Origin of the sequence: Streptomyces sp. NPDC021115 (assembly GCF_044333065.1) — a bacterium.
Taxonomy (GTDB): Bacteria; Actinomycetota; Actinomycetes; order Streptomycetales; family Streptomycetaceae; genus Streptomyces.
Window position 1 is genome coordinate 57,672 of record NZ_JBIRQF010000014.1, and the last position, 162,779, is coordinate 220,450.

Consider the following 162,779-nt stretch of genomic DNA (forward strand, 5'->3'; position numbering starts at 1 on the left):
TGAACGACCCCGCCGTGGCCGCCTTCTGGGAACTCGACGGCCCGGACGACCTCACGGCCAGCCACCTCGGCGGCCAGCTCGACGGCGACGGCCGAAGCGTGCCCTGCCTGGGAGTGCTGGACGGCGTCCCCATGAGCTACTGGGAGGTCTATCGCGCGGACCTCGACCCGCTCGCCCGGCACTACCCGGCCCGGCCGCACGACACCGGCATCCACTTGCTCATCGGCCGCGTCAGCGACCGTGGCCAAGGACTCGGCACGACCCTGCTGCGCGCCGCGGCCGATCTCGTGCTCGAACACCGCCCGTCCTGTGCGCGCGTCGTGGCCGAACCCGATCTGCGCAACACCCCCTCCGTCGCGGCCTTCCTCGGCGCCGGATTCCGCTTCTCCGCCGAGGTGGATCTCGCCGGGAAACGCGCGGCGCTGATACTGCGCGAGCGCGCCCTGCGCCATGTGCTGTGATCCACCGTGACCCCCTGTGCTCCGCGGCGGCCTCCGATCGCCGCCTTTACCTGGGATACACCGCTCGGCCCGTCCAGGTTCCGCCGATGCCGGGCGTTCCCTCGACGGAGGGTGATACGACCGGCAGCGGGAGTGATGTCGGTGCCGCCGCGTAGGCTGGCAGCCCTATGACTGACACGTCCTCGCCTCAACTCGCAGATCTGCTGCACGCTGCCGTAACCGCCGTCGGCGGCACCGAACGCCCTGGTCAGACAGCCATGGCCGAAGCCGTGGCCGAGGTGATCGACGACAACTCCCATCTGCTGGTCCAGGCCGGTACCGGCACCGGAAAGTCGCTCGGCTATCTGGTGCCCGCCCTCGCCCACGGCGAGCCCGTCGTCATCGCCACGGCGACCCTCGCCCTCCAGCGCCAGCTCGTCGAGCGCGATCTGCCGCGTACGGTCGACGCGCTGCATCCGCTGCTGCGCCGCCGCCCCGAGTTCGCCATGCTCAAGGGCCGGTCCAACTACCTGTGCCTGCACCGCCTCCACGAAGGGGTGCCGCAGGACGACGCCGACGAGGCCGGGCTGTTCGACCCCTTCGAGGCGGCCACGCCCACCAGCAAGCTGGGCAAGGACCTGATGCGGCTGCGCGACTGGTCCGACGAGACCGAGACGGGCGACCGCGACGATCTGACCCCCGGGGTCTCCGACCGCGCCTGGTCCCAGGTGTCGGTCACCTCCCGCGAATGCCTCGGCGCGTCCAAGTGCGCGTATGGCGCCGAGTGCTTCGCCGAGGCCGCCCGTGAGCGCGCCAAGCTCGCCGAGGTCGTCGTCACCAACCACGCGCTGCTCGCCATCGACGCCATCGAGGGCGCCCCGGTTCTGCCCAGCCACGAGGTGCTGATCGTCGACGAGGCGCATGAGCTGGTCTCCCGCGTCACCGGCGTCGCCAGCGGTGAGCTCACTCCCGGCCAGGTCAACCGGGCCGTGCGGCGCGCCGCCAAGCTGGTGAACGAGAAGGCGGCCGACGATCTCCAGACCGCCTCGGAGAGCTTCGAGCGGATCATGGAGCTGGCCCTGCCCGGCCGCCTCGAGACCATCCCCGAGGATCTGAGCTATGCCCTGATGGCGTTGCGTGACGCGGCCCGCACGGTGATCTCCGCGCTGGGTGCCACCCGCGACGCCTCGGTTCAGGACGAGGACGCCGTCCGCAAGCAGGCCCTGGGCGCGGTGGAGAACATCCACCAGGTGGCGGAGCGGGTCGTGGAAGCCTCCGAGTTCGATGTGGTCTGGTACGAGCGGCACGACCGTTTCGGTGCCTCGCTGCGCGTCGCCCCGCTCTCCGTGTCCGGCCTGCTGCGCGAGAAGCTGTTCGAGGACCGCTCGGTGATCCTCACCTCCGCCACCCTCAAGATCGGTGGGGACTTCAACGGTGTGGCCGCGTCGCTCGGCCTCTCTCCCGAGAGCCCGCAGGACCCCGAGGGCGGCAGTGAGGAGTCCGCTCCGCGCTGGCAGGGGCTCGATGTCGGCTCGCCCTTCGACTACGCGAAGCAGGGAATTCTCTACGTCGCCAAGTATCTCGCCCAGCCCGGCCGCGAGGGCAGCCGCGGCGACATGCTGGATGAGCTGGCCGAGCTGGTGGAGGCAGCGGGCGGGCGCACGCTCGGGCTGTTCTCGTCCATGCGTGCCGCCCAGGCCGCCGCGGAGGAGCTGCGTGGGCGGCTCGACATGCCCATCCTGCTCCAGGGCGAGGAGACCCTCGGCGAGCTGATCCGGGCGTTCGCCGCCGATGCCAGGACCTGCCTGTTCGGCACCCTGTCGCTGTGGCAGGGCGTGGATGTGCCGGGCCCGAGCTGTCAGCTGGTGGTCATGGACCGGGTGCCCTTCCCACGCCCCGACGACCCGCTGATGAGCGCTCGCCAGAAGGCCGTGGAGGAGGCCGGTGGCAATGGATTCATGGCGGTCGCGGCCACGCACGCCGCCCTGTTGATGGCACAGGGCGCGGGCCGGCTCGTGCGCGCCTCCGGGGACCGCGGCATCGTCGCCGTGCTGGACCCGCGGGTCGAGCGGGCCCGCTACGGCTCGTTCCTGCGGAAGACCATGCCGGACTTCTGGTACACGACCGATCGCAACCAGGTGCGCCGCTCCCTGGCAGCGATCGACGCGGCGGCCAAGGCCGACGGAGCGTAGCGGGAGAGCGCACAGCAGGGCCCCGGAACCGGCGCAGTGGTCCCGGGGCCCGGTCGTTGGGCGCGCTGTCGGCGCGCCTCGGTCCGTCGGCTCAGACGCGCCGCAGCACTGCGACGACCTTGCCCAGAATGGTCGCCTCGTCACCGGGGATCGGCTGGTACGCGGCGTTGTGCGGGAGCAGCCAGACATGGCCGTCCTCGCGCTTGAAGCGCTTCACCGTCGCCTCGCCGTCGAGCATCGCGGCGACGATGTCACCGTTCTCGGCGACCGGCTGGCGGCGCACCGTGACCCAGTCCCCGTCGCAGATGGCGGCCTCGATCATGGAGTCGCCGACCACCTTCAGGACGAACAGCTCACCGTCGCCGACCAGCTGGCGGGGGAGGGGGAAGACATCCTCGACCGACTCCTCGGCGAGGATCGGCCCACCGGCCGCGATCCGGCCGACCAGCGGAACGTAGGAGGCGGCGGGCTTGCCGGTGGTGTCCGTCGGCTGCGTGCTCGGCTGGTCCGAGCCGCGGACCTCGTAGGCCCGGGGCCGGTGGGGGTCACGCCGCAGGAAGCCCTTGCGCTCCAGGGCCATCAGCTGATGGGCGACAGACGAGGTGCTGGAGAGGCCCACCGCCTGGCCGATCTCCCGCATGGACGGGGGGTAGCCGCGCCGCTGCACAGAGTCGCGGATGACCTCGATGACGCGGCGCTGCCGGTCGGTCAGCCCGGAGCTGTCCGCCCGGATGCCTGGAGGTCGCCCTGGTAGTGATCGGGTCGCCTTCTGCCCCTCCGGGTTCGTGCTCGCGTCGTTGATCGCGTGAGTCTGATTCATCGCGTGTGTCTGTTCGAGTCGGCTCTGGGAGCGCTCCTGGGCGGTAACGGTGGCGCTCTCTGCGGTGGTGGTCACGACGGCCCCTCTCGAGATGTTCTCCCTAGTTGGACAACGGTAGTTGCTTTCGAAAGGTTGCGCCAAACACACGTTCGAGTGAAATATCCCAGATGAGCTGACGTGATCACAGGCTTGGGTGTATAGGGCGGTTGTGGCGCGCGCTGAGGGGAGGGTCCGGCGGCGAGTTCGGGGCGTGTCCGGCGGCGGGCCTCAGTCTTGCACTCCGGTCCCTGTGGATCCGGGACCAGTGGGGTTCGCGTAGTCTCGTGCCTGCTCCCGAGCCGTGACACGCCATCCGGTGCGGTTGAGTGCCAGACCCCAGATCTAGTGGTTAGATGGGTTTCAGTCACCCACAGCTTGTGGTCCCTGGTGATTCATTGCCGAGATCTTCGCCTATGCTTGTGGTCGCTTCGACGGGCCCGCGCGGCCGGTCGGGGCTTGTCAGTCATGCGCCGTTTTTGAGGGTGAGGGAGGGTACGGAGTCATGCACTGCCCCTTCTGCAGGCACCCCGACAGCCGCGTCGTCGACAGCCGGACCACGGACGACGGCTGCTCGATCCGCAGGCGCCGCCAGTGCCCCGATTGTTCGCGCCGCTTCACGACCGTGGAGACCGCGTCACTGATGGTGATCAAGCGGAGCGGGGTCACCGAGCCCTTCAGCCGCGACAAGGTCATCTCCGGGGTCCGCAAGGCATGCCAGGGCCGTCCCGTCACCGAGGACGCCCTCGCCAAGCTCGGCCAGCGCGTGGAGGAGGCCGTACGGGCCACCGGCAGCGCCGAGCTGTCCACCCATGACGTGGGGCTCGCCATACTCGGTCCGCTCCAGGAGCTGGACCTCGTCGCCTACCTCCGCTTCGCCTCCGTCTACCGCGCCTTCGACTCGCTCGAGGACTTCGAGGCCGCGGTCGCGGAGCTGCGTGACCAGCAACGGCCTCCCGCGCACGACCGCGGGTCCGGCGCCGACGGGGCCGCGGAGGCCCCCGCGCCCGCCACTGCCACCGACTGACCGGTGGCCGAAGACTGCCCGGGGTGCATCGCGTCTCCGGGTGAAAGACAGACACACCGTGCCTGGGAAGAAATGGGCACATCAGGGCGTTTTCGCCCGTACAGGGAGGCGGAATGACAGAGACGACGAGCGGCCCCGCACGAGGCTCCCGCTCCAAGGGAAGCAAGAACAAGGGCCTGCGTATCGAGCGCGTCCACACCACCCCCGGCGTGCACCCGTACGACGAGGTGGTCTGGGAGCGTCGTGACGTCGTCATGACCAACTGGCGTGACGGGTCGGTCAACTTCGAACAGCGCGGCGTGGAGTTCCCCGACTTCTGGTCGGTGAACGCGGTCAACATCGTCACGAGCAAGTACTTCCGCGGCGCGGTCGGTTCCCCGAGCCGCGAAGCGAGCCTGAAGCAGCTCATCGACCGGGTGGTGAGCACCTACCGCACGTCCGGCGAGGCCAACGGCTACTTCGCCTCCCCCGAAGACGCCGAGATCTTCGACCACGAGCTCACGTACGCGCTGCTGCACCAGGTCTTCAGCTTCAACTCGCCCGTGTGGTTCAACGTCGGCACCAAGCAGCCGCAGCAGGTCAGCGCCTGCTTCATCCTCTCCGTCGACGACTCCATGGAGTCGATCCTGGACTGGTACAAGGAAGAGGGGATGATCTTCAAGGGCGGTTCCGGCGCCGGCCTGAACCTCTCCCGCATCCGCTCCTCCAAGGAACTGCTCTCCTCCGGTGGCAACGCCTCCGGGCCCGTCTCCTTCATGCGCGGTGCCGACGCCTCCGCCGGCACGATCAAGTCGGGCGGTGCGACCCGCCGGGCCGCCAAGATGGTCGTGCTCGACGTCGACCACCCGGACGTCGAGGCGTTCATCGAGACCAAGGTCAAGGAGGAGGAGAAGATCCGCGCCCTGCGCGACGCGGGCTTCGACATGGACCTGGGCGGCGACGACATCACGTCCGTCCAGTACCAGAACGCCAACAACTCGGTCCGGGTGAACGACACGTTCATGAAGGCCGTGGAGTCCGGCTCGCAGTTCGGCCTGCGCAGCCGCCTGAACGGTGAGCCCATCGAGGAGATCGACGCCAAGTCGCTCTTCCGCAAGATGGCCGAGGCGGCCTGGGCCTGCGCCGACCCGGGCATCCAGTACGACGACACGATCAACCACTGGCACACCTCGCCGGAGTCGGGCCGGATCACCGCCTCCAACCCGTGCAGCGAGTACATGCACCTGGACAACTCCTCGTGCAACCTGGCCTCGCTCAACCTCATGAAGTTCCTGGAGGACGACGACGCGGGCAACCAGCGCTTCGACGCGGAGCGCTTCGCCAAGGTCGTCGAGCTGGTCATCACCGCGATGGACATCTCCATCTGCTTTGCTGACTTCCCCACCGAGAAGATCGGCGAGACGACTCGCGCCTTCCGTCAGCTGGGCATCGGCTACGCCAACCTCGGCGCCCTGCTGATGGCCACCGGTCACGCCTACGACAGTGACGGCGGCCGGGCCCTGGCCGGAGCCATCACCTCCCTGATGACCGGCACCTCGTACAAGCGCTCCGCCGAGCTGGCGGCCGTCGTCGGTCCGTACGACGGCTACGCCCGCAACGCGGACGCCCACAAGCGCGTCATGAAGCAGCACTCGGACGCCAACGCCATCGCCAGGCGCATGGACGACCTGGACACCCCGGTCTGGGCGGCGGCCACCGAGGCATGGCAGGACGTGCTGCGCCTCGGCGAGAAGAGCGGCTTCCGCAACGCCCAGGCGTCGGTGCTCGCCCCCACCGGCACCATCGGCCTGATGATGGACTGCGACACCACGGGCGTCGAGCCGGACCTGGCGCTGGTGAAGTTCAAGAAGCTCGTCGGCGGCGGCTCGATGCAGATCGTGAACAACACGGTCCCGAAGGCCCTCAAGCGGCTCGGCTACCAGCCGGAGCAGGTCGAGGCGATCGTCGCCCACATCGCCGAGCACGGCAATGTGATCGACGCACCGGGGCTGAGGCTCGAGCACTACGAGGTCTTCGACTGCGCGATGGGCGATCGTTCCATCTCGCCGATGGGCCACGTGCGGATGATGGCCGCCGCCCAGCCGTTCCTGTCCGGCGCGATCTCCAAGACGGTCAACATGCCGGAGTCGGCCGCCGTCGAGGAGATCGAGGAGATCTACTTCGAGGGCTGGAAGCTGGGCCTCAAGGCTCTGGCGATCTACCGCGACAACTGCAAGGTCGGCCAGCCGCTCTCCGCCAAGAAGAAGGAGGAGAAGGCGGCGGAGCAGGCCGAGCCGGAGGTCGAGAAGGTCGTCGAGTACCGCCCGGTCCGCAAGCGCCTGCCCAAGGGCCGTCCCGGCATCACGACCTCCTTCACGGTCGGCGGCGCCGAGGGCTACATGACGGCGAACTCCTACCCGGACGACGGGCTCGGCGAGGTCTTCCTGAAGATGTCCAAGCAGGGCTCGACCCTCGCGGGCATGATGGACGCCTTCTCCATCGCCGTCTCGGTCGGCCTCCAGTACGGGGTGCCCCTGGAGACGTACGTCTCGAAGTTCACCAACATGCGCTTCGAGCCGGCCGGTATGACGGACGACCCGGACGTGCGGATGGCCCAGTCGATCGTCGACTACATCTTCCGCCGGCTGGCGCTGGACTTCCTGCCGTTCGAGACCCGGTCGGCGCTCGGTATCCACTCCGCCGAGGAGCGCCAGCGTCACCTGGAGACCGGTTCCTACGAGGCGTCCGAGGACGACGACGTCGACGTCGAGGGCCTGGCCCAGTCGGCGCCGCGCCGTCTGGAGGCCCCGAAGGCCACCACGACCGCGTCCCAGTCCGAGACGTCGGCCCCGAAGCAGGCTCACAGCTCGACCGAGCTGGTCGAGATCCAGCTGGGGCTGAACGCCGACGCGCCGCTGTGCTTCTCCTGCGGCACCAAGATGCGCCGCGCGGGCAGCTGCTACCTGTGCGAGGGCTGCGGCTCGACGAGCGGTTGCAGCTGATCGTCAGCCCTGACGGGTGACCTTCGACGCGGGGCGTGGCCTTCGGGCCGCGCCCCGCTGGCGTGCGTGCGGTGGGCGGAAGTCGAGCGGACTGTAGCGGTTCCTGTATCTCCTGTCACTCGACTTCTCATACGCACCATGAAATTCAGCAACGCCCCGACTGGCGGTGGCTCGTGCGCGACGCTCTGTGCAAGCGGAGCCGTACGTCGTGCCCAGCACGGCCCATGTGACCGAGGAGGTCTTGCTGTGACTGTCGCCGCCATCGGCAACACGGGTAATGCCGCACAGCTTTTCCGGGGCACCAACCACAGTCCGTCGTACTTCATGCTGAATCGCGCGGGAGTTTCGGGCGGCGGACAGGACATCGTGGATTTCTGCATCCCCTGCAATCCCTACTTCCCGACCCCCGGTATGTTCGACGAGTTGTCGGCCATGCTGCGGGACATCCTCACTTATTACCCCAGCTCCGCCGATGCGATCACCGCTGAACTGGCGCATCTGCTCGATCTCCAGCCGCAGACCATGGCGATGGGCAACGGCTCGACGGAACTCATCACCTGGATCGACCATTTGCTGGTCAAGGACAGCCTGGCCGTGCCGATCCCCACCTTCGGCCGGTGGACGGACCAGCCGGAGGAGACCGGCAAGCGCGTGGACATGTTCCGGCTGCCTGAGCGCCAGGGCTTCGCCCTCGACCCCGATGCCTTCGTGTCCTTCATACGGCAGCGGGGGTCGCGCACCGCCGTCATCTGCAATCCCAACAATCCCGACGGCGGTCTCCTCTCCCGCGACGCCGTCATATCGTTCATGGACTCCCTCGCGGACCTCGATCTGGTCGTCATCGACGAGTCCTTCCTGGAGTTCGCCGACCCCGAGGCGGGCCCCTGGCCGAGCGTTGTCGACGAGGCCGTGGTGCGCCCGAACACCGTCGTGCTGCGCAGCCTGGGAAAGAACTTCGGCCTGCACGGCGTGCGTTTCGGCTACCTGGTGGCGAATCCCTCACTCGCCGGGAAGATCCGCTCCAGGCTGCCGAAGTGGAACCTCAATTCCTTTGCCGAGATCATCGTCTTCATGCTCAAGGACCATCAGCAGGACTACGAGATGAGCCTGCGGATGCTCGCTCGCGACCGGCAGGAGATGATCGCGCAGCTGGGGTGTCTGCCGGGAATGACCGTCTTCCCCTCGCAGGGCAACTTCGTGTTCGTGAAACTGCCCGAGGGCGCGAACGGCGTGCAGGTGCGGGACCGGCTGCTGGCCGAACACGGCGTGCTGGTCCGCGAGTGCGGCAACAAGCTCGGCAGCAGCAGCCAGTTCATGCGGCTGGTGGTGCGGTCGGAGCCCGATGTGCAACGGCTGCTGTCCGGGCTCAGCAACGTTCTGTACGGAAGCGCCTGGTACGCGCCCCTGCCCGGCGGCCAGCAGCTGCAAGCGGCGTGTGCGCCGACCCCGGGTATGCGGCTCGCGGGTCCCGGTGCCGGAATGCCGGGCGCCGGGGTGGGGCACCCTGTTCCGGGGCCGGGGACGGGCCGCAGGCGGCGCTGACCACGGACGGTTCGCTGTGTGATGCGGGCCACCGTCGTGGCCGTAGGATGGCGCGGTGCTGGTCAAGTGGATTCGCTGCACCGTGGTGGACCGCCCGGGGTTCGAGCGGGGGCAGCGGAAGTGGGCGGGGATGCCCGGTGAGCCGGGATTCCGGGGGCAGGGCGGTGGCTGGAGCCGGGGGCGGCCGAACGTGGCGCACATCTTCGCGTTCTGGGAGAGCCGGGCGTTCTACGACTCCTTCATGGCGCGGTCGCACAATCGGCTGGCGGCCGCGCAGTCGGGCACGTACCGGAACATGCAGGTCCGGCTCTTTGAGTATCGCTTCGATGTGAAGGTCGGTTTCCAGCCCCGGTTCAACGACGCGGACGTGCTGCGGGTCGCGCACTGCCGTGTGCACGCGGACCGGGTGGATCACTTCACGCTGGTGCAGGAGAAAGTGTGGAATCCGGCGATGGCCGGGTCGCCCGGCATGCTGCGCGGGGTCTTCGGCGAGGCGCCGGGGAACGAGTTCCTCGTGCTGTCGATGTGGGACTCGGCCGCCGAGCACGGGAAGTACCGGGTGGAGCGGGTGGAGCGGCTGGGCCTGCGTGCTCAGACGGAGGCGGACGTGGCCGCGATAGCCGGCGATGTGGTGGGCGTCGAGTCCGCCTGGACGGTCTGAGGGCGCGACCGCGCCCGGCTGCGGCTCCGGCCCCGCGCATCGGAATCGTCACCGCACCGGGAGGTATGCCCCGGCCCGCACGGCGGCCGCGACGGCTGCCGCCGACTGGTCGGCGAGCGGTGTGCCGAGCGGCTCGCGGGTGATCAGGGCCCGGAGGAACAGCGGGGCGGACACGGCCCGGACGACCGCCCCGGCGTCGGTGCCGACGGGCGCCTCGCCGCGCTCGACGGCCCGCGCCACCACGGGTTCACACCGGGCGAACCGCTCGGCGTAGAAGTCATGGAGCGCCTCCGCGGCGCGCCGGGACTGGAGCGCGGCGGCGACGAAGGCGGTCGGCGCGGCCGCGGCCGGTGCGTCGCCGAATGACTCGGTCACCTCGCGGGCCAGGGCCCGCAGATCACCTTCGAGGCTGCCGGTGTCGGGAGGCGCCCAGGCAGCCTCCCCGGCGAGCTGTAGCGCGTCGGCCACCAGCCCCTCGACGCTGCCCCAGCGCCGGTAGACCGTCGTCTTGTGGACGCCGGAGTGTTCGGCGACGTACTCGACCGTCAGGCCCGGGTAGCCGTGCTCGGCGAGGCCGGAGAGCACGGCGTCGCGGACCGCGGCGCGGGTGCGCGCGGTGCGCCCGCCGGGGCGGACGGTGCCCGGGGTGGGGGCTGCGCGATCTTCGGACAAGTGCGCCTCTGGTTGCGTGAGTGCGGTTTCGTGTGCCAACTCCGAGGGTAATGCAACTTTAGTTGTGTTTGCAGCGGTGGCGGGGGAGTGGTCGCATGGCTGTCCGGTGGTGGAGGAGGGGAGCGAGGCGCTCGCCGAGCGCCCGATCTAGGGTGGGCGGCATGGCACGACCCCGGCGCATCATCCTCATACGGCACGGCGAATCGGAGGGGAACGCCGATGACTCGGTGTACGAGCGCGTGCCCGACCATGCCCTGAAGCTGACCGAGACGGGGCGGCGGCAGGCGCAGGAGGCGGGCGTCCGGCTCCGTGCCACCTTCGCCGACGAGCGCGTATCGGTCTATGTGTCGCCGTACCGGCGCACCCATCAGACCCTGGAGCTGCTCGGCCTTGATCCGTCCCGCACCCGGGTCAGGGAGGAGCCGCGGCTGCGCGAGCAGGACTGGGGGAACTGGCAGGACCGCGAGGACGTGCGGAAGCAGAAGGCGTACCGCGACGCCTACGGGCACTTCTTCTACCGCTTCGCGCAGGGCGAGTCCGGGGCCGATGTCTACGACCGGGTGGACGCGTTCCTGGAGAGCCTGTGGCGCAGTTTCGAGGACCCTGCGCATCCGCCGAACGTCCTGCTGGTCACCCACGGGCTGACCATGAGGCTGTTCTGCATGCGCTGGCTGCACTGGAGCGTGGCCGAATTCGAGTCCCTGTCCAATCCGGACAACGCCGAGACGCGGATGCTGCTGCTGGGCTCCGACGGCCGCTACCACCTCGACCGCCCCTTTGAGCGCTGGTGCACACCCGAGCCCTACGGGCTCACCGGTTAGAGTGCCCAGCGATGACCGCTGACCGTTACCACCGGGCTCTGGCGAGCCTGCGCGGGCTGTCCGTGGGCGATGCCCTCGGCTCCCAGTTCTTCGTACCCGCCAACTATCCCTTCCTCAAGCGCCGCGAACTGCCGCCCGCCCCCTGGCAGTGGACCGACGACACCGAGATGGGCTGCTCCGTGCTGGCCGTCCTCGCCGAGCACGGCCGGATCGACCAGGACGCCCTTGCCTGGTCCTTCGCCGAGCGCCATGACTTCGACCGGGGGTACGGCCCCGCCGTGAACCGGATGCTCCGGCTGGTCAGGAAGGGCGGCGACTGGCGCGATCTGGCCGCCGGGCTGTTCCAGGGACAGGGTTCCTGGGGTAACGGTGCCGCCATGCGGATCGCCCCGCTGGGTGCCTGGTACGCGGGCGACGTGGAGCAGGCGACGCATCAGGCGGAGATCTCCGCGTACACCACGCACCAGCACCGGGAGGCCGTGGCGGGCGCGATGGCGGTGGCCGCCGCGGCGGCCGTGGTGGCCGGCCCGGAGGGCCCCGGCGGCCCGGAAGCCCTGCTGGACCGGGTGATCGAGGCCGTCCCGCGCAGCGCGGTCCAGGCGGGGCTGCGGCGCGCCCGCGACATGCTGGACTACGCGGACGCCGGTACCGTCGCCGCGGTGCTGGGATGCGGCCGCCGCACCAGCGCCCACGACACCGTGCCCTTCGCGCTGTGGGCCGCGGCCCGGCACCTGGACTCCTTCGAGGACGCGTTCTGGACGACCGCACAGGCAGGCGGGGACGTGGACACCACCTGCGCGATCGTCGGCGGAGTGGTCGCGTCCGGCTCCCGTGGCGCACCGCCCCGCGGATGGCAGGAGCGCACCGAGCCGCTCCCCGCCTGGGTCCCGGAGGCGGGCTGACGGACGGCACCGTGGGTGCGTCGTCCCAGATCACGGCCGTGTCCACCGCTCCGCCGAACGGCCTTCGCCCCGCGTCGGGTTGGGTGCGGAGGGCCGTCGGAGCCGTCGGGGGTCGTGGCCGTTCCGGCGGCCCGGGGGCGCAGCGCTTGATCCGGGTACACGGCGGTCGGGTGAGCGGCGTAATGTTGTCCTCGCCATGGCCTACCAACCGCCCACCCACAGTGTCGAGCGTTCGCTCCGCGCCACGACAGGAGCCAAGATCGTCGTCGGTGTCGACGAGGTCGGGCGGGGAGCCTGGGCAGGCCCGGTGACGGTCTGCGCGGCGGTCACCGGTCTGCGGCGCCCGCCGACCGGGCTCACGGACTCCAAGCTGCTGAGCCCCAAGAGGCGCACGGAGCTGGCGGGCGAGTTGGAGTCGTGGGTCACCGCGCACGCCCTGGGTCACTCCTCGCCCGAGGAGATCGACGACCTGGGGATGACGGCGGCCCTCCGGCTCGCCGCCACCCGGGCCCTCGAGGGGCTGCCCGTCCGTCCGGACGCGGTGATCCTCGATGGCAAGCACGACTACCTCGGCGCTCCCTGGACGGTCCGCACGGTCATCAAGGGCGATCAGTCCTGTGTGGCCGTCGCGGCCGCTTCCGTGATCGCCAAGGTGCGGCGGGACGCGTTGATGGCCGAACTGGGAGACGCGCACGCGGACTTCCGGTTCGGCGACAACGCCGGATACCCGTCCCCCGTGCACCGCGCTGCCCTGCGGGAACAGGGGCCCACGCCCCACCACCGGCTGTCCTGGGCCTACCTGGACGGGCTGCCCCGCTGGCGGCACCTGAAGCGCGTGCGCACGACACCTGAACCGTCCGAGCTGGGGGTCGAAGGCCAACTCGGCTTCGACTTCTGAGCAGACCGACCGGTCCAAACCACCACCCGCCGGTGCGACTCGCACCGACGTTTGATAGACATCAGCCCATGCCTCTCATCCCCGAGGAGCCTCAGATTCACGAGAGTGTCCCGGGTCCTCGCGCGACACCGGCCGCAGGCCGCACCGCGCCGACCCCTCGTCCTGTCCCTGGTCCCGGCCCCCGGCCCGCTCCGCGGCGCCCCGGTACCCCCGGTCCGAACCGTGGTTCCACCGGGACCTCGTCGGCTCCGTCGCAGCGCACCACGAGCGATGCGGCGAAGCCTGCGCCGACCGCCCCGGCGGCCCCGGCCGCCAAGACCGACCCCGCGTCGCCGGCCGCGCCCCAGATCCAGCTGATCCCCGCCTCGGTGGACGGCGCTCTGGACGCGGCGGACGAGGCGGTCGATCTGCTGCTGGACTCCGGCCGGGCGCCAGGCGAGATCCTGGTGCTGGCCACCGGAGACCAGCATCCATGGGCGGCACATGAGTTGTCCTTCGGCGAGGCGTCCTACTGGGCGCAGCACGACGCCGGTGACGACGTCTTCTACGCCGCCGCGGACGCCGACCGCACCACGGGCCGTCCGGTCGTGGTCGTCGCCGTCAACGGCGGTGCGGACGATGCCGTGTCCCGCGCACTGCCCAAGGCGATGAGCCGTGCCTCGGCGCTGCTGATCGTCTGCGGTGACCCGCAGCGCATCAACACCCTCATGACCGCGGGCGTCTGATTCCGCACTTCCCGTACGCCCGGTGCCCGGCAGCCCCTGACGCCCGTCAAGGAGCTGTCCGGCGTCCGGCCGGTCGGCGGTCACACGGCCGCTGAGCGGTGCAGCATCTCGCGCGCCCCGTCCAGGGGCCGCGGCAGGGGTGCCGCGTCGCCGTCGGGTGCGGAGGTGATCCCCAGTGCGGTCCGGAGCGAAGCGGAGTGCGGCCGACGGCCGCCCCGCCCCTCGCCGAGGACCTGCCAGCCCGCCCGGGTCAGGGTGATGTACGCACCACAGCGCAGCCCGTGCAGGGTGCAGGCGTCGCGCAGACCCCACATCCAGGCGCCGTCCTCCTCCGTCCACCGGCTCTCCCCCTCGCGGCAGTAGAGCAGCACGGCGGTGCGGACCGGCGCACGGCGCCGCAGATCGTGTGGGATCACCCGGCGCAGCTGGGCCAGGAGCGCGTTGCGGAACGCCCATCCGTCGGGTGCGGCGGAACCGTGCTGCCTGAACGACGCGCTCGCCGTGAGGCGTTCCTCCGGATCGAGGACCGCGACGACGGCCGTCGAGGGGGTCGGCAGATGGCGGCTGTGCAGCCCGAGGACGACCTCGCGTGGATTGCGCAGCAGCGGTATGCCGGCGGCGGCCCATTCGGCGGGTTCGAGCATCCGGCCCAGCCGGACGGCGGAGTCGGCGGACGGTGGCGGAGCGAAGCCGAAGGTCACGGTCCTCCCTTCGTCTGCGCGCCCATGGTCCGTGCGAGGGTCGGGCGCGGGCGCACACCACGACACGGCCCCGTCAGGACCACGAGGGGGCCGGCGCGGGGAGCTTCTGACAATTCTTGCGGGAAGCGCTCGCGTGCGGCAATGAGCAGTTGGCACACCTGGCCGGTTTGGGGCTATGTGCCTTCTATATTCCTCGCCCCCTTCCCGGCCAACCGCCTGCTCAGCCCTGCACGGCGAGGACCAGCGGAAACACCGCGGCCGCACCGGCCCGGCGAAGCAGCCGGGCCGCGACGGCCACCGTCCAGCCGGTGTCCGTCAGATCGTCGACGAGCAGCACCGGGCCACCGGCCTCGGTCAGGGCCGCCGCCAGCGCGGGCGGCACGGTCAGCGCCCCGTGCAGCGCCCGCAGGCGCTGCGCGCTGTTGGTGCGCGGCACCCGGGTGTCCACCTCGGTGTCCTGGTACGAGACGGTGCCCAGCAGAGGCATCCGGCCGACGGCGGCGATCCGCTCCCCGAGGCTCTGGATGAGCTGGGGCCGGGTGTGCGAGGCGATCGTGACCACCCCCACCGGACGGGCCGGTGCGTCCGGGGCGCCGGACGCCCATCCGCCGGGGCCCTTGGCCCAGTCCGCGAGCACGGTCACCACCGCGCTCGCCACATCGTCGGGAACCGGGGTGTCCGGAGCCTGCGGGGCGAGCAGTGGACGCAGCCGGTTTCCCCAGCCGATGTCGGAGAGGCGGCCGAGCGCCCGGCCTGCCGCGGCCTGCTCACCCGCCGGGATACGCCCCTTGAGGTCGACGCCGACCGAGGGCAGCCCGGTCGGCCACATGCGGCGCGGCTCCACCTCCACACCGGGCCGCCCCAGTTCGCCACGCGCCGCGTCGAGCGATGCGTCGGACACCTCGGTGGTGAACCGGGCCCCCGCGCAGTTGTCACAGCGGCCGCAGGGCGCCGCCTTCTCGTCGTCCAGCTGCTGCCGCAAGAACTCCATCCGGCATCCGGCCGCCGAGGCGTAGTCCCGCATTGCCTGCTGCTCCGCCTCGCGCTGCCGCGCCACCCATGCGTACCGCTCGGCGTCGTAGGCCCAGGGACGCCCGGTGGCCGTCCAGCCGCCGCGCACCCGCCGCACGGCCCCGTCCACGTCGAGCACCTTGAGCATCGTCTCCAGACGCGACCGCCGCAGCTCGACCTGGGGCTCCAGCGCGGGCAGGGACACCGGCCGGTCCGCCGCCGCCAGCACGTCGAGCGTGCGGCGCACCTGCTCCTCCGCCGGGAAGGCGAGCGAGGCGAAATAGCGCCAGATCGCCTCGTCCTCGCGGCCGGGCAGCAGCAGCACCTCGGCGTGCTCCACACCGCGCCCGGCGCGGCCGACCTGCTGGTAGTAGGCGATGGGGGAGGAGGGCGAACCGAGGTGCACCACGAAGCCGAGGTCGGGCTTGTCGAAGCCCATGCCCAGCGCCGAGGTGGCGACCAGCGCCTTGACCCGGTTGGCCAGGAGGTCCTCCTCGGCCTGCTGGCGGTCCGCGTTCTCGGTCTTGCCGGTGTAGGAGGCGACGGTGTGGCCGCGCTGCCGCAGAAACGCGGTCACCTCCTCGGCCGCGGCGACGGTGAGGGTGTAGATGATTCCGGAGCCCGGCAGCTCATGGAGGTGATCGGCGAGCCACGCGAGCCGGTGCGCGGCATCCGGCAGCCGCAGCACGCCCAGGCTCAGGCTCTCCCGGTCCAGCGGGCCACGCAGCACCAGCGCCCGCGCGCTCCCCTCGTCGTCGCCCGGCTTCTCGCGCCCGCCCGTGCCCAGCTGCTCGGCCACATCCGCCGTCACCCGGGCGTTGGCCGTCGCCGTCGTGGCCAGTACGGGCACGCCCTGGGGCAGATCGGCCAGCATGGTGCGCAGCCTGCGGTAATCGGGGCGGAAGTCATGGCCCCAGTCGGAGATGCAATGCGCCTCGTCCACGACCAGCAGCCCGGTGGCGGCGGCGAGCCGGGGCAGCACCTGGTCGCGGAAATCGGGGTTGTTCAGCCGCTCGGGGCTCACCAGCAGCACATCCACCTCGCCCGCGGCCACCTCCGCCTGGATGGTGTCCCACTCCTCGGCGTTCGAGGAGTTGATGGTACGGGCGTGGATGCCCGCCCGCGCCGCGGCATCGACCTGGTTGCGCATCAGCGCCAGCAGCGGGGAGACGATCACGGTCGGGCCGCTGCCGCGCTCGCGCAGCAGCGCGGTGGCGACGAAATACACCGCGGACTTGCCCCAGCCGGTGCGCTGCACGACCAGCGCCCGGCGGCGATCGGCGACCAGCGCCTCGATGGCCCGCCATTGGTCTTCCCGCAGTCGTGCGGAGCCGGTGGTGTCCCCGACGAGGCGGGCAAGGACGCGGTCGGCCGAGATACGCAGATCTTCGTCGCTCATGCCCCCATGCAACCCGATCCCTCCGACAACGCGCGAGCGGGGCCCGCAGCCTGTGGATAACGTTATCCACAGGGCTGGCGGAGCCGACCGGGCTGAGGGACCGTCTGGTCATGACTCGAGACAACGACACGGCCGGTCTGTCCGGCGAGGAGCAGGTCACCCTCCGCAGCCCGGCCGAGCTCGCCGACGCCCTGCCCTATGTGCTGGGCTTCCACCCCGATGACAGCGTCGTGATGATCGCGCTGCACGGACCGCGCGGCCGGTTCGGCGGCAGGCTCAGGCTCGGCATCCCCCGTGTCCGCGAGGAGTGGCCCGAGGTGTGCGATCAGCTCGCCGAGTGCCTGATCGTGGGCAGTGAGCGGCGGGGTGACCGGCCCGACGGGATCGTGCTGTTCCTGTGCCAGGAACCGGCCGAGGGCGAGTCCGGGCGGGAGGTGATGGAGCGGCTGAGGCCCCTGGCGCAGCGCCTGCGCACCGCGTGCGGCGGCTTGGAGGTGCCGGTCTTCGAGGCGCTGTGCATCTCCGACGGCCGGTTCTGGTCCTATGTCTGTCCCGACCAGCGCTGCTGTCCGCAGGACGGGGTGCCGCTCGCCATGCCCGGCACCTCGGTGATGGCCGCGGCCGCGACCTTCGCGGGGGTGCATGTGCGCGGTTCGCTGCGCGAGATGGAGGCCAGGCTCACGCCGCTGACCGGGGCCCGCGCCGAGGGGCAGGAGCGGGCGCTGGACATCGCGGGGAGCAGGCTCGTGCCGAAGATCCTCGGAGGTGTGGACTGCGCCGCCGTGCGCGAGGAGACCCTGGGTCTCGCGCGCCGGATGAGGGACCGGTTGTGTGGCGCGCCGCCGATCTCCGACCCGAGCGCGTCCGATGCCCGCGACGACGGCCTGCTGGGCGACGAGGAAGCCGCCTCGGTGATCATCGGGCTCCAGGACCGGATGGCGCGCGACCGGGCCGCCCAGTGGATGGAGGAGCCGGACGCCGAGGCGGCCCTGCGGCTGTGGCGTGCCCTGGCCCGCCGCTGCGTCGGCTCGTACGGTGAGCATGCCGCCGCCCCGCTCACCCTGGCCGGCTGGGTCGCCTGGTCGTCCGGTGACGAGCCCTCGGCCCGGGTCGCGCTCGGCCGCGCGCTGCGGGTCGATCCGCACTACCTCTTCGCCAAGCTGCTCCATCAGGCGTGCAACGAGGGGCTCGATCCCGAGCTGTTGCGCCAGTGTCTGCGCCGGGACGAGGCGGACCAGGCGGTGCACGCCGCGGTCCACGAGGAGCTGCGGCGGCTGGACGGCGCGGTCACCGAGGCGGCTCCCGAGCCCATGGGGGCCGAACCCCCGGCGGCTGACGGCGGAGGGCATCCGGAGCGGACCGGACGGCGATGGCCCGCGCGCACCACCGGACCGGGCGGCCCCAGCGGACCGGGCGCTTCCGGGGGCAGGCGGCGGCCGGAGGGCAGGGCCAGGACCCGGCGCAGGACGGGCGGGCGCGGCACGCGTAGCCGCCGCTGACCACGAGCGGCACCGGACGGACCGTCAGGGGCGCCGCGGGGACGACCGCCTCGTGGATCGCCTCATGGGTCGCCCCATGCGGAAGGAGGTGCGAGCGGCGAACGGGAAAACGCCTGGGAGAGCGCTTTCAGGAACATCGCCGATCATGCTCAAGGGCCTGATTATCGTCAGGCAGACGACTATGATCGTCTCATGCCCTACGACCCATCGGCCTTCCCGGCTTTCGCCGTCACCGTGGATCTGGTCGTGCTCACCGTGCGGCGGCACGCGCTGTGTGCGTTGGCCGTCCGCCGCGGCGAGCCGCCCTTCAAGGGGCGATGGGCGCTGCCCGGCGGTTTCGTCCGTGCCGACGAGGACCTGTCCGCCGCCGCGGCCAGGGAGCTGGCCGAGGAGACCGGGCTGCACGCCCATGATCCGACGCTCCCCGTCCCGCCGAACGCTGCGCACCTCGAGCAGCTCGCCACCTACGGCGACCCCAAGCGGGATCCCAGGATGCGGGTGGTCAGCGTCGCGCATCTGGCGCTGGCGCCCGACCTGCCCGCGCCCCGGGCCGGGGGCGACGCCCACAGCGTCCGCTGGGCCCCGGTCGAGTCGCTGCTGGACCAGGACGGTGCCTTCAGCCGGGACGCGGACCTGGCCGCACCGCTCGCCTTCGACCACGCCCGCATCCTCGCCGACGGCGTCGAGCGCGCCCGCTCGAAGATCGAGTACTCCTCGCTGGCCACCGCCTTCTGCCCCCAGGAGTTCACGGTCGGAGAGCTGCGCCGGGTGTATGAGGCGGTGTGGGGCGTGGCCCTGGATCCGCGCAACTTCCACCGCAAGGTCACAGGAACCCCGGGGTTCCTGGTGCCCACCGGGGGCACGACGACCCGTCAGGGCGGGCGGCCCGCACAGCTGTTCCGGGCCGGGGGTGCCACGGTGCTCAATCCGCCCATGCTGCGTCCCGAGGTATGACGGCCCGTGACACGACGAACCATCAGGGGGTGTATGTGCTGACGAAATAGGACATAGCGGGTTACCGTGCTCCGGTACGTCACCAGTCCCCACGTGCCACCGAGCGGTTCCATGCCCCGCGGGAGAAGCCATGATCCAGGCCACCGGACTGACCAGTGCCCGCCGCCGCAACCACGCGCCCGCCATCGACGACCTCACCTTCGAGGCCCCGCCAGGCCGCGTCACTGTCCTGCTCGGCGGCCCCGGCGCAGGGAAGACCAGCGCATTGCGGCTGCTGTTGCAGCTCGACCGGGGCCATGGCTCCGCGTTCTTCCGGGGCCGCCCCCTGCATCGCATCCGGCGCCCGGCCCGTGAGATCGGCGTCCTCCTCGAAGAGGTCACGGGGCATCCGGGGCGCACGGTGCGCGGCCATCTGAGAATGCTCGGGGCCGCAGCCGGGGTGCCCGCCGCCCGCGCCGACGTCGTCCTCGACGTCGTCGGACTCACCGATCTGGCGGACGAGCGCCTCGGCGATCTGGCCCTCGGGATGGAGCGCCGCCTCAGCGTCGCCACCGCGCTGCTCGGAGATCCGCACACCCTTGTGCTGGACGAACCGGCCCGGGGCCTGTCGGCCCGCGACACCGACTGGCTCAACGGCTTGCTGCGCGGGTTCGCCGACCAGGGCGGCGCCGTGCTGATCACCACCGAGGACGCCGAGTCGGTCGCCCGCGTCGCGGACCGCGTCCTCACCCTGGAGGAGGGGCGGCTGGTGGCCGATCAGCCGGTCGACGAGTTCACCCGGACCCGGCTGCGTCCCCGTGTCGTCGTCCGCTCGCCGCTCGCCGGGCGGCTGGCCGCCGTCCTGGAGGAGGAGGCGCACACCGCCCGGGAGGCGGCGGAGGCCGAGCGCCGGGCGGAGCGTGCGGCGGCCGCCGAAGCGGCGGCTCACGCCCAGGAGGCGGAGGCCGCGGCCGAGGGCGAGGGCAAGGCCGGCGTCAAGATCAGGACCAAGGTCAGGCTCGGTGGCCTCGGCCGCACCAAGGACCAGGCGAAGGCCGAGGGGGACGCCTCGGCCGCGGGAGTGGCCGTTCCCGAAGGGGGCGCCGAGTCCGCCGCCGTCTCCGTGCCCGCACCCGTTCCGGCACCCGGCGCCGAGGCTCCCGCGAGTGCCGTGGCGGTCGAGGTGGAGCCCGAGGCCGAGGAGGAGGCGGTCGACGACCCGTTCTCGGTCGTGCGGGACGACGAGACCCGCATCTCCGTCTACGGCCTCCCCAGCGCCTCCGTCGGCGAGGCCGCCTACCGCCACGGCATCGTGGTGCACCGGCTGGTCGAGGAGACCGCCGATCTGGGGCCCGGGACCCCCGCCGGAGTCCGGGCCCGCGACCCCGAGGCATCGTCGCCCCGGGTGCTCCACCGGCTCCGGCTCCCCGGCCCCGCCTGGCCCATGCGGTACGAACTGCGCCGCGCCACCGGAGTCCGGAGCGGCTGGCTCATCGGCGCCGCGGCGCTCGCCATCTCGCTCCTCGCCTCCGTGCTGCTGGCCCGCGAGGGCGGCGCCGGGGAGCTGCACCGGCTCACCGGCTGGCCCGACGACCTCCCGCTGCCGCCCATCGCGATCGCCGCCGGACTGCTGGGCGCCCTCGCCTTCGGCGACGAGTTCCGTTATCCGGCGCTGGCCCCCGCCCGGGACGCCGTACCGCACCAGATCGGCCTGCTGGTCGCCAAGTTCGTCGTCTGCGCAGTCGGCGCCACGCTGCTGTCGATCGGCGCCATCATCCTCGACAGCGCGGCGCTCCTGATGCTCGTCGGCGGGAACGCGGTGCCGCTTCCGAGCGACTGGCCGGTGCTGATGGCGGGCGTTTTCGGCCTCACCATCGGCTGCTCATGGGCCGGGCTGCTCGCCGCCGGCGTCTTCCGGTCCACCGCGTTCGGGCTGGCCACGCTCCTTGCGGTGCCGATCCTGGCGGTTCCCGTGGTCCGGCGCGCGATGGAGGAGCCGTCGCTGCACGCCCTCGTCTCGCTGCCGCACCGGCTGCGCGCCGTGGCGCTGGAGCGTGAGCCGTCCGTACTCAACCGGGGAGTGGCGGCCGCCCTGCGGCTCGCGGGCCAGCCCGTGGGGCAGGCCCTGATGCTGGCGGTGGCGGTGCTGCTGTTCGCCTACGCCCTCACCGGTCTGCGCGGCAGAAGGGCCCGGCAGTGACCCGCCAGTAGGGGCCCGGCGGCGGCGCGGACGCGGTGGGGCAGGGGGTGCTCATGAAGTGGTCGCAAACTCCGGTGAAGGGTGCTGCATTCTGTCCGAATCAGCGTCAATTGTGAGGTAATGGGCGATCACCCTTTCGTGTGCTTTTCACCAAAGACCTCAAGGGCCTCCGGAGCGTCGCCGACAAAGGATGCGTGAGTACCCTTGCGCACACCACCATGACCGCGGCTCGCCCCGCCGACTCCGGCCTCGCCGGCTCGGGCGAGCTCGACCGCTACTCCTACGCCGACGCCCCCGGCGCCGACCGCGGCAGCGCCCCCTCCTGGGACGGCGCGGACGCGGAAATCGGCCGGGTGGGCCGCCGCGCGGCCGGCAACCGAGGCCGCGGGCTGCACGGCCAACTCGTTCAGCAGCTCGGCCAGATGATCGTTTCCGGTGACCTGGGCGCGGACCGCCCGCTCGTCCCGGAGGAGATCGGCCAGCGCTTCGAGGTCTCCCGCACGGTCGTCCGGGAATCGCTGCGCGTCCTCGAGGCCAAGGGCCTGGTCAGCGCCCGCCCCAACGTCGGTACCCGGGTCCGCCCGGTCAGCGACTGGAACCTGCTGGATCCGGACATCATCGAATGGCGCGCCTTCGGGCCGCAGCGTGACGACCAGCGCCGCGAGCTGTGCGAGCTGCGCTGGACGATCGAGCCGCTCGCGGCCCGCCTCGCCGCGGGGCACGGCCGGGAGGACGTGCAGCAGCGGCTGGCCGACATGGCCGAGATCATGGGGCACTCGTTGACCCAGGGCGACACCCTCACGTTCTCCCGCGCCGATGCCGAGTTCCATGCCCTGCTGCTCCAGGTCGGGGGCAACCGGATGCTGGAGCACCTGGCGGGCATCGTCGCGGCCGCCCTCCATGTCTCCGGGGCCCCGGCCAGCGGCTGCGAGCGGCTCACCGAGGCGAGCGTCAGCCACCACCGCCGGATCGTCGAGGCGGTCGGGTCGGGGGACGCCGCGGCGGCCGAAGGCGCCATGCGCCAACTCCTGACCGTCCACCCGGACCTCGATCACACCGAGGTCGGGGTGCCCGCGCCGCGCGAGCACTGACCCGCGGGGCGCGTACGGCGCCCGGGGGCGTACGACGTAGTAGGGCAAGCCGCGGGCGGCGGGCCGCCGGCGGTGAGCGGCGTACGGCGTACGGAGTGGCGTCGCCGGATCCCGCTCGCGGGTTCGGCGGCGCGGCGCGGAGCGTGGCAGCGGGATGCGGCGGCGAGACGTGGCGGCGAGGTGTGACGGTCGGCACGTGATCGACTCGGAGTTATCTGTCCCGTTGTGTGGGTATGAGGGCCGATATGTGGTGTGACTCGGGCCACGACGATTGGGCGTAACGCTCTTTGGGGCAGCGCGATGATTAAAGAGGTGGCAGCCGCGGAGGGAATACGGAGGTCGCTCGCGACGCTGTACTCCTCCGCACTCCGCCCGCGCGCCGTCGGTTCATCCCTGCCGGCGGTCGTCGGCTCCGGTCCACAGCGGACGGAGCCGGAAGCCGTTTCCAACGTTCCGAGAGGTTGTTCGTGTCGGCCAGCACATCCCGTACGCTCCCGCCGGAGATCGCCGAGTCCGAGTCTGTCATGGCGCTCATCGAGCGGGGAAAGGCTGAGGGGCAGATCGCCGGCGATGACGTGCGTCGGGCCTTCGAGGCTGACCAGATTCCGCCAACCCAGTGGAAGAACGTTCTGCGCAGCCTCAACCAGATCCTCGACGAGGAGGGTGTGACGCTGATGGTCAGTGCCGCAGAGGCGCCCAAGCGCACCCGCAAGAGCGTCGCAGCGAAGAGCCCGGCAAAGCGCACCGCCACCAAGACCGTCGCGGCCAAGACGGTCACCGCCAAGAAGGCCCCCGCCGCTCCGGCCGCCCCCGCGGCCGCCGCGGGTGGCCCGGCCGAGGAGGCGTCGGCGGCGCCCGCGAAGAAGGCCGCCGCCAAGAAGGCCACCGCCAAGAAGGCGGCGGTGAAGAAGACCACCGCCGCGGCGAAGAAGACGGTCGCGAAGAAGACCGCCGCCAAGAAGGACGTCACAGACGAGATCCTCGAGGCCGAGGACGTCATCGAGGAGGTGCCGGCGGGCAAGCCGGCTCCCGAGGGCGCCGAGCCCGAGCCGGAGAACGCGGGCTTCGTGCTCTCCGACGAGGACGAGGACGACGCCCCGGCGCAGCAGGTCGCCGCGGCCGGTGCCACCGCCGACCCGGTCAAGGACTACCTGAAGCAGATCGGTAAGGTCCCGCTGCTCAACGCCGAGCAGGAGGTCGAGCTGGCGAAGCGGATCGAGGCCGGTCTGTTCGCCGAGGACAAGCTCGCCAACTCCGACAAGCTCGCCCCCAAGCTCAAGCGCGAGCTGGAGATCATCGCCGAGGACGGCCGCCGCGCCAAGAACCACCTCCTGGAGGCCAACCTCCGTCTGGTGGTCTCCCTGGCCAAGCGCTACACGGGCCGCGGCATGCTCTTCCTGGACCTGATCCAGGAGGGCAACCTCGGTCTGATCCGCGCCGTCGAGAAGTTCGACTACACCAAGGGCTACAAGTTCTCGACGTACGCCACCTGGTGGATCCGCCAGGCGATCACGCGTGCCATGGCCGACCAGGCCCGCACCATCCGTATCCCGGTGCACATGGTCGAGGTCATCAACAAGCTCGCGCGGGTGCAGCGCCAGATGCTCCAGGACCTGGGCCGCGAGCCCACCCCGGAGGAGCTGGCCAAGGAGCTGGACATGACCCCCGAGAAGGTCATCGAGGTCCAGAAGTACGGCCGTGAGCCGATCTCCCTCCACACCCCGCTGGGTGAGGACGGCGACAGCGAGTTCGGTGACCTCATCGAGGACTCCGAGGCCGTCGTCCCGGCCGACGCCGTGAGCTTCACGCTGCTCCAGGAGCAGCTGCACTCGGTGCTCGACACGCTCAGCGAGCGCGAGGCGGGCGTGGTGTCCATGCGCTTCGGCCTCACCGACGGTCAGCCGAAGACGCTCGACGAGATCGGCAAGGTCTATGGCGTGACGCGTGAGCGCATCCGCCAGATCGAGTCCAAGACCATGTCGAAGCTGCGCCACCCGTCCCGCTCGCAGGTTCTGCGCGACTACCTGGACTGACGGGCGGTTTCCACAGCGGAATATCGCGAAGGCCGGGCCTCCTCGGAGGCCCGGCCTTCGCGCTGCCCGGGGGCATCACCACCCGGACGGCCGAGGGCGGCCCTCCCCGGTTGGCCCTCTACGGGATGCGGGTCGCGCCGAATGAGGTGACGCTGGGTAGGCGATTCGATCCGTACGGTCAGGAGGCTGCATGCGTAGGTCGCTGCCCTCATTCCCCGCCCGCCTCGCCGTGCTGTTCGCGGCCGCGCTGTCCGCCGCGCTCGCGCTGCTGTTGCTCGCGCCCGCCCAGGCGACGGCCGACCGTGCCGTGGTGGGCGGGCACCGGGTCCGTACGGCCGAGGCGCCCTGGGCGGTCGCGCTGGCCAGCCGTGAGCTGTTCGGCGCGAAGCGCTCGGGGCAGTTCTGCGGGGGCGTGGCGGTGGCCCCCACCAGGGTCGTCACGGCGGCGCACTGCCTGAGCCGGGCGGTGCTGGGCAAGAAGTGGCAGGACGTGCGGGACCTGCGGGTGATCATCGGCCGTAATGATCTGCGGGGGACCCGCGGGGTGGAGATGGCGCCGGCGAAGGTGTGGGTCAATCCGGCCTACCAGGCCGACGACCGGGCCGGTGACATCGCGGTCCTCACCCTGGGGCGGCCGCTGCCGCCCGCCTATGTCATCCGGATGGCGCGGGCCGGGGACGCGGCGTACCGGGCCGGGGGCCGGGCGCTGGTGTACGGCTGGGGCGACACCGGAGGTGACGGCAGCTACGCGCAGACGCTGCGGGCCACGGAGGTGCGCATCCTGGCCGACTCGACGTGCCGGAGTGCTTACCCCGGCAACGCGGAGGGCGATTACCAGTCGGCTTCGATGGTCTGCGCCGGGATGCCGGGCGGCGGCCGGGACGCCTGTCAGGGGGACAGCGGAGGGCCGCTGGTGGCCGAGGGACGGCTGGTGGGTCTGGTGTCCTGGGGGAGTGGCTGTGCGGTCGCCGGACGGCCGGGCGTCTACACCCGGATCTCGGCGGTGGTGTCGCTGGTGGCCGCGTATGGCTGAGGCGGGCGGGATGCCCGCTGGGGCGGCCGGGGTGCCGCGACACGAGCGCGGGCGGCCCTCCCCTGGTGGGGGCGGGCCGCCCGACACCCGGCCCTTGGCCGGTTTCGCTCGTCGTCGTGGCGCGAGGCGTCAGCGTTCGTCGTCCGACGCGGACGCCGGAGCGGCGGTCAGCCGCTCGGTCTCGTCCTGTATTTCCGCGGCGATCTTCTTGAGTTCCGGCTCGAACTTGCGACCGTGGTGGGCGCAGAAGAGCAGTTCACCGCCGCTCATCAGGACGACGCGCAGGTATGCCTGAGCGTTGCAGCGGTCGCAGCGGTCAGCGGCCGTCAGCGGGCTCGCGGGGGTCAGAACAGTAGTCACGTCGCCTCTTCTCTAGCTCGACGAGCTGTCGTACCAGGGTCAACATCCAACCAGCCCGATATCGTTCCCGCTCGTGGCTTTTTCTCAAAAATTGCTTCTGAGTGGGCCGGATGGTGACGGTTGGCGGCGAATGAGCCGTATCGCGTTGGTTTACGGATTCACGTCGCTTGTCGGGTTTTGTCCTCCCGGCCGGGTTGCCGGTTGTGAATGAGGACGTGCCCGGAGCCTAAATGGTTCATGCCTCCAAGGGAACGTGATGTGTGCTTCACGCCAAACGAGCTATCGAACGTACGAGCGAAACAGGGGTGGCCTGGACTAGGATGGAGGTTTCACGGGTGGCGGCACGAAGGCTCTATCAGGCCTCGGTACGCTCTGTCGGGCGACCCGTGCCACCATCGTGCCCGAAGACGGGCCAACAGAAATTCAGCGAGGAGCGAACCGCGTGACCGCCGACACGTCCGTGCCGTCCACTGCGCTGCTGACCGGAGCAGACCGGGGCGGCTCCAACTACACCGCGCGGCACCTTCTCGTCCTCGAGGGGCTCGAGGCAGTGCGCAAGCGCCCCGGTATGTACATCGGATCGACCGACAGCCGCGGTCTCATGCACTGCCTCTGGGAGATCATCGACAACTCCGTGGACGAGGCCCTGGGCGGTTATTGCGACCGCATCGAGGTGCACCTGCACGACGACGGTTCCGTGGAGGTCCGGGACAACGGCCGGGGGATCCCGGTCGACGTCGAGCCCAAGACCGGGCTGTCCGGCGTCGAGGTCGTGATGACCAAGCTGCACGCCGGAGGCAAGTTCGGCGGTGGCTCGTACGCCGCCTCCGGCGGCCTGCACGGCGTCGGCGCCTCCGTGGTGAACGCGCTGTCCAGCCGTCTCGACGTCGAGGTGGACCGGGACGGCAAGACCCATGCCGTCAGCTTCCGCCGCGGCGTTCCCGGGATCTTCACCGAGTCCGGACCGGACGCCCCCTTCGACCCCACCGGCGGTCTCCTCAAGGGGAAGCGGATTCCCAAGACCCGCACCGGCACCCGCGTCCGGTACTGGTCGGACCGGCAGATCTTCCTCAAGGACGCCAAGCTCTCCCTGGAGACGCTGCACGCCCGCGCCCGGCAGACCGCCTTCCTGGTGCCCGGCCTGACGCTGATCGTCCGGGATGAGCGGGCGCTGGAGGGCCGGGAGGGGCCCGTCGAGGAGACCTTCCGCTACGACGGCGGCATCAGCGAGTTCTGCGAGTACCTCGCGCAGGACAAGGCCGTCTGCGACGTGCTGCGCCTGTCCGGCCAGGGCACCTTCAAGGAGACGGTGCCGGTCCTCGACGACCGCGGCCACATGACGCCGACCGAGGTCACCCGGGAGCTGGGCGTCGACATCGCGCTGCGCTGGGGCACCGGCTACGACGCCACCACCAAGTCCTTCGTGAACATCATCGCCACCCCCAAGGGCGGCACCCACGTCTCCGGATTCGAACGGTCGGTCACCAAGACCGTCAACGAGGTGCTGCGCTCCGCCAAGCTGCTGCGCGTCGCCGAGGACGACGTCGTCAAGGACGACGTCATGGAGGGCCTGACCGCCGTCGTGACCGTGCGGCTCGCTGAGCCGCAGTTCGAGGGGCAGACCAAGGAGGTGCTGGGCACCTCGGCCGCCTCCCGGATCGTGGCCAACGTGGTCACCAAGGAGCTGAAGGCGTTCCTGACATCCGCCAAGCGGGACGCCAAGCAGCAGGCCCGCGCCGTCCTGGACAAGGTCGTCGCCGCGGCCCGTACCCGGATCGCGGCCCGCCAGCACAAGGAGGCACAGCGCCGCAAGACCGCGCTGGAGTCCTCCTCGCTGCCCGCGAAGCTGGCCGACTGCCGCAGCGACGACGTGGACCGCAGCGAATTGTTCATCGTCGAGGGCGACTCGGCGCTCGGTACGGCCAAGCTCGCCCGGAACTCCGAGTTCCAGGCGCTGCTGCCGATCCGCGGCAAGATCCTCAACGTGCAGAAGTCGTCCGTCTCGGACATGCTGAAGAACGCCGAGTGCGGGTCGATCATCCAGGTCATAGGGGCCGGTTCGGGCCGCACGTTCGACATCGACCAGGCCCGCTACGGCAAGGTGATCTTCCTTGCGGACGCCGATGTCGACGGCGCCCACATCCGCTGTCTGCTGCTCACCCTCTTCCAGCGCTACATGCGGCCGATGGTGGAGCAGGGGCGGGTCTTCTCGGCCGTACCGCCGCTGCACCGGGTGGAGCTGGTCAACCCGAAACGGGGCCAGGAGAAGTACATCTACACCTACTCCGACAACGAGCTGCGGGAGACGCTGCTGGACCTGGAGCGCCGCGGGGTCCGCTACAAGGACGGCATCCAGCGCTACAAGGGTCTCGGCGAAATGGACGCCGACCAGCTCGCGGAGACCACGATGGACCCGCGCCACCGCACCCTGCGGCGCATCAACATCAGCGACCTGGAAGCCGCCGAGCACGCCTTCCACCTGCTCATGGGCAACGAGGTCGCGCCGCGCAAGGAGTTCATCACCAACTCGGCGGCGACCCTGGACCGGTCCCGCATCGACGTCTGAGGCGTCCGGGGCGACATCTGAGGCGGCCGTCTCTCCACCCCCGGGTGGAGAGACGGTTTCCACCCGGGATCGACCCTGGCTCCGATCCCCGTGACCTGGCCCGTCCGTAGCGTCGGGAGCGTTCTCGTTCCCGTCCCACGGAAGGCTCCTGTCATGCCGGAACTCGCCCGGGCCGTGCTCATCGCCGCGGTCGTCGTCATCGTTCTCGTACGGCAGTTCCGGCCGCAGAAGGTGACCGAGGACGCCCGGCGCTGGTGGGTGGTGCCGGTGGTGCTCGGGTATCTGGCGCTGCGCGAACCCGGGCTGATCGACCACGACCACCCGGTGGCCGCCGTGGCGCTGCTGGCCGTGGAGGTCCTCGTCGGGGTGGCGACCGGAGCCGGGTGGGGGTGGACCAGCCGGGTGTGGACGGACGACTCCGGCGCGGTCTGGACCCAGGGCGCGAAGACCACGGCGATGGTGTGGGCGGGCGCGATGGCGTGCCGGGTGGTGCTGGCAGGGGTGGGCGCGCTGGCGGGCGTGGCGCAGGGCAGCGGCCCGCTCATGCTGTCGCTCGCGGCGTCCCTGCTGCTGCGCGGCGCGGTCGTCACGATGCGGGCGCGGGGGCTGGAGCCGCTGCCGCGCCGGGTGGGCGCACAGGGCACACTCGGCCGATGACCAGATGGACGCAGTGGCCCTCGCGGCAGGCGCTCACCCGTCAGGGCGTGCCACGGATCCGGTTGCTGATCAACAGCGGCATGTGGGCGACCGGGGCCGGCTGGCTGCTGGTGGACATCATCCGGGACGACGCCTTCGCCGGGATGTGGCGGGTGGCGCTGGTCGGCGCCCTCGCCGGGTGCGCGGGCCTGGTGTACGCGCTGCGCCGCGTCACCCTGGACCATCGGCTCGTCCCCGCTCTGGCGCTGCTCGCCGTGCTGGTCGGCGCGGGCCTGGGGCTGAACGCCGCCGGGGCGCGGACCCCGGCCGCCGCGGTGTGGATCGTGAGCGCCATCCTCGCCATGGAACGGCTGCCGCTGGCGATCGCGCTCGGCTGCGCGGCCGTGGCCTCGGGGGCGTACGTGCTCACGAGCGGCGATTCGCCGCTCACCGAGGTGGCCACGGCCGGGGGCCTGATGCTCGGCGGTTATGCCCTCCGCCTGGACGAGGAGGCCCGGGGAACCGGCTATCTGCTGCTCGAACAGGAGCGGTTGGCCCGGCGGGCGGAGGCCGAGTCGGCGGCGCTGGCCGAACGGTCGCGTATCGCCCGGGAGATCCACGACGTGCTGGCGCACAGCCTGTCCGCGCAGCTGGTCCACCTGGAGGCGGCGCGGCTGCTGATCGAGCGCGGCGAGGACTCCGCGAAGGTGCTGGACCGGGTGGTCGCCGCCCGGGGGATGGCCCGCGACGGGCTCGCCGAGACCCGGCAGGCGCTGTCCGCGCTGCGCGGCGAGATGGCCCCGGTCGAGGACTTCCTGCGGGACTCGGCGGCGGCCGAGGGCGCCAGCTTCGCGCGCGAGGGCGAGCCGCGGACGCTGACCGCGGAGGCGGGGCTCACGCTCCGCCGGGTCGCGCAGGAGGCGCTGACGAACGTCCGCAAGCACGCGCCGGGCGCCCGGGTGGAGCTGCGGCTGGGGTACGCCGAGGACGCCGTCTCGCTGGAGGTCCGCGACGGCGGCGCCCGCCGGGGACCGGCCGCCGCCGGTCTGACGGCGAGCGGCGCCGGGTACGGTCTGCTCGGAATGCGCGAGCCCGCCGAACTCCTCGGCGGATCGCTGGAGGCCGGACCGGAAGGTGAGGGGTTCGTGGTGCGACTGCGGGTGCCGCTGTGACGGCGCGGGTCGTGGTGGCCGACGATCAGACGGTGGTGCGCGAGGGCATCGTGATGCTGCTGGGGCTGCTGCCCGGTATCGAGGTCGTCGGGTCGGCGGGCGACGGCGAGGAAGCGCTGCGGCTGGTCGCCGAACTGGCCCCGGACGTCGTGCTGATGGATCTGCGGATGCCCCGCTGCGACGGCGTGGAGGCGACGCGCCGGATCTGCGCCGAGCATCCGGGCACCCGGGTCGTGGTGCTCACCACCTACGCCGACGACGACTCGCTCTTCCCCGCGCTGCGCGCCGGTGCCCGCGGCTATCTGACCAAGGACGCCGACGCCGACGAGATCGTCCGGGCCGTGGCGGGCGTGATGTCGGGGGACGCCGGTCTCTCGCCCAAGGTGCAGCGGCGGCTGCTGGACCGGTTCGCGGACCGGGACGAGCCCCGGCCGGAACCCACCGGGCCGTTGCCGGACGGGCTCACGCCCCGCGAGGCGGAGGTGTTGGCGCTGGTCGCCGAGGGGTTGTCCAACCCGGAGATCGCGCGCCGGCTGACCATCGCGCCCGCCACCGTGAAGACCCACATCAACAACCTCTTCGCCAAGACCGCGGTCCGCGACCGCGCCCAGGCCGTGCGCTACGCCTACCGCCACGGCATCGCCGCTCCACGGGGCGACGATTCCGGCTCGTTCATCACCTGAGTCACCTGATGGGGTGAACGTCCGGTATTGGAGTATCCGCGATCTTCTCCCTCTGTCCATCCTTGGGCACGCCAACGCGGCAGTGAACAAGGAGCTTTCGGGTGGACATGCACAACGCGCGCGATGCCGGGGCGGCCCGGCTGGACGATCCCTGGTACGACGTGCTCGCCTCCGGCTGGGGCGGTCCTGACGAGACGGCCGGACCGCCCCGGCGCGCCCGCCCGCCCGCCGCCGAAGAGGTGTACACGGAGGTGCACGGCAGCGCCGCCTTCCAGGAGGTGCGCAGGCGCTACCGCCGCTTCGTCTTCCCCGCCGCCGCCGCGTTCCTGCTGTGGTACCTCGCGTACGTGGTCGCGGCGACCACCGCGCCCGGCATGATGGCCCGCCCGGTGGCGGGCGCGCTCAACGTCGCGATGGTCGCCGGCCTCGCCCAGTTCGCCACCACCTTCCTGCTGACCTGGGCGTACGCCCGCCATGCCCGGCTGCGCCGGGACCGGGTCGCGCTGGAGCTGCGCTGGGTGACGCAGGAGATGATGCGGGGGCACGGGCGGTGACCGGCAATCAGCAGAGCCTCGCGCTGCTGCTCTTCGGCGTCTTCGTGGCCGCCACGCTCGCGATCACCACGTGGGCGAGCCGCCGCCGGCAGGGCTCCCCGGAGGAGTTCTACACGTGCGGGCGGCTGTTCTCCCCGATGGAGAACGGCTTCGCCATCGCGGGCGACTACATGTCGGCCGCCTCCTTCCTCGGTATCTCCGGCCTCATCGCGCTCTACGGCTACGACGGGGTGCTCTACTGCGTCGGATTCCTGGTGGCCTGGCTGGTGGTGCTGCTGCTGGTCGCCGAACTGGTCCGCAACTGCGGCCGGTTCACCCTCGCCGACGTGCTGGCCGCGCGGATGAGCGAGCGCCCCGTCCGGATCGCCGCCGGCGTCTCCTCGGTCACCGTCTGCGTGCTCTATCTCGTCGCCCAGATGGTCGGCGCGGGCAGCCTGGTGGCCCTGCTGCTGGACGAGACGGGGTCCCGGGCCCGGGCCTGGACGGTCATCGGCGTCGGCACCCTGATGGTGGTCTTCGTCGCGCTGGGGGGGATGCGGGCCACGACCTGGATCCAGATCGTGAAGGCCGTCCTGCTGATGGGCGGCGCGGTGGCGCTCACCGTGCTCGTCCTGGTGCGCTTCCACGGCGACATCGACAGCCTGCTGAGCACCGCGGCGCGCCACAGCGGGCAGGGCAGCGACTTCCTCGCCCCGGGGCTTGCGTACGGGGACGGCTGGACCGCCCGGCTGGACTTCGTGAGCCTGGGTGTCGCCCTCGTCCTGGGCACGGCCGGGCTGCCGCACATCCTCTCGCGCTTCTACACGGTGCCCACCGCCCCGGCCGCCCGCCGGTCCGTCATCTGGTCGATCGGGCTGATCGGCGGCTTCTACCTGATGACGATCGTGCTGGGCTTCGGCGCGGCGGCCGTACTGGGCACCGACGCCGTACGCAGCTCCAACGCGGCGGGCAACACGGCCGTGCCGCTGCTCGCGCTCGACCTCGGCGGGGGCGCCGGATCGACGGGCGGGACGGTGCTGTTCGCGATCGTCGCCGCCATCGCGTTCGCCACCATCCTCGCCGTCGTCGCCGGGATCACCCTCGCCTCCTCGGCCTCCGTCGCCCATGACCTCTACGCCTCGCTGAGCCGCCGCAAGGACCGCACGCCGCGCAGCGAGGTCGCGGTCGCGCGGGTCGCGGCGGTCGGGATCGGGGCGGCGGCGATCGGCCTGGGGCTGCTCGCCGACAACCTCAACGTGGCCTTCCTGGTGGGGCTCGCCTTCGCGGCCGCCGCGTCCGCGAACCTCCCGGTGCTGCTGTACTCGCTGTTCTGGCAGCGGTTCACCACGCGCGGCGCGGTGTGGTCGGTCTACGGCGGGCTGATTCCGGCGGTGGTGCTGGTGGTGTTCTCCCCGGTGGTCTCCGGCGGCCCCGAGGCGATCTTCTCCGGGGTGGACTTCCACTTCTTCCCGCTCCAGAACCCGGGGCTGGTCTCGGTCCCCCTCGGCTTCCTCGCCGGCTGGCTCGGCACGGTCCTCTCCGGTGAGGCCGCGCACACCCGCGGGCACGCGGCCCGGCACGCGGAGACGGAGGTACGGGCCCTCACCGGCGCGGGCGCGGCCTGAGCACGCCCGGGGGCCGGGGGCTCAGACCCAGTCGTAGCGGTGTTCCGGGCGGCCGGTCTCGCCGTACTTGAGACTGAGCCGCACCCGGCCCGTGCGCTCCAGGAGCTTCAGATAGCGCTGGGCGGTCTGTCTGCTGAGCGACGCGCGCTCGGCGACCTCCTGGGCCGACAGCGGGCCGTCGGCGCCGCGCAGCACCTCCCGTACGAGGTCGGCGGTGAGCGCCGAGTGGCCCTTGGGCAGCTCGGCGGGGCCCGCCGAGGCGCCGCCCAGGGCGCCGAAGATCCGGTCCACCTGGTCCTGCCCGGCCTCGCCGCCGCCCGACAGGGCGCGGCGCAGCGCCGCGTAGCCCTCCAGCTTGGCGCGCAGCCCGGCGAAGGTGAACGGCTTGACCAGGTACTGGAGCGCGCCGTGCCGCATCGCGGCCTGGACGGTGCCGATGTCGCGGGCGGCGGTCACCATGATGATGTCGGTGTGATGGCCCAGCTGCCGCAGCCGCCCCACCAGGGCGAGCCCGGTCTCGTCCGGCAGATAGTGGTCGAGGAGGACGAGGTCGGCGTGGCCGCGTTCCAGGAAGGCCAGCGCGTCGGCGGCGGTGTGCGCCTGCCCGGTGACGCGGAAGCCCGGCACCTTCCCGACGTACGCCGCGTTGACGCGGGCGACCCGCACATCGTCGTCCACGACCAGGACCTGTATGAGGCCGTCGAGCCCGCTCCGGCCGCTGAGGCCGCCCGGGCCGGGGTCTGCGGTCATCGCGGCTCTCCTGTCGCGGTCAGCGGCCCCTCGGCCGGTTCCTCGGCCAGCGCCTCGGGGAGGACGACGGTGAACTCGGCGCCGCCGCCGTCGCGGTCGGCCACCCGGGCGGTGCCGCCCTGACGTTCGGTGAGGCGGCGCACCAGCGCCAGCCCGATGCCGCGCTGTCCGTGCGCGGGCGGCTTCTTGGTGGACCAGCCCTCGGTGAAGACCAGATCGCGCCGGTCGGCGGGGACACCGGGTCCGGTGTCCGAGACCCGCAGCAGCACCGTACGGTCGTCCGCGCACAGCTCCACCTCGACCCGCGGCCCGGCCGAGCCGACCGCCGCGTCCAGCGCGTTGTCGATCAGGTTGCCGACGATCGTCACCAGCCCTGGCGGGTCCACCAGCCGGTCCGGCAGCAGGGTGCCCTCGGCGATGCGCAGGGACACCCCGCGCTCGGTGGCGACGGTGGCCTTGCCGACCAGCAGGGCGGCCAGCAGCGGATCGTGCACCCGCTCGGTGACCTGCTCGGCGGTGACGCGGTGGACGCCGACCGCCTCGGTGATGAACTCCACCGCCTCCTCGTGGAGTTCGAGTTCGAGCAGGCCGAGGAGAGTGTGCATCCGGTTGGCGTGCTCATGGTCCTGGGCGCGCAGCGCGTCGATCAGGCCGCGGGTGCCGTCCAGTTCGCGGCCGAGCCGCTCCAGCTCGGTGCGGTCGCGCAGGGTGGCCACCGCGCCGCCGTCGTCCGTGGGCATCCGGTTGGCGACCAGCACCCGGCCCCCGCTGACGGTCAGCAGATCGGCGCCGGTGACCCGCCCGGCGAGCACATCGGTCGTACGGCCGGGCGGCAGCACCGCCTCCAGCGGCTGTCCGGTGTCCTCGGCGCGCAGGTCCAGCAGCCGCTGCGCCTCGTCGTTCATCAGCCGGATGCGGCCGTGCTTGTCGAGCGCGACGACGCCCTCGCGGATGCCGTGCAGCATGGCCTCGCGCTCGGCGAGCAGCGCGGAGATGTCGGAGAAGGCGAGGTCATGGGTGCGCCGCTGGAGCCTGCGGGAGACCAGATAGGCCGCCAGGGCGCCGACGGCGAGCGCCCCGCCCGCGTACGCGAGCAGCCCCGGCAGCGCGCCGAGCAGCCTGCCGCGCACGGTCTCGTACGCGATGCCGACCGATACCGCGCCCACGATGCGGCCGTCCCCGTCGCGCAGCGGCACCTTGCCGCGGGCCGAGCGGCCGAGCGTGCCGTCGTCGATCTGCATGACCTCGTGGCCCGCGAGGGCCTCGTCGGGGCTGGTGGAGACGTGCTTGCCGATCTCGTCCGGGGAGGTGTGCGACCAGCGGACCCCGCGCCGGTCCATGATCACGACGTATTCGGCGCCGGTCGCCCGGCGGATGCGCTCCGCTGCCGCCTGGACCGGGCCGCCCGCCGAGGGGCGGGTGTGCTGGAGCGCCGTGACCAGCCGTGGTTCGGATGCCGTGGTCTGGGCGATGGCCAGCGCCCGGCGCATGGCCTGGTCGTCGAGCTGGGAGCCGAGCGGGCGCAGGAAGAGACCGGTCGCGAGCACGGTGACGCCCGCGGCGATGGTCAGCTGCATCAGCAGCACCTGGGAGAAGACGCGTCGGGGCCAGCCGATGCGCCACCTTGTGGGCGCGGAGGGCGGCCCCGGGGGTATCGCGGCGCTCATGGCAACGAAGGGTAACGAAGGGCGGGGCGCGCCCACGCCGCCAGGACCCCCGAGGGGCCTCGGGGGCGGTCGCTCAGCGCCCGCCGACGGTGACCGTCCGGCCGTCGCGCGCGGGCCGCACCGCCCGGACGCCGACCACGTCCATGCGGGCAGGGGAGCCCAGTGGCGAACCGCAGCTCTGCTGCCGCGGCGGGGCGGCGGCCACCTGAGCCACGCTGACCCGCCACACCCGGCCGTCGCGGTGCGCCACGGTCACCGACCAGGCGGGGGCGGCGCTCTCGGTCCGTATGACGGTCAGCGCGTCGGCCCCGTCCTCACCGGTCAGCTCGCGCACCGCCAGCTCGGCCGCCTGCCCGGGCCGCTCCCAGGCGGAGCGGCCGCGGCAGCCCTCGGTGGCCACCCGGTTCTCGCGGAGCGCCGCGAGGGTGTCCTTGACGTCCTGGGCGGTGACCCGGCCGTAGGCGTAGCCGTGCGGCAGGACGACGAGCGTCGGCGAGAAGCGGTGGCCGCCGATGTGGGTGATCTCCCAGGTGCCCTCCACCCCGGCGCTGGTCAGCTCGGCGGCCAGCGGGCGGCCGAGGAGCGCGCAGCAGCGGTCGCGCTTGCCGTTGGTGCACACCAGCACCAGCGGATCGCCGGTGTACTCCTCCCACTCCGCGGGGAAGCCGCCGGAAGCCTCGCCGGCCGCACCGGCGAGACCGCCCGGGTCACCCGCGCCGAGCGCGGCGAAGTCCAGGCCGAGCAGCCGCCCCGGGTCGGCGAGGGCGGTGGTGCGGATCCAGGAGCGGCCGGGCCGGGTGTGCGCCACGAACACCCGGTGGCGGCTGCCCGCGTGCAGATCGGCGTGGCGGCCGGGCCTGCGGATCAGGGCCACCCGTACGCCGGTGCCCTTGGCGGCGCGCTCCAGCGCGCGCCCCACGGCCGGGTCCAGACGGCTGGCCGTGAGGGCTTCGGTGCCCCAGGGGCCGGGCTGTTCGAGAAGCAGCCAGGTGGGGGCAGTGGCCGCCGTCCCGGCAAGCGGTTCGGACAGGTCCCGGGAAACGGTCGTACACGTGCTCACGAAGGTAAGCCTAACCTCTGTCGATCAACTTCGCGCACGGGCCGGGGAATCCGGGTGACGGACGGAGCGAGACGGTCCGGTTCGGCCCCGGGGCGCGCCCTGTTCCGCGGGGCGGGGACGGCGGGAGAATGGCGCTCCGGGGCGGAGGGGGGTCTGATGCGCGGGCTGTGGGCGCGGTGGCGCGGCCGCCGGGGGAGGCGCGGGGCGCGGCGGCTGGATCCGGGCTTGAGGGCGAGGGTGCGGGCGGCGTACGCCGAGGGGCGGCCGATCCCCGAGGCGCTGGCCCGGCAGGCGGCGCTCGCCGGTGACCAGGAGGGGATGACGGTCTACGGCATCGGGCTCGGCAACCGCGGCGCGTACCCGGAGGCCCTGCACTGGCTCGGCAAGGCGGTCGCCGCCGGGGACCTCACCGCGCTGGTGGTGCTCGGCACCCTGCACCTGGATCTCGGCGATCCGGCCGAGGCGGAGCGGCACTTCCGGACGGCGGCCGACCGCGGACACCCCGGCGCCCGGCTCGCCCTCCGGCAGCTGCGGGCCCGGCGCAACGGGGCCGGGCACTGAGCACCAGCGGCACCGGCCTCGTCAGGGGCGCCGGTCTCGTCAGGGGCGCGTGCGCGCTCCGGGCGCCCCGTACGCACCGGGGCGCGGCACCGCTACGGTGCCGCGCCCCGGGCCGTTCGTACCCGCCGCCGGGCCTACACCGGCCCGGCGACCACCGCCACCGGCTTGGTGAGCGGCACTCCGGAGCCGTCCCGGCGCGGATCGGGCTCCGGCAGCGGCACCGGGGCACCGGTGGCCGACGCCGCGCGGGCCGGGGTCGCGCCCGCCCAGGCAAGCACCAGACAGTCCTCGCCCTTGAGGAACCGCTGACAGCGCACCCCGCCCGTGGCCCGCCCCTTGCGCGGGTACTGGTCGAACGGGGTGAGCTTGGCCGTCTGCTGTACGGAGTCGTCGAGCGTGCCGTGCATACCGGAGACGGTGAACACCACCGCGTCGGCCGCCGGGTCGACCGCCGTGAACGAGATCACCTTCGCGTCGGGCGCGAGCTTGATGCCCGCCATGCCGCCCGCGGCGCGCCCCTGCGGTCGTACCTGACCGGCCTGATAGCGCAGCAGGTGCGCGTTGTCGGTGATGAAGACCAGATCCTCCTCGCCGGTGCGCAGCTCGACCGCGCCGACGATCCGGTCGCCCTCCTTGAGGCCGATGACCTCCAGCTCGTCCTTGTGGGCCGGATAGTCCGGGACCACGCGCTTGACGACGCCCTGCTCCGTGCCGATCGCGAGCCCCGGCGAGGACTCGTCGAGGGTGGTGAGGCAGATCAGCTCCTCGCCGTCCTCCAGGGACAGGAACTCGGCGATCGGGGCGCCGCCCGCCAGATTCGGTGTCGCGGCCCCCTCCGGGAGCTGCGGCAGGTCGATCACCTGGAGCCGCAGCAGCCGCCCGGTCGAGGTCACCGCCCCGACCTCCGCGCGGGCCGTCGCCGGGACCGCCGAGACGATCACGTCGTGCTTGGCGCGCTTGGCCTGCCCCTCGCCCGCGAACGGCTCCCCGTTCGCGGTGCGGGCCAGCAGCCCGGTGGACGACAGCAGCACCCGGCACGGGTCGTCCGCGACCTCCAGCGGCACCGCGCTCACCGGGGAGTCGGCGGACTCCAGCAGCATCGTGCGCCGCGGGGTGCCGAACTTCTTGCCCACCGTGGCGAGTTCGGAGGAGACCAGCTTGCGCAGCTCGGCGTCCGAGTCGAGGATCCGGGTCAGCTCCTCGATCTCCGCGTTGAGCTTGTCGCGCTCCGACTCCAGCTCGATCCGGTCGAACTTGGTCAGGCGGCGCAGCGGAGTGTCCAGGATGTACTGCGTCTGGACCTCGGACAGGTCGAAGCGGCTCATCAGCGTTTCCTTGGCCTGCGCCGAGTTCTCGCTGGACCGGATGAGGCGGATGACCTCGTCGATGTCGAGCAGGGCCACCAGCAGCCCCTCGACCAGGTGCAGCCGGTTCCGCCGCTTGGTGCGCCGGAACTCGCTGCGCCGCCGCACCACGTCGAAGCGGTGGTCGAGGTAGACCTCCAGCAGCTCCTTGAGCCCCAGCGTGAGCGGCTGGCCGTCCACCAGCGCCACGTTGTTGATGCCGAAGGACTCCTCCATCGGCGTGAGCTTGTACAGCTGCTCCAGCACGGCCTCCGGGTTGAAGCCGTTCTTGATCTCGATCACCAGGCGCAGACCGTGCGCACGGTCGGTGAGGTCCTTGACGTCCGCGATGCCCTGGAGCTTCTTCGCGCCGACCAGGTCCTTGATCTTGGAGATGACCTTCTCGGGGCCGACGGTGAAGGGCAGTTCGGTGACGACGAGGCCCTTGCGACGGGCCGTCACGTCCTCCACGGCCACCGTGGCACGGATCTTGAAGCTGCCGCGCCCCGTCTCGTACGCGTCCCGGACGCCGCTGAGGCCGACGATCTGTCCGCCGGTCGGCAGGTCGGGGCCCGGCACGTGCCGCATCAGCGTGTCGAGGTCCGCGCCCGGGTGCCTGATCAGATGGCGGGCGGCGGCGACCACCTCGCCCAGGTTGTGCGGCGGCATGTTGGTCGCCATGCCGACCGCGATCCCGGACGTGCCGTTGACCAGGAGGTTCGGATAGGCGGCGGGGAGGGTGACGGGCTCCTGCTCGCTGCCGTCGTAGTTCGGCGAGAAGTCGACCGTGTCCTCGTCGATGGACTCGGTCATCAGCGAGGTCGCCGAGGCCATCCGGCACTCGGTGTACCGCATGGCGGCGGGCGGGTCGTCGTTGCCCAGCGAACCGAAGTTCCCGTGGCCGTCGACCATCGGCAGGCGCATCGAGAACGGCTGCGCCATGCGCACCAGCGCGTCGTAGATCGACGCGTCACCGTGCGGGTGGAGCTTACCCATCACCTCGCCGACGACGCGGGCGCACTTCACGAAGCCGCGCTCGGGGCGCAGCCCCATCTCGTTCATCTGGTAGAGGATGCGGCGGTGCACGGGCTTGAGCCCGTCGCGGGCGTCGGGAAGCGCGCGCGAATAGATCACCGAGTAGGCGTACTCGAGGTAGGAGCCCTGCATCTCGTCGACGACGTCGATGTCGAGGATGCGCTCCTCGAAGTCGTCCGGCGGCGGACTCTTCGTGCTGCGGCGGGCCATCGCGCTTGCGGCTCCTTCAACGGGCAGAGCGGGATCTGACGCGGACCATTGTGGCCCCGTCCGCCGACAACTGTGGAACGGGGCGGTCCCCGAGAGACGCCGTGCGGCCCTTTGAGCGGCCCCGCGCGACCCCCGCACACCCCGCGCCTGACCGCCCGCGGGAAGCCCGGCGCGACCTGGGCGGGATCTTGGCGCGACCTCGACGGGATCTTGGCCCGACCTTTGCGTGACGGGAACTTCGCCAGATGTCCGTGCGGTTGCATACAGTGACAGAAGCGCTCATCACAGCGGTTCGCACGCGCTCCATCACGCGATCGAAGGGACGTACATGCCCATGGGTCACACGGCCACGCAACAGGCCGGCTCCGGCGGCCTGAAAGCGACCGAGCACCGTCTGGCCAATGGCCTGCGGGTGGTGCTCTCCGAGGATCACCTGACCCCGGTCGCCGCGATCTGCCTCTGGTACGACGTCGGCTCACGCCATGAAGTCAAGGGGCGTACCGGCCTCGCCCACCTCTTCGAGCACCTGATGTTCCAGGGCTCGGCCCAGGTGACGGGGAACGGCCACTTCGAGCTGGTCCAGGGGGCCGGCGGCTCGCTCAACGGCACGACCAGCTTCGAGCGGACCAACTACTTCGAGACGATGCCCGCCCACCAGCTCGAGCTGGCGCTGTGGCTGGAGGCGGACCGGATGGGGTCCCTCCTGACCGCGCTGGACGAGGAGAGCCTGGAGAACCAGCGGGACGTCGTCAAGAACGAGCGCCGCCAGCGCTACGACAACGTGCCGTACGGCACGGCCTTCGAGAAGCTCATCGCCATGGCCTACCCCGAGGGCCACCCGTACCACCACACCCCGATCGGCTCGATGGCCGACCTGGACGCCGCCTCCCTGGAGGACGCCCGGGAGTTCTTCCGTACGTACTACGCGCCGAACAACGCGGTGCTGTCGGTCGTCGGCGACATCGACTCCGAGCAGACCCTCGCCTGGATCGAGAAGTACTTCGGCACCATCCCCTCGCACGACGGCAAGCGGCCGCCGCGCGACGGCACCCTGCCCGAGGTCATCGGCGGGCAGCTGCGCGAGGTCGTGGAGGAGGAGGTCCCGGCCCGCGCCCTGATGGCCGCCTACCGGCTGCCGCACGACGGCACCCGTGAGGCCGACGCCGCCGACCTGGCGCTGACCGTCCTCGGCGGCGGCGAGTCCTCCCGGCTGCACAACCGCCTGGTGCGCCGTGACCGCACGGCCGTCGCCGCCGGGTTCGGCCTGCTGCGGCTGGCGGGCGCGCCGTCGCTCGGCTGGCTGGACGTGAAGACCTCCGGCGGGGTCGAGGTGCCCGGCATCGAGACCGCCGTCGACGAGGAGCTGGCCCGGTTCGCCGAGGAGGGCCCGACTCCGCAGGAAATGGAGCGCGCCCAGGCGCAGATCGAGCGCGAGTGGCTGGACCGGCTGGCCACCGTCGGCGGCCGCGCCGACGAGCTGTGCCGGTTCGCCGTGCTGTTCGGCGACCCGCAGCTGGCCCTGACCGCAGTGGGGCGGGTGCTGGACATCACCGCCGAGGAGGTGCGGGCCGTGGCCGCCGCGCGGCTGCGCCCCGACAACCGCGCCGTGCTGGTCTACGAGCCCGTCCAGGGCGCGGACGACTCCTCCGACGCCGCAGAAGCCGCCGACACCGACGCAGAAGGGGAGGCGGCCCAGTGAGCGACGCCGTCACCGCCACCATGACCTTCCACCCGCAGCCGCAGGGCGGTGCCCCCAAGCCGTGGGCCTTCCCCGCGCCGGAGCGCGGTGAGCTGTCCAACGGCCTCACCGTGCTGCGCTGCCACCGCCCCGGCCAGCAGGTCATCGCCGTGGAGATCAACCTGGACGCCCCGCTGGACACCGAGCCGGCCGGTCTGGAGGGCGTCGCCACGATCATGGCGCGCGCCCTGTCCGAGGGCACCGACAAGCACACCGCCGAGGAGTTCGCCGCCGAGCTGGAGCGCTGCGGCGCCACCCTGGACGCCCACGCGGACCACCCCGGCCTCCGGGTCTCCCTGGAGGTGCCGGTCTCCCGGCTGCCCAAGGCGCTCGGCCTGCTCGCCGACGCCCTGCGCGCCCCCGCCTTCCCCGACGGCGAGATCGAGCGGCTGGTGCGCAACCGGCTGGACGAGATCCCGCACGAGCTGGCCAACCCGGCCCGCCGCGCGTCCATGGCCCTGGCCAAGGAGCTGTTCCCGGCCGAGTCGCGGATGTCCCGGCCGCGCCAGGGCACCGAGGAGACCATCGAGGGCATCGACGCCGCGGCGGTGCGGGCCTTCTACGAGGCGCACGTCCGGCCGTCCACCGCGACCGCGGTCATCGTCGGCGACCTGACCGGCCTCGACCTCGACCAGGCGCTCGCCGACTCCCTGGGCGCCTGGACCGGCGGCCCCGCCCCGCAGCGGCCGGTCCCGCCGGTCATCGCCGACGACACCGGCCGTGTGGTCATCGTCGACCGGCCCGGCGCGGTCCAGACCCAGCTGCTCATCGGGCGCATCGGCGCCGACCGGCACGACCGCGTCTGGCCTGCGCAGGTGCTGGGCACCTACTGCCTGGGCGGCACCCTCACCTCCCGTCTGGACCGGGTGCTGCGCGAGGAGAAGGGCTACACCTACGGGGTGCGCGCCTTCGGCCAGGTGCTGCGCTCGACGCCGCCCTCCCCGGCCGGTGGCGGCTCGGCGGGCGCCTCACTGCTGGCGATCAGCGGTTCGGTGGCCACCGAGGTCACCGGCCCGGCGCTGGAGGACCTGTGGACGGTGCTGCGGACCGTGAAGGAGGAGGGGCTGACGGACGCCGAGCGCGATGTCGCCGTGCAGAACCTCGTCGGCGTCGCCCCGCTCAAGTACGAGACGGCCGCCGCCGTCGCGGGCACCCTCGCCGACCAGGTCGAGCAGCATCTGCCGGACGACTTCCAGGCGCTGCTGTACGCCCGGCTCGCCGAGGCGGGCACGGTGGAGGCCACCGCGGCGGTCGTGAGCGCCTTCCCGGCCGACCGGCTGGTGACCGTGCTGGTGGGTGACGCCTCGAAGATCGAGGAGCCGGTCAAGGCGCTCGGCATCGGAGAGGTGCGCGTCATCACCGGCTGAACCGCGGCCCGGCGGGCCCGATATGTCCCGGGGGTCGGCCCAACGCACTATCACCACAAGGACCCTGGCGTCGAGTGAGACGCCAGGGTCCTCCCGTATGCCCGATTTGAGGGGTGTTTGGTTTGTGGCGAGAACAACAAAAACCCGTAACCGTTTGGTGATCGAATCACGGCCCGTTTAGCGTCAGTGCGGCTGTTCGCCGGATACCCGCCGCATCCGCGGCACGGACAGTCATCGCCGAGTCCCATGGTGCGAGTGCCAGGGGAGCCGGGGACCCAAACGTCCCTGGGGTGAATCGGACGCCTTCCCCGGCCGGGGGAGGGGCCCGTAGGAGACCTTCCTGCTCCGAACCCGTCAGCTAACCCGGTAGGCGAGAAGGAAGGAAAGGAGTGCGCCACACCATGGCGTTCACCCGTGCCGCCGGGAAGCACCGACGTCCCAGCCAAGCCGCTGTCCGCACCGGAGCGAACATCGCGGGCATCACCACGGTCGCCTCGGGCGTCGTCGCCGGTATCGCCGGCCCCGCCCTCGCCGCGACCGGCGAGACGCCGTCTCCCCAGGACACCGGTCTCCGCCAGGCGATGGTGATGGGCGACGGTCTCTCCGACCGGATCGACGCGCAGGCCCAGTCCCAGGAGGCCGCGGCGGAGGCCGCCGCAGCCAAGGCGAAGGCCGAGGCCGTGGCCCGCCAGGAGGCCGCGCGGAAGGCCGAGGCGGCCGCGAAGAAGGCCAAGGCGGAGCGCGACGCCAAGGAGCGTGCCGCGCGTGAGGAGGAGCGCAAGCGCCTCAACACGTTCGTGTCGCCCGTCAGCGGCTCCAGCGTCTCCACCGGTTACGAGGCGTCCAGCGGACTGTGGTCCTCCGGCAGCCACACCGGGATCGACTTCCAGGCGTCCACGGGCACTTCGGTGCACTCGGTGGGCTCCGGTGAGGTCGTCGAGGCGGGCTGGGGCGGCGCCTACGGCAACAACGTCGTCATCAAGATGAACGACGGCACCTACACCCAGTACGGCCATCTCTCGTCGATCGGCGTCTCGGTCGGCCAGAAGGTCACCCCCGGCCAGCAGATCGGCCTGTCCGGCGCCACCGGCAACGTCACCGGCCCGCACCTGCACTTCGAGGCCCGCACCACCGCGGAGTACGGCTCGGACATGGACCCGCTGTCGTACCTGCGCTCGCACGGCGTCAACCTCTGACGGACGCCCGCCCGTCCCCGTCGAAAGGCCCCGTCCGCTCCGGACGGGGCCTTCGGCATGCCCGCGGCCATGGCCGTCGCGGTGACCGTGACTGTGACCAAAAAATATCCCCGAATTTCCTTCGCCCATCGGAAATCCCGGCGGCTTCGAATAGAGTCGCGGAACGCGCGTCGTTCGGATGCGTTTTGCGGGGTTGAGGCGGAGGTTCGACAGTGCGGGACCGGACGTGAATGCGGAAGCGGAAGTGAACGGGGATACGGCCGCGCTCCAGGGCGGTCGCCGGATTTCGGCACACGCGGTGTGCGCGGCGATCCGTGACGACATCATCTCCGGCGCCTGCCCGCCCGGCAGCCGGCTGACCGAGGAACTGCTCGCCCGGCGCTACGGGGTCTCCCGGGTGCCCGTCCGTGAGGCGCTGCGCACCCTGGAGTCCGAGGGCTTCGTCACGACCCGGCGGCATGCGGGCGCGTGCGTCGCGCAGCCGTCCGAGAAGGAGGCGGCCGACGTCCTGGACATCCGGGCCCTGCTGGAGCCGCTGGGGGCCGCCAGGGCCGCCCAGCGGCGCACCGAGGGCCATCTGAAGGTGCTGCGCGGTCTGGTCCGGCTCGGCCAGGAGCGGGCCAGGGGCGACCGCCTGGGCGAGCTGCGCTCGCTGGGGGACTGGTTCCACGAGACGCTCGCCCAGGCGTCCGGCAGCCCGAGCCTGGCGGGTCTGCTGGTGCAGCTGCGGCGCAAGACGGCGTGGGTGTACGCGGTGGACCGGGCCCGGCAGCCCGCGCCCGGCACGCCGGACCCGACCGGGTGGGCGGACCCGTCCGTGCGCGCCGTCGAGTCCTGGGCGGAGCACGGGGCGATCGTGGACGCGGTCGCGCGCGGCGACGCCGACCGCGCGCGGGCGCTCGTCGCCGCGCACACCGAGCGTTCGCTGGCCGAATACCGATGGCGAAATGCGTCCCAGGTGAGAACTTCGAAACATTCCGTAAACACGGCGAGCGGCCGGAATTAACAGCCGCCCGGTATATCCTCAAAGGAATTCCGCACCAATAAAACAACGGGGCCGCGGTGATCCGTAATGGTTCACCGCGGCCCCGCCGCGCCGAAATGCGATTCGGATGGAATCAGACGGTCTCCGGAAGCTCCTCGAGACCCTCGGCCACCAGCTTCGCCAGGCGGTCGAGCGCGACGTCCGCGTCCTCGGCGTCGGAGGCGAGCACGACCTCGTCGCCGCCCTGGGCGCCCAGGCCGAGCACGGCGAGCATGGAAGCGGCGTTGACCGGGGTGCCGCCCGCCTTGGCGATCGTGATGGGGACGCCCGCGGCGGTCGCCGCACGGACGAAGATCGACGCCGGGCGGGCGTGCAGGCCCTCGGCCCAGCCGATGTTGACGCGGCGCTCAGCCATGGTGATGCCCTTCAGATCTGCGGGTGGTGTTGTCTAGACCAGATCATACGGTGTCCGGTCTCGCCCGGGTCGGGCCCGAGTGGGTCCGGTCATGTCCGAACAGGTCCGATACGGACTTTCCCTCGCCACCCCCCGTTCACGCAAGGGTGTCCGCCATGCGGACCGCTGCGTCCCGGACCCGAGCCCGTACCCTGTCCCCATGCCGAGCCCGTCGGATCATCACGCGTACCCCACCCACTGGGAGGCGGACGTGGTGCTCAGGGACGGTGGTACCGCGCAGATCCGCCCCATCACGCCCGATGACGCGCAGCGCCTGGTCAGCTTCTACGAACACGTCTCGGACGAGTCGAAGTACTACCGCTTCTTCGCGCCCTACCCCCGGCTCTCCGACCGCGACGTCCACCGCTTCACCCACCACGACTACGTCGACCGCGTCGGCCTCGCGGCCACCGTCGGGGGCGAGTTCATCGCCACCGTCCGCTACGACCGCATCGACGAGGACGGCCTGCCCGCCCACCTCCCGTCCCGCTCACCGGGAGACGCCCCCGCCGACGAGGCCGAGGTCGCCTTCCTGGTCCAGGACGCCCATCAGGGCCGCGGCGTGGCCTCCGCCCTCCTCGAACACATCGCCGCCGTCGCCCGCGAGCGCGGCATCCGCCGCTTCGCCGCCGAGGTGCTGCCCGCCAACACCAAGATGATCAAGGTGTTCACGGACGCCGGCTACACCCAGAAGCGCAGCTTCGACGACGGCGTCGTCCGCCTCGAATTCGACCTCGAACCCACCGACGCCTCCCTGGCCGTCATGCGCGCCCGTGAACAGCGCGCCGAGGCCCGCTCCGTGCAGCGCCTGCTCACTCCCGGCTCCGTCGCCGTCATCGGCACCGGCCGCGCCCCCGGCGGGGTCGGCCGCACCGTACTGCGGAACCTCCTCGACGGCGGCTTCACCGGACGGGTCCACGCCGTCAACCACGCCTTCCCCGAGGACTGGACGCGCCTGGAGCCCGACGGCGTCCCGGCCCACCGCTCCCTGCGCGAGGTCGAGGGACCGGTCGACCTCGCCGTCGTCGCCGTGCCCGCCGCGCAGGTGCCCGCCGTCGTCGCCGACTGCGGCGCGCGCGGCGTCCAGGGGCTCGTCGTCCTCTCCGCCGGATACGCCGAGAGCGGGCCCGAGGGCCGCGACCGCCAGCGCGACCTGGTCCGCCAGGCCCGCACCTACGGCATGCGCGTCATCGGCCCCAACGCCTTCGGCATCATCAACACCGCCGAGGGCGTGCGGCTGAACGCCTCCCTCTCGCCCCGGCTGCCGGTCCCCGGCCGCATCGGGCTGTTCACCCAGTCCGGCGCGATCGGCATCGCGCTGCTGTCCGGGCTGCACCGGCGCGGCGCCGGACTCACCCGGCCCACCGGCACCGAGGGGATGGCGGGCCTGGCGGGCCTCGCGGGCATCGCCGGTCTCTCCACCTTCGTCTCGACGGGGAACCGCGCGGACGTCTCCGGCAACGACCTCCTCCAGTACTGGTACGAGGACCCGCAGACCGATGTCGCCCTCATGTACCTCGAATCCATCGGCAACCCCCGCAAGTTCACCCGGCTCGCCCGGCGCACCGCCGCCGTCAAGCCCGTCGTGGTCGTCAAGGGCGCCCGGCACAGCGGCAGCGCCCCCACCGGGCACGCCGTGCCGACCACCCGCATCCCCGACGCCACCGTCTCCGACCTGCTGCGGCAGGCGGGCGTGCTGCGCGTGGACACCGTCACCCAGCTCGCCGACGCCGGGGTCCTGCTCGCCTCCCAGCCGCTCCCTGACGGGCCGCGCGTCGCCATCCTCGGCAACTCCGAATCCCTCGGCCTGCTCACCTACGACGCCTGCCTCACCGAAGGGCTGCGCCCGCTGGCACCGCGCGACCTGACCACGGCGGCCGCCCCCGAGGACTTCCACCGCGCGCTGACCGGCGCGCTCGGCGACGACGCGTGCGACGCCGTCGTCGTCACCGCCATCCCCTGGGTCGGCGACGCCCCGGGCGGGCACAGCGCGGCCGACCTGGCCGCGGCCGTCCGCACGGCGGCCGCCGAGGCGACCGGGCGCGGCGCGGCCAAGCCGGTGGCGGTGGTCCACCTGGAGATCCCCGGCCTCGCCGAGGCCCTCGCGGGCATCGGCGACCCGGTCTCGGAGCCCGGCGCCGAACCACCGGCCGAGACGCGGCGGATCCCCGCCTATCCGGCCGCCGAGCGCGCGGTGCGGGCGCTCGCCGAGGCCGTGCGGTACGCGGGCTGGCGGCGGCAGTCCGAGGAGCCCGGCCGGGTGCCGGAGTACGACGACATCGACGAGGCCGGGGCCGCCGCCGACATCGAGGTGCTGCTGGCCCCGCCCCAGGCCCCCGCCGATGCCGGTACCGGCATCGAGCTGTCCGCCGCCGACACCCAGCGCCTGCTGGCCCGCTACGGCGTCAGCGTGCTGCCCGCGCTGCCCGCGCCCGATCCCGACACCGCCGTACGGGCCGCCGGGCGGCTCGGCTACCCGGTCGCGCTGAAGCCCACCGCCCCGCAGCTGCGCCACCGCACCGACCTGGGCGGGGTGCGGCTGGAGCTCGGCGGCGAGCCGGAACTGCGCCGCGCCTACGCCGAGCTGACCGCCCATCTCGGCCCCGCCGAGGAGCTGGGTCTGGTCGTGCAGCGGATGGCGCCGCGCGGCGTGGACACCGTCGTACGGGCCGCGATAGACCCCGCGGCCGGGGCCGTGCTCTCCTTCGGGCTCGCCGGCGCCCCCTCCGAGCTGCTGGGCGACACCGCCCACCGGCTCGTCCCCGCGACCGACCGGGACGCGGCCGAGCTGATCCGGTCCATCCGGACCGCGCCGCTCCTCTTCGGCTGGCGGGGCTCCAAGCCGGTGGACACCGCGGCCCTCGAAGAGCTGCTGCTGAGGGTGTCGCGGCTGGTGGACGACCACCCCGAGGTGGTCGCCGTCGACCTGGAGCCGGTGGTCGTCGCCCAGCGGGGCCTGTCCGTGCTCGGCGCGTCAGCGCGGCTGGCGCCGCCGCCCGTGCGCACCGACCTCGGCCCCCGCCATCTGCCCGCCTACTGACGGCCCCGGACCGGGGCGGGCATGGGAGCCGGTGTCGGCGCAGCCCCGTAGGATGGTGCCCATGGCGAAGACCGGTACGACGACCCAGGGGCTGCGCGCGGCGATCGAGCGCAGCGGCTATTACCCGGCACTCGTGGCCGAGGCGGTGGAGGCCGCCGTGGGCGGCGAGCCGATCGTGTCGTACCTGGTCCATCAGGAGACCACGTTCGACGCCAACGAGGTCCGCCGCCATGTCACGGTCCTCGTCCTCACCGGGAACCGCTTCATCGTCAGCCACACCGACGAGCAGGCCGCGGACGGCACCTCCCCGTCGCCGTACGCGACCACCTCGACCGAGTCCGTGAAGCTCCAGCGCATCTCGTCGGTCGTGCTCAGCCGGGTCGTCGCCAACCCCGAGTCGTACACCCCGGGCACGCTGCCCCGCGAGGTCGTGCTGACCATCGGCTGGGGCGCCGTCAACCGCCTCGACCTGGAGCCCGCCGCCTGCGGCGACCCCAACTGCGAGGCCGACCACGGCTACACCGGATCGTCCACCGCCGACGACCTGAGCCTGCGGGTCAGCGAGGCGGGCGACGGCCCCGACACCGTCCGCCAGACCCTCGCCTTCGCCCAGGCGCTCTCCGAGGCCACCGCGGCCACGCCGGACACCGGCCGCTGATGCCCGGCTCCGCGACCGGCCCGACCACCGCCGCCGACTCCGCCTGGCCCGAGCCGGACCCGCTCGACCCCCGCACCGCCCCGGTGCCGCGCTACGGCACGGGTTCGCTCGCCGATCTGCTGCCCGCGATCGCCGCCGGCCAGGGGGTCCCCGGGCTGACCTCGGGGCTCCCCATCGCCCCGGCTGACCGGGCGTGCGTCTTCCTGGTCGACGGCCTGGGCTGGGAGCTGCTGCGCGCCCACCCTGCCGAGGCGCCCTTTCTGACCTCGCTGCTGGCCGGTTCGCTCGGCGGCACCGGCGCCCCGCTCACCGCGGGCTTCCCGTCCACCACCGCGACGTCGCTCGCCTCCGTGGGCACGGGCCTGCCGCCCGGCGCCCACGGCCTGCCGGGCTACACGGTGGCGGACCCCGCCACCGGCCAGCTGATGAACCAGCTGCGCTGGCAGCCCTGGACGGATCCGCACGCCTGGCAGCCGTATCCCACGGTCTTCCAGCTGGCCGACGCCGCGGGCGTGCACACCTGCCAGGTCTCCGCGCCGACCTTCGCGGAGACCCCGCTCACCAAGATCGCGCTGAGCGGCGGCACCTTCCACGGGCGCCTCTCCGGTGAGGAGCGGATGGACCTCGCGGCCGAGCAGCTCGGCGCCGCGGACCGCGCGCTCGTCTACACGTACTACAGCGAAGTGGATGGCAAGGGTCATCGTTTCGGCGTCGATTCCGAGGAGTGGCGGGACCAACTCCGCTACGTCGACGGGCTGGCCCAGCGGCTCGCCGAACAACTCCCGCCCCGCGCCGCGCTCTACGTGACCGCCGACCACGGCATGATCGACATCCCCTTCGACCCGGAGTCGCGCCTCGACTTCGACACCGACTGGGAGCTGCGCGCGGGCGTCCAGCTGCTGGGCGGCGAGGGCCGGGCCCGCCATCTGTACGCGGTCCCCGGCGCGGCCGGTGACGTGCTCGCCGTATGGCGCGAGGTGGTGGGGGAGCGGATGTGGGTGGCCAGCCGTGACGAGGCCATCGAGGCGGGCTGGTTCGGGCCGCCCGGCGGCAACGGCGGCGTGGACGACCGGGTCTACCGGCGCATCGGCGACATCGTGGCCGCCGCCCGCGACGACATCGCGATCGTCGCCTCGGAGACCGAGCCGAAGGAGTCCGCGATGGTCGGGCTGCACGGTTCGATGACCCCGGTGGAGCAGCTCGTCCCGCTGCTCGAAGTACGCTCCTGAGCGGCCGCGTTCCCTCCGCGCCGCCGCCCCACCGCCACCCCCTCCCGTACGGAAAGGCTCCGTCACCCCCATGCCCGAGCTGGTGTTCTTCTCCGGAACCATGGACTGCGGAAAGAGCACCCTGGCTCTCCAGATCGAGCACAACCGCTCGGCCCGCGGGCTCCAGGGGATGATCTACGCCCGGGACGACCGGGCGGGCCACGGCAAGCTCTCCTCCCGGCTCGGGCTGGTCACCGAGGCCGTCGAGGCCGTGCCGGACCTGGACTTCTACGCCCATGTGGTCGGCGTGCTGACGGCCGGGAACCGCGCCGACTACGTCCTCGTGGACGAGGCGCAGTTCCTCACCCCGGCCCAGATAGACCAACTCGCCCGGATCGTGGACGACCTGGGCCTGGACGTCTTCGCGTTCGGAATCACCACCGACTTCCGCAGCAAGCTCTTTCCCGGCTCCCAGCGGCTGGTCGAGCTCGCGGACCGGGTGGAGGTGCTCCAGGTCGAGGCGCTGTGCTGGTGCGGCGCCCGGGCCACGCACAACGCCCGTACGGTCGGCGGCGAGATGGTCGTCGAGGGCGCCCAGGTGGTCGTGGGCGACGTCAACCAGTCGGAGAGCGAGGTGGGTTACGAGGTGCTGTGCCGCCGCCACCACCGGCGCCGGATGACGGCCGCCGGCGCGCGGGCCGCCAGCCTGTCACCCGATGTGCTGCCGGTCGACTCGCCCTCCGGCCCGCCGCCCGCCCTGTAGTCCTCAGACCTCCGCGGCCCGGACGACCGTGAAGGCCGCCCCCTCCGGGTCCGTGACCAGGGCCGCGCGCCCGGTCGCCCGGTCCGACGGCGGCTCGACCACCCGGCCGCCCAACTCGGCCACCCGGCGCACCGCTTCGTCCACGTCCGCCACCGCGAAGTGCGTCATCCAGTGCGCGCCCCGGTCGCGGAGCCGGGCGTGCCCCACGCTCCGGATCGCGCACACCGGCCGCCCGGCCAGGTGGAGGGTCCGGCGGCCGGGCTCACCCGGCTCGGGCGGCGCCGCGCTCTCCGTACCGTCCGGTTCGTAGCCGAAGACCATCTGGTAGAACTTCGCGACCGCCCCGGACTCGCGGGCCGCCAGCTCGTGCCAGACCGGGGTGCCGGGCGCCCCCGTCTCCCGGAGGGCGGCGTGCTCGTCCTCCTGCCACACCCCGAACACCGCGCCCTCCGGGTCGGCGGCGATCAGCATCCGGCCCGCATCGTCCGCGTCCAGCGGGCCCACGGCCACGGTGCCGCCGCAGGCGCGGATCAGCTCCGCCGTCTCGTCGGCGTCGTGGGAGGCCAGATAGGTCATCCAGGAGACCGGAAGGTGGCGATGCGGCGGCAGTTCGCCCAGTCCCGCGACCGGCCTGCCGTCCCGTACGGCGCGGACGTACGCGCCGAGCTGCTGTGGCCCCGGTGTGAACTCCCAGTCGAACAGGGCATGGTAGAAGTCCTGTGTCGCGGCAAGGCTGCGCGCCATCAGACTCGTCCAGCAGGGCGTGCCCGGTGTGCGCCGAGTCGCTGCCTCGGTCATACGTCACTCTCTCCTCGGACCATCGTCGTGGCCGTGCGGCCCCGGGCCGGTCGGCGGCGCGGGGCGGGATTACGGACGTGCTGATGTGGGGGGCCCGAACGATATTTGCACCACCTGCGGCGGCAAGCGCCCCGGCCGCGCCGCCATCTGTGCGCCCCGGAGGGAGAATGACCGGTTTATTGCCGCACATCCGTTTCGCTTTGCTTGCCGTTGGGTGACCCTCAGCTGTGCGTCGGGTGATCGGGGGGTCCAAACGTCGCAGGGCGATCTACGCAAGGATGGTTCCCATGAATGCCATCATCACCGCACCCGATCTCATGAACGCGCTGGCGGGAGAGCGCCCTCCGCTGTTGCTGGACGTGCGCTGGCAGCTCGGCGGCCCTCCCGGACATCCCGCGTACGAGGCCGGGCATCTGCCCGGCGCCGTGTACGTCGATCTCGACACCGAGCTGGCGAGCCCGGCCGGGGCGGCGGGACGCCATCCGTTGCCCGATCTTTCCGCGTTCGCGGCCGCGATGCGCCGGGCCGGGGTCGGCCGGGACCGGCGCGTGGTGGCGTACGACGGCGGACAGGGGTGGGCGGCGGCGCGCGCCTGGTGGCTGCTCCGCTGGGCGGGCCACCCCGATGTACGCGTGCTCGACGGCGGGTTGCCCGCCTGGACCGCGGCCGGTGGCGCGCTGACCACCGAACTCCCGGGTGAGCCCGAGGGCGACTTCGTCCCGGAGCCCGGCGCCCTGCCGCTGCTCGACGCGGACGACGCGGCCGCGCTCGCGCGGCGCGGGGTGCTGCTGGACGCGCGGGCGGGCGAGCGCTACCGCGGCGAGGTCGAGCCGATCGACCGGGTCGGCGGCCACATCCCGGGCGCGGTCTCCGCTCCCACCGCCGAGAACGTCACGGCCGACGGCCATCTGCTGCCCGCCGAGCGGCTGTCGGAGCGCTTCGCGGGCCTCGGCGCCACGGGGGACGCCGAGGTCGGGGTGTACTGCGGCTCGGGTGTCTCGGCCGCGCACCAGGTGCTGGCGCTGGCGGAGGCGGGCATTCCGGCGGCCCTGTACGTGGGCTCGTGGAGCGAGTGGTCCGCCGACGGCAGCCGCCCGGTGGCCACCGGCGCCGAGCCCGGCTGAGCCGCCGCGCGCAACCGGGCCCGGCCGGGCCGCCGCGCACAACGCTCCGGGCCCGTCACCGACCTGCGGTGACGGGCCCGGAGCCCTGAAGAGAGGTGAGCGGCCGGGCGGCTACTCCTGCTTCTTGCGGCGCGTACCGAAGACGATCTCGTCCCAGCTCGGCACCGCGGCCCGGCGGCCCGGACGGACGCCGTCCGCCTCCGCCTGGCGGTCCGTCGTCCCCGTCAGCCGGTCGCGGTGGCCCGCGACCGAACGCGGCATCAGCACGTCCGCGTACGCCGAACCCGCGCTCGCCGCCGGAGCGGGCGGCTCCACGGCCTCCGCCTCCTCCACCGGCTCGTCCGGCGGCGGTGGCGGCGCCACGATCGGCGCCTCGGGCACGACCATGTCCCCACGGAAGTTGGGCACGGCCTCCAGCAGGCTGGTCAGCGAGTCGCGCTCGCCGCCGAGGCCGTCGTCCACCGAGGCGGACGGCGACATCGGCAGGGCCGACTCGTCCTCGTCGTCGTGCTCGGAGGACGTCCGGTCTCTTTCTCTGTCCCGGTCTCTGTCCTTGTCCCGGTCCCGGGGCAGGCGGGCGATGCGCGGCACGAAGGGGAAGCTGGGCTCCGGGGTGTCGTCGGCCTCGCCGATGAGCATCCGGGCCTCGTCGTCCACGGCCTGGACCAGCCGCCGGGGCGGGTCGTACGTCCAGCTCGCCGAGTGCGGCTCACCGGCGACCCGGTAGACCAGCAGCACCTCCCAGGTGCCGTCGTCCCGCCGCCACGAGTCCCACTGCGCGGTGTCCTTCTCGGCGCCGCGCAGCAGCAGCCGCTCCGCCACGGCCTCGCCGAGCTGCGGTCCGGTGTTCTCGCCGGGGCGGCGCACGGGTGTCTTACGGGCGCGCTCGGCCATGAACGCGCGCTCCGCGAGTACCGGGCCCTCGAAGCGGCGCACCCGGTCGACGGGGATGCCGGCCATCGTCGCGACTTCTTCGGCCGTGGCACCGGCGCGTATACGGGCCTGGATGTCACGGGGCCGCAGATGGCTCTCGACCTCGATCTCGATCTGGCCGAGCCGAGCGCGGTCGTTGCGCACCGCGGCGCGCAGTCGCTCGTCGATGGGAAGCGTGTACTCCGTGCTGTCCGCAGCCTTGAGCACCAGCCGTGTGCCGTCGTTGCTGACGGCCACGACACGCAGTTCGGGCATGGGGACCTCCCGGGTGGTGCCTGCCGACGTCACGGTTGCGTCGCTGCTCTCCCGCTAGACGAGTGTGGCCTGCCCGGGTGCAGCCTGCCACAACTTTGCCGAGTTGCCCGGGCCGGTTGGTTGCCGCCCTCTGCCCCCTCCCGTTGGGTCCGGGCGGCCGGACGGGAAAGCGGGGCCAGGGCTCGCCACAGTACTCCATTCGGGCCGCTCGGGTGGAGCGGCGCGCCAGCCGACTTCAGACGTGGCGTGGTGATCCGGCGCCGAATCCTTCGAAGTAGGGCGCAATGTGGATGGCAACTTTCACGGAAGCGTCAGAATCGGAACGCTCCCTTTCGTTTATGGGCCACTTCTCCCGGCCAGCGGGAACGAATGTCCACGCGGACGCGGGAGAGATGGGACGGCGTCAGCTGCCGAGCACCCGGCGCAGATAGTCGTTGCCGAACACCCGGTCCGGGTCGAGCCGGTCGCGCAGCGCGGTGAACTCGCCGAACCGCGGATAGACCCCGGCCAGATACGCGGCGTCGCGGCTGTGCAGCTTCCCCCAGTGCGGGCGTCCGCCGTGCGCGGTCATGATCTGCTCGGCAGCCGTGAAGTACGCCCGGTGCGGGGTGCCCCGGTAGAGGTGGACGGCGATGTACGCGGTGTCCCGGCCGGAGGAGGTGGACAGCGGGATGTCGTCGGCGGGCGCGGTCCGCACCTCGACCGGGAAGCTGACCCGCAGCCCCGACCGCTCGACGGTCGCCTTGAGTTCGCGCAGCGCCGGGACGGCCGCCCCGCGCGGCACCGCGTACTCCATCTCCAGGAAACGCACCCGGCGTGGGCTGGTGAAGACTTTGTAAGGAATGTCCGTGTAGGTGCGGGCGGACAGGGCACGGCTGGAGATCTTGGCGATTCCCGGAATGGTGGCGGGGACCGCCCGGCCCACCGTGCAGGCCACCTGGAAGATGCCGTTGGACAGCAGTTCGTCGTCCACCCAGCCGCTGACCCGGCCGACCGGGGCGGCGGGGCCGATGCTGCGGTTGTTGCGCTTGGTGTTGCAGTTGCCGGTGTGGGGGAACCAGTAGAACTCGAAGTGCTCGTTCTCGGCGACGAGTTGTTCGAAGTCCGTCATCACCTGGTCGAAGGGCATCGGTTCCTCGCGCGCGGTGAGCAGAAACTCCCGCTCCACCCCGAAGGTGATCGCCGTGACCACGCCGAGCGCGCCGAGCCCGACCCGGGCGGCCGCGAAGACCTCCGGGTGCTCGGTCGCCGAGCAGCGCAGCACCGAGCCGTCGGCCGTGACCAGCTCCAGTCCCTTGATCTGGGCGGCGATCGAGGCGCTGTCGCGGCCCGTCCCATGGGTACCGGTGGAGGTGGCCCCGGCCACCGTCTGCTCCATGATGTCGCCCATGTTGGTCAGCGACAGACCGTGGCCCGACAGGGTCTCGTTCAGCTGACGCAGCGTGGTGCCCGCGGCGACCGTCACCGTGCCCGCTTCCCGGTCCACCTCCCGCACGCCCACCAGGCGGTCGGGGCGTATCAGCACGCCGTCAGTGGCGGCCGTGGTGGTGAAGGAGTGGCCGGTGCCCACCGGCTTGACGCGCAGGCCGTCCGCCACGGCCTGCCGCACCGCCTCGGCCAGCTCCTGGGTGGAGGAGGGGGCCACGCTCCGTACGGGCCGGGCGATGACGTTCCCCGCCCAGTTACGCCACACGCTGTTCCGCTCGGTTCTTACGGTCTTGACGGCCATCCGCACCCGACCCCTCCCGCTGTGGCGCCGGCCGGAGCCGGCGGTACCCGAGGAACGCCACCGCCGCCGCGAGCGCCCCGGCCACGGCCGGCACCGCGTACCCCGCACGGGCCCCGGCGGCGTCCACCACCCCTCCGGTGGCCGACGAGCCGAGCGCCACTCCGACCATGAGCCCGGTGCTCACCCACGTCATGCCCTCGGTCAGATGTGCGCGTGGTACGTGCTGTTCGACGAGGGCCATGGTCGTGACCATCGTCGGTGCGACGGCCAGGCCCGCGACAAAGAGCGCCACGGCCAGAAACGAGAGGTTCCCGACCAGTTGGAGGGGGATCATACTCACGGCCATCGCACAAATACCCAGTAACCAGCGGAAAGAGAGTGATCTTTTCAGCGGCAGCAGCCCGAAGACGGCTCCCGCGGCGCACGAGCCCAGCGCGTACACCGCCAGGACCAGACTGGCCGCCGCCTTGTGCCCCTCGTCCTCGGCGAACGCCACGGTCGCCACGTCGATAGCCCCGAAGATCGTGCCGACCGCGACGAAGGTCAGCACCAGCACCTGAAGCGCGCGCGAGCGCAGCGCGGAGCCACCGGTGTGCGGCCCGCGCGGATGCGGCGCGGGCTCGGTGGCCCGCTGCGCGGTGAGCCAGAAGACGCCGACGGCGAGGAAGCAGCCCGCGAGCAGCGGACCCGCCTCCGGGAACCAGGCGGTGGACAGCCCGATCGAGATCATCGGCCCGAGGATGAAGCAGCACTCGTCGACGATGGCCTCCCAGGAGTACGCCGCGTGCAGTTCACGCGGCGCGTCCTGGTGGATGGCCGCCCAGCGGGCCCGCACCATCGACCCGACGCTCGGGACACAGCCCGCCGTGGCGGCGAACACGAACAGCGTCCAGTCCGGCCAGCCCCGGTGGGCCGCCAGCAGCAGCCCGGCCAGGGACGTGAGCGTGAGCAGGGCCGCGGGGCGCAGCACCCGGCGCTGGCCGTACTGGTCGACCAGCCGGGAGGTCTGCGGGCCGATGACGGCGACGGACAGCGCGAGGGTGGCCGCCAGCGCGCCCGCCAGCCCGTACCGCCCGGTGAGCTGGGAGACCATCGTGACCACGCCGATGCTCGTCATGGCGACGGTCATCCGCCCGATGAACCCGGCCACGGAGAACGCCTTGGCGCCGGGGGCGGCGAAGATCACACGGTAGGGACTGGGTCCGGGCATGGCGGGGGCCTCCGCGGGCGGGCAGGGCGGCAGGACGGAACGGGGGGACGGCGGAACGGAACAGCGGGAGGAAAGAGGGCAGGTCGGCGGGGGCGCGGAGGCTGAAGCGGGAGTAAGGAACGTCGAAGCTGATACAGCTTACGGTCACCCCGGGGCCCGCACAGGGGCATTTCCCGCCGGTCCGGGGCTGGTGGCAGGATCGGCACCATGCCGGAACAGCCAGCCCAGCCATCCCCCGCCCCGTACGACGCCCTGCTGTTGCTCTCCTTCGGCGGGCCCGAGGGCCCGGAGGACGTCGTGCCGTTCCTGGAGAACGTCACGCGGGGCCGGGGCATCCCCCGGGAGCGGCTCAAGGAGGTCGGGCAGCACTACTTCCTGTTCGGCGGCGTCAGCCCGATCAACGCGCAGAACCGCGAGCTGCTGCACGCGCTGCGCGAGGACTTCGCCGAGCACGCGCTGGACCTGCCCATCTACTGGGGCAACCGCAACTGGGCCCCGTATCTGACCGACACCCTGCGCGAGATGGTCACGGACGGCCACCGCCGCATCGCGGTGCTCGCCACCAGCGCGTACGCCTCGTACTCGGGCTGCCGCCAGTACCGCGAGAACCTCGCGGACGCGCTCGCCGCCCTGGAGGGCGAGGGGCTGCCGCTGCCGCGGGTGGACAAGCTGCGGCACTACTTCAACCACCCCGGCTTCGTCCGGCCCATGGTGGACGCGACGCTCGCCGCGCTCGCCGAGCTGCCCGAGGGGCTGCGGGCGGGCGCGCATCTGGCCTTCACCACCCACTCCATCCCGACCGCCGCCGCGGACACCTCCGGGCCGGTCGGGGAGCACGGCGAGGGCGGTGCGTACGTCGCCGAGCACCTCGACGTCGCCCGGCTGATCGCCGAGGCGGTGCGCGAGGAGACCGGCGCCGAGCACCCCTGGCGGCTGGTGTACCAGTCCCGCAGCGGCGCTCCGCACATCCCCTGGCTGGAGCCGGACATCTGCGACCACCTGGAGGAGCTGCACGGCGAGGGCGTGCCCGCGGCCGTGATGGTCCCGATCGGCTTCGTCTCGGACCACATGGAGGTCAAGTACGACCTGGACACCGAGGCGGCCGCCAAGGCGGCCGAGCTGGGACTCCCGGTCGCCCGCGCCTCGACCGTCGGCGCCGATCCGCGGTTCGCGGCGGCGGTGCGCGATCTGCTGCTGGAGCGCGCGGCCACCGAGCGGTTCGCCGCCGGGGACGCCCCGACGGCGCCCGAGCGCTGTGCGCTGGGCGCCCTGGGCCCCAGCCACGACCTCTGCCCGGTGGGCTGCTGCCCGGCCCGCGCGCCGCGCCCCGCGGCCGCCGGGGCCGACTGAGGGGAACCGCCGACGGATCTCCAGGGCCGTCGCACGCGCACACACAGGACGCACGGGTAATCCGCTAAGGAGCACGATGACCGACTCGCTCAACGCCGAACTGCTCGATCTGGCCCTGGAGGTCGCCCGCAGGGCCGGGGACCTGCTGCGCGACGGCCGCCCGGCCGACCTCGGCGTGGCCGCCACCAAGTCCAGCCCGATCGACGTCGTCACCGAGATGGACGTCGCCTCCGAGAAGCTGATCACGGACTTCCTCGCTCAGCACCGCCCGCAGGACGGGGTGCTCGGCGAGGAGGGCGCGAGCAGCGAGGGCAGCAGCGGCGTCCGCTGGGTGATCGACCCGATCGACGGCACGGTGAACTACCTCTACGGCCTCCCGTCCTGGGCGGTCAGCATCGCCGTCGAGCGGGACGGCGAGCCGGTCGTCGGCGTGGTGGCGGCGCCGATGCGCGGCGAGACGTACCACGCGGTGGTCGGCCAGGGCGCGTACGCGGACGGGGAGCGGGTGCGGGTGCGCCCCGCGCCCCCCTTCGAGCAGGCGCTGATCGGCACCGGCTTCGGCTATGTGCGCGAGCGCCGCATCGGGCAGGCCAGGGTCCTGAACGAGCTGCTGCCCCAGGTGCGCGACATCCGGCGCGGCGGATCGGCCGCCATCGACCTGTGCGACGTGGCCTGCGGCCGCCTCAACGCGTACTACGAGCGCGGGCTCAACCCCTGGGACTACGCGGCCGGTGCCCTCATAGCCCGCGAGGCGGGCGCCCTCACCGGCGGACGGCCGGGCATCGCCGCCTCGACGGAGCTGACCATCGCCGCAGCCCCCGGCCTCTTCGAACCGCTCCAGACCCTGCTGGACGACCTGGGCGCCTGGCACGACTGACGCCAGGGGCCACCCTTCCCGGGCACGCGAAGCGCCCCGGTGCCAGGAGGGCACCGGGGCGCTTCGGCGTGGTCGTGCCGGATGTGCTCAGGAGAACGGCGTACCGGAGCTGGATCTTCTCCGTCACACCGGGTGATCAAGCCGCCGACAACGAACGGCGGCGCACTGGATCAGACAACCTGGATCAGGCGGCGCTTACTTCCACGCCATGCTCGGCGGCGAGACGACGGAGGTCTTCCAGCTCCGCCAGCTCCACATCGGCGAGGAAGTCGTCGCCCGTCTCGCGGGCGCGGGTCAGATCGGACTGGGTGGTCTCTATACGCTGCAGAATGCCTGCGGTGAACGCGTCCATGGTGCGCCCCCTCGTCGTGGGTCGGTGGCACGGGGGTGTGCCGACGGCGGGAGCGATCACGTACGTGAATCCCTGAGGGTGGCAGCGGCATCAAGAGGTAGCCACATACAGGGCGTGATCGCGGGGTGTGCAGTCGTCCTCCCCACCCCGCTCGGAGGGGAAACCTCCGGCGCCAAAAGTTTCTTGATGATCTTGAAGTCTGCCCCCGTTCATCGTGAAGCCGGCCGTCCGCTCCCGGCCCCGGCGCCTCTTACCGCCGGTTTATGAGACTTCGAGGCAGGATGGAGGCGCCGAACGCTGTGGAGCACGAGAGCCCGCCGCGGCCATGAGGGAAGGACGAACGACGTGCGTGTACTCGTCGTCGAGGACGAGCAACTGCTCGCCGACGCGGTGGCCACCGGACTGCGCCGGGAGGCCATGGCTGTCGACGTCGTGTATGACGGTGCCGCCGCCCTGGAGCGCATCGCCGTCAACGACTACGACGTCGTGGTCCTCGACCGTGACCTGCCGCTCGTCCACGGTGACGACGTGTGCCGCAAGATCGTCGAACTCGGCATGCCCACCCGCGTCCTGATGCTCACCGCCTCCGGCGACGTCAGCGACCGCGTCGAGGGGCTGGAGATCGGCGCCGACGACTACCTCCCCAAGCCGTTCGCCTTCAGCGAGCTGATCGCCCGGGTGCGGGCGCTCGGCCGCCGTACGACCGTCGCCCTGCCGCCGGTCCTGGAGCGGGCCGGGATCAAGCTGGACCCCAACCGGCGCGAGGTGTTCCGGGACGGCAAGGAGATCCAGCTGGCGCCGAAGGAGTTCGCGGTGCTGGAGGTCCTGATGCGCAGCGAGGGCGCCGTGGTCTCCGCCGAGCAGCTGCTGGAGAAGGCCTGGGACGAGAACACGGACCCGTTCACCAACGTCGTGCGGGTGACCGTCATGACGCTCCGGCGCAAGCTCGGCGAGCCCGCGGTGATCGTCACCGTCCCCGGCTCGGGTTACCGGATCTGACCGGGCATGGCCACGACTCCGCTCCCGCCCGCCGCCCCGCCCAAGCCCAGCTGGGACCCGCAGCACACCTCGCCGCCCAACCCCTGGCTGCGCCCCACCATCCGGATACGGCTCACCCTGCTGTACGGCGGGATGTTCCTGATCGCCGGTGTGGTGCTGCTGACGATCATCTATCTGCTGGCGGCGGACGCCATCCGCCGGGGCAGCGAGTTCCCGCTCCAGATCGTGCGGATCGACTACAAGCCGTCCGACACCTGCCATCTGCCGAGCCAGGGCAACAACGACGCGTTCAACCGCGCGGTGGCCCAGTGCATGTCCCAGCAGCGCGACTACGCCCTGGACGGGCTGCTGCGCCGTTCGCTGCTGGCGCTGCTGGGGCTCGCCGTGGTCGCGTTCGCGTTCGGCTACGCCATGGCCGGGCGGGTGCTGTCGCCGCTGGGCCGCATCACCCGTACGGCGCGTCAGGTGGCGGGCTCGGACCTGTCCCGCCGGATCGAGCTGGACGGCCCGGACGACGAGCTGAAGGAGCTGGCGGACACCTTCGACGAGATGCTGGAGCGGCTGGACCGGGCGTTCACCGCGCAGCAGCGGTTCGTCGCGAACGCCTCGCACGAGCTGCGCACCCCGCTGGCGATCAACCGCACCCTGCTGGAGGTGCAGTTGTCCGATCCGCAGGCGTCCCCGGAGCTGGTCCAGCTCGGCAAGACGCTGCTGGCGACCAACGAGCGCAGCGAGCAGCTGGTGGAGGGTCTGCTGCTGCTGGCCCGCAGCGACAACGAGATCGTGGACCGCAAGCCGGTGGATCTCGCCGAGGTCGCCTCCCAGGCCCTCGAACAGGTCAGGACCGAGGCCCAGGCCAAGGGCGTGGAGATCCGGGGCGACCGGGCGGCCGCCGTGGTCCAGGGCAACGGGGTGCTGCTGGAGCGGATCGCGCTGAACCTGGTACAGAACGCGGTGCGTTACAACGTCCCGGACCACGGCTGGGTGGAGGTCACCACCGAGGTGCGGCAGGGACAGGCGCTGCTGGTGGTCTCGAACACCGGTCCGGTGATCCCGGCGTACGAGATGGACAACATCTTCGAGCCCTTCCGCAGGCTGCGCACCGAGCGCACCGGCAGCGACAAGGGCGTGGGCCTCGGGCTGTCGATCGCCCGCTCGGTGGCGCGCGCCCACGGCGGCCGCATCGCGGCGGAGCCGAGGGAGGGAGGTGGCCTGGTGATGCGGGTGGTGCTCCCGGTCTGAGCGCGGAACGGCGACGGCGGGGGTACCCTCGTGAGGTGTTCGCTTTGGGCGGAATTTTCGTGATCCGCCCACCGCCTGTATCGTGTGTGATCGATCACATGGGCGATTTTCAAGCCATACACTCTGCGTGATCGTGCCGGTTGCCGGAAAGCCGTAAAAATCCGGGTTTTCAGGCACCGTGATCACGGGAAGTACACGTCATGGCGCATGAGAGTGCGACATTCGGACCGTGTACGGTCCCGATGGCCATCCAACCCGATCACCTCTTCAGGGGTGCGGTTGGGTGTCGATTGAGTAACAGACCTTGATGTGAGGCAAAATCTCCGCCTCAGGTCGGGCACAAGTCCGGCCTCTCACGCGTTACGAGCGCTGAGACACCGCAGACACCCAGAGGGGGAGAGCGACATGGCAACGGATTACGACACCCCACGCAAGACCGACGATGACGTCAACGAGGACAGCATCGAGGAACTCAAGGCCCGGCGGAACGACAAGTCGGCGTCCACGGTCGACGTCGACGAGTTCGAGCAGGCCGAGGGCCTGGAGCTGCCCGGCGCGGACCTCTCCAACGAGGAGCTGTCCGTGCGGGTGCTGCCCCGCCAGGCAGACGAGTTCACCTGCATGAGCTGCTTCCTCGTGCACCACCGCAGCCAGCTGGCCAACGAGACCAAGAACGGCCAGCCGATCTGCCGCGACTGCGCGGCCTGAGCCGCAGGCCAGTCGTGGACGCGGAGCACGACGGCGGGGACAAGGCGCATGTCGAGCGGGGCCGGGTGGCCTCGCTCGCGGCCGCCCTGAGCCGCGGCGTCAGGCAGGGCGGTGACCGTGCCCGGGCGGGGGTGTACGCGGTCGCCGACCGGATCGCGGTGAACGCCCCGCGCATTCCGGTCCGCGATCTCGCGGCGCTCCGCAGACAGTTCCCCGGGCTCGGCCCGGAGGAGATCGCGGACAAGCTGGTGGCGGGTGCGGTGCACGGCACCTCCACCGTGGGTGCGGGCGTCGGTGCCGCGGCGATGCTGCCCACCCCGCCCGCCATGCCCACCGAGCTGGCCGCCGAGATCGTCGGCGTGGCCTCCATAGAGTTCAAGCTCATCGCCGAGCTGCACGAGGTCTACGGAGTGCGGGCGCCGGGAACCCTGCGGCAGCGGGCCACCATCTACCTCAGCGCATGGTCCGAGGAGCGCGGTTTTGACCCCACGGTCCCCAGCAGCCTCAACGCCGCGCTGAACGTCCATATGAAGCGCGAGCTGCGCCAGCAGGTGCTGAAGAGGAGCTTCCGGAATCTGCCCGTCCTGGCGCCCTTCATGGTCGGCGCGGCCGTGGGCGCGGCGATGAACCGGCGCGACACCAGAAGACTCGCGCGCAAGATCCGCAAGGATCTGCGCGAGCGCCAGGTGTCCTGGGACGCCCTTCCCCCGTCCCCGAGCGCCCCCGAGACCCCCGGCGAGCCGCCTGCGGCCCCGGGCGAGCTGCCGCCCCCGCAGCCGGGCCCTCAGGACGCTCCCTAGCGCCCTGGGCGCTCGTCAGGCGTGTACGGCCGTCAGTGCCGCCGCCAGGCCCTCCGGGTCCCGGGTGGAGACGTACACGTACGGCGTCGGGTCCTCCGGGTCCGTGACCTCCACCCGCAGCGCGGTGGGGATGTAGCTCCGCAGCAGCATGAAGGCCCGCGGATCGGCCTTGTACGTACGCCAGGCGGCCGCCTCGGCGGCGTCCAGCACCTCGGGGCTCCCGAGGGCCGACACCGGGATCCTGGCCTCTCCCGCGACCAGGGAGCCCGCCACCACCCGCACCCGGGCCGAGCCGTACGAACTCACCACGACACACGCCAGCGCCGCGCCCCCGATCAGCCCGCCGAGCATCGGCAGCGTGCCGAACGGCAGCAGGATCAACGCCGTGGCGAGCCCGATCAGAATCGCGATGAACCACCATGAACGGGGCGCGGTCAGACGTTCGTCGTAAGGCTGCATGCGTATCAGCTTGGCATGGCCGCCTGCCGGGGCATCTCCCGCGGGTAAGGTCAGCCGTTGTGAGTGGAAGAACGACAGTGCTGAAGCCGCCGGACGGCGCCACGGCACCCGTGCGCCATCCCGACGCGCCCGCGCCAGGGGAGCTCCTCGGCGCGCACTACGACCAGTGCTTCGGCTGTGGCGAGCAGAGCGGGGGCCTGCGCCTGCGCGTGCGGGCGGGGGAGGGCGTCGGCCTCACGGCCGAGTTCACCGTGGACGCGGCCCACCAGGGCGCGCCCGGCCTGGCCCACGGCGGGGTGCTGACCGCGGCGCTCGACGAGACGCTCGGGTCGCTCAACTGGCTCCAGCGCGTGATCGCCGTGACCGGGCGGCTGGAGACGGACTTCGTCCGGCCGGTGCCCGTCGGCACCGTGCTGCATCTGGAGGCACGGGTGACCGCCGTGCACGGCCGCAAGATCTACTGCGCGGCCACGGGCCGCATCGGGGGGCCCGAGGGGCCCGTAGCGGTGCGCGCGGAGGCCCTCTTCATAGAGGTGCAGGTCGACCACTTCATCAACAACGGACGGTCGGAGGAGATCAACGCGGCGCTCGCCGACCCGGATCAGGTGAAGGTCGCGCGCGCATTCGAGGTGAATCCGTGACTCCCGTACCGGTGGACGTGCTGATCCGAAGGGTGGACCCCCAGGTGCCGATCCCGGGGTATGCCCACCCGGGGGACGCCGGTGCCGATCTCGTGACCACCGAAGCGGCGGAGCTGGCCCCGGGGGAGCGCGCGGTTCTGCCCACCGGAGTGTCTATCGCGCTCCCGGAGGGGTATGCCGCCTTCGTGCATCCGAGGTCCGGACTCGCCGCCCGCTGCGGGGTCGCCATGGTGAATGCCCCGGGGACCATCGATGCCGGGTACCGTGGAGAGATCAAGGTGATCGTGGTCAACCTCGACCCGCGCGAGAGCGTGCGGTTCGAGCCCTACGACCGGATCGCCCAGATGGTCGTCCAGCAGGTCGAGAAGGTGCGCTTCCAGGAGGTGGCGGAGCTTCCCGGGTCGGCGCGGGCCGAAGGGGGCTTCGGGTCCACCGGCGGTCATGCCGCCGTGGACGGCACAACGGGTGGGAATGGATACGCTTCGGTCGGTTCCGACCGGGAAGGACGATGACGTGTTCGGACGTCGCCGCAAGCGCAGCGAGGAGGACGTCGAGTCGCTCGACGTGGCCTCCGAGGAGTTGGCCGAGGACGCGGAGGACGAGGCGGGCCTCGACGACGAGGGCGACGCGGAGGCTCCCAGGGTGAGCCTGCCTCCCGCGCCGCGCCCCGACGGCCCGTGGGACGTGGCCGAGGTGCGGGAGCCCGGCGAGGGCCGGGTGGACCTCGGCGGCATGTTCGTGCCCGGTGTCGAGGGCATGGAGCTGCGGGTGGAGGTCGCGGGGGACGCGATCGTGGCCGCGACCGTGGTGCTGCGGGACAGCGCCGTGCAGCTCCAGGCGTTCGCCGCGCCGAAGAAGGAAGGCATCTGGACCGAGGTGCGGGACGAGATCGCCACCGGCATCACCCAGCAGGGCGGTGTGGTGGACGAGGTCGAGGGCCCGCTCGGCTGGGAGCTGCGGGCCCAGGTGCCGGTGCAGCTGCCGGACGGCAAGAACGGCGTCCAGGTGGTGCGCTTCATCGGCGTCGACGGGCCCCGCTGGTTCCTGCGCGGAGTGATCTCCGGGCAGGGCGCCGTGCAGCCCGAGACCGGCAGCCTGCTGGAGGCGATCTTCCAGGACACCGTCGTGGTGCGCGGTGAGGGCCCGATGGCCCCGCGCGACCCGATCGTGCTCAAGCTGCCGAACGACGCGCAGATGGTGCCCGACGGGGTGCAGCAGGACGAGGCGCAGGGCTCGCGGTTCGCGGGCGGCGCCGACCAGCTCCAGCGCGGTCCGGAGATCACCGAGGTGCGCTGACCCCGCACCGAGCCGCCAAGACCAGGTCCGAAGGGGCCCGGGGAGACTTCCCGGGCCCCTTCGGACTTTTTTCGCACCGCGTTGAACACCCGTGCCACCCGGGGCGTACTGATGGGCGAGAGACCCCCGGCGCGCCCGCGGTAGTGGGAGAGCGGGCGCGACGGGCACACCCCCTGTCCAACCTCAACGAGGTGAGTGATCAATGTCCCGAGGGCTTCCGTTACTTCACCGTCGGCGGATCGTCGTCGCCGGTGTGATCGGCGGTATTACCTGTGCGTCCGTCGCGGTGGGAGCCGCCATGGCGGGTCAGGACGACAGCAGTGGCAGTGACAAGGCGCAGGTCAAGGCCGCGTCCTCGATCAGCTGCCCCGCCGTTGAGGGATCTCTTCCGGAGATTCCCGCGGAGGCCAAGGCGGAGGTGGACCGCAACCTCGCCCTCCTGGACACCCAGCTCGCCGAGGCGAACAAGCGGCTCAGCACGAGCCAGGGCGAGGGCGGCCCGAACTTCGTGCAGAACGCGATCCTCGGTCCGCTGGCGGACAAGCGGAAGTCGACCCTCGACCGCATCGCGATCTCCATCGGGCGCCGGGCCGAGAAGCCGACCGGCCTGGACACGCTCGCCGAGTGCACGCTGTCCGGCGGCGACGCCGGGGCGGGCGCCGGGGCGAGCCCGACCGCCGCCGCGAGCGGCGCGGCCTCGGCCGACCCGGCGGCGGAGACCGGTGCCGACGCGGGCGCCGGTGCGGGCGCGGACGCGGGTGCCGACGCGGGCGCCGGCTCCGGCCAGACGATCAGCTGCCCGGACGTCGCGGGGCAGGTCGGCGACGTCCCGGCCGCCGCCCAGGCGGAGGTGGACCGCAACCTCGCGCTGCTGGACACCCAGCTCAGCGAGGCCAACAAGAGACTCGCGAGCTCCGCGGGCGAGGGCGGCCCGAACTTCGTGCAGAACGCGATCCTGGGCCCGCTGGCCGACAAGCGGAAGTCCACGATCGACCGCATCAAGATCTCATTCTCCCGCCAGGGCTCGACCGCCCCCTCCGGTCTTGACGCTCTGGCGGGCTGCTCGCTCGCATCCGGCTGAGTCCCCGGCGTAAGGCTCGGCTGATGTGAGCGTTCTACCGGTGGGCCGTACTTTTCTCTGCGGAGTACGGCCCACCGGCTATTTCGTAGCTGCGGGTCCTGACGCCGTCAGGCCCGCGGGCCCGAATGCGTCAGGGAGGCGTCAAGAGGGCGCCCGGCGCCGTAAGGGAGCCGTCAACGGCGGGCTCACACGCTCCGAACAGGGGTTTCCTCAAGAGGACAGCACTCCACCGATCCTCTAGGAGCCCACGATGGCCGATCTGGCCTTCGTCGTCGCCATACTCGCGGTGTTCGCGCTGGTGGCCCTCGTCGCCAAAGGGGTGACGAAGCTGTGACCGCCGAGAACGTCGTCGGCCTGGTCGTGGCCGTCGCACTGCTGGGCTATCTGGTCCTCGCCCTCCTCTTCCCCGAGAGGTTCTGAGGGCATCATGAGTTCCGAACTCGCCGCGGTGCTCCAGCTCGCCGCGCTCATCGGCGCGCTCGCCCTGGTGTACCGGCCGCTCGGCGACTACCTGGCCGCCGTCTACCGCTCGGACAAGCATCTGCGGGCCGAGCGGTGGATCTACCGCTGCATCGGCGCCGACCCGGACACCGCGATGCGCTGGCCCGCGTATCTGCGCGGGGTGCTCGCCTTCTCCGGTGTCAGCGTGCTCTTCCTGTATCTGCTCCAGCGGATCCAGGGCGTTCTGCCGCTCTCGCTCGGCTTCTCGTCTATCACCCCGGCGCAGGCGTTCAACACCGCCGCGTCCTTCGTCTCCAACACCAACTGGCAGAGCTACGCGGGCGAGCAGACCATGGGCCATGTCGTCCAGACGGCCGGGCTCGCGGTGCAGAACTTCCTGTCGGCGGCCGTCGGCATCGCGGTGGCCATCGCGCTCGTCCGGGGCTTCGCCCGCTCCCGCACCGGCGAGCTGGGCAACTTCTGGGCCGACCTGGTACGCACCACCGTCCGCGTCCTGATCCCGATGGCGGTGATCGCCGCGGTCGTGCTGGTGGCGTCCGGGGCCATCCAGAACTTCGCCGGCATCCACGAGGTCGGGCAGCTCACCGGCGACAGCCAGCAGATGAACGGCGGCGCGGTCGCCTCGCAGGAGGCGATCAAGGAGATCGGCACCAACGGCGGCGGCTTCTTCAACGCCAACTCCGCCTACCCGTTCGAGAACCCGAACCCCTTCACCAACCTCTTCGAGATCTTCCTGATCCTGGTCATCCCGTTCTCGCTGACCCGCACCTTCGGCGTGCTCGTCGGGAACGTCCGGCAGGGGTACGCGATCCTCGCCGCCATGGGCCTGATCTGGCTCGGCTTCACGGCGCTGATGATGTGGACCGAGTTCCACCACGGCGGCCCGGCCCTCCAGGCCGCGGGCGCCGCGATGGAGGGCAAGGAGCAGCGGTTCGGGGCCGGCGCTTCCTCGATCTTCGCGACGAGTACGACGCTGACCTCCACCGGCGCGGTGGACGCCATGCACTCCTCCCTCACCGGCTTCGGCGGCGGCATCGCGCTGCTGGGCATGATGCTCGGCGAGATCGCCCCCGGCGGGGTGGGCTCCGGTCTCTACGGCATGCTCGTCATGGCCGTGATCGCGGTCTTCATCGCGGGGCTCATGGTCGGCCGCACGCCCGAGTACCTGGGCAAGAAGATCGGCTCCCGCGAGATCAAGCTCGCCGCGTGCTACATCCTGGTCACCCCGGCGCTGGCGCTCTGCTTCACCGCCCTGTCCGTGGTGATGTCCACCCCGCCCCACTCGATCCTCAACACCGCGGGCGACGCGGCGGGCCACAGCGGGGCGCACGGCTTCTCGGAGGTGCTGTACGCCTTCACCTCCGGAGCCAACAACAACGGCTCCGCCTTCGCGGGCCTGAACGCCAACACCGACTGGTACAACACCACGCTGGGCCTCGCGATGCTGCTCGGCCGCTTCCTGCCGATGGTCTTCATCCTGGCGCTGGCCGGTTCGCTCGCCGAGCAGAAGCCCGTACCCGAGACGGCGGGCACCCTGCGCACCGAGAAGCCGCTCTTCGCGGGGCTGCTCGTCGGCGCGATCCTGATCGTCACCGGTCTCACCTACTTCCCGGCCCTGGCCCTTGGCCCGATGGCGGAGGGACTCTCATGAGCACCACCACCCCCGTACGCCCCGCCTCCGGCAGCGAGCACCCGCACCAGCACGATCCGGGCGGCGGCCGGGTCTCCGGCGGCCTGTTCGACCCCAGGCAGCTGCTCACCTCGCTGCCGGACGCCTTCCGCAAGCTCGATCCGCGGGTGCTGGCGAAGTCCCCGGTGATGTTCGTCGTGGAGATCGGCTCGGTGCTCACCACCGCGCTGGCCGTGACGACCCCGGGCGACTGGTTCGGCTGGGCGATCGCGGTCTGGCTCTGGCTGACGGTGATCTTCGCCAATCTCGCCGAGGCCGTCGCCGAGGGCCGGGGCAAGGCCCAGGCCGATACGCTGCGCAAGGCCAAGACCGACACCCAGGCCCGGCGGCTCGCGGACGGCGGCGAGGAGCGGGTGCCCGGCACCGCGCTGCGCGTCGGCGACCTCGTGGTCTGCGAGGCGGGCGACGTCATCCCGGGCGACGGTGATGTCGTCGAGGGCGTGGCGTCCGTCGACGAGTCGGCCATCACAGGTGAGTCGGCGCCGGTCATCCGCGAGTCCGGCGGCGACCGGTCCGCGGTCACCGGCGGTACGAAGGTGCTCTCCGACCGCGTCGTCATCAAGATCACGACGAGGCCCGGGGAGACCTTCATCGACCGGATGATCAACCTGGTCGAGGGCGCGGCGCGGCAGAAGACCCCGAACGAGATCGCGCTCAACATCCTGCTCGCCTCGCTCACCATCGTCTTCCTGCTCGCCGTCGTCACCCTCCAGCCGTTCGCGATCCACGCGGGCGCCGAGCAGACGATGGTCGTGCTCACCGCGCTGCTGGTCTGCCTCATCCCCACCACCATCGGCGCCCTGCTCTCCGCCATCGGCATCGCGGGCATGGACCGGCTGGTGCAGCGCAATGTCCTCGCCATGTCCGGCCGCGCGGTCGAGGCCGCGGGCGACGTCTCCACGCTGCTGCTCGACAAGACCGGCACGATCACGCTCGGCAACCGGCAGGCCGCCGCGTTCGTCCCCGTCGACGGGACCACCGAGGAGGAGCTGGCGGACGCGGCCCAGCTGTCCTCGCTCGCCGACGAGACGCCCGAGGGCCGCTCGATCGTCGTCCTCGCCAAGGAGGCGTACGGCCTGCGGGCCCGCCACGAGGGCGAACTGGGCCACGCCGCCTTCGTGCCCTTCACCGCCCAGACCCGGATGTCCGGCGTCGACATGGACGGCACCAAGGTCCGCAAGGGCGCGGCCGCCGCGGTCACCGGCTGGGTCGCCGAATGCGGCGGACGGGGCTCGGACGACGCGCGGGAGCAGGCCGACGCGATCTCGGCGGCGGGCGGCACCCCGCTGCTCGTGGCCACCCTGGACGACCGGGGCGCGCGTGTACTGGGCGTCATCCACCTCAAGGACGTCGTCAAGGAGGGCATGCGGGAGCGGTTCGACGAGCTGCGCCGGATGGGCATCAAGACCGTGATGATCACCGGTGACAACCCGCTGACCGCCCGGGCCATCGCGGACGAAGCGGGGGTGGACGACTTCCTGGCGGAGGCCACGCCCGAGGACAAGATGGCGCTCATCAAGCGCGAGCAGGCGGGCGGCAAGCTGGTCGCGATGACCGGCGACGGCACCAACGACGCCCCGGCGCTCGCCCAGGCCGACGTCGGCGTGGCCATGAACACCGGCACCTCGGCCGCCAAGGAGGCCGGGAACATGGTCGACCTGGACTCCAACCCGACCAAGCTCATCGAGATCGTGGAGATCGGCAAACAGCTGCTGATCACACGCGGCGCGCTGACCACCTTCTCGATCGCCAACGACGTCGCCAAGTACTTCGCGATCATCCCCGCGATGTTCGCCGGCGTGGCGGGCTACACGGGCCTGGACGCGCTCAACATCATGCACCTGGCCTCGGCCCAGTCCGCGATCCTGTCGGCCGTCATCTTCAACGCGCTGATCATCGTCGCGCTGGTGCCGCTCGCCCTCAAGGGCGTGCGCTACCGCCCGATGAGCGCCGACCGGATGCTGCGCCGCAACCTCGCCCTGTACGGCCTGGGCGGGCTCATCGCCCCGTTCATCGGCATCAAACTCATCGACCTGCTCATCTCCCTCATACCGGGCCTCGGGTGACGTAAAGACCATGACTCTTCCGCACGGCACAGCACGCTCCACCGCCCGGCTGGCGGGCGCCGCCCTGCGCGCCCTGCTCGCCCTCACGGTGCTCTGCGGGGTGCTCTATCCGCTCGCCGTCACCGGCATCGCGCAGGCCGCCTTCCCACACCGGGCCAACGGCTCCGAGGTGCGGGCGGACGGCAGGACCGTGGGCTCCCCGCTCATCGGCCAGACGTACACCCTCGACCGCAAGGACAAGGACGGGAACCCGCTGCCGGACCCGAAGTACTTCCAGCCCCGCCCCTCGGCGGTGGGCACCAACACCATCAACACCCAGTACAAGATCATCGTCTCCGGCGGGTCCAACCTCGCCGCCGACAGCACGGTGCTGACGCGATCGATCAAGGAGCGCCGCGGTCAGATCGCCGCCTTCAACGGGGTCTCGCCCGCCGCCGTACCCGCGGACGCGGTCACCGCCTCCGCCTCCGGCGTCGACCCGGACATCTCGCCCGCGTACGCCACCCTCCAGGTGACCCGCGTGGCCAGGGCCAACGGGCTGCCCCGCGCCGAGGTGGCCCGGCTGGTGGAGGACCACACCGAGGGGCGTTCCCTCGGCTTCCTCGGCGAGCCGCGGGTCAACGTGCTGGAGCTGAACATCGCGCTCCACCGGCTCGATAAATAAGCGAACAGGGAAAATAGGGGCATGGGACGCGGCAAGCTTCGGATCTACCTCGGCGCGGCGCCGGGCGTCGGCAAGACCTACGCGATGCTGTCCGAAGGGCACCGCCGGGTCGAGCGGGGCACCGACCTCGTGGTCGGCTTCGTGGAGCACCACGGCCGCCGCCGCACCGAGGTGATGATGCACGGCCTGGAGGAGGTGCCGCGCCGGGAGCTGGAGTACCGCGGCGCCGCGTTCACCGAGATGGACGTGGACGCGGTGCTCGCCCGCGGCCCCGACGTCGCGCTCGTCGACGAGCTGGCCCACACCAACGTCCCCGGCTCCCGCAACGCCAAGCGCTGGCAGGACGTCGAGGAGCTGCTGAAGGCCGGGATCGACGTCGTCTCCACCGTCAACATCCAGCACCTGGAGTCGCTGGGCGACGTGGTCGAGTCGATAACGGGCGTACGGCAGCGGGAGACCGTCCCCGACGAGGTGGTGCGCCGCGCCGACCAGATCGAGCTGGTCGACATGTCGCCCCAGGCGCTGCGCCGCCGCATGGCGCACGGCAACATCTACGCGCCCGACAAGGTCGACGCCGCGCTGTCCAACTACTTCCGGCCCGGGAACCTCACCGCGCTGCGCGAGCTGGCCCTGCTGTGGACCGCCGACCGGGTGGACGAATACCTCCAGCAGTACCGCGACGAGCACAGCATCCGCTCCACCTGGCAGGCGCGCGAGCGCATCGTCGTCGGGCTCACCGGCGGCCCCGAGGGACGCACGCTCATCCGGCGCGCCTCCCGGATGGCGGCCAAGGGCTCCGGCAGCGAGATCCTGGCCGTCTACATCGCCCGCAGCGACGGCCTCACCTCGGCCTCGCCGAAGGAGCTGGCGGTCCAGCGCACCCTGGTCGAGGACCTGGGCGGCACCTACCACCACGTCATCGGGGAGGACATCCCCGGCGCGCTGCTGGAGTTCGCGCGTGGCGTCAACGCCACCCAGATCGTGCTCGGCTCCAGCCGCCGCAAGGCGTGGCAGTACGTGTTCGGGCCGGGCGTGGGCGCGACCGTCGCCCGGGACTCGGGCCCCGATCTGGACGTGCACATCGTCACCCACGACGAGGTCGCCAAGGGGCGCGGACTGCCCGTCGCGCGCGGCGCCCGGCTCGGCCGCTCCCGGCTGATCGCGGGCTGGCTGGTGGGCATCGCCGGGCCCGTGCTGCTCACCCTGGCGCTCACCGCCACGGGCGCCACGCTCAGCGCGGACGCCGGTCCCGGCTTCGCCAACGAGGTGCTGCTGTTCCTGTTCCTCAACGTGCTGGCGGCCCTGCTGGGCGGGATGCTGCCCGCCCTCGCCTCGGCGGCCGTCGGATCGCTGCTGCTCAACTACTACTTCACCCCGCCCACCCACACGCTGACCATCGCCGACCCCGAGAACATCGTCGCCATAGTGATCTTCGTGGCGGTCGCGGTCAGCGTCGCCTCCGTCGTCGACCTGGCCGCGCGCCGCACCCATCAGGCCGCCAGGCTGCGCGCCGAGTCCGAGGTGCTGTCCTTCCTCGCGGGCAGCGTGCTGCGCGGGGAGACCAGCCTGGAGGCGCTGCTGGAGCGGGTCCGGGAGACCTTCGGCATGGACACCGTGGCCCTGCTGGAGCGGGAGAGCGATGTCGCGCCCTGGACCCGCGCGGGCAGCGTCGGCGGCACCGCGGGCGCAACCCCGCCGGAGCGCCCCGAGGACGCCGACGTGGACATGCCCGTCGGCGATCACATGGCGCTCGCGCTGTCCGGCCGGGTGCTGCCCGCCGAGGACCGCCGGGTGCTGGCCGCCTTCGCCGCCCAGGCCGCCGTCGTACTGGACCGGCAGCGGCTGGTGGGGGAGGCGGAGCGGGCCCGTGAGCTGGCCGAGGGCAACCGCATCCGCACCGCGCTGCTCGCCGCCGTCAGCCACGACCTGCGCACCCCGCTCGCGGCCATCAAGGCGGCCGTGACGTCCCTGCGCGCGGACGACGTGGCCTGGTCGGCGGAGGACGAGGCGGAGCTGCTGGAGGGCATCGAGGACGGCGCCGACCGCCTCGACCACCTGGTCGGCAACCTGCTCGACATGTCCCGGCTCCAGACCGGCACCGTCGCCCCCCTCATCAGGGAGATCGACCTGGACGAGGTGGTGCCGATGGCGCTCGTCGGCGTCCCCGAGAGCGGTGTCACCCTGGAGATCCCCGAGGACCTGCCGATGGTCGAGGTCGACCCGGGACTGCTGGAGCGCAGCGTCGCCAACATCGTCGAGAACGCGGTGAAGTACAGCCCCCGGGACCAGCCGGTGCTGGTCTCCGCGAGCGCGCTCGGCGAGCGGGTCGAACTGCGCGTCGCCGACCGGGGCCCGGGCGTACCGGACGCCGCGAAGGACCGTATCTTCGAACCCTTCCAGCGCTACGGGGACGCCCCGCGCGGCTCAGGCGTCGGCCTCGGACTCGCCGTCGCCCGCGGCTTCGTGGCGGCGATGGGCGGATCGCTGGCCGCGGAGGACACCCCCGGAGGCGGGATGACCATGGTGCTGACCCTGCGGGCCGCCCCCGGCCGCCCGCGCCACGACCCGCAGGGCACAACGGAAAGGCAGGCCGTCAGATGAACCGGGTGCTCGTGGTGGACGACGAGCCGCAGATCGTACGCGCCCTCGTGATCAACCTGAAGGCGCGCAAGTACGAGGTCGACGCCGCAGGGGACGGCGCGACCGCCCTCAAGCTCGCCGCCACCCGCCACCCCGACGTGGTCGTGCTCGACCTGGGCCTGCCCGACATGGACGGCGTGGAGGTGATCAAGGGGCTGAGGGGCTGGACCCGGGTTCCGATCCTGGTGCTCTCGGCGCGTCAGACCTCCGACGAGAAGGTCGAGGCGCTGGACGCCGGGGCGGACGACTACGTCACCAAGCCGTTCGGCATGGACGAGCTGCTGGCCCGGCTGCGCGCCGCCGTCCGCCGCGCCGAGCCCTCCGGCCCTTCGGACGCCGCGGTGGTCGTCGTGACCGACGGCTTCAGCGTCGACCTGGCCGCCAAGAAGGCCCACCGCGACGGCCGCGACGTCCGGCTGACGCCCACCGAATGGCATCTGCTGGAGGTGCTGGTGCGCAACGAGGGCCGCCTCGTCAGCCAGAAGCAGCTGCTCCAGGAGGTCTGGGGCCCGAGTTACGGCACCGAGACCAACTACCTGCGCGTGTATATGGCGCAGTTGCGCCGCAAGCTGGAGAACGACCCCGCCCATCCGCGGCACTTCATTACGGAGCCGGGGATGGGGTACCGCTTCGAGCGGTGAGCCGGGGGCTCACCGGTACGCTGGCCGTATGAGTTCCGTACCCCAGCCCCCCGGGAAGCGTGACAAGCCGGTCGGCCGCTTCCGGCGGATGATCGACCGGCTGTCGAGCTCCCAGGAGGAGCTGCACTCCGCAGAGCTCCAGCAGGACGCGGAGGACGCGGGCTGTACCAAGATCGGTGACTGTGGCGACCGGCAGATCGTCAAGGTGACGGGTACACTGCGCACGGTCACGCTGCGTCCGCGGGCCGGGGTGCCCGCGCTGGAGGCGGAGCTCTTCGACGGCACGGCCGCCCTCGACGTGGTGTGGCTGGGCCGCCGCTCCATCATCGGTATAGAACCGGGCCGCAAGCTGATCGCCACCGGCCGGATCTCCATGAGCCATGGGCGCCGGGTGCTGTTCAATCCGAAGTACGAACTCCGACCGCTCGGACAGGAGTAGCCGGTGACGTCTGACGACAAGACGACCCCGACCGATCATCAGGACGCCGCCGCCGACGCGCAGAGCAGGGCGGCGGCGGACACCGCGCTCCTGGAGGCGTTCGGCGGGGTGCGGGGCATGGTGGACACCACCGTCCCCGGGCTGGTCTTCGTCCTGCTGTACACGATCAAGCGCGACATCCACCTGGCGGCGATCGGCGCGCTCGGTCTGACCGTGCTGCTCGCGCTGGCCCGGCTGGTGCGCAAAGAGACGCTGAAGCACGCGTTCAGCGGGGTCTTCGGGGTCGCGTTCGGCGCGATCTTCGCGATGATGTCCGGCGACGCCAAGAACTTCTACCTGCCGGGCATGCTCTACACGCTCGGCCTGGCGATCGCGTACGTCCTCTCGGCCATTTTCCGTTACCCGCTGATCGGCGTGCTGCTGGGGCCGATGCTCAAGGAGAACCTCTCCTGGCGCACCCGCAACCCCGGCCGGTTCCGCGCGTACACCCGGTCCACCTGGGCGTGGGGGCTGATCCTGCTCGCCAAGTCGGCGATCCTCTTCCCGCTCTACTGGTGGGGGGACGTCACCCAGCTCGGCTGGGTGAAGGTGGCGCTCGGCATTCCGCCGTTCCTGCTGTGCGTCTATCTGACGTGGATCTTCCTCGCCAAGGCCCCGCCGCCGATCGACGTGATCGCCGAGATGGAGGCCGAGGAGAAGGCGGAGCGGGAGCGCGAACGCGCCAAGAGGGAGACCGAGCAGGCCGAGCGGATCGTCGAACCGCTGCTCTCGGAGTGGACCGACCAGATGGTGGACGAGGCCCGCAGCGAGTCGGCCGACCGCCGCCCGCCCCGGCACTGAGCACCACGACGAAGCCCCGGGCTCCCGTGAAGGGACGCCCGGGGCTTATCGCTGGTCCAGCCCTCTGGCCCGCCAGCCCTCTGGCCCTCTAGCCCGCGTCCTGGCGCTGGACGGACAGCAGCGCCTCCAGCTGCTCCTCGCGCGCCTGGGCCGCGACGAACAGCAGCTCGTCGCCCGCCTCCAGGACGTCGTCCTTGTTCGGGGTCAGCACCCGGGTGCCCCGGATGATGGTGACCAGCGTGGTGTCCTCCGGCCACTCCACATCGCCGACCCGGGTGCCGGCCAGGGCCGCCTCCGGCGGCAGTGTCAGCTCCACCAGGTTCGCGTCGCCGTGGCTGAAACGCAGCAGTCGCACCAGGTCGCCGACGCTCACCGCCTCCTCGACCAGAGCCGACATCAGCCGCGGCGTGGAGACGGCGACATCGACGCCCCACGCCTCGTTGAACAGCCACTCGTTCTTGGGGTTGTTGACGCGGGCGACCACCCGCGGCACCGCGTACTCGGTCTTCGCGAGCAGCGACACCACCAGGTTGACCTTGTCGTCGCCGGTGGCCGCGATGACCACGTTGCAGCGCTGGAGCGCCGCCTCGTCCAGCGAGGTGATCTCGCACGCGTCGGCCAGCAGCCATTCGGCCTGCGGCACCCGCTCCACCGAGATGGCGGTCGGGGCCTTGTCGATGAGGAGGACCTCGTGCCCGTTCTCCAGCAGTTCGCCCGCGATGGAGCGCCCCACGGCGCCCGCTCCGGCAATGGCAACCCTCATCGGGCCCCCTCCTCAGGTCCCTCGTCGAACGACGCCTCGACCTTCTCGACCTCGTCGGTGCGCATCATCACATGCACCAGGTCGCCCTCCTGGAGCACCGTCTGCGAGGTGGGCAGCATGGCCTCGCCGAGCCGGGTCAGGAACGCGACCCGCACCCCGGTCTCCTCCTGGAGCTTGCTGACCTTGTGCCCCACCCACGCGGGGGAGGTGTGCACCTCGGCGAGCTGCACCCCGCCGCTGGGGTCCCGCCACAGCGGCTCGGCGCCGGACGGCAGCAGCCGCCGCAGCATCTGGTCGGCGGTCCACCGCACGGTGGCCACGGTCGGGATGCCCAGGCGCTGGTAGACCTCGGCGCGGCGCGGGTCGTAGATCCGGGCCGCCACGTTCTCCACGCCGAACATCTCACGGGCCACCCGGGCCGCGATGATGTTGGAGTTGTCACCGCTGCTGACCGCGGCGAAGGCCCCGGCCTCCTCGATCCCCGCCTCGCGGAGCGTGTCCTGGTCGAAACCGACGCCGGTCACCCGGCGGCCGCCGAAGCCCGCGCCGAGGCGGCGGAAGGCGGTGGGGTCCTGGTCGACGACCGCGACCGTGTGTCCCTGTTGCTCCAGGGTCTGGGCGAGCGCCGCGCCCACCCGGCCACAGCCCATGATCACGATATGCATGCGTCTTACCCCGCACTCCTGATGACCGTGCTGACCTGCGCAAACACCCTGCTCACTTCTTCCTTCCAGGACCTACGGGGCGACAGCGGGGCGAGGGGCCCCGATGCCGGTGCCGCACGGCGACAGAGGTCGGCCGCCACGGCGTCTGTTCCCACCGTATCCATACCCTTGGGGCGATTCCCTGCCCGAGCGCCCCCGGCCGGGAGGAAACGTGGTGCCCGGGCGGCCCGGCGGCTAACGCGAGCGGCGGGCGCCGATGGCGCCCGCCGGGGGTGCGCCCCTCATCTTTGCCCGATATCCAGGATCTTCACTGAACGGTTACGGGAAATGGCAATACAGTCCCGTGGGTTCGAACTTTGTTACGGCCATCGGACACTCGGTCACAGCATGGCTAAGATGATCGCCGTACTCCGTTTCCGGACGGGACATCAGGACACTGAATCGTTCCCTCCACGCCCGAGTTCTCTGCACGAGGTCCCTGATGACAGATCACATAACGGAGGCAGTGAGCTGGTGCCTGGCCGTCGTTCTCCTCGTCGTATTCGTGCTTCTGATGCGCCAGCGGCGGATCACTGCCGGAGTGCGCAGGCGTAACGCCACGCTGGAGGACGGCCTGCGCGCCCGGGACGAGGAAGTGCAGCATCTGGTCGAGGTCCGTCTCCCGGCGATCACGGACGCGATGAGCCAGCCCAGCCCGCTGCCCGGGCTGCGGGACGAGAAGCTGGCCGGGACGGCCTACGCGCAGAGCCTGCACGCGGTCATGGAGCAGTTCACCCGCGCGGTGGACAAGGCCCAGGCGCGGGCCGACGCCTCCGCCAAGGCCGCGCTCAAGGCGTCGATGCGCGCCATCCAGGGCCTCGCCAACGAACAGCAGGTCTCGATCTCGGAGATGCAGGAGCGGCACGACAACCCCGACGTGCTGCGCGACCTCCTGGAGATCGACCACGCCAACGCGCAGTTCGGCCGGCGCGCCCAGGCCATCGCCGTGTTGTGCGGCTCCTGGCCCGGCCGCCAGCGCACCGCCTCCCCGATGACCGATGTGGTCCGTGGTGCCAAGTCGCGCATCCGTGACTACCGTCGGGTCCAGGTGCACGCCCTGATCGACATCGGCGTGACGAGCCGCGTGGTGGAGCCCGTGGTGCTCGCGGTCGGCGAGTTGCTGGACAACGCCGCCCGGCATTCCCAGCCCAACACCAACGTCGAGGTCAGCCTCCAGCCGGTGCACAACGGCGCCTGCATCGTGATCGACGACGCCGGGGTCGGCATGGACGGCCTGGAGGTCCAGCGGGCCGCCGGGCTGCTGTCCGGTCAGCGCGCCGTGGATGTCTCGCGGCTGGGCGACCCGCCGCAGTTCGGCTTCGCCGTGGTGGGCCTCCTCGCCGCCCGGTACGGCTTCAGCGTCTCGGTGGACACCCGGTCCCCGTACGGCGGTGTCCGCGCCGTCCTGTTCCTCCCCAGCGCGCTGCTCACCCACATCGACGCGGAGGCGCCCGCCGCCGCCCCGGCGGCCCAGGGCGAGTACGAGGCCGCCGCCCCGCTGCGTACCCTCCCGTCCCGGCAGACCCGCCGTAGGGCCGCCCCCCAGGCCCCCGCCGAGCCGCAGGCCGCGCCCCAGGCCCCCGCCGAGCCGCAGGCCGCGGTCCAGCCGCCCTCCGCGGAGACGGGGCAGCCGTCCGCGGACGACGAGGCGACGCGCGTGTACGGGGAGACCGCGGGCGGTCTGCCCAAGCGCCGCCGCCGGCAGCCCACCGCCGCCCCGTCGGCGGATGGCCGGCCCACCGCACCCGGACCGTGGTCCGGTGCCCCCCAGACCGACACGGGTTCGCACCGTGTCCGCTCGGCCGAAGAGACCGCCAAGCGCATGGGCGCGTTCGCGCGCGGTACGCGCTCCGGCCGTGGCGTCACACAGGATGCCGCCCCTCACACCGAAGAAGGGAATCGCCAGGCATGAACGACCACATGAACAACGAGCTGGGCTGGATGCTCGACGAGGTGGTCAAGATGCCGGAGGCACGGCACGCGATCCTGCTCTCCGCCGACGGGATGCTGCGGGCGCACTCCGAGGGCATCGCGCGTGACGAGGCCGAACGCCAGGCCGCGGCGCTCTCCGGGCTCCAGTCGATCAGCCGCAGCACCTCCGAGTTCTGCGACCGCGAGGAGACGCCCTGGCAGCAGACGCTGGTCGAGTTCGTCGGCGGCTACATCTTCCTGATCGCCGCCGGTCCCGGCGCGTACCTGGCCGTCTCGGCCACCGAGAACGTGGACATGGAGGCGGTCAGCTACCGGATGCAGAAGCTGGTCGACCGGCTGGGCAAGGAGCTGACCAGCCCGCCGCGGCAGGGCGTGTCCCGGCAGGGAATCGGCAGCCACGTATGAGCGGCCGGGGCAGGCGCGAGAAGGGACTGGTACGGCCGTATGTCGTGACCGACGGCCGTGCCTACCCGACCCGCAACACCTTCGACCTGGTGACCCTGGTCATGGCCCACCCCGACCGGCCGCTCACCGGTCTCAGCCCTGAGAAGCGGGAGGTCATGGAACTCTGCCTCGGCGGTGCGCTCTCGGTCGCCGAGGTCGCCGGATATCTGGAGCTGCCGGTGAGCATCACCAAGGTCCTGCTGGGCGATCTGGTCGACAGCGGCCACATCAGCACCCGGGCCCCCATCCCGCGGGCCGAACTCCCCGAGACCCAGCTGCTCCAGGAGGTGCTCGATGGACTCCGCGCTCGCCTCTGACCAGGGTGCGGTCTATCTGCCCCCGACCGTACGGACCGCGGCCAAGCTGCTGGTCGTCGGGCACTTCGCGGTCGGCAAGACGACCTTCGTCGGCTCCCTGTCCGAGATCCGGCCGCTGCGCACCGAGGAGACGATGACTCAGGCCGGGGCGCTCATCGACGACCTCGCCGGCATCGAGGAGAAGACGACCACCACCGTCGCCATGGACTTCGGCCGGCTCACCCTCAGCGAGTCCCTGGTCCTGTACCTCTTCGGCGCGCCCGGACAGCAGCGCTTCACCCGGATGTGGAAGGACATGACGCACGGCGCGCTGGGCGCGCTGGTGCTCGCAGACACCCGTCGGCTGGAGCAGTCCTTCCCGGTGATGGCCGTCCTGGAGGAGCAGGGCCTGCCGTACGCGGTCGCCGTCAACCACTTCGAGGGCGCGCCCCGCTTCGCCGAGACGGAGGTCAGGGAGGCGCTCGATCTGTTGCCGGAGACCCCGCTGGTCACCTGCGATGCCCGGGACCGGATCTCCTCCACTCACGCGCTGATCGCCCTCGTCCAGTATCTGCAGGCCCGGCACACCCGCGTTATGTCCCAGGAGAATGTGTGACCCATCGTCCAGACCTCGAGGCAGTCACCGGAACCGCACCACCGCCGGGCTGCCCCGCGCATCAAGGCGGTTCGGCCGGGTCCGCCGACCCCCTCGGGCTCGGCGCCCGGGTGCCGATGTACGGCGCCGACTTCGCCGCCGATCCGCACGGGTTCTACGCGCGGATGCGGACCGCGGGGCCCCTCACCCCGGTGGAACTCGCTCCGGGCGTCGACGCGTATCTGGTCACCCGCTACTCCACGGCGCTGGAGGTCCTGCGCGACACCGAACGGTTCGCCAAGGACCCCCGTAACTGGGCGGCCTTCAACGAGGGCCGGATACCTGAAGACAGCCCCGTGCTGCCGATGATGATGTTCCGGCCCAACGCCCTGTTCACCGACGGCGAGCAGCACGCCCGCTATCGCGGGGCGATCACCGACAGCCTCAGCCGGGTGGACTCGCACGCGCTGAGCGACTACGTCGAGCGCAGCGCGGACACCCTCATCGACTCCTTCGTGGAGCGGGGCGAGGCCGAGCTGCTGAGCGAGTACGCGGGGATCATCCCGCTGATGGTGTTCAACCGGCTCTTCGGCGCCCCTCCGGAGCAGAGCAGCGAACTGATCCGGATCCTCACGATCATGTTCGACGCGAGCAGCGCCGAAGCGGGGCAGGCCAACGAGGACCTGTCGCGCTACATGACGGGCCTCGTCGACGCCAAGCGCGAGAAGCCCGGCGCCGACGTCACCTCCTGGATGATCGCCCATCCCTCGCGGCTGGCCGACGACGAGCTGATGCAGCAGATCGCGCTGCTGATGGCGGCCGGTACGGAACCCCAGGTGAACCTGATCGGCAACGCGCTGCGGCTGCTGCTGTCGGACGACCGGTTCGCCGGTGAGCTGTCCGGAGGCAGCCTGCCCGTCCAGGACGCCCTGGACGAGGTCCTGTGGGCCGATCCGCCGTTGGCCAACTTCGGCACCCGGTTCGCCCGCTACGAATTCGAGATGGGCGGCGTGCGGCTGCGCAAGGGCGACGTGGTACTCACCAGCTATGCCGCGGCCAACACCGACCCCGTGCTGACCTCCCAGGGCCGCGCCGGCAACCGCGCCCACCTCGCCTGGAGCGTGGGCGCCCACCGCTGTCCCGCCGAGGGGCCCGCCCGGGTCATCGCCTCCGTTGCCATCGAAAGGCTGCTCGACCGCCTCCCCGACATGCAACTCGCGGTGAAATCGGACCAGTTGACCTGGCGCCCCGGCCCCTTCCACCGCGCCCTGGGGTCGCTGCCGGTGCGGTTCCCGGTCCTCGCCAAGCCGACCCCCGGACCCGCCTCCATGCCGCCCGCCGCGGCCGTGCCCGCTCCACAACAGCTCGCCGAGCCCCAGGGAGACAACCAGTGGTCCACGACTCCCGTCCCCTCGTCCTCGACCCCACCGGCAGCGACATCAACGCCGAAGCCGACCGCGTCCGAGCCCAAGGGCCCGCGACGCCCGTGGAACTTCCTGGGGGCTTGGTGGCGTGGGCAGTAACCCGCCAGAGCCTGCTCAAGAAGCTCCTGACCGACCCCCGGGTGTCCAAGAACCCGCGCCTGCACTGGCGGGCCTGGAACGACGGTGAGGTCCCGCCGGACTGGCCGCTGATCGCCTGGGTGGCCGTGCAGAACATGTTCACGGCCTACGGTGCCGACCACCGCAGGCTGCGCACCCTGGTCTCCAAGGCGTTCACCGCGCGGCGCACCGCCGCCCTGCGGCCGCGCATCGAGGCGATCTGCGCCGACCTGCTGGACAAGCTGGCGACCGCCCCGCCCGGTAAGCCGGTGGATCTGCGCGACGGGTACGCGTACCCCCTGCCGCTCCAGGTGATCTACGAGCTGTTCGGACTCACCGACGAGGGGTTGCGCGCGCGGATGAGCCGGTTCGCCGACAGCTCCTTCCGCACCACCACGTCGCCGGAGGAAGTGGCGGCCGCCTCCGCCGAGATGGACGCCATCATGGAGGCGCTCGTGGCCTCCAAGCGCGAACAGCCCGGCGACGATCTCACCAGTGGTCTGATCGCCGTGCGGAGCGAGGGGGACGCGGCGCTGAGCGAGCGTGAGCTGTGCGACACCCTCGCGCTGATGCTGACCGCCGGGCACGAGACCACGGTCAACCTGCTGGACAACGCCGTCCACGCGCTCCTCACCCACCCCGAGCAGCTCGCCCACGTGCGCGAGGGCCGTGCCTCGTGGGAGGACGTGATCGAGGAGACGCTGCGGCACTCCGCCCCGGTCGCCAACCTGCCGCTGCGCTACGCCGTCGAGGACATCGAGCTGGACGGCGGCGTGGTGCTGCGCAAGGGCGACGCGATCGTCGCCGCCTACGCGGCCGCCGGGCGCGACCCGGAGGTGCACGGCGAGGACGCGGACCGTTTCGATGTCACCCGCGACCTCAAGAACCACCTCGCGTTCGGCCACGGCGTCCATCTGTGCGTCGGCGCCCCGCTCGCCCGGCTGGAAGCCATGATCGCGCTTCCGGCGCTGTTCGACCGTTTCCCTCGACTCTCGCTAGCGGCCGGGCAGGACGCGCTGGAGCCGGTGGAGAGCTTCATTTCCAACGGTCACCGCAGCCTGCCCGTACGGCTGTCCTGACCGCCGTACCGGCCGCGCCGCCGCCCGCCCGTCCCCGGGCGGGCAGGCGGGTGGGCGGGCGCCCCGCCCACCCTTTACGATCCTCTGCGTGTCCAAACTGACCGACCTCCCGAAACGGATCCTGATCGGGCGGGCGCTGCGCAGCGACAAGCTGGGGGAAACCCTCCTCCCGAAGCGCATCGCGCTCCCCGTCTTCGCCTCCGACCCCCTGTCCTCCGTCGCGTATGCGCCAGGGCAGGTGATGATCGTCCTTTCCGTGGCGGGTGCGTCGGCCTACCACTACTCTCCGTGGATCACGGTTGCGATCATCGTGCTCATGTTCACGGTGGTCGCCTCGTACCGCCAGAACGTGCACGCGTATCCCAGCGGAGGCGGTGACTACGAGGTCGCCAACACCAACCTCGGCCCCAAGGCTGGCCTCACGGTCGCCAGCGCCCTGCTGGTGGACTACGTGCTGACGGTGGCCGTGTCGATCTCCTCCGGCGTGGAGAACCTCGGCTCCGCCGTGCCGTTCATCGTCGAGCACAAGACCCTCGTCGCGGTCGCGATCATCCTGCTGCTGACCCTGATGAACCTGCGCGGGGTCCGTGAGTCGGGCAAGCTCTTCGCGATCCCCACGTACGTCTTCGTCGGCGGCGTCTTCGTGATGATCCTCTGGGGCGCGTACCGAGCGCTCGTCCTCGGCGACGACATGAAGGCCCCCACCGCCGGATTCGAGGTCCACGCCGAGCAGACCGGGCTGGCCGGGTTCGCGCTGGTCTTCCTGCTGCTGCGCGCCTTCTCCGACGGCTGCGCCGCCCTCACCGGCGTCGAGGCCATCAGCAACGGCGTGCCCGCCTTCCGCAAGCCCAAGAGCCGGAACGCGGCGACGACGCTGGCGCTGATGGGCGGCCTCGCCGTCACCATGTTCGTCGGCATCATCACCCTCGCCCTGGTCACCAATGTCAAGATGGCCGAGGACCCGGCCAACGACCTGTTCAAGGACGGCACCGCACTCGGCTCCGGATACACCCAGAACCCCGTGATCTCGCAGGTCGCGGCCGCCGTCTTCGGCGACGGCTCGTTCCTCTTCGTGGTGCTCGCCGCGGCCACCGCGCTGGTGCTGTTCCTCGCCGCGAACACCGCGTACAACGGCTTCCCGCTGCTCGGCTCGATCCTCGCCCAGGACCGCTACCTGCCGCGCCAGCTGCACACCCGGGGCGACCGGCTCGCCTTCTCCAACGGCATCGTGCTGCTCGCCTCCGCCGCCGCCGTGCTCGTCTACATCTACGGCGCGGACTCCACCCGGCTGATCCAGCTGTACATCGTCGGCGTCTTCGTCTCGTTCACCCTCAGCCAGACCGGCATGGTGCGGCACTGGAACCGCCACCTGGCCACCGAACGCGACCCGGCCGCCCGCCGCCGCATGATCCGCGCCCGCGCGATCAACACCTTCGGCGCGTTCTTCACCGGTCTTGTCCTGGTCGTCGTGCTGCTCACCAAGTTCACCCACGGCGCCTGGGTGGCGCTGCTCGGCATGGCCGTCTTCTACATCACCATGTCCGCGATCCGGCGCCACTACGACGGCGTCTCCGAGGAACTGGCCGCCGCCACCGAGCAGTCGGACGAGGAGGAGGTGCGCCCCTCCCGGGTGCACTCCATCGTCCTGGTCTCCAAGATCCACAAGCCGACGCTGCGCGCCCTGGCCTACGCCAAGCTGATGCGCTCCCACCGGCTGGAGGCGCTGAGCATCAACGTCGACCCCGCCGAGACCAAGGCGCTCCAGACGGAGTGGAGCGAGCGCGGCATCGACGTCCCGCTGAAGATCCTCGACTCCCCGTACCGCGAGATCACCCGGCCGGTCATCGACTACGTCAAGGGGCTGCGCCGGGAGAGTCCGCGCGACGTGGTCTCCGTCTACATCCCCGAGTACGTGGTCGGCCACTGGTACGAGCACCTGCTGCACAACCAGAGCGCGCTGCGGCTCAAGGGCCGCCTGCTGTTCACCCCCGGCGTGATGGTGACCTCCGTGCCCTGGCAGCTGGACTCCTCGGAGCTGGCCCGCAAGCGCGCCCGCAAGCGCGCCGAGTGGAACGCCCCGGGCGCGGTCCGGCGCGGCCCCGTGGTGCCGCAGCGGCCGAAGGGCGAGCGCAAGACCGAGCGCAAGGCCGAGAAGGCGCCCGTCCGCACGCCGGGGCGCTGACCGCTTTTGTGAGGGCCGGGGTACGGGGACGTAGACTGGTCGGCTGCTGTCCCCGTACCCCGACCCCCTCTGGAGCCGAACCCGCCATGCAAAGTGAACCCAAGGCGTCGCTGGTCGGCGAGGAGTACGAGGTCGAGGTCGGCCCGGTGGCGCACGGCGGCCACTGCATCGCCCGGACCGCCGAGGGCCAGGTGCTGTTCGTCCGCCACACCCTGCCCGGTGAGCGGGTCGTCGCCAGGGTCACCGAGGGCGAGGAGGGCGCGCGCTTCCTGCGCGCCGACGCGGTGCGGATCCTGGACGCCGCCAAGGACCGGGTGGAAGCCCCCTGCCCGTTCTCCGGCCCCGGCCGGTGTGGCGGCTGCGACTGGCAGCACGTCGCCCCCGGCGCCCAGCGCAGGCTCAAGGCCGAGGTGATCACCGAACAGCTCCAGCGGCTGGCCGGACTCACCCCCGAGACGGCCCGCTGGGACGGCACCGTCGAACCCGCCCCCGGCGACAAGGTCGCCCGCGGCGAGGTCCCGGCCTGGCGCACCCGGCTCCAGTACGCGGTGGACGAGAAGGGCCACGCGGGCCTGCGCCGCCACCGCTCGCATGAGGTGGAGCCCGTCGACCACTGCCTGATCGCCGCGCCCGGCGTCACCGAACTCGGCATCGAGAAGCGGGAATGGCCGCAGATCGAAACCATCGAGGCCATCGCCGCCACCGGCTCCTCCGACCGCCAGGTCGTCCTCACCCCCCGCCCCGGCGGCCGGCTGCCGATCGTCGAACTCGACCGCCCGGTCTCGGTCCTGCGCATCGGCGAGTCCCGCGGCCGCGAGCGGCACCGCCTCGTCCACCGCGTCCACGGCCGCCCCTTCGTCCGCGAACGTGCCGCGGACCGCACCTGGCGCGTCGGCGAGGGCGGTTTCTGGCAGGTCCACCCCAAGGCCGCCGACCTGCTGGTCGAGGCCGTCATGCAGGGCCTCATGCCGCGCAAGGGCGACACCGCGCTCGACCTCTACTGCGGCGTCGGCCTCTTCGCGGGTGCCCTCGGCGAACGCGTCGGCGAGCGCGGCGCGGTGCTGGGCATCGAGTCCAGCAAGCGCGCCGCCGAAGACGCCCGGCACAACCTCCAGGACCTCGACCGCGTCCGCATCGAACACGGCAAGGTCGAGCAGGTGCTGCCCCGCACCGGCATCACCGAGACCGACCTGATCGTCCTCGACCCGCCCCGCTCCGGCGCGGGCAAGGAAACGGTCGCCCACCTCGCCTCCCTCGGCGCCCGCCGCATCGCCTACGTGGCCTGCGACCCGGCAGCCCTGGCCCGCGACCTCGCCTACTTCCGCGAAGCGGGCTACGCCCCGCGCCGCCTGCGCGCGTTCGACCTGTTCCCGGTGACCCACCACGTGGAGTGCGTGGCGATCCTGGAGCCGGCAGGGAAGGGCCTCTGATCTGCTGGTTCCTCTGGTCGTCCAGGTTTCGGGTGAGCTGGCTCCACCTGTTTTCGCTGTCGCGTCATGTGATGCGGGTCTTGGGTTTGGACGCAACGTGTCATGGGGCATGCTCCGGCAGCACGAGCCGCAGCGCGGCGCCCGCGAGGGTGGGGTGCGCCGACTCGAAGACCTCCAGCTCCGGTTCGACCTGCGGCGTCGCGAAGGCGCGCAGGAGTTGCCGGGCCCGGTACAGGCCTCCGCTGCGGCCCTGCTCTCGGCCCGTGGCGCTGAGGGCGAAGATCCTGCGGCCGCGGGATCCAGCAGGCAGACCCGGGCCACTGTCCTGCACCTCGACGAGTACCTCGGGGCTCTCTGTCTTCGCCAGGACCTGGACCAGGCCGGCGTCCGTGCCCGCCACCACCCTGGCCGCGTTGTCGAGCACCTCGTAGAGCACGGCCTTCAGCACGGCCTCGGGCACGCCCACACGCAGGGCGGGCGGGCACCGCACGTCCAGGATCGTGCCCGGGTACTGGTCGTGGCACTGCGCGGCCAGAGCATCCAGCATGGGTGCCAGCTCCGTGACCGACGGCTCCGCCGAACCGGCCAGCGCCGCCGGGTCCAGGTCGCGCAACTCGGCCTCCGCCTCGGCGGCGAGTGCGGCCAGCTCCTCGTCGGCCGCGCCGCCGCTCTCCGCCGACGTGAGGCGGACGAGGGCCGGTACAGTCGCGAAGCGGTTGCGTTCCCACGAGGTCCAGCCCGCCGGCGGCCGGCGTCCGTCCGGTGCGGCCACCTGGCCCGCGTCCTGCTCGTCCTGTGTGTGCGTCAGGCGGGCGAGCAGGCCGATCAACTGCTGCTCGGCCCCTGCTCGCAGCATGCGGACGACGCCGCTGCGCGGCACCGTCAGATGCTCGTCCGTCCCCTCCCCGGCACGAGCGAGCAGGCCGCGCGCCACCAGCGTGTCGACGCCCGCGCGCACCCGGTCCCTGGCCCCCGGACAGTCCGAGCACATCTCCACCAGCAGGAGGAGGTCCTCCGTACTGACCTCTCCGGTCGCGGGATCGCCGGCGGCCAGCGCCGCCCACCAGGCGGCCTCGGTGGCCGAATCGCCGCAGCGTGCCACCAATTCTTCCTGCAATGCCTGTACGAGGGCGTCGTCCCGCTGCCAGCCACCGTCCGCCCCGGACCACAGTTCGGTCCCGGCGAAGACCATCCGGTGTTCGGCGTAGCGGAGCATGCCCCGCAGCAACGCCGGGTCCATGGCCGTGCAGTTCTCCATGGCCTGCGCGACGGCGTGGTCTCCGCCGAGCGACAGGTGGGTGATCCAGCGCAGGGTTCGCCAGGCGGCGTCCGGGTCGTCGCCAAGAGTGGTGGCGAGGTCGGCGGCGTGGCCCCCGATCAGCGCCGTCACCGGCCACTGACGTGCGAGGACACCGAGCAGCGCGGCGGCGCGGTCAGTGGGGAGGACCACGAGACGCAGCAGATCACGCAGCGACAGCACCGCTGTGGTCTGGCGGTCGGTGTAGTCGTGGGCTGCGAGGTTCGGGGCGACGGCGACGTGCGGCGCCTGCTCCGCCAGTCGGTCCGGCACGGCCGTCGTGCCCGGTCCGCCGACGTACAGGTCGACACGCCCGGTCGGGTGCAGCCGGGACAGGGCCTCCGTGCCGAACAGCCCGTCGAAATAGGTGTGGTGGAAGCGGCTCGTGCCGACCCGGCGGGCCACCCCGTCCCGACCCGACCCGCCGAGGAAGCGGTTGAGGGCCTCGGCGAACGCTTCGACGGCCTCGGCGGAGTCCGCCTTTTGGAGCCGGTCGTAGGCGGCCAGCAGATCCTTGCCGCTGCTGTCGGCGGCCTCCCAGGAGGCGAACTCCGGGGGCTGCGGCGCGGCCGGATTCAGGTGGTAGTCGAGGAACCGGTCCGGGTCCCACCGCGGGTCCCACGGCGGCAGCGTGGCAGTGGATTCGGGGATGGGCGAGCCCAGCGGTTCACGCTTCAGCAACGTCCGGGCGGCGACCAGTTCGCCGGCCTCGATCAGCGCCTCGACCCGCTTGGCGGTGGGCCCACCGTGGGGGGCGGCGGCGTCGGCGGCCTGCCGGTCGAGCCAGGTGCGCAGCTCCACGGTGACGGGCTCCACCCGCTGCGACAGTGCCGCCGCCGCCGCGTTCAGAGCGCTGTCGGCAGCGGTCTTGCGGGAGCGGGCGCGCGCGGCGAGAGCGGTGACGTCGACGGCGTCGAGGGTGACGCCGGCCGCGGCGGCGCGGCGCTCCAGGTCCCGGATGCGCTGGCGCACGTCCTCTCCCGCAGCGGCCCGTGCCGACTCCAGCTTCCGCCCCAGCGCCTCCTTGTCGTGGGCGCTCAGGTCCGGGCAGTCCGTGCGCACGTACGCGGCGGCGTCGAACTCGCCCCGCTCCAGCAGCTCCTCGCACACCGCACGGGGCGGCTTGCCCCCGGCGCGGGAGAGGACGGCGCGGGCCAGCCCGGCGTCATCCGCCGGGTGGTCCGGTTCCCGCTCCGTGACGAGGTCGACCAGTACGTCCGGGAAGCGGAAGCGACCGGGCCAGGTCTGCAGCAGGGCCCGGTCGATCCGGACCACGGGAGCGTCGTGCACCGTGTTCTCCTGGCTCATGCCTCTCCCTTTCCGACCTTCGGCAGCACGGACAGGATCTCCAGCAATGCCTTGGGCGGACGGCAGGCCGGCTCGCCGAGTGCTTCGGCCTCCGACAGCAGCTGGTGCCAGTCGCGGTCGAGGCGCCGGGCGAACTCCCGCTGCCGGGCGGTGAGCACGGGCAGCCGACCGGGCCGCTGGCCGCCGTCGTCCACGGAGAGGGCTGTCAGTTCACGTGCCTCGGCGAGGAGTTCGGCGACCTTGCGGGCGTACGCCATGTGGTTGCGCCACTCGATCTTGCGCACCCCCAGCCGCACCGCGAGCTGATCCAGCACGGCTCTGACCTCCTGCTCACCGCGCGGCAGCGCCAGGCTGCCCTCGGCAGCGGGAGCGGGCGGCGACCCCTGGCGGGCCGCCGTCCGGAGCAGCGCCAGCATGCCGTCCGAGTGGAACAGCGCACGGTGCAGCTTCTCACCGTCCTGGAAGGTGAAGCGGTGCGTGATCTGCATGAAGTCGTCCAGCTCGGCCGCCAGCCGGGCCCACCGGTCGCGGGTCTCGGCCAGCTTCTCCTGACGCGCCGCCCATTCCCTGGCATCGTTCAGCGGCAGTGGTACTGGTTCCTCGCGGAAGCAGCCACGGGCCGCGGCGCCCAGACGCGTCCACGCCGGGGGCAGCTCACGGCCCGGCCCGTCGCCGTCCAGCAGGACATCGCAGACGTCCACACCGGTGGCCCCGCCCTGCAGCAGCATCTCGGCGATCGCACCGACCAGGGCGACCGTCCGGTGCTCAGCCGGGGCGGCGTCGAGCTCGATGGTGCTCGCGTAGAGCTGGTAGCCGAGCGGTCCGTGTTCCACGGGTACGGCGACGGCGGCCAGGTCCACGGACATCCCGCCCGGGCCGCCGAGTAACGGCGCCAGCAGGTACGCCTCCATGAAGGCGCCGCGCGCCCAGGCGTCGTGGAGCAGCCAGCGCGCCCAAGCCCGGCTCTCCTCGCCGCCGTCCGTGCCGCCGCCCAGCAGCAGCGCTGCGGACCCGCGGCGGAGGACTTCCGCGGACTCGTCCCGGGCACGGCGGTTGGCGAGCACGGTCCACGGGTCGTCGGCCACGGGCGCGGTGCCCAGCGCTGGCAACGGCGGCAGGTAGGCCGGCAGCTCCGTGGCATCGCCGCCGTACCAGTCGGGCATGCCCAGTTCCCGGGCGAACTCGGCGGTGAACGCGGTGCCGACGATGTGCAGGCCCAGCTGGCCGGGGGCGGGACCGCGCGCCGGGTTCACGGTCCGGCGGCCCAGCGGGTGGTGGCTGCCCACGACCACCTCGTGGTCGCTGAGGATCGCGCGCGCCCGGGCCCGAGTACCGCGCATGGTCCGCTCGCGGGTCAGGCGCTTCTGCAGCTCGGTGTACCGCCCGTCGACTCGGTGGGCGTCCTTGCCGACCGGCGGGTGCTGCAGATGCACCACCACGCCCTCGTCGCGCAGTTCGATGAGCCGCTGCGCGAGCTGGCCCGCACACGCTTCGGCCTCGGCCCGGTCGTCCAGGACGGCGAGCCGTTCGGTGGCGCCGGAGACGAGGCGCTGCGCCAGGTCCGCGTACATGCCGTCCCAGACGGCCCGCACCACCGGCGCGCCCCGGTGGAGTTCGTCGACAGAAGCGCGCAGCCGCTGCAGCAGTCGGCCCCACTCGGCCCCCCAGGCGGTGCGGGACGCGGCGGCGTCGTCGTCCCACTTGTCATCCAGCAGCGGAAGGGCGACGCGGTGGCGTCCGGTGTCCGGCGCCGCCTCGCCGAAGCCCTCACGGCGTCCGAAGTCCGCGGGCGCCAGGGCGATCTCCCGGGCCTTCTGCCAGTACGGGTAGGTCCGACGGGCCCAGCTCAGCAGATCCGTCACGCACTCGGGCGGGGTGCCGCCGCCGTCGAGCGGCTCGATCAGCACGCCGGAGCCGGTGTCCTCCGACAGGACGCTGCGCGACCCGACGTACGCCGACCGGTCGTCGCAGACGACCACCGAGGCGGCACAGCAACTGCTGCGTTGTTCCAGCAGGACGTGCCCCGAAAAGCGCGCCTGGAGGTCGAACAGGGCGGTGGCCACCCGTGACTCCAGCTTCGAGTACGGGGTGCCGCCCCACAGGAACACCAGGGTGACCCCGCGTTTCGCGGCGAGTTCGAGAGAGGGCAGCATGGGGTGCAGGGCGTTGTACGAGATCTCCGGCAGCCCCAGCACCACCTGGTGGGTGGCGTCCTCGATCAGATGGGACACCACCCATCCCACGCCTGCTCCGGCGACCACACTGCGGGCCGAGCAGCGGCCTCCCTCGGCCTCCTCCAGCTCCTCCAGCACCTGCAGCGCCGCAAGGCTCAGGTCGTCGTGCAGGGTCGGCACCCGCTCGTCGGGGGCGCTCGTCAGCTCCACCGCCAGGCCGTCCAGGCGCCGCATCGCCACGCGCAGGCTCTCGGAGCGGCCCTCCTCCAGGACCTGACGGCCTCTCAGTAGTTTGACGAATCTGCTGTCCGGCCGGTTGTGCACCAGCTCCGTGACCCGGGACTGGAACAGCTCCTGGGCCCGCCGGCCCCAGCCGGGCGGGGGCTTGACGGGCACCGCCGTGAGCAGACCGGTGCCCGGGTCCCGCTTGACGAGGGTCTCCACCGTGCGCCATCGCACCGCCTGCGGCGGGCTGAGCACCGGGTTCGCGAAGGAAACGTTCAGCACGCGGCTGCGGTCGTGGTCCACGTGGTTCTGGATACGGTCGTCGTCGTCCGTACGGTCGTGGGTGACGGCCTGTCGCACGGCGCGCAGGAGTTCCATCTGCGGCAGGTCGTCCTCCGAGATGCCTTGGGCGAGTGGCATCTCCAGCGCCCCCTGGGGTACGCGCTCGCGGCCGTGCTTGAACGGCAAGACGGTCGCGGTCACCGGGTCGAACAGGAACCTGCGCGACTGCACGCTGGTGGCCAGCGCCGCCTGGCCCTCCTGGCCGCCGAGGACCGCCTCTGCGGCCTGGGTGCTCTCCAGGGCGTGCGTGGCGAAGTCCACGGCGAGGAAGCCCCGGCTCCACAGGCCGTGCACCACGTCCAGCATCAGCCGGTGCGGCAGGGAGAACAGGTCGCCCAGCTCCCTCACCGTCCGGCGACCGCCGGCCACGGCCTCCAGCAGGAGCGCCTCCAGGGTCGAGGCCCCGGAGTTGGCGCCGAACTCCACCCGGAGGGTGATCACCCGGCAAGGGAGAGCGATCAGCGTCGTCTCGGTCACGGAGCCTCTCCTGCCGTCGTGCTCGCCGGAGCCGGGTCGGCCTCGTCGCCGGTCTCACCCGGGTCTACGTCCGGCTCCTTGGACGTCCGCGCGGGGATCTCCGCCACGACGGCCTGCTGTGCGGGAATCTCCGGCTGTCGTACGGGGACGAGTGCCGCCGCGTCCCCCGCGCTGACGATCTCCCCGGTCGACGCGTCGACGACGCGCCCCACCTCCCGGAAGACCTGGATCGCCTTCTGCCAGTCCGTCCCGCCGTGCCGTTCGAAGTGGTCCATGTTCCCGACGACCACGAGCAGGCTCCGGGCCCGCGACAGCATCACGTTGATCACGTCGGGCTGGGCGGTGTGGCCCACGTTCCGCCGGGAGTCCGCGCCCCGTTCGGTGCTGCGGACGAGCGAGACCACCACCGTCTTCGCCTCGCCGCCCTGGAACGAGTGGACGGTGTGCACCCGGCCGTCCAGGAACCCCTCCTTCAGCTCCTGCACCTGGCGGCGGTACGGCGTCAGCACCGTCAGCTCCTTGGGGTCCCTCCGGTCCGCCAGACCCATCGTGCGCACCAGGTGCTCGACCAGCTTCACCTCGCCGGGGTTCCACCAGTAGCCGAGGTCGCCGCAGTCGTCGCACCGGGAGGTGTCGAGCCACACCAGCGGCGCGCCCTTGAGGTAGTACGGCTTCGTGTGCCGATGGACCTGACGGAGCTCCGGGTCGGGCTTCAGGAAGGTGCCGTCCGGGTCGTCCTCGGTGACCGCGGGGTAGAAGGCCCTGGCGAACGGCAACGAGATGTCCCGGTGCATGCGGAACTGCATGTCCAGGACGTCCACGGGATGCCGGGCGTCGGCGGCGTCGCCCGGGGTGTGCCCGGCGAAGAAGCGCCGGAACAACTGAACGAACTCCAGGTAGCTCTCGCGCTGTTCGAAGTGCAGGCGCACCCGCTCGTGCTGGTTGGAGCCCAGGCTGTCCAGGAAGGCCTCCACGTCCTGGGCCCGGTGCGGTCCGAGCTGCAGATAGTCGCCGATCAGGGTCCAGCGCACTCCCAGCGCCAGCGGGATGACGATCTCGGTCGGCCAAGCCTTGGCCGCCTCTTCGATGATCACCCAGTCGAACATGTCGGACGGGTCGCGGATCTCGTCGGTGAGGGTGCCCGCGATCGAGCAGGTGGCCAGCACGATGTCGGCGCCCGACTTGATGCGCTCGGTCAGCTCCACCGCGATGTCCCGGGCCAGGCCGGCCCACCGGGCCATCAGGTCCTCCTCACCGGGCCGTGCCCCCTCATGGCCGTCCGCCACGCGCTGTTCAATGTGCTGGACCAGGTCCTGGGCGAGGGCTTCCGCGGTGTGGCGGCGCAGAGCGGGCGGCAGGTCGTGGCGGTCCCTGGCCTTCGACAGCTCCCGCAGCACCAGGATGGAGCGGTCGTCGATCTTGGGCTTCAGCTCCTCGAGGATCTTGTCGGCCAGCTGGTCGAGGGCATCGTTCGACTGCGCGCTCACCAGCACCCGGGCCCCGTACTCACTGTGCAGGAAGTTCCGAAGGGCCCGGGCCACCACGGTGCTCTTGCCCGAGCCGGGCGGCCCCTGGAGGGCGTAGAAGGGGTGCAGTTTCAGCATGTCGGCGATGATGTCTTCGGCCCTGCCCCGCAGTTTCTTCTCCTTGCCGCCGTCGGTCAGGGTCGGGGCGCGGCCGCCGCGCAGGGCGATGGACCGCGGCTCGTACAGGGTGCTCGCGAGGCCGGCCTTGTGGACGAGCGAGTCGTAGCCGCGAATCTCGCGGCGCAGTTGGACCTCGCTGCCCCGGTCCTCGTCGGGTCGCAGCCAGCCCACTTCGGGCAGCTCCCGCCGCCCGAACGGCGCCTCGACGACGAAGGAGTCGACGCCCAGTCGCTCCTTGATCCGTACCTTGAACGTGCGTTCCGCGTAGTAGGGCCCGAGGAAATGGGACTCGTCGTCCTTGTTGCGATCCTCGGCGAGGACGAGCTGCGCGAACTCCGTCTCCGCGAGCAGCTGGTACGCGAAGTCGCCGAGCGGGGGCCTGCGCCGCCGCCCGGGGGCCGCGTACGCGGTGAGCAGGGGGTCGCCGTGCAACCAGCGACGGTCGCGGTCCCGGTCGTGGGTCAGAACGAGTCTGCCGTCGTCCTTCACCAGCCGGTAGGGGTAGTTGCGGGCCTTCAGCACGATGCCCCGATACTCCAGCATGAACGAGAAGCCCCGCAGCATCTCCTGCACGCCGGTGTCCCGCAGGACCCGTTCGGTGGTGACGGAGCTGGTCAGGGTCTCCCAGGAGGGACGGTCGGCCCGCTCGTTGTCGAGCGACTTGCCGAGATAGAACGGGACCAGGTCGAATCTGCCGATCCGCCGCCGTGGCCAGCTGTTCAGCAGATCGCCCACGTACCGCTTGTCCACCAGGTACTTGATGACGAGCGTGTCCTTGTGAGTGGCGATACGGCGGCGCATCACCGACTCCTGGTACAGGTACGCGCAGAACCACACCGCCTGGGCGCCGATGAGGACCCACTCCGCCTCGGCCAGGGCCTTGCGGTCGCCGTCCTGGACGTAGCTCGCCGCGCCGCCTGGGCAATGCACCAACTCGGCCTGCCTCAACTCCTGTTCCAGGAAGTCCTGCAGTTCCCGGCACCCCTCGGCGGTGTCGGTGCGGTGGTCGGTCCAGCCCCGGGTCTCGTGGATGGTGCCGACGGACTGCTCGGGCATGAAGGCCACCAGCCGGGGCCGCGTGGACTCCCCCTCGGCCTCGCCCTTCGGCTCCAGGGCGATGGAGACGGCCGTCCAGTGCCGTTGCAGGGCCGCGGACGCCTCGAAGGAGGAGCTGCGGCTAGTGGGGGACGGGTCGAGCATCTCCAGCAGGGCCGTGCGCAGCGGGCGGGGGAGCCGGGTGTCGACGTTGAGTTCGCGGCGCATCGCGGAGTGCAGGCGCACCAGGACGCTGGGCAGTTCGTCGGGCTCGGCCCGTTCGACGGCCGCGCACTCCTCGGGCAGCCGGTCGGTGAGGGAGTCCAGGAACAGCTCCCAGCCGAGGACGCCGAGTCCGAACACATCGGTGCTGCCGTGGTCGAGGCGGCGCGACCGTACATCGCCGAAGACCGATGGGTACGTCTCCGGCGCGATGTAGGCCAGATGTTGTGCGAGGCTGACGCCCGGCGGCGGGGTGTGGAACAGGGCCCGCATGGCCTCGTCGTACTTCTGCCTGCCCTGGGGCCCGTTGACCGCGTGCAGCAGATTGTTGAGGAGGGCGCTCAGTTCGAACCGGCCCAGGGAGAGGGACGCCTGCGACTCCTTGCCCAGCTCATAGGTTATGCGGATGGCGGACAGGGTCAGGTTCCGGTGCACGATCCGGGTGCCGTGCAACTGGCTGAGAGCCTCGACTAGCAGGCTGAACTGCTCGAACGCCACGACCGGGTAGGTGGTGGCCCACTCCCGCACATCGGGCCAGCCCTCCTCCGGGAGCGGCCTGCCGACCTGTCGGGTCATGACGAACGCGACCTGGTGCGACGGGTCGAACCTGCCGTCCTCGATCACCGGCAGGGCGGGATGCCCGAGCATCCGCAACCGCAGCAGGTTGCGGACCTCGTGCTCCCACAACTCGCCGACCACGCCGTCGACCTGGAGGAAGAGCGACACCTCACGGTTGCGCACCAGGTTGGGGTGCGACAGCACGAACCGGATCAGCCTGCCCTTGATGACCTCCTGGTAATCCCCGGCGAGCGTGTACGGCTCCTCACCCTCGGGGGCGTGCGCCGCCTCGTTGCCGGTGAACAGCTTCTCCAGCACATCGGTGATCTCCTCCGGGCCGATGTCGTCAAGCATGCGTGTCCTCCGTCCCCGCGTCGTCGCCCCTCGACGCGACGGCTCCGATGGCGAGTACGACGATCCCGTCGTCGGTGGTGACGGCCAGCCGGCCACCGGACAGGGCCGTCAGCCGAAGTCCCGGGGCGCCCAGGCGGATACGGTGCACGGGCTGCTCGGAACCGGACGGCTCTTGGCGCCACACCAGCACGACACCGTCCCGGCCGAGGCTCGCCCACGGGTTCCCGCCCCGCCCGCCCTCCAGCGCCGTCCAGCCCATGACGCGGCTGGTGTGCCACTCGGCGACGCAGGAGGGACACCCGTAGCCGTCGGGCGGCGCGTCCGCCGGGAGCGAGTCCGGCGGCACCCGGCCTGTGAGGTCCTCGCCGTCCGCGGCCCGCAGGACGCGGACGGCCGGCCCCCGAGACACGGCCGGCGGCGGGCCGTCGGACTCGCGGACCACCAGGACCTCCGTGCCGTCCGCCGTCCTGTGCCGCTGCACCCGGGTGACATGGGCCCACCGCGTGCCCAAGTCCGCACCGGTGGCGGGCCCGGGCACCCACAGATGGACGAGCGGGTCCCGCCCTGCCGCTGTCGCCAGCACGGTCCCGCCGTCCGGCCCGCGCAGAACGGCCGTCGCCCTGGCCCGAGGGACGCCGCCGCGCGCCGGTTCCGGCGGTCCGCCGTCCGGGCCCAGCACCCGCACGGTGCCGTCGGCGTCGCCGACGACCAGCGTGTCGCCGCGCCGGGCGGGCAGCACGGCCAGCAGGGGAGCCTGCGAGCCCGCCACGTCCGGCGCTTCCCGGTCGGTCGCGGCCAGCAGGAGGACCGCGCCGTCCGACTCGGTCACCCGCCAGAACTCCACGGGTCCCTCGTAGGCGGCGGTGGACAGCCGCAGCGCGCCGTCGGCGTCCGTGACGGCGGCGAGGGCCATCAGCATCCGGTGAGTATGCAGTACGGCCAGGCGTGTGGGCTCGGGACTGCTCACGTCCCACAGGACCAGTTCGCCCGACCGGTGGGCCGCAGCCAGCCACTGCCGTCCCCCGGCCGAGGCCAGCGGCGTCAGACCGACCACGTCCCCGGAAGCGACCGCCGGTATGACCTCGGCGCGCCGCCCGTCCGCGCCGAGGAGCGCGAGGTAGCCGCCGTCACCGCCGAGCGCGAACCGCCGTGTCCCGTCGGGCAGGACGGCCACGACCCGCACGACCTCGCCGGCCGTCGTCACGGTCAGTCGGGTGGGCCGGTGCTCGTGGCCGGTGTCCCACAAACGCAGCGTGCGGTTGTCGTAGGCGGCGAGGAGCAGGCCGGGACCCTCGTCGTCGGACCGATCGCCCAGCGCGGCCAGGGCAGTGACCGGGCTGTCGCCGCGCAGCAGCAGGGCGGGGAGGTGGGAACGCCACGGCTCCCACACCACCACGGCGCCGTCGAGCGTGCCGGTCACCAGCCACGGGGCCGTGGCATGGGCAGTCAGCGCCGATACGGCGCCGTCGGCGCCAGCGAGCTTCAGATGCGGGGGCAGGATCCGCAGCTGTCCCCAGCACACCTCCCAGGCGGCCTCCGCACCGGCGGGATGCAGCCGGCCGGTCGCGCGCAGCCCGCCGAGCTGGCGCAGCCCCGGCCGGTCGGCGGGCTCGGACGACTGGATCAGATGGGCGGAGGCCACCGTGCCCAGCACCTCGATCGGCAGATCGGCGGGCGTGATCACGCCGTCCCCACCGGGAACCAGGGCCAGGGCGCTCAGCCCGGCCACGGGCAGCAGGTCGAGCACGGCGGGCCGGCCGGCCAGCTCCGCCCAGCCGGCGGCTCCGCAGTCGGCCGCGTACTCGGCGAGCCGCGTCTCGAGGTGCGGGCTGAGCGGCTGCCCGGCGGAGCACTGCCGCGCCGCCAGGTCGAGCAGCGCGGTCAGCATGCCCAGACGCTCCTCGGGCGTGCCGGCCGCCAGGAGCTGTTCGGTGTAGGTGCGGTGCGCCAGTCGGTAGACGCTCCGCCGGTCCTCCCCGTCCAGCAGGACGTATGCCGCCGCCCGGCCGAGGAACAGCGACAGCGCCTCGTCAGTGGGAGGCCGCTCCCATCCGGCGACGCCCGAGGCCGCGTGCGCCCAGATGCCGTCGGCACGGGGCAGACCGCGTCCCTGAGCCAGCGCCAGGGCCCGCAGCAGTGGTCCGGCCGTCGGCAGCCCCTCGGTGATCCGCGCGACGGCGGCCCCGAACAGCCCCGTCCGGTCGCTGGCGAGGAGCCGCTGACGGGCGGAGCGCGCGGCGCTTTCGGGAGCCAGCACCCGCGGCCGCTGCTCGATCTCACTGACGGCGAGGGCCGCCTGCAGGAACTCCCAGGAGCCCTCGCGCACCAGGCGCTCTACGGACTCGCGGACCGTGCGGACGACCGTCCTCCGCCACGCGGCGTCGCCGATGGGATGCTCCCTCAGAACGCGTTCCACCCCGTGAGCCGTGTACGCGGCGGCGGCATCCGGATCCGCGGCGAGTTCCAGCACACGGGCCCGCCCGGTGGCGCTGCCCAGGACGGCCCGCAGGTCGATCCGGCCGCCGGGCTCCTCGGCGTCGTAGGGGGAGGACCGGGTTCCGATGAGCAGCCGGACACCGGTGACCTTGGCCAGCTCCCGCAGGAGCGAGGCGACCTGGAAGGGTTCGCGTGCCTCGTCCAGGGCGTCGGCGAGGATCAGCGAGGGGACAATGCGGTCCGCGAGGGCGGGGGAGGCGGTCAGCCGGCGGCGGAGGGGTTCGAGGGGGTCGTGGTCCGGGCCGCCCGACGCCGCCACCGCCCGTATGTTCTCCGTCTCCGCGCCCAGGACCTGTGTGAGCTGGCGTACGACGTCGGCCGGGGTGCTCCCTGTGAGCCGCAGGACCGCCCTTACGCGCACAGTCGCCCACGCGGGGTCCCGCCCCTGTCGTAACCGCCTGAGGATCTCGCCGAGCAGGGCCGACTTGCCGGTGCCGGGCGGTCCGCTGACGACCAGAACCGGCGGCGCGTCAGGGGCGGCGCACCAGTCGGCGACGGCAGCCAGGTCCGCGGTACGACCGGTGAAGTCCGGCACCACTTCGAGGAACCCCGTCCCGTCCCCGGGGTGGACGCCCGCATCGTGCGTCGCTCCTTCGTCCGCCCCGGACCACGAGTCGGCCTCCTCCTCGTCGACCATGCGTTGTCGGCGCTGCTGCTCCGCGACGGTGACGGCTCCGTCGAGGGGAACCACGTCCGCCAGCCGCAACGGCAGCTCCCGGGAGGTCTCCTCCCCGACGAGTTCGGCGTAGGAGACCTTGCTCTTGAGGTGGCATTGCAAATCTCGCAGGGTGAACACCTCGTCCTGCCAGGTCTTGGTCGCGAGGTAGCTCTCCAGTGCCCTGCGGAACGTCCCCAGGTATCCCTGAGCCGCCGCCTTGCCTGTGGCGACCAGCAGCAGCGAGCACAGTTCGGGCGCCCGGGAATCCAAGAACCTCCCGTGCACCTCCTTCGCGAAATTCTTCGAGTTGCACGCCTCGATCACGACGATCGCCCAGTGGCCCTCCTCCGTGTCCCGGCGCTGCTGTTCGGCGTGGAGGTAGTAGGCGAGCATGTCCGGTGTGACCCGGGCGTTCCGCCGCTTGTTGCCGGCATCGGGCACGAGCAGCGCGGGGCCGGTGTTTCCCTGAACGCCGTGGCCGAACCAGAGCAGCACCGAGGGCCCGGCCGGGTGGTCCCCCCACTCCCCGGCCCACCGGGCCAGCGCCTCGTCCGCCTCCGCCAGCGACATCAGGAGCCGTTCGCCGTCCCCGTCCCGCCGCGCCGCATCCGTCTCCTGGGACAGCGGCGGTACGGCCGTCCCGCCCAGCCGGTCCAAGACGGCCACGACCCGGTCGGCCTCGCCCGCGGTGTCCGCGTCCGGGTAGCCCAGCACCGGTCCCGCGGCCAGGGCGTGCACCTCGAAGGACTCGGCGACTTCCGTCTCGTCGTGGGCGGGCGTGCTGACGTGGACGACGAGGGGGGCGTCCGCGCGCAGCCGGGGCCCCGGGGCGCCCGCGGTGCCGTCGTACGGGGCCCCGGTACCGGGCGACGGCGCTACGTACTCCCCGGCCATCGCGTCAGCCGTGCTGCTCCGGAGCCAGTACGGGCACGAGCCGTCGTATCGGCTCCACTCCGCCGCGGACCTCCACCTCGTACATCCCCGGGAGGTCGGGGAGACAGGTCGCCGTCCAGCGGTCCTCCGTGCCGCGCACCGGCTTCAGGGCGGGGTACTGGACCGTGTCGAGTCCGCTGACCTCCCGCACCACGCACTCCAAGCCCGTGCCGTGCGGGGCGCCGCCCCCCTCGATGGTGAACGCGGTGCCGAAGTCGGCCCATTCGGGGGTGTGGAGTTCGAACTCATGGTCGTCGCCGAGCATGTCGCCCAGCTCGTCGGGGTGGCGCAGCCCGCTCAGCATGCCGCAGGCCAGGTCGATGACACCCTCGCTGCGTGCGAGGGCGCTGTGCTCCTGGCTCACCGTGACGGGCCGGGCGTCGGAGCCGCGCAGATGGGCGGCGAACCGGTAGACGGTGCCGTCGCCCTTGCGGTTCTGGGTGCGGGGCCTGCCGTTCGCGTCGAGGAGGAGCCGGCCCGCGTCCCGGCGGTACATGTAGCGCTGGGCCATGGCGGCCCCGGCGTCCAGCCGGTAGCTCTGCCAGGTTCGCTGGCCCACGCCGACCATCATCACGTGCTCGGGCAGCAGCGTGCCGCTCCTGCTCGCCCGCCAGTCGGCGGACGCCTGCGCCAGGTCGCGCATCCCACCCAGCGCCACGATGTCGTCGACGTCCGGGGCGCGCATGTCGGCGCCGTCCTCGCAGCAACGGTAGCCGGGCAGCAGGTCGTATAGCCCCGGCATGGTCGGGGTGATCTCGCGCAGCACGGCGGGCGGCAGCAGCCCGGGCGCACCCTTGCCTGAGTTGAGCATCACGGCGGCCTTCACCGAACCCTCGAACGGGGTACCCACGGTCATGACCGCTCGCACGTCGCCGTTCATGCCGCCGCCGTGCACAACCTCGCGGGCGAGCAGGCCGCCCATGGAGTGGGCGACGATCAGCACCTTTGCGGGACCCGCCTCGGGATGCTCGTCGAGGTAGCGGCGGTGGGCGCCGTGTGTCCGCCAGGCGTCCAGGTGGCGGCGGATCTCCCGGGCGAGCAGGGCGCCGTTGTGCGCCACGGACAGCCGCCAGTCATAGGGGAAGGGCAGGACGGCCGCCTTGTGCAGGGCGGACCGTCTGAGCTTGGAGAGCAGCTCGTTGTACGGCTGGACGTGACCGAGTCCCGGGAACCAGTCGGCGACGTTCAGTACCCCGGTCGCCTCGATCCGGCCGGTCTCGCCCGCCCGTTCGGCGTCCGTGACGGCCAGGGCGTGCAGCCGCTGGGCGTGTGTGCGCGCGGAGTACTGAAAGATGCGTCCCAGCCCCCATAACGGCGTGTCGCTCTCAACCTCTCGCAGGGCGCTCCCCATGACTCCGGGAACCGCCACTACGGCGTCGTGAAGCTGCCGTTCCGGCGCGCACCGCTCACTCATGCTTTCGCCCCCGACTGTCATCGATCGCTCTATTCGCCCGAGTTGAGCTGTGATCGGGGCCAGGACGCTAGCACAGTGTTGCCCGCTCAACGAACAGAACGGAACGAACTTCACGCGACCCCTTCGGCCTGCAGAGCTCCACAGGTACCATCCCCCTCAAAGCGCAAGGTTCGACCTGCGAGAGTGTGCGGTAGCGGCCACATCTGCAGGAGCGCGCGTCGGTGGAGGGCGGTTGGGACGGTCGCCACGCAGGCCCTCGTCCAGTGACGGCGCGGTACCGGCCTACGCCCTGGCAGGGCTGTCCAGGCCGTGCGAGGTCATCCCGGACTAGGCCAGGGCGGCGACAGCTGGCCTTGGCGCTCTGGGCACCCTCATGCAGGGCGATGAGCCTGGAAGGACCTCCGACCTGGGCCTTTGTGTGACGGTGTTCGGGTCGAAGTCATTCCGGTGACGCACCACGTGGAGTGCGTGGCGATCCTCGAACCCGCCGCAAAGGGCTCCTGACTCGCGGTAATTGGGGAGCCGAGGGCGTAAGGGGAAGACGCGTCCCCGTCCGCTGAGGTTTACTCGGCGTCCGATCTCGCGAGGAACACTGCGGATCTCCCTAGAGCGTCATCGCAGCCTTTGACATCACCCGGATGATCATCCTAATTTTTCCGGTGGAATAGATATTCCAAGCCGTGTTTCATCGTGTACACCACCCGTCCGTTATGCGCCGAGCGCAGGGCGTGCTCGATTGAACGACGATTTGGAGGTGGACGATGACGCATTCCCGATCCGACACAATCGCCGTTTTTGGTGCGGGAGTCATGGGGCGCAGTATCACCGCGCTGGCGCTGGGCCGCGGGGTGGATGTCGTGATGGTCGACATCGCGGAGGACATCCTCCAGAAGGCCCGGGCGGAAATCGCCCAGCAGCTGCGGCACGGGCAGTTCATGGGCGCCTTCCCCGACGGGCAGGCGGCCGGGGCGCTGACGACGACGCTGTCCGGCGAGGACGCGGCGGGCGCCGGTGTCGTGATCGAGGCGATCACCGAGGACGCCTCGCTCAAGGCGCGGGTCATGACGGAGATCTCCGGCATGATCCCGGCCGGGGTGCCGGTGATCACCAATACCTCGGGCATCCCCGTCGCCGAGCTGGCGAAGTCGGTGCGGCGCCCCGGGGAGCTGGCCGGGGTGCACTTCATGAATCCGGCCTACCTCATCGAGATGGTCGAGGTCATCCGTGGCCCGGAGACCGGCGACGAGGCCATGGCCGCGGTCCAGGGCGTCCTGGAGCGGCTGGGGAAGAAGACGGTCGTCGTGCGCGACGCGCCGGGCTTCGTCACCAGCAGGCTGCTGCATCCCATGATCAATGAAGCGGCGAGGATCGTGGCCGAGGGCGTCGCGAGCGTCGAGTCCGTGGACAGGCTGATGCACGGATGTCTCGGCCACCCCACCGGTCCGCTGCGCACCGCCGATCTGATCGGTCTCGACAATCTCGCGGACGCTCTTCGGCTGCTCGCCGAGCGGACCGGCAATTCTGCTTTCGAGCCCTGTGAACTGCTCATGGAGAAGGTGCGCCGCGGCGATCTCGGGCGCAAGACGGGGCGGGGTTTCTATGACTACGGAAAGGCGTTTTCGTGAGTGTGGACCAGCCGATCACCGCTGAGGGGATCGAGCAGGCGATTTCGGCGTTCGTCTCGGAGCGGGTCAATACGGAGGTCCCCGCCGATCAGGATCTCTTCACCTCCGGGCTGGTGTCGTCGATGTTCGCGATGGAACTCGTCGTCCAGCTGGAACAGGAATTCTCCGTGCAGATCCTGGGGGACGACCTGAAGCGGGACAACTTCCGCACCATCGAGGCCATGACCGCCCTGGTGGGGCGTCTGCTCGGCGCCGGACAATCCGCCGATGCCTGAGCCGCTCGCCGGTGCCCGCGAGTTCGTCGACGAACTCGCGGGCGACCGGGCCGCGGAGTGGGACCGCACCGGGGTGATCCCCGACGAGGTGCTGCGGACACTGGCCGGTCGCGGCCTGCTGTGCGCCGGGGTGCCGGAGACCTTCGGCGGACTCGGGGCGAGCAGCGCCGCGAACGGCGAGTTCACCGCCTTCGTCGGCGGCCGGTGCAGTTCGCTGCGGAGCGTCATGACCTCGCAGGGCATGGCCGCGTGGACCATCCAGCGCCTGGGCCGCCCGCAACAGCACGCCGAGTACCTGCCGGAGCTGGCCGGTGGCCGGCTCGCCGCCATCGCGTTCAGCGAACCGGAGGCGGGCAGCGATCTTTCGGCGATGACCACGACCATCGAACCGGACGGTGACACCGTCATCGTCCGAGGGCAGAAGATCTGGACCACCGCGGCCTGTTACGCCGATCTGATCGTCGTCGTCGGACGCTACGGTTCCGGGGCGGCCGCCGTCGTGGTGCCCGCGTCGGCTCCGGGCGTCACCATGCGCAAGGTCCCGCGGCCGTCCGGCTGCCGGGCGGCCGGACACGCGGATGTACGCCTCGACGATGTGCGGCTGCCCGCCAGTGCGGTGCTCGGCGGCGGGCAGCCGATGATGCTCCTGGTGACCAGCGCGCTGGCGTACGGACGGCTCTCGGTCGCCTGGGGCTGTGTGGGGATCCTCCGGGCCTGTCTCGACGCCGCCCGTGGCCACGCCCGGGTCCGGCGGCAGTTCGGAAAGCCGCTCGCCGAACACCAGCTGGTCGGCCGTCACCTGGCGAATCTGCTGACCTCCGAGCAGATCGCGACCCGGGTCTGTGAACACGCCAGCCGGTGCTGGGACGGCGGTTCCCCCGACATGGTCGTCGCCACCGTCCTCGCCAAGCAGGTGAGCGCCGTCCAGGCCGTGCAGGGCGCGGCCGCGGCGGTGCAGGTCCTGGGCTCGGCGGCCGCGCGGGAGGGTCATGTGGTCGAGCGTGCGTACCGCGACGCGAAGCTCATGGAGCTCATCGAGGGCAGTACGGAGATCTGCCAGCTGATTCTCGCCGACCACGCCGTGTCGATGCCGGCGTCATGACACAAGGAGGCGCCGTGTCCGAACAGCTCCCGATCGTGAAATGCCTGGTGTGGGATCTCGACAACACCCTGTGGCAGGGCACGCTGCTGGAGGACGGCCGGGTGACGCTCGCCGCCCCGGTGAGGGAGCTGATCGCCGAACTGGACGGCCGGGGCATCCTCCAGTCGGTCGCCAGCAAGAACGACCACGACCAGGCGTGGCGGCAGTTGGAGGAGCTGGGCGTCGCCGAGTACTTCGTACTGCCGCGCATCGGCTGGGGCCCGAAGTCCGATTCCGTGCGGGCGATCGCCGCCGAACTCAACTTCGCGCTCGACACGATCGCCTTCGTCGACGACCAGCCGGCGGAGCTGGCGGAGGTCCGGTTCCATCTGCCGGAGGTGCGCGGTTACGCCGCCGAGCGGCTGCCCGAGCTGTCCGCGCTGCCGGAGTTCAGCCCGGCGGCGGTGACGGTGGACGCACGCCGCCGTCGGCGTATGTACCAGGCCGGATTCCAGCGGAAGGCGGCCGAGGCGGAGTTCCAGGGGCCGAGCGACGACTTCCTGCGCTCGCTGGACCTGGTGATGGACATCGAGCGCGCCACCGAGGAACAGCTGTCCCGGGTGGAGGAGCTGACGCTGCGCACCAGCCAGATGAATGCCACCGGAGTGCACTACTCCCTCGCGGATCTGCGCACGCTGCTGGCCGATCCGCACCACGAGGTGCTGGTCACGCTGCTCACCGACCGGTTCGGACCGCATGGCGCGGTCGGTCTCGTACTGCTGGAGAAGCACGCGTCGGTCTGGAATCTGAAGCTGCTGGCCACCTCGTGCCGCGTGGTGTCGTTCGGCGCCGGTTCGTTGATCCTCGGCTGGCTCGCCGACCAGGCCGCGCACGCGGGCGTCCACCTGGTGGCGGACTTCCGGCGGACGGAGCGCAACCGGATGATGGACATCGCCTATCGCTTCAGCGGTTTCACCGACGAGGCGTGCGACTGCCGGGCCGGGCTGCCCGCACCCGCGCACGAGGACATCCAGCGGCTGCATCTGATTCCGGAGCCGCAAGCCCCGTCGCCCACGACGAAGCTGAACGCCGTCAGCCTCCAGGGCGTCTGACCCGCTCACCAGAGAAGACCCGAGAAGAGGGACGACGCATGGCGAACCAGCTAGGACTCCCGGCCGCGCTTTCGGAGTACATCCGGGAGTCGTCCCTGCGCGAGGACGAGATCCTGCGGCAGTTGCGGGAGACCACGGCGGAGCTGCCCGCGGGCAGCGCGATGCAGGTCATGGCCGAGGAGGGGCAGCTGCTGACGCTCCTGGCCGGTCTCACCCCCGCCCGCAGGATCCTGGAGATCGGCACGTTCACCGGGTACAGCACCCTGTGCCTGGCCCGTGCGCTCGCCCCCGGCGGCCGGCTGATCACCTGCGACATCACCGACCGCTGGGCGGGGATCGGCGCCGACTACTGGGCCAGGGCGGGCGTCGAGGAGCGGATCGACCTGCGCGTCGGTGACGCGGCCGACACCCTCAAGACCATCCTCGCGGAGGAGGGACCCGGCACGTTCGACTTCGTGTTCATCGACGCCGACAAGCGGGGCTACCCGGACTACTACGAGGCGGCGCTGACGCTCATCGGTGACCACGGCCTGATCGTGGTCGACAACACCCTGTTCTTCGGCAAGGTCGTGGACCCCGACGCGCGCGATCCCGACACCGCCGCGATCCGCGCGTTCAACGCGCTGGTCCGCGACGACGCGCGGGTGGAGATGTCCCTGGTGCCCATGGCGGACGGGATCACGCTGATCCGGAAGGCTTCGCCCGCCGCGGCGCCGCTCAGGTGACCACTCTCGGGATGAACGCGGCATGGGCGCCGTCGGAGTAGCGGCGCAGCTCGACGCCGTACACCTCGGCGGGGTGCAGCTGCTGACCGAGGAATGCGATGACCCGGTTGAATTCGGGCGGAAATCGGCTGGCCACAATGGCCATACGGAGCCTGCCCAGGGACAGATTCGCCTCGACCGTGCGGAGGAACGAACCCTCGTCGATGGGATACCCCATCTCCGCCAGCAACTGCTCTCCGGTGCTGCCCTGCAATTGGGCGGTGTACTCGAGTGAGCGCTGGAGTATGTGGATCGGCCAGTGCCGCGCCCCGCTGCCCGCGTAGTCGAGAATTTTGGCGAGGGCGCTGTGCGCGTTCCATGTGTCATGCGGTTCCACCACTTCCACCAGGATCGGGATGCCCGAGGAATCGGCGAAGAGATGGGTGGCGCTGAAGGAGTATCCGTCGGTGTCCGGCATGACGTCCGCGGGGTTCCTGCGGATCAATAGGAGCGAGGAGTTGAAACCGGGCGCGTTCACCGTGGACAGCAGGTCCGGATAGCTGACGAGGATCTCGTGCAGCGGCGGTCCTGGGCTGGCCGAACTCGGGGTGAGCTGGGAGAGCCCGGTGTCGTTCTGCAACACGATGCGTGGGTTCCAGGTTTCGGCGCCCGACCCCGGAAGCGGCTCCCGCGGGCGTGCGTGCCTGCCGGACGTCAGCTGTGCCGGGTCCGCCGGCAGCAGCGCGGGGCGTTCCATCCAGGGGTCGATCGGGACGAGACAGGAGTTCAGGATGAACGCCAGCGTCTTGTACGTTCCGGCGAGGGCCAGCAGTTCGAGGATCTGCTCCTCGCCGTAGCGCTCGGCCAGCCGCTTCCAGGTGCCGTCCGAGACCGCCGACCTGGTGTGGAGCTCGTCGACCGCCTGGAGGAGGGCGGCCTCGAACGGCTTCCAGTCGGCGGTGTCCTCCGAGGCGACCCGGGCGATCTCCGTCTCGTCGAGCCCGACGAAGAGCCCCGCGGCGTGGTGATGGGCCCAGACGTACGGGGCCTGTGAACGCCATGCCGTCCGCAGGATGATGAGCTCGCGTTCGCGGGCCGGCAGGATGTCGCCCGCCACATGCGACATCAGCGGCTGCATCGCGGGCAGCAGCGTCGGGTGGTTGGCGATGGTCCGGTGCACGTTCGGCGGCGGCCGATCCGCGAGGAGCCCGTTCAGTGACTGGCCGATCTCCTTTGCGTAGACCTGGCCCGCGGGTGTGACGGCGAAGTCGTCCGCGTCCTGCGGATCGATCCTGGGCCGCATTTTCTCACCTTCGTGAATTGTGTTGTCTTTGGCTCTTTTTCACCGGTCGAGTTCCAACGATAAGCGATCGGCGGACCTTTCAAACGCCGGAGGTCTAGGGGAATCCCTAATGTTTTCCCTTGTGTTGAGCAGTGGTGGCGGCATAACGCGCGTCCGTGGTGTCGCGCGGAATTCTCTGACCATTGGCAGGTACTATTGATGGCGCTGTCGATCATGATTCGATATGACACGGTTCGGTGTCCCCGGATTTCCGCGAAGAACAACGAGTTGAGGGATCGGTGCCGTGAGCCGAGGCGAGTCCATGTCCGCGTCCGCTGAGCGATTCCAGGAGCGGGAGCAGAAGCGGGAAACCGCCATCGCGGTGGTGGGCATGTCCTGTCGGCTGCCGTCCGCGGCGGATCCCGCACGGTTCTGGCGGCTGCTGACCGGCGGGACGAGCGCGGTGTCGCAGGTGCCGCCGGGCCGGTGGGACAGCGGGGCCGCGGCCTCCGGGGAGACCGGCTGGGGCGCCTTCCTGGACGAAGTCGACGGTTTCGACGCGGAGTTCTTCGGGATCTCTCCACGTGAGGCGCGGGCCATGGACCCGCAGCAGCGGCTCGCGCTGGAGCTGGGCTGGGAGGCACTGGAGGACGCGGGCCTGCCGCCGGCAGCGGTGCGCGGCGGCGACACCGGGGTGTTCATCGGGATGACCGCGGACGACTACGGCGCGCTGGACCGGCTCAGGGGAGCGGCGGCGATCGGTCATCACACCCTGACCGGTCTGAACCGCGGCATGGCCGCGAACCGGCTGTCCTACTTCCTGGGACTCCGTGGGCCGAGCCTGGTGGTGGACACCGGGCAGTCGTCGTCCCTGGTGGCGGTGCATCTGGCGTGCGAGAGCCTGCGGCGCGGGGAGTCGGCCACGGCGCTGGCCGGCGGGGTGCAGCTCAATCTCATCCCCGACAGCGCGGTGGCCGCGGCCCGGCTCGGCGCACTGTCCCCGGACGGCCGCTGCTTCACCTTCGACGAGCGTGCCAATGGCTATGTGCGCGGCGAGGGCGCGGGGATGGTCCTGCTCAAGCCCCTGGCACGGGCGTTGGCCGACGGTGACCGGATCATGTGCGTCATCGAGGGCAGCGCGGTCGGCAACGACGGCCCCGGCGACGGCCTGACCACCCCCGACCCCGAGGGACAGCGGGCGGTGCTCCGGGCGGCGTGCGAGCGCGCGGGCGTCGACCCGGCCGCGGTCCAGTACGTGGAGCTGCACGGAACCGGCACCCGGGTGGGCGATCCGGTGGAGGCCGCGGCGCTCGGGGCGGTGTACGGGGCGGGCCGTGCCGAGGACCGCCCCCTGCTGGTCGGTTCGGCGAAGACGAACGTGGGACACCTGGAGGGCGCGGCGGGCATCGTCGGCCTGCTGAAGGTCGTGCTGTCGCTGTGCAACGGCGAACTGCCCGCGAGCCTGAACTTCGCACAGCCCAATCCGCGGATCCGCTTCGACGAGTGGCACCTGGACGTGGTGACCGCCACCCGTCCCTGGCCCTACCGCGACGGCCGTGCCCTGGCCGGAGTGTCCTCGTTCGGCATGGGCGGCACCAACTGCCACCTGGTGGTGTCCGCCACCGAGCCCACGACCCGGGACACGTCCGCTGCGACGGCCCCCGGCGCGGGCACGGCGGACAGCGCCCTCATAGTGGGCGGCACCGTGCCGTGGCCGCTGTCCGGCCGGACCCGCGACGCGCTGCTCGCTCAGGCCGGCCGCCTCGCCTCCCATCTGGCGGAGCACGACCGGCTCGACCCGGTGGACGTGGGCTTCTCCCTGGCGACCACCCGGACCACCTTCGACCACCGCGCCGTCGTCCTCGCACCGGACCGGCAGGCTGCCCCGGGCGCGGGTGCGCCGGACGCGCTGGTGGCGCTGGCCGACGGCGAATCAGCGCCGGGCGTGGTGCGGGGCGTCGCCGATGTCGAGGGCAGGACGGTCTTCGTGTTCCCCGGGCAGGGGGCGCAGTGGGTCGGCATGGGCGTCCGGTTGATGGCGGAGTCCCCGGTGTTCGCCCGGCGGCTCGCCGAATGCGCCGCCGCGCTCGCACCCCATGTGGACTGGTCGCTGCCGGAGGTGCTGCGACAGGCCGAGGGGGCGCCGTCGCTGGAACGGGCGGATGTGGTCCAGCCCGCCTCCTGGGCGGTGATGGTCTCCCTCGCGGCGGTATGGCAGGCCCACGGAGTGCTCCCGGACGCGGTGCTGGGCCACTCCCAGGGAGAGATCGCGGCGGCGTGCGTGTCCGGTGCGCTCTCCCTGGAGGACGCGGCCCGGGTGGTGGCCCTGCGCGGCCAGGTCATCGCGCGCCGCCTGGCGGGGCGGGGCGGCATGCTGTCGGTGGCACTGCCGCGGACCGAGGCCGAAGCGCGGCTGCGCCGCTGGGACGGCCGGGCGTCGATCGCGGCGGTCAACGGGCCGGGTTCCGTGGCGGTCTCCGGTGATCTGGAGACGCTGGACGAGCTGTACAAGGAGCTGTCGGGCGCCGGTGTGCGGGTGCGGCGGATCGCGATCGACTACGCCTCGCACTCGGCCCAGGTGGAGCGGGTGCGCGACGAGATGACGGCCGCGCTGGAGGGCATCGTCCCGCGCCGGGCCGAGGTGCCGTTCTTCTCCACGGTCACCGGCGGGTGGCTGGACACCACCGGGATGGACGCCGGGTACTGGTACCGCAATCTGCGGGGGACCGTCGGCTTCGAACCGGCCGTCCGGGCCCTGCTCGGTCAGGACCACCGGGTCTTCGTCGAGGTCAGCTCCCATCCGGTGCTGACCGCCGCGGTGCAGGAGGTCATCGACACGACCGACGGCGAGGCGCTCGCCGTCGGCACGCTGCGCCGGGACCTGGGCGGGGCCGACCGGTTCCTGACCTGTCTGGCGGAGGTGTACGTCCGCGGTGTGCCGGTCGACTGGCCGCGGCTGTTCACCGGGACCGGCGCCCGGCGGGTGGCCCTGCCGACGTACGCGTTCCAGCGGGAGCGGTACTGGCTCCAGGAGCCCGCAGGCGATGCCACGGCGCGGGAAGGCGTTCCGGCCGCGACGGCGGGGACGCCCGGACACGCCACTGATGCGCAGCCGGAGCGTACGGCACCGGAGCGTATGGAACCTGGGCGTATGGAACCTGGGCGTACGGAATCCGGCACCCCGTGGACCCGCGCCGACCTGGGACGGCTGGTCCGCGCGGAGACGGCTGTGGTCCTGGGTTTCGCCGCCGCTGACCGGGTGGATCCGGCGCGCACCTTCAAGGAGCTGGGCTTCGACTCGGCGATGACAGTGGAGCTGGCGACCCGGCTCAAGACCGCGACCGGACTGCCGGTGCCCAACACCGTGCTGTTCGACCACCCCACGCCGGACGCGTGCGCGGACCATCTGACCACGCGGCTCACCGGCCAGGCGACCGGCGACGTGCCGCCCGCACCCCGCCCCGCCCCGGAGGACGACCCGGTGGTGATCGTGGGCATGGCCTGCCGCTACCCGGGCGGGGTGACGTCGCCGGAGGCGCTGTGGGACCTGGTGTCGGGCGAGGCCGATGCCATCTCCGACGTGCCCACCAACCGGCGGTGGGCCCCGGCGACCGGCAGGCCGGGCGGGTTCCTGTACGACGCGGACCGCTTCGACGCGGCGCTGTTCGGGATCTCCCCGCGCGAGGCGGAAGCCATGGACCCACAGCAGCGGCTGGCCCTGGAGGTGAGCTGGGAGGCGGTGGAACGGGCCGAGATCGCCCCGTCGTCCCTGCACGGCAGCGGGACCGGGGTGTTCCTCGGGGCGATGGCCCAGGACTACGGTCCGCGACTCCAGGACGGCTCCGGCGCCGCGGAGGGCTATCTGCTGACCGGCACGTCGCCGAGCGTGCTGTCCGGCCGGGTCGCCTACGCCCTGGGGCTGCGGGGGCCCGCGCTGACCGTGGACACGGCGTGCTCGTCGTCCCTGGTGGCGCTGCACCTGGCGGCGCAGGCGCTGCGCGGTGGCGAGTGTTCCCTGGCGCTGGCGGGCGGTGTCACCGTCATGTCGGAGCCCGGGATCTTCGTGGAGTTCGCCCGGCAGGGCGGCCTGTCGCCCGACGGCCGCTGCAAGGCGTACGCGGAGGCGGCGGACGGCACCGGCTGGTCCGAGGGGGTGGGCGTCCTGGTGCTGGAGCGGCTGTCGGACGCGACCCGGCACGGCCACCAAGTGCTGGCGGTGCTGCGCGGATCGGCGGTCAACTCGGACGGCGCGTCGAACGGTCTGACCGCGCCCAGCGGAATCGCGCAGCGGCAGGTGATCGGCCAGGCCCTGTCCGGCGCCGGGCTGGCCCCGGCGGACGTGGACGCGGTGGAGGGGCACGGCACCGGTACCCGGCTGGGCGACCCGATCGAGGCCCAGGCGCTGCTCGCCACGTACGGACAGGACCGGGACCCGGACCGTCCGCTGCTGCTGGGGTCGCTCAAGTCCAACATCGGGCACAGCCAGGCGGCCGCCGGTGTCGCGGGCGTCATCAAGATGATCCTGGCGATGCGGCACGGCGTACTGCCCAGGACGCTGCATGTGGACGCGCCGTCGTCGCAGGTGGACTGGTCGGCCGGCGCGGTGGAACTGCTCACCGGGGCCACCCCGTGGCCACCGGCGACCCGCCCGCGCCGCGCGGGCGTGTCGTCCTTCGGGATCAGCGGCACCAACGCGCATGTGATCGTCGAACAGCCACCGCGGGACCGGCCCGAGCGGCCCACCGCACCGCCAACGGCCGGGTCGCCGGGGCGGGTGCGGCCCGCCGTGGCGCCCTGGCCGGTCTCGGCGCGTACCGAGGCCGCGCTGGACGGGCAGCTGGACCGGCTGACCGCCTTCGTGTCCGACACCGGCGCGGCGGCCCCTGATGTCGGCTTCTCCCTGGCCACGACCCGTTCCGAGCTGGAGCACCGCGCCGTCCTCCTGGCCCCGACGGACACCGCCGGGGATCGCATCAGTCGGCCCGTGAAGGTGGCCGAGGGCATGGCGGGCGACCCCGGCCCGGTGGCGCTGCTGTTCGCCGGGCAGGGCGCCCAACGGCTCGGCATGGGGCGTGAACTGCACGCCCGCTACCCGGTGTTCGCGGCGGCGTGGGACGAGGTCTGCGCGCTGCTGGACGGCGAGCTGGAACGACCGCTGCGCGAGGTGGTGTTCGGCGACGACACGGAGGCGCTGAACACCACCGCGTACGCCCAGCCCGCGCTGTTCGCCCTCGAAGTGGCCCTGTTCCGGCTGGTGGAGTCGTGGGGAGTGGCGCCGGATCTGCTGCTCGGGCATTCGGTCGGGGAGATCGCGGCCGCCCACGTGGCCGGTGTGCTGTCCCTGTCCGACGCGTGCACCCTCGTCGCCGCCCGCGGCAGGCTGATGCAGGCGCTGCCGGAAGGCGGGGCCATGGTCGCGCTGCGGGCCACCGAGGACGAGGTGGCGCCGCTGCTCACCGGCTCCGGGGACCGGGTGGGACTCGCCGCCGTCAACGGACCGCGGGCGGTGGTCGTCTCGGGGGACGCCGACGCGGTGGCGGCCGTCGCCGACCACTTCGCCGCCGACGGCCGCGAGATCACCCGGCTGCGGGTCAGCCACGCGTTCCACTCGCCACTGATGGCACCGATGCTGGCGGACTTCCGCGCGGTCGTCGAGGGCCTGGCCTTCGGCGAGCCGCGTACCCCGATCGTCTCGACCGTCACCGGTGAGCGCATCGACCCGGAGCGGATCGGCAACCCCGACCACTGGGTGCAGCATGTCAGGCTGACGGTGCGGTTCGCCGACGCGGTCGGCGCCGCGGCGCGGGCCGGCGCGCGCACCTTCCTCGAACTGGGCCCGGACGCCACCCTGTCGGTGCTGGCCCAGGACGCCCTGCCCGACCTGGCGGACGTGGAGGCCGTGTCCCTGCTGGGCAAGGACCGTGGCGAGGAGTCCACGGCGGTGACGGCCGCCGCCCGGTTGTACGTGCGGGGCGTACCGGTCCGCTGGGCCGAACTGTTCGCCGGTACCGGCGCGCGGCGCATCGCGCTGCCCACGTACGCGTTCCAGCGGGAGCGGTACTGGACCGCACACGTCGGCGGGACGCCGGCGGCCGGTGCGGTCCCGGCGGGGCTCGGCGGTGTGCGGCATCCGCTGCTCGACGCGGCCGTCGAACTGCCCGGGACCGGCGGTCTGCTGTGCACCGGCCTGCTGTCGGTGGCGGCGCTGCCGTGGCTGGCCGACCATGTGGTGGCCGGGCGGACCACCTTCCCCGGCGCCGGATTCGTGGAGCTGGCGGTACGGGCGGGCGACGAGGTCGGCTGCGCCCTCGTCGAGGAACTCACCCTGGACGCACCGCTGATGCTGTCCGGCCAGGACGAGGGCGACGTACGGATCCAGGTGGCGCTCGATGGCCCCGGCGACGACGGCCGACGCACCCTGAGCATCCACTCGCGGCCCGCCCACACGCGGGACGCGCCATGGACCCGGCACGCCACGGGCAGGCTCGCGCCGGGCGCCCCCGCGGCCGCCGCCGATAACGGACGGGCGTGGCCGCCCGCGAACGCCGTACCCGTCGATCTCGACGGCTTCTCCGAGCGGTGGCGCGCCGCCGGGCTCGCCCACGGACCGGGGCTCCGGGGGGTCCGGGCGGCCTGGAGGGTCGGCGACGAGGTGCTGGCCGAGGTCGCCCTGCCCGACCGGCTCGCCGACGAGGCCGACGCCTTCGGCCTCCATCCCGCGCTGCTGGACGCGGCACTGCACCTCGCGTCGCCGCTCGTGCTCGACGGCCCGGACGGCGGGCGGCTGCCGTCGCTCTGGTCCGGGGTGTCCCTGCACGCCGTGGGCGCTTCGGTGCTGCGGGTGCGGATGAGCAGGACGGGCGACGACACGGTCACGCTGACCGCCGCTGACACCGCGGGCGATCCGGTGGTGACCGTGGGCACGCTGACGCTGCGTTCGCCGGACGTCCACCCGGAGGCGGCCCCGGCGGCCACGGCGGGACGGCCGCTGCTGCGCCTGGACTGGCTGCCCGCCCCGGTGCCGGACACCGGTGGACATGATCCGGTGGCGACCGGGGAGGCCGTGCTGGTCCCGGTCACCGCGCCCGCCGGTGTGCCGGTGCCGGAGGCGGTACGTACCGTCACCGCGTCCGTGCTCGACACGCTGCGGCACCACCTGGCTGACGACGCGGCCGAGGCCGCCCGCGGCGGGCCCTCCCGGGTGGTGTTCGTGACCCGGGGAGCGGTGGCCACGGCACCCGGGGCGGCCCCCGACGTGGTGGCGGCCGCGGTGTGGGGGCTGGTGCGGTCGGCCCGGCAGGAGAGCCCCGGCCGGTTCGTACTGCTCGACCTGGACCCCGCGGACGGCGGGGATCCGGTGTCGGCCGCCGCGGCGGCACTCCGCGCGGCGCCGGACCACGAAGAGCCCGAACTCGCGCTGCGCGACGGCGAGTTGCTGATGCCGCGCCTGGCCCCCGTCGACGCCCAGGACCCGGTGGCCCCGGACCCGGTATGGGGTGGCGACGGCACCGTACTCATCACCGGCGGCCTGGGCGGTCTCGGCGCGCTGGTCGCCCGGCACCTGGTCACCGCGCACGGGGTGCGCCATCTGGTGCTGGCAGGCCGCCGGGGCGCCGACACCGAGGGCGCCGGGCAATTGCTGACCGAGCTGGCCGGGCAGGGCGCACGGGTGACGGCCGCCGCTTGCGATGTCGCCGACCGCGCGGCCGTGGCCGCCCTGCTGGCGGAGATACCGGGCGAACACCCGCTGACCGGTGTGGTGCACGCCGCCGGTGTGCTCGACGACGGACTGGTCGCGGCGCAGAACCCGGACCGGCTGGACACGGTGTTCCGGCCGAAGCTGGACGGCGCGTGGCATCTGCACGAGCTGACCCGTGACCTGGACCTCCGGGCGTTCGTGGTGTTCTCGTCGGTGTTCGGCGTCCTCGGTAACGCGGGGCAGGCCGGTTACACCGCGGCGAACGCGTTCCTGGACGCGCTGGCGTGGCGGCGGACCGCCGAAGGGCTCGCCGGTCTGTCCATCGGCTGGGGGCCATGGCCCCAGGACAGCGGGATGTCCGCCACGCTGAGCGCCGCGCAGCTGCGGCGGATCACCGGGGCCGGGCTGCCGACGCTCTCCCTCGACCAGGGACTGGCCTGGTTCGACGCCGGGGGCGCGGTCGCCGAGGCCGCCGTCGTCGCCGCACCCGTGGACCGGGCCGCCCTGCGCGCACGGGACACCGTGCCCGCCGTCCTCCGAGGCCTGGTCCCCGCCGGGACCGCCCGTCGGGCCGCCGCCACCGGGGTCGGCTCCGGCCTGCCGACCGGGCTGACGGCAGACCAGGCACGGGACGCGCTGCTGCAGTTGGTGCGGGAACAGGTGGGTTCGGTGCTCGGGCACGCGGATGCATCGGCGGTCGCGAGCGGGCGGACGTTCAAGGACATGGGCTTCGACTCCCTGACCGCGAGTCAGTTGCGGAACTCCTTGCGGAAACGGACGGGGCTGAGCCTGCCGTCGACCCTGGTCTACGACCATCCGACACCGGACGCCCTGGCCGGTCGCCTGTGGACCGAGCTGTACGGCGCCGGTGAGCGGGTCGTCGGGCCCACCGAGCCGGTCCCGGCGGCGGGCCGGACGGCCGGGGCGCCCGAGCCGGAGCCGATCGCGATCGTCGGAATGAGCTGCCGGTTCCCCGGCGGGGTGCGCTCGCCCGAGCAGCTGTGGGAGTTGCTGGCCGAGGGTGTGGACGCCACCTCTCCGCTGCCCGCCGACCGCGGCTGGGGTCCGGGGGTGTACCACCCCGACCCGGACCGTACGGGTACGACCTACTCGGCGGCGGGCGGCTTCCTCGACGGCGCGGCCGAGTTCGACGCGGCGTTCTTCGGCATCTCCCCGCGCGAGGCGGCCGCGATGGACCCGCAGCAGCGGATGCTGCTGGAGCTGGCCTGGGAGGCGTTCGAACGTGCCGGGATCGACCCCGCGTCCCTGCGGGGCAGCGCGACGGGCACCTTCGTCTCGGCGACCGCCCAGAGTTACGGCGCGGGCGTGTCCGGGGACACCGACGGATATCAGCTCACCGGCACCCTCCCGAGCGTGCTGTCGGGCCGTCTGGCCTACCTGTTCGACCTGGGCGGCCCGGCCGTGACGGTGGACACGGCCTGCTCGGCGTCCCTGGTCGCGCTGCACATGGCGTGCCAGTCGCTGCGCTCGGGTGAGAGCACCCTCGCCCTCGCCGGTGGCGCCACGGTGCTGGCAGGACCCGACACGCTCGTCTCGCTGAGCAGGCACCGGGTCATGGCGCCCGACGGGCGGTGCAAGGCGTTCGCCGAGTCGGCGGACGGCATGGGCATCGCCGAAGGCGCCGGTCTGGTGGTGCTGGAGAGGCTGTCGGACGCGGTCCGGCACGGCCACCCGGTGCTGGCCGTCGTCCGCGGGTCGGCGGTGAACTCCGACGGCGCCTCCAACGGGCTGACCGCGCCGAGCGGACCGGCCCAGCAGCGGGTCATCCGGCAGGCCCTCGCCAACAGCGGCCTTCCGGCGTCCGATGTCGACGCGGTCGAGGCACACGGAACCGGCACCGCGCTGGGCGATCCGATCGAAGCCCATGCGCTGCTGGCCACCTACGGCCGGGACCGGGGCGGCAATCCGCCGCTGCTGGTCGGCTCGGTCAAGTCCAACATCGGACACACCCAGGTGGCCGCCGGTGTCGCGGGCGTCATCAAGATGGTGATGGCGATGCGCCACGGCGAACTGCCCAGGACACTGCACGTCACCGAACCGTCCTCCCGCATCGACTGGGACTCGGGCGCGCTCCGGCTGCTGACCGAGGCCGCGCCGTGGCCCGACCTCGGGCGGCCGCGGCGGTGCGCGGTGTCGGCGTTCGGAATGAGCGGGACCAACGCCCACGCCATCCTGGAACAGCCCCCGCGGACCGTCGGCCGAACCCCGCTCGCGGATCCCGCGCACGACGGGCCGGTGGCATGGCCGCTGTCGGGCAAGTCGGCCGGGGCACTGCGCGCCCAGGCCGCGAAGCTGCTCGCGCACCTGGACGGCCATACCGGAACGCGCCTCGTGGACATCGGGTATTCGCTGGCCACCACCCGCGCCGCGTTCGAGCACCGGGCGGTGCTGGTGGGCGACGACCGGGCGGAGCTGCGCGGGGCCCTGGCGGCCCTGGCCGACGGCACTCCGTCTCCGGCCGTGGTGCGGGGCACGGCGGGAGAGCCCCGTCCGGTGGTCTTCGTGTTCCCCGGACAGGACGCGGCATGGGCGGGGATGGGGGCCGAACTGCTCGATGTCTCCCCGGCCTTCGCCGACGCCGTCGCCGCGTGCGAGGCGGCCCTGGCCCCGTACCTCGACTGGTCGCCCACCGGTGTGCTGCGCGGCGAGCCCGGCGCTGCTCCGATGGACGGGCGGCCCGATGTGCTCCAGCCCGTGCTGTGGACCGTCATGGTCTCGCTCGCCGCCCTCTGGCGCTCGTTCGGCGTCGAACCGGCAGCCGTGATCGGACACTCCCAGGGCGAGGTCGCCGCCGCCTGCGTCAGCGGCGGTCTGTCGCTGGACGACGGCGCCCGTGTGGTGGCGCAGCGCAGCCGGCTCATCCGGGAGCGCCTGTCCGGGCGTGGCGCGATGATGTCGGTGATGGCATCGCCGGAGCGGGTACGGGAGTTGCTGGACGGAACGTCGGGCGAGGTGTCGATCGCGGCGGTCAACGGACCGAAGACGGTGACGCTCTCCGGCGATCCGGCCGCTCTCGACGAGGTCGAACGCCGCCTGTCCGCCGCCAGGATCATGCGCTGGCGGCTGGCCGGGGTGGATTTCGCCGCCCACTCGGCGCACATCGACGAGATCGAGGCCGAACTGCTCCAGCTGCTGGCGCCGGTGCGGCCCCGCCCCTCGGAGGTGCCGTTCTACTCCACGGTGACCGGGAACCGCCTGGACACCGAGGAGCTGGACGCCCGCTACTGGTGCCGGAACCTGCGGCGGACCGTGTCCTTCGCCGAGACGATGACGGCTCTCGTACGCGAGGGCCACGGGGTCATGATCGAGGTCGGCCCGCATCCGGTGCTCGCGGTCGGCACCAGCGAGATCATCGAGCACGCGGGCAGCCCGGCGGTCACGTTGGGCACCCTGCGCCGCGACGACGGCGGATGGGACCGTGTGCTGCGCGCCCTCGGGGAGGCCCATGCCCACGGCGTGTCCGTCGACTGGAGCACGGCGCTGTCCGGCGGCCGCACGGTGGACCTGCCCACCTACGCCTTCCAGCACGGGTCCTACTGGACGGCCCCACCGGCCCCGCCCGCCCCGACTGCCACCACGCCCGAGCGCTCTGCCGACGAGCCGCTGTGGGACGCCGTGGACCGGGGCGATGCCACCGCGGTCGCCACGCTGCTCGGCCTCGAAGCCGCGAACGCCGAACACGCCGAACACGCCGAACACACCGAGTACGCCGACTACAAGGGCGCGCTCGACGTGGTGCTCCCGGCGCTGTCGGCGTGGCGCAGGCGGCGGGACGAGCACACCCTGACCAGCGCACTGCGCTACCGGACGGTGTGGACACCACTGCGGGTCCCCGCCGCCCCCGTACTCACCGGAACATGGCTGGTACTCACCACGGACGGCATCGACGACACCGATGTGGTGTCCGCGCTGACCGCACACGGCGCCCAGGTGCGGCGGGTGGTCCTCGACGGGGCCTGCACCGACCCCGGGGCGCTGGCGGACCGGCTCGGCGACGCCGGAATCGACGGCGCGGCCGGAGCGCTGTCGCTGCTCGCCGCGGCCGAGGAGGCGGACCGCGGCGAGCCCGTACTGCCCGCGGGCCTGGCGCTGTCCGTGTCGCTGATCCGGGCGCTGATCGCGGCCGGTGCCGAGCTGCCGCTGTGGACGGTGACCCGAGGCGCGGTCTCCACCGGGCAGGACGACCCGGTGCGCAACCCGCGGCAGGCGATGGTCATCGGGCTCGGACGCACCGCGGCCGTGGAGGCGACATCGCTGCGGGGCGGGTCGGCCGACCTCCCGGAGCGGCTCGACCCCGAGGCGGCCGGGCGGTTCGCCGCGCTGCTCTCGGCGGGCCCGGGGGAGGAACAGGCGGCGGTGCGCTCCTCAGGAGTCCTCGTAACGAGGTTGGAGCGGGCCGCGGCACCGGCCGGCGCCCCCGGCACCTGGACGCCCGACGGCACGACCCTGGTGACGGGCGGTACCGGAACGCTGGGCGGCCGGGTCGCCCGCTGGCTGGCCCGGCAGGGAGCCGGGCACCTGGTGCTGATGAGCCGGAGCGGCCCCGAGGCGCCGGGCGCGGCCGAGCTGGTGGCGGAGCTGACCGCCCGGGGGACGAGCGTCGAGCTGGTGCGGTGCGATGTGACCGACCGGGACGCCGTGGGCGCGGTGCTCGACCAGCTCTCGGCGGACGGCACTCCGGTGCGCGCGGTGGTGCACACGGCGGGGACCCGCGTCCTCGGACCACTCGGCACGGCGGACCTCGCCCAGGTCGCCGACGCGGTGCACGCGAAGGTCGCGGGCGCCGCCCACCTCGACGAACTGCTCGGCGACACCGGCCTGGACGCCTTCGTGCTCATCTCCTCGCTGGCCGGTGTCTGGGGCATCGGCAACCACGCGGCACAGGCGGTCGCCGACGCGTATCTGGAGGCCCTGGCGGCACACCGCCGCGTCCGCGGCACCCACGCGACGGCGATCTCCTTCAGCCCCTGGGAGGAGGCCCGCCCGCGGATGAACCAGCAGGACGGCGAGCAGCTCATCCGCGGCGGAATGGCCTTCCTCGACGGCGACCTGGCCCTCGCCGGACTCGCCCAGGCGCTGCATGAGCAGCGGACCGCGCTGACGGTCGCCGACATCGACTGGGAGCGCTATCTCCCCGTCGTCACCGCGGCCGGTTCCCGCCCGCTCTTCAGCGAGCTGCCTGAGGCCCGGTCCCTCGCCGCGCCCGCGGCCCGGGGCGGCGACGACGCGTTCGCGGTGCGGTTGCGGAGCCTGCCGACCGGGGAACGGCGGCGCGGCCTCCTGGACCTGGTGCGCGGCGAGGCCGCCGCGGCACTCGGCCACTCCTCAGGCGAGGCGATCGGCGAGCACGCCGCGTTCCGCGACCACGGCATGGACTCGCTCGCGGCGGTCGACCTGCGCAACCGGCTTGCCGCGGCGATGGACACGCCACTGCCCAGCACCGTCGTCCTCACCCACCCCACCCCGGCCGACCTGACCGACCATCTCCTCGACCACCTCGCCGCGCCGCCGGCCGAACCCGGCGCCGCCTACAAAGCCCCGACGGACGACCTGGTCGTCCGGTTCCACCGCGACGCCGTGCGGACGGGCCGCGTGAGCGAGGCCGAAATCCTGCTCCACGACCTCGCCGCCCTCCGCCCCAAGGGCGCCGGGCCCCTCCCGCCCACCGTGGACCGGCTCACCACCGGCACCTCGGGCACCCACGTGGTCTGCGTGGCCCCCATCGTGCCCCTCACCGGGCCCCACACCTACTACGCGCTCGCCCAGGCGTTCCCCGAGGACTGGTCCCTCTCCTGCCTGACGCCTCCGGGTTTCCGCACCGACGAGGAACTGCCCGCCACCCGGGAAGCGCTGGTCGAAGGGCTGGCCCGGGCCGTGGCCGAGAGCACCGGCGGCGACACCACCGACCCGGTGATCCTCCTGGGCACCTCATCCGGCGGCATCCTCGCCCACGAGACCGCCCGGTACCTCGTGGACCACGGCACCCCCGTACGGGCGGTCGTCCTGGTGGACACCTACATCCTGGAATCCACCACCGCCCGGGCGCTCCAACCCCACCTGTGGCACGGGCTGTACGAACGCGAGCACCTCACCGACGGCTACACCGCCACCGACCTGTCCGCCTACGCCTGGACGGCCCGGCTCCTGCACACCTGGACCCCCACCCCGACCCCCTTCCCGACCCTGCTCCTCCGCGCCGCTGACCCCTTCCCCGTACCGCGCGGGACGGACACCCCGGTGCCGGACGACTGGCAGACGACCCTTCCCCACGTCACCACCACCCGCACCACCGCGGGCAACCACTTCACCCTCATCAACCAGCACGCCTCAACTGCCGCCGCCCACATCGCCGACTGGCTCACCGGGGAGGGTGGTGGCCAGAGCATCGAACCGGATCACCGGCCAGCGGCAGTGCCGCTCGGCGATGCAGGCCCTGGGTGACGTGCCATGCCCGCCTACAGCCGGACGAGTTGTGGCCGGTGACCGGGCCCCGGCTGCGTGAGCCGGGGCCATGGCACGTCGAGGGCACCGGTCATCCGCAGAAACCCAACCCGGCTGGCCTTTTGCGGAACCATCACGAAGATTCCCCCATGCGTGCGAAGATCCCACTCTGCCGATATCACCGCGGAGGGGCGTGCCGCCCGCCGCACCCGGGGGAGGGGACCTGGTATGGCCCTGCTGTCGTCGAGCCCGAAGTGGCCTGCCCTGCCTGACTACTTCCACGATTGGGCGCTGGTGGACGTGGAGACGTCCGGGCTGAGGCCCGGCCGGGACCGCGTCCTGTCCCTCGCGGTCCTCACGCTGGATGCGCACGGCCAGCAGACCGGAGAGTTCTCCACCCTCCTCAACCCGGGCTGTGACCCCGGCCCCGTGCACATCCACGGCCTCACTCCCGCCCGTCTCGCAAGCGCCCCCACCTTCGAAGAGATAGCGCCGCAGGTGGGCGCACTCCTCAGCAGCCGCATCCTGGTCGCCCACAACGCGCAGTTCGACTACGACTTCCTGGCCCATGAGTTCGCCCGCGTCCGTTCCTGGGTGCCCGTCAGCAGACGCCTGTGCACGCTGGCCCTCAACCGCCTGGTCGGGCCCGCGACACCCGATCTCAAACTGGGCACTCTCGCCGCGCACTATGGCGTGCGTCAGAAGCGAGCCCACGACGCGCAGGACGACGTACGGGTACTCGCCGGCATCCTGCGGGGCTCACTGGGCGCCGCCGAGCAACTGGGCCTGTCCTTGCCCCTCCTGGACTGCCCGCCTCGTCAGGACTACAGGCCCTACGTCCCCAAGACCCCCTGCGCCTTCCGTAATCCGGGTCGTCTGGAGCCGGGAAGGCCGCTGGTCCAGGGCATGAAGGTCGCCATAAGCGGAGAGACCCGGGTCGCCCGTGAGGAACTCGTCGCCCGCTCGGTGGCAACCGGGCTGAACGTGGTGACATCGGTCAGCCGTCAGACCAGCGTCCTCGTCGCCAACGACCCCGGCGCCGCATCGGCGAAACTGCTTCGTGCCGCGGACGAGGGTGTCCTTCTCGTGGACGAGTCGACCTACCTGCGGCTGCTGGAGAACGTGCGGCCAGGCCAGGCCAAGGGTGCCGCTCGCGACAGCACCACCAGGCAGCGCCGCGCGGCCGGGACGCCCGCCCGTACGGCGACCGCACAGCCGGAGCTCACGCCGAACGTTCCGGCACGGCGTACGGCTTCCATTGCCACGGGCGATCAGGCGTTGGCCGGGCGCAGGGTCCTGGTCCTGGGCGGCACTCATGAGCAGGCAGCCGAGGCGCGCGCTCGCGCGGTCGCCCTTGGCGCCTCCGCGGCGGTCAACCTCTCGGCCAGCGTGACCGACGTCGTGGTGCTTCCCGGCGGTGAAGCGGACCGGCGCAGAAGCCGGATCGCCGCCCTCGGCCTGCACGTGCACGACGCCGACTGGCTCCTCGATCCCGCCCCGGCGCCCACGTCGCCACAGACTGCGGCCGAGTCCCAGCCGGACATCACCGAGGTACTGATCCGAGGAGCCGTCATCGACCTGCCCGACGCAGACGCCGCCTGGACGGTGGCCGCGACGTGGGGACAGCACACCGCCTGCGACGTGGACGTCGTCGCCTTCGCGCTCGACGCGCATGAGCAGGTGCCGGGCGATGAGGACTTCGTCTTCTACGGCGCGCCCGAACACCCGGACGGCACCGTACGGCTCGCCACGGGCGGCCCGACGGAGCAGGCTGTCACCGCCGAGCTGGAGCGCTTGCCCCTGGAGGTCCGTAAGGTCGTCATCGCCGCAGCGATCGACGGTGCCGCAACGTTCTCCGATGTCGGGGCCGTCGAGATCACCGCCACGTGCGGGGTCGGCGCGGCCCCGACCGCCCGGGCCACTCTTGATGCCGCCACCACCGAGCGCACATTGATCCTCGCTGAGATCTATCGCCGAGGCGACGGCTGGCGGCTGCGTGCCGTCGGGCAGGGGTACGACCATGGCCTGGCCGACTTGGCCCGCGGCTACGGCGTCGACGTCACCGAATGAGCCTGGTCGTGACGCTCGTGCCATGGTCTACAGGGCTGTCGGCTGGTGGGCGCGGGCCTGGCTCGGCTAGGAACCGATCGGCGACTCCCCGACGCAGCCACCGGCCTTGATCAGGGACTCGCCCTTCTCCTCGGCGATGACCTTGCCCTCGTGCAGGATCCTGCAGCTCACCGATGGGTCGGTGGAGACCGGCATCACCGCCGACGGCATGATGCCGCGCAGCGTCACCGTCTTCTTCCAGGGCAGCGAGGGCTTCTCCACGGTCGCGGTCTTGGGGCTCGTGGCCTTGCCGCCGCCCCCGTGGAACTCGATCGAGTCGACGTTCTTCCCCGTCACCTCGTAGGTGACCTCGTACGTCTGGTCCACCACCTTGTCGACGGCGTCGACCTCCTGCTCCTCCGTGCAGGAGGAGAGGCCGAGGGCGAGGCCGGTGAGGGCGATGGACGAGATAGTGGTGCGTACGGCGCGATTCATGCGCGATCCCCCCGGACCTCAGAAATCAGACGCCGTAGCTCATCGCAAATGGAAGGTAAAGTCAAGCCGTTGTGCGGGGGCGCGGTACGGCTGTGGCTACGGGTCCTGGAGGGACGTCTTCGCGGTGTCGACGAAGTCCCCCAGGGTGGCCCAGAACGGGCTGTAGGCGTCGTTGAAACGTCGTATCGCCTCGGGGTCGTCGGCGGCCATGGCCGCAAGCGAGCGGTGGAACCGGCCGGTCGATTTCTGGAGCTTGTGGGCCGCCTCGCCCACGGTGGCGGGACCCTCCAGTTCGACCACGCGCGCACAGTGCCGCAGCCTCCCGTAATGGTCGCGCTCGCGTTCCAGTATTTCGTCGAGCAGGGCGGGGCGGCTCCGGAAGTCGCCGTTGCGCTGGGCGGCGGAGATCTCCCAGTAGAAGTCGCCCATGCGGTGTACCTGGTCGATCAGCTCCAGGTACGCGGTCCGCCTGCTGTCGCGCAGCCGCTCCGCCTGCTGGGCGCGGGCCGCGGTGTCGGCCTGGATCTGGGCGGCGCGGGTGTTGCCGCGGCTGGTGACCCAGCTGGCCAGGACGGCGGTGCCGCCGGTGAGGGCCGCGATCCAGAAGGTGCTTTCAGTCATGGTGGAGATCCCCCGTCGCTGCCCCGTTCACTGTGCGCCCTTCCCTTCGGTCATCTTCGGCCACGGTCACCATCCCCCGATCGTAGGAAGATACGGAAGGAGTAACGGTTCGGCGGTATGCGCCACAGATATGTTCCGGGCATGAGCGCATCCGGGCTGCGGCCCGCCGTGACCGAGTTGAGGCTGTCCGCCTTCAAGACCCATCGACGTGCGGTCTATTCGCTGGGGCCGCTGACGCTGTTCGCCGGGCCGAGCGGAAGCGGTAAGTCGGGGGTGCTGGAGGCGTACGGGGCGCTCGCGCGCCTGGCGGGGGGCGCCCGGCTCGCGGAGGTGTTCTGCGAGCCCGCGTCGTACATCCCGCGCCGGGCGCGGCCGGACCGGCAGGGGCGTCGGGGGTTCCGCATCGGGTGCACCGTGGACGGCCCGGTGGGGCCGGTGCGGCTCGATGTCGCCGTACAGGCCGAGCCCGAACTGCGCATCGTGGGGGAGCGGTTGACGGGGGCGGGGGAGACGCTGCTGGAGACGGCGCTGCGCGATCCGGAGCGGCGCTGCGTCCAGGCCGCGTGGCACACCGCGGGGGCGGTGGCGGTCACCCGGGCTCCGCTGCCGGACGACCGGCTGGCTACGTCGCTGCTGCCGCTGCGGGTGGCGGGCATCACCGAGGGGCAGCGGCTGGCGCTGGCCGCCGCCGAGCAGGTGGTGATCGCGCTGCGTTCGGTGTTCGCCTGCGATCCGCGGCCGGACCGGATGCGGGCACCGGCGGCGCCGCGCGACGGGCGGCTGCGCGGGGGCTGCGAGAACCTGGCGGCGGTGCTGCGGCGCACCAGCCGGGAGTGCGTCTCGCGGCACGCGGCGCTGGTCGCGGCGGTGCGGGCGGGGTGCGCCGGGCCGGTGGAGGGCCTGGTGACCGAGGGGTCCGGGGGCGGCGAGGTGCGGGCCCTGGTGGAGCAGGGGGAGCTGGGCGCGATGCCGGTGGAGCGGCTGGGCGACGGGGAGTTGCGCTATCTGGCGCTCGCGCTGGTGCTGCTGACCGGGCCGGGGGTGCTGGCGATGGACCCGGCCGCTGACGTCCTCCCCGCGCGGCAGGTGCTGACGGTCCTGGCGGACGGTTTCGACCGCTGCCTGGACCGCCGGCAGGCGCGGGAGCTGCTGGGGGTGGCGGTCCGGATGTGCGCACGGGGGCACATCCGGCTGGTGGGGACGGTGGGGGACGTGACGGGGGCGGTCGGGGACGCCCCCGTCACGGTGGTAAACCTGGAGCGTGAGCGAGTCTCTTGAACCCCAGCCCGCTGAGCCCGGACGCGGTGCGCGTGCCGCCGATCATGAGCGGCGGTCCGACGGCCTTGATGTGGCGGGCCTCCAGCACAGGCTGGCGGCCTTCGCCGCGGTGCGCGACTGGCAGCAGTACCACACCCCGAAGAACCTGGCGGCGGCGCTGAGCGTCGAGGCGTCGGAGCTGGTGGAGATCTTCCAGTGGCTGACGCCGGAGCAGTCGGCGCGGGTGATGGCGGAGCCGGGGAAGGCGGCCCGGGTCGAGGACGAGGTCGCCGATGTGCTGGCGTATCTGCTCCAGTTCTGCGAAGTGCTGGGGATCGACGCGCTCGCCGCGCTGGCCGCGAAGATCGACCGCAACGAGGGCCGGTTCCCGGTTCCGGCGCCTGGAGGGCCCGTTCGTCACTCTCCGTAGTGATTAAGTTATCCACAACGCAACTGTTGTCAACAGATTCCTGAATTCCCCTAGCTTTTCGGCCTGTTAGCCATCACTCTGGGTAGTGGAGGAGTGACGGGTGCGGAAAGTCCGTTGAGAGGGGTTCGGGGCATGGACGCGATGCGGCTGATCGGTGTCACCCGGCACGCCCTGGCGAAGGCCGGGGGCGTGCATGACATCGTGGCCGAGGCCTGGCAGGTCCAGGCGCTGGCGGAAGCGGTCGGCGGATACTTCATGGTGAGCGGCCCGGCGGCGGCGCGGGCGGAGGCGCGCGGCCTGTGCGAGGCGGGCGGCAGGGCGCGCGGGGCCCTGTTCCACCCGGCGCTGCACCACCCCGCGCTGCGCGGCGGGGGGTTACGGGCGGCTCAGCTGTCGGAGGTGCGGGACCCCCGAGGCGTGCTGCTGGCGCTGGGGGATCTGCTCGCGGAGGCGGGATTCGCGCTGGTGGGCGTCGCCTCCAGCACGGAGGAGGAGGCGCTGTACTGGCAGTGCGTCGAGGCGATCGACGCGGCGGACGAGGCCAGGGACCGGGTGCACGGGATGCTGGGGCATCTCACGGGGCTGGAGTGGGGTGGGGAGTGGGGTGGTGCGGCATGAGAAGGCAGGATGGGGTGCATGGATCTCCGCATTTTCACCGAGCCCCAGCAGGGGGCGACCTACGAGACGCTGCTGTCCGTCGCGAAGGCCACCGAAGACCTCGGGTTCGACGCCTTCTTCCGCTCCGACCACTATCTCCACATGGGGGATGTCGACGGGCTGCCGGGCCCGACCGACGCGTGGCTCACCCTGGCCGGGCTGGCCCGCGAGACCAAGCGGATCCGGCTGGGCACCCTGATGACCGCCGCCACCTTCCGGCTGCCGGGCGTCCTCGCGATCCAGGTCGCGCAGGTCGACCAGATGTCGGGTGGACGAGTCGAGCTGGGCCTGGGCGCGGGCTGGTACGAAGGGGAGCACACCGCGTACGGCATCCCCTTCCCGAAGGAGAAGTTCGCCCGGCTCGAGGAGCAGCTGGCCATCGTCACCGGCCTGTGGAAGACGCCGGTCGGCGAGACCTTCAGCCATGACGGTGCGCACTACCAGCTCACCGACTCGCCCGCGCTGCCCAAGCCCGCCCAGGGCCGGGTGCCGGTGCTGGTCGGCGGCCAGGGGCCGACCCGGACCCCGCGGCTGGCCGCGCGGTTCGCGGACGAGTTCAACATGCCGTTCGCGTCGGTCGAGGACAGCGAGGCCCAGTTCGGCCGGGTGCGGGCGGCCGCCGAGGAGGCCGGGCGCAAGGGCGACGACCTGGTGTACTCGAACGCGCTGATCGCCTGCGTCGGCAAGGACGACGCCGAGGTCGCCCGGCGGGCCGCGGCGATCGGCCGCGAGGTCCCGGAGCTGAAGGAGAACGGGCTGGCGGGCTCCCCGGCCGAGGTGGTCGAGAAGATCGGCCGCTACGCGGAGGCCGGGGCGTCCCGGATCTACCTCCAGATCCTGGACCTCGACGACCTCGACCACCTCGAGCTGATTTCATCCCAGGTCCAGGCCCAGCTGGGCTGACCGGCCGCCGGGCCGACCGAGCCGCGAGGCTCACCGAACCACCAGGAGTACCCGTGATGTCCGTCCCACCCACGCCACTCGCCACCGCTCTGGACGGCGGGCCGCTCGTCCTCGACGGCGGCCTGTCCAACCAGTTGGAGGCCCAAGGCTGCGACCTTTCCGACGAGCTGTGGTCGGCCCGGCTGCTCGCCGACGACCCGGGGCAGATCGAGGCGGCGCACGCCGCGTATGTGCGGGCGGGCGCACGGGTGCTCATCACCAGCAGCTACCAGGCCACCTACGAGGGCTTCGCCCACCGGGGCGTGGCCCGCGAGGACGCCACGGCGCTGCTGGGTCGCAGCGTCGAGCTGGCGCGCGGCGCGGCCGGGGCGGCGGAGGGCGACCCGGTGTGGGTGGCGGCCTCCGTCGGGCCCTACGGAGCGATGCTGGCCGACGGCAGCGAGTACCGGGGGCGGTACGGGCTGAGCGTGGCCGAGCTGGAGCGGTTCCACCGGCCGCGGATCGAGGCGCTGGTGGCTGCCGGGCCCGATGTGCTCGCCCTGGAGACGGTGCCGGACGCCGAAGAGGCGGCGGCCATGCTGCGGGCGGTCGAGGGCTGCGGGGTGCCCGTCTGGCTGTCGTACAGCATCGCGGGGGAGACCACCCGGGCCGGGCAGCCGCTGCGGGACGCGTTCGCCCTCGCCGCCGGGAACGAGCAGGTGATCGCCGTCGGCGTCAACTGCTGCGAGCCGGGCGACGCGGACCGGGCCGTGGAGATCGCGGCCGAGGCCACCGGAAAGCCGGTGGTGGTGTATCCGAACAGCGGAGAGGAGTGGGACGCGGCGGCCCGTAGCTGGCGCGGGCGCTCGACCTTCGACCCGGCGCGGGTGAAGGCGTGGCGGGATGCCGGGGCACGGCTCATCGGCGGCTGCTGCCGGATCGGTCCGGACCGGATCGCGGAGCTGGCGGGCGTGGTGGGAAACCATTAGGTAAGGGGGCGCGCACCCGGCGATACTCGGACGGGTGTTCTTGACGATTACGACCACCGGCACCATCGAGCGCCCCGCGACCGATCTCGGGTTTCTGCTGCACAAGCACCCCGACAAGGCGCAGCGGTTCTCGACCTCCCATGGCACCGCGCACGTCCTCTACCCCGAGGCGGACGCCGAGCGCTGCACGGCGGCGCTGCTGCTGGAGGTCGACCCCGTCGCGCTGGTGCGGCGGGGCCGGGGCAAGGGGCGGGGCGGCGCGCCCGACTCCGCGCTCGCCCAGTACGTCAACGACCGGCCGTACGCGGCCTCCTCGCTGCTCGCCGTCGCGCTGAGCGCCGTCTTCTCCAGCGCCCTGAGGGGACAGTGCAAGGCGCGGCCCGAGCTGCCGGAGCGGCCGCTGCCCCTGCGGATCGAGGTGCCCGCCCTGCCCGCCCGCGGCGGCGCCGCCCTGGTCGAGCGGCTCTTCGCGCCGCTGCGCTGGGCGGTGACGGCCGAACCGGTGCCGCTGGACGAGCGGTTCCCGCAGTGGGGCGACTCGCGGTACGTACGGCTGGTGCTGGAGGGCGAGCTGCGGCTCGCCGACGCGCTGCGCCATCTGTATGTGCTGCTGCCGGTGCTGGACGACGCGAAGCACTACTGGGTCGCGCCGGACGAGGTGGACAAGCTGCTGCGTTCCGGCGAGGGCTGGCTGGAGCGCCACCCCGAGCAGCGGCTGATCACCAACCGCTATCTGGCCCGCCGCGGGTCGCTGACCCGCAGCGCGCTGCAGCGGCTGGAGCTGGCCCGGCTCGCGGAGACGGACGACGCAGAGGTGGAGGAGATCGACAACGCGGTGGAGGAGCTTGCCGCCGAACCCGCCGAGCAGGAAGGACACCCGGAGCAGGCGCAGCACCCGGAGCAGACGCAGCACCCGGAGCAGGCGGAGCAGACGCAGCAGGGGGATCCGGTGGAGGAGAGCGTGCCGCAGCCGGTGCCACTGGCCGTGCGGCGGCGCGAGGCGATCCTGGGCGCCCTGCGTGAGGCCGGGGCGTCCCGGGTGGTCGATCTCGGCTGCGGCCAGGGCCAGTTGCTGGGCGAACTGCTCAAGGACGCCCGGTTCACCGAGATCGTCGGTGTCGATGTGTCGATACGCGCGCTGAACGAGGCGGCGCGGCGGCTGCGCCTGGACCGGATGCCCGAGCGGCAGTCGGCGCGGCTCAAGCTGACGCAGGGCTCGCTCGCGTACACCGACTCCCGGCTGACCGGCTATGACGCGGCGGTGCTCAGCGAGGTGATCGAGCATGTCGATCCGCCCCGGCTGCCCGCCCTGGAGTACGCCGTGTTCGGCGCCGCCCGGCCCACGGTCGTCGTCGTGACCACGCCCAACGTCGAGTACAACGTGCGCTGGGAGTCCCTGCCCGCCGGGCAGGTACGCCACCCCGACCACCGCTTCGAGTGGACGCGCGAAGAGTTCCGCGACTGGGCGCGGGCAGTCGCCGAGCGGTACCGCTACGCCGTGGAGTTCCGCCCCGTCGGCCCCGACGACCCCGAGGTCGGCCCGCCGACCCAGCTCGCGCTCTTCCGGCAGGAGGCCGGGGAGACCCGGACGAACACCGGCACGAACACCGGCACGACCACGACATCGAAGGAGGCCGCCGCATGACCGACACCGTCACCTCCGACGCCGTCACGCCCGACCGGCGCAGCCTCGGCGTGCCCGACCTGTCCCTCGTGGTCCTCGTCGGCACCACCGGATCCGGCAAGTCCACCTTCGCCCGGCGCCACTTCCCGCCCACCCAGATCGTCTCCTCCGACGTCTGCCGGGGCCTGGTCTCCGACGACGAGAACGACCAGAGCGCCACCCCGGACGCCTTCGACCTGCTCCACTTCATCGTGGGCAAGCGGCTGGCGGCCGGGCGGCTGACCGTGGTCGACGCGACCAACGTCCAGCCCGAGGCCCGCCGCAGCCTGATCCAGCTGGCGCGCGAGCACGATGTCCTCCCCGTCGCGATCGTCCTCGACATCCCCGAGGGCGAATGCGCGCGGCGCAACGCGGCCCGTCCCGACCGGGCCGACATGCCCGCCCACGTCATCCCGCGCCAGCGCCGCGAGCTGCGCCGCTCCCTGAAGTCGCTGGAGCGCGAGGGGTTCCGCAAGGTGCACATCCTGCGCGGCGCCGAGCAGGCCGACGCCGCGGAGATCGCCATCGAGCGCCGCTACAACGATCTGCGCCACCTCACCGGCCCGTTCGACATCATCGGCGACATCCACGGCTGCCGCTCCGAGCTGGAGACCCTGCTGGGCAAGCTCGGCTATGTGCTGCGCCGCGACGGGCAGGGCCGCCCGGCCGACGCCGTCCACCCCGAGGGGCGCACCGCCGTCTTCGTGGGCGACCTGGTCGACCGCGGGCCGGACAGTCCCGGGGTGCTGCGCCTGGTGATGGGCATGGTCGCCTCCGGGGCGGCGCTCTGCGTGCCCGGCAACCACGAGAACAAGCTGGCCCGCTACCTCAAGGGCCGCAAGGTCCGGATCGCCCACGGCCTCGCCGAGACGGTCGAGCAGCTGGACCGCGAGCACTCCGCGGACCCGGAGTTCGCCGACCGGGCGCGGGAGTTCATCGAGTCGCTGGTCAGCCACTATGTGCTGGACGGCGGGGCGCTGGTGGTGTGCCACGCGGGGCTGCCCGAGAAGTACCACGGGCGCACCTCGGGCCGGGTGCGTTCGCACGCGCTGTACGGGGAGACGACGGGGGAGACCGATGAGTTCGGTCTGCCGGTGCGCTACCCATGGGCGGAGGACTACCGGGGCCGCGCCGCGGTCGTCTACGGTCACACGCCCACCCCGCGGGCGTCCTGGCTCAACAACACCCTCTGCCTGGACACCGGTTGTGTCTTCGGCGGCCGGATGACCGCGCTGCGCTGGCCGGAGCGCGAGATCGTGGACGTCCCGGCCGAGCAGGTCTGGTACGAGCCGGTCCGGCCGCTCGGCAACGAGGCTCCGGGCGGCTCGGACGGCCGTCCGCTGGACCTCGCCGATGTGCGTGGCCGCCGTATCGTCGAGACCCGGCACATGGGCCGGATCGCGGTCAAGGAGGAGAACGCGGCGGCGGCCCTGGAGGTCATGAGCCGCTTCGCCGTCGACCCGCGGCTGCTGGCCTACCTCCCGCCCACCATGGCGCCCGCCGCGACCTCCGCCGAGGACGGCTACTTGGAGCACCCGGCGGAGGCGTTCGCCGCCTACCGCGCGGACGGGGTGCGCCAGGTGATCTGCGAGGAGAAGCACATGGGCTCCCGGGCGGTGGCGCTGGTCTGCCGCGACCCGGAGGTGGCGAAGGAGCGCTTCGGGGCGCCCGACGGCGTGTCCGGCATGGTGCACACCCGCACCGGGCGGCCGTTCTTCGACGATCCGCGGCTGGCCGAGTCCGTCCTCGGCGCGGTGCGCGGCGGCATCGAGGGCGCCGGTCTGTGGCAGGAGCTGGAGACCGACTGGCTGCTGCTGGACGCCGAGCTGATGCCGTGGTCACTCAAGGCCGCCGGGCTGCTGCGCAACCAGTACGCGGCGGTGGGCGCGGCCTCGGGCGCCGTCTTCCCCGGGGTGCTCTCGGCGCTGGAGGGCGCGGCGGCGCGCGGCGTCGAGGTGTCCACGCTCCTCGACAAGCAGCGCGAACGGGCCGTGGACGCGGCCGCGTTCACCGAGGCGTACCGGCGCTACTGCTGGCCGGTCGACGGGCTGGACGGCATACGGATGGCGCCGTTCCAGATCCTGGCCGCCCAGGGCCGCAGCCTCGCCGCGCTCCCGCACGACCGCCAACTCGCCCTGATCGACCGCATGATCGCGGCGGAGAAGCCGGAAGGCGCGGACGGCCGCCGGCTGCTCGCCCCCACCCGCCGCCTGGTCGTCGACACCGAGGACGAGGCGTCGGTGGCCGAGGGCGTGGCGTGGTGGCGGGGGCTGACGGAGGCGGGCGGCGAGGGCATGGTCGTCAAACCGCTCCAGGGCTTCGTCCGCAAGGGCGACGGCCGCCTGGTCCAGCCCGGCGTGAAGTGCAGGGGCCGGGAGTATCTGCGGATCGTCTACGGCCCGGAGTACACCCGCCCCGAGAACCTGGACCGGCTCCGCCAGCGCCACCTCGGCCACAAGCGCTCGCTCGCCCTGCGGGAGTACGCGCTGGGCCTGGAGGCGCTGGACCGGCTGGCCGACGGGGAGCCGCTGTGGCGGGTGCACGAGGCGGTGTTCGCGGTGCTGGCCCTGGAGTCCGAGCCGGTGGACCCACGGCTTTAGCCGTGGGCGGCCCCGGGCTGTGGGCGACGTCGGCCGGCCTGGGGTCAGACGGCGACCGTCGCCGACTCCCGGGCGCGGAAGGCGCGGCGATAGTCGTGTGGGGGCACTCCCACCGCCCGGGTGAAGTGGCGCCGTAGGTTGGCCGCCGTCCCCAGCCCGCACAGTTCCGCGATCCGGTCCATCGGCAGGTCGCCGCCCTCCAGCAGCGCCCTGGCCCGAGCGATCCGCTGGCCTCGCAACCAGCGCAGGGGCGTCGTGCCGGTGGTGGCCTCGAAGCGGCGGGCCAGGGTGCGGGGGCTGGTGTGGGCGCGGCGGGCGAGGTCCGCGAGGGTCAGCGGTTCCGCGAGGTGCTCGGCCGCCCAGTGCAGCAGCGGGGCGAGGGAGTCGTCGGTGTGTTCCGGCAGCGGCGTCTCGATGTACTGGGCCTGGCCGCCGGGACGGTGGGCGGGTGCCACGAGCTGCCGGGCCACGGAGTTCGCCGCCTCGGTGCCGAAGTCCTCGCGCACCAGGTGCAGACACACATCGATGCACGCGGTCGAGCCCGCCCCGGTGAGCACATCGCCGTGGTCGACGTACAGCACCGACGGATCGAGGCGTACGGCCGGATAGCGCTCGGCGAACAGCGCCGCGTACATCCAGTGGGTGGCCGCCGTCCGGCCGTCGAGCAGCCCGGTCGCGGCGAGAGTGAACGCGCCCGAGCACAGCGACACGATGCGGGCGCCGCGCCCGTGCGCCTCGCGCAGCGCGTCGATCAGCTCCCCTGGCGGGTCGCCGTGGACGTCAGCGGAGGCCGGGACGATCACCGTGTCGGCGCCGACCAGATCCGCCGTCCCGTACGGCGTGTGCGCGGCGAACCAGGAGCGGGTGGCCACCGGGGCCCCGGCCTGCCCACCCTCCGGCCCGATCGCGCAGACCCGCAGGTCGTACCAGTTCTCGGGGAGTTCGGGGCGGTCGGTGCCGAAAACATGGCAGGGGACGGCCAGATCGAAGATCGGCATGCCTTCGGTGACCGCGAGGGCTATCGCATGGCGCATGGCAAGAATGTAGCGCGTGCTGTCGTTCTTGCCGCTCGTTGTGGACGGCCGCACCGCCGATGCTGGATGGGCATGACGACTCCTTCCACGAAGGCCCCGGGGAGTGGTGTGCCCGCTCCTGGGCCCACTCCCGGTGCGTCCCCGGACCCCCGGCGCTGGCTGATCCTCGCGGTCGCGTCGGTGGCCCAGTTCCTCGCCGTGCTCGACATGATCGCGGTCAACATCGCCTTCCCCGCGATCGGCGCGGCCTTCCGCCCGGCCACCACCGCCGAGCTGTCCTGGGTGCTCAACGCCTACACCATCGTGCTCGCGGCGCTGCTGGTCCCGGCCGGGCGGCTGGCCGGCGCGATCGGCGGCCGGCGCTCGTTCCTGACCGGCATGGTGCTGTTCGGCCTGGCCTCGGTCGCCTGCGGGGCGGCCCCCGGGCTCGGCGCGCTCGTCGCGGCGCGCGTGGTGCAGGGCGCGGCGGCGGCCGTTCTGGTGCCCACCTCCCTGGCGCTGGCGCTGCCCGCCTTCCCCGCGCGCGAACGGCCCACGGCGGTCGGCGTGTGGACGGCGGTGAGCGCGGTCGCGGCCAGTTCGGGACCGGTGGCGGGCGGTCTGCTCGCCGCCTCCGACTGGCGATGGATCTTCCTGATCAACGCGCCTGTGGTGCTGGTCGCCTGGGCGGCGGGCCTGCGACTGCTGCCCCGCACCGGCCCGGCCCACCAGGAGCGTCGCCGCCTCGACCCGCTCGGCTCCCTGCTGGTGCTCCTCGCCACCGGCGCCCTGACCACAGCCTGTGTCGAGGCCCCGGACTGGGGTTACGGCGCACCCGCCACCCTCGGCTTCCTGGCCGCGGGCGTGGCGGCGGGCGGGCTGGCGGTGGCGCACATGCGACGCCACCCGGACCCGGTGGTGGACGCGGAGCTGTTCCGGACCCGCGCGTTCACGGCCGCCACCCTCGGCCTGCTCAGCTACTTCCTCGCCTACGCGGCGGTTCTGCTGGCCTCTACGCTCCTCTTCACCGGCGCCTGGGGCTGGTCCACGGTCCGCGCGGGCCTGGCCATCACGCCCTGGCCGCTTGCGGTGCTGGTGGTCTCGGTGCTGTCGGGACGGCTCGTACGGGCCCTGGGGGAGCGGCGCGCCGCCGTGCTCGGCGCGCTGTGCTTCGCTGCCGGGCCGGTGTGGTGGCTGCTGTTCGCGGGGGGTGACGGCGGGCACTACGCTGTGGCGTTCCTGCCGGGGCTGGTGCTCACCGGGATCGGCGCCGGGCTCTATCAGCCGGTCATGTTCGCGGCCGCCGGACTGCTTCCGGCCCATCAGCTGTCCCTGGGATCCGGCGTGCTGATGATGTCCCGGCAGGGCGGCTCCGCCCTGGGAGTGGCGGCGCTGGTCGTGATCACGGGCGGCGCCGCCCGGCCGGACGTGGGGACGTTGCGCTGGGGCTGGGTCTTCGCCGCGGTGACCGCCGGCCTTGCCGCGCTCGCGGCGGTGGCCCTCCGCGGGGGCGACGACTCCGCCGGGCGGGTGGGATTGTAGGGGTGTTCGAACGGATTCCGTCGCAGCTCCGCCCGCTGGCGCCCGTTCCGTACCGGCCCATTGACGTGCCCGTGCCAGCTGCCTAGCGTGCTCGTCATCCCATCGGAATCCCATCGGTTCTCCGCAATCTGACGAGCCACCAGTGAAGCGGGAGGGCGGATGAGTCTCTTCGAGGACGGCCGGCCCTTTCTGCACGCGCTCCCCGCCGATGACCGGCGCGCCCTGCTCGCGCTCGGCGGTCCGCGGACGTACGAGCCGTCCGAGGTCGTCCTGCGCGAGCACGACCGTACGACGTTCGTCGTCGCGATCATGTCGGGCTGGGCCACCGTCTCGGTGGAGACCGAGCGCGGGGTGCGGCTGATCCTGGCGCTGCGCGGGGCGGGCGAGGTGGTCGGGGACCAGGCCGCGGTGGATCACGGCTCGCGCAGCGCCACCGTCACCGCGCTCGGCCGGATGGAGGCGGTGGTGGTCTCCGGGGACCGGTTCCGGGCCTATCTGGCGGCGCGGCCCGTCGCGACCGTACTGATCATGCGTCAGTTCAGCTCCCGGCTGCGCAGCTCCGACGGGGAACGGCGCTCCCTCGCCTCCGAGAAGGTGCTCCAGCGGCTGGCCGCCCGGCTGGTCGAACTCGCCGAACGCACCGGGCGCACCGGCCCCGGCGGGGTCATCGCCGTCGATCTGCCGCTGCCGCAGCACGACATCGCGGCCGCCGTGGGCTCGACCCGGGAGGCCGTCGCCAAGGCGTTGCGGCTGCTGCGCGACCAGGGTGTCGTACGGACCGCCTCGCGCCGCTTCGAGGTGCAGGACATCGGGCTGCTGCGGCTGCTGGCCGAGGGGCGCGCGACCGGGGAGCACATCCCGGCGCGCCCCTGCGAATGAGCGCGGGCGCGCAACTCCCCGCGAATGCGCGCGACTGTGTAAACGGCTACAGCCCCTGCCCCGCCCCCGGTCCACCCTGGTGGTGGCACAGGCGAACGGGACCGTGTGCGACGGGGGTGCACACGGCCCAGCGCCTGGCACCGGAGAAGGGCGGCGGGGCGTACGAGGGAGAGGTCCCGCCGCCCGCTTCGGGCTTTCCCTCCGCGAACCGCCACCCCCGAGGACTTACGACGGGGGCCACGGCATGGAGGAGGGGCGGGCGATGAACGGACCGGACGGCATCGGCATCCCGGCGGACCCGGGCCCGCGGCGGCCGGACATCCCGGCGGGTGGCCCGCTGGACGCCCACGCGGGCGGACCGCTGGACGTCCCGAGGGGCGGACCGCTGGACGGCGCGGGGGAGGCGGGCGGCGCCCGCACGGCGCGCGAGGCGCGCGCCCATCTGCGCCTCATCGACTGGCCGCCGCGTCCGCCCGGCGCGGACGAGCACGGTCCGCTTCCCGAAGGGCCGGTCTCCGGCGAGGAACTGGCGCTGCTGCGCCGCGTCTACCGGCCCGTCCCCGGCTACGCCGCGATGCGGGAACGGCTGCGGCGCACCCGCCTCCTCGCCCTGTGCGGCGAACCCGGCACCGGCCGCGCCTGGACGGGCCTCGCGCTCCTCGCCGAGCTGACCGGACCGGCCGAAGGCGACGCCGTGGAGCGGCTCGGGTCCGGTGCCGTCCCGAGCGCGCGGGAGACCGCGCCCGGCCACGGCTACCTCCTCGAACTCCCCGCCGACGAAGCCGATCCCGGGCCCCTCCTGGACCGGCTGCGCGCCCACCTCGCCGAGCGCGAGGCGTTCGGCGTCGTCCTCGTCGCGGGCGGTCCTGCCGCCGACCGGCTGCTGGGCGCCCGCCGTCACGCCGTACCGTACGAGCCCCCGTCCGCCGCCGAGGTGCTGGACCATCAGCTGTCCCACCTGCTCGCCGACAAGCCCGGCGAACTGCTGGACCTCGCCCGCGCCACCGCCGTACGCCCCGATGTGGCCGACGCCCTCGGCCTGGACGAGCCGCGCCCCGCCGAGGCCGCCCGGCTCGCCCGGCACCTGGCCGCCCACGCCGAGGGGCGGCTGTCCGACGAGGGGCTGCTGGAGCGCTGCCGGGCCTTCGCCCCGGACCAGGCGCGCGCGTGGTTCGACGGCGCGGGCCGCCACGGCACCCTGCCCGCCGCGCTGCCCGCCGTGCGTACGGCGGCGCTGCGGATCGCGCTCGCCGTCTTCAACGGCTCGGCGCACAGCCTCGCCGCCGAGGCCGCCGAGCTGCTGACCTGGGAGCTGGCCGTCACGCTCGACCCCCAGTACGCGCCCGGGCGCCCGCTGTTCGCCGCGCGCCCCGGGGGCGGGCTGGACGCGGCGCGCGCGGTGGCTTGCGACGGTGTGGAGGACCTGGGCGACGCGTCGGTCCCGGTCCGCGCCGTCCGGTTCCAGGGGCGGCGGCTGGCATCCGCTGTGCTGTACGAGGCGTGGGACGGCCACCACAACGTCCGCGGCCCGATGGCCCGCTGGCTGCGCGCCCTGTGCGACGACCCGCGCCCCCAGGTGTGGGTGCGCGCGGCGGTCGCCGCGGGCGTGCTGTGCGCCCGCGACTATCTGTACGGCTTCGTCGAACTGCTACTGCCGCTGGCCCGCGCCGACAGCCCGGTGCAGCGGATGGCGGCCGCCACCGCGCTCGCCGAGGCGGCCCGCGACGACGGCGTACGGCCCGCGGTGGACGGCCTGTTGCGCGGCTGGGCGCTCGGCGACGACGAGAGCGAGCGCGAGACGGCCGCCCTCGCCCACGGCTACGGCCTCGCCGCGGGCTCGGTCCGGGCGTCCCTGGAGGAGCTGGCCGGGCTGGCGGCCGCGGACGACGGCCGGATCACCTCGTACAGCGTGCTGCGGCTGCTGGCTGGTACGGAACCCGGCACCGTGCTCGCCGCGCTCACCCACTGGCTGCACGACACCCGGCGGCCGCGCCGGGACCTCGCGCTGCTGACGGTGCTGCGGGCCGTCACCACCCGCACCTCGCATCTGTGGGGGCTGTGCGAGGTGCCGGAGCTGGAGCCGTACGCCGCCTGGCCGCTGGCCACCGCGCTGCTGGCCGCCCGCCCGGGCAGCGCACCGCAGCTCGCCGAGCTGCTGCGGGCCGCCCTGACCTGGGCCCGCTCGGCGGCCGCGGCCGAGGACGCACTGGTCGGCTGGATCCGGCGGGCCGCCCGCGACGACCGTCAGCTGGCGGTGTTGTACGGCTTCCTGCCCCGGCTGGCGCACGACGGTGACGAACCGCTCGACGTACGGGCGGTCACCCGGATCCGGGAGGTGCTGGAAGCGCTGTGAGGAGAAGGACGTCGATGGTGAAGGACACGGAACACACAACGGAACACACCGCGGAGCACACACAGGACACGAATCGAACGCAGGGCCCGCCCAGGACGCCGGTGAGCACCGTACGCACCCTCCGCGAGGCGCTGCGCCACGGCGGCGACGCCCTCCCCGCGGCGCTGCGCGAGGCCGACGACGGGCTGCTGCTGAGCGCGCTCGACGCGGGGCTGCCCGCCGAGCGGGCCACTCGTGTCGTCGTGGAGCTGGTGCGCCGCGCCCCCGAGCGCGGGCCGCGGCTCGCCGACGCGGTCTGCGAGAAGGTGCTGATCGCCCACCTCTACCTCGACCAGCCGGGCGGCAGCGGCCGCCTCCGGGTGCGCAACGCGCTGATGCTGTACGAGGGCCTGGTGCGCCCGTACGCCGACCGGGGCGCCGTCCCCGAGCTGATGGCGTGCGTCCTGCCCGGGCTGTGGGCGGCGGGCGACGGCGCGGGGCGCGAGGTGGTGCGCCGTATCGTCGCGACCCGGCAGCTCAGCGGCTTCGGGGAGAAGGGCTGGATGGCGCTGTTCGGCGGGCTGGCCGAGGAGTGCCGGGAGCACGAGCGGTGCCGGGAGCGCGCCGAGGCCGTCTCCGGCGGCGCCCGGCGGACCCGCCCCGTCCGGTGGCCCGCCCGCCGCCGCGGCACCGAGGACGGCGCCCGCATCGATCTCCAGCCGGGGCAGCTGTGGGTCTCGGCCCTGCTGGGGTTCCTGGCGGTGGCCCTGGTCCTGATCGTCGTCCTGGCAGCGGTCTAGCGGAGGTTATCTGTGCGGGCCCTCGGTCACGACTTGTGTCGCGGTACATCCGCAGCGGGCCCGGAGCGGCGAAGATGGAATCATGGGATTCCATGTGGACTCGGAGGCCGGGCGGCTGCGCCGCGTCATTCTGCACCGCCCCGACCTGGAGCTGAAGCGGCTCACCCCCACCAACCGGGACGCGCTCCTCTTCGACGACGTCCTGTGGGTGCGCCGGGCCCGCCAGGAGCACGACGGATTCGCGGACGTGCTGCGCGACCGGGGCGTCGAGGTCCATCTGTTCGGTGATCTGCTGGCCGAGAGCCTGGCCCTCCCCACGGCGCGGACCCTGGTGCTGGACCGGGTCTTCGACGAGAAGGAGTACGGTCCGCTGGCCACCGACCGGCTGCGGGAAGCGTTCGACGAGCTGACCGCCCCGGAGCTGACCGAGGCGCTGATCGGCGGGATGACGAAGCGGGAGTATCTGGCGCGGTTCCCGGAGCCGGTCTCCATCCGCTTCCACGCCATGGAGCCCGACGACTTCCTGGTGAATCCGCTCCCGAACCACCTCTTCACCCGCGACGCCTCCGCCTGGGTGTACGACGGGGTGGCCATCAACGCGATGCGCTGGCCCGCCCGCTGGCACGAGACGGTGCACTACGAGGCCGTCTACCGCCATCACCCGCTCTTCGCGGATGAGGACTTCCACGTCTGGTCGGAGGGCCAGGCCGCTTACCCCTCGACCATCGAGGGCGGCGACGTGCTGGTGATCGGCAAGGGCGCGGTGCTGATCGGCATGAGCGAGCGGACCACCCCGCAGGCGGTGGAGATGCTGGCGCACCGGCTCTTCGAGGCCGGTTCCGCCCGTACGATCGTGGCGCTCGACATGCCCAAGGGGCGTGCCTTCATGCACCTCGACACGGTGATGACGATGGTCGACGGGGACACCTTCACCCAGTACGCGGGGCTCGGGATGCTCCGCTCGTACACCATCGAGCCGGGCGCGGGCAGCCGGGAGCTGAAGGTCACCGACCATCCGCCGGAGCACATGCACCGGGCCATAGCCGCGGCCCTCGGCCTGGACGCCATCCGGGTGCTCACCGCCACCCAGGACGTGCACGCGGCGGAGCGCGAGCAGTGGGACGACGGCTGCAATGTGCTCGCGGTCGAGCCGGGGGTGGTGGTCGCGTACGAGCGGAACGCGACGACCAACACGTTCCTGCGCAAGCGCGGCATCGAGGTCATCGACATCCCGGGCAGCGAGCTGGGCCGCGGGCGGGGCGGGCCGCGCTGCATGAGCTGCCCGGTGGTGCGGGACGCCGTGGAGTAGTCGTCACGGCGGGGTTACCCCAGCGCCTCCGCATATATACAGTACCTCGTATATGCTTCCAGGGTTTGCCGGTCGCGGCCGCAGCGTGCCTCCGTGACCGGTGCCCCGCTTGACGACCCGCCCGACCCGTTCGAACTGCTCGACCGCCGCGATCTAGGAGCCCACCCCATGGCGATTGACCTCACCGGCCGCCACTTCCTCAAGGAGCTGGACTTCACCGCCGAGGAGTTCCGGCACCTGGTCGACCTGTCGGCCGAGCTGAAGGCGGCCAAGCGCGCGGGCACCGAGACGCGCCGGCTCCAGGGCAGGAACATCGCCCTGATCTTCGAGAAGACCTCCACCCGCACCCGCTGCGCCTTCGAGGTCGCCGCCGCCGACCAGGGCGGCTCGACCACGTACCTCGACCCGACCGGCTCGCAGATCGGCCACAAGGAGTCGGTCAAGGACACGGCGCGGGTGCTGGGCCGGATGTACGACGCGATCGAGTACCGCGGGCACGGCCAGGGCGTCGTGGAGGAGCTGGCCACCCACGCCGGAGTGCCGGTCTACAACGGCCTCACCGACGAGTGGCACCCCACCCAGATGCTCGCCGACGTCCTCACCATGGCCGAGCACAGCGAGAAGCCGCTGGACCGGATCGCCTACGCCTACCTCGGCGACGCCCGGTACAACATGGGCAACTCCTACCTCGTCACCGGCGCCCTGCTGGGCATGGACGTCCGGATCGTCGCGCCCAAGCTGCTGTGGCCGGACAACACCATCGTGGAGCTGGCGCGCCAGCTGGCCGCGGCCTCCGGCGCCCGGATCACGCTCACCGAGGACGTCCCCGAGGGCGTGCGCGGCGCGGACTTCATCGCCACGGACGTCTGGGTGTCGATGGGCGAGCCCAAGGAGGTGTGGGACGAGCGGATAGCGCTGCTGGGGCCGTACGCGGTGACGATGGACGTGCTGCGCGCCACCGGCAACGACGCCGTGAAGTTCATGCACTGCCTCCCGGCCTTCCACGACCTGGGCACCGACGTGGGCCGGGAGATCTACGAGCGGCACGGGCTGACCGAGCTGGAGGTCACCGAGGAGGTCTTCGAGTCGGAGCACTCGGTCGTCTTCGACGAGGCGGAGAACCGGATGCACACCATCAAGGCGGTGCTGGTCGCGACGCTCGGCGCGAAGTCGTAGCGGCCCTCAGTCCTCGGCGGCCTCGGCCCCGGCCGGGGGAAGGGTGAACCAGACGGCCTTGCCGTAGGGCGTGGGGCGGTAGCCGGTGTCCGCGCTGAGGGCCCGGATGAGCAGCATCCCGCGTCCCCGTTCGGCGAGGGCCTCGGGTCTCTTGGGGCCCTCGGGGCGGCCCGGGCCGTCGGCCTCGCGTACGCCGCGGTCGTCCCGTGCGCCGTGGTCGTCGCGTACGCCATGGTCGTCCCGTGCGCCGCCCGGGCCGTGGCCGTCCGGGCCGCTGAAGCCGCCGGGCGGGGTGGGGTCCTGGTCGTGCACCTCCACCTGCCAGCCGCCGGTCGGCACCAGCTCCACCACCAGCTCTATCGGCTCGTCCCCGGCCGTGTGCTGCACCGCGTTGGCGACCAGCTCGGCCGTCAGCAGCTCCGCCGTGTCGCCGTCCACGGGCGCGCCGATGTCGGCCAGCGTGTTGCGGATCAGCGCACGGGCAAGCGGCACCGCGGCCGTGGTGTGCGGCAGTGCGAAGCGCCAGGTGGCGGCGTGGAGCGGTTCGGGCACGTACGGGTCCAGACGGTCGGCGTGGAGCGGTGTACCGCAGCCCTTGACGGTATGAAGCGGACGATAGTGCCGGAAGGGACCATGGACCACTCTTGGGAGGACTTAGGTCCTCTCCGATCATGCTTCTCACGGTTCTCACGGTTCTCACGGGTTCTGAGCTATCGCGCACTCGTGACGACAGTCACGTACCGGTGATAACTTCGAAAGGCAGGCACCCGGCAGACCCAGCCGTCCGGCTGAAGGAGGCCATGGTCCCCATGAGTCCGTTCACCGGTTCCGCACCCCGCACCGAGGACTGGCGGCATCTGCGCCTCACCCTCGACAAGGGCGTCGCCACCGTCACCCTCGCCCGCCCCGAGAAGCTCAACGCGCTCACCTTCGGCGCCTACGCCGATCTGCGCGACCTCCTCGCTGAGCTGGCCCGCGACGGCTCCGTCCGCGCGCTCGTCCTCGGCGGCGAGGGCCGCGGCTTCTGCTCCGGCGGCGACGTCGACGAGATCATCGGCGCCACCCTCGCCATGGACACCCGCCAGCTGCTCGACTTCAACCGGATGACCGGGCAGGTGGTCCGCGCGTTGCGGGAATGCCCCTTCCCGGTGGTGGCCGCCGTGCACGGCGCCGCCGCGGGCGCGGGCGCCGTGCTCGCGCTCGCCGCCGACTTCCGGGTCGCCGATCCCTCGGCCCGCTTCTCCTTCCTCTTCACCAAGGTCGGGCTCTCCGGCGGAGACATGGGCGCCGCCTATCTGCTGCCCCGCGTGGTGGGGCTCGGCCACGCCACCCGGCTGCTGATGCTCGGCGAACCGGTCCGCGCGCCCGAGGCCGAGCGCATCGGCCTGATCAGCGTGCTGGCCGACGAGGGGCAGGCCGGGGCGGAGGCGGGCGCGCTCGCCCGGCGGCTGGCCGACGGGCCCGCCCTGGCCCTCGCCCAGACCAAGGCGCTGCTCACCGCCGAACTCGACATGCCGCTGTCCGCCGCCATCGAGATGGACGCGTCGACCCAGGCGCTGCTGATGACCGGCGCGGACTACGCCGAGTTCCACGCCGCGTTCACCGCCCGCCGCGCCCCCCTGTGGCAGGGCCGATGACCCCCGCGGGCAGCACTGGCCGCCCGCTGCGCGTCGCCGTCGTCGGCGGCGGCCCCGGCGGGCTCTACGCGGCGGCGCTGCTCGCCCGCCTCGACCCGCGGCGCGAGATCACCGTCTGGGAGCGGGGCAGCGCAGACGAGACGTTCGGCTTCGGCGTCGTCCTCTCCGACGAGACCCTCGGCGGCATCGAGCACGCCGACCCAGCCGTCTACGCCGCCCTCCGCGACGCGTTCGTCCGCTGGGACGACATCGACGTGGCCCACCGCGGCCAGGTGCTCACCTCCGGCGGCCACGGCTTCGCCGCCCTCCGCCGCCGTCGGCTGCTGCGTATCCTCCACGAGCGCTGCGCGGAGCTGGGCGTACGGCTCCGCTTCCGCGCCGAGGCGCCGCCCGCCGAGTGGCTGTCACGCGCGTACGACTTGGTCATCGCGGCCGACGGAGCGGGCAGCGCCACCCGCCAGAGCTACGCCGATGCCTTCCGCCCCCGTATCACCACGCACCGCTGCCGCTATATCTGGCTCGCCACCGATGTCGCCTTCGACGCCTTCCGCTTCGAGATCGCCGAAACCGAACACGGCGTCATGCAGCTCCACGGCTATCCGTATGAGCCGGGCGCCAGCACCGTCATCATCGAGGCCAGGGAAGAGGTGTGGCGGGGCGCCGGGCTCGACCAGTGCACCGAGCGCGAGTCCACCGAGCGCTGCGCCAAGCTCTTCACCGACGCCCTCGGCGGCCACCCCCTGCGCGGCAACCACTCCCAGTGGACCGCCTTCCGCACGGTCGTCAACGAGCGCTGGTCGCACGGCAATACGGTCCTCATCGGCGACGCCGCGCACACCGCCCACTTCTCCATCGGCTCCGGCACCAAACTCGCCGTCGAGGACGCCCTCGCGCTCGCCGCCTGCCTCGAAGAGCACCCCGCCCTGCCCGACGCGCTCGCCGCGTACGAGGCCGAGCGCCGCCCGGTCGTCGCCTCCACCCAGCGGGCGGCCCGCGCCAGCCTGGAGTGGTTCGAGAACCTGGAGCTGTACCTGGACCAGCCGCCCCGGCAGTTCGCGTTCAACCTGCTCACCCGAAGCCGCCGGGTCACCCATGACAACCTGCGGCTGCGCGACGCGGAATTCGTCGAGACGGTGGAGCGCGAGGCCGCCGTACCCGACGCCACCCCGCCCATGTTCACCCCCTTCCAACTCCGCGGCCTCACCCTCCGCAACCGCGTCGTCGTGTCCCCGATGGACATGTACTCCGCCGCCCCGGACGGCACCCCCGGCGACTTCCACCTCGTCCACCTCGGCGGCCGGGCGCTCGGCGGGGCCGGTCTTGTGATGACGGAAATGGTCTGCGTCAGCCCGGAGGGCCGTATCACCCCCGGCTGCACCGGCCTCTACGCCGACCACCACGAAACCGCCTGGCGCCGCGTCACCGACTTCGCCCACACCCACTCACCGGGCGTGGCCGTCGGCGTCCAGCTCGGCCACAGCGGGCGCAAGGGCTCCACCCGGCTGATGTGGGAGGGCATCGACACCCCGCTCCCGCACGGCAACTGGCCCCTCGTCGCCCCCTCACCCCTCCCGTACCGCGCGGGCGTCAACCAGACCCCGCGCGCCCTCGATGCCGCCGGACTCGCCGCCGTCCGCGGCCAGTTCGTCCGCGCCGCCGAACGCGCCGCCCGCGCGGGCTTCGACCTGCTCGAACTCCACTGCGCCCACGGCTATCTGCTCTCCAGCTTCCTCTCCCCGCTCACCAACCACCGCACCGACGCCTACGGCGGCTCCCTCGATGCCCGCCTCCGCTACCCGCTGGAGGTCTTCGACGCCGTCCGCGCCGTCTGGCCCGACGACCGCCCCATGACGGTCCGCATCTCCGCCACCGACTGGGCCGACGGCGGCACCACGGCCGACGACGCGGTCGCCGTCGCCGCCGCCTTCACCGCCCATGGCGCCGACGCCATCGACGTCTCCACCGGCCAGGTCGTCCCCGACGAGGCCCCCGACTTCGGCCGCTCCTACCAGACCCCGTACGCCGACCGCATCCGCAATGAACTCGGCGCCCCCGTCATCGCGGTCGGCGCCATCTCCTCATGGGACGACGTCAACTCCCTCATCCTGGCGGGACGCACCGACCTCTGCGCCCTCGCCCGCCCCCATCTCTACGACCCCCACTGGACCCTGCACGCCGCCGCCGACCAGAACTACACCGGCCCGGCCGCCCCCTGGCCCCTCCCGTACCAGTCGGGCAGCCGCACGCCCCCGACGGGCCGCACGGACGCCCCGCGGCCCCGGCTCGCGCTCTAGAGAGGCCCGAGCAGGGCGGTGGTGAGCCCGCACAGCGCGGTGATCAGATCCCGGCCCAGCGTGCGCCAGGAATCCGCCGCCCCGGCGGGGTCGATACGGCCGTTCGCCAGGTCGTACTCCAGCTCGGCGAAGGCGTGCACCGAGAGCTGGCGCACCATGGCGCCGTGCCGGGCGAAGAGATCGGGGCGGATGTCGTCCCGGCGGAGCGCGCCGATCTCGCCCAGGAGACGCAGCGAAGGACTGTCCAGGTGATCCCGCAGGACATAGTCGCGGAACACGGGCTCGACGAGCGCCTGGGCGAAGAAGCGCGCGCGCCACGTGGGGGTGCCCGCTTCGATATGGGTCTCGACGGTCGGCAGGATGAGGCAGCGGTAGTGCTCCTCCAGGGACACGGTGTCCTGCCCGCGCAGCGCCTCCACCATGGTGATGCGGTGCTTCTCGACGAGCGCGGTGTGGCTCGACAGGATCGTCTTGATGAGACCGTCACGGCTGTCGAAGTGGTACTGCACCGCTGAGTTGTTCCGCTGGCCGGCTGCCTCGCTGATCTGCCTGACCGAGACGCTCGCGAAGCCGCGTTCGGCGTAGAGCCGTTCGGCGGTGCGCATCAGTTTGTCCCGCGCGAGCAGCGAGCGGGGAGACGGCGGGGCAGCCGGGCCGGGGAGAGTCATTCCGCTGGGAGGGTCATTCCGTCAGGCGGATCGCGCCGGTCGGGCACGCCGCGGCTGCCTCACGGACGGCGTCGAAGTGCTCCGGCGGCGGAGCGTCGTCCAGCACGACCACGATCCCGTCCTCCTCCCGCTGGTCGAAGACCTGGTCGGCCCTGACCACGCACATCCCGCTGCCGCAGCAGACTCCCTGGTCAGCAGTGATCTTCATGGTACCTTCCTCGCCGATCGTCACCAGGTGACCCACATGTCCTCGAAACCGCCCGCCGCGACTCCCTCGCGGGCGCGGAGGTTCTCCGGGGTCTCCCGCAGCCGCAGCCCGGGCAGCCGCCTGACGAACGTGCCCAGGACCACCTGGAGTTCCACGCGCGCGAGGGTCTGACCGACGCAGAAATGCGGTCCGGCGCCGAAGGCGAGGTGCTGGGCGTTGTTCTCGCGGCGCGGATCGAACCGGTCGGGCTCGGGGAACTTGCGCTCGTCCCGGTTGGCGGCGTGCAGATTGACGAACAACGTGCTCCCGGCGCCGACCGGCTCCCCGCCGACCTCCGTGTCCTCGGTGATGAACCGGGGGATGCCGACCCCGCCGTTGGCGTCCATCCGCAGGGCTTCCTCCACCACGCCGGGAACCAGCGCGGGTTCGGCGAGTACGGCCTCGTAGCGCTCCCGCTCGGACAGCAGCATCGCCGTCATCTTGAGGATCATGTTGGAGGTGGTCTCGTGGCCCGCCAGCAGGAGGCCGACCGCGGTGGAGATCAGCTCGTCGTGGCTGAGCCGGCCGTCCTCGCTGTCGGAGATCTGGGTCAGCTCACTGAGCAGGTCGTCGCCCGGTTCGGCCCGTTTGCGCTCGACGAGATCCGACGCGTAGGCATGGAAGTCCCGCTGTGCGTCGTTCACTTCGGCCTGCGTGTAACGCGTCAACGTCAGCAGTACTTCCGACCAGTGGGCGAACCTGTCCTGGTCCTCGCTCGGCGCACCGAGCAGCGCGCAGATGACCTGCACCGGCAGAGGGAGCGCCAGCGCCGCGCGGAGGTCCGCTGGCGACCCCTTGGCCACCATGTCGTCCACCAGCGCGTCGGTCATCTCCTGGATGCGCGGGCGCCACGCCTCCATCTTCTTCACCGTGAACGCGCGGCTGATCAGCCGCCGCCACCGCCGGTGCCCCGGCCCCTCCTTGTTGTCCACCTCCCCCGGCGAGGGACGGCTGAACATGCCGCCGTCCTCGGTGGTCGACATGCGCGCCGCGCCCTTCCGGTCGAGGTTCCGGCTGAACCGCTGATCGGTCAGCAGCCCGCGCACCTCGTCGTATCCGGTCAGCAGACCGACGACATCCCCACTGGGCATCCGTACGTGCGCCACGGGGCAGGTGGCACGCGTCTCGGCCCATTCCCGCGGGGGTTCCAGGAGGTTCGGCTGCTCGAACGGGTAGTCGGGGACGGCTTCCGTCATGGGGGGACTCCTCCGGTGTCGGGGACCTCCAAGCACCGTAAGACGATCGTCTTATTAAATCAACGAACTTAGAAGGTGTGGCCGACATTCGACCCGCGGAGTGGGATGCCGGTGGTCCTGGGCCTCGCCCAGGGTCTGGGCCGAACTGCCGCTTCGCCTTTCCCCGTCAATCCCAGGAGTTGAACAGCACTCCGCCCAGCGTGGTGATCCCGAAGTAGCTGATCCGGCGCCAATCGGCTCGCGAGAACCCTGACGAATCCAGGTCGGCGAGAGGCGTCCCCAGGTACTCGGCCGTCAGCACGTCGAATCCCGCGGCCGAGAGGACGTCGCACCAGGGTGGTGGGGAGGCGAAGCCGCCCTCGTACCAGTCCAGCCGCTTCTCGGCGAAGGCGATCCAGGGGTAGTGGGCATGGCACAGGACGACGGGCTCGTCGTCGCCCCGGATGATCGAGGCGGTGTGGAAGGTCCTGGGGTACTTCTGTTCCTCCACCTCGCCGACATGGCCCCCGGCCGCGCGGGCGGCGAGGTACAGGGCGGTGCGGAAGGTGCGCAGCCCGGTTTCCGGAAGCGGGCCGTCCTGGGGCCGGAAGAAACCCGTCGCGCCTCGTTGGAGAGGGAACACCGTGCCTCCTGGGCTCAGGGCTTGTCGTGCGTGTCGCCGGTGAGGTGGCGGTGGATCTCGTACGCGAGCCTCGCGCCGCCGGCGAGCAGCGGCGGGGCGAGGAGCTTCGCCAGAGTCGCCGTCTCTCCGCCCGCGCGGGCGCGCAGCCACAGCAGGAGGGCGCCGGTGGCGGACAGGTGGAGGAGGGCCCAGAACAGCCCCGTTCGGGCCTGGCGGAACGAGATGGTGGCGGCGAGGGCCCATAACCACGGTATGAGGGCGAACCCCAGGGCTGCGAGTGCCATCAGTCCTGTCTCACCGCCGCACCGCTCAGCGCCGCCTCCGCGTACTCCGCGCCCGCGTCGCGCAGCCGGTCGTGCAGCGCCGCGAAGACCTCGGCGGCGCGGGCGCCGGGCCAGTCGTCGGGGAGCAGCGACGGGGGCAGGCCCGGGTCGGCGTAGGGGAGGTGGCGCCAGGAGTCGAGGGCCAGGAGGTAGTCGCGGTAGGCGGCCTCGGGGTCGGGGGCGTGGCCGCTCCAGTGGGCGAGGACCGGTTCGTGGGTGGTGAGGAAGGCGCGGTGCAGGGCGGCGAGTTCGTCCAGGTCCCACCAGCGGCGGACCGCCTCGGCGGTGGGCGTGAAGCCCGCGTGGTCGCCCCGGAAGAGGTCGACGTAGGACGCGAGGCCGAGGCGCTGAAGGGTGTGGCGGGTCTCGTCGTAGAGGCGGTCCGGGGCGATCCAGACGCCGGGCGCCGCGGTGCCGAAGCCGAGCCGGGAGAGGCGGGAGCGGAGCAGATGGCGCTTGTTGCGCTCCTGCTCGGGGACGGAGAAGACGGCCAGCAGCCAGCGTCCTGGCTCGGGGGCGGGGCGGGGGTAGACGCGGTGGTCGCCGTCGTCGAGCAGCTGGCGGGCGTCGGCCGACAGGGCGTACCCGGCGGCGCCGGTGGCGGTGCGGTCGGCGACCAGCAGGCCGCGCCGCTTGAGGCGGGAGACGGCGGAGCGCACCGACGGCGGGTCGACCCCGACGGCGCCCAGCAGCCGGATGAGCGCGGCGACGGGCACCGGCCCGGCCGGGTGGCCGGGCGCGCCGCGCCCGTAGGCGCCGTAGTGGGTGACGATGAGGGAGCGCGGGGTGTGCTGGCCGTTCACGGGGTCACTGTAGAGCGGGTGACGGCGGAGCCGTCGCGGAGGCGGTAGCGCTGGAGCTTGCCGGTGGCCGTGCGGGGGAGCGCGTCGAGGAGGACGAAGCGGCGCGGGCATTTGTAGGGGGTGAGTTCGGCGGTGGTGAACGCCTTGAGGGCGGCCACGGTCTCCTCCGTGCGCGGGATGCCCGTACGCAGCACCACATGGGCGACGACGACCGTGCCGCGCTCCGCGTCGGGCGCCCCGGTGACCGCGGCCTCGACCACGTCGGGGTGGCGCAGCAGGGCTTCTTCGACCTCGGGGCCCGCGATGTTGTACCCGGACGAGATGATCATGTCGTCGGCGCGGGCCACATAGCGGAAGTAGCCGTCCGGGTCGCGGACGTAGGTGTCGCCGGTGAGGTTCCAGCCGTCGCGTACGTAAACGCGCTGGCGCTCGTCCGCCAGATAGCGGCAGCCGATCGGGCCGCGCACGGCGAGCAGGCCCGGTTCGCCGTCGGGCACCGGGCGCAGATCCGTATCGACTATCCGTGCCTCGTAGCCGGGCACCGGAACGCCCGTCGTCCCCGGGCGGATCGCGTCGTCGGCGGCGGACAGGAAGATGTGCAGCAGCTCGGTGGCGCCGATGCCGTTGATGATGCGCAGCCCGGTGGCCTCGTGCCAGTCGTGCCAGGTGGCGGCGGGCAGGTTCTCCCCGGCGGAGACGCAGCGGCGCAGCGAGGAGACGTCGTACCCGCCGGGCTCGGCGCGCAGCCGGTTCAGCATCGCCCGGTACGCGGTCGGCGCGGTGAACAGCACCGACACCCGGTGCCGTGTGATGTCGCCGAGCAGCCGGTCAGGGCCGGCCCGTTCGGTCAGCAGCGCCGACGCCCCGGCGCGCAGCGGGAAGACGACGAGCCCGCCGAGGCCGAAGGTGAAGCCGAGCGGCGGGCTGCCCGCGAACACGTCGTCCGGGGTGGGCCGCAGCACCTGGGCCGAGAAGGTGTCGGCGATGGCGAGCACATCGCGGTGGAAGTGCATGCAGCCCTTGGGCCGCCCGGTGGTTCCCGAGGTGAAGGCGATGAGGGCGACGTCGTCGGCGGAGGTCGGCACCGCCTCGTACGACGCGGGCGCGCGGGCCGCGAGCCGCAGCAGGTCGTCGGGCGCGTCACCGCCGTACGTGGCGGTGCGCAGCCCCGGCACCTCGGCCTTGACCAGGTCGTCCGCGCACCGCGCGTCGCACAGGGCGTGCCCGATCCGGGCGATGTCGCAGATCGTGGCCAGTTCGCGGGAGCGCTGCGCGGCCAGGACGGTCACCGCGACCGCGCCCGCCTTCATGACGGCGAGCCAGCAGGCCGCCAGCCAGGGCGAGGTGGGGCCGCGCAGCAGCACCCGGTTGCCGGGGACGACGCCGAGCGTGGTGGTGAGGGTGTGCGCGATGCGGTCGACGTGCGCGCGCAGCTCCCCGTACGTCCACACCGCGCCGGAGCCGTCGCGCACGGCGATCCGCTCCGGGCCGTACCGCTCCACGGTGCGATCCAGCAGCTCGGCCCCGCAGTTGAGCCGGTCGGGGCGGCGTGGCCCCGGCAGATCCAGGAGGAGCCCGGGCCACTGGTCGGCGGGCGGGAGATGGTCGCGGGCGAACGTGTCGACGTGTGCCGAAGGACTGAGCTCCATCGAGATGCGCCCCCTGCCTGCCCGATGTGCCTGCCGGATGGCTGTCTGAAGCCGCTTTGTCAGCGTAACGTGATGGTGACGACAGTCAATATGCCGCGATAAGGGTTGTGCCGAGGGAGGCCCCCGATGCCGTCATTCGCACTGGATCCGGAGCAGCGGCGCTGGTGCGCGCGGCTGCGCGCGCTGGCCCGCGACCGGCTGCGCCCCCTCGCGGACGCCGGTACGCCGGGGCGGGTCAACCGGCCGCTCACCGCCGCGCTCGGCGAACTCGGCCTGCTGGAACGGCTGCTCCCGCAGGACGGGCCGGTCCGGGCGCTCGACCTGTGCCTGCTGCGCGAGTCGCTGGCCATGGAGTGCACCGAGGCCGAGACCGCGCTCGCCCTCCAGGGGCTCGGCGCGTACCCGATCGTGCTGTCCGGCGGTGAGAAGCTGTACGAGCGCTGGATGCCCGGAGTCCGGGCGGGCCGCACCGTGGCCGCCTTCGCGCTGAGCGAGCCCGACGCCGGATCGGACGCGGCCGCGCTCACCCTGCGGGCTGACCCGGACGGCGCCGGGGGCTGGCGGCTGACCGGTGAGAAGTGCTGGATCTCCAACGCGCCCGAGGCCGACGTCACCACCGTCTTCGCCCGCACCACCCCGGGTGCGGGCTCACGCGGCGTCACCGCCTTCCTGGTGCCCGCCGACCGCCCGGGACTCGGCGGCGAGCACCTGGACATGCTCAGCCCGCACCCCATCGGCCGCCTCGTCTTCGACGGCGTCCCGGTCGGACCCGACGACGTGCTGGGCGTACCCGACGCGGGCTTCCGCGTCGCGATGCGCACCCTCAACCTGCTGCGGCCGAGCGTCGGCGCGTTCGCCGTCGGCATGGCGCAGGCGGCGCTGGACGCCTCGCTGGAGCACGCCGGAAGCCGCACCGCATTCGGCGGCCCCCTGAAGGACCTCCAGTCCGTCGCGCATCAGCTCGCCGAGATGGCCACCCGCACCGAGGCCGCCCGGCTGCTGGTGTACGCGGCGGCCGCGGCGTACGACGACGGCGAGCCCGGCATCGCCCGGCGCTCGGCCATGGCCAAGCTGCTGGCCACCGAGACCGCGCAGTACGTCGTGGACACGGCCGTACAGATCCACGGCGCGCGGGCGCTGCGCCGCGGCCATCTGCTGGAACACCTCTACCGCGAGGTGCGCGCGCCCCGGATCTACGAGGGCGCCACCGAGGTTCAACGCACCCTCATCGCGAAAGAGTTGTACCGATGACCGAAGAGCCGTGCCCGTGACCGAAGGAGCGGTACCGATGACCCAGCCCCTGTACGAACCCCCGCACCAGCCCCTCCAGCGGATCAACCCCGCCGAGCTGTCCCCGCCCACCGGATTCAGCCACGCCGTCACCGCGACCGGCGGACGGCTGGTCTTCCTGGCCGGACAGACCGCGCTGGACCAGGACGGCAAGATCGTCGGCGACAACCTCCCCGCCCAGTTCCGCCGCGCGCTCACCAATCTGCTCACCGCGCTGCAGTCCGCCGGGGGCAGCCCCGCCGACCTCGCCCGGCTGACCGTCTACACCACCGACGTCGCCGCCTACCGCGAAGACGCCCCCGAACTCGGCCGGATCTGGCAGGAGATGGCCGGTCGCGACTATCCGGCGATGGCGGTCATCGGCGTCGTCCGGCTGTGGGACGAGGAGGCGATGGTCGAGGTGGACGGCATAGCGGTGCTGCCGTAGGGGAGTTGGGCCCTTGCTCCGTTATTCCGGAATAACGTAATCTCCGGTGCATGGCCGACGAGTCCCTCCACGACCGGGTCGCCGCACTCGAAGAACGGGTGTCGCGGCTGGAGTCCGACGCGCCGGACACCTCGCGCGACGAGGTGTTCTGGGCGCTGGAGGGGCTTCGCCGCCGGATCACGGGACACGGGCAGGTGCTGTTCACCGGCGCGGTCGAACTGCCCACCGGCCAGCGCTACGAATGGCAGCAGGGCGCCACCACGGACGGGCTGCTGGCCGCCGACTGGTCCGAACACGCCGCGCCCTACGCCGCGCTGGGCCACCCGGTGCGGCTCACCCTGCTGCGCGCCGTGCTGGGCGGCACCCGCTCCGCGGCCGAACTCCAGGAGGCCGCCGGGCTGAACACCACCGGCCAGCTCTACCACCACCTCAAGCAGCTCACCGCGACGGGCTGGCTCCAGGCCGAGGGCCGCGGCCACTACCAGGTGCCCGCGGGCCGGGTCGTACCGCTGCTCGTGCTGCTGTCCGCGGTGGTGCCACCAGGCAATCCGACAACGGGGGATTGACACATGAACCGACGCAGGTTCCTCACCATGGCGACGGCGGCCACGGGCGCCTCGCTGCTCTCCACCACCACCGCCGCGGCCGACGGCGCCGCCCTGCCCGCGCGGGTGCGCCGCACCCTGGACCGGGCGCTGGCCGCCGGGCTCCCGAGCGCGGTGTGCGGCGTCGTCCAGGGCGGACGGACGTACGTGGCGGGCGCGGCCGGAAAGGGCAAGCGGACGCCGACCGGCCGCACCGTGTTCCAGCTCGGCTCGATCGGCAAGACGCTCACCGCCACCGCGCTCGCCCGCGCCGTCACCGAGGGCGAGACGCGCCTCGACGCACCGCTCACCCTGCCCGCCCGCTTCCCCGTCCCCCGCAAGGGCCCCGGACGGATCACCCTCGCCGACCTGGCGACCCACTCCTCCGGCCTGCCCTCGCTGCCGCCGGGCCTCCTCGACGGGGCCGACCCGTACGACCCGTACGCGCGCTACACCCTGGACGACCTGGCCACCGGCCTCGGCAAGACCACCCTGGCCACTGAACCGGGCACCAAGTACGCGTACTCCAACCTCGGCTTCGGACTCCTCGGCCAGGCCCTGGCCTTCGACCGCGTGGACGCGATGCTGCGCCACCGGGTGGCCGCGCCGCTGCGGCTGACCGACACCACGACGACCCTGCGGCCCGACATGCTGCTCCGCAAGGCCGTGGGCCACTACGAGGGCAAGCCGGTGCCCGACTGGCACGACCACGTGCTCAGCGCCGCGGGTACCTCCCTCTACAGCACGGCCGACGACATGCTGCGCTTCCTGGCCGCCCAACTCCACCCCGAACGCTCACCGCTGAAGGCCGCCGTCGAACTGACCCAGCGCCTCCACTTCACCGACGGAGACGCCCGGCTCGGGCTCGCCTGGCACCTCGGCACGCTCCCCAGCGGCCGCACCATGACCTGGCACAACGGCAGCACCGGCGGCTTCGGCACCTGCGCGGCGTTCAGCCGGGAGAGCGGGACGGCGGTGGTGATGATGACGAACGCCGTCACCGAGCAGCCCGCGGGGCAGGACCGCCCGATCGACGCGCTCACCGTCGACCTGCTCATCGCCCTCGACGGCGCCCGCTGACGCTGACGGAACGAGGAGTCCTGATACCCATGGCCGACGAGCGCGTTGTCGTCGTCACCGGCGGCGGCACCGGCATCGGCGCCGCGACCACCCGGTTGCTGCGCGCCGAGGGACACCACGTCGTCATCGGCGGCTGACGGCCCGAGCCCCTGCGCCGGATCGCCGATCAATCCACGCCCTGCTGGATGAGGGGCTCGGCCTGCGGCCGGTCCCCGCCGACTTGGGCCTGGCCCGCCACGTCGTCCGCCGCCCTGCCAGTGGCGAGAGCGTGGTGAAGGGGCATGTCCAACGGCTCCGCGAAACCTTCCAGCACGACTATCCGGCCCGCAAAGCACCGTCCGTGCGCGACGTGACCAACTGGATCACCCGCTGCCGTCCTCGGCCCTCTCGGCAGTCTGCTCCTTTTCGGCCGGCTTGGCTCGCGTCTCGGATTCGAGCGTGCCGTCCAGGCGGATTCCGCGGAACGAGGCCCAGATCACCAGGGCACTGCCGCACACCACGGAGCAGTCGGCGAGGTTGAAGACCGGCCAGTGCGGCAGTTGAATCCAGTCCACGACGTGCCCCTGCAAGGGGGAGGGGCCTCGGAACAACCGGTCGATGAGATTTCCGGCCGCCCCGGCGATGAACAGCCCGAAGGAGACCGCCCAGACGGGGGCGCGAACTCGGGGCGACAGCACCAGCGCGGTGATGAGGACCGCCATTTTCACTGTGGTGAAGACCCATGTTTCCCCCTGGCCGAAGGAGAACGCGCCACCCGAATTAAAGACCAGGGTGAATTTCAGAAGCCCACCGAGTGCCTGTGTCGGATAGTTGCCCGAGAAATGGGTCAACGCCACCTGCTTGGTGATGAAATCCGACGTCAGCAGCACGAGCGCTACTGCTGCAATGATTCCCAGTCGTCGAGGCATGTCACCGGGCGAGGGAGCGTCTCGCGCAACCTGTGGGCGTGGTAATCCAGTCATGGCCGCATTGTATGCGACGGTTACCCGAAGATTTTGGCGAGACGTGTCAGGCCTTCCCTGATCGTCTCGGCGGGGTGCTCGGTGAACGAAATCCGCAGGGTCGCCGGGTCGGCCGGGCCCGCGAAGAACGGTGCTCCGGGCACGTAGGCGACGTCATGGGCCACGGCTCGGGGCAACAGGGTGGTGGCGTCGTGTCCACCCGGCAGGCGCACCCAGACGAACATCCCGCCGTCCGGCCGGTTCCAGGTGCTTCCGTGCGGGAGTGCGGAAGGCAGACCGTCGAGCAGCGCGTCACGGCGTACCCGATAGGCGGCGCGGACCCGTGCCAGGTGGGCATCGAAGTCGGCATGGGTGAGGTACCGGGCGGCAGCCGCCTGGTCCACGGTGGAGCAGTGCAGATCGGTGGCCTGCTTCACCGTCGCACAGGCTCGGCGCAGCGCGGCCGGAGCGCGCAGCCAGCCGAGGCGCATGCCCGGGGACATGATCTTGGAGAGGCTGCCGAGCAGGACCGTACGGTCGGCTGCGCTGTCGAGTGAGGCGATCCACGGCAGCGGCGTCCCGTGGAACCGCAGTTCGCCGTAGGGATCGTCCTCGACGATCCACAGGCCGTGGTGTGCCGCGACCTCCGCGACGGCCCGACGACGCTCGACGGAGAGCGTACGGCCCGTCGGATTCTGGAAGTTGGGGACGACATAGAGGAGTTTGGGTCGCTCCGCGGCCGCGAGGCCGGCCAGCGCCACCGGGTCGACGCCGTCCTCGTCGCACGGGACCGGGACGACGCGTGCTCCCCCGGAGGCGAAGCACTGGAGGGCCGCGAGATAGGTGGGGCTCTCCACGAGGACGGTGTCGCCGGGGGTGAGCAGTGCCATCGAGGTCAGGGCCAGTGCCTGCTGGGAACCCGACGTGACCAGCAGGTCGTCCGGCAGGGTCGGCAGAGCGTGGGAACTCAGCCGCTCCGCGAGGGCCGTCCGCAGCGCCGGGTCGCCCTCGGTGGTCGAGTACTGGAGGACACGGCGCGGGGCTGTGGCCAGTACATGGTCGTACGCGGCTCGTAATCCATCGGCGTCGAACAGCTCCGGGGCGGGCAAGCCGCCCGCGAACGAGATCACGTCCGACCGTGCCGTGAGCGCGAGGATCTCCCGGACGGACGAGGCGTGGGCCGGGTCGGCGTGCGCGACGGGAACGGGGACGGCGGCTGGTCGCGTCATGCCCGCAGCTTACGGACGAACGCCGCGGCGTCCCGGGGGCGCGAGTCCCAAGAGTGCCCAAACATGTCTCATCGATTTCTTGTCGAGGTCGTCCAGCTGTCCGTGGCGGGGACGGCCGCAGTGACCAGCCGGTTAGGGAGCTCGGCCTGCCGGAAACTGCCCGGTATGGGTGCGTTGGGTGCCGGTCGGCGACGCGCTCCCAGATGGACTGAAAACGCATGGTTGACCGTTGAAACGACTTGTCAGGTGGCGGAGTGTGCATGTCAGTGTGCTGGAGCCGTGTACCTGGTTCCACATTTTTGACGGGTCACTACGAGAACCGCCTTCCCTGAGTGCTTCAGAGGGCCTTCCGTCATGTCGTCGGTCGGTTCGAAGCAGTAAGAGAAGCGGTAATAAGGGGGGCGTGGTGTCTGATCTCCGCCATGGGCATTCCGAGGTTTCCGTGAATTCCACCGGAGGAGGTCCGGGGTCGGTGGAACCCATAGCATTGGTCGGGCTCTCCTGTCGGCTTCCCGGTGCTGCGGGACCCCAGCAGCTGTGGGACCTTCTACGCGACGGCCGCAGCGCGATCACCGCAACCCCCGACGAGCGCCGGGGCAGTCTTGAGGACACCGGACACCTTGAGCCGCCCGCCCTGCGCTGGGGGGCGTTCCTGGAGGACGTCGACCGGTTCGACCCGGGGTTCTTCGGGATCGGCCCGCGCGAGGCCGCCGCGATGGATCCGCAGCAGCGCCTGGCCCTGGAGCTGAGCTGGGAAGCCCTTGAGGACGCGGGCATCCTCCCCGACACATGGCGGACCGACGACACGGCCGTCTTCCTCGGCGTGGCGTCCGGCGACTACACCCTCCTACTCGACCGCCGGGGGCCGGCCGCCCGGACCCCGCACACCGTCGCCGGCACTCAGCGCGGCATCACGGCCAACCGCGTCTCGTACGCCCTCGGTCTGCACGGCCCCAGCCTCACCGTCGACGCCGGCCAGGCATCTTCGCTCGCGGCGGTCCACCTGGCCTGCGAAAGCCTGCGGCGCGGCGAATCCACGCTCGCCGTGGCGGGCGGCGTACACCTCAACCTGCTGCCCGACACCGCCTACGGAATGGCCGGGCTCGGCGCGCTCTCGCCCGACGGCTGCTGCTCCACCTTCGACGCGCGGGCGAACGGCTATGTGCGCGGCGAGGGCGGCGCCATGGTCGTACTCAAACCCCTGTCCCGCGCCCTCGCGGACGGTGACCTCGTCCACTGCGTCCTGCTCGGCAGCGCCCTGAACAACGACGGCGGCGGCGAAGGGCTGACGGTGCCGAGCCGCGCCGCCCAGGAGGAGGTGCTGAGGCGGGCCTGCGAGAGGGCAGGCGTCGATCCCGGGCACATCCAGTACGTCGAACTGCACGGGACGGGCACCAGGGCCGGAGACCCCGTCGAGGCCGCCGCGCTGGGTGCCGTGTTCGGCACCGCCCGGACAGCGGACCACGGCCCCCTGCACGTCGGCTCCGTCAAGACGAACATCGGCCACCTGGAGGCCGCGGCGGGCGTGGTCGGCCTGGTCAAGACGGCGCTGGCCCTCAAACACGCGACGCTGCCGCCCAGCCTCAACTTCCGCGCCCCGAACCCGCTAATCGACCTGGACGCGCTGCGGCTGCGCGTGGTGACCGACCCCCTGCCCTGGGCCGAGGGGACCGGCACCTGCCTCGCGGGCGTCAGTTCGTTCGGCCTCGGCGGAACCAATTGCCATGTCGTGCTCTCCCAGCCGCCCGCCCCCGCCGAGACCACCCGGGCACCGGCACCCGGCCCCTCCGGCGCGGTGCCGTGGCTCCTGTCCGCCGCCACGCCGGAGGCGTTGCGGGCGCAGGCCGACCGGCTCCGGACGTACCTGACCGAGGAGCCCGGCGCCGACCCCGCCGACGTGGCCTTCTCCCTGGCCACCACACGGGAGACATGGGAGCACCGCGCGGTGCTCGTCGCGGCGGACCGTGAGGAGTTCCTGCGCGCGCTGACCGCCGCCGCCGTACCCGGAGGGGTCGATTCCGCGCTGGTCAGGGGGCACGTCGGCGAGCAGGGCAGGGTCGTCTTCGTCTACCCGGGCCAGGGCCCTCAATGGGCGGGCATGGCAAAGGAGTTGCTGGAGGCGTCGCCCGTCTTCCGGAAGAGGATCGAGCAGTGCGACAGCGCGCTGCGGCCGCACGTCACGTGGTCGCTCCTCGACGTGCTGCGGGAAACGCCCGGTGCCCCGTCCCTGGAACGGGCCGATGTCGTCCAGCCCGTCCTGTGGGCCACGATGCTCGCGCTGACCGAGGTGTGGGCCTCCTTCGGTGTGCGTCCCGACGCGGTGGTGGGCCACTCACAGGGCGAGATCGCCGCCGCGTGCGTGGCGGGAGCGCTCAGCGTCGAGGACGCCGCGAAGATCGTGGCCCTGCGCAGTCGCGCGCTCGGCCGGCTGGCGGGCACCGGCGCCATGGCCACCATCTCGCTGCCCGTGGCACAGGTGCGTGACCGGCTCGACCGGGCCGGGGACGGGGGAGAGATCGCCGCGGTCAACGGCCCGGCGTCCACCGTGGTCTCCGGTTCCCCCGAGGCCGTCGACCGGCTCCTCGCGCAGTACGAGGCCGAAGGCGTCTGGGTGCGGGCGATCCCCGTCGACTACGCCTCGCACTCGGCCGACGTCGAGATCCTGCGTGACGCGCTGCTGACGGAACTCGCCGATGTCACCCCCCGCCGGTCGGAGATCCCCTTCTGCTCCACTGTTACCGGTGACATCACCGACACCACGGAACTGAACGCCGACTACTGGTACCGCAACCTGCGCCGCCCTGTCCGCATGGAGACCGCCACCCGGCACCTGCTGGACACTGGGCACCGGACGTTCGTCGAGGTCAGTCCCCATCCCGTGCTCACCGTCGCGCTCCAGCAGACCCTGGGCGCCGCGGCCGCGGTCACCGGAACGCTCCGGCGGGACGAGGGCGGTCCGCGCCGTCTGCTGGACTCCGTCGCCCGGCTCCATGTACGCGGCGTGCGGGTCGACTGGAGTGCCGTCCTGGCCCCTGGGACCGGGCGACGGCTCCGGCTGCCCACGTACCCGTTCCAGCGGCAGTCGTACTGGTTCGAGGGAGAGGACCGGCGCGCGCCCGCCGCGCGAGCCGGGTCCCCGGCACCGTCGGCGGAACCGGCCGCACAGGCCGCCGCACCGGCCGAGCCGTCGCGGCACGGGCACGGGGAACTGACGGACCTCGTAAGGGAACACGCCGCCGCCGTGCTGAACCACCCGGATCCCGGACTGGTCAACCCTTCCCGCCGCTTCAAGGACCTCGGCTTCAATTCACTGGACGCCGTCACCCTCCTGGAACGGCTGACCGCCGCCACCGGCGTCCCCCTCTCACCCACGCTGATCTTCGACCACCCCACGCCCGCCCTGCTGGCCGGGCAACTGCGCGCGGAACTCGCGGGCGAAGGCGCCGACACCGGCACCGGCCCCGTCCGCACACCCCACTACGACGAGCCGATCGCGATTGTGGGGATGGGCTGCCGGTATCCGGGTGAGGTGAGGTCGCCGGAGGATCTGTGGCGGTTGGTGTGGGAGGGGCGTGATGTGATCTCGGGTTTCCCGGAGGGGCGGGGGTGGGATCTGGAGCGGCTGTGCGATCCCGACGCGGATGGTGAGGAGCCGGGTCGTATCCGCACGCGGGGTGGGGGTTTTCTGCATGAGGCGGATCTGTTCGATGCGGGGTTCTTCGGGATCGCGCCGCGTGAGGCGGAGGCGATGGATCCGCAGCAGCGGTTGCTGCTGGAGGTGTCGTGGGAGGCGTTGGAGCGGTCCGGGATCCGTCCTGACACGCTGAAGGACAGCCCCACCGGAGTCTTCACCGGGATGATGCGCAGCACTTATGTGCCATCCCGGGTCCCGGCGGAGTCCGAGGGACACATGCTGACCGGCAACGAGAGCAGTGTCGCGTCCGGTCGGGTGGCGTATGCGTTGGGGCTTCAGGGGCCTGCGGTGTCGGTGGATACGGCGTGTTCGTCGTCGTTGGTCGCTCTGCATCTGGCGGTGCAGTCGCTGCGGCGGGGGGAGTGCTCTCTGGCGCTCGCGGGCGGAGCCACCGTGATGTCGTCGCCGTCCACCCTCATCGAGTTCGGCCGCCGCCGTGGCCTGTCGCCCGATGGCCGGTGTCGGGCGTTCGGTGAGGGGGCTGACGGGACGGGGTTCGGTGAGGGCTGTGGTGTGTTGGTGTTGGAGCGGTT

121 protein-coding genes, 2 pseudogenes and 1 riboswitch (1 of these 124 only partly in view) are annotated in these 162,779 nt (G+C 72.3%); of the genes and pseudogenes, 86 read left to right on the forward strand and 37 right to left on the reverse strand.

Going from position 1 to position 162,779, the window contains the following annotated elements; translation table 11 throughout:
- Both ACH4TL_RS32710 and ACH4TL_RS32715 read left to right on the forward strand, forming a co-directional pair.
- A protein-coding gene (locus ACH4TL_RS32710; RefSeq protein WP_398323608.1) for a GNAT family N-acetyltransferase crosses the window boundary here: on the forward strand, positions 1-461 show its 3' portion. It extends 226 nt beyond the left edge of the window; only the last 461 of its 687 coding nucleotides appear in the window; its start codon lies off the left edge, out of view; it ends in the stop codon at positions 459-461.
- 167 nt (positions 462-628) lie between these two features.
- Positions 629-2,632, forward strand: a complete 2,004-nt coding sequence (locus ACH4TL_RS32715) for an ATP-dependent DNA helicase (RefSeq protein ID WP_398323606.1) — start codon at positions 629-631, stop codon at positions 2,630-2,632.
- 91 nt (positions 2,633-2,723) lie between these two features.
- Here the strand turns inward: ACH4TL_RS32715 and lexA are convergent, their stop codons facing one another.
- Positions 2,724-3,527: a transcriptional repressor LexA gene (gene lexA / locus ACH4TL_RS32720; protein ID WP_398323604.1), complete on the reverse strand. Its 804-nt coding sequence runs from the start codon at positions 3,525-3,527 to the stop codon at positions 2,724-2,726.
- Positions 3,528-3,993: 466 nt separating this feature from the next.
- Between lexA and nrdR the strand changes: the two genes are divergently transcribed.
- From nrdR to ACH4TL_RS32740, 4 genes and pseudogenes are all read left to right on the forward strand, one after another.
- Positions 3,994-4,515 carry a transcriptional regulator NrdR gene (gene nrdR / locus ACH4TL_RS32725; protein ID WP_398323602.1) on the forward strand — a complete coding sequence of 174 codons (522 nt, stop codon included), beginning with the start codon at positions 3,994-3,996 and terminating at the stop codon, positions 4,513-4,515.
- Positions 4,516-4,628: 113 nt separating this feature from the next.
- The gene (locus ACH4TL_RS32730; protein ID WP_398323600.1) at positions 4,629-7,496 is read left to right on the forward strand and encodes a vitamin B12-dependent ribonucleotide reductase; all 2,868 of its coding nucleotides are present in this window, start codon (positions 4,629-4,631) and stop codon (positions 7,494-7,496) included.
- Between the two features lie 324 nt (positions 7,497-7,820).
- Positions 7,821-9,023, forward strand: a pseudogene (locus tag ACH4TL_RS32735) (pyridoxal phosphate-dependent aminotransferase); the annotation flags it as partial.
- A 70-nt stretch (positions 9,024-9,093) separates the two neighbouring features.
- Entirely contained in the window at positions 9,094-9,699 is a 606-nt protein-coding gene (locus ACH4TL_RS32740) for a YdbC family protein (RefSeq protein WP_398323598.1), read from the forward strand.
- Positions 9,700-9,747: 48 nt separating this feature from the next.
- Here ACH4TL_RS32740 and ACH4TL_RS32745 read toward each other — a convergent pair whose 3' ends face one another.
- The gene (locus tag ACH4TL_RS32745; RefSeq protein WP_398323596.1) at positions 9,748-10,371 is read right to left on the reverse strand and encodes a TetR/AcrR family transcriptional regulator; all 624 of its coding nucleotides are present in this window, start codon (positions 10,369-10,371) and stop codon (positions 9,748-9,750) included.
- A 161-nt stretch (positions 10,372-10,532) separates the two neighbouring features.
- Between ACH4TL_RS32745 and ACH4TL_RS32750 the strand changes: the two genes are divergently transcribed.
- From ACH4TL_RS32750 to ACH4TL_RS32765, 4 genes are all read left to right on the forward strand, one after another.
- Entirely contained in the window at positions 10,533-11,192 is a 660-nt protein-coding gene (locus tag ACH4TL_RS32750) for a histidine phosphatase family protein (protein ID WP_398323594.1), read from the forward strand.
- An 11-nt stretch (positions 11,193-11,203) separates the two neighbouring features.
- Entirely contained in the window at positions 11,204-12,094 is an 891-nt protein-coding gene (locus ACH4TL_RS32755; protein ID WP_398323592.1) for an ADP-ribosylglycohydrolase family protein, read from the forward strand.
- Positions 12,095-12,290: 196 nt separating this feature from the next.
- Positions 12,291-12,992: a ribonuclease HII gene (locus tag ACH4TL_RS32760; RefSeq protein ID WP_398323590.1), complete on the forward strand. Its 702-nt coding sequence runs from the start codon at positions 12,291-12,293 to the stop codon at positions 12,990-12,992.
- 68 nt (positions 12,993-13,060) lie between these two features.
- Positions 13,061-13,717: a hypothetical protein gene (locus ACH4TL_RS32765; protein ID WP_398323588.1), complete on the forward strand. Its 657-nt coding sequence runs from the start codon at positions 13,061-13,063 to the stop codon at positions 13,715-13,717.
- An 80-nt stretch (positions 13,718-13,797) separates the two neighbouring features.
- Here ACH4TL_RS32765 and ACH4TL_RS32770 read toward each other — a convergent pair whose 3' ends face one another.
- Both ACH4TL_RS32770 and ACH4TL_RS32775 read right to left on the reverse strand, forming a co-directional pair.
- Positions 13,798-14,418: a hypothetical protein gene (locus ACH4TL_RS32770; protein WP_398323585.1), complete on the reverse strand. Its 621-nt coding sequence runs from the start codon at positions 14,416-14,418 to the stop codon at positions 13,798-13,800.
- A gap of 220 nt (positions 14,419-14,638) precedes the next feature.
- Positions 14,639-16,828, reverse strand: coding sequence for a RecQ family ATP-dependent DNA helicase (locus tag ACH4TL_RS32775; RefSeq protein WP_398323583.1), 2,190 nt, complete (start codon positions 16,826-16,828; stop codon positions 14,639-14,641).
- Positions 16,829-16,938: 110 nt separating this feature from the next.
- On the opposite strand from ACH4TL_RS32775, the gene ACH4TL_RS32780 reads away from it, so the two are divergent.
- From ACH4TL_RS32780 to ACH4TL_RS32805, 6 genes are all read left to right on the forward strand, one after another.
- Positions 16,939-18,327, forward strand: coding sequence for a DUF4192 domain-containing protein (locus tag ACH4TL_RS32780; protein ID WP_398323581.1), 1,389 nt, complete (start codon positions 16,939-16,941; stop codon positions 18,325-18,327).
- A gap of 192 nt (positions 18,328-18,519) precedes the next feature.
- Entirely contained in the window at positions 18,520-19,281 is a 762-nt protein-coding gene (locus tag ACH4TL_RS32785; RefSeq protein WP_398323579.1) for an NUDIX hydrolase, read from the forward strand.
- Positions 19,282-19,411: 130 nt separating this feature from the next.
- Positions 19,412-21,460 (forward strand): ATP-binding cassette domain-containing protein, encoded by a 2,049-nt coding sequence (locus ACH4TL_RS32790; RefSeq protein WP_398323577.1) that lies wholly within the window; start codon positions 19,412-19,414, stop codon positions 21,458-21,460.
- Between the two features lie 140 nt (positions 21,461-21,600).
- A complete protein-coding gene (locus ACH4TL_RS32795; protein WP_398323575.1) occupies positions 21,601-22,551 on the forward strand; it encodes a FadR/GntR family transcriptional regulator in 951 nt (316 codons plus the stop codon).
- Between the two features lie 461 nt (positions 22,552-23,012).
- A complete protein-coding gene (locus ACH4TL_RS32800; protein WP_398323573.1) occupies positions 23,013-24,584 on the forward strand; it encodes an RNA polymerase sigma factor in 1,572 nt (523 codons plus the stop codon).
- Between the two features lie 190 nt (positions 24,585-24,774).
- Positions 24,775-25,617 carry a S1 family peptidase gene (locus ACH4TL_RS32805; protein ID WP_398323571.1) on the forward strand — a complete coding sequence of 281 codons (843 nt, stop codon included), beginning with the start codon at positions 24,775-24,777 and terminating at the stop codon, positions 25,615-25,617.
- Positions 25,618-25,746: 129 nt separating this feature from the next.
- Here the strand turns inward: ACH4TL_RS32805 and ACH4TL_RS32810 are convergent, their stop codons facing one another.
- Positions 25,747-25,977, reverse strand: coding sequence for a hypothetical protein (locus tag ACH4TL_RS32810; protein ID WP_009714566.1), 231 nt, complete (start codon positions 25,975-25,977; stop codon positions 25,747-25,749).
- A 442-nt stretch (positions 25,978-26,419) separates the two neighbouring features.
- On the opposite strand from ACH4TL_RS32810, the gene ACH4TL_RS32815 reads away from it, so the two are divergent.
- The 6 genes from ACH4TL_RS32815 to ACH4TL_RS32840 all read left to right on the forward strand — a co-directional run bounded on the left by ACH4TL_RS32815 (position 26,420) and on the right by ACH4TL_RS32840 (position 33,192).
- Positions 26,420-28,543 (forward strand): type IIA DNA topoisomerase subunit B, encoded by a 2,124-nt coding sequence (locus ACH4TL_RS32815; RefSeq protein ID WP_398323568.1) that lies wholly within the window; start codon positions 26,420-26,422, stop codon positions 28,541-28,543.
- Positions 28,544-28,696: 153 nt separating this feature from the next.
- A complete protein-coding gene (locus ACH4TL_RS32820) occupies positions 28,697-29,200 on the forward strand; it encodes a DUF1453 domain-containing protein (RefSeq protein ID WP_398323566.1) in 504 nt (167 codons plus the stop codon).
- Positions 29,197-30,351, forward strand: a complete 1,155-nt coding sequence (locus ACH4TL_RS32825; RefSeq protein ID WP_398323564.1) for a sensor histidine kinase — start codon at positions 29,197-29,199, stop codon at positions 30,349-30,351. The genes ACH4TL_RS32820 and ACH4TL_RS32825 overlap by 4 nt, the downstream gene beginning before the upstream one ends.
- A complete protein-coding gene (locus ACH4TL_RS32830; RefSeq protein ID WP_398323562.1) occupies positions 30,348-31,034 on the forward strand; it encodes a response regulator in 687 nt (228 codons plus the stop codon). Before ACH4TL_RS32825 ends, ACH4TL_RS32830 begins: the two co-directional genes overlap by 4 nt.
- 101 nt (positions 31,035-31,135) lie before the next feature.
- Positions 31,136-31,588 (forward strand): DUF485 domain-containing protein, encoded by a 453-nt coding sequence (locus ACH4TL_RS32835; RefSeq protein WP_398323559.1) that lies wholly within the window; start codon positions 31,136-31,138, stop codon positions 31,586-31,588.
- Positions 31,585-33,192 carry a cation acetate symporter gene (locus ACH4TL_RS32840; RefSeq protein WP_398323557.1) on the forward strand — a complete coding sequence of 536 codons (1,608 nt, stop codon included), beginning with the start codon at positions 31,585-31,587 and terminating at the stop codon, positions 33,190-33,192. The genes ACH4TL_RS32835 and ACH4TL_RS32840 overlap by 4 nt, the downstream gene beginning before the upstream one ends.
- Positions 33,193-33,213: 21 nt before the next feature.
- On the opposite strand, the gene ACH4TL_RS32845 is transcribed toward ACH4TL_RS32840, so the two are convergent.
- From ACH4TL_RS32845 to ACH4TL_RS32855, 3 genes are all read right to left on the reverse strand, one after another.
- Positions 33,214-33,942 (reverse strand): response regulator, encoded by a 729-nt coding sequence (locus ACH4TL_RS32845; RefSeq protein ID WP_398323555.1) that lies wholly within the window; start codon positions 33,940-33,942, stop codon positions 33,214-33,216.
- The gene (locus ACH4TL_RS32850) at positions 33,939-35,609 is read right to left on the reverse strand and encodes an ATP-binding protein (RefSeq protein WP_398323553.1); all 1,671 of its coding nucleotides are present in this window, start codon (positions 35,607-35,609) and stop codon (positions 33,939-33,941) included. The genes ACH4TL_RS32845 and ACH4TL_RS32850 overlap by 4 nt, the downstream gene beginning before the upstream one ends.
- Before the next feature lie 73 nt (positions 35,610-35,682).
- Positions 35,683-36,669 (reverse strand): sucrase ferredoxin, encoded by a 987-nt coding sequence (locus ACH4TL_RS32855; protein WP_398323551.1) that lies wholly within the window; start codon positions 36,667-36,669, stop codon positions 35,683-35,685.
- A 156-nt stretch (positions 36,670-36,825) separates the two neighbouring features.
- On the opposite strand from ACH4TL_RS32855, the gene ACH4TL_RS32860 reads away from it, so the two are divergent.
- Positions 36,826-37,230 carry a sel1 repeat family protein gene (locus tag ACH4TL_RS32860; RefSeq protein WP_398323549.1) on the forward strand — a complete coding sequence of 135 codons (405 nt, stop codon included), beginning with the start codon at positions 36,826-36,828 and terminating at the stop codon, positions 37,228-37,230.
- A 134-nt stretch (positions 37,231-37,364) separates the two neighbouring features.
- Here ACH4TL_RS32860 and ACH4TL_RS32865 read toward each other — a convergent pair whose 3' ends face one another.
- Complete coding sequence (locus ACH4TL_RS32865; RefSeq protein WP_398323547.1) at positions 37,365-39,818, reverse strand: DNA topoisomerase (ATP-hydrolyzing) subunit A; 2,454 nt, start codon at positions 39,816-39,818, stop codon at positions 37,365-37,367.
- A gap of 334 nt (positions 39,819-40,152) precedes the next feature.
- Between ACH4TL_RS32865 and ACH4TL_RS32870 the strand changes: the two genes are divergently transcribed.
- The 4 genes from ACH4TL_RS32870 to ACH4TL_RS32885 all read left to right on the forward strand — a co-directional run bounded on the left by ACH4TL_RS32870 (position 40,153) and on the right by ACH4TL_RS32885 (position 45,125).
- Complete coding sequence (locus ACH4TL_RS32870) at positions 40,153-41,517, forward strand: M16 family metallopeptidase (RefSeq protein WP_398323706.1); 1,365 nt, start codon at positions 40,153-40,155, stop codon at positions 41,515-41,517.
- Positions 41,518-41,537: 20 nt separating this feature from the next.
- Positions 41,538-42,923 (forward strand): M16 family metallopeptidase, encoded by a 1,386-nt coding sequence (locus ACH4TL_RS32875; protein WP_398323704.1) that lies wholly within the window; start codon positions 41,538-41,540, stop codon positions 42,921-42,923.
- A 225-nt stretch (positions 42,924-43,148) separates the two neighbouring features.
- Positions 43,149-43,311, forward strand: a riboswitch (cyclic di-AMP (ydaO/yuaA leader).
- Between the two features lie 13 nt (positions 43,312-43,324).
- Positions 43,325-44,119, forward strand: coding sequence for a M23 family metallopeptidase (locus tag ACH4TL_RS32880; RefSeq protein WP_398323545.1), 795 nt, complete (start codon positions 43,325-43,327; stop codon positions 44,117-44,119).
- 244 nt (positions 44,120-44,363) lie between these two features.
- Positions 44,364-45,125 carry a GntR family transcriptional regulator gene (locus tag ACH4TL_RS32885; protein WP_398323542.1) on the forward strand — a complete coding sequence of 254 codons (762 nt, stop codon included), beginning with the start codon at positions 44,364-44,366 and terminating at the stop codon, positions 45,123-45,125.
- 112 nt (positions 45,126-45,237) lie between these two features.
- Here the strand turns inward: ACH4TL_RS32885 and ACH4TL_RS32890 are convergent, their stop codons facing one another.
- Positions 45,238-45,519: an HPr family phosphocarrier protein gene (locus tag ACH4TL_RS32890; protein WP_398323540.1), complete on the reverse strand. Its 282-nt coding sequence runs from the start codon at positions 45,517-45,519 to the stop codon at positions 45,238-45,240.
- Positions 45,520-45,718: 199 nt separating this feature from the next.
- Here ACH4TL_RS32890 and ACH4TL_RS32895 point away from each other — a divergent pair, with 199 nt between their 5' ends.
- The 4 genes from ACH4TL_RS32895 (at position 45,719) to ACH4TL_RS32910 (ending at position 51,227) form a co-directional block, all read left to right on the forward strand.
- A complete protein-coding gene (locus ACH4TL_RS32895) occupies positions 45,719-48,598 on the forward strand; it encodes a GNAT family N-acetyltransferase (protein ID WP_398323538.1) in 2,880 nt (959 codons plus the stop codon).
- 61 nt (positions 48,599-48,659) lie between these two features.
- On the forward strand, positions 48,660-49,256 hold the full coding sequence (locus tag ACH4TL_RS32900) for a DUF5998 family protein (protein ID WP_063735875.1): 597 nt from the start codon (positions 48,660-48,662) through the stop codon (positions 49,254-49,256).
- Positions 49,256-50,485, forward strand: a complete 1,230-nt coding sequence (locus ACH4TL_RS32905) for an alkaline phosphatase family protein (protein ID WP_398323535.1) — start codon at positions 49,256-49,258, stop codon at positions 50,483-50,485. The genes ACH4TL_RS32900 and ACH4TL_RS32905 overlap by 1 nt, the downstream gene beginning before the upstream one ends.
- A gap of 70 nt (positions 50,486-50,555) precedes the next feature.
- Positions 50,556-51,227, forward strand: coding sequence for a thymidine kinase (locus ACH4TL_RS32910; protein WP_398323533.1), 672 nt, complete (start codon positions 50,556-50,558; stop codon positions 51,225-51,227).
- A gap of 3 nt (positions 51,228-51,230) precedes the next feature.
- Here the strand turns inward: ACH4TL_RS32910 and ACH4TL_RS32915 are convergent, their stop codons facing one another.
- Positions 51,231-52,025 carry a VOC family protein gene (locus tag ACH4TL_RS32915; RefSeq protein WP_398323531.1) on the reverse strand — a complete coding sequence of 265 codons (795 nt, stop codon included), beginning with the start codon at positions 52,023-52,025 and terminating at the stop codon, positions 51,231-51,233.
- 287 nt (positions 52,026-52,312) lie between these two features.
- Between ACH4TL_RS32915 and ACH4TL_RS32920 the strand changes: the two genes are divergently transcribed.
- Positions 52,313-53,149 (forward strand): sulfurtransferase, encoded by an 837-nt coding sequence (locus ACH4TL_RS32920; protein WP_398323529.1) that lies wholly within the window; start codon positions 52,313-52,315, stop codon positions 53,147-53,149.
- A 111-nt stretch (positions 53,150-53,260) separates the two neighbouring features.
- On the opposite strand, the gene sepH is transcribed toward ACH4TL_RS32920, so the two are convergent.
- The 3 genes from sepH to ACH4TL_RS32935 all read right to left on the reverse strand — a co-directional run bounded on the left by sepH (position 53,261) and on the right by ACH4TL_RS32935 (position 57,276).
- Complete coding sequence (sepH, locus tag ACH4TL_RS32925) at positions 53,261-54,370, reverse strand: septation protein SepH (RefSeq protein ID WP_398323526.1); 1,110 nt, start codon at positions 54,368-54,370, stop codon at positions 53,261-53,263.
- A 370-nt stretch (positions 54,371-54,740) separates the two neighbouring features.
- Entirely contained in the window at positions 54,741-56,066 is a 1,326-nt protein-coding gene (locus tag ACH4TL_RS32930) for a D-arabinono-1,4-lactone oxidase (protein WP_398323524.1), read from the reverse strand.
- Entirely contained in the window at positions 56,020-57,276 is a 1,257-nt protein-coding gene (locus ACH4TL_RS32935; RefSeq protein WP_398323523.1) for an MFS transporter, read from the reverse strand. Before ACH4TL_RS32935 ends, ACH4TL_RS32930 begins: the two co-directional genes overlap by 47 nt.
- Positions 57,277-57,483: 207 nt before the next feature.
- Here ACH4TL_RS32935 and ACH4TL_RS32940 point away from each other — a divergent pair, with 207 nt between their 5' ends.
- Together ACH4TL_RS32940 and ACH4TL_RS32945 are read left to right on the forward strand one after the other, a co-directional pair.
- Complete coding sequence (locus ACH4TL_RS32940; protein WP_398323521.1) at positions 57,484-58,626, forward strand: ferrochelatase; 1,143 nt, start codon at positions 57,484-57,486, stop codon at positions 58,624-58,626.
- A 76-nt stretch (positions 58,627-58,702) separates the two neighbouring features.
- Positions 58,703-59,503 carry an inositol monophosphatase family protein gene (locus ACH4TL_RS32945; protein ID WP_398323519.1) on the forward strand — a complete coding sequence of 267 codons (801 nt, stop codon included), beginning with the start codon at positions 58,703-58,705 and terminating at the stop codon, positions 59,501-59,503.
- Between the two features lie 184 nt (positions 59,504-59,687).
- Here the strand turns inward: ACH4TL_RS32945 and ACH4TL_RS32950 are convergent, their stop codons facing one another.
- Positions 59,688-59,855, reverse strand: a complete 168-nt coding sequence (locus tag ACH4TL_RS32950) for a hypothetical protein (RefSeq protein WP_398323518.1) — start codon at positions 59,853-59,855, stop codon at positions 59,688-59,690.
- 345 nt (positions 59,856-60,200) lie between these two features.
- On the opposite strand from ACH4TL_RS32950, the gene ACH4TL_RS32955 reads away from it, so the two are divergent.
- From ACH4TL_RS32955 to ACH4TL_RS32970, 4 genes are all read left to right on the forward strand, one after another.
- Positions 60,201-60,854: a response regulator transcription factor gene (locus ACH4TL_RS32955; protein WP_009714539.1), complete on the forward strand. Its 654-nt coding sequence runs from the start codon at positions 60,201-60,203 to the stop codon at positions 60,852-60,854.
- 6 nt (positions 60,855-60,860) lie between these two features.
- Complete coding sequence (locus tag ACH4TL_RS32960; RefSeq protein WP_398323515.1) at positions 60,861-62,096, forward strand: sensor histidine kinase; 1,236 nt, start codon at positions 60,861-60,863, stop codon at positions 62,094-62,096.
- 405 nt (positions 62,097-62,501) lie between these two features.
- Positions 62,502-62,804 carry a DUF4193 domain-containing protein gene (locus tag ACH4TL_RS32965; RefSeq protein WP_014175864.1) on the forward strand — a complete coding sequence of 101 codons (303 nt, stop codon included), beginning with the start codon at positions 62,502-62,504 and terminating at the stop codon, positions 62,802-62,804.
- Between the two features lie 14 nt (positions 62,805-62,818).
- Positions 62,819-63,604, forward strand: a complete 786-nt coding sequence (locus ACH4TL_RS32970; RefSeq protein WP_398323512.1) for a hypothetical protein — start codon at positions 62,819-62,821, stop codon at positions 63,602-63,604.
- 15 nt (positions 63,605-63,619) lie between these two features.
- Here the strand turns inward: ACH4TL_RS32970 and ACH4TL_RS32975 are convergent, their stop codons facing one another.
- The gene (locus ACH4TL_RS32975) at positions 63,620-64,063 is read right to left on the reverse strand and encodes a DUF3093 domain-containing protein (RefSeq protein ID WP_398323510.1); all 444 of its coding nucleotides are present in this window, start codon (positions 64,061-64,063) and stop codon (positions 63,620-63,622) included.
- A gap of 59 nt (positions 64,064-64,122) precedes the next feature.
- Here ACH4TL_RS32975 and ACH4TL_RS32980 point away from each other — a divergent pair, with 59 nt between their 5' ends.
- The 12 genes from ACH4TL_RS32980 (at position 64,123) to ACH4TL_RS33035 (ending at position 76,523) form a co-directional block, all read left to right on the forward strand.
- Complete coding sequence (locus tag ACH4TL_RS32980; protein ID WP_398323508.1) at positions 64,123-64,704, forward strand: PaaI family thioesterase; 582 nt, start codon at positions 64,123-64,125, stop codon at positions 64,702-64,704.
- Positions 64,701-65,216 carry a dUTP diphosphatase gene (gene dut, locus ACH4TL_RS32985; RefSeq protein WP_398323507.1) on the forward strand — a complete coding sequence of 172 codons (516 nt, stop codon included), beginning with the start codon at positions 64,701-64,703 and terminating at the stop codon, positions 65,214-65,216. The genes ACH4TL_RS32980 and dut overlap by 4 nt, the downstream gene beginning before the upstream one ends.
- 1 nt (position 65,217) lies before the next feature.
- A complete protein-coding gene (locus ACH4TL_RS32990) occupies positions 65,218-66,000 on the forward strand; it encodes a DUF3710 domain-containing protein (RefSeq protein ID WP_398323505.1) in 783 nt (260 codons plus the stop codon).
- A 202-nt stretch (positions 66,001-66,202) separates the two neighbouring features.
- Positions 66,203-67,081, forward strand: a complete 879-nt coding sequence (locus tag ACH4TL_RS32995) for a hypothetical protein (protein WP_398323503.1) — start codon at positions 66,203-66,205, stop codon at positions 67,079-67,081.
- 330 nt (positions 67,082-67,411) lie between these two features.
- Positions 67,412-67,501, forward strand: coding sequence for a K(+)-transporting ATPase subunit F (gene kdpF / locus ACH4TL_RS33000; RefSeq protein WP_037817630.1), 90 nt, complete (start codon positions 67,412-67,414; stop codon positions 67,499-67,501).
- A 7-nt stretch (positions 67,502-67,508) separates the two neighbouring features.
- The gene (gene kdpA, locus ACH4TL_RS33005; protein WP_398323501.1) at positions 67,509-69,194 is read left to right on the forward strand and encodes a potassium-transporting ATPase subunit KdpA; all 1,686 of its coding nucleotides are present in this window, start codon (positions 67,509-67,511) and stop codon (positions 69,192-69,194) included.
- Positions 69,191-71,299 (forward strand): potassium-transporting ATPase subunit KdpB, encoded by a 2,109-nt coding sequence (gene kdpB / locus ACH4TL_RS33010; RefSeq protein WP_398323499.1) that lies wholly within the window; start codon positions 69,191-69,193, stop codon positions 71,297-71,299. The genes kdpA and kdpB overlap by 4 nt, the downstream gene beginning before the upstream one ends.
- A 10-nt stretch (positions 71,300-71,309) precedes the next feature.
- Entirely contained in the window at positions 71,310-71,963 is a 654-nt protein-coding gene (kdpC, locus tag ACH4TL_RS33015; RefSeq protein ID WP_398323497.1) for a potassium-transporting ATPase subunit KdpC, read from the forward strand.
- 21 nt (positions 71,964-71,984) lie between these two features.
- Positions 71,985-74,564 carry a DUF4118 domain-containing protein gene (locus ACH4TL_RS33020; protein ID WP_398323495.1) on the forward strand — a complete coding sequence of 860 codons (2,580 nt, stop codon included), beginning with the start codon at positions 71,985-71,987 and terminating at the stop codon, positions 74,562-74,564.
- The gene (locus ACH4TL_RS33025) at positions 74,561-75,244 is read left to right on the forward strand and encodes a response regulator (RefSeq protein ID WP_398323493.1); all 684 of its coding nucleotides are present in this window, start codon (positions 74,561-74,563) and stop codon (positions 75,242-75,244) included. Before ACH4TL_RS33020 ends, ACH4TL_RS33025 begins: the two co-directional genes overlap by 4 nt.
- 28 nt (positions 75,245-75,272) lie before the next feature.
- Positions 75,273-75,683 carry an OB-fold nucleic acid binding domain-containing protein gene (locus ACH4TL_RS33030; RefSeq protein ID WP_184503503.1) on the forward strand — a complete coding sequence of 137 codons (411 nt, stop codon included), beginning with the start codon at positions 75,273-75,275 and terminating at the stop codon, positions 75,681-75,683.
- Positions 75,684-75,686: 3 nt separating this feature from the next.
- Entirely contained in the window at positions 75,687-76,523 is an 837-nt protein-coding gene (locus ACH4TL_RS33035) for a DUF3159 domain-containing protein (RefSeq protein WP_398323491.1), read from the forward strand.
- 88 nt (positions 76,524-76,611) lie between these two features.
- On the opposite strand, the gene ACH4TL_RS33040 is transcribed toward ACH4TL_RS33035, so the two are convergent.
- Both ACH4TL_RS33040 and ACH4TL_RS33045 read right to left on the reverse strand, forming a co-directional pair.
- Positions 76,612-77,286 (reverse strand): potassium channel family protein, encoded by a 675-nt coding sequence (locus ACH4TL_RS33040; protein ID WP_398323489.1) that lies wholly within the window; start codon positions 77,284-77,286, stop codon positions 76,612-76,614.
- Entirely contained in the window at positions 77,283-77,951 is a 669-nt protein-coding gene (locus ACH4TL_RS33045) for a TrkA family potassium uptake protein (protein ID WP_009714521.1), read from the reverse strand. The genes ACH4TL_RS33040 and ACH4TL_RS33045 overlap by 4 nt, the downstream gene beginning before the upstream one ends.
- 481 nt (positions 77,952-78,432) lie before the next feature.
- On the opposite strand from ACH4TL_RS33045, the gene ACH4TL_RS33050 reads away from it, so the two are divergent.
- The 8 genes from ACH4TL_RS33050 to ACH4TL_RS33085 all read left to right on the forward strand — a co-directional run bounded on the left by ACH4TL_RS33050 (position 78,433) and on the right by ACH4TL_RS33085 (position 87,489).
- The gene (locus tag ACH4TL_RS33050; RefSeq protein WP_398323486.1) at positions 78,433-79,902 is read left to right on the forward strand and encodes an ATP-binding protein; all 1,470 of its coding nucleotides are present in this window, start codon (positions 78,433-78,435) and stop codon (positions 79,900-79,902) included.
- The gene (locus ACH4TL_RS33055) at positions 79,899-80,327 is read left to right on the forward strand and encodes a roadblock/LC7 domain-containing protein (RefSeq protein ID WP_398323484.1); all 429 of its coding nucleotides are present in this window, start codon (positions 79,899-79,901) and stop codon (positions 80,325-80,327) included. Before ACH4TL_RS33050 ends, ACH4TL_RS33055 begins: the two co-directional genes overlap by 4 nt.
- The gene (locus ACH4TL_RS33060) at positions 80,324-80,683 is read left to right on the forward strand and encodes a DUF742 domain-containing protein (protein ID WP_398323482.1); all 360 of its coding nucleotides are present in this window, start codon (positions 80,324-80,326) and stop codon (positions 80,681-80,683) included. Before ACH4TL_RS33055 ends, ACH4TL_RS33060 begins: the two co-directional genes overlap by 4 nt.
- On the forward strand, positions 80,661-81,278 hold the full coding sequence (locus ACH4TL_RS33065; RefSeq protein ID WP_398323480.1) for a GTP-binding protein: 618 nt from the start codon (positions 80,661-80,663) through the stop codon (positions 81,276-81,278). Before ACH4TL_RS33060 ends, ACH4TL_RS33065 begins: the two co-directional genes overlap by 23 nt.
- Before the next feature lie 116 nt (positions 81,279-81,394).
- The gene (locus tag ACH4TL_RS33070) at positions 81,395-82,780 is read left to right on the forward strand and encodes a cytochrome P450 (protein WP_398323701.1); all 1,386 of its coding nucleotides are present in this window, start codon (positions 81,395-81,397) and stop codon (positions 82,778-82,780) included.
- Positions 82,762-83,877, forward strand: a complete 1,116-nt coding sequence (locus ACH4TL_RS33075; RefSeq protein WP_398323699.1) for a cytochrome P450 — start codon at positions 82,762-82,764, stop codon at positions 83,875-83,877. Before ACH4TL_RS33070 ends, ACH4TL_RS33075 begins: the two co-directional genes overlap by 19 nt.
- 88 nt (positions 83,878-83,965) lie before the next feature.
- Positions 83,966-86,059 (forward strand): APC family permease, encoded by a 2,094-nt coding sequence (locus tag ACH4TL_RS33080; protein WP_398323478.1) that lies wholly within the window; start codon positions 83,966-83,968, stop codon positions 86,057-86,059.
- An 86-nt stretch (positions 86,060-86,145) separates the two neighbouring features.
- Positions 86,146-87,489 carry a class I SAM-dependent RNA methyltransferase gene (locus tag ACH4TL_RS33085; RefSeq protein WP_398323476.1) on the forward strand — a complete coding sequence of 448 codons (1,344 nt, stop codon included), beginning with the start codon at positions 86,146-86,148 and terminating at the stop codon, positions 87,487-87,489.
- Between the two features lie 100 nt (positions 87,490-87,589).
- On the opposite strand, the gene ACH4TL_RS33090 is transcribed toward ACH4TL_RS33085, so the two are convergent.
- Genes ACH4TL_RS33090 through ACH4TL_RS33110 form a run of 5 tightly spaced genes read right to left on the reverse strand, consistent with a single transcriptional unit; the run spans position 87,590 to position 102,583 of the window.
- Positions 87,590-90,094, reverse strand: coding sequence for an ATP-binding protein (locus ACH4TL_RS33090; RefSeq protein WP_398323474.1), 2,505 nt, complete (start codon positions 90,092-90,094; stop codon positions 87,590-87,592).
- Complete coding sequence (locus ACH4TL_RS33095; RefSeq protein WP_398323472.1) at positions 90,091-93,312, reverse strand: hypothetical protein; 3,222 nt, start codon at positions 93,310-93,312, stop codon at positions 90,091-90,093. Before ACH4TL_RS33095 ends, ACH4TL_RS33090 begins: the two co-directional genes overlap by 4 nt.
- Positions 93,309-97,127, reverse strand: coding sequence for an AAA domain-containing protein (locus ACH4TL_RS33100; protein ID WP_398323470.1), 3,819 nt, complete (start codon positions 97,125-97,127; stop codon positions 93,309-93,311). Before ACH4TL_RS33100 ends, ACH4TL_RS33095 begins: the two co-directional genes overlap by 4 nt.
- Entirely contained in the window at positions 97,120-101,175 is a 4,056-nt protein-coding gene (locus tag ACH4TL_RS33105) for an AAA family ATPase (RefSeq protein WP_398323468.1), read from the reverse strand. Before ACH4TL_RS33105 ends, ACH4TL_RS33100 begins: the two co-directional genes overlap by 8 nt.
- Positions 101,176-101,179: 4 nt before the next feature.
- On the reverse strand, positions 101,180-102,583 hold the full coding sequence (locus ACH4TL_RS33110) for an esterase/lipase family protein (RefSeq protein WP_398323466.1): 1,404 nt from the start codon (positions 102,581-102,583) through the stop codon (positions 101,180-101,182).
- 806 nt (positions 102,584-103,389) lie between these two features.
- Between ACH4TL_RS33110 and ACH4TL_RS33115 the strand changes: the two genes are divergently transcribed.
- The 5 genes from ACH4TL_RS33115 to ACH4TL_RS33135 are packed head-to-tail and all read left to right on the forward strand — an operon-like array spanning position 103,390 to position 107,446.
- Positions 103,390-104,253 carry a 3-hydroxyacyl-CoA dehydrogenase family protein gene (locus ACH4TL_RS33115; protein ID WP_398323464.1) on the forward strand — a complete coding sequence of 288 codons (864 nt, stop codon included), beginning with the start codon at positions 103,390-103,392 and terminating at the stop codon, positions 104,251-104,253.
- Positions 104,250-104,528: an acyl carrier protein gene (locus ACH4TL_RS33120; protein ID WP_398425401.1), complete on the forward strand. Its 279-nt coding sequence runs from the start codon at positions 104,250-104,252 to the stop codon at positions 104,526-104,528. Before ACH4TL_RS33115 ends, ACH4TL_RS33120 begins: the two co-directional genes overlap by 4 nt.
- A complete protein-coding gene (locus ACH4TL_RS33125; RefSeq protein ID WP_398323460.1) occupies positions 104,521-105,630 on the forward strand; it encodes an acyl-CoA dehydrogenase family protein in 1,110 nt (369 codons plus the stop codon). Before ACH4TL_RS33120 ends, ACH4TL_RS33125 begins: the two co-directional genes overlap by 8 nt.
- A 14-nt stretch (positions 105,631-105,644) precedes the next feature.
- Positions 105,645-106,721, forward strand: coding sequence for an HAD-IIIC family phosphatase (locus ACH4TL_RS33130; RefSeq protein ID WP_398323458.1), 1,077 nt, complete (start codon positions 105,645-105,647; stop codon positions 106,719-106,721).
- Positions 106,722-106,759: 38 nt separating this feature from the next.
- Positions 106,760-107,446, forward strand: coding sequence for an O-methyltransferase (locus tag ACH4TL_RS33135; protein WP_398323455.1), 687 nt, complete (start codon positions 106,760-106,762; stop codon positions 107,444-107,446).
- Here the strand turns inward: ACH4TL_RS33135 and ACH4TL_RS33140 are convergent.
- Positions 107,439-108,728, reverse strand: a complete 1,290-nt coding sequence (locus ACH4TL_RS33140) for a carboxymuconolactone decarboxylase family protein (RefSeq protein ID WP_398323454.1) — start codon at positions 108,726-108,728, stop codon at positions 107,439-107,441. The two genes, ACH4TL_RS33135 and ACH4TL_RS33140, sit on opposite strands and share 8 nt — an antisense overlap.
- A 301-nt stretch (positions 108,729-109,029) precedes the next feature.
- On the opposite strand from ACH4TL_RS33140, the gene ACH4TL_RS33145 reads away from it, so the two are divergent.
- Together ACH4TL_RS33145 and ACH4TL_RS33150 are read left to right on the forward strand one after the other, a co-directional pair.
- On the forward strand, positions 109,030-122,868 hold the full coding sequence (locus tag ACH4TL_RS33145) for a type I polyketide synthase (protein ID WP_398323452.1): 13,839 nt from the start codon (positions 109,030-109,032) through the stop codon (positions 122,866-122,868).
- A gap of 228 nt (positions 122,869-123,096) precedes the next feature.
- Complete coding sequence (locus tag ACH4TL_RS33150) at positions 123,097-124,938, forward strand: TerD family protein (RefSeq protein ID WP_398323450.1); 1,842 nt, start codon at positions 123,097-123,099, stop codon at positions 124,936-124,938.
- Between the two features lie 66 nt (positions 124,939-125,004).
- On the opposite strand, the gene ACH4TL_RS33155 is transcribed toward ACH4TL_RS33150, so the two are convergent.
- Positions 125,005-125,412: an MmpS family transport accessory protein gene (locus ACH4TL_RS33155; RefSeq protein WP_398323448.1), complete on the reverse strand. Its 408-nt coding sequence runs from the start codon at positions 125,410-125,412 to the stop codon at positions 125,005-125,007.
- A 96-nt stretch (positions 125,413-125,508) separates the two neighbouring features.
- Positions 125,509-126,033, reverse strand: coding sequence for a hypothetical protein (locus ACH4TL_RS33160; RefSeq protein ID WP_398323446.1), 525 nt, complete (start codon positions 126,031-126,033; stop codon positions 125,509-125,511).
- Positions 126,034-126,174: 141 nt separating this feature from the next.
- Here ACH4TL_RS33160 and ACH4TL_RS33165 point away from each other — a divergent pair, with 141 nt between their 5' ends.
- The 7 genes from ACH4TL_RS33165 to ACH4TL_RS33195 all read left to right on the forward strand — a co-directional run bounded on the left by ACH4TL_RS33165 (position 126,175) and on the right by ACH4TL_RS33195 (position 134,511).
- The gene (locus ACH4TL_RS33165) at positions 126,175-127,311 is read left to right on the forward strand and encodes an AAA family ATPase (protein ID WP_398323444.1); all 1,137 of its coding nucleotides are present in this window, start codon (positions 126,175-126,177) and stop codon (positions 127,309-127,311) included.
- Positions 127,295-127,720, forward strand: a complete 426-nt coding sequence (locus tag ACH4TL_RS33170; protein ID WP_398323442.1) for a nucleotide pyrophosphohydrolase — start codon at positions 127,295-127,297, stop codon at positions 127,718-127,720. The genes ACH4TL_RS33165 and ACH4TL_RS33170 overlap by 17 nt, the downstream gene beginning before the upstream one ends.
- Before the next feature lie 132 nt (positions 127,721-127,852).
- Positions 127,853-128,338: a DUF6099 family protein gene (locus ACH4TL_RS33175; RefSeq protein WP_398323440.1), complete on the forward strand. Its 486-nt coding sequence runs from the start codon at positions 127,853-127,855 to the stop codon at positions 128,336-128,338.
- 18 nt (positions 128,339-128,356) lie between these two features.
- Positions 128,357-129,280: an LLM class F420-dependent oxidoreductase gene (locus ACH4TL_RS33180; protein WP_398323438.1), complete on the forward strand. Its 924-nt coding sequence runs from the start codon at positions 128,357-128,359 to the stop codon at positions 129,278-129,280.
- A gap of 56 nt (positions 129,281-129,336) precedes the next feature.
- Positions 129,337-130,248, forward strand: coding sequence for a homocysteine S-methyltransferase (gene mmuM / locus ACH4TL_RS33185; RefSeq protein ID WP_398323436.1), 912 nt, complete (start codon positions 129,337-129,339; stop codon positions 130,246-130,248).
- A 34-nt stretch (positions 130,249-130,282) separates the two neighbouring features.
- The gene (locus tag ACH4TL_RS33190) at positions 130,283-131,893 is read left to right on the forward strand and encodes a 3' terminal RNA ribose 2'-O-methyltransferase Hen1 (protein WP_398323434.1); all 1,611 of its coding nucleotides are present in this window, start codon (positions 130,283-130,285) and stop codon (positions 131,891-131,893) included.
- Complete coding sequence (locus ACH4TL_RS33195; RefSeq protein WP_398323432.1) at positions 131,890-134,511, forward strand: polynucleotide kinase-phosphatase; 2,622 nt, start codon at positions 131,890-131,892, stop codon at positions 134,509-134,511. Before ACH4TL_RS33190 ends, ACH4TL_RS33195 begins: the two co-directional genes overlap by 4 nt.
- A gap of 44 nt (positions 134,512-134,555) precedes the next feature.
- Here ACH4TL_RS33195 and ACH4TL_RS33200 read toward each other — a convergent pair whose 3' ends face one another.
- Positions 134,556-135,545, reverse strand: a complete 990-nt coding sequence (locus tag ACH4TL_RS33200) for a GlxA family transcriptional regulator (RefSeq protein ID WP_398323431.1) — start codon at positions 135,543-135,545, stop codon at positions 134,556-134,558.
- 72 nt (positions 135,546-135,617) lie between these two features.
- Between ACH4TL_RS33200 and ACH4TL_RS33205 the strand changes: the two genes are divergently transcribed.
- The 6 genes from ACH4TL_RS33205 to argF all read left to right on the forward strand — a co-directional run bounded on the left by ACH4TL_RS33205 (position 135,618) and on the right by argF (position 143,562).
- Positions 135,618-137,066: an MFS transporter gene (locus ACH4TL_RS33205; RefSeq protein ID WP_398323428.1), complete on the forward strand. Its 1,449-nt coding sequence runs from the start codon at positions 135,618-135,620 to the stop codon at positions 137,064-137,066.
- A 159-nt stretch (positions 137,067-137,225) separates the two neighbouring features.
- Complete coding sequence (locus ACH4TL_RS33210) at positions 137,226-137,945, forward strand: Crp/Fnr family transcriptional regulator (protein ID WP_398323426.1); 720 nt, start codon at positions 137,226-137,228, stop codon at positions 137,943-137,945.
- 262 nt (positions 137,946-138,207) lie between these two features.
- Entirely contained in the window at positions 138,208-140,298 is a 2,091-nt protein-coding gene (locus tag ACH4TL_RS33215; protein ID WP_398323423.1) for a hypothetical protein, read from the forward strand.
- Positions 140,299-140,399: 101 nt separating this feature from the next.
- On the forward strand, positions 140,400-141,077 hold the full coding sequence (locus ACH4TL_RS33220; protein ID WP_398323421.1) for a hypothetical protein: 678 nt from the start codon (positions 140,400-140,402) through the stop codon (positions 141,075-141,077).
- An 82-nt stretch (positions 141,078-141,159) separates the two neighbouring features.
- A complete protein-coding gene (locus ACH4TL_RS33225; RefSeq protein ID WP_398323419.1) occupies positions 141,160-142,386 on the forward strand; it encodes an arginine deiminase in 1,227 nt (408 codons plus the stop codon).
- Positions 142,387-142,554: 168 nt separating this feature from the next.
- Complete coding sequence (argF, locus tag ACH4TL_RS33230; RefSeq protein WP_398323697.1) at positions 142,555-143,562, forward strand: ornithine carbamoyltransferase; 1,008 nt, start codon at positions 142,555-142,557, stop codon at positions 143,560-143,562.
- A gap of 6 nt (positions 143,563-143,568) precedes the next feature.
- Here the strand turns inward: argF and ACH4TL_RS33235 are convergent, their stop codons facing one another.
- Positions 143,569-144,126, reverse strand: a complete 558-nt coding sequence (locus ACH4TL_RS33235; protein ID WP_398323695.1) for an ATP-binding protein — start codon at positions 144,124-144,126, stop codon at positions 143,569-143,571.
- Positions 144,127-144,371: 245 nt separating this feature from the next.
- On the opposite strand from ACH4TL_RS33235, the gene ACH4TL_RS33240 reads away from it, so the two are divergent.
- Both ACH4TL_RS33240 and ACH4TL_RS33245 read left to right on the forward strand, forming a co-directional pair.
- Positions 144,372-145,199 (forward strand): enoyl-CoA hydratase family protein, encoded by an 828-nt coding sequence (locus ACH4TL_RS33240; protein ID WP_398323417.1) that lies wholly within the window; start codon positions 144,372-144,374, stop codon positions 145,197-145,199.
- Positions 145,196-147,493 carry a bifunctional salicylyl-CoA 5-hydroxylase/oxidoreductase gene (locus ACH4TL_RS33245; protein ID WP_398323415.1) on the forward strand — a complete coding sequence of 766 codons (2,298 nt, stop codon included), beginning with the start codon at positions 145,196-145,198 and terminating at the stop codon, positions 147,491-147,493. The genes ACH4TL_RS33240 and ACH4TL_RS33245 overlap by 4 nt, the downstream gene beginning before the upstream one ends.
- On the opposite strand, the gene ACH4TL_RS33250 is transcribed toward ACH4TL_RS33245, so the two are convergent.
- The 7 genes from ACH4TL_RS33250 to ACH4TL_RS33280 form a co-directional block, all read right to left on the reverse strand.
- Positions 147,490-148,098, reverse strand: a complete 609-nt coding sequence (locus tag ACH4TL_RS33250) for a helix-turn-helix domain-containing protein (protein WP_398323413.1) — start codon at positions 148,096-148,098, stop codon at positions 147,490-147,492. The genes ACH4TL_RS33245 and ACH4TL_RS33250 overlap by 4 nt on opposite strands.
- A gap of 76 nt (positions 148,099-148,174) precedes the next feature.
- Positions 148,175-148,369, reverse strand: a complete 195-nt coding sequence (locus tag ACH4TL_RS33255) for a ferredoxin (protein WP_398323411.1) — start codon at positions 148,367-148,369, stop codon at positions 148,175-148,177.
- Positions 148,370-148,389: 20 nt separating this feature from the next.
- Entirely contained in the window at positions 148,390-149,604 is a 1,215-nt protein-coding gene (locus tag ACH4TL_RS33260; protein ID WP_398323408.1) for a cytochrome P450, read from the reverse strand.
- Between the two features lie 166 nt (positions 149,605-149,770).
- Entirely contained in the window at positions 149,771-150,226 is a 456-nt protein-coding gene (locus tag ACH4TL_RS33265) for a hypothetical protein (RefSeq protein WP_398323406.1), read from the reverse strand.
- A gap of 14 nt (positions 150,227-150,240) precedes the next feature.
- Positions 150,241-150,510 (reverse strand): hypothetical protein, encoded by a 270-nt coding sequence (locus ACH4TL_RS33270; protein ID WP_398323404.1) that lies wholly within the window; start codon positions 150,508-150,510, stop codon positions 150,241-150,243.
- Entirely contained in the window at positions 150,510-151,352 is an 843-nt protein-coding gene (locus ACH4TL_RS33275; protein ID WP_398323402.1) for a PaaX family transcriptional regulator C-terminal domain-containing protein, read from the reverse strand. Before ACH4TL_RS33275 ends, ACH4TL_RS33270 begins: the two co-directional genes overlap by 1 nt.
- Positions 151,349-153,001 (reverse strand): AMP-binding protein, encoded by a 1,653-nt coding sequence (locus ACH4TL_RS33280; RefSeq protein ID WP_398323400.1) that lies wholly within the window; start codon positions 152,999-153,001, stop codon positions 151,349-151,351. Before ACH4TL_RS33280 ends, ACH4TL_RS33275 begins: the two co-directional genes overlap by 4 nt.
- 126 nt (positions 153,002-153,127) lie before the next feature.
- Here ACH4TL_RS33280 and ACH4TL_RS33285 point away from each other — a divergent pair, with 126 nt between their 5' ends.
- The 5 genes and pseudogenes from ACH4TL_RS33285 to ACH4TL_RS33305 form a co-directional block, all read left to right on the forward strand.
- Positions 153,128-154,252: an acyl-CoA dehydrogenase family protein gene (locus tag ACH4TL_RS33285; protein ID WP_398323398.1), complete on the forward strand. Its 1,125-nt coding sequence runs from the start codon at positions 153,128-153,130 to the stop codon at positions 154,250-154,252.
- Between the two features lie 37 nt (positions 154,253-154,289).
- A complete protein-coding gene (locus tag ACH4TL_RS33290; protein WP_398323396.1) occupies positions 154,290-154,718 on the forward strand; it encodes a RidA family protein in 429 nt (142 codons plus the stop codon).
- A gap of 50 nt (positions 154,719-154,768) precedes the next feature.
- A complete protein-coding gene (locus tag ACH4TL_RS33295) occupies positions 154,769-155,284 on the forward strand; it encodes an ArsR/SmtB family transcription factor (RefSeq protein WP_398323394.1) in 516 nt (171 codons plus the stop codon).
- A gap of 3 nt (positions 155,285-155,287) precedes the next feature.
- Positions 155,288-156,382: a serine hydrolase domain-containing protein gene (locus tag ACH4TL_RS33300; protein ID WP_398323392.1), complete on the forward strand. Its 1,095-nt coding sequence runs from the start codon at positions 155,288-155,290 to the stop codon at positions 156,380-156,382.
- A 29-nt stretch (positions 156,383-156,411) separates the two neighbouring features.
- A pseudogene (locus tag ACH4TL_RS33305) lies at positions 156,412-156,516 on the forward strand (dehydrogenase); the annotation flags it as partial.
- A 228-nt stretch (positions 156,517-156,744) separates the two neighbouring features.
- Here ACH4TL_RS33305 and lspA read toward each other — a convergent pair.
- Positions 156,745-157,290 (reverse strand): signal peptidase II, encoded by a 546-nt coding sequence (lspA, locus tag ACH4TL_RS33310; RefSeq protein ID WP_398323390.1) that lies wholly within the window; start codon positions 157,288-157,290, stop codon positions 156,745-156,747.
- Positions 157,291-157,364: 74 nt separating this feature from the next.
- Complete coding sequence (locus ACH4TL_RS33315; RefSeq protein WP_398323388.1) at positions 157,365-158,552, reverse strand: PLP-dependent aminotransferase family protein; 1,188 nt, start codon at positions 158,550-158,552, stop codon at positions 157,365-157,367.
- Positions 158,553-159,024: 472 nt separating this feature from the next.
- Between ACH4TL_RS33315 and ACH4TL_RS33320 the strand changes: the two genes are divergently transcribed.
- On the forward strand, positions 159,025-162,779 hold a 3,755-nt coding region (locus ACH4TL_RS33320), incomplete at its 3' end, for a type I polyketide synthase (protein WP_398323385.1).

What these genes read in the sequence shown, in the direction of transcription:
- ACH4TL_RS33030 (WP_184503503.1), top strand. Translation starts at nt 75,273, where the DNA reads ATGAGTTCCGTACCCCAGCCCCCCGGGAAGCGTGACAAGCCGGTCGGC.
- ACH4TL_RS33285 (WP_398323398.1), top strand. Translation starts at nt 153,128, where the DNA reads ATGCCGTCATTCGCACTGGATCCGGAGCAGCGGCGCTGGTGCGCGCGG.
- argF (WP_398323697.1), top strand. Translation starts at nt 142,555, where the DNA reads ATGGCGATTGACCTCACCGGCCGCCACTTCCTCAAGGAGCTGGACTTC.
- ACH4TL_RS33215 (WP_398323423.1), top strand. Translation starts at nt 138,208, where the DNA reads ATGAACGGACCGGACGGCATCGGCATCCCGGCGGACCCGGGCCCGCGG.
- ACH4TL_RS32850 (WP_398323553.1), bottom strand. Translation starts at nt 35,609, where the DNA reads ATGAGCGCCGCGATACCCCCGGGGCCGCCCTCCGCGCCCACAAGGTGG.
- ACH4TL_RS33290 (WP_398323396.1), top strand. Translation starts at nt 154,290, where the DNA reads ATGACCCAGCCCCTGTACGAACCCCCGCACCAGCCCCTCCAGCGGATC.
- ACH4TL_RS32825 (WP_398323564.1), top strand. Translation starts at nt 29,197, where the DNA reads ATGACCAGATGGACGCAGTGGCCCTCGCGGCAGGCGCTCACCCGTCAG.
- ACH4TL_RS33210 (WP_398323426.1), top strand. Translation starts at nt 137,226, where the DNA reads ATGAGTCTCTTCGAGGACGGCCGGCCCTTTCTGCACGCGCTCCCCGCC.
- ACH4TL_RS33205 (WP_398323428.1), top strand. Translation starts at nt 135,618, where the DNA reads ATGACGACTCCTTCCACGAAGGCCCCGGGGAGTGGTGTGCCCGCTCCT.
- ACH4TL_RS33135 (WP_398323455.1), top strand. Translation starts at nt 106,760, where the DNA reads ATGGCGAACCAGCTAGGACTCCCGGCCGCGCTTTCGGAGTACATCCGG.
- ACH4TL_RS32755 (WP_398323592.1), top strand. Translation starts at nt 11,204, where the DNA reads ATGACCGCTGACCGTTACCACCGGGCTCTGGCGAGCCTGCGCGGGCTG.
- ACH4TL_RS33165 (WP_398323444.1), top strand. Translation starts at nt 126,175, where the DNA reads ATGAGCGCATCCGGGCTGCGGCCCGCCGTGACCGAGTTGAGGCTGTCC.
- nrdR (WP_398323602.1), top strand. Translation starts at nt 3,994, where the DNA reads ATGCACTGCCCCTTCTGCAGGCACCCCGACAGCCGCGTCGTCGACAGC.
- ACH4TL_RS32780 (WP_398323581.1), top strand. Translation starts at nt 16,939, where the DNA reads ATGACTCGAGACAACGACACGGCCGGTCTGTCCGGCGAGGAGCAGGTC.
- ACH4TL_RS33295 (WP_398323394.1), top strand. Translation starts at nt 154,769, where the DNA reads ATGGCCGACGAGTCCCTCCACGACCGGGTCGCCGCACTCGAAGAACGG.
- kdpC (WP_398323497.1), top strand. Translation starts at nt 71,310, where the DNA reads ATGACTCTTCCGCACGGCACAGCACGCTCCACCGCCCGGCTGGCGGGC.
- ACH4TL_RS32760 (WP_398323590.1), top strand. Translation starts at nt 12,291, where the DNA reads ATGGCCTACCAACCGCCCACCCACAGTGTCGAGCGTTCGCTCCGCGCC.
- ACH4TL_RS33105 (WP_398323468.1), bottom strand. Translation starts at nt 101,175, where the DNA reads ATGGCCGGGGAGTACGTAGCGCCGTCGCCCGGTACCGGGGCCCCGTAC.
- ACH4TL_RS33195 (WP_398323432.1), top strand. Translation starts at nt 131,890, where the DNA reads ATGACCGACACCGTCACCTCCGACGCCGTCACGCCCGACCGGCGCAGC.
- mmuM (WP_398323436.1), top strand. Translation starts at nt 129,337, where the DNA reads ATGTCCGTCCCACCCACGCCACTCGCCACCGCTCTGGACGGCGGGCCG.
- ACH4TL_RS32805 (WP_398323571.1), top strand. Translation starts at nt 24,775, where the DNA reads ATGCGTAGGTCGCTGCCCTCATTCCCCGCCCGCCTCGCCGTGCTGTTC.
- ACH4TL_RS33070 (WP_398323701.1), top strand. Translation starts at nt 81,395, where the DNA reads ATGTACGGCGCCGACTTCGCCGCCGATCCGCACGGGTTCTACGCGCGG.
- ACH4TL_RS32730 (WP_398323600.1), top strand. Translation starts at nt 4,629, where the DNA reads ATGACAGAGACGACGAGCGGCCCCGCACGAGGCTCCCGCTCCAAGGGA.
- ACH4TL_RS32790 (WP_398323577.1), top strand. Translation starts at nt 19,412, where the DNA reads ATGATCCAGGCCACCGGACTGACCAGTGCCCGCCGCCGCAACCACGCG.
- ACH4TL_RS33100 (WP_398323470.1), bottom strand. Translation starts at nt 97,127, where the DNA reads ATGCTTGACGACATCGGCCCGGAGGAGATCACCGATGTGCTGGAGAAG.
- ACH4TL_RS33085 (WP_398323476.1), top strand. Translation starts at nt 86,146, where the DNA reads ATGCAAAGTGAACCCAAGGCGTCGCTGGTCGGCGAGGAGTACGAGGTC.
- ACH4TL_RS32715 (WP_398323606.1), top strand. Translation starts at nt 629, where the DNA reads ATGACTGACACGTCCTCGCCTCAACTCGCAGATCTGCTGCACGCTGCC.
- ACH4TL_RS33055 (WP_398323484.1), top strand. Translation starts at nt 79,899, where the DNA reads ATGAACGACCACATGAACAACGAGCTGGGCTGGATGCTCGACGAGGTG.
- ACH4TL_RS33250 (WP_398323413.1), bottom strand. Translation starts at nt 148,098, where the DNA reads ATGCGCACCGCCGAACGGCTCTACGCCGAACGCGGCTTCGCGAGCGTC.
- ACH4TL_RS33090 (WP_398323474.1), bottom strand. Translation starts at nt 90,094, where the DNA reads ATGAGCCAGGAGAACACGGTGCACGACGCTCCCGTGGTCCGGATCGAC.
- ACH4TL_RS32945 (WP_398323519.1), top strand. Translation starts at nt 58,703, where the DNA reads ATGACCGACTCGCTCAACGCCGAACTGCTCGATCTGGCCCTGGAGGTC.
- ACH4TL_RS33160 (WP_398323446.1), bottom strand. Translation starts at nt 126,033, where the DNA reads ATGACTGAAAGCACCTTCTGGATCGCGGCCCTCACCGGCGGCACCGCC.
- ACH4TL_RS33175 (WP_398323440.1), top strand. Translation starts at nt 127,853, where the DNA reads ATGGACGCGATGCGGCTGATCGGTGTCACCCGGCACGCCCTGGCGAAG.
- ACH4TL_RS33040 (WP_398323489.1), bottom strand. Translation starts at nt 77,286, where the DNA reads ATGAGGGTTGCCATTGCCGGAGCGGGCGCCGTGGGGCGCTCCATCGCG.
- ACH4TL_RS33280 (WP_398323400.1), bottom strand. Translation starts at nt 153,001, where the DNA reads ATGGAGCTCAGTCCTTCGGCACACGTCGACACGTTCGCCCGCGACCAT.
- ACH4TL_RS32975 (WP_398323510.1), bottom strand. Translation starts at nt 64,063, where the DNA reads ATGCAGCCTTACGACGAACGTCTGACCGCGCCCCGTTCATGGTGGTTC.
- ACH4TL_RS32875 (WP_398323704.1), top strand. Translation starts at nt 41,538, where the DNA reads ATGACCTTCCACCCGCAGCCGCAGGGCGGTGCCCCCAAGCCGTGGGCC.
- lspA (WP_398323390.1), bottom strand. Translation starts at nt 157,290, where the DNA reads ATGCCTCGACGACTGGGAATCATTGCAGCAGTAGCGCTCGTGCTGCTG.
- ACH4TL_RS33145 (WP_398323452.1), top strand. Translation starts at nt 109,030, where the DNA reads ATGTCCGCGTCCGCTGAGCGATTCCAGGAGCGGGAGCAGAAGCGGGAA.
- ACH4TL_RS32890 (WP_398323540.1), bottom strand. Translation starts at nt 45,519, where the DNA reads ATGGCTGAGCGCCGCGTCAACATCGGCTGGGCCGAGGGCCTGCACGCC.
- kdpA (WP_398323501.1), top strand. Translation starts at nt 67,509, where the DNA reads ATGAGTTCCGAACTCGCCGCGGTGCTCCAGCTCGCCGCGCTCATCGGC.
- ACH4TL_RS33025 (WP_398323493.1), top strand. Translation starts at nt 74,561, where the DNA reads ATGAACCGGGTGCTCGTGGTGGACGACGAGCCGCAGATCGTACGCGCC.
- ACH4TL_RS32765 (WP_398323588.1), top strand. Translation starts at nt 13,061, where the DNA reads ATGCCTCTCATCCCCGAGGAGCCTCAGATTCACGAGAGTGTCCCGGGT.
- ACH4TL_RS32900 (WP_063735875.1), top strand. Translation starts at nt 48,660, where the DNA reads ATGGCGAAGACCGGTACGACGACCCAGGGGCTGCGCGCGGCGATCGAG.
- ACH4TL_RS33115 (WP_398323464.1), top strand. Translation starts at nt 103,390, where the DNA reads ATGACGCATTCCCGATCCGACACAATCGCCGTTTTTGGTGCGGGAGTC.
- ACH4TL_RS32880 (WP_398323545.1), top strand. Translation starts at nt 43,325, where the DNA reads ATGGCGTTCACCCGTGCCGCCGGGAAGCACCGACGTCCCAGCCAAGCC.
- ACH4TL_RS33255 (WP_398323411.1), bottom strand. Translation starts at nt 148,369, where the DNA reads ATGAAGATCACTGCTGACCAGGGAGTCTGCTGCGGCAGCGGGATGTGC.
- ACH4TL_RS33140 (WP_398323454.1), bottom strand. Translation starts at nt 108,728, where the DNA reads ATGCGGCCCAGGATCGATCCGCAGGACGCGGACGACTTCGCCGTCACA.
- ACH4TL_RS32845 (WP_398323555.1), bottom strand. Translation starts at nt 33,942, where the DNA reads ATGACCGCAGACCCCGGCCCGGGCGGCCTCAGCGGCCGGAGCGGGCTC.
- ACH4TL_RS32785 (WP_398323579.1), top strand. Translation starts at nt 18,520, where the DNA reads ATGCCCTACGACCCATCGGCCTTCCCGGCTTTCGCCGTCACCGTGGAT.
- ACH4TL_RS33270 (WP_398323404.1), bottom strand. Translation starts at nt 150,510, where the DNA reads ATGGCACTCGCAGCCCTGGGGTTCGCCCTCATACCGTGGTTATGGGCC.
- ACH4TL_RS32965 (WP_014175864.1), top strand. Translation starts at nt 62,502, where the DNA reads ATGGCAACGGATTACGACACCCCACGCAAGACCGACGATGACGTCAAC.
- ACH4TL_RS33260 (WP_398323408.1), bottom strand. Translation starts at nt 149,604, where the DNA reads ATGACGGAAGCCGTCCCCGACTACCCGTTCGAGCAGCCGAACCTCCTG.
- ACH4TL_RS32860 (WP_398323549.1), top strand. Translation starts at nt 36,826, where the DNA reads ATGCGCGGGCTGTGGGCGCGGTGGCGCGGCCGCCGGGGGAGGCGCGGG.
- ACH4TL_RS33045 (WP_009714521.1), bottom strand. Translation starts at nt 77,951, where the DNA reads ATGCATATCGTGATCATGGGCTGTGGCCGGGTGGGCGCGGCGCTCGCC.
- ACH4TL_RS32920 (WP_398323529.1), top strand. Translation starts at nt 52,313, where the DNA reads ATGAATGCCATCATCACCGCACCCGATCTCATGAACGCGCTGGCGGGA.
- ACH4TL_RS33315 (WP_398323388.1), bottom strand. Translation starts at nt 158,552, where the DNA reads ATGACGCGACCAGCCGCCGTCCCCGTTCCCGTCGCGCACGCCGACCCG.
- ACH4TL_RS32865 (WP_398323547.1), bottom strand. Translation starts at nt 39,818, where the DNA reads ATGGCCCGCCGCAGCACGAAGAGTCCGCCGCCGGACGACTTCGAGGAG.
- ACH4TL_RS33060 (WP_398323482.1), top strand. Translation starts at nt 80,324, where the DNA reads ATGAGCGGCCGGGGCAGGCGCGAGAAGGGACTGGTACGGCCGTATGTC.
- ACH4TL_RS33300 (WP_398323392.1), top strand. Translation starts at nt 155,288, where the DNA reads ATGAACCGACGCAGGTTCCTCACCATGGCGACGGCGGCCACGGGCGCC.
- ACH4TL_RS33125 (WP_398323460.1), top strand. Translation starts at nt 104,521, where the DNA reads ATGCCTGAGCCGCTCGCCGGTGCCCGCGAGTTCGTCGACGAACTCGCG.
- ACH4TL_RS33225 (WP_398323419.1), top strand. Translation starts at nt 141,160, where the DNA reads ATGGGATTCCATGTGGACTCGGAGGCCGGGCGGCTGCGCCGCGTCATT.
- ACH4TL_RS32750 (WP_398323594.1), top strand. Translation starts at nt 10,533, where the DNA reads ATGGCACGACCCCGGCGCATCATCCTCATACGGCACGGCGAATCGGAG.
- ACH4TL_RS33240 (WP_398323417.1), top strand. Translation starts at nt 144,372, where the DNA reads ATGAGTCCGTTCACCGGTTCCGCACCCCGCACCGAGGACTGGCGGCAT.
- ACH4TL_RS32870 (WP_398323706.1), top strand. Translation starts at nt 40,153, where the DNA reads ATGGGTCACACGGCCACGCAACAGGCCGGCTCCGGCGGCCTGAAAGCG.
- ACH4TL_RS33180 (WP_398323438.1), top strand. Translation starts at nt 128,357, where the DNA reads ATGGATCTCCGCATTTTCACCGAGCCCCAGCAGGGGGCGACCTACGAG.
- ACH4TL_RS32915 (WP_398323531.1), bottom strand. Translation starts at nt 52,025, where the DNA reads ATGACCGAGGCAGCGACTCGGCGCACACCGGGCACGCCCTGCTGGACG.
- ACH4TL_RS32960 (WP_398323515.1), top strand. Translation starts at nt 60,861, where the DNA reads ATGGCCACGACTCCGCTCCCGCCCGCCGCCCCGCCCAAGCCCAGCTGG.
- ACH4TL_RS32820 (WP_398323566.1), top strand. Translation starts at nt 28,697, where the DNA reads ATGCCGGAACTCGCCCGGGCCGTGCTCATCGCCGCGGTCGTCGTCATC.
- ACH4TL_RS33245 (WP_398323415.1), top strand. Translation starts at nt 145,196, where the DNA reads ATGACCCCCGCGGGCAGCACTGGCCGCCCGCTGCGCGTCGCCGTCGTC.
- ACH4TL_RS33020 (WP_398323495.1), top strand. Translation starts at nt 71,985, where the DNA reads ATGGGACGCGGCAAGCTTCGGATCTACCTCGGCGCGGCGCCGGGCGTC.
- ACH4TL_RS32995 (WP_398323503.1), top strand. Translation starts at nt 66,203, where the DNA reads ATGTCCCGAGGGCTTCCGTTACTTCACCGTCGGCGGATCGTCGTCGCC.
- ACH4TL_RS32950 (WP_398323518.1), bottom strand. Translation starts at nt 59,855, where the DNA reads ATGGACGCGTTCACCGCAGGCATTCTGCAGCGTATAGAGACCACCCAG.
- ACH4TL_RS33155 (WP_398323448.1), bottom strand. Translation starts at nt 125,412, where the DNA reads ATGAATCGCGCCGTACGCACCACTATCTCGTCCATCGCCCTCACCGGC.
- ACH4TL_RS32895 (WP_398323538.1), top strand. Translation starts at nt 45,719, where the DNA reads ATGCCGAGCCCGTCGGATCATCACGCGTACCCCACCCACTGGGAGGCG.
- ACH4TL_RS32905 (WP_398323535.1), top strand. Translation starts at nt 49,256, where the DNA reads ATGCCCGGCTCCGCGACCGGCCCGACCACCGCCGCCGACTCCGCCTGG.
- ACH4TL_RS32910 (WP_398323533.1), top strand. Translation starts at nt 50,556, where the DNA reads ATGCCCGAGCTGGTGTTCTTCTCCGGAACCATGGACTGCGGAAAGAGC.
- ACH4TL_RS33150 (WP_398323450.1), top strand. Translation starts at nt 123,097, where the DNA reads ATGGCCCTGCTGTCGTCGAGCCCGAAGTGGCCTGCCCTGCCTGACTAC.
- ACH4TL_RS33200 (WP_398323431.1), bottom strand. Translation starts at nt 135,545, where the DNA reads ATGCGCCATGCGATAGCCCTCGCGGTCACCGAAGGCATGCCGATCTTC.
- kdpB (WP_398323499.1), top strand. Translation starts at nt 69,191, where the DNA reads ATGAGCACCACCACCCCCGTACGCCCCGCCTCCGGCAGCGAGCACCCG.
- ACH4TL_RS32930 (WP_398323524.1), bottom strand. Translation starts at nt 56,066, where the DNA reads ATGGCCGTCAAGACCGTAAGAACCGAGCGGAACAGCGTGTGGCGTAAC.
- ACH4TL_RS33065 (WP_398323480.1), top strand. Translation starts at nt 80,661, where the DNA reads ATGGACTCCGCGCTCGCCTCTGACCAGGGTGCGGTCTATCTGCCCCCG.
- ACH4TL_RS33050 (WP_398323486.1), top strand. Translation starts at nt 78,433, where the DNA reads ATGACAGATCACATAACGGAGGCAGTGAGCTGGTGCCTGGCCGTCGTT.
- ACH4TL_RS32935 (WP_398323523.1), bottom strand. Translation starts at nt 57,276, where the DNA reads ATGCCCGGACCCAGTCCCTACCGTGTGATCTTCGCCGCCCCCGGCGCC.
- ACH4TL_RS32775 (WP_398323583.1), bottom strand. Translation starts at nt 16,828, where the DNA reads ATGAGCGACGAAGATCTGCGTATCTCGGCCGACCGCGTCCTTGCCCGC.
- ACH4TL_RS32940 (WP_398323521.1), top strand. Translation starts at nt 57,484, where the DNA reads ATGCCGGAACAGCCAGCCCAGCCATCCCCCGCCCCGTACGACGCCCTG.